Origin of the sequence: Pedobacter chitinilyticus, assembly GCF_003313385.1 — a bacterium.
GTDB lineage: Bacteria > Bacteroidota > Bacteroidia > Sphingobacteriales > Sphingobacteriaceae > Pedobacter > Pedobacter chitinilyticus.
Map to the genome: position 1 here is coordinate 288,358 of NZ_QMHN01000002.1, position 230,686 is coordinate 519,043.

Consider the following 230,686-nt stretch of genomic DNA (forward strand, 5'->3'; position numbering starts at 1 on the left):
GACCAGGCGTGCTTCAAGGCAACTTGAACATTAACTTAAATACGCAAGCAAGACCAGCCACCAATTTAGATTTTATTGGTATCAATCCTATTTTTGCAACCGTAGGCGGGGGTACACAAGATAACTTAAACAATACCACTTCTCCTAAAATTGGCAACGACAACTGGGTTCACTTAGTAATTGCTTACAACGGTTTAACAGGAAGGTTTAACATTGTTGCAAATGGTGTTAATATTGGTAGTTTTTCCGACAGAGGTGTAGGAAACAATCTTTTCAAATCTTACGAACCTAGCGAGCTAATTTTTGGCGCCAACTACAACCTAATTCCAGGAAAAACGGTGAATGCTGATGTAGCTTATGCTCCAATGACGGGTGTAATCGACGAAGTAAGGATCTACAACAGATTCATGCCAGATGCGATTGCAAAAGCCCTTTACAACTTAGGTAAAGCAGGTAAATAATTATTAAAAACATAAAGGCACAGTGTTATGCTGTGCCTTTTTTTGAAATCCTTTCATAAAACTTTTGTTGTGAATCATCTTAGAACGTCACCCTTTATTCATCAATTTTTCTGTTTGTGTTTAGGCATCACAGTTCTCTTTTCCTGCAAAAAAAATAATTCAAATCAACCTATAAATACCGATACTTCTTTACATTTTTCTGTAAATGGAGTTAGTAACGGCAGTTTAAAATACACCAATCTTCCCCTTAAACCAGTCGTAAAATTTACTTTCACCGAAGCCATAAATCCAGCTACCGTAACCAGTAGCATTTTATTAAAAGATGCTTCAGGAACAACCGTTCCTGTATTTGTCACCTATGAAGGCAACAACAAAATTGCAAATGTAACGCCTCAAAACAACCTCTCTTCGTTTAGCAGTTACGAACTTGCGGTGAACGACCAACTCAAATCAGCTGGCGGTGGCCGACTGATCAATCCCGTGATTATTACCCTCATCTCAGGCTTAGATGATACCGATAAATTTCCAAGAATAAGTGACGACGAGCTCCTTACCCTTGTCCAAAAACAAACCTTTAAATACTTCTGGGATTTTGCCCATCCCGTAAGTGGTATGGCCAGAGAAAGAAATACTTCTGGCAACACCGTTACCTCTGGAGGATCTGGTTTTGGTGTAATGGCCCTCGTTACTGGTATTCACCGTAATTTTATCAGCAGGGCTGATGGACTTGCCAGAACCCAACAGATCGTGAACTTCTTAAAAACAGCCGATCGCTTCCATGGCGCTTATTCGCATTGGATAGACGGTAACACAGGGAAAGCCATCGCTTTTAGCGCCAAAGATAACGGTGGCGATTTGGTAGAAACTTCCCTGTTAATGGCTGGCCTTTTAACGGCACGTCAATATTTTGATGGAACCTCTGCTGCCGAAACCAACTTAAAAAACGACATCACCACCTTATACAACCAAGTAGAATGGGACTGGTACCGCAATGGAACCAATTCACTTTTTTGGCACTGGAGCCCCAACTACAATTGGGACATGAACCTTAAAATACAAGGGTGGAATGAATGTTTAATTACCTATGTACTTGCGGCGTCCTCCCCTACCCATAGTATTCCAAAAAATGTATATGATGAGGGCTGGGCCAGAAATGGGGCCATGAAAAACGGCAGCACCTATTATGGCGTACAACTCCCATTAGGCAATGCAAATGGTGGGCCTTTGTTCCTTTCGCAGTATTCGTTCCTAGGAATTAACCCCAACGGATTAAGCGACGCATATGCCAATTACGAAACGCAAAACAAAGCGCACGCCATGATTAACTATAATTACTGCGTGGCCAATCCAGTAAAACATAATGGTTATGGCGCAAATTGTTGGGGACTAACGGCCAGTGATATTCCTAATGGATATACCGCTAGCTCACCAACTAATGACAGAGGAGTAATTGCGCCTACCGCAGCATTAGCTTCGTTTCCATATACCCCAACACAATCGATGGCGGCCCTTAAGTTCTTTTATTACAAATTGGGAGACAAGCTTTGGAAGGAATACGGTTTTATTGATGCCTTTAACCTCAACGATCCTTGGTTTGCCAGCTCATTTTTAGCCATTGATCAAGGTCCAATCATCATTATGATTGAGAACTATCGAAGCAAGTTATTATGGAACCTCTTTATGAGTGCTCCCGAAATTAAAACAGGAATGAAAACACTCGGATTTTCGAGCCCGAATTTATAATACACACAAATGAAATTAAAGTACTTTATTCCCATCATTGCCCTTTTAGGTAGCTGCTCGGTTAGTAAAACCAGCAATCAAAGTAAAAAACTTACCGACGATGAATTGCTCACGGTAATACAAAAACAAACCTATAAGTATTTTTACGAAGGTGCCGAACCTGTTTCTGGCCTTTCAAGAGAACGCTATCACAGCGATAATGTATATCCACAAAACGACAAGGATGTAATTGCTACTGGGGCCAGTGGCTTTGGCATTATGGGCACTATTGTGGCTATCGAACGCAAGTTCATTACTCGCGAACAAGGTTATGCCCACCTTAAAAAAGGACTTGATTTTTTGGCAAAAGCCGATAGATTTCATGGTGTTTGGCCGCACTGGATGCTGCCTAGTGGCAAAGCAAAAGCTTTCGGCAAAAACGATGATGCCGGCGATTTGGTAGAAACCTCTTTTTTAGCACAGGCATTGGTTTGTGTACGTCAATATTATGCCAATGGAAACGAACAAGAAAAAGCTTTGGCTCAAAAAGCCGATGAACTATGGAAAGGCATTGACTGGAATTTTTATAGAAAAAACAATGAAAACGTACTTTACTGGCATTGGTCACCAAACTCTGGCTGGAAAATGAACTTCGCCATTACGGGCTATAACGAATGTCTAATTACCTATATCATGGCAGCTTGCTCTCCTACTCACGGCGTACCCCCAGAGGTTTATCATCAAGGTTGGGCGAAAAGCGGTGCCATTAACACCAATATTTCCCTTTACGGACATCCTGTAAAGTTAAAGCACAACGTAGTAGGCGAAAGTGTTGGACCACTTTTTTGGGCACATTATTCTTATCTGGGCCTTAATCCAAAAGGGTTGAAAGATAAATACGCTGATTATTGGGAAGAAAACAAAAGCCACACGCTTATTAACTACGACTATGCCATTGCTAATCCGAAAGGTTTTAAAGGTTATGGCAAAAACTCGTGGGGCTTAACGGCCAGCTATTCTGTAAAAGGGTATGCTGCACACATGCCCAATGAAGATTTTGGGGTAATTAGTCCAACGGCAGCCCTGTCCTCTTATCCTTATGCACCAAAAGAAAGCATGCAGGTAATGAGACATTTGTATGAAGACATGAAAGATAAAGTTTGGGGCGAATTTGGATTTTATGATGCCTACAGCGAAACCGCCAACTGGTATCCGAAAAGATACATCGGTATTGATCAAGGTCCAATTGTAGTGATGATAGAAAATGGAAGAACTGGGCTTTTATGGAAGCTTTTCATGAGTGCACCAGAGATACAAACAGGATTAACAAAACTAGGTTTTACCTATTCAAAATAGAGATTATAGCATGAAGAAAATCATTATAGCATTTGCCGCGGCCCTAACATTACCTGCTTTTGCGCAAAAAGCGAAAACAGTTGTCACCGAGAAACAGAAAATGGATGCCTTCATCAAAAACCTCATGGCTAAAATGACGGTAGATGAAAAAATTGGACAATTGAACCTTGTTACTGGTGGCGAAGCAACCACTGGAGCGGCAGTAAGTACAGGCGTAGAATCTAAAATTGCCAAAGGAAATGTTGGGGGAATTTTTAGTTTAACTACCCCTCAAAAAATCCGCAAAGCACAGGAAATCGCTATGCGTAGCCGATTAAAAATTCCTTTGATTTTTGGACAGGACGTCATTCATGGATATAAAACAACCTTTCCTATTCCATTGGCATTAGCTGCCAGTTGGGACATGTCGTTAATTGAAAAAACAGCAAGAGTAGCGGCTACTGAAGCCACTGCCGATGGTTTAAATTGGACCTTTTCACCAATGGTAGATTTATCTCGCGACCCACGTTGGGGCCGTGTAGCTGAAGGAAATGGAGAAGATCCATTCTTAAGTTCTGCCATTGCCAAAGCCATGGTAAAAGGCTACCAAGGCAATGACCTAAAAGAAGTAAACACCATGATGGCCTGTGTAAAACATTTGGCTTTATATGGTGCTGCTGAAGGCGGTAGAGATTACAACACCACTGACATGAGCTTGGACAGGATGTATAACGAATACCTTCCTCCATACAAAGCGGCAATAGATGCTGGCGCTGGTAGTGTAATGGTTTCTTTTAACGACATTAACGGTGTACCTGCTACGGCCAACAAATGGCTATTAACCGATTTACTTAGAAAACAATGGGGTTTTACAGGCTTTGTAGCTTCAGATTATACTGGGGTGAGTGAGCTAGTACCACACGGGCTGGGCGATTTAAAACAAGTATCGGGCTTAGCCTTAAAAGCTGGAACAGATATGGATATGGTGAGCGAAGGATTTTTAACTACCCTTGCTCAGTCTTTAAAAGAAGGCAAAGTGACGATTGCTCAAATCAACAATGCTTGCCGTTTAATTTTAGAAGCAAAATACAAATTGGGTTTATTTGATGATCCATTCAAATATTGCAGCGAAGAAAGAGCGGCCAAAGAAATTTTAACCGCAGACAACTTACAGTTTGCCCGTGAAACGGCTACCAAAACGTTTGTGCTGTTAAAAAATGAGAATCAAACCCTTCCTTTGCAGAAAAAAGGCACCATTGCCTTAGTGGGCCCTTTGGCCAATACCAGATCAAATATGCCTGGTACTTGGAGCGTAAATGCCGATTTTGCTCGTATCCCTACCCTATTGGAAAGTCTAACCACCGTAGCAGGTAAAGACGTAAAAATTCTGCACGCCTTAGGTTCAAACCTCATTGGCGATCCTAATCAGCAAATTTGGGGTACTGCCCACGGACGTGATATCCCAAGGGACAATAGACCTGAAAGCGAAATCATTGCCGAAGCGGTAAAAATTGCAGAAAAGGCTGATGTGGTAATAGCTGCTTTAGGCGAAGCTTCTGAAATGAGCGGCGAAAGCTCAAGTCGTACCGATATTGGCATTCCTGATACACAAAGAAGATTATTGGCGGCCTTATTACAAACAGGCAAACCTGTAGTGTTGGTTTTATTTGCTGGCAGACCAATGACCTTAACTTGGGAGCAGCAAAACGTACCCGCCATTTTAAACGTTTGGTTTGGTGGCGTGGAAGCAGCACATGCCATTAGCGATGTATTGTTTGGTGATGTAAACCCTTCTGGTAAAATCACCATGACTTTCCCTCAAAACGTTGGTCAAATACCACTTTATTACGCCCATAAAATGACGGGTCGTCCACTAGGTAACAACAAATGGTTTACCCGTTTTCTTTCTAACTATTTAGACGTGAGCAATGAGCCTTTATATCCTTTTGGTTATGGTTTAAGCTATACCACGTTTAATTACGGTGATGTTAAAATTAGTAACAACAGCTTTAAACCTGGTCAAAAAATTACAGTAAGTACTAGGGTAACCAACAGTGGTAAACGAGCAGGAGAAGAAGTAGTGCAGCTTTACATCCGCGATTTGGTAGGAACTAGCACAAGACCAGTTAAAGAACTGAAAGGCTTCCAAAAAATCAGCCTTCAACCTGGCGAAACCAAAAACGTAAGCTTTACCATCTCAGAAGAAATGTTGAGGTTTTACAACAGCGAACTTAAATTCGTTTCTGAAGCAGGAGATTTCAAAGCCTTTATTGGTACAAATTCAAGAGATGTCAAAGAGGTTGATTTTAAGTTAGTGAAGTAATTTGCTAGTTTAAATAGGCTCCTTAAGACTTACGAAGTTTTTGAAACTTCGTAAGTCTTAAAAAAAGGCATCGTCATTTCGACGATAGGAGAAATCTAGCAACTTTATAGTGTCGCATTAGATTTCTCTCCTTAAATTTTAGATCAAAATGACGAAAATATTGAAGTATGCTCTTGTCATTTAAAGGACAGCAAAGAATATTTGGCATTAAAGCCAACAAATCGTTAGATTTCTCCTATCGTCGAAATGACGGGTAGGAATAGTGATGGAAATGAAAGAATAACATGAATTGAATAATATGAAAAGAATAAGCATAGCCATACTATTATTTTTCCTTAGCGCAACTGCATTTGCCCAAGATCTTTCCCTATACAAAAAAGCTTTTTTTGTAGCCAATGGCGATACCTTGAAATACCGCATACTTTATCCTAAAAACTTCGATAGCCAGAAAAAATATCCTGTAATTCTTTTCCTCCATGGACGTGGCGAGAGTGGTAAAGACAATGAAAAACAACTGGCCAATGGTGGCAAACTGTTTTTAAACGAAAACTTCAGGAATAACCACCAAGTGATCACCATTTTCCCGCAATGTGCTTCCAACAGCTATTGGGCCAATGTAGAAATTGACACCGTAAATACGAAGCGTTTCTTCACTTTTATAAAAGGTGGGCAGCCTACCAAAGCTATGAGCTTAGTACTTCAGTTTACCGATAACTACTTTAAAAACAGCTTTGTTGACCCTACTAAAATTTATGTAGGTGGTCTATCTATGGGTGGTATGGGAACTTTTGAAATGTTACGAAGAAAACCTAACACCTTTGCTGCAGCATTTGCCATTTGTGGTGGTGACAATGTACTGAATGCTAAAAAATACAAGCATGTACCGTTATGGATTTTTCACGGCGGTTTAGATGATGTGGTTACTCCGCAGTTTTCTTATGGTATTTACCGCAAGCTTAAAAAACTTGGTAACACCCCAAAATTTACGGTCTACCTAAAAGCTAACCACAATAGTTGGGACAGTGCCTTTGCCGAACCAGATTTGTTGCCTTGGTTGCTTTCACACAAAAAATAAGCTAGTTTCGTAAAAAATTAGACCATGGATTTACCTAATATTTTCACCAAAGAAATAGCAGAAGGTGTGATCGAAAGAATCAACAAATTAACACCAAGTTCGCAACCGTTTTGGGGCAAAATGAGCGTTGCCCAAATGTTAGCACATTGCTGTGTGGCCTATGAAATGGTGTATACAAACAAACATCCGAAACCAGGCTTCTTGATGCGCTTTATCTTAAAAAAATTTATAAAGAAAATGGTGGTATCGAAAAAGCCTTACCCTAAAAATTCGAAAACAGCGCCTGCATTTTTAATTAGCGACGAGAAAGATTTTGAGACGGAAAAGAAACGCTTGGTTGATTACATTAGAGAAACCCAAGTATTAGGTGCCTATATTTTTGATGGTAAGGTTTCCCATTCATTTGGTCCTTTGAGTGACAATGAATGGAATAATATGTTTTACAAACATCTGGATCATCACCTTAAGCAATTTGGGGTATAAATAATATTTCAACCTATGAGGTTTACTGTAATGGGAAGCCTCTAAATTACTCCCTCTAAGAGATAAGAAACTGGCTTCCGAAATGATTAGCACTACTTATTCTCTCACCTTTTTAAGGAGAGGTTTGACTGACATCATTAGCCCCGACAGTAATGTAAAGCCCGCAAGCGAGTAAAGCGAGTGCGGACTTGTAATGAATGGCGGGACTATCGGAACCAAAAAGCAGGTAATTTGCGCTTCATAAAAAAAACCTCGTAAGTTTTGAAACATACGAGGTTTAAGGGGAATTATTTTGGTGGCTTACTCGGCCATGTTATGGTAAACCGCTTGAACGTCATCGTCCTCTTCCAGTTTGTCAATCAGCTTCAATACATCGGCAGCTTGTTCTTCGGTTACTTCGTGATGAGACAAAGCAATGCGCTCTAGTTTTGAGCTTTTCAATTCAAGACCTTTTTCCTCTAATGCTTTCTGTAGGGAACCAAAATTCTCAAATGCACCTTGTGCTACTACAATATCGTTTCCTTCTTCATCAGCCTCTACATAAAGCTCTTCCAAACCAGCGTCAATTAATTCAAACTCTAATTCTTCCAAATCTAAGTCTTCGGTAGGTGCAAATCTGAAAATAGATTTTCTATTGAAAACAAAATCCAAAGAACCTGTTTTACCCAAAGAGCCATTGGTTTTGTTGAAATAGCTGCGAACGTTAGCCACGGTACGATTAGTATTATCAGTTGCCGTTTCAATTAAAACCGCAACGCCGTGTGGGGCATATCCTTCGTAAACAATCTCCTCGTAATTCGCCATCGACTTATCAGAAGCACGCTTAATTGCCGCCTCTACCCTATCTTTTGGCATATTTACAGCCTTCGCGTTTTGCATCGCAGTACGCAAACGAGAGTTGGTTTCTGGATTTGGGCCAGATTCCTTAACTGCCATTACAATATCTTTACCAATACGGGTAAACTGTACGGCCATTTTAGACCAACGTTTAAATTTTCTTTCTTTTCTAAATTCGAATGCTCTTCCCATTATTTTAGTAGTTAGTGGTTGGTGGTTAGTAGTTAGACAAAAGCCTTATCCCATAAACCTTACACCTTAAAACCTTATACCCTATACCTTATTTTATTTTTTCAAGTTCGTTAACATATCTGTGGTCATTTTTGCCAAATCAAATTCTGGCTTCCAGCCCCACTCTTTTTGTGCGTAGCTATCATCAATTGATTTAGGCCAGCTATCTGCAATTTGTTGCCTCGGGTCATGTTCGGCATAGCTTAACTTAAAGTCGGGAATGTGCTTTCTAATTTCTGAGGCCAACACTTCAGGTGTAAAACTTACCCCTGCAAAGTTATAGCTAGAGCGAATGCTCAATTGTTCTGCAGGTGCATCCATCAGTTCAATGGTTCCCCTAATGGCATCGTCCATGTACATCATTGGCAATTCCGTTTCTGCAGATAAAAACGAAGCATAACTTCCTTTTTTCAATGCTTCATGGAAAATATGTACCGCATAATCGGTAGTACCGCCACCTGGCGCTGCTTTCCAACTGATTAATCCTGGATAACGGATGCTTCTTACATCTAGACCATATTTTTGGTGATAATATTCGCACCAACGCTCACCTGCCAATTTACTAATACCGTAAATGGTATTGGGATCCATGGTACAATATTGTGGCGTTTGTTCTTTTGGCGAGTTAGGCCCAAATACAGCGATAGAACTTGGCCAATAAACCTTTGCCGTTTTATATGCCAAGGCTAAGTCCAACACGTTCAATAAGCCGTTCATGTTCAAGTCCCAAGCTAGTTTTGGGTTTTGTTCGCCCGTTGCCGAAAGCAAAGCTGCCAACAAATAAACCTGCGTAGGTTGGTATTTTTCAAAAATTGCCTTTAAAATGTCTTTATCCAAAACGTTCACAAACTCGAACGGTCCCGCATTTTTGATTTCATAATCTGGGCGACGGATATCGCAAGCAATCACATTATTACTACCGTAGCCAGCACGTAATGCGGTCACTAACTCGGTGCCTATTTGCCCATTTGAGCCTAAAACTAATATCTTATCTTTCATGAATAAACTGAAGTTTGACAAAGGTAAAAAAATGGCTCAAAAGCAAATCAAAAAAATGAGTAGAGTTATCTTCTTACCCATCACTCCACTACCTAGGCTATACAAATTACCATTGATTTGCTAACTTAGCAATGACCAAAAATATAATCCTCATGAATAAATTACTATTAACCGTCATTACAGCATCAGTACTGTTATCCTGTAAAGAAAAAGTAAAAGAAGAACCCATCGTGTTAAAATATCCCGAAACAAAAAAAGTCGACACTGTTGACAATTACTTTGGAACTGAAGTAAAAGATCCTTATCGCTGGTTAGAAGATGATAAATCTGCCGAAACTGCTGCTTGGGTAAAAGCCGAAAATGAAGTGACTTTCGGTTATCTCGAAAAAATACCTTTCCGCAAAGAAATGAAAGACCGCTTAGAAAAGCTGTGGAACTACGAAAAGATTTCTGCGCCTTCACAAGAGGGAAACTATACCTATTACTTTAAGAACAACGGTTTGCAAAACCAATCGGTGATGTACCGAAAAGATAAGGATGGTAAAGAAGAAGTATTCCTTGATCCGAACACTTTCTCGAAAGATGGTACTACCTCCCTATCTACCGTTGAATTTTCTAAAGATGGTTCTTTGGTAGCCTATTCTATTTCGGAGGCAGGTAGCGACTGGAACAAGATCATTATTATGGATGCAGTGAACAAGAAAAAACTGGAAGCTGAATTAGTAGACGTTAAATTTAGTGGTATTGCTTGGATTGGCAACAAAGGTTTCTATTATTCGAGCTACGACAAACCAAAAGGAAGCCAGCTTTCGGCCAAAACTGATCAGCATAAATTATATTTTCACCAATTAGGTACTGCCCAAAAAGACGACAAAGTAATTTTCGGACAAAATGAGAAACGTAGATATGTAGGTGCTAGTGTAACCGAGGATGATAGATATTTGGTGATTTCTGCTTCGAACTCTACTTCTGGCAACGAGCTATATTTTAAAGACCTAAGCGTTCCAGATAGCAAGATTGTGAACATATTAGATAATTTTGAAAGCGACAGCTATATTTTGGATAATGTAGGCACCAAACTTTACATTGTGACCAATCTTAAAGCGCCTAACCAAAAATTAGTAACGGTTGATGCAACTAATCCAAAATCGGCCAATTGGAAAGACTTTATTCCCGAAACAGAGAATGTGCTTTCGGTATCTACTGGCTCAGGCTATATTTTTGCCAATTACATGAAAGATGCCGTTTCGCAAGTAAAACAATATGACTACGATGGCAAAATGCTCCGCGAAATTAAATTACCAGGACTTGGCACTGCTGGAGGTTTTGGAGGAAAAAGAGAAGATAAGGCTTTGTATTATTCTTTCACCAATTACATCACTCCTGGAACCATCTATTCCTTTGAACCGAAAGAGGGAAAATCTGCAGAATATCAAAAACCAAAAGTAGATTTCGATGGTGCAGCTTACGAAAGCAAGCAGGTTTTCTACACCTCCAAAGATGGCACCAAGGTACCAATGATCATTACCTATAAAAAAGGGCTAAAGTTAGATGGAAATAATCCAACCATTCTTTACGGATACGGTGGCTTTAATGTAAGCCTTACCCCAGCGTTCAGTATTTCTAATGCGGTGTGGTTAGCACAAGGTGGTGTTTATGCGGTTCCTAATCTTCGTGGCGGTGGCGAATATGGAAAAAAATGGCACGACGACGGTACTCAAATGAAAAAACAGAATGTATTTGATGATTTTATTGCAGCAGCAGAATACCTGATTGCACAGAAATATACTTCATCTGACTATTTAGCCATTCGTGGCGGTTCTAACGGCGGGCTTTTGGTGGGCGCTACCATGACGCAAAGACCTGAATTAATGAAAGTGGCTCTTCCAGCCGTAGGCGTTTTAGATATGCTACGTTATAATACCTTCACCGCTGGTGCAGGATGGGCTTATGATTATGGCACAGCCCAAGATTCAAAAGCCATGTTTGAGTACCTTAAAAAATATTCGCCAGTACATCATGTGAAAGAAGGTACCAGCTACCCTGCTACCTTAATTACTACTGGTGATCACGATGACCGTGTAGTACCCGCACATAGTTTTAAGTTTGCGGCAGAGCTACAGGCCAAACAAAAAGGAAACAATCCTGTACTTATTCGCATCGAGACCAATGCAGGCCATGGTGCTGGAAAACCTGTTTCTAAAACCATTGAAGAAGCAGCAGATATTCTTTCGTTCACGTTATTTAACATGGGTGTTAGAGAACTACGATAATCTCTCTTTAAACATTACAAAGGGCATAAAAAATTCTTATGCCCTTTTATTTTTTCAAAACTTATTGATTTCGATATATTACCAAAACAGTAATTTCAACTATCTTTATCATTAAAATTACTTACGATTAGTTTCGTTTTTAAAATAAAACTTCACAAATTAGATAAATGATCTACAAATACAAATGATCAAAAAGAAATCAAAGTCAAGTACCCTATCAACTTAATATTACTATTGGCTTGATAAAATCAGGCAATTTGCTGCCAATATTGTATCAAATTCGTAACAGCTATTGACTTACTAACTTTAAATTATTATAATTACCTAAATTTATATAGTGTAAAAAACACACTTAGAACCAATATATAGACCACTTATATGGACAGAAGAGAAGCACTCCGAAGCGTAGCCATTTTGTTAGGAACGGCCATTTCTGCTGGAACAACAGACATCTTGTTCAGTAGCTACACCCTACCTGAAAGCGAAAAAAACGCAGTTAATTTTAGCGCAGAGCAAATAAGGACACTCACCGAAATTGCTGATGTGATTATCCCTACCACCAAATCATCTGGCGGAGCCAAAGCGGCAGGCGTCGGCAAATTCATTCCAATGATGGTAAACGACTGTTATCCAGCAAAACAACAGCAATCTTTCTATAAGGGCCTGACGGAATTTGAAGCCCGTACTAAAAAACAGTATGGTAAAAGTTTTGCCTTAATTCCATTGGCAGAGCGCAAAAAAATGCTCAACGCACTAAGACAGGAAACCTTAGATCAAAAAACGAACAAACTTCCTGAAAGAGCAGATATTGCCTATTTCTTTACCACGGTAAGGGACCTAACCTCGCTAGGATATTTTTCATCGGAAATTGGCTGTACCAAAGCCCGCGAGTACGTACAAATACCAGGCAGCTATGATGGCGCTTATCCGCTAAAGCCAGGACAAAAATCTTGGGCAACCTAAAAAAACCTCTTTCCCCCTAAACAAAACACAAACAAAATGAACTTAAATATAAATCTAAAAGCCGAAAACACTTATGATGCCATTGTAGTTGGTTCTGGGATCAGTGGTGGTTGGGCCGCCAAGGAACTTACCGAAAAAGGCTTAAAAGTATTATTGCTCGAAAGAGGAATGAACATTGAGCACATCAAAGATTATGATTCGGCGATGAAAGATCCATGGGATATCAAACACGCAGGCAGGTTAACCGAAGAAATGAAGAGAACCCACCCTGTACAAAAAAGAGATTATCCTTATAACGAAGCGACTGAAAAATGGTGGGTAAACGACTTGGAATGCCCTTATACCGAAGTGAAAAGATTTGATTGGTACAGAGGCTTCCACGTGGGTGGAAAATCCTTAATGTGGGGCCGCCAAAGCTATCGCCTAGGTGATTTAAACTTTTCAGAAAATGCTAAAGATGGCTTCGGAAACGATTGGCCAATCAGATATAAAGACCTTGCTCCTTGGTATGACTATACGGAAAAATTTGCAGGTATTAGTGGCCAGAATGAAGGTTTACATGAAGTATTGCCTGATGGACATTTTCTTCCGCCAATGGAATTAAACGTGGTAGAAAAATCGGTAAGAGAAAGTATTAAACAAAAGTGGGGGAACGAAAGACTGTTAACCATTGGTCGTACGGCTAATTTAACGGTACCTCACAATGGCCGTGGCAGTTGCCAATACCGTAATTTATGTAGCCGTGGCTGTCCGTTTGGCGCTTATTTCAGCACCCAATCTTCTACCCTACCAGCGGCTATGGAAACTGGGAATCTTACCTTAAGACCGTATTCTATTGTTAACCATATCATTTACGATAAAGACACCAAAAAAGCCAAAGGGGTAATGGTGATTGATGCCTTGACCAACAAAACGATGGAATTTTATTCGAAAATTGTTTTCGTAAACGGTTCAACGTTGGGTACTACTTTTATTTTATTAAACTCAACTTCGGAGGCTCATCCAAATGGATTAGGCAATGCAAGTGGCCAGTTGGGACACAATTTAATGGATCACCATTTCCGTTGCGGTGCCAATGGTGATTTTGATGGTTTCGACAAATATTATACCTATGGTCGTCGTGCCAATGGTATCTATATTCCTCGTTTCAGAAACGTTGGAAAAGATAAACGTGATTATTTACGTGGCTTCGGCTATCAAGGTAGTGCGTCGAGACAAAACTGGCAAAACGATATTGCGGAGTTATCTTTTGGAGCGGATTTTAAAGACAAAATGACCAAACCAGGTAAATGGAGAATGGGCTTGGGAGGTTTTGGAGAGATGTTGCCGTACTACGAAAACCGCGTGTATATTGATCAAACGAAAAAAGACAAATGGGGCCAACCTGTATTGGCCATTGATTGCGAGTACAAAGAAAACGAAAAGAAAATGCGTGAGGACATGATGAATGATGCCGCCGAAATGTTAGAAGCAGCAGGTGCCAAAAATATCAAGACTTACGATAATGATTGTTATCCAGGTATGGCGATCCACGAAATGGGTACGGCCAGAATGGGTAAAGATCCCAAAACTTCGGTATTGAATGAGTGGAACCAAGTGCACGAAGTGAAAAACGTTTTTGTAACTGATGGTGCTGCTATGCCGTCTATCGGTTGTCAAAACCCTTCACTAACTTTTATGGCCTTAACTGCCCGTGCTGCTGACCACGCCGTAAATGAATTAAAAAAAGGGAACCTTTAATAAGTTATAAGTAGTAAGTTATAGGTTTTAAGTTTTACGATGCCAAATGCAACGTAAAACTTATTACTTATCACCTACAACCTTCGAAATATGAGACAAAAAATAAGAATGGGCATGATCGGCGGTGGCAAAGATGCATTCATCGGAGCTGTTCACCGTATTGCCGCTAACATGGATGGATTAATCGAACTTTGCTGTGGTGCATTGAGTATCCATCCTGAAACTGCTGTAGAATCGGGTAAAATGTTGTTTCTTCCAGAAAACAGAATTTATCTGAACTATGAAGAAATGATCAAAAAAGAAAGTGAACTTCCAGCAAATGAAAGAATTCACTTTGTAACCATAGTAACCCCCAATTTTGCACACTTTGCCCCTGCCATGATGGCTTTGGAACACGGTTTTAACGTCGTGATTGAAAAACCAATGACTTTAACTTTGGAAGAGGCGAAACAGTTGCAACAAAAAGTAGAAGAAACTGGGCTTACCCTATGCCTAACCCATACTTATTCTGGCTATCCAATGGTAAAACAAGCTAAAGAAATGGTGAAGGATGGCGCATTGGGCAAAATCAGAAAAATTATTGTAGAATATCCTCAAGGTTGGTTAAGTACTTTGAGCGAACGAGAGGGAAATGCACAGGCTGCTTGGCGAACCGATCCTAAAAAATCGGGCAAAAGCGGTTGCATTGGCGATATAGGTACCCATGCCGGTCATTTAGCAGAATATATTTCAGGTTTAAAAATCACTCAAATCTGTGCTGATTTAAACATTGTAGTTGAAGGTAGAACCATTGATGATGATGGAAACATCTTGTTGAAATTTGATAATGGCGCCAATGGTGTTTTAATTGCTTCTCAAATTGCCGCTGGTGAAGAGAATGCGCTTAACATTAGAATTTACGGTGAAAAAGGTGGATTGGAATGGTTCCAACACGAGCCAAATACTTTGCTGGTAAAATGGCTAAACAAACCTACCGAGATTTACAGAGCTGGCAGTGGCTATTTAGGTGATTTTGCTAAACACAACACCAGAACTCCAGGAGGCCATCCCGAAGGTTTATTAGAAGCTTTTGCGAATATCTACCGAAATTTTGCTTTAACCTTAGATGCCAAGCTGAACAATGAAACCCCTACTCCTCAAATGTTAGATTTCCCTAACGTTTATGATGGCGTAAGAGGCATGGCACTTATTGAAAATGCCGTAGCTTCAAGTGCATCAGAACAAAAATGGCACACTTTTATAGTTTAGTAACCACATGACAACAATACAAGGACCTGCAGTATTTTTAGCACAATTTATCAGCGACGAAGCTCCGTTCAATTCGCTTGACTCCATTTGTAAATGGGCGGCAGATTTGGGTTTCAAAGGTATTCAAATGCCCACTTTGGACCCTAGATTCATTGATTTAAAATTAGCGGCCGAAAGCAAAACCTATGCGGATGAGCTAACTGGAAAAGTAGCTGCTCATGGCCTAAAAATCACCGAGCTTTCTACCCACTTGCAAGGTCAGTTGGTGGCCGTTCATCCCGCTTATAACGAGCTGTTTGACGCTTTTGCAGCGCCTGAAGTGAAAAACAATCCCAAAGCACGTACCGAATGGGCGATCCAGCAATTAAAATATGCAGCAAAAGCATCACAAAATTTGGGACTAAATGCCCACGCAACTTTTAGCGGCTCACTATTATGGCAGTTTTTCCACCCTTGGCCACAACGTCCAGAAGGATTGGTTGATGAAGCGTTTACCGAACTGGCCAAACGTTGGTTACCCATTTTGAATGCTTTTGATGAAGTTGGTGTCGATGTTTGCTATGAAATTCATCCAGGAGAAGATTTGTTTGATGGCGTTACTTACGAAATGTTTTTAGACAAAGTGAACCAACATTCTAGAGCTTGTCTACTGTATGATCCATCGCATTTTGTGTTACAACAATTAGATTATATTCAATACATCGATCTTTATCACGAAAGGATTAAAGCTTTCCATGTGAAGGATGCAGAGTTTAATCCTACAGGAAGACAGGGAACTTTTGGAGGCTACCAAAGTTGGGCAAATCGAGCAGGCCGTTACCGCTCACCAGGCGATGGTCAAGTAGATTTTAAAACCATTTTCAGCAAACTAGCACAATACGATTTCAAAGGTTGGGCCGTTATGGAATGGGAATGCTGCATTAAGAACCAAGAAGATGGCGCACGTGAAGGTGCCGAGTTTATCAAGAAAAATATCATTAACGTTACCCAAAAAGCATTTGATGATTTTGCTGCTTCAGGAAGCGATGCGGCATTTAACAAGAAAATATTAGGCATCTAAGCTTTGTATTTTCGCTTTTAATTTTTGACTTTTAACTTAATTAATACCCCCTAATACAAAACACAAATGAAACGAACTTTTTTAATTCTCGGAGCTACGGTACTTTTTATGGCCTCATTTACGAGCGCACCTAAGGAAAACGAACCAGCAGTAACCATTAATACTAACCTTGCTCCAAAAATTGCGACCATGCAAATGAGCGGCGGTGAGCTATTGATCAACAAATCAGATTGTATTGGCTGTCACCACAAAATCAACAAGTTGATTGGACCAGCTTACACTGAGATCGCTAAAAAATATCCTAACAACGAAAAAAACGTCACTTATTTAGCTGGCAAAATCATTAAAGGTGGTTCGGGCGTTTGGGGCAAAATCCCTATGACACCGCATCCAAAAATTTCACCAAGCGATGCCAAGTTAATGGCCAAATACATCTTATCATTAAAAAAATAAAAGGTTTTAGGTAATGCGTTCTAAGTTTTACCTTTTATTAGGTGTATAACTTAGAACAGCCTAATGAACGAGTAACCAATGATCTAAATAAACCAACCAAAACCAAATATATGAACCAAGATAACAACCAAAGCAGGCGTAATTTCCTAAAAATGGGAGCTGTTGCAACTGCTGCATTTACCATTGTACCGCGTCACGTGTTGGGAGGAAAAGGCTTTTTAGCTCCTAGCGACAGGCTAATTGTTGCAGGTGTTGGCGTTGGTGGTAAAGGAGATAGCGATTTACGTTTGATACATGAAAGCGGCAAAGCCGAAATTGCCTATTTATGTGATGTAGATACGCGTAGAGCTGCAAATAGCGTAAAACGTTTCCCTAAAGCCAAGTTTTACAAAGATTGGCGTGAAATGTACGATAAAGAGCACAAAAATTTTGATGCGGTTACGGTATCAACTCCCGACCATAACCATGCAATACAAACTTTAGCGGCCATGCAATTACGTAAACATGTGTATGTACAAAAGCCGTTAACCCATGATATTTACGAAGCCCGCATATTGACCGCTGCTGCAAAACGCTACAAAGTGGTTACACAAATGGGCAATCAAGGAGCCAGTAATGACGGCCCTCGCCTATTACGTGAATGGTATGATGCGGGTTTAATTGGAGATGTGCATACCATTTATGCTTGGACAGATAGACCTGTTTGGCCTCAAGGTATTCCATGGTCGAAAAACAAAGCCGAGGTGCCTAAAGAGTTAGATTGGGATTTATGGTTGGGAACCGCTCCGTCTAAAGATTATGTGGAGAAACTGGTACCATTTAACTGGCGTGGCTGGTGGGATTACGGAACTGGTGCATTGGGTGATATGGGTTGTCACTTATTGGAAACCCCTTTTAGTGTCTTGAATTTAAAATATGCTACTGAGGTGGAAGCCAGTGTGGGTTCTTTTTATGTAGATGAGTTTAAACGTGGATATTTCCCAGAAAGCTGTCCTCCATCAAGCCATGTTACTTTAAAATTCCCTAAAACCGATAAAACCTTAGGTGATGTTACGGTGCATTGGATGGATGGTGGGATTCAACCTACCAGACCTGATGAATTAGGTGCTGACGAAATGTTTGGAGATGGTGGCAACGGTACGTTATTTATTGGTACCAAAGGTAAAATGATGTCTAACACTTACGGTGACAAGGCCAGATTATTACCTCTTTCTAGAAATGAAAACTTGAATGTAGCGCAAAAATTTGCTCGTGTACCTAATCAAGCCAATGGTCATTATGGTCAGTGGGTAGAAGGTTGTATTGCGGGATACGGCAAAAAAGAATTGAGTTCTCCTTTTGAAATTGCAGGTCCGTTAACCGAATGTTTGTTGATGGCCAACTTAGCCATTAGAGCTGCTGACGTTCAAAAAATAAACGATAAAGGAAAAGTGACTTTTCCTGGTAGATACAGAAAGTTACTGTGGGATAACGATCAAATGAAAGTAACCAATTTCGACGATGTAAATCAATTTGTGAAGAGAGATTACCGTGAGGGTTGGAAATTAGGAGAGAAATAAAATTTAGATATTACGCCGTCATTTCGAACGCATGTGAGAATTGAAAATCAACGAAGTTAAATCTAACGAATAGTATTAGATGCTAGATTTCTCTTTGTTCCTCATCGAAATGACGTAACGATAATAGACTGTGGTTAAAACACAAAAATCAAAATGAAAAAAATATTAATAGCAGCCTTTATGGTAGCTACCATTAGTGCAAAGGCACAAAAAACCAAAGGTTTCGTCTCACTTTTTGATGGCAAAACCACCAACGGATGGCACACCTACGGAAAAGATTTTGTAGGCAAAGGCTGGAATGCCGAAGATGGCGTGTTGCATTTCAACCCTAAGTTGAAAAACAAAGACGGTGGCGACTTGGTAACCGACAAAGCGTATGGCAATTTCCATTTAAAATTAGAGTGGAAAGTAGCCCCAAAAGCCAATAGCGGAATCATCTTTTTTGTACACGAAGATCCTGCCAAATACAAACAAACTTATTTAACTGGACCTGAAATGCAGGTGATTGACAACGATGGTCACGCTGATGGTAAAATCACTAAACACCGTGCTGGAGATTTGTACGACATGGTTCAAAGCAAGACTGAGCCTGTTAAACCCGTTGGCGAATGGAATTTAGCAGAAATTATCAGCAACAAAGGCAAGTTAACCTTTAAGCTAAATGGTAAAAAAATAGTGGAAACTACTATGTGGGATGAAAATTGGAAAAACCTGATTGCGGGCAGCAAATTTGCAAAATGGGAAGGTTTCGGCACCTACAAAACTGGCAAAATCGCTTTGCAAGACCATGGCGATGAAGTTTGGTTTCGCAACATTGAAATTAAAGAATTATAAAAAGGGAAAAGGAATTAATGATTAGGAATCAGTGAACTTTTCCTACCAAAAAACTAACCAACCATCAACTAAAAAAACCATCAACTAAAAATGAACTCAACAACACGCTTCAAGCTATCCTTTATGATGTTCCTCGAATTTTTCATTTGGGGTGGATGGTTTGTAACCTTAGGAACCTTCTTAGACAAGAACCTAAGTGCCTCGGGACCAGAAATTGGCTCTGTATTCTCTACACAATCTTGGGGAGCTATTATTGCACCATTTATTATCGGGTTAATTGCCGATAGATATTTTAATGCCGAAAAGATATTAGGTATTCTACATATCGCTGGCGCCATTTTAATGTACCAAATGTATAGAGCAACCGACATTAGTGTTTTTTATCCCTATGTTTTTGTTTATATGGTGCTTTACATGCCAACTTTAGCATTGGTTAATTCAGTATCCTTCAATCAAATGGGCGATCCTGAAAAAGAGTTCTCCAATATTAGAATTTGGGGAACCATTGGATGGATTTTGGCAGGTGTGTTGATCAGTTATTTCTTCCATTGGGATTCTCAAGAAGCCACTGCTAACGGTGCGCTTAAAAATACATTCCTGATGTCGGCTGTAGCTTCGTTATCATTGGGTATCTTTAGCTTCTTGCTGCCTAAAACCCCTCCAAAAAACAAATCAACGGAAAAGATAAAGGTATCTGAGATATTAGGCTTAGACGCTTTAAAATTATTAAAGGACAAAAACTTCCTTATTTTCTTTATCTCGTCTATTTTAATCTGTATTCCGTTGGCTTTTTACTATCAGAATGCCAATTTGTTCCTTTCAAAAATTGGGATGGATAATCCGACAGGAAAAATGACCATCGGACAAGTATCGGAAGTATTGTTCCTATTAGCTATTCCAGTTTTCTTTAAGAAATTCGGCTTCAAAAAAACCATTTTGGTGGGTATGTTAGCTTGGACCGTACGCTATTTGTTATTCGCTTTCGGAAACGCCGGAGAATTAAGTTTCATGCTACTTTTAGGAATTGCATTACACGGAATTTGCTACGACTTTTTCTTTGTATCAGGACAGATTTACACCAACTCCAAGGCTGGCGATAAATTCAAAAGTTCTGCTCAAGGCTTAATTACGCTTGCCACCTACGGTGTGGGAATGTTAATTGGCTTTATTGTAGCTGGGCAAATTACCGAAATGTACAAAGTAAATGGCATTGAAGATTGGAAAATGATTTGGAGTATTCCAGCAGGCATAGCCTTTGTGGTATTCTTACTATTCAGTTTATTATTTAACGACAAAACAAAAACAGAATCTAACTAACTATGACAACAAGAAGAAAATTTATAAAAGAAACTGGACTGCTAGCCGCAAGTTTTGCTTTAGCACCAGCGCTAAGCCATGCTTTTGCTCCTGCACAACGTCCTGTAGGAATCCAATTATACAGCTTAAGAGAAATCATTGGCAAAGATGTAAAAGGAGTGATTGAAAAAGTAGCCAAAGCAGGTTTTAAAGAAGTTGAAACCTATGGCTATGCACCTCAAGGAAGTTTTTGGGGCTTAAATCCCAAAGAGTTCAAAGCCTTACTAGATACCAATGGATTAAAATCTCCTAGTGGTCATTTTAGCTTTGAGAACTATATTTCAACAGGAAATTTAGACGATATCAAAGCCTATATAGATGCCTCTAACGTATTAGGTGCTCAATATGTAGTAGCTCCTTGGCTTGGAGAAAATCTACGCAAAACAGCAGATGACTATAAAAGAACAGCCGAGCGTTTAAACGTAGCTGGCGAACTTTGCATTAAGTCAGGTCTTAAGGTGGCTTACCATAACCACGGTTTCGAATTTGATAAATTTGGAGACAAAACTGGATTTGATATTTTATTGACTGGTACTGATCCTAATTTAGTTGACTATGAGTTGGATTTGTACTGGGCGGTTTTCGCTGGTCACGATCCAGTAGAACTGTTTAAAAAATATCCTCGCAGATTTAAAATGTGGCACGTAAAAGATATGGATAAGGCAAAGAAAAACTGGAATACGGAGATTGGAAATGGCAGTATCGATTTTAAACCAATCTTTGCTAAAGCTTCACTTTCTGGGGTTAAGCATATTTATTTAGAGCAGGAAACCAATTACAAACCTGACCATATTGGTTCGATTAAGACAAGCATCGATTTTATTAAAAAAAGCTTACTATAGTTGATAAACTCTCCTCAAAATAAATGAGGAGAGTTTTTATTTTTACAGAAGTTTAAACCATATCTAAATTAGATTTTAATGAGTAATACGCCTCTAAAAATTGCCACTATCCTATTCACTAGCTTTATCCCTATCGTTATATATGCTCAAGATAAAGTTGTGGATTATAACTTGATCGCTCCATTAGAAAAAATACAAAATAGTCCTTACCAGAAGATACATCTATTGGATAGTAGGATCAATACGGAGAACTTTGGTATTATTCAAACTGGGGCCTTTAATACCAAAGCCAAGCTAATCCCAAAAGTTCCACTTTCTGAACAACTACAAAAAATTTTAGATGGGATGAGCGACACCAAGGAAAACGGTGAATTGCTCTTACAAATCAGAAAACTAGCACATGCCGAGCTAACCAAAGTTACCTCCGAGCATGGTTTTTTTGACTTTAAAGCCAACCTGTACCGAAAAGATGGGGAGACCTACTACAAAATAGCAGAAATAGATACCAACCATTTCACTAAAGGAATGGATGTCACCAAAAAATTAATGAGAAATAGTAGTGAAATCATCACTGATTTCATAAAAAACAATCTCAATAACAAACCTGTAGATACCTTGAAATTTACAGATGCTGAAATTAAAGATTATTACACCACTGAACGAGAAAGATTGAAGCTATATAGTGCCAACAAACTAATTGACGGAGCTTACAAGGATTACAACCAATTAAAAGGCTTAACGCCATACATAAGTGAGGTTTATATAAAGAACGACAATTTAAGCAAAGGCTTTTTTGCAAAAGACCAGAATGGCAATGAAGTGAAATTGAAATTTAAGGATGCCTATGCCATCGTATATAAAGGAACTCCTTATATCCTTACCGATTATGGTCAATACCAATTAACCAAAGAGAACAACGAGTTTTTTTTCACTGGAAAAATTAAAGTTCAGCCTTCTGCTTCCGCCATGACAAATTCAACACTGATGTTTGGCTTAGTGGGGGCTCTAATTACCTCAGGTGGCTCAGCTAGTGATGAAAATAAATACAAAATCGATTATTCTGACGGTTCATTTATTCAAATAGAAAAATAGTCTCCACTTTCATGTCACCACCTAAAAAAAATTTCTCTCTATAGGGTGTGATATTAAATTAAATTAACTTCAACCTCATAGTTTTTGAAAATCTATGAGGTTTCTAATAATAAAACGGTTAGGATTAAGTCAATCCTATCCAAGTCACCACATACCCTACCCATTCTTTTAGTAACAATTCCCAACCGAGGATTGCACCACCTTGCGGCATCAAATAATCTTCAAAAGAGTAATTATCCTTTAACGAATTAGTTGGGTAAAAATCGATATTCTTAAAGCCTTGTTTTTCGGCGAGCAACTTTGTTCTAGGAATATGCCACGCACTAGTAATGACCAATATTTTGGGATCAGATTTATGAAGACCTTTCAATATTTCAGCGGCGTATTTGAAGTTCTCTTTCGTATTTCTACTATCTTTCTCAATAATTACAGCACTATCAGGAATCTTTAGCGCCTTTAAATATTCTGCAGTATACAAAGCCTCTGGTGGTCCTTCTTCTAAAAAACTCCCACTGCCCCCGCTCATCAAAATACGGTCTATCTTTCCTTCTTGATATAACCTTACTGTCTGTGTTAATCGGTCGCCAGAAAATTGCGCTTTTAAAGCCTTTGTTTCGTTGTTATAACTAGAAAAACCACCTAATAACAATCCAACATCATAATGCGTTAAAACAGGTTGTTTAGCTTCGTACCAATAAGCCACCTGTCCAAGGATAAACTTGTTAGAAAAGAAGTACAGCAGCACTATAGCGAAGATCAGACTTTTCCTTTTACGCCGTTTATTTTTGGAGAACAAAGCGTACAAGGCAATAACCATCACCCAAACCAGTGGCCTAATGAGGAACAGTAAAAATTTAGACAAGAAGAAAGCCATTATTTAGTTTAATTTAGAAGCGAGCACACAGGTTTGTTTGAAGCTATCGGTACTACCTTTAATGGTAAAAATATCCGTTTTAATGACATACAAACCTACCTTACATAACTGTCCGCCATCGTTTAAGCCATCCCAAGTAACGGTCCCTTGTGTAGAAAAAGTAATGTTCCTGGCCAGGCGACGAACCAAAATTCCTTTATCGGTATAAATATTAATCGTCGCTAGATTTCCATTTTCCTTGAAGCGATAGTCGATTTGTAACAAGTCTTCAAAACCGTCATTGTCTGGAGAAAATGTTTTATTAGCCAATACCACCGAGTTTTTTACGCCATTGTCTTCACTCTGTGAGTTTTTATCAGTAGGTGTCGCAAAACCTACTGATGCTGCTGCCGATTGCAAATTACCTGGTTCATTACCGCTTACTAAAAACGAAACTCGCTCTAATGAAACGCCTTTAACGTCCTTAAGTAAAGCATGATGCATTTTTTCAGTATAGTCAAATTGGTCCATTGCTACATCTCCTTTCCAAATGGCCACAGTTCCTTTGTCGTTATTATAAGATGGCATACTCGCAATTTGCACCATTTGATTAGGATATTTAACTTGGTATTGCTGTTGTACTACTGACGGATTTGCAGTAAGCACCCAGTAAGTTTTTGGCCTAATAAATACCGAAGTAATTGAAATAGCACGTTTAGTTGTTGAGGTAGAAGTTGGATTAGAAATGGTCAATTCTTTTAAATCCAAGATCTTGTTAGTCGTATTGTAAACCTCTACAAAATCAAATCCTCCAGTTTTTGGATTAAATAAAATTTCACTGATCAGTATATCGCCAACATTAATCTGATCTGCCAATAAAATAAGGGCTGTGTTAGCAGTAGGATCAATAGGAATACCCGCACAGTTAGCCAAATTACTGACCGTTAACAGATTTTCGATATTGGGAGCAATGGCATTAGCCAAAGTCAGTTTCACACTGGTATTATTTGTACCATTTAGCTCTACTAGAGTAGGCTTTCCAATACCGTTGTTGATTGAATAATTATTGACATCAGTAAGCATTGCACTAGCAATAGCTTTATCAAAATCTATTTGGATTTGGGTGGTAGATAAAATGGTTGCACTTAATAACTTTGGAGCTACATTATCAGTATGTTGTGGATTATAAACCGAATTTTGAGCACCAGGCGTTCCGTTATTAGTTCCAGTACTAGCCATCCAGTTAAAAGCGCCACCACAGGTTCCCGTAGGGTTAATCAATTCCAACGCATAACCTGTTTTTTTACTGTTGTCCTGATACCAAGTATCTACATAAGAAACCGCATCAATAATGGTGCTCGCATCAGGTAACATTAAGCTTAAATCGTCTTTATCATTATTCAAAGATGGCCACGGAGCAATTCCCAATGTCTTTCCATAAACTTTAAAAGCATCCACATCCGCAACAGCACTCAAAATCCGATAGGTCTTAGGGGCTAAAGTATCCGCTCCCAATGTAGTTACAGATGTAGTGGCATCCTTATATTTCCATCCGGTGATGATGATGTATTTATCGGTCGTGTTATAAAGCTCAATATATTCTTTGTTCAAGGCTGCTGCTGTAGAAATTGGCGCCGCCATAATTTCATTAATCACGACATCGCCACGTTTGGCGGTATAAGGTTCTACATAAATAAATTGTGCAGCAATTGGCGTAGTAATAGCATTACCCTTGGTATCAGCTACATTACTCACCGTTAAGGTGTACGGTCCAGAGGTGAAATTGTTGGTATATATCAAATTTACGATATTATTGGCGCTGCCCATGGTAGCAGAAATTGGGTTTCCTCTGCCATTAGAAAGCGAGTAATTAGCAATAGTTTGGGCTGAAACCATATTTAATGGTTCATCAAAAGTTACCTCTAAAGTTTTAGCATCCAAAGATTTTACTGCTGTTACTTTGGGTGGCGTCACATCAGGAATCAGATCAGTAATGTTAAAATTATCAAAAATAAACTGGTTAAATCTCGAACCCGTAGTATACCTACAATTCACCCCAAAATGAGTTGTAGTAGTATAATTATTGTCAGTTACCGTTCCCTCTAAGGTATAATTTGTACCACCATTCACATCAGAATATAGTTCCCATTTCCCATTATCATCGCGGGTAATTCTAATTCTGGCCGTCACCAAGTTTGTATTCCCTCTTGGTTTTGCCGCACCTGTAATAATCTGTGAAGTACTTGTACCGTTCTGTCTGTACAAGTGAAAACCATCTGTAGCGCCAGTCTCTCCTACTTGAAAAAAGTAACCTTGCAATGCTCCACTTAAATCAGCTTGATTGGAAACTAAATAAACCCTTGGAAAATTTGCAGTCGTTGGATCAAAGTTTAATTGAAAGAAAAACTCCCAAACGGCGTTTTTAGCCAAGGCATTAGGAGTAGAAAGATAAAAATTTTGCGCCCCTGAGTTCGGACCGTTAGATTGTAACTGTCCATTTGCGTTAATCGTAAAGTAAGTAGTGTTCCCTCCCCAAGTGGGATTATTAGTGAAATCTCCATCAGCAAAATTGTCATTCAGCTGAGCAAAAGTAAGTTTAGTGCATAATAACAATAAAAAGAGTAAAGTTTTTCTCATATTTGGGAATTGAACATTTTTAATTTTAAATATAATACAAATAATCAAGAAAAAAATGAAAGTTGCAGTTGTAGGTGCCACCGGATTGGTAGGTACTGTTATGTTAAAAGTATTGGAAGAAAGAAATTTCCCGTTGACCGAATTAATCCCAGTAGCATCTGAGAAGAGCGTTGGTAAGTTAATTAAGTTTAAGGGTAAGGAATATCCAATTGTTAGCATGGACACTGCTATTAGCTTACGTCCAGATATCGCATTGTTTTCGGCTGGCGGAAGCACTTCATTAGCGGATGCTCCTCGATTTGCGGAAGTTGGAACCACCGTAATCGACAATTCTTCGGCATGGAGAATGGACCCAACCAAAAAGTTAGTGGTACCTGAAGTAAATGCCAAAGTTTTAACCAAAGAAGACAAAATCATTGCTAATCCTAACTGCTCTACGATCCAAATGGTCGTAGCATTACAGCCTTTGCATGAAAAATACAAAATCAAACGTGTGGTAGTTTCTACTTACCAATCGGTAACAGGAACTGGTGTTAAAGCGGTTGACCAATTGATGAACGAACGTAAAGGTATTGATGGACCAAAAGCCTATCCGTACGAAATTGATTTGAACGTATTGCCACATATCGATGTTTTCACTGATAATGGTTACACCAAAGAAGAAATGAAAATGGTGAAAGAAACCAATAAAATCATGGGTGATGACAACATCAAAGTTACTGCGACCACGGTTCGTATTCCAGTAATGGGTGGTCACTCTGAATCGGTAAACGTTGAGTTTGAAAACGATTTTGACTTAGCGGATGTACGTCGTATCCTAGAGGAAGCTCCAGGCTTAATTGTAGTTGATGATGTAGCTAATTTGAAATATCCAATGCCAAAAGATGCTCATGAAAAAGATGAGGTATTTGTAGGTCGTTTACGTAGAGATGAATCGCATCCAAAAGCGTTAAACATGTGGATTGTTGCGGATAACTTGCGTAAAGGTGCTGCAACCAATGCAGTACAAATTGCAGAGTATTTGGTTGACAACAAGATTGTATAATTCAACTAAAATAATAGGAAAAGTGATGTGAACAGCATCACTTTTTTCATTTAAACACGCTTCTATTCCGAAATAAATCCACTATTTTAGCCTAAATACAATATTAGCCCGATGAGATTTTTAAAAGCATGTTCTTTCTTACTATTTAGCGCTTACAGCATCAGCTTTGCCCAAACTACTACACAAAAATTAGAAAAAGCATATCAAGTTTTAGTGAATGATGAACAGGCCAAATACGCCATTACATCGCTTTGCGTATTGGACGCGAATACGGGAAAAATAGTTTTTGCGGATAAAGAGAATGTAGGTTTGGCTACAGCTTCCACCTTAAAAACCATCACATCGGCCACAGCCTTTTATACTTTAGGAAAAGATTTCCGCTACGAGACCAAACTTTCTTACACAGGAACTATTAATGCTGACGGTACACTGCAAGGTAATATCATTATCACAGGTTCTGGTGATCCAACATTGGGTTCGTGGCGTTACGAACAGACTAAAGAAAATAACATCCTTAACCAATGGGTAACTGCCATTAGAGCCGCAGGCATTAAAAAAATCGAAGGAAGTGTCATTAGTGATGACAGTGCTTTTGGTACCTCTACGATTCCTACAGGCTGGATTTGGCAGGACATCGGTAACTATTACGGTGCTGGTGGGGCAGCTATTTGTTGGCGTGAAAACCAGTTTGATGTCCACTTAAAACCTGGCACAAGTACGGGAAGCAGTGTAGAAATCTTAAAAACGGTTCCACAAACGCCATACATTCAATTGGTAAACGAGCTTAAAACTGGGGCTAGTGGTACAGGCGATAATGCTTATGGCTTTTTGGCTCCTTACACCAATATCGGTTACCTGCGTGGTACTTGGGGAATGGGTATTAAGAAAACAGGTATTTCGCTTTCCTTACCTGATGCCGCTTTTGATGCTGCCTATCGTTTACAAGACACGCTCAAACGCTTAAATATTCCATGTAGCAGCCAAGCAAGCTCTACTCGTTTGTTAGCACTGGAGAATAAAACAATTACTACCGAACAAAAACCTTTATTGAACATCTTCTCTCCTACTTTAAGCCAAATGGTGTATTGGTTCCAGAAAAAAAGCATCAACCTGTATGGCGAGCAGCTACTAAAAACCATCGCTTTCAAACAAGGAAAAGAAGCCAGTACCAGAAATGGCGCCAAAGCAGTCATTGATTTTTGGTCTGGTCGAGGAATCGACAAAAATGCCTTGAATATGATTGATGGCAGTGGTCTTTCTCCAGGTGATAGAGTAACAACCATGGCTATGGCTTCCATCTTATTTCAGGCCCAAAAAGAACCATGGTTTAATGATTACCTTGCTTCCTTCCCAGAGTATAACGGAATGACAATTAAAAGTGGCAACATTAACGACGTGACGGCTTATGCGGGATATTATACTGCTAAAAATGGCAACAAGTACATTGCGGTCATCAATATCAATAACTATAGCGGCTCAGGAATTAGTAGAAAATTGTTTCAGGTACTGGATGCATTAAAGTAATTAGAAACCACCTTAGACACCTTAGTTCATCTAAATTGGGTTATACGCAACTAAAACGTTCTTAAATGTCTTAGATGGCAAATGAATAAAACATTAAGAAGTTAAGATAATTAAGATGTAGGACTATAAAATAAAACTTAATGTCCCTTAATTCCTTAATGGTTCAAAACTTAAATGTCTTAGATGATTAAAATTAACACCTTAGACACCTTAGTTCATTTAAGAATATAGACCCAACTAAAATGTACTTAGATGTCTTAGGTGGTTTAAACAATTGTTTTTAATTTTTTTTAATATCTATTGCCCAGCTGCCCCTTTTTTAATAAATTGCCATTTCACGCAAACCAATCCAAAATGAAATTATTACTATCGTCAATGCTGTTATCCGTTTCGCTAAGTGCCATTGCACAAAGCACGGTGATAGCTACTGATGGCATGGTATTTAACCCAACCGCTAACCATGCCCACAGCGAAATTGCCATTATTCCAGAGCCCGTAACCGTTATTAAGCAAGAAGGTCATTTTATTTTACCTCAAAGCATCCTGATACACGCTCCTAAATCTACAGAACTCAAACAATCTATCACCTTTTTACAGGAACGATTAGGAATTCCTACCGGATATTTTGTAAGCTCTACCGCAGCAGCAAGCACTTCAGCGAATATCAAATTAGTACTTACCGATAGAAATGATGCCTTGATTGGTTCCGAAGGTTACCATTTACAAGTTACTCCTCAACAAATTACCATCACGGCCAACAAACCTGCTGGTATTTTTTACGGTGTACAAACCTTAATGCAACTTTTACCAAAAGAAATAGAAAGCAAGGAAGAAGTAAAAGATATTAAATGGCAAATCCCTTGTATCAACATCACCGACTACCCTCGTTTGGGCTGGAGAGGATTGATGTTTGATGTAGCTAGACACTTTTTCACCAAAGAAGAAGTGAAGCAATACATTGATGCCATGGTTCGCTACAAATACAACATTTTGCACCTTCACTTAACCGATGATGAAGGTTGGAGAATAGAAATTAAAGGCTATCCAAAACTTACCGAAGTAGGTGCTTGGAACGTAAAACGTGTGGGTACTTTTGGAAATTTCATTCCACCAAAACCTGATGAACCCCGCAACTACGGAGGTTTCTATACTCAAGAAGACCTTAAAGAACTGGTTGCTTATGCTAAAGACAGATTTGTGAACATTTTACCAGAAGTGGATGTTCCAGGACACAGCTTAGCGGCCATTGCTTCTTATCCAGAACTTTCATGCACGCCCGAAGCCGTAAACTACAAAGTACGCAGCGGCGAACGCATTATGGACTGGAGCCGTGGTGCTCCGCCATTGGCGATGGTTGATAATACCCTTTGTCCAGCCAATGAAAAGGTTTATGAGTTCTTAGATACTGTAGTAGCTCAAGTAGCTAAAATTTTCCCATTCGAATACATGCACATGGGTGGCGATGAAGCCCCTCATAATTACTGGGAGAAAAACCCTCAGATTGCTGAACTAATGAAACGCGAAAACCTTAAAACCATGGCACAAGTACAGGGTTATTTTGAGCGCAGGTTAGAGAAAATTGTAGCCAAACATGGTAAACGTTTTATGGCTTGGGACGAAGTATTAGAAGGTGGTGTATCGCAAAGTACCGCGGTAATGAGCTGGAGAGATATGAAATATGGAGTAGAAGCTGCAAAGAACAAGCACGAAGTGGTGATGAGCCCTACACAATATGCTTACTTAGATTACATGCAGGCCGATGAAATTACTGAACCCAAAGTTTACAAAGGTTTAAGATTAAGCAGAACATACGAGTTTGATCCAGTTCCAGAAGGTGTCGACCCAAAATACATTAAAGGTGGACAGGGCAATTTATGGACAGAACAAGTATACAATATTCGCCAGGCGGAGTACATGACTTGGCCACGAGGTTTTGCATTGGCAGAAAGCGTGTGGAGCCCGAAGGAAAAGAAAAACTGGAAAAATTTCTTTAGCCGTACCGAGCAGCATTTTGGACGTTTGGACATTGCCGAAACCAAATATGCCCCTAGTGTTTACGATCCTATTTTTAATGTAAAACGGACAGCAGATGGAAAGCTTTTGGTAACGTTAAGTACCGAAGTAGAGGATTTGGATATCTATTATAGTTTTGATAATTCTTTCCCTGATCAGTTTTATCCAAAATACACCGAACCTCTGGTGGTTCCTATTGATGCGAACACTTTAAGGGTAATTACCTATCGAGGTAAAAAACCTATTGGCCGTATGATGAATATGCCAGTGGAAGAACTCAACAAAAGAGCACCAATCAAAAAATAAGCAAACAAGGCACAAGGGTTCATTTCTTTGTGCCTTACTTTTAACGGGTAAAAATTCTTTCGTGTAACAATGTAAAACTTACCGTTTCTAATCATCAACCACCTAAACAAACCCTGATGGACAAATCAACCGCTAAACAAAACAGTAAACTCATCCTGTTCTTATTTGTTGGTGTTAAAATAGTCCTGCAATATTTGGTGGTTAATTCAGTGTATGATCTACAAAGAGACGAATATCTCCACTTGGATCAAGCGCAGCACCTTGCTTGGGGTTTCCATTCCGTTCCGCCCATTACCTCTGTCATTTCGTGGATTATTTTGCAATTGGGAAATGGTGTTTTTTGGGTAAAGTTCTTTCCTGCACTTTTTGGAGCCTTAACCATTGTAGTGGTCTGGAAAACAGTAGAAAGTCTCAAAGGTAGTTTGTTTGCTTGCATTTTAACGGCTACCACTCTTTTACTATCGGTTTTGGTGCGAATCAATATCTTATATCAACCCAATTCGCTGGATATTCTGAGCTGGACACTGATTTATTTTACCCTTATCCGATTTATACAAACCAACCATCAAAAGTGGCTGTATTGGATGGCAGTGAGTTTTGCACTTGGCTTTTTGAACAAGTACAATATTACATTTTGTGCATTCGGCGTGTTGCTAGCATTGCCTTTAACCAGTCAACGACGTTTATTTGCCAACCCACATTTCTACTATGCGGGGATACTTGCCTTTGTACTAATTGCCCCTAATCTAGTTTGGCAGTATCAAAATGATTTCCCTGTTTTTTCGCACATGAAAGAACTGGCCGAAACGCAATTAGTGCATGTAAAAAGGATGAGCTTTGTTAAAGAACAGTTCTTCTATTTCATAGGTTCGCTTCCAATTTTAATTGCAGCATTTATTTCCTTCTTTGCTTTTCCAGCCTTTAAACCCTATCGATTATTCTTTTGGGCTTTCGTGTTTACCTTAGCAATTTTCATCTTTTTAAAAGCAAAGGCCTATTATGCTATTGGCCTATATCCTATCCTTTTTGCTTTTGGAGCTATTTATTTATCACAATTATTGTTAAGCGGATGGAAATTTTACTTACGATATCTACTGTTCGCCATCATGCTGTTTTTCTTTTATGTGATGGTGAAAATTTTCATGCCTATTTTTAGCCCAGAGAAATACGTAGAAGCCGCTAAACAAAAACTTCCTTTTAGCGAGCATACTTGGGAAGATGGTAAAAAATATCCCATTTCACAAGACTTTGCAGATATGTTAGGCTGGAAAGAACTGGCCTCAAAAGTAGATTCTATTTATGAAAAATTGCCCAACAAAAATAGCGTTTTCATTTTATGCGATAACTACGGACAAGCTGGTGCCATTAACTACTACACCAAATACAAAGCGCTAAAAGCGGATGCCTTTATTCCTGATTATGTGAAGTGGTTGAATTTAGATAGAGATATTGAAACAGTCATCAGAATTAAAACTGCTTCAAATACCGATTTTGAGAGGGATCATCGTCTTTTCCGAAGTGTGATGGTTGTAGATAAAATTAACAATCAATTTGCGAGGGAGAACGGCACACAAATTATCTTGTTAAGCCAACCTAATGTTGATATCGATAGCTTATTGAGAAAAGAACGGGCTGCAGGTAATCTTCAATAATTCCATCCCATAAATCACGCTGCCATAAGGCTGTCAGTCTAGTCCTGCTACTTTGTTGGAAAATTGATCACAACATGGAAAAACTAGATTTAAGCAAAAAGTACAAAACTTATTTCACTGCTCAAAAAAGTCCGCAAATTGTAGAGATTGAGCCTGCACAATTTCTTTCATTAACTGGAAAAGGCGATCCTTCTGGACAAGCTTTCTTGGAGAAAATACAAGCCTTATACGCCACTGCCTATACGCTCAAATTCATGTACAAATTGGCCAATAAAGATTTCGTGGTTTCAAAATTGGAAGCTTTATGGTGGTTTGATGAAAGTAAGTTCGCAGGAATAACTATGGACGAAGCACCTCAAAAAATCGAAAGAAGCGAGTGGGAATATCGCCTATTGATTAGGATGCCTGAATATGTGAACAATCAGGAAGTAGCCAAAGCTAAGGATACAGCCTTCGTCAAAAAAAAGTGGCCACTCATTAAGGAACTGGAACTTTTCCAAATGGCAGAAGGAAAATCAGTGCAGATGTTACACCTTGGTCCCTTTGCCAAGGAGCCCGAAACCTTGGCCGTGATGGCTCAATTGATGAAGGAAAAAGGATTCTCTAAAAATGGACACCACCATGAAATCTATCTATCAGACTTTAACAAAACAGCACCCGATAAATTAAAAACCATTTTGAGAGAACCCGTTCGCTAGCTGATTTCGACACATCATCCCTCGCATTTTTTTTACTACTTTTAGGCGTTAGAAAATCAACATGCAAAAACTACTCACTATTGTATTGGCAGCATTCACCATCAGCGCCAGTGCCCAAAGTCAAAAAGCCGAATATTTTAAGCTCACCAGAGCTGGTTTTAATGAGAAAAACGCCTATGCTACCACGGCATTTGTAGAACAGTTTTTCCGTCTCCCTGGCAATAAAGGTTTCGATGAAAGTATTTATAAAGTAGAAGAAACCCTTAAAAAAGCAGGCTATGTAAAACAGAAGCAGAATGAATTTGAAGCACCACTTACCTATCGTATCGAAAAAAGACCGATGAAACGTGATGCTTGGGAACCTGTAGATGCCAACATCAGTATTGTAGGTGAAAGTACCCCTCTCCAATCTTTCAAAACCAATAGGAACATGATTCCTATCTACTGCCCTTCTACACCTGAAGGTGGTGTTACTGCCGAAGTGGTGTATGTAAATAAAGCAACCAAAGAAGATTTACAAGACAAGGACCTTAAGGGAAAAATTGTGTTTGGCGATATCTCTACACAACGATTAATTGGCTTGGCAGCTAAAGCCGGTGCCGTTGGTGCCATTGGCTTTTCATTACCAGCCTACAACCAACCTACCAAACACACTACCTCTATCCAATTTAGCGGTATGCAGCCTAATGCAGGCATTTGGGCACTGTTCCTATCTTATGCCTCAAAAGAAAGATTAAAAGCGGCTTGCGAAAAAGGCAAAGTCGAATTAAAAGTGAATATTACTACCAAAAGCTATGCTGCAGAAGAACTCACCATTGTAGCCAATGTAAAAGGCACCTTAAAACCTAACGAACGTTTTGTTTATAGCGCTCACGTACAAGAACCAGGCGCTAACGACAATGCTTCGGGTGTAGGTACTTTGACCGAAATGGCCCGATTAACAGCTCAATTGGTAAAAGGGGGCAAATTAAAACCTCAACGTACGTTGACCTTTTTATGGGGCGATGAAATTACTTCGACAAGGAGATATATTGTGGAAGACAGCATCCGCGCCAAAGGTATTTTATGGGGGATGAGCTTAGACATGGTTGGCGAAGATACCGAGAAAACAGGCGGAACTTTTCTACTAGAAAAAATGCCAGATCCGTCGGCCATTTGGACCCGAGGAAATGACAAACACTCTGAATGGGGCGCTGGCGATGTGAAAGAAAAAGACCTTTTCCCACACTACTTTAACGACTTTGTATTCGATATTTGCAAAGAGCAGGGCAAGCATGCCAACTGGACGGTAAACTTTAATCCTTTTGAAGGCGGAAGTGACCACACACCTTTTTTACAGAACAAAATACCTGGCCTTTTAATGTGGCACTTTACTGATGTCTTTTATCATACCGATAATGACAGATTAGACAAGGTATCTGCAACGACCATGAAAAATGTAGGGATTAGCGCATTAACGGTCGCCTACACTTTAATCAGCGCTGATGAAAATACCGCTTCAGCTACTGTAGCTCAAGTTAAGGAAGATGCTTTAGCTCGCTTAAAAACAGAGTTTGATTTGAGCAAAGCAGCAATTGCCAGCGGTAAGTCGGCAAAAGATGAAAAACACATTATTGAAGTTTGGGGCAAATGGTACATCGATGCTTTGGCAACCATTGGTAAAATGGCAGTAGATCCAAAAACTACACGTGTTGGTTCTACCATTAAAGTGGCTACTTTAGCCATAGAAAAACAAACACAAGACTATATCAATGCTTTATAGTTAAAACATCTGTCGTTTAGACTGTTCAATTGTTGAATAGAATACCCTCTCTGCACTTTGGGCATCTCTTCCAAAGGGAGAGAAAAGCAACATCAAAACCTCTCTCCCCTTGGGAGAGATGGCGTAGCCAGAGAGGGTATTTTTATGATCTGTAAATACCTTGTTTTATTCTCTATGTAAGTTTACAGATTGATGCTTAAACAAACAAAATCCTGAAGGTAGTACCTACTCCTAACGTGCTCTCTACTTCTATTTTATCTCCCATGGCCTCTATTTGATTTTTGGTAATGAAAAGCCCAAAACCACGGGCATCATTATTTCCATGAAAAGTTTGGTTCAACCCAAAAAGTTTCTCGCCATTTTTAGAGAGGTCAATTCCCACTCCATTATCGCTAATGCTCAGGATATAACCACTTCCATTTGGCTCGCAGGTAATTTTGATCACAGGCTTTCGTAACGCATGGCTGTAACGCAAAGCATTGGAAATCAAATTAAGCAGCACACTTTCCAGATAAGCCCTATTAAAATAAACAAAAACATCTTCAGTCACTTCATTAATCACTTCGGCTTGTTTACTTAAAATTTGAGCTTCTTGGGTTTGTATGGCATTGTTCACATATTCCAACAGATTAAGCGGCTCCCGCACCATATTAATGGACGTATGGATATTTACGATGTTATTAAGGTTGTATAAAGTATCATTTAAATTCACCACTACCTTGCGCAAAAGGCTAATCATTTCACTGCGTTCTTCATCGGTTTCGGCATTACTAATCAAGGCGGTAATTCCATCGATATTGCTGGCATGTGAACGCAAGTTGTGCGAGACGATATAAGAAAAATTAAGTAAGCGCTTATTTTGCTCGTTTACCAGTTCGTAAGATTGATGAAGGGTTTCTTCCGCTTCTTTAACAGCAGTAATATCCATCATGATTCCCCTTATTTTCTCTGGATTCTCTAAACTAGGCTCAATGGTAAAACTGTCTCTTATCCAAATAATAGAACCATCTTTGGCTTCAATGCGATACTCATAAGCATGGTGTTTCCTGATCAACAACTCATTATCCAAATATTGTGTCACCCTTTCAATATCTTCATGATAGATCTTTTTAAGAAAAAAACCAAGTTCCGAAGCCCACTCTTCTTGGGTGTATCCCAATATATCATAAACCTTACTGCTCACAAAAGTATTAGCAAAGTTGTCTTTGATAGAAGCTTCCCAAACAATCCCTTCGATAGAATTGATTAACTCTTCGATATGTTTTTGTGAGGCAATGATCTGCTCTTCATAAGCCACCTGTTTGGTGATGTCATCTACAATAATGATATGGTTGCTAGGCGCTTCTCCCTCGTTCCACAACGGACTCACAATCGCATTGGCCCAAATCACCTCTCCGTTTTTATTCACATACCTACGCACCGATGAAAACTCGCGAATTTCATTTTTCAATAAGCGTTTAAAGTCTCTTGCATCACTAGCTAAATCTTCTCCATGAATTAAGGTCTTGATTTTTTTATGGGTAAGCTCATTACTAGAATAGCCTATCAGATCACACAAAAAAGCATTCGCTTCTAAAAACTCGCCCGTAATAGAATTTACCCTTCCAATACCAATGGCAGCATTATCAAAAATGGTTTTGTACTTACTTTCGGCAGCACTCAACAGGTCGTTTTGTTCATCGAGAGTACCATATAACTGTCCCTGCTTGGTCAATAATCGAAGTAAAAGGAAACTTGATAAAATAGACAGCAGGATACCAAAAATAACTAAGGAGCCTAACTGATAGTCTGCATAAACGGCCCTAACATCCGTGAGATAAATTTTCCAATCGCCCTCTTCAAAAGTTTTGGTTTTAAAAGTATTATTGCTAAAGCTTTTGTTTCCTGGCAAAAAAAACTCCTCTTCGTTAGTAATTGGATTAACTTTAGAGAATTGGAACTTATAAAACTCTTGACTATTGTTATCAATCCCTGCAGCTTTGAGCAGTTCATCAAGCTTAATCACTATCGCCGAAAAACCCCAAAACTTCTTGCCAATATATATCGGTAACCGTCCAACTACTCCCTTTCCCCCTTGCACCAAATCAATTGGTCCTTGATAATACATTTTACGAAGCTCAATAGCCTTTTGAGCCGCCATGGCATTTTGCTTATTTACCTTAAATAAATCGAGGTCTAAAGCCTGCTCGTTACCTTTTAACGGATAAGTATATTTAATGACACCTTTGGGCACCAATTGCACCGCTTGCAAATAAGGATTGCTTTTAATGATTTCGGCAGCAATTTCTTCAAAGTTACTTGGATCGCCATTTTGATTGATCGTTAGCGCTAAAGTTAAGGTAATATTTTGGCTATTTTTTAGCAATTGCTCCAAACGGAGCTCAACACTTTCCAGCATCACGCTGATTTCTTTCTCACGGTTTTCCTTTACAATAAGGTAGCGTTGATGGGCTATCAGTGAAATGATAGCAATAAGTAAAATAAAAAAAAGCGCCGCGGTAAGCTTGGGATTTAAGATAAACCAATTAGTCTTTACGGGCTGCTTGGAGCGAACAGTCATTTAGGTAGCCATTTGTGGGTTAGTCGGACAAACTTAAAATCTTTATAATCAAAATAATCTGACCTTGGTCATTTATGCCAAAATAAGATTAAGAAATGATTAATTGAAATTAGAAGAAAAAATTGTTAGCGCTTGCTAGATGGCAATTAAAATATCCAACTATTATTTTATTTTTTAATGCAACTTTTATGTTAACTTTGGTTTAACAACCACACTGACCAGCTTAACAACTATTTGCAACTACCTGGATATATTGCTTATCCATATAATTTTTTATTGAATGTCGTACAGCTCGTTTTCGGACGTAGAACTTGCGGAGTTATTAAAAACAGATGACTCTGTTGCTTATACTGTAATCTACAACAGGTATTTTCATGCTTTATATGTACATGCTTTCCAAAAACTGAACGACAAACAGGAGGCGCAGGATGTGGTACACGAACTTTTTGCCCAACTGTGGAACAAACGCAGAGAACTCAATATAAGCACCAACTTAATGGGTTATTTATATACTGGGGTAAGGAATAAAATATTAGACCAGTTTTCTCGACAACAAGTTAGAAACAAATACATTAATTCGCTCCAAGGTTTTTTGGAAAGCAATTATAGTGTTACAGACCATAGAATCAGGGAAAAGCAGCTTACCGAACTCATTAACAAAGGTATTGCCGATTTACCAGATAAAATGCGGGAGATTTTCGAACTCAGCAGGAAAAACTCACTAAGCCACAAACAAATTGCCGCTCAGCTTAACCTCTCTGAACAAACCGTTAAAAAACAGGTTAACAATGCCTTAAGAATACTTAGAACCAAATTAGGAACAATGCTTTTCTTATCGCTTTAAATTTTTTTATTTTTTTCTACCCCCAACCTTAACGCTACTCGTCTTGTATTAATATGAGGATAAACAATCCTTTTTATTTATGAAACGAACTGAAGCAGAAGAACTATTAAATAAGTATGCAAATGGAAATTGTACTGAAGAGGAATTATCCATCTTACATACCTGGTACCTAACGCAATCCCTTGATGTGCCAGAGATTTCCGCTGAAGAAGTGGAGATGGCCAAACAAAAAGTTTGGGATAGCCTTCCAGTACATGAAACTGGCAGCTCTAAAACAGTTCAATTATTCCCTTCTAAATTGATTAAACGCATTGCTGTTGCAGCAGTTGCGGTACTCTCGCTTTCATTAGGCTATTATTTTATCCAAAAAAACCACTGGAATTTAAATAAGCCCATTGCTAAGCACGAACAAATATTACCAGGAGGAAATAAGGCTGTACTTACTTTAGCAGACGGCACTACCGTTGACTTAAACCATGTACAAAATGGATTGCTTAGTCATAGCAATGGCACCAACATTGTAAAAGCGGCTGATGGTAAGATTGTGTATAACAATAATGCTGGCGAAACAAAATCCGTAGCATGGAACACCTTAAGCATCCCAGCAGGTGGCTATTATAATGTTATCTTAAGCGATGGCACAGTGGTTTGGCTAAACGCTAAATCGAGCCTAAAATACCCAACCGAGTTTACAGGTAAAGACCGGATTGTAGAACTTAACGGCGAAGGATATTTTGAAGTAGCGCACAGAAACAACCAACCATTTAAAGTAATTACAGAGCATCAAACGGTGGAAGTATTAGGCACACATTTCAATATCAATGCTTATCATGACGAGCAAAGTACCACTACTACCTTATTAGAAGGCAGCGTAAAAGTGATTGCATCAGGCACTCAAAAAATACTAAGCCCAAATCAACAAGCAAAATTAATGAGCGGCAGCATAAATATTACACAATACAATGCAGAAAACGCCATAGATTGGGTAAATAATGATTTCATCTTCGACAATGAAGACCTCAGCAGTATCATGAGAAAAATATCGAGGTGGTATAATGTAGAAGTTTCTTATCCATCTCATTTGGCAAATCTAGAATTTACAGGGTCTATTTCACGTAGTAAGAACATCACACAAGTGTTAAAAATAATGGAACTCACAGGAATGGTAAACTTTAAAGTAGAAGGAAGGAGGATTACTGTAATGCAATAGCTTACCCTATTACCTGCTTAGCCAAAAAAAATCCAGCGGTGGTTGCAACACCTCTGGACAAATATTTAGGCTGCGCTTGAAAATTTGACTTAACTAACTAACAACACCTAAACACAAACAAATGTATGAATTTTCACATGACATTAAAAAACGGTCGTGATGCCCGTTTGTATGCCAGAATTCTGTTAAAATTGAAACTGACCCTAATCATCTTAACAACGGTAATTCTACAAAGTAGTGCCGCTAGCTTTGCGCAGATTACCATCAAGGAAAAATCTGCTTCGTTAGAGAGCATTCTACAAAAAATCAGAAAGCAAAGTGGCTACGATTTTTTCTACAGTAACACAATGTTGAAAAACACCAAACCAGTGTCTATCAATGTAAAAAACGTGAGTGTAGAAGAAGTTTTGAAGATCACCTTCAAAGACCAACCGTTAACTTATACAATTGACCAAAAGGCAATTGTACTACGATACAATCGTGAGCCAGAACGCAATGCCCTTTTGCAAAAAACAATTGTTGGAAAGGTAGTGGATGAAAAAAACGAACCTATCCCAGGTGCTTCGGTAAGAGTAAAAGGAATGCCTACAGCGCCTATTGCCATCACAGATGCCAAAGGTAACTTTATGATTTCGGCTACCGAAGAGCAAACGCTTACGGTAACTTATATCGGCTATGAAACGCAGGAAATAGTCTTAAAAGACAAAAAGCTCCCACTCACTGTTAAGCTTAAAGAAAAAGAAACAATGATGAAGGATGTCGTAATTACGGGGATGTTCGAACGTAAAAAGGAATCTTTTACTGGAGCAAGCGCATCTTTTTCTGGTGAACAGTTAAAAGCATTGGGTAATCAAAACGTGATCCAAAGTCTAAGAACACTAGACCCATCGTTTATTCAAATTGAAAATAACACAATGGGATCAAATCCCAACGTTTTACCAAAAATAGAATTGAGAGGTCAAACAAGTATCACCACTTCTTCTCTTAAAGATCAGTTTTCGGTTGACCCTAACCAACCACTATTTATCCTTGACGGATTTGAAACCTCGTTAAGGTACATTATTGATTTGGACATGAATACTGTAGCATCAATTTCAATTTTAAAGGATGCTGCGTCCACTGCTATTTACGGTTCAAGGGCTGCCAATGGTGTAATCGTAGTTGAAACAAAGAAACCCTTACCTGGAAAATTGAGAGTAAGCTATACTTCAGATCTTCAAATGGAAATGCCAGACCTTTCTTCGTACAACATGATGAACGCTTCTGAAAAACTGGAATTTGAAAGATTAGCAGGTCGCTACAAGGAATTCAACAATATCGTTAACAGGCAGTTGGCATTAGATGAAGTATATAATAATCGCCTAAAAAATGTACTAAGAGGCGTAGATACTTACTGGTTAAGTCAGCCTTTACAAACTGGTTTTTCACAAAGGCATTCTATTAATGTGTCTGGAGGTGATAATACTATTCGTTATGATTTGGGCGCTAACATTAAAAATAATAATGCGGCAATGATCGGTGAAAAAAGAAAAGATTGGGGCACTAATTTAAATCTTACCTATAGATCAGGAATTTTAAATTTTGGAAACAGGACCTACATTAGTGGTGCAAACGCAACGGCTTCCCCTTACGGAAGTTACGCTACTTGGGCAAGAACCAATCCTTATTACGAACTGTTGCCTGCAAGCCAAAAGTATCTTGAGGTAACTATTTCGCCTTCTGTATATGCCGACGGTCTTGATGCAAACGCTAATGAATTGATCCCTAACCCCTTTTATAACGCCTCACTAGCTAGTTTTGATAAAACATCGTATTTTAATTTAACTAATAATTTTCAAGCTGTTGCAGATTTTACACGTTCTTTAAAACTGCAATTGAATGCACAGATTACAAAAAACGATTCGCAGTCAACCAAATTCATATCGCCGCTTAATACCGCTTATGATGAAGTTACCGACCCTACATTACGTGGCAGTTACACTTATTTCAAACAATCTGCGCTAGGGTACAATGTCAATTTAAACTTGGGCTACACTAATACTATTGCGCAAAAACATATCCTTACGGGAAATTTAAGAGCCGAGATTGCTCAAAATAATCAGTCTTTGAACGGTTACACTGCAGTGGGCTTTCCTAGTGCTAGCAATGGTAATCCCGCTTTTGCTTATGGTTTTGCCACTGGATCAACGCCAATTGCTGCCAATTCATTAGTAAGAAGAAACTCATTGATCGCGTCCTTCAACTATTCGTATGATTTCCGCTACAACCTTGACTTAAGTGCAAGTGTTGATGGGACGACAGCATTTGGGTCAAACAAGCGCTATAAACCTTACTATGCTGTGGGAGTAAGTTGGAATTTGAACAAAGAAAACTTCTTGAAAGCAGTAAATTGGATAGATCTCCTAAAGCTGCGAGGTAATATTGGGATCAATGGCAATCAAAATTTCGGAAATGTAAGCCAATCCGTTTACAACTATTATCCTACTATTAATAGTATGGGACAGGGTGTCTACTTATCAGCTTTGGGTGCGCCAAATCTAGAGTGGCAAACTACACGTCAAATTAGTTTGGGCATAGATGCCAAAATGTTTAAAAACAAACTGAGTTTACAGCTTAATGCTTATCAAAAACACACCGATCCTTTAGTTATCGCCATTACACTCCCTTCATCCACAGGATTAGACAACTATCCTTTTAACGCTGGAACTTCTACCACCAAAGGATTGGAGGCTACCATTAATTTTTCACCGATATACAATCCAGGAGAATTTACTTGGACAGTTGGGTTAACTGGAAGCATGCTTACTCAGAAATATGACAACTTCAGCAACAAACTTTCTTCGTTAAACACTGAATTAAGAAACAGTAATTCCTTAACCAGATACAGAGACGGCTACAGTGCGTACGATCTATGGGCAGTACCTTCCTTAGGGATAGATCCAGCAACAGGACAAGAAGTATTTGTAAAGAAAAACGGCATGTACACCTTTGACTATAATACCAATGATCAGGTAGTCGTAGGTTCATCCAGGCCAAATGCAGAAGGCGTAATTAGCACGACTTTAAATTATAAAGGCTTTACGTTTGGTGCTTTTATCAGGTATATCTGGCACAGAGATCAATTTAACAGTGCATTATACGACAAGGTTGAAAACATTTCTTACGAGGCGTTACGTTTTAATCAAGATAAAAGAGCACTTTATCAAAGGTGGAAAAATCCAGGTGATATTACCCAATTCAAAAGTATTGCTGTAAACACGCTCACACCTATTTCCTCTAGATTTATCCAAACAGAGAATTCTTTCAGTGGAGAGTCAATCAATATTGGGTATGAATTTAGAGACAAGTCATGGCTGAACAAATATAGCATTGCTGCACTCACGCTAAATGCCTATTCAAATGATCTGTTTTACGCCTCAACGGTATCAAGAGAACGAGGTATTGATTATCCATATACCCGATCAGTATCGATGAGTGTTAGAGTGACTTTTAAATAAACCGATATGAAAGCATCAAAATTATTATATATCTATTTAATATTACTCATTTCTGTATGCATTACAGGATGTAAGAAATGGCTCGATGTTAAGCCAGAAAATAAGTTTATCGAAGAGCAACTTTTTTCGAATCCACAAGGCTTCTATGATGTTCTAAATGGGTTTTACATCAAAAATGGACAAAATAATGCTTATGGCGGAAGATTGACCATGACCACCATTGACGTACTTGCACAGTATTATCTGGTAAATTCTCAAAACTCAAATTACACCATGTCAACTTATGACTATAATAGTAATAGTGGCAGGGCCACCATTGATGGGATTTGGTCAGAGGCTTATATCAATATCCTCAACGTTAACAAGTTTTTTAAAAGCATAGATACCTATGGAAATATACTCGACGAAAAGGAGAAAAAAAGAATAAAAGGTGAAGCTTATGGGCTAAGAGCTTTTTATTACTTCGATTTGATGAGGTTATTTACTAAGCCTTACACTAGAGATTCTCTAACGAAAGTGCTTCCCTATTATGATAGTCCAACCAATGAGATCTCTGAATTTAAGCCTACCAATTTTGTAATGCAAAAAATATTAGATGATTTAAATACGGCTGAAACTTTATTAGTCGAAGCAGATCCTGCTTTAACGCAAACTACCGTAAGTAAACCAACTAATTCATATGGCAGAGACAGTAGAAACTATCACATGAACTATTATGCCGTAAAAGCACTTCAAGCTAGGGTGAATTTGTGGAAAGGCGATAAAACTACAGCTCTAAAAGCTGCAAAAGTATTGATTGATAACCAAACCAAATTCCCTTGGACGGTTCAGACTGATCTTAACTCGACTATTTCAAATAAAACTTTCGCCACGGAAATGATCTTTGGTGTAGAGAACCCCAAGTTAAATGAACTTTACCTTGCCAATTTTGCACCAGGACTATTTGATGCCAATATACTTGCGCCTAACAGTACTGGAACATTTATCAATACCACGGTATTTGAAGGTAACACCACAGATTATCGCTATCAATATATCTGGAAGGTAAATGGTCGTCCTTATGCCACCTTTTTTAAATATAATGACGAACCCAATGTGAATACTTCCTTTAATTTCTATAGAACAGTGCCTTTGATTAGGATGAGCGAAATGTATTTAATTGCTGCTGAGTGTGAACCAGACTTACCTACCGCAACGGCATATCTTAATCTTTTGCAAACGAAGAGAAACATCATTGGTTCTACAATTACCACTCCTACCGCATTAAATACGGCGATAATGAAAGAATATCGCAAAGAATTTTGCGGTGAAGGGCAATTGTTTTTTTACTATAAAAGAACCAATGCTACAAGCATTATTGCTGGGGGGACTAATAGTAGCATCTCTATGAACGATGCAAAATATAACTTCCCTATTCCACTATCTGAAACAACGCCTAGGTAACCACTAAAAAAACGAATTATGAAAAATATTTTATCATACATATGTTTAGGTATGTTCTTCCTTTCTTCCTGCAAAGAAGAAGCACTTACCACCTATGAAAATGCGATTAGTAAAAATCCAATCTATTTCGCAGAGGCTAAAGATTTAAACAATTTTAAAGCGGTTTCTTTTGGATATGAAAAAACTGCTGTTGTAGATTCCGTAGTCACTTTCATTGTAAGGGCAATTGGTACGCCAGAAAATCATGATAGACCTTATGATTTAACAATTGCCGATAGCAGCACCTTAAAAAGTGGCACAGAATACGAGATTTTGAATAAACCGCTATCTGTTAAAGCTGGAAAGGTAGCCGATACCCTTAAAATCAAATTATTACGGGCAACAACCTTAAGAAATCAGGCCGCTTATCTTTATATGGATCTTAAGCCGAATAGCAATTTCACTAACGATTTTTTGATTTATACCAAAACATCTAATGGTGTAACCACTACAGGATATCATACACGCATGACCTTAAAGGTTGACGATATTGCTGGTCCTCCTCCTTTTTGGACTCTAGGCAATACTTATTATAACAGCACTGTAGGTTATTTCGGCACTTTTAGCAGATTAAAATTTCAACTGTTAATTACCTATTACAATTTAGATGTAGACCAAGTAGTTGCACCCAACTGGTATACAACAGACAATAATGGTAGGCGCTTTTCTGGTTGGGCCAACGGATTGAAAGCATACCTTACTCGTATGGCAGCAGCTGGCACACCTGTTTACGAAGAGGACGGTGTTACATTGATGAAAATGGGCGTATATGCGCAATAGTTTTAACATTTAGATAAAATCATGAAAAATAGATTTTTAAGATATTTTGGCTGTCTGTTGATATTAGCCATAAGTGTATTGGCTGCCTGCCGCAAAGACTTAGGCAATTACGAATACCAAGAAATTAATGATGCTCAAATCACCAACATTTCGGATTCTTACAGTTCGTTACGAGGGTCTACATTAAGTATTAAACCTACCTTAACATTTACACAAGATGATGGGAGCGATACCTCGAAATACACCTATAGCTGGTACATTATCGACCAAAGCTCATTGCCCATTACCAAAAAACAAATTGCAAAAACTAAATCATTAAACTGGCCGATAAACTTTCCCTCTTCTACTACTGCATATACCCTATTGTACGAAGTGAAGGAGATAAAAACTGGCTTATTTTTTAGAAAAAGTGCAAAGCTTACCATTACCACCAATATTGCTGATGGTTGGTTGGTAATGAACGATGTCAATGGAAAAGCTCGTCTTGATTTCTTGAACTACATTGCTACCACAGGAGAATTTCAGACATATACAGACTTATTGAGCACCCAAAGCACATTGGTGCTCAATGGCGCTCCAAAATTTGTTTACTACTGGAACAGAAGAGACCCTTATTCCTTTACTATTCACAAGGCAATAGCGGTAGGTACCGATCAGGCTACCAATATCATCAATACTCAAGATGGTACCTTTTCCAAATTTGCCAATATATCCACCATGATGAGTTCTTATTCGCCAGCACCATATTATGCACAGAATATTGCCTCCCAAGCCTCAAGTTATTTGGCTTATTTGTACGATAGCAATGGTGAATTGTATTTCGAAAATGCCACGTTGTCAATTGCTTGGGGAACAAGGGTAAATAAAACCAGCGCTGCTGTTAACTTCAAAATTTCTCCGTTTTACGCAGAAGCATATAGAAATGGTACAACGTACGCACTAATGTTTGATATTGATAATAGGCGCTTCATGGAGCACAAAAGTTCAAATACATCATCTTCTGTTCCAGTACCCAACGGAAATGTTTATACAGACAACAATGTTAATGTAGGAAACTTAAACATGGATTTGGTATATATGGCCAGTACTCCTGCGCTTAGTTCACGTACTTATGCAATTCTCAAAAATAGCAATAACGAACTTTTTTTGACCACTATCCAATGTAATTCGTCAACGTTTACACCACTTACATGGGATAAAATTACCACGGCTCCAGAAATGATCAATGCGACACAATTTGCCATTGACCCAAATGAAGGCTACTTAATGTATCTCGTAGGATCAAAAATCTATCGTTATAATATCTCTGATAAGACCAACACCATGGTACTTGATATGGGGACAAAAAAGGTATCCCTTATTAAATACCAAAAGTTAACCCACTTCACTACAAATGCAAGATATGTGGAGTATGCAGGTAAATTAATTGTATGTACCTACGACGATGCAAACCCATCTACCACTGGAGAAATGAATTTATATAATGTGCCTAATTTAAACAATGCATTAAGTCTATATAAATCATTTACTGGTTTCGGGAAAATTGTATCTGTTTCTTATAGAGAATAAAATCAAATTTTAACTTTTTGCTCTCCCGTTTTTTGGGAGAGCTATTCATTCACAACACAAACAAAATGAAACTTAAAAACTTATTTACGTTAGCATTAACCGTGCTTTCATACTATGCTTTTGCTCAGCAAACCGCCACTCAAATAAAAGGCGAAATAAAATATAAAAGAAATAGTGTAAAGCTATTTAAAGTAGTAGAAGGTAAAACCACAGAAATTGCACATGCAGTTCCAAATAAAAATGGAAAATTCGGTTTTCTATTTTATCCCGAATATGAAGGTGTTTACATAATGGGTACAGGGAATGAGCTTACTCCGAATGAAAATCACTTATTTTACTTCAAAGGTGGCGACCAACTTGATATCTCCTTATCTGATACTTCCTATACACTAAATGGCAAGCTCAATTCAAAAGAAAACATCGTACTGAAACAATGGCGAGATTTAACTAATCCATTGTTTCAAAAGGCAATTAATTTTATGGGCAAAAATAGTACGTTCATGGATTACTTTCCGCAACAAGAAACCATTGTAGCTAAATCGAAAACTTTCTTAAATGGAAAAGCTACAGGTAATCCGAAATTCGATCAGCAAATTAAAGACATTATGCAATTGGATTTGATAAGCTATGCTACCAATTTTTTAAACACACCACGCACTGCACATCCCAGCGTAGAAGAATACAGCAATTTTTACAGTACATTAAAAGCGAATGAAATTTCAAAAGACACCAAAAAGGTTTATAACTACCCTTACGGACTGAGAACGCTTTCTGCTTTAATTAGTGTAAATATGCGCCAAGACGGAAAACCATATAAACCTGGTGCCGAAGGCCTAAATATCTATTTTTCCTATGTTCCTAACGATACGTTGAAGGGTGATATCGTATTAGAAAATTTAGGCAGATATAAGGATTATAATAGCTACAAAGCCATTACAGATCAGTTTGGGAAATACTTGCTCACTAAAGCTCAGAAAAATAAAGAGAATGAGCTAATGAGCCCACTATTGACTTATAAGCCTGGTACTGATGGGTTACAATTTAGCTATCCTGATAAGGAAGGAAAGCTAGTTTCGTTTGCCAGTTTGAAAGGAAAGGTAGTTGTGGTTGACATTTGGGCCACCTGGTGCGCACCTTGCAGGGCAGAATTCCCGCATTTAAAACAATTAGAAAAAGATATAGAAGGTAAACCGATTCAAATTGTAAGTATCTCTACCGATGCAGAAAAAGATAAGGAAAAATGGTTAAAGATGATTAAAGAAGAGAATTTAGGCGGCTTACAACTATATGCTGGTCAAGGCAGCGAAATCCTTAAGTATTACAAAGTGTCTGGTATTCCACGTTTCTTGGTTTTCGATAAAAATGGAAAAATTGTGAATGTAGATGCCCCAAGACCCTCAGATCCAAAATTGAAAGAATTACTATTTGCTGAGGCTGCCAAATAATAAACCATATTTTAAATAAAGCCTAGTTAAGCTAGGCTTTCCTTTATTTTTTAAAGATGAAAGTGCTTATCAATATGCACCTCGCTATACTTATGCTTTTTTTAGGCATACATGCAGGTGCACAAAAACCAGTAGCAACCATTCCATTTGAGGTGATAAACGGCTCTATTGTCCTCAAAGTGAAGATTAACAACCACGAGAAGCCCTTGCGGTTGCTCTTTGACACTGGCGCTGATGGAATGGCCATCGACAAATCGCTAGCTGATTCGCTTGGCTTAAAAATTACCCGTAGCAATAATGCTTCGGTGGTGGGTGGCAACATGAAAATTGAAGTATCAGACGGGAATGACGTGCTTCTTGAAAATGGGTTTGTACTTAAAAATCAAGGCATAGCCATCTTTCCGCAAATGCGAGATCACCTAGATGGTCTCATTGGAAACACCATGACAAGGAATTATGTCGTTAAAGTAGATTTCAATAAATATGAACTTTCATTATTCGAATTTGATCAGTACGAATATGAGAAAGGAGGCACCATTATTCCTATTACTATTCCTTCAGGTCTTTTCATCATCCCTGGAAATGTAGAAATCGTGGCAGGCAAATCCTCTTCAGGCAATTTTGTATTTGATACTGGAGCCTCTTACAACTTGATCTGTTTCCGTCCTTTTGTAAGACAGCATAAATTGCTCACCAGCGGATTTCAACCAGAATACCAAGCCAGCACAGTAAGCATGGGAATAGCCTCTCCTACTTTTAATGGCAAGGCCAATAGCTTTTCTTTTGCGAACACTGCACCGATAAAAAATCTACCCATTACCTTAATGGCTGGCGGTGGGCAAAACGAGAATTGGAGCCCTGGTTTTGATGGCTCGATAGGAATGGGAATCATCTCGAGGTATAATTTCACCATTAACCGCAAGAAAAATGAAATCTATCTCGTGCCAAACCACTCTTTTAATTATCCGCTAAATTTTGTTTTGGGCAGCTACTTATTTCGCTTTAACCTAAAAGGAGAACTGGAAGTACAAAATACTATTAAAGCTACAGCAGCAAATGAAAAGGAATTAAAACCTGGAACTAAAATTACTGCCATCAATAACATGAGTGCAAATGCTTTAATTAAAGATCAAAAAAAGATTGATCAGCTAAAGGCATTATCTAGCCAAAGCTCAATCAGTATCGATTACATCAATGAAAATAATGAACCCAAAAAAATCAACCTGACCAAATAAAGAAAAAAATGCCTTATTAAAAAGCAACATAGCATTTAAACCAAGCTTTCAAATAAGGTGAAAGAAACTCAGCGACGGATGTTGCTGATAGATTTAGGATAATTAATAAGTAAAGAGGGCCTTTCGGCCCTTTTTTATATTATAATTTTTTCAACAGATTTTGCGCTTGTTCATAGTGTGAAGCATCTTTTGGTATTTTCTCCAGCCAAAATTTACAATCTGTCTTTTGATCTTCCTTCAAATAGCTCATGGCCACGGCATAGGCAGCATCATATTTATAAACAGATGCTCCATTAAACAACTCTTCCAATAACAATCGGCCTTTGGCAACTTCGCTGGTTTCCATTAAGGCAACGCCATAATAGTAACTGATCATGGCGTTTTGGGCGTCGGTAGCATGCAATTTTGCCAAAACAACTTTTGCCTCTGCATATTTTTGCTCATTAAATAAACCTGCTGCATGATCCAAATCGGTTTTTTCAGCACCACGCTCGGCAACGCTCATTTGTGGCACCGCATTAAATTCTTCATACAGATTGCTTCTCCACGGTTCCCAAATTAACATGCCCAGCACCAATACTGCAGCTACGCCCGATACCCATCTGAGGTAAGGATTAAATTTCACCACCCTGGGCTGTTCAGCAACAAAGTGTTCCTTATTTAAGGTCTTAATCGTCTCCACCAAAGTATTCCTATTACTATCACTGGCCAGTTCCATTTGCAAGCTACTATGAATGTCATAGTAATCAGCCAAATGTTGCTTCAATTCCTCATCATACGACAATAAATTTTCAAACGCTAAACGTTCTTCTTCATTCAAATCGCCTTCCACATACTGGGCGGTCCATAAAATTTTGTCCTCAGTCATTTTTTCTATCGATTAATTTAACCAAGCTTGCCATACATTCCGATTTTTTCTTTCTCAAATAACCATAAGTAACGCCTAAAGTTTCAGCTACTTTTTCCTGCGCCTCACCTTTCATGCTCCAGCTGATAATTTCCTTACAACGTTCTCCAAGTTGTTCAAAAGCTTTTAAGAATAAACTAGCCTGTTCTTTTTGCAATTCCAAAGCTTCAGCCTGTTCAAATGTATCCTCGCCAATATGTAATAAATCGTCTTCGTTTTTTGTTACCGGGCTTATCGATCTTTTTTTCAGTTCGTTAAGCCATTTGCGCTTACACACCAGTAGTAAAAAAGGTTCAAAAGGGCAGGTTAACTGTAAATTTTTATACTTAGCCTGATTGTAAATATCCACCAAAGCTTCCTGAAAAATATCAGCAGCATCATCGGCATTGCCATTATTAAATAGAACAAATGACTTTACCTTTCCCGCACACTTCTTGTAAATTTCATTCACCAAAGCCACTTCATTGTTTAAAAGTGCAATAAGGTAGCGTTGGTCTTCATGTACTTTTTTGGTCATTTATCGTGTCGATTTGCCTAAAAATAAAACTAATTCGCTAATAATCTAAGAAACTGCTGTGAAAAGTGTTGCAATAATGAACATGACCAGCGCAGTTACCCATTGTACCGATGCAGTTGCTCATTGTACCAGCGCAGTTGCCAATAGTACCAACGCAGTTAGCTATGGTACCAACGCAGTTGCTCATTATACCGACGCAGTTGCTCATTGTACCAGCGCAGTTAGCTATTGTACCAACGCAGTTGCTCATTATACCGACGCAGTTGCCAATAGTACAAATGCAGTTACCAATAGTACAAACGCAGTTGCTAATAGTACAAACACAGTTACCAATAGTACAAACGCAGTTGCTAATAGTACAAACACAGTTGCTAATAGTACAAACACATTTACAAATAATACAAACACAGTTACCAATAGTACAAACTCAGTTGATAATAATACAAACACAGTTAACCTTATTACCAATGCAGTTGCTCGTGCTACCAACGCAGTTGTTCTTCTCAACCTTTATTCTTTTTTAAAAATTTATACATAAGTACGGTAACATTTTTCTGTATGGTTTGATATACCTACAAAAGGCGATTGCTGAAAAGCCATAACAGAGTAGGCAGTACTAAACTTTAGAAACGATGAAAACTTTAAACTTAAAAAATACGCTTTCGATCATTGCCATGGCCTTATTAGTTACGGCATTATTTCAAGCTTGCAAAAAAGATCGGACCCAAAGAAATGCGGCCTACAGTGCTGCAGAGTTTACCGCCATTTTTGGTCCACAGGCACAGCGTTTACAAATTAACGCCAACATTGCTAATACCTTTACGTTAAAAGGTGGCACAAAAATCACCATCCCCGCGAATGCCTTTAAGTTAAACGGCACTACGGTAACAGGTAGTGTGGTGATTACCGCCGCTGAATTTTTGAAACGTAGCGAAATGGTATTTGGCGGTACCAACACCAACCACATTAGCGGCGCACCTTTGGAATCGGATGGTTTTATTTACCTCAATGCCTCAGTAAACGGTACCAATGTAGACAAAGCCCTAGGTGCGAACATTGATATTGCCATAGCCACCAATAACACGCGTGCCACACAAATTTGGGAAGGTGTAGAAAAGGTAGACAATGCCAATCAAATGGCTTGGCAAGCTCCTGCACAAAATCCTAATGGAGCAGCTGGCGGAGGCGTACGTGAAGTGCTTCCTGCAGCTGGCTTCTACAATTTTCAAATGGGCAATTTAGGTTGGATCAACTGTGATGTTTTTTATGCCTATACCAATCCAAAAACAACCACTAGCGTAACCATTGCCAATAACCCTGGCAGCTTTGCCACCTTTATGGGCTACACGGGCGAAACTTTCGTGTTTTTTTGTGCTAAAGGCAGTAAAGTGGTAGCACAACTGTATACGCCAGACGGGCCCAATGGTGTAAAAAGCTACACCAATATGATGCCTGTTGGTGTAGAAGGGAAATACATCTCCTTTTCTATCAAAAATGGCAAGTATTATTATGCTGATTTAACCACCACCATTACCGCTAACCAAAACATTAGCCTAACCTTATCAGAGACAACAGAAGCAGCCATACAACAGGCTATTGATGCCTTAAACAATTATTAAAGTTTTTACCCAAATAAATTGACTTTAAAAACGCTTCGCAAATCGGCAGTGATGGTACACCAACCGTCATTGCTGGTAGCGAGGCAATTATGTTTAAAACAAATGAAGATCATCAATCAATAGGCTTACTTATCCATCAAAATTATTCCCTATATTTAATCAACCATGAGAAAATTATTGACGTTTTTCTTGCTCTACTTTTACGGTATTACTGTAAATGCACAAACTGCTCAAGTATTGCCAAGCGATACCGTGCCTGCTATCATCCATTACAAAACAGAAAATGGCATTACAAAATTTAGTAGTGAGTTAAGGCCTTTACGTCCTATTGCGGGTGCCCCTGCCCCATTTTACACTTACTTTTGGGAGTTTGGCGATGGCGGTTTTAGTTTCGAAGAAAGTCCGTCACACATCTTACGTTACGATTCGATCATGGTGCGCTTATTTGCCACCAACAATTACGATGATGGTAAACGTCCTCCTACCCGACCAAAACCAATTATAAGGCCGCCAGGTCCTAAACCCACCGTAGCCAAACCCATGCTTGCCTCCAATGGTGGTTATAACTTGTTTAAAATGGGCGGGAATATTGAAATGAAAACGAATTGTATGCCCAAACCTGGAGACGACATGATGTTGGTACTGGGTTACAGGAATAAAATAGAGAATGGACAAAACAACCTGAACGGCACCTTGGCCATTTTGTATAACGATGTAGAATTTAGTCAAAATAATTTTGAACTGGCAGAAGCAAGAACTTACCATAACGAGAAAAAATCAGACTTAAAATCGCTTTTAAATACCGCTTTCCTGAAAAATAAAAACCAGGAACCTGTTTATTACGCTTCTTCGGAAAAGCACTTCAGTTTATCTCCTGTAGAAAAGGTGTTGCTGAAAGATCAAGCTAAAGCCTTTAAAAGTCAACAAAGCTGGAAATTTGAGAACCTACAGCAAAACGAAGAGCGCTTTGTGTTTATGCATTTTAAAACCACCCCTGAAATGCTCAAAGACACTAATGCGGTGGTACGTATAGCAGGCGCATTTATTCCTGATAATCCTTTGGTAGAAACTGAGTTTTTCACTTTGGAACTGCAAATTGTGGCTTCCCACGACCCTAATAAAATGGTGCTGCGCAAAAGTAGAATGAACTACCGCTTTACGGGCAAAAACAGAGAGCTGACCTACAAGGTACGTTTTCAAAACACAGGGAAAGGGCCCGCAAAAAAGATTGACGTAGGTGTAAATATCTCGGAAGTGTTTGATCCAACTACTCTAAAAGTGGTAAAAACAAAACCCGAAGTGGCCAACTGCGATTCGGCTTATGCCAATCAGAGTTGCTTAAAAACCTCTTTTAGTGCAGACAGTGTTCATTTTGTATTTACCAATATTTATTTGCCCGGCATGCAGCAAAAGGGTGTAAAAGATGCAGATTCGACCCAAGGCTTTGTAGAATACAAGATCAAGTTTAAAGAGAAACCACCCAAATTACCTATCAAAAGTGGCGCGGCCATCGTATTTGACAAGAATGAACCTATTTACACCAACAGAGCAGTTGGTCGTTTTAAAATGGGGCTTTCCCCCGGCATTATTGTAGGCTACGGTTTTCCTTTTGAAACAGACAATGGTAATTATCTAAACGGCAAAAACTTTGTATTAGGGGCTAGTCTTTCGCCTTATGCTACCCATCGCTACTACTGGCAAGTTGAACTCTACTTCAACTCATTCAAGGAAAACACTTATCAGGTCCCTATTGCTACAGAGGTTAGAAAAGATACCGTAATGAACGGTGTTGCCTACCAAATATTGGATAAAAAACATTATCAAACTACCAAGGTAAGCACCATCAATGCCGTTCCATTGCAAATGAGGTACAACATTAATAAATACCTTGGCGCTGGTGCTGGCGCACTGGTTGCGCTCGACCTTTATCATAGAACTTCCGATGAATTGCGTTATCGTTTAAGAACTATAAATGCACAAGGCGTGGCTATTGAAGTAGATCACAACCGTAATTTGGGCCGAGTAAACGAGAATTTCTCAGATTTAAGGGTCTCATTTTTTGCGGATATCCAATTGGGATTGGTGAGGGTTGGCCCCGCTTTGGGCTTCAGGTACATCTTTGATCCAAAAACCAATAACAATAGGATGAGCACTTATGTAAGCTGGAAGTTTTAGTAGTTAATGTTTGCAATGCTATACCGTCATCTCGACCGCAGCGGAGAGATCTTTGAACTTTACATCAATTCACTCTATTGATATATCCAAATTGCATATCCAAAGATCTCTCCATAAAGTCGAGATGACGAAAGGTATATCCAAATATGCCTATGTTTCTATGTGGTTAAAATAAAAAGTGATACGCCAGAAGAAATTGAAATAGTGCTTTTTAGGAGCATTTTGCTATTTTAGCTAGATGCGCCAATTCATCAAACATTTGTGCTTAGTGTACTTGCTATTGCAAACAACTATGCTTTTTGCGCAGAGCGATGATTTGAATACGAAACTTAATGGCTTTAAAAGCCAAAACGACCTTAGCAACTGGATTTACGAACAACTTGATGAAGCAAATGCCAATCCTAGCAAGGCCGTTGCCAACCTTCAAAAGGCACAAAAAGAACGTTGGCGAAACACCAAAACTCCCGATGAGCATTTTGCTTGGTTAAACCTACTCAGTACTTTGGGTTATTACGAACTGCTTGATGGAAATATTTTAGGTTCCATAAGTATGTATGAAAATGCGCTCGGCTTTTTTCAGCAACATCAGATTTTAAGTTATGATATTGTAGAGTATGTTCTAAAACCTTTAAGCAATAATTACACGCGCCTAGGCGATTACGAACGTGCCTTATACCTCCAGAAACAGAGCATTAACTTTCAGCGGGCCTATAGCGAAGATCCTAGTAAAATGGCTAATATTTATGGCAACATGGCCATTTCTTACCGTTCTATGTCTCGCTTGGCCGATGCACACAGGTCTATTGAAAGTGGGTTTGATTTAAAGCCAGATGCTAAAACACGCATTATGCTTAACAATGTGTTGGCTGATGTTTTATATGATGAGGGTAATTACACTAAAGCGGCTTTGGTTATTCAGCAAAATATCAAAGCGCAAACCGCTACAGATCATGAAAGTGCTTATTGGCTGATGGGAACGTATACCACAGCTGGTAATGTGCAACTAGAACTTAAACAGTATGCAAAAGGGAGGGAATTTTATCAGAAGGCTTTAACACTTGTTAATAAGTATTATCCCTACGGCCGATTACGTGAAAAAGCTAATCTTTTTACACAACTGGCTAAAACCTTTTTAGCATCCAAACAACCTAAAGAAGCCATTGCCTATAGTCATCAATCTTTAAGTACGTTAGGCATTATGCAAAATAAGGCCATCATTAATCAAAAAATATTTGGCGATTATAAAGTGGTGGATGCTTTTATGCAATTAGCAAAAGCTCAATTGATGCTGGGTCAACCAGAACAAGCGCTTTCCAACATTCATTTGAGCTTATTGGCTGCCGATAAAATTAGAAACGAGTTTGGAGCAGACATTACCAAAGAACGGTTACAAAAAAACCTGAAGCAAATTGCCGAGCAGGGTATTGCCATCAACTACCTGCTATTTGAAAAAAGCAAAAATCAAAAATACCTGCACCAAGTTCTTCTATTGGCAGAACAAAGTAAAAGCCGCACGTTATTAGAACAAATGGAACGTAACCGAAATGCCGTGACCAAAAATGTAAAAGCAGATCCTTTACTGGTCAAAAAACAAACTTTGGAGCGGGCCATCATCTATCACGAAAAACAGGAAATAGAGCAAAAAACGACTAAGCTACAAGAGACTATTGCGGGCCTTAAGTTTCAACTGGCTTTAATAAACAAACAAATCGCTAAAAAATATAAGCAAGACCATTCCAATTTTACCAACGAAATTAATTTAGCTAACCTGCCCAAACATCGTTTTATAGAATACTTTTTTGGAGATGAAAATATCTATGTCATCAACATCAATCGACAAAAAATTGAAAGTGTGGTAAAGCTGGAAAATGCCCCGTTGATTAAAGAGCAAATTAAATCTTTTGTAACAACCTATTTTCAGCATGGCCCTGCTAAAATGGCGAACGCTCCACAGTCATTTTACGAGGCTTCTCACTTAGTTTATCAATTGATATTGGCTCCTTTATCCATAAAGCCTCAAGAGAATATTACCATTATTCCCGATGGCATTTTAGGCTATGTCTCTTTCGACGGGTTGATTACTCGGGAGAAATACGTAGAAAATCTATCTGCTTGGCCTTTTTTTATTAAAGAACACGTTACGAGCTATGCCTTCTCCTTGAAAACCTTGCAGCTGGAAAAACAAAAAAATAACAACCAAGGCTTTGCGGGACTGTTTATTACGCATACCATTGGAAAAAATGCACCATTACTGGCGGTTGAAAAAGAGGCTAATGAAATCAAGAATAAGGTAAGCGGTGTATTTTTATATAATGAGGATGTAAATGCCAAAAGTTTTGAGCAGCAATTTGAGCAACGCAACATCCTGCATATCGGTACCCATGCTTATTTATCTGGGCCAAACCAAGAGCCAACACTCGATTTTGGACGAGAAAAAATATACTTGTTTGAACTTTCGGCTAAGCAAGATGCACCATCCTTAGTGGTATTGAGTGCCTGCCGCACTGCCGATGGGATATTAGCCGACGGAGAAGGAATTATCAGTCTTTCCCGTGGGTTTAACGCCATTGGCACTTCTGCAACCATCGCGGGGTTGTGGAACGTAAATGATCATACAGTAGCGTATATCACCCAACATTTTTACCAATCATTATTAAAAGGGAATACCAGTGCCGAAGCGCTTCGGGATGCCAAATTAGCATGGATTAAAGACCCACAAACTTCGGGAGCTTTGTTGCTTCCCTATTATTGGGACAGCTTGGTTTACATGGGAAAAAACCAGACATTCGACTTAGAAAAACCATTTTTCAGCCCGTGGATGTTGTGGTCAATTGGTGGACTTGTGGTTATATTGCTATTAGTGCTTACGTTTAGATTTTTAGTTCGTAAAACAAAGTCATCTACTTAAGCCTTTGCGAAATAAATACGTTGAGGGTATTCGCCAAAAGTAAAATGGGCTACCTCACAAAGCCAAATCTTCAAATCTACTTTCTTATTTTGGTAAGTTTCTAAAAAGTAATTGGCTCCACCTCCCAAGTTTTCTTCCCCCAAACGGATTAAGGTTAAAAATGACGCTGGTTCAAAAGGTTCATTGGAGATGTCCAGTTTAATTTCGTCTGCCCCATTGCATAACAGATCAAGCCACTCGTCAGCACCTTGTATCATTTGCAGGTCTTCGGTATCGCCATCCCATTCTGGCAAATCCACAAACCATTCAGCTTTGTCTGTTTTATAAAACCTTAAATTTCGTATCATTCGTTAGTTAATTCAATAATTGATATTGACTTTTATTTATGACATTAACACCCCAGTCTTCGACCACCCCTCTGGGAGAGGGGAATTTTACCATCCCATTACATGTAACAAATGAAAGTGGTTAAACAACGAAGCAATATTTACCCAACACGCCAAATCATTTCAACTTTCTAAAAAGACCTCCTAGAGGTCAAATATTTATAAAATAACCTATCACCTTGGGTACGACTTCTACGGAGTCGAATACCTTTACCCCATTTTTCCTCTATAAATATTGAAATCCTTTGGATTTTCGGTTAAATCAATATTTCAGTCATCCTCCTACCTATTCGGTGGAGCATATTTCCCTCTTTTAGAGGGGTGCCCGACGGGCGGGTGTTTAAAAAAAACAACCACCCCATTATCCGATCCAACTTACTTAACCGTCCGTTTAAAAATAGTCACGGCCATTGGTGGCAAATCTACCATGATTGATTGCTTTTGATGTTGGTGAGCAATATTTTCTGTGGTTTTAACTTCAGCATTCAATTTCCCACTGCCATAAAACTCTTCAGCATCTGAATTAAAGATTTCTTGCCACTTTCCTTTCACAGGAATACCAATGCGGTAGTGTTGTCTAAAAACTGGCGTAAGGTTAATGGCTATCACCAAAGTATCTTTTGCTTTGTTCGATCTTCTTTGGTAAACATAAATAGACTGGTTCACGTCATCAGCCTCTTGCCATTCAAAGCCCTCGTTTGAAAAATTGAAGTGGTATAAAGCAGCTTCCGAACGATACAGCTCATTCAATTTTTTCACTACATTTTGCATTCCTTTATGCGGTGCATATTTCAGCAAATCCCAGTTTAACGATTCAAAACAATTCCACTCCGAAGTTTGGGCAAACTCGTCGCCCATAAACAACAATTTTGTACCAGGATGCGTGAACATATAGGCATACAAAGCCCTTAAATTGGCAAACTTCTGCCATTCATCACCTGGCATTTTATAAATCATTGGCGATTTACCATGCACCACTTCATCATGTGAAAGCGGCAACATAAAGTTCTCGGTAAACGCATAGGTTAAGCTAAAAGTAAGTTGGTGATGGTGGTGTTTTCTGCTAAGCGGGTCTTGTTTGAAATATTTCAGCGTGTCGTTCATCCAACCCATCATCCATTTCATGCCAAAGCCCAAACCTCCCGCAAATACCGGGCGGGTTACCCCATCGTAAGTACTGCTTTCTTCGGCAATAGTTTGTATGCCCTTAAAGTTACCATAAACCGCTTCGTTCATATCTTTAAGGAACTTTACTGCACCTAAATTCTCCGTACCACCATATTCATTGGTCCCGTATTCCCCTTCCTGCCTACTAAAATCAAAATACAACATCGAGGCTACGGCATCAACCCTTAAACCATCCAAATGATATTTGTCGAGCCAAAACATGGCGTTACTGATCAAAAAAGATCGAACCTCGTTTCTGTCGTAGTTAAAGATGTACGATTTCCAATCGGGATGAAAGCCTTTACGCATATCCGAGTGCTCGTACAAATGCGTACCGTCAAAATGGTACAGGCCATTGCTGTCACCAGGAAAATGTGAGGGCACCCAGTCCAAAATAACCGCAATATTATTTTTATGCAGTTCTTCAATCAGGAACATCAAATCTTGTGGTGAACCATGGCGGGAACTTGCCGCATAATAGCCAGTCACCTGATAGCCCCACGAAGGATAGTAGGGATATTCCATGACAGGCAGAAACTCTACGTGGGTAAATCCCATTTCTAGCACGTAAGGCACTAAGGCCGCAGCAACCTCTCCGTAGCTCAATACCCTTTCTGGATCTGCGGGATCACGTTGCCATGAACCTAAATGTACCTCGTAAACAGAAATGGGTTGGTCTAAAGCATTTTTCTTTTCCCGTTTGTTCATCCATGCCTTATCTTTCCAAGCATAATCAGTATCCCAAACAATGGAAGCTTTACGTGGAGGATGTTCGGCATGCAAAGCATAAGGGTCGCTTTTTTCCACTTCAGAGCCATCAAAACCCTTCACAAAATATTTATAAACTTCACCCTTTTTCAAGTGGGGAATAAATCCTTCCCAAATACCCGATTCGTCCCAACGGTTAAAAAGCAAATGACTTTCGCGGTTCCAGCCATTAAAGTTGGCCATTACATATACTTTTTGTGCATTAGGTGCCCAAACGGCAAAGTACACCCCATCAACCCCGTTAACAGTGCAAAGGTGCGCGCCCATTTTTTCGTACAACTTAAAATGTTTGCCCAAAAGAAATAAGGAAACGTCAAAGTCAGTTAAAAGGCTGTGCTGCCAAACTGGAGATTGATATTTTTCAAAAGCATTTGCTGCAGATTGAACTGCTTTGCTTGTTGTTTCTAGGTGAGTCTGTTTCTTTTTTGGCATATTATAAAGCTATCAATTTTAAGCTAAGATTAAACGAAATGAGCAGGTAAATAACCATGCAATATCAAATCATCTGTATGACCGATGTTGTAATTACATCCATTATGGATAAGCACTACCCTAGAGGACACCTCCAGAATTTGTTGATAATCATGATCGGTCACAATAAAGCCCTTTTCTGGCAAAAGTTCCCTAATGTGATGTTTAAGCTGTTCAGAAATTAAAGGCGCTAATTGGGAGAAAGGCTCATCCAACAAAATATATTTTGCGTCACTATAAATCATCAACAATGCTTCCGCCAATCTTCTATGTCCTCCCGATAAATCACCTATCCTCATTTTCAAATGCTCTCTAAACAAATCAATGGCAAGCAATTGCTCCCTGTACTTGTTAACATACAGATTGACTAAAAGTTCCAAACTAAGATATTGTGGCAAAAAATAACCCTGCGGCAGATAGATAATTTTATGCGTTAAGTAACCTTTTTGCACAAGCTCACCATCAATCCTAATGAATTTATAATTAGGTTTAATGCTCCCAAAAATAATCTTTAACAAAGTTGATTTACCACTTCCATTACGGCCAAGCACCCCTACTACTTCTCCAACGCCACATTTGAGGTATACGTTATTTATTACGCTATGCCCTCCAAAACTATGTGCTACACTATCTACATAAAGCTCTGACATAGCCAACAAAAAATTAATAACGAGGTAAACAGGAAAGTATCCAGCAAAAAGAAATAGCCTAAAACCTTTCTGTAGCTCATATTCAGGTTATAATAATAGAAAATCCGATAGCTAAAGAAAAGCTTTTCTATGCCCACAGTAGTGGCATATCCCAGCAATTTAAAAGCAATAGCAAGGTTGTATAAATTAATTTTATCAAAACCTTTTAAATAAAATAAATTAAGGAAAAATAGGCTTAGACAAAAGTTGAGGACAAAGACCAGTTTGAAATGATGGACATAAAGAATTTTCAACTTTTGATACATCTCAATTTTTTATTTTTTTCGTCATTTTGGTGTTAGGAGAATTAACAATCAACGAGGTTAAATCTAGCCCATAGGATTCTTCGCTACGCTCTGAATGACAAAACAGGATGCCATCATTCGATTTAGTAAGAATAGTCTTACGAAGTTGTTAGAACTTCGTAAGACTGAAAAGATAGGTTTCAACTTTAAATTATCCTTTAATGATCTTGATTTTCGAGAAGTTTTTATTCGATTTAAACCTCAATATTCCTCGTTCATTCACCACAAAATCGCTTACTTCTTTATCATCAACCCAAACCTTCCCTACGTTAAATGGCAGGGCAATGATGCGAAAATCATAAAGCTCGTAATTTGGCGTGTAAAGACCATCAATGGTTTGTTCGATGGTAAAACTACTGTCGTTTCCTTTGGCGCTAAACTTCTTCTCTAAATAAATATCCTGCTCATAAGCAAAAGTGTCGCCGTGATCTTCATACATGAACGAGTTCACTTCGTAATCTGAATAATAAACGTTCAACCAAACTTCATCTATGTTTTTTTCACCTACGTATTGCATCACAGGATACTCTGGCATTACCGTTCCAGCCCTTACAAACAAAGGCATGGTATCTAATGGCGTATCTACCATATATTCGTTGCCACCTTCCAATAGCTCAAGGGTCCAATAGTTAAACCATTTGCCTTTTGGCAAATAAATGCGACGTGAGGTAGCCCCTTGTTCCAACACTGGGCAAACCAAAATCTTATCGCCAAACGTAAACTCATCCTGACGGAAGTGGTTCGACAGAATATCTTGCTCCAACATGGCCAAAGGCCTCAAAATTGGAAAGCCATAGCGGTGATGCTCCCAAAATACCGAATAGATATACGGCATCAATTTGTAGCGCAGCTCAATAAACTTACGGTTCACGCTCGTAAAAGGCTCACCAAAGCTCCAAGGCTCACGCTCGCGAGTATCCCCCGCGGAGTGGGCACGCATAAATGGCGAAAACACACCCAATTGTATCCAACGGGTAAACAATTCACCATCAGGCTCACCACTAAATCCACCAATATCAGTACCGCAAAACGGCACCCCCGAAATAGACATGCGTTGGCATTGAATATTAGCAATTTTAAGATGCTCCCAAGTAGCCACGTTATCTCCCGTCCATACCGAAGCATAGCGTTGCATACCCGAGTAACCAGCTCTGGTAATGGTAAAAGGACGCTTATTGCGTTGTAATTTTTTTAAGCCTTCATAAGTTGAACGCACCATTTGCATACCGTAAATGTTATGCGCCTTACGATGCGAGCCTCTGTAGCCATCGTAGTTATGTCTTACATCATTTGGAAAAGTGCCCGAGCCAAACACCGCTGGCTCGTTCATATCGTTCCAAAATCCAGCCACGCCCATATCCACTAACTCCTTATACAAACCTCCCCACCACTCTCTCACTTCTGGATTGGTAAAATCAGGAAATTGGCAACGACCTGGCCAAACATGGCCTTCCATAAAGTAATCATCACTTCGGCGGCAGAAATAATTCTTTTCCTTTCCTTCTTTAAACACCCAGTAATTATCGTCTACTTTAATTCCTGGGTCAATCATTACCACCGTTTTCATGCCCACATTAGCCAAATCCTTGATCATTTTTTTAGGATCTGGAAAATATTTTTTGTTCCATGTAAAACAGCGGTAGCCATCCATATAATCAATGTCCAAATAAATGGCATCACATGGAATTTGTTGCGACCTAAAACCATCTACAATTTCGCGCACCTTGCTTTCTGGATAATAGCTCCAACGGCATTGATGATAACCAATTGCCCACTGAGGTGGCATCTGGTGCGTTCCCGTTAACGATTGGTAACGTTTCACCACGTCCATCATGTGCGGTCCGTGAATGTAATAGTATTGCAGCTCACCGCCATCAGCCCAAAAGCTGGTTTTGGCATTATCTTCCATTCCAAAATCGAAATACGACTTAAAGGTATTATCAAAGAAAATCCCATAAGTTTCACCTTGGTTAATACCCATGTAAAACGGAATAGTACGGTACAAAGGATCTTGGTCCCAACCGTAAGAATAAGCATCAGTATTCCAGTTCGTAAACTTTCTGCCACGCAGGTTTAAATTACCCGACTTATCACCTAAACCAAAAAAATTCTCCTCTGGATGGCACTGCTTAGTGGCAAACACATAATAACCACCAAACTCTACGTTTTCTTCCCAGTGCATTGGCGAAGCATCGCTACTGGTTACAATTCCTGTAATGTTATCAATAAACGAAATCAGAAAATCTGCCTTACTCACCCTACAGGTAATGGTATTCGTTTCAATCAAATAGGCATCTGGCGTATCCTGCAACCTAAAAGTGGTTACTTTTTGATCTACCTGTTCTACTGCATACGAGAAATCGGCCAGAAAAACACCATGCGGCGCCAAACGCACCCTAATCGTCTCATCGCTTACCACTCGAACCTCTACCACGGCTTCCCCATCAGAAAAATAAAACCTGTTACCTTCCTTTTTCACACTCTTTACCGAGGTAAGGTATTGTTTTACGATGGCTTTTAAATCGGTTACAGGGTTATTTAAATGCTGTACGGTTTCTTCTTCCAACTGTCTGTTATCATTGATTTCCGAAATTTCAAAGTCCTTATTTAAATCTTCTTCCATATTGTTTTGCTTGTTAAGCTTGTTCTCATTCCAAACAGCTTGTATTGCTTTAAAAAAATTGTTCTCTTGAGATGTTGATAGATATTGTAAATATATAATAATTACCTTTTAAGCCAAATAATACTGTGTTAAGTTTACACCAAGTACTCGCAAAAACAACTGATATTATTGCATAGCTAACAGGAAACGAAAGAAAAAGTTGAAGACAGCTTCATTTTATTTTTCGAAAAGCAGAGGTCAGCTACTATTTATGGAAAGTCCCGCTGTACGCTTCAATCTTTTTGCCATCGCCAATGCTAAACCTCGTAGGTTTTGAAAACCTACGAGGTTTCTGGGGCCCATGCCACAAAAAGGATATCCGCTCCCATCGGGTTTAATTAACAATGCCTATGCAAAAAAACATCAACGCCTTAAAAAAGGCAAATTGCAAGCGCAACTTTTTTGCAGTAGCAATTACTTTACATAGCAATAGGTAATGATTTGACCACTTCTTTTATTTTTGTAACATACAGCAAAGCTTATGATTTCCATTCAATCTGTTTCTCATCAATACACTTCCGGCCACCAACTGCAATTTGCAGATTGGCAGGTGAACAATGGTGAGCAATGGCTCCTTTTAGGCCAATCGGGAAGTGGCAAAACCACCCTGCTACATATCTTAACAGGTTTACTTACTCCAACCCACGGCAAGGTAAAAATTGGCGACACCGACCTTTACTCGCTTTCTTCTAAAAAGCTAGATGCTTTTAGAGGACAGCAAATCGGTATCGTGTTTCAAAAGCCACACCTCATTAAAAGCCTAAACATTACCGAAAACCTATTGCTGGCCCAAAGTTTTGCGGGTTTACCTAACAACAAGAAGCGAGTAGAAGAAGTGTTGGATTCTTTAAATATGTTGCCGAAGAAAAATGCCTATCCACAGGAACTAAGTCAAGGACAATTGCAACGGGTCACCATTGCTCGTGCGGTAATCAATAAACCTACGCTGCTTATTGCTGATGAGCCTACTTCTAGTTTAGACGATAAAAATGCTGAAGCGGTATTGGCTTTATTGAAGGAACAATCTACATTAAACCAAGCAACCTTGGTAGTGGCCACACACGATAAAAGAGTTAAAGATGCGTTTACCCTTACCTATACTTTATCATGAGCCCATTTCAAATTAGCTGGAAAAACATTTGGTCGAAGCCTTTAAATGCGGCGCTCAACATTTTACTCATCGCTTTCGGTACAGGAATTTTAACGGTGCTGTTACTGGCTTCTACCCAAATTGAAGATAAATTAGCAAAAAACTCCAAAGACATTGATTTGGTAGTTGGGGCAAAAGGCAGTCCACTACAATTGATTTTGAGCAGCATTTATTACATTGATTTTCCTACGGGTAACATTCCAATGAATGAAGCAAAAAAGCTCATGCGCAACCCTTTTGTAAAACGGGCAGTGCCTTTGGCTTTGGGCGACAATTACAATGGGGTACGCATTGTTGGTACCGATAGCAATTACATCAGCCTTTATGGCTTAAAATTACAAAATGGAAACTTTTGGAAAGCCGATTTGGAAGCCACCATTGGCGCTAACGTAGCCAAAGAGCAGAACTTAAAAGTAGGTGATACTTTTTTTGGCGGCCATGGCTTAACCGAAATGAAAGACGAACACAAAGACCATGCTTATAAAGTGGTAGGTATTTTGGAACCACAACAAAACGTGACTGATAATTTGATTTTAACAGCTATTGGTAGCGTTTGGAAAATGCACGAAGAAGAGGTATTTCCTCATGCTGATGATACGGAATTGATTAAAAGTCATAAAAATGGAACTCCATATCATGGAGAAAAAACAGAAGCTGACCACAGCCATGATGAAGACCGGGAGTTTACCTCTTTGTTAATCCAATACCGCTCGCCAATGGCAGTGGCTATGTTTCCGCAAATGGTGAATCAAACCACCAATATGCAAGCTGCCAGTCCAGCGCAAGAAAGTACCAGATTGTTCTCTTTGATTGGTGTCGGGGTAGATACTTTACAATGGTTTGCCGTACTAATTATGCTCATCGCAGCCATTAGTGTATTTGTCAATTTATACAACTCATTAAAGGAAAGAAGTTATGATTTAGCTATTATGCGCACCTTGGGCGCCTCAAAAGGCAAACTTTTTTCGTTAATCATATTAGAAGGATTAATTTTGACCTTAATAGGCACGATCATTGGCATAGCATTAGGTCATGGTATTTTACAGCTGATTAGTAACTACCAAGAAAGTAGCCAAGCAAAAATGAATGGCCTGATTTTTATTAAAGAAGAATTTTATTTACTAGCGGCTGGTTTAGCCATCGGCATTGTTGCAGCGGTGATCCCTGCAGTACAGGCCTACCGCTCTAACATATCGAAAATTTTAGCAAAGAATTAAACACATAAAAGGTCGTCATTGCGAGGCACGAAGCAATCTTACAACATTTAAAAGTTAACCATTTAAACTCGCTTTAGAATTGGGAACTTATTAAACAAAACACACAACATGAAAAAACTAAGTTTTATATTTTTATTATTTATTGGATTTGCATTTAGCGCAAAGGCTCAACATGACCCAAGTGATCAAATTGTATCAGCCAATTGGGATGTGATTGGCGAGGTAGAATTTAAAATGGCCAAAGACGATAGCGAAATGTACGCGATCTTCAATAACGACATTAAAAAAAGAGCTGGCAAACCTTTCGAACTAGAAGGCTATATTGTTCCCATTAAAGATGGGATGAAACAAACCAAGTTCATGCTATCTACCCTACCTATTAACCAATGTTTTTATTGCGGTAAAAATGGCGTTCCCATTATGGTGGAGGTGCAACTAACCGAACCTACTAAGTTCACTTATCAAACCATTAAAGTACGAGGCACCTTGAAACTGAGCACTGCAAATGCACTGGATGCCTCTCCCATTTCATTAATTAACGGGAAAGTAGTAAAGTAAACACTCCTTCATTTCGATCCCGAGCTTTCGGAAAAGACCGGGCAGCAGCTATGAAGCAAAATCTAGCTCCTCGTTTTATGCTTTGTTTGAAATAAAGACTAAGTCCAAAGATTTCTCCACAAGGTCGAAATGACGACAAGAATAAAAAGAAAAAGTCCCTAGGCAAAATGCCTAGGGACTTTTTTATTACCGTCACTCCGGAGGAATGACAAAAGAAATGATCAATTAGTGACCTGAGTGACCATCAGCACCATGCGCATGTCCATGAGCCAATTCATCAGCAGTTGCTTCTCTAACCGTTAAAATTTTACCAGCGAAAATCAAGTTTTTACCAGCCATTGGGTGGTTTAAATCTACTGATACAATTTCCTCACCTACTGCAGTTACACCTGCACGGAATTGGTTTCCTTGGTTATCTTGCAAAGGAATTACATCGCCTACATTTGGCAATTCAGCACCACCTTCTTTAAACATGCCCACTGGCAAATCAACATGAGCTCCTGGATCAATCTCACCGTAACCATCAGCTGGCTCAAGCTCAAAACTATATTCATCACCCACAGTTAAACCTGTTAAGTGCTCTTCAAATTTCGGCAACATCATTCCCACACCGTACAAAAATACAAGTGGATTTTCTTCAGTAGCTTTTTCTACAAAAACTTGGTTACCCTCTGGAGTAGTGGTATGTAGCTCGTAAGTAAGAGAAACTACCGTGTTAGAAGTGATTTTCATTCTTTCTATTTAATTGTTTTATGATTTAATGAGCGCTTTTTGCCGCTTCATCTTTTATTTTATATACTTAAGCGCCTCATCAATAGTGCCCACAGGCAGCTGACAGGTTTTGTTTCGGCAAATATAGATTTTTGTTTGCTCGCTTTGCTTATGTTTTAACAAAGGCAGTGTACTTTTTGTTCCTGCCAAAGTAATTTTATTAGGGATATACTGTAAGTTAAACTCCTCTTTCACGGATTTAAAATCGGGACCAGCAATGGCAATTTCATTAATGCCGTGCACCTCATTAAGCAATTGGATACACCAGTTAGAATAGGCAGATCCATAAGATTTAATGCGAGGCAATACTGCTTTCAACATGGCTGATGCCCTTTCTAAATAGCTTTCCTCGTCAAAGAACAACCCTAATTTTTGGAGGTTTTGCGCCATTACCGAATTGGAAGCAGGAATCACATTGTCCATCACTTCGTGCTTGCGGGCAATTAAACCCTCTCCTTGATTAGAAGTATAATAGAACATGGCATTATTCTCATCAGCGAAATTAGTCAACACATATTCTGTAAGTTCCTTAGCTTCATTTAACCAAGCCTCGTTAAAGTCTACCTCATAAAGAGCAATTAAAGCTTCAATTAAAAAAGCATAATCATCCAAAAACCCTTGGATGGTTGCTTTACCATTCTTATAATTGCGATACAAGCCACCATCTTCAGCCATTAAGTTATTCAAAATGAAACTGGTCGCTTTTTTTGCTTTTTCGTAATAATCATCATCGTTAAGTGCTTGCGCAGCATCCGCCAAACCTTTGATCATTTGAGCATTCCACGCGGTTAAGCATTTATCATCCAAGCCAGGTTTAATTCTTTCGTTTCTAACGGCCAACAATTTTACTTTTGCTTGAGCGATAATGTTTTCAAAATCAGTTTTACTTAGGCTATATTTGGCCATCAAATCTTCATCCAATACCGTTCTTCTCAAAATGTTGGTGTGTTCCTCTTCCCAATTCCCTGTATCGGTTACATTAAAGTATTCGGCCAAAAATTGATGATGTTCCCCTACTAATTCATCGAATTCAGCTTTGCTCCACACATAAAACTTACCTTCCACACCTTCACTGTCTGCATCCAATGCCGAATAGAATAACCCATTTTCAGCAGTCATTTCTCTATCTACCCATTCAATGGTGTGTTTTACCACTTCGGCAAAAGGTTCATATTTCAAGCACTGATAAGCTTCGGCGTATAAACTCACCAATTGTGCATTGTCATAAAGCATCTTTTCAAAATGCGGCACATGCCAATGACCGTCTACCGAGTATCGGGCAAAGCCTCCACCTATTTGATCATAAATACCACCTAAGGCCATTGCGTCCAACGTGCGCATTACGGCCATCATCACCGATTGTTCATCTCTCAAAAAAGCATAACGCAATAAAAACGACCAGTTATTGGGTAATGGAAATTTAGGTGCCCTATTATAACCACCCTCCGAAATGTCGAAATTTCTTTTCCAAGGCTCTACAATTTCGATCAGTTGCTCCTCTTTAAAAGTAAGCGCTTCGTTCCGATCTTCAATCAACTCTGCTTGCTGCAAACCTTCGGTCAATCGCTCCGCGTACTTTACCGCCTTTTCAGGTTCGGCTTTCCACAAATTGGCGAGGTTAAGCAGGATATTGATCCAATCCGCTTTGCGAAAATAAGTCCCTCCATAAATAGGTCGCTGATCTGGCAAACAAATGGCATTTAAGGGCCAACCGCCATTACCGTTCATCAATTGTACCGCCAACATATATATTTGGTCGATATCAGGTCGTTCCTCCCTATCTACCTTAATGCAAACGAAATGTTTATTCATCACTTCGGCCACTTCATGATTTTCGAAACTTTCACGTTCCATTACATGGCACCAATGACAGGCCGAATATCCCACACTCACAATAATGAGCTTATTTTCGGCCTTTGCTTTTTTAAGAGAGGTTTCATTCCACTCGTACCACTCTACTGGATTATGTGCATGTTGCAACAAATAGGGTGATGACGCATGGATGAGAGAATTGGTTTCTTGAATCATGAATTTGAGTAATAAACATTGTGTACAGAGACAAGTGTAAAACTATAAATTATATATTTAACCTATTGCGATTAGTTATTGTTTTTATACTTTTAAGCAAATGTTTAGCGCAATGGAATTAAGCGGCAATATATTATTCAACGCGATTAAGGAAATCATTATCCAATCTAGGTTGAAGGTTTTTCGAATGGCTAATTCTACGCTTTTAGAATCTTATTGGCATATCGGCAAACTTATTGTTGAAAATGAACAACAGGGCAAGCTTAGAGCAGACTACGGCAAATCAACACTTAAAACGCTATCTAAACAACTCACACTAGAATTCGGAAAGGGATTTGACGATAGAAATCTAAATAACATGAGGGCTTTTTACAAAGCTTTCCAAATTTGGTACGCAGTGCGTACCGAATTGAGTTGGACACATTACAGGCTAATATCAAGATTAGATCAAGAGGAAAAAAGATCTTATTACGTTAATGAAACTATCGCCGGAAATTGGAGTAGCAGAACACTTCAACGACAGATAGAGACCTTAGCTTTCGAAAGGACACTCACTCAACCAAATTCATCAACCTACAACATCCAAAACTTACTTAAGGACCCTTATATTTTCGAATTTTTAGGTTTAAACCCAGAAACCTCTACTACCGAACGAAATTTAGAAACCGCAATTATAGACCATTTACAAAAATTCTTATTAGAATTTGGAAAAGGCTTTGCATTTGTAGCGAGACAACAACATATTGTAACTGACACCTCGGATTTTTTCATCGATCTCGTATTTTACAATTATATCTTAAAGTGTTTTGTGATCATAGATTTAAAAACTGGAAGTTTAAACCATCAAGATATTGGACAAATAGACATGTATATAAGGATGTACGACGACCTGAAAAAAGGCAAGGATGACAATCCAACTATTGGCATATTGCTTTGTTCAGAAAAAGATGAAACCATTGTTAAATATTCTATACTAAATGATAAAAATCAACTTTTCGCAAGTAAATATTTACTCTATTTGCCAAAAGAAGAAGAATTAAAAAACATTATAGAACAAGACCGACTTCGATTTGAGCTAGATAATAAATAGCTATCACCATTTTTAAAGATTTACCTCATTATTACAAGCAACACATGAAAATTACCCATACCGAGATCTACCGTTTCAGCATTCCAATGGAGCCTTTTGTAATTGCTACTGGCACCATGCACTTTGCCCAAAATGTTTTAGTAAGGATTTTTACCGATGCAGGCATACATGGTAATGGCGAATGCTCTGCTTTTCCGATGATTGTTGGCGAAACACAAGACACTTGCTTGGCCATGGCCAAAGACTTTGCCCAAATTTTAAAGGGAAAGGACCCACTAGATATTCCTGCCAGGATGGATGATTTATTGGGCTATGCAGCACATAACCCAACCATTAAAAGTGCTTTTGACATGGCGCTATTTGATATTGCCGCAAAAAATGCAGGGCAACCGCTCTACCAGTTTTTAGGCGGTCATAAACGTACCATCGAAACAGATATGACTTTAGGTATTGATACCGCCAAAAAGATGGCTGCAAAAGCAGTAGAACATCAAAAAAATGGCTGTAGAATTATTAAAATAAAATTGGGCAAAAAAGTACATGAAGATATTGACAGGGTAGCCGCCATTAGAAAAGCCGTTGGTGACGATATGACTTTGCGACTGGATGCCAACCAAGGTTGGACCTTTGACGATGCGCTATTTGCCCTTACAGAACTTGAAAAATATAGCATAGAATTTTGCGAACAGCCCATGCGCACTTGGTATGATGACCGTTTACCTGAACTAAACGTCAACTCTCCTATTGCACTTATGGCCGATGAAAGTTGCTACAATCACCATGATGCCAGAAAATTGATCAATGCACAAGCGACAACCTTTCTGAACATCAAATTTGCTAAGTCTGGCGGCATTTTAGAAGCTCAGAAAATACATGAAGTTGCCCTGCAAAATGGCGTAAAATGCATGATTGGAAGCATGTTGGAAAGCCGACTAGCCTTAACGGCGAACTTGCATTTTGCACTGGCTAGCCCTAATGTAGTTTATTTTGATTTGGATACTTGCCTGTTAGGTCATTTGGTAGATCCAGTAGTGGGCGGATTGAGCTACGAAGGTTTTATGCTAGATGTGCCAGACACCCCAGGTATTGGCGCAGAAGCAGATGAGTTCTTCCTAGAAAAATGCGAAAGTTGGACGATTTAAATATCGAAATTTTGCTCGTTGTATATTAGGAAATCTAGCCACAGATTAAATAGATATAGTTTAAACAAATCTGTGCATCTGTGGCCAAATGTAAAACAGGCTATGTTAAATCTAATTGCCAAACATCCTCCAAATAGCAACCTAATTTTAACAAACTCTTAACAATCTACGAAGCATTTCGGAGTTTCGTCGAAAAAAATCGGGAGTTCGTCGAAAGTAGTGAAGTTGCGTGCAACGTTTTATAGTGACTTGCGTCTTAATTACAAAAAACACAAATCAATTATGAAACAAAGAGCAACTTCGCTATTAGCTATCGGGATTTTAGCTTTAGCCATCAGCACCACAACTGTTAACGCTACAGAAGTAGTAAACCCTACCACAACTATCTATAAATACAACGACCAACAAGCACCTAAGAAATTAATCATTTCTGGAAATGTAGAAGTTACCCTTGTACAAGACCACGACAGCAAAAAATTATACTCGAATGAAGGCACTGCAAAAGCCAGAGTTTACACTACGGACGATGCCATTCAAATCTCTACCAAGAAAAACTCAGAAACTGCAAAAATTACCCTTTATGTAGGCGACATTTCTAGAATTGATGTTTCAGGCAATGCTGTAGTAAAAACCAAAAACACACTTAATGTACAGCACCTGCAAATTATCCTACAAGATGATGCAAAGGCCGACATTAGTTCTAAAACAGAAAGCATTTACACAAAGTTAAGTAACGAATGCTCTCTAAAATTAAACGGCAGCACCCAATTTCACTCTATCTCTACCAACGAATTGGCTACATTAAACACCAACAATTTTAAAGCGGCTAAAACCGAAGTTGAAAAAAGAAATACTGATTACGCAAAGAGCAAATAATTTCAGCAATTGATTAAGATGAGCGTTGTGCCTCCCCGGGTGCAGCGCTTTTTTTATGCAACAATAAATGATATATTAGCGGCAAACGATTTTTAGAATGAAAAACATCACCGACAGACACGAATATATCCTCAAAAAACTGAAAGAAGATGGCAAGGTTAGCATTATTGAGCTCATTGACCTGATGAAAGTTTCTGGTGTAACCATCAGAAAGGATTTGAAAATGTTGGAAGATAAAAACCTCCTTTTTAGAACAAGAGGCGGTGGTTCTATTAAAAATCCTTATGCCAGCGAAAGAAGTATTTATGAGAAAGAACTCATTAATGCTGATGAAAAACAACGCATTGCTAAAGCCGCATTGAAGCTCATAAAAAATACCGATTCCATTACCATTGGCTCGGGCTCTACCGTTTTTGAAGTCGCCAGATTCCTAAACCCTTCGGAGCACATTACCGTAATTACACCTGCCTTAAAGGTAGGTTTAGAGTTGTGCAATAGAAACAACGTGGAAGTATTACAACTTGGCGGCATGATCAGGTCAAACTCCTCGTCGGTGGCTGGAAACTTTGCCGAGAAAATATTGGAAGAGATTTCTTGCGGCATTGTTTTTTTAGGCGTTGATGGAATTGATCTTGATTTCGGTTTTTCGATCACCAACTTGGCCGAAGCTGCCTTAGACCAAAAAATGATTGAAACCGCTCAAACGGTGGTCATTTTAGCAGATAGTACCAAGTTCGATAAAAGAGGATTGGGCAAGGTTTGTTCTTTTGAACAAGTGTCGTACATCATTACCGACGACAAAGTACCAGAACTAGTGGTGCAACAACTGGAAGAAAAAGGAGTGAAAGTCATTATTGCATAACCTCCACCCCTTCTTATTTATTAAGTTTACAATTTTGCTTTACCTAAGTATTTGTGCTGTGGCGTATTTTTAGGCACATTATTTTTAATGGCTTCTGCTACCTCAACGGGCAAATCCGATTCTAGAATATCAGCGCCACCTTTAAAAACCTCCACGTAAGCTTTTGCTCTTTCCTGTGGCGTAGCTAATTTATCATAAGTGGGTGCCGAAGAAATCATCACCATTACTCCCTTCTCCTGTAAAAGCTTCATTAACTCCCTATTTTCAGGAGTATACTCTGGACCAATGTAGGCAATAATGCTTCCCCACGGAATGTTTGCTTTCACATATTCATCGTAAGCCTTTTTGGTTTTGATATGTACGGAAAGCATCCAATTTGGATTTTGATCTAAATAAAACTTGGCTTGCTTCGCATTATGAACGGTCAGCATTACCGCTTCGTTGTTGCATTCCTTCAAAATACGGGCAGTCATTTCCAGCGGCACGTCTTTTTTATCCAAATTCATTACCGTTCTGCCCTTGCTCCACAAAATAGCTTCTTTTAGCGTAGGGATTTTACAATCGGTCACATTTCCTTCTGGGTCCTTTAACCTCAACTTTTGTATTTCCGCATAAGTGTAGTCCGATAGCTTGCCAGTACCGTTGGTGGTTCTCTCTAGCGTTGCATCATGCATTAAAACAGCCACACTGTCCTTGGTCAATCGCGGATCGATTTCAAAAAATGAGGGCATGTACTTAAGCGTATTGGCAAAAGTTTCCATAGAGTTTTCTGGAAATCCCTTAGTCATCCCGCCACGATGACCACTAATGATAGGGAAATTGTTTTGACTGTGCTTGAAAAAGGCTTTAAGCTCTTGAACATTTTTAAACTTCAAGACATTGATTTCACTTTTTTGGGCAAAGGCAGCCAAAGGAGACAAGGCTAGTATCAATAGTTGCTTTCTGAAAAAAGATTTTGTGATCATACATTATCGTTTATACAATGGTTATTTAATAAATTTACTTTTGCTGCTCTTTACGGGCATCAAACCTTGAATGGATTCATAAGCTTCTAGCGCCCTATCGCTTAAAAGAATATCGGCTCCGTCTTCAATAGTCTTTCGATAAGATTGCGTTCGCATTTCTTTGTTCTTCTCTTTCTCCATCACCTTTGCCGTATACACGAAAACCATCATGCCTTTAGCGTGCACCAAATCATAAAATTCCTTCTTTTTAGGCTGACCAAAATAAGCTACCATATTTTCATTGGGAATGCCCGTAGCTTCATAAGCTTTTAGTTTTTCTTCGTTACTTACAAAGATTTCAAACATCAGGTTTTTATCCTTCCCATAATAGAAAGCAGCCTCTTCAGGCTCGTAAGCCGAGATCAACACGCTACTTTCAGCGTTGTTTCTTTTAATGATTTGGTACAATTGCGCCAAAGGCACGTCCTTTTTATCAATCATTAAAATAGTTTTACCCTTTGCCCATTGCAGCATTTCATCCAAAGTATGAAGACCATATTGAGTTGGCTTTCCATCCTTGTCCTTAAGCTTTAATTGCTTTACCTCCTCCCAGGTGTAGTCAGCTAGCTTACCCTTTCCCGTAGTGGTTCGTTCAAGTGTTGCATCGTGCAAAATAACCGCCACGCTATCTTTGGTCAACCTGGGATCGACCTCAAAAAAAGCGGGGATTTTAGAAAGCACATATTCCAAACCCGCAATAGAATTCTCAGGATAAAGCTCCTGCGCTCCACCACGATGCCCACAAATCAGTGGAATGCGGTCGGGGGTATATTCGAAAAAAGCTTTTAATGCTTTGGTTGAAGTAATCGAAAAAGTATGCAGTTTTTTTACTTGTGCTACTGCTGGAGAAACCAACAGCATCAAAAGCAGCAAGCAAATCCAAGTATTCCCACATTTTATCATCACAGATTAATTGTAAAGTGGCACCGAAAAATTACTGTCCTCGTCCGCCTCTTCCAAAATCCTATCTTTTTGAGGGATAAAAGTTCTGACGTTTAAAACTTGTTTGCTTTGGTTAAACTTCATTAAACGCAAAATCCCATTACCGCCGTTACGATCTTTATCGGTAAACTCTGGATTTCTCCTACCCTGATAATCGGTTAATATCACTTTAATGGTACGCCCTTCAAACTTCACTTCTCGCATAGCCTCCCCACTTACATGTCCGCAAAGCATCATGAATACATTTGGCGAGTGTTTAAACTTGTTGATGATACGATTTCCTTGCTTGGTGAAAGTACCAGGTTTTGGCGCCACACCAACGCCAGCCCTAAAGTTGCTGCCGCTAGTGGTATCAGGTCTAAGGATATTATGGCTCACCACAATTGCTTTTCTATCGGCATGCTTAGCCAATATATCTGCACCCCAATTATGTACCTTTTCCTCTAAAGCCGCATCGTAAAACTCTTTCTTATTAGGATCGTTAAAGATGAGATATAGCACAATAAATTTTTCGCCATTCGCCTCAAAAAGATCGTAATGGTTATCATTGGCATCCGAGTTTTGGTAAGCCCCACCATAATACGGCCTACCTTCAAAATGCTTACGTCCAAAATATTTGGTGTAACCAATTTTACTTCCATTTGGATCACCATTCGGCCTCACATCATGGTTGCCCACCGCCACACCGTAAGGAATACCATAAGGCAGGCCAGGCAGCGGTTTCTCCAAACGATACATCGCATCTTTTGCTCGGTCCCATTGCTCAGGCAACTTATCACCTTGGTCGGTAATATCCCCTACATGCACCACATAAGCAATCTTTTCCTTTTCAGCATTGGCCGTAATCCAATCTATCTGGTCGTAAAACATATTCATATTTCCGCCATATCGCTCACCAGTATAGTACTGCGTATCGGCCAACACCGCAATATTAAAAAATTGATCATCCTCAGCCTGCGCAGCACCAACAGCTTGATTAGTTTGAAAAACATTAAAGTGTTTGGCCCCCAGACCAAGCAGCGACAGACATAAAAAAGAATAAAGAATGATGATCCTTCTCTTATAAACAGTCGTAGAAAAAACAGAATAAGCAACCATTTGAAACAAATTAAAAGTTATTTGGAAAGTTAACAAAATACATCTTGATGAAAAAATTAATTTCGACATCAGATAACATCGTTCAAAAAACACTTGCGCTTGATGATCATTTCAATGGTTTCCTATGATAATTATATACATCGTTATTACAAGGCAGACCCTGAAATAAATTACCTTCGGTGAGCTCGCCAAGGCTCGGTTTGCTTTGCAGCTACTTCGTGGTCAGGGTGACGCTAAATCGGCGTTTCGTCATGCTGTCCCGAACATTCGGGATCAGCATCAGTTTTATCGTATCTTTTGCTTAGCCTTAATAATCAGTCATTCAAAAATAGAAACTCTACTTTTCGAAAGCATTCAAAAGATAAGCATCTGAAACTAGCCGCGAATTTATCCTAACTAAGTAAAGGCAACATTAACAAATCGTCAACATTACCCTCCAAAAAACATTGCCAACAAAAAAGCCTTCCCGCATGAACAGGAAGGCTTTCTTTTAATTACAGAAAAATAAATCTTACTTATTTAGCTCTGCGTAATATTTATGGAATAAAGGCAATGTTTCAATTCCCTTATAGTAATTGTAAATATCGTATTTCTCGTTTGGCGAGTGCAGCGCATCACTATCCAATCCAAAACCAAACAATACCGATTTAATGCCAAGTACATTTTCAAACAAAGCCACAATTGGAATACTACCACCACCACGTGTAGGAATTGGCTTTTTACCAAAGCTATCCTCAATTGCTTTTTCAGCAGCACGATAAGCTATGCTATCCGTTGGCGTAACCACAGGCTCACCTCCGTGATGTGGCGTAACCGTAACTTTTACCCCTTTTGGTGCAATCTTCTCAAAGTGCTTCGCAAAAATCTCACTAATTTCATCCGAATTTTGGTTAGGTACCAAACGCATCGAAATCTTTGCATTCGCTTTGCTTGGCAATACGGTTTTAGCACCTTCGCCAATGTAACCGCTCCAAATACCATTCACTTCCAAAGTTGGTCTAGTACCAGTACGCTCCAAAGTGGAGTAACCTTTTTCGCCCCACTCCGCATCAATCTCTAAATCCTTTTTATATTCCTCTAAATCAAACGGCGCCGAGTTCAATGCTTGCTTTTCAGCATCACTTAACTCTACCACTTTATCATAAAACTCAGGAATGGTGATATGGTTATTTTCATCATGCAAAGAAGCAATCATTTTGCAAAGAATAGTGGCTGGATTAGCTACTGCACCACCATACACCCCAGAGTGCAAATCCCTGTTTGGTCCAACTACTTCTACTTCCATATAAGCCAAGCCTCTTAAGCCCGTCTCAATCGATGGATTTTCCATGCTAATCATCGAAGTATCAGAAATCAACACCACATCAGCTTTCAAACGCTCCGTGTTCGCTTTCACAAAAATACCCAAGTTAGCAGAACCCACTTCCTCTTCCCCTTCAATCATAAATTTAACATTACAAGCCAACGTATTGGTCTGCATCATTAATTCAAAAGCCTTCACGTGCATATAAAACTGGCCTTTATCATCACAAGCACCACGGGCATAAATTTTACCATCGCGTACCGTAGGCTCAAAAGGAGGCGTTTTCCATAATTCCAATGGATCTGGCGGTTGCACATCATAATGGCCGTAAATTAAAACAGTTGGCAAACTCGCATCCACAATCTTCTCTCCATATACAATTGGATATCCAGCAGTCTCACAAATTTCAACATTATCAGCACCAGCATCTTTCAGTTTTTGCGCAACAAAATCAGCGGTTTTCAATACATCCCCTTTATATTTCGGGTCTGCACTTACCGAAGGGAAACGCAACAACTCAAAAAGCTCGTCTAAAAAACGTTGCTTATGATCTTCTACATACTTCTTTATTTCTTGCATAAGATTTATATTTTGGGACAAATATAGGTATTTTGGTATCAGCAGAAGACTATAAAGGCCGACAAAAATTTGTCAGATTTTAGCGATAAGTAAGGGTTTTTGCTATTTTTATTGAAAAATAAATTTCACCTTCTGATATTGTTCCCAATGAAAAAGCTGTCTATTTCTTTGCTGTTGTTCGGTACTGTAATTTTATGCGCTTCTTGGGGCTTTTTTGCGCATCAACGCATTAACCAACTGGCCATATTCACCCTACCAGAAGGCATGATTGGTTTCTACAAAAACAACCATAAGTACATTACCGAGCATGCCATTGATCCAGACAAGAGAAGATATGCCGATACCGCCGAAGCACCCAGACATTATTTAGACGTAGAAAACTACGAAGAACATATCGACAGCATTCCCGAAAAATGGAACGATGCCGTAAACAAATATGGCGCAAAGAAAATTGCCAGCGATGGCATGGTACCATGGCAAATACAACGCACTTACAGCAATTTGGTCAGGGCATTTAAAGAACGCGACTCGTTAAGGATTTTAAGATATTCGGCCGATTTAGGCCATTACGTGGCCGATGCCCATGTGCCATTGCACACCACCAAAAACCACAATGGCCAGCTCACCAACCAAACAGGCATCCATGGTTTTTGGGAAAGCCGTATTCCCGAGCTGTTTGCCAAAAACTACAACCTTTTGGTGGGCAAAGCTACCTACATCGAAAACCCTTTAAAAGAAGCTTGGAAAATTGTGAAAAAAGCCCACACCATGGTCGATACCGTATTGACTTTTGAAGCAAAACTCAGTGCAACCTTCCCTGCCGATCAGAAATACGATTTTTCCATGCGAGGCAAAAACGTGATGAAGCAATACTCTGTAGCTTACACCAAAGCCTATCAAGACATGATGAAGGGCATGGTAGAACGCCAAATGCGCTCCTCAATTATCAAAGTAGGTTCTTTTTGGTTTTCGGCCTGGGTTGACGCTGGACAGCCCGACCTCAGAAACATGATTAAAATTGAAGCCACCATCGAGGATAAGCAGCAGGCCGAAAAAACGGACAAAAAATACCAAGAAGGTAAAATTATTGGGCGGGAGTTTTAAAGCCCATTAAATTTAACCAACCATAACCCTTTCATTTTTTTGAAGCGCAAAAGCCCTGCACCTCACTCCCTAAACTCCCGCCATGCATTACAAGTCCTCGGCTTCGTGCCTCAGCCTGCGGGCTTTCCATTGCTGTCGGGGCTAACATCAACGTAATTGCCATCAAACCCCTATTCCGTCTATCACAGCAACCACCTCAACAAACTCCTCAAACCCTTTCAGACTTACCAAGTTTTGAAACGGCGAAGCCCTCAACTTCAGCATTAATCAGACTTACGAAGTTTTAGAAACTTCATAAGTCTCCAAAATACCATCCAACAATAATCGTCAAGCTATAAATCTAGTTTAAAATGACCATCGGCAACTCCTCTTAAATGGCACGTGTACCATCAAGCAACAACACGCGTGTCATCGAGTAACGGCACACGTGTCATTTGGTATTCACACACGTGTCGTTTTATAATATCAAACCAGCAAGATTTTCACCTCATAAAAAAGCCCCGAAAATTCGGGGCTTTTTAATTAAATCGTTTCGCTATCTTCTATCTTTTCTTTCTTTTTAAAGAGTGATTTCAGTCCTGCAATCACTACTGGAGCAAAAGTTCCAACCGCAATAATCACAATAATCACCTCAAAGTTTTTCTCTACAAAAGGAATTTTACCTAATAAATAACCTGCAAAAGAAAGACTGAAAATCCATGCAAAACCACCAATAATATTATAGGCTGTAAATTTACCAAAAGACATTTTTGCCGCACCAGCCACAAAAGGAGCTATGGTTCTGAAAATAGGCAAGAACCTGCTAAATACAATGGCTTTAGAGCCATGTTTTTCGAAATACTCGTGCGATTGGTGATAGTATTTGAGTTTTAAAATTTTATTCTCTTCTTTAAAAACTTTTACCCCAAAATACCTTCCCAAACGATAATTAAGGGAATTGCCTAAAATGGCCGCAGCGGTTAAAATAAAGCACATGAACCAAATGTTCAAACCTGTATCACCACCAGCAATAAGGGCGCCAACGGCAAACAACATCGAATCGCCAGGTAAAAAAGGGGTAACTACAAATCCTGTTTCAGCAAAAATAATGATGAACAAAATCAAATAAGTCCAAGTCCTATAATTTTGGATAATGGTTACTAAAGTATCTTTAGTATCAGTAAGTAGCTTAATTAATAAATCTAGTATTTCCAATGTAGTTAAATTTTTCCGCTAAAATAAACAATATGCCTTGCAAAAAAACACCTATTTACGATTATGACATTTTTGTAAGGACAGGGATGATTTGCACCTGCCATTAAGTGTTTAAACTCACCCTCTCTGCCTTTCGGCATTTATTGACAATTATGTTATTGTATTTTGGCATCAATGAGCTCGCTACGCTTCGGTCCTCCCTAAAAGAGAGAGAAAAGTACTTGGGAAAGGAAGCAGTAAACCTATTAGCAATACAGCACCAATTAGCACCACCAATCCCCTCGCCTTTTCAAGGAGAGGGTTAGGGAGAGGTTTAACAATCACAAAACTTAGGTTTAATCAATAAACGATAAGCATAAAAAAAGCTTAAAGTATACACTCTAAGCTTTTTTGATTAAATATTTTTTAAATGTTTAGTAGCTGCTATTTAGCATTACAGGCATTACCAACATCAATACATCTTCATCTTGGTCATTGGTTTGAGGAATTAACAAACCTGCTCTGTTTGGCGTAGAAAGTTCTAAAGTTACTTCCTCACCGCTTAGGTTGTTCAACATCTCGATCAAGAAACGGGCATTGAAGCCAATTTCCAAATCTTCGCCATCATATTGGCAGCTCAAACGCTCATGCGCTTCGTTAGCAAAGTCTAAATCTTCCGAAGAGATATTCAACTCGCTACCGTTGATTTTCAAACGTACTTGGTGCGTGGTTTTGTTGGCGAAAATAACTACCCTACGTAGTGTATTTAAGAACAAAGCCCTATCAATCACCAATTTATTAGGATTGTTTGCAGGAATTACCGCTTCGTAATCAGGGTAACGCTCGTCAATTAAGCGACAAATTAAGTTGATGTTTTCAAACTTAAAGAAAGCACTGGTAGCGTTATAATCTACAGAAACATTGACATCGCTATTTGGCAAGGCCGCTTTCAACAAAGTCAAGGCTTTCTTTGGCAAAATAAAAGAAGAAGCTTTATCCGCTTTGGTATCATTTCTTCTGTAACGAACTAATTTATGTGCATCAGTAGCTACAAAAGTGATGTTTTGAGGAGATAGTTGACAAAAAACGCCCGTCATTGCAGGACGAAGTTCATCGTTACTTACTGCGAAAATGGTTTTGGTAATGGCTTCGCTCAATACCGATGCTGGCAAGTTTACCGAAGAGGCATTGTCAACAACTGGAATTTTAGGGAAATCGTCACCGTTTTCACCACTCAATTTATATTTTCCGTCACCAGCGCTGATTTCGATGGCGAAAGTATTATCATCTACATGGAAGGTAATTGGCTGGTCAGGCAAAGTCTTCAACGTGTCTAGCAAAATTCTTGACGGTACAGCTACTTTTCCTTCTTCTTTTGATTCAACAGGCAAAGCAGTGGTCATACTCGTTTGCAAGTCGGTAGCAGAAATGGTCAAATTTCCTTCTTTAATCTCAAACAGGAAATTCTCTAGGATAGGCAATACTGTGCTGCTGCTCGAAGCACCATTAACCGTTTGTAAATGTTTTAATAATGTCGACGTAGATACTATAAATCTCATAGTTTGTTATATATAGATTCAAAAGTATGAAATTTTACCTTGCATACTTGTGTTTACGATAATAATGTTGAAAAATTGCGAAACATATTAACACTAAAATTGGCGCTACGGTATTCACCAGCTGCCATTTTGTTTTCTCCGTACGTAAAAGCGTCTTATCCAGTGGTCTTACGGTAATTTCCTTGTTGCGCAAAGCGATGAGGTTATCTTCGTTGGTAAAATAATCTACAATATTTAACAACAATGCCTTGTTCCCATAATTTTGCTGGGTGTAGCGGTCAAAGCCCAAAGGGAAAGGAGAACCATCGCCAGAAACCTGGTTCATGAAAACATCACCATCCCCTATCACAATCATTTTGGTAGGTTTGCTTTGCGCTGGAACGTCATAAGGCTCGGTAATCCTTTTGGGCACTGGCCTATGGAGGAAAACCGACTTAAAACTTCCCTCCAACAATACCCCTACACTTTTAGGTGTACTGGTAAACTCCTTTTGGGTAGGCTCTTGTTCTACCATTTGGAGGTTAAATAACTTAGGCGAAGTGTAAATTTTATTGTAAGGCGAAGTAGATAAAATAATATGCTTACTCACGTTTTTATTGCCAATGGTGTCTACCGTACTGGCAAATTCGGCTTTTACGTTATCCAAATTTTTCACCACGCTATTGCTGGTATCTGGCAATAAAATAGGATAATAAAGCCAAGGCGCTAATTGGATATCGCCACGCGGGCCACCAGGCATGGCCACTGGGATTTCGGCACAGTTTACATCTGCAATGATGTCGTAGTTTACCCTGGCACCGTATTCAAACAGCATATCGTCCAAGTTAAGCGTATTGTTGCCCGCCATAAACGATCTACCGCTACGCAAACTATCCAAAGCCATGCGTACTTGGTCTATCGACCACAGCACCTGACCACCTTTCATTACAAAATAGTTGATTTTATACTTCTGAGCTTCGGTGAAGGCATTTAAAGGTTTGGCAACCACCAACATTTTCAAGCTGTCCAATCCTTGCTTGGTAATGGAATCCAAATTTACACGGCCTATTACGTAGCTATCGGCCAGCGTGTTGATGGCATCGTACAAATACCTGTTATCTGGTTCTCCGTTTCCTTCCGTAAAACCAACCCTCGGATTATAGCCCGTAATGACTTTCTTCAATGAAGAAGTGAACACGTATTCGAGGTTTTTAATGGAGTTGTTAATGCTCTGATCGTAGTTGGAAGCTTCTCCCCCTAAATTTTGCAACAGCTTTACGGGCATGCGCTTACCATTGCTTTCGATCATGGCCATAGGGTAAACCAGCTTCTCCGAGAAACCCGCATCTGTTTTAATGTTGATGTTGGTAGGTTTAATTCCCTGCTCAAACAAGCGTTGAATCACGGTATCCTGTTCGGCAGCAGAAAGCCCTGAAAGCGGATCAATAAAAACCAATTTAAAATTTCCTTTGGCATAAGCCCTGTAGTCCGATAACAAATCTTTAGTCGCATTACGCAAGCGCTTAAAAGCTGCAGGCATATCACCATCTAAATAAATGGTCACCACTACATCATGCTTATTCTGTTGCAGAATTTCTTTGGTTTTTTGGGTGAGGGTAAAGCGTTTTTCCTTCGTAAAATCAATACGGGTATAGGCAAATTGCGCAACTACATTTACCACTACCAATGCCAACACAAATAGCACTGGTTTTAAAATTTTATTTGTCCTTGTTCCTTGCTCCTCACTCCTTACTCCTTGATCCATGTTCCTTGCTCCTTTACCTACCATTTTCTACCTCCAATCACTACATGGGTTAAACCAAAAAACAAAGCCACAAAGGAAACGAAGTAAACGACATCGCGGGTATCTAAAACTCCCCTACTGATGGACTGATAATGTTCTGCAATTCCCAAATTGGCCAGCTGGTTTTCGATGCCCCGAAAGGCCGAAATCTTACTGACTGAATCAAAACCACTATAAGCGAAAAAGCACAAGAAAACAGAAACCGCAAAAGCGATGATTTGATTTTTAGTGAAAGAAGAAGCGAATATACCGATAGCGGTAAAGGCACCCCCTAACAAAAACAAACCAATGTACGAACCAATGATCGCCCCTGTATCTAAATTACCTTTGGGCAAACCTAGCTGTGCAATACTATAGCAGTAAATTAAGGTAGGCAACAAGGCAAACAACACCAGCACTAAACAGGCCAGGTACTTTGCACTAATGATTTGTAAATTGGTTAACGGTCTGGTAGCTAAAAGGACATAGGTCCCTTCTTTTCTTTCTTCGGCAAAGGACCGCATGGTGATGGCCGAAATCAAAAACATAAACAGGTAGGGCACCAAACCAAAAAAGCCATCCATTTCGGCATAGCCGTATTCTAAAATGGAAGTATCAGGGAAAAACCAGAACATTAAACCACAGGCCAATAAAAATATGCCAATGGTGATGTAGGCCATTAAGGAATTGAGGAAACTGAATAACTCTCTTTTGAATACTGCTAGCATGCCCTTGGATTGTGATGCCGAAGTTATACAATATCTATTAAAACAAAAAAAGTCCCGCACATGCGAGACTTTTTCATTTATGTTGTTTGATTTAGAACATGAAGCCTAAACCAACTGAAAATACTCTGTTTTTGGTTTTCTCACTGCTGCTATTTTGCACTCCAGTTAAACCAAGACCATAACCCGCATGTAAATTCAGTCCATTGTTCAATTTATATCCACCCAAAAAGTTAACACCAAATTCCATTCTTTTATCTTGTCCTTCATCAGAACCAAAATCTGCATCAACTTTCAAATCTCCTGCTTTCATGTTGGCAGAAAGAGCATAAGCTGCATAGGGACCAGCGCCTATAAAGAACTTACCTGTACCAGCATTAAAATTTGCTAGCAAATTCAAAGGAAGCTCCAAGTAAGAATAATTGAATGTAACTTTATCAACGCCTTCAAATTCCGAAGGATCAGCTCCCATTTGCTCTATCATTTCATCTACGTTAAACTTTCCGCCTTTTCCAATATAGGTTAAACCAGGCTGAAAAGAGAAAATTGGAGAAATATTAATATCTGCTACCGCGCCTACGTAAAATGAAGTTTTAGATGATGTGCTGATAGAAATGCCCATTGCGGAAGCTGTTTGGCTTGGTAAAGCTAAACCTGCTTTAACTCCGAAAGAAACTGGTTTGTCTTGAGCGTTTACGGCAACATTTAAACCTGCTGCTAACGTTAATAATAGAAGGATTTTTTTCATTTTGTTTTTTTGATTATTTGATTGTTAATTAACGAATTACAAAACTAATAATTTAGTCAATAAAAAACCCCAACAATGTGGGGTTTTTAAAACTTTTTCGTCTAACTGCATTCAAGCTAATACAAAAATGATTACAGTTATACTTTTTTAGCTTCAACTATAGGCCAAATGCAAAAGCTGCACGTAAGCCAATGAATGATAAAGTACCGTTGTTAGACCAGCTCTCATAACGTACACCGAAATCTAAGCTAGATTTATCAGCTAATGAGAATGAAGCGCCTAAACCTGGAGCATAAGTGAAAGCAGTACCAGAACCTGATTCAGTACCAAAAGTAGCACCTAGTTCAGCAGCACCATAAAAGTTACCACCAAAATAGTATTTACCACCTGCTTTAACAGGAACATAACCAGCGCTAGTTTTCATTCCAAAAGCTTCTGCTGCTTTTTTAGTATCGCCAGTTAACATTCTTGAAGAGTAACCACCTGAAAGAGTGATGTTGAAAGATTTTGCAACTGGGTGCTCATATTGTAATGAACCACCAACAATCATGTTGTCTTTAGAGTTATCTCCTGTAGGGAAACCAAATTCAGCACCTACGCTTAATTTTCTTGCAGCACCTTCTGTTTGTGCGTTAGCAGCTAGACCTAAGCCAGCTACAAGAGCTAATGATAATAATAGTTTTTTCATACTTTTTAACGTAATTTAAATTTGTGTATTAATTAATAATTGCCTCAATAGACACAACAACTACGCCAATAGTTACAAAATTATCACAAATAAATTACAAACAATTGAAAAACAAGCCATTATTTTTAACAATTCCCTAATTAAAGACCGAACACGTAACCTAACTTTAATCCAACAAATCCGAAACTTGTAGTTTTTAAGTTAGTAATGCCACTATTGCTAGAGTTGGCCCAAGCTTCATATCTTAAACCAAAATCTAATTTATTGTTGCCACTTCCAGTTTTAAAACGGGTACCAAAACCTGGCGACCAAATAAAGGAGGTTTTGGAAAAACCGCTTCTGTAAAAGGCAGCTCCTGCCTGTGCTTCTACATAAAAGTCGGGTGTTGGATAGTATTTGAAACCTAGTTTGGTGGGAATGGCCTCAATATTTGGCACCCTACTTCCAAAATATTTTTTACCGATAAAAAGGTTATAGCCCCCGTTGGCGGTAATGGCATATTTATCGTTTATGCCAAGTTCTGCTTTTAATGATCCGCCAAAGCCAATGCCACTAATGCTAGAGGCATTACCTGTAGGGAAGTTGATTTCGGGAAATAAACCAATGGTGATTTCTTGGGATTGTGCTTTAAATACGATGGCGAAGGCTAAAAATACGAACGAAAGGAATCTCTTCATGGGGTTATTTTTTATAAGGTAAGCTGCTTAAATATTTGCTCTAAAGTTTTGTTTTGATGGGCTTTCTTCAGTTCATCAATACTCGAATTGGCTACCAAAACACCTTTATTAATGATAATGACATCATCGCAAATGGCTTCAACTTCTTGCATAATGTGCGTAGAGATGATAACGGTTCGGTCTTTCCCCAAATTTTTGATCAATGCCCTGATATCCGAAAGCTGGTTGGGATCTAAACCAGAGGTAGGTTCATCTAAAATCAGTACCTGCGGCTGGTGGATGATGGCCTGCGCCAAACCTACCCTTTGTTTGTAACCCTTGGACAGCATACCAATTTTTTTATGCTGCTCTTGTGTTAAGCCTACTTGTTGGATCACTTCTTCTACCCTTTTGGCAATGTCACTTAATCCGTAGGTTTGGGCCACAAAGCTCAAAAACTCCCGTACATACATGTCTATATATAAAGGAGTATTTTCGGGAAGGTAGCCAATTTGCTTTTTTACTTCCAAGGGTTCAACTTCTATGTCTTTACCTGCTATTTCTGCATTACCCGAGGTGGGCTGTAAATAGCCTGTCAGCATTTTCATGGTGGTTGATTTGCCAGCGCCATTAGGCCCCAGAAAGCCTAAGATACGGCCAGGTTTTGCATCGAAGCTGATTTGATTTACGGCTTTTTGCTGGCCATAATGCTTGGAAAGATTTTTTACTGAAATACTCACGACCAAATATGCAAATTATTTCAGGCATAAAAAAAGAGGCTGCCCTTTTGAACAACCTCTTTTTAAAGCAGCAACTAAGGTTACTGAAAATCATTTTTTACTTTTCGGGCCGTTTTTTCGCCAGGAAGAAAGATTTGGAAACCAACCCCTAAGTTTAAATTGTGCGCATAGGCACTGCTACCGAAACCTACCACGCCGTTATATTTAAGCAAGGTTTCTAACCCAATATTCTTAGTCACGAAATAAGTAAATCCAGGGCCGAAACTGAAGCCTAACCCATTGGTAGAACCCCCTCCAGATAAGTTTCTTCCTGAAATACCTACGGTTGCCTCACCAAAAAAACGGGTATGCTTAGCTAACTGATCGGCACCTGCTGCGCCATAGTAGCGCCCTAAAGCACCAACACCATAGTTAATGGTAGTACCCAAACCTTTGCCTGCGGTTTCTATTCCAAATAAAACATCGCCGCCTAAAGCTAACCCGTCTTGAACAAACCAAGCTGCTTTTGGATTAATGGTTAAGCTAAAGGCATTAGGCTTATCTAAAGCAAAATTAATGTTGGATAGGTTGGCACCTACCATCACATCTCCTTTAGAAATTTGCGCTTTTGCAGAAAAAGTGAGCATTGCTGCTGCTGATAGTGTAATGAATAGTTTTTTCATAATGTAATGTATTTAAATGGTTTAATAAAAAGCATCAATAAGGTACTGGCAGATTATTACAGGCTTACGACTGTAAAAAAGAAGGTAGATCGCTAGAAGTTAGGGCAAAAGTAGAAGATAATTGCCCACAAACAAACGATAGCCGTTTATAATTACTTACTACTCCTTTGCTGTTTATTGATATTTAACGTTAGGAAAACGAAGATTTTTTTCCTCGCGATAAGCATCTAACTGTTCGCCAGCCAATGCCAGTTCATCCGTAGAAAGTACGTCGGCGCCATTAGCAATTAAATGATAAAACACCTTTTTTCCCTTGTTTGCTTTTGCACTTTTATCCAAGTTTCCCATAGTGCCTAAAATGGTATTGATGCCTTTGGCATGCAAATATTGATACAGACTTTGGTCGGGCTCAGAAATGCCAACGAAAGCAATGATTTTATCGTTAGGGACACCCATTTTATTTAAACGTTCTAAATCTTCAGGGCTTTTTACCGTGGCAGAAATCATTAAATCGGGTGCTAGTTGGTGCACTTCGGCTGCTTGATTTGCATTATAAGTGATGATGATGGAATTGGTTTCTGATTTGGTTTTGCGCACCGCAGCAATAATCTTTTTGTAAGGAACGCCTCGTTTGATATCGATGGTGAACAGTACTTTGTTTTTGCCCCAGCGAAGTACTTCTTCTAACGTAGGGATTTTGAAATCGGTCAATGTGCCTTCATCATCTTTCAGCTTCAGTTTTTTTAATTCGGCATAGGTTTGGTCGCCAATTAAGCCTTTTCCATTGGAGGTTCTATCCAAACGGTCGTCGTGCATAATTACCAAAGCAGAGTCTTTACTTAATGCTACATCAAACTCGATGATTACGGGTTGGTAAGTAGTGGCGTTTTCAAATGTTTCGATGGCATTTTCTGGAAAGCCAGGCATGGGACCACCACGATGTGCGCTCAACAAAGGGTACGCAGCTGTTTTTCGATTTAGAAAGCTGTGAAATTCTTTTGCGGTTTTAAAGGAAATATAATGATGCTGCTTTGGAGCAATGCAAGCAAAACTCAACAAGGCAAAGGCCAACAATAACAATGGTATTTTTTTCACTTGATTATTTTTTGATGTACAAAGTTAGACTTTTGTGTTGATTTAAGCTGGCAAGCTAAATGGCCAGTGCTTTATCTTTTCAAGAAATTCCAAACGGATTCGTCAGCCTTACCTTTTTTATCTTGGAGCAGTCCTGCTACAATCTGATCCAAAAGCTCTTCATTTTCACTAACGAGCTTGTCGCCCAACGACACGATTTTTTGGATGTTAGACACAGAAGCGGCATCCATGGCTGGATCAATGGAAGAAAGATTATTTGGTTCTATCCTGATATAATTTTTTGATTTTTTTACCGAGTGGAACAGCTGCCTCAAAAAGTAATCGGTACTTTCTGCCGAGCTACTGCTCATGATGTCAACCAATGCGGGACCAATAGAAATGGCTTTCTTTTTCTTAAAATCTTCGTAATTGTAAGAGATTTTAGACAGCCCTGTCCCTAATGAAAGCGTCCAAATGTCATCTATTTTGTAGGTATTGTAGCTTTTAATGACTTCTAGCATTGCCGATAGTGCAGGGTTATGGGCAAATACCCCGCCATCAACCAAGGGATAGCGTGTTTTTGCGAGGGAAAAAATTTCGGCCACAGAGAAATAAGTGGGTGCAGCTGAGGTGGCACGGCATACATCTTTAATATAAAAATCTCTTGAGTCGCCATGAGAAATCGCTTTTTGCTGACGAAATAGATGATTTTTCCGTAGTTCGATATTATAGGCCGTAATGATACATGGCCTTATTAACTCGCTTAGCTTGCGATTGCCAAAGTAGCTTTTCAAAACTTTTTCCAGAACAGTATCGTCATACAATTCGCTTAACAGACCAAATTTGCTGAGAAAACGTCGCCACTTACTTGCCGTAAAAATCTCTACCCCATGATCAAGATAAATATCCAATGCTTGTTTAGCAGTATATTTTTGTTTGGTGGGTTCCTGGTCATCTGGGCATAACAAAATAGACAGTAGGATACCACCTGTACTTGTGCCTGCAAAAAAATCAAAATAGTCCGTTAAATGGGCATCAGGATTTTTTGTTTCCCGTTGAATCTTCTCTTCCAAGGCGACCAAAATCATGCCTGGAATAATCCCCCGAATACCACCGCCATCTATTGAAAGTATTCTTTTCATTATTTATCTCGGTTTGTAGATCATCGAAAATAGCGAAAAATATACATTTATGTAGTTTCTGTATGATTAGCAGTTGTTAAATGGTGCCATTTGTATTGCAAGTGCTATCATAAACCTGAACGTAGTGGAAAGCCCACAGGAAGCGTTAGCGACCGAGGACTTGTAGCGTAGTGCAGGACTTTGGTAGCCGAAGGGTGATGAAATTGCTTTTCAGAACATTTTAAAGCGCTTATCTTATAACTTTTAACTTTTAACTTTTAACTTTGGCTCACTATGGCTCAGAAAAATAACGACGAAATTTTTAAGAATGTAATCTCTCATGCGAAGGAATATGGGTTTGTGTTCCAAAGCAGTGAAATATATGATGGTTTAAGTGCGGTTTACGACTATGGACAGTTGGGTGCCGAGCTTAAAAACAACCTGAAAACTTACTGGTGGAAAGCAATGGTGCAAATGCACGAGAACATTGTGGGTATTGATGCCGCCATTTTTATGCATCCAAAGGTTTGGAAAGCGAGTGGGCACGTGGATGGTTTTAACGACCCGATGATTGACAATAAGGATAGCAAAAAACGCTACCGTGCGGATCAGTTGTTGGAGGATAAAATTGCCAAGTATGAAAAGGATGGCAAAACCGACAAAGCTGCAAAGCTGCAGGCTGATATGGACGATGCTTTAAAGGCTGAAGACTTGCCACGTTTGAAGATTTTGATTGAAGAGCATGAAATTGCTTGCCCGGTTAGCGGCACCAGAAATTGGACGGATGTGCGCCAGTTTAATTTGATGTTTAGCACGCAGTTTGGTGCTATGGCTGAGGGTAGCGATGTGGTTTATCTACGTCCAGAAACGGCACAAGGTATTTTTGTAAACTTTTTGAATGTGCAGAAAACGGGAAGGATGAAAATTCCTTTTGGTATTGCACAAATTGGTAAGGCTTTTAGAAACGAGGTAATTGCCCGTCAGTTTATTATGCGTATGCGTGAGTTTGAACAGATGGAAATGCAGTTTTTTGTTCGCCCTGGCGAGGATAAAAAATGGTTTGAATATTGGAAAGAGGCTCGTTTGAAGTGGCACAAGGCGATTGGTACGGCTCCTGAAAAGTATCGTTACCATGACCACGTGAAGTTGGCGCACTACGCTAATGCAGCTACTGATATTGAGTTTGAATTTCCATTTGGCTTTAAAGAGGTTGAGGGTATTCACAGCAGAACTGATTTTGATTTGTCGCAACACCAAGAGTTTAGCGGTAAAAAAATGCAGTATTTTGATGCGGAACTTGATGAAAATGGAAAACCTTATGGCAATTATGTTCCTTACGTGATTGAGACTTCTATTGGTTTGGACAGAATGTTCTTGTTAACGATGATTAATGCTTTGGAAGAAGAGGATTTAAGCACTCCAGAGAAACAAGATAGCAGAACGTTATTGCGTTTGCATCCTGCATTGGCACCTGTTAAAGCGGCTATTTTCCCATTAACTAAAAAAGATGGTTTACCAGAAAAGGCTCGTGAGATCATGGATCAGTTGAAATTTGATTTTAATTGTATCTACGAAGAGAAAGATGCGATTGGCAAACGTTACCGCCGCCAAGATGCGATTGGCACGCCTTTCTGTATCACGGTTGACCACCAAACTTTGGAAGATAATACGGTAACTATTCGCCACCGCGACACGATGGAGCAACAGCGTATTGAAATTAAGGATTTGCACTGGACCATTGAGAGCAAGGTAAGCTGGAGAAGCTTGTTAAGCCATTCATAATATTGAGTCCCGTACACACGGGACTTTTTTATTTTATGCTATTGCTCTGCATAAATGCAGTTTTTCAAACTTAAACTTGCTAAACCGCAAATAATTAGTTAATTATGCAGCTTTTTAACTCTTTTTAAATACTCTTATGAAGAATACTTTTGCAAAGACTAGCTTGTTTTGTCTACTTCTCTTTACTCTTTCATGCGCAAAAGATATTGAATATATACAACCTGGGGGCGGTAAAGGTGGAGCTGCCTTTTTTAAGGCAAAAGTTGATGGACAAACCATTGAATTTAAGCAAGCGACTAAAGCCACATATAATGTTTTAGATAAAAAAACAATAGAAATTCTCGCTTTTACAGAAAGTGGTAAAACGATGGGTTTTGTAATTGACGATTTTAAAGGGCCTGGCAAATATCTAATTACAGAAACTATGCTTACTACCATGAGCTACATTGGTGACCCGCAAGATTTTGAAACCTTTTTTATTAGCACGGGTGGTCAAATTACCATTACCAGTTATAGCGACAAACTTATTGCTGGAAAATTTGATTTTACGGGCAATAATGGCGAAAGAGATATTGCAATTAGCAATGGCGAATTTTCTATTGATTTAAGCACATTACCAGTACATGACCATTTAGGAGATAATAAAATTAGCGCAAAATTAAATGGGGTTTTAGCTGGTTTCAAGGGACAGATAATTATTGGTGGGACAGTATTAAATATTAGTGGCATGTATGGTACCAAAGCCATCACATTATCTTTAAGGGATTTTAATGGCGTGGGTACTTATACTTTGACACCAGATTTATATTTTGGCAACACGTTAGTTTACATTCAAAGTGCAGACGATGCAGAATTTGTTTGTACATCGGGTACGGCAACGGTAACAAGTGTGGACAATAAAATATTTAAAGGAACTTTTAGCGGCATATTAGAAAATTCCAATGGTGATAAAATAAACATTACCGAAGGCCATTTTGAAGTAAAGGGTGACTAGGCTCTGATGCATTATTTTAAATCATAGGACGAATGAAGCCCCTCAATTTGGGGCTTTTTTGTTGTTAAGATTGACAATCATTTTTGGAATATTTTTTTCAATTCGATTTGTTAAGCAACAAATAATTAGTTATTTATGTGAAATTTTTTAAAACCATTTAAACTTTAACACTCTTATGAGGAACATCATTGCTAAGACAAGTTTATTTTGTCTACTTCTTCTTGCATTTTCTTGTGCAAAAGATATCGAATATCTAAATGCAGGTGGAGATGCTTCTTCATTGAAAGTAAAAATTGATGGAAATTTAACAGAATTTCAAACAGTTACTGCAGTAATCATGGATGTACCACCTAAAAAGGCGTTACAAATTATAGCATCGAAAGGTACAAGTCAAGCCCTTAGCATTATGCTAAGCGATTACCAAGGCAAAAAAACTTATGATTTGAGCGAAGATCCAAGCATCGTTTCGTTTACTTTGGATAACAAAAACCCTTTAGAAACAACATTTCTTGCTGAAGAAGGCAAAGTAGTTATTACTTCGGCTTCAGCAACAACCATCTCTGGAACTTTTGAGTTTAAAGCTAAAAGCATTTCTGACGACAGTGAAAGAATCTTTAAAGAAGGCTCTTTTACCATCACCATTGCTGATCCATCTAAAAACCCTTCGATACCTGTAAATCCAAGTAACGCTAATATGAAAGCGAAGATCAACAACACTTCTTTAAGCTTTGCTGGAGAAGCCAACTTGATCAAAGCAACACAACCAATCGCCATGAACTCGATGATGATCAACGGCTATAGTGACAAGAAAATGCTCTCTATCATGATAGACGATTACAAAGGTGTAGGCACTTACGAGATCAATGATACTAATAGCCATATGATGATGTACACGTTAGACTTTAGCCAAAATGCGGGCGACTATAGTGCTATTTCTGGGAAAATAATCGTCACGAGTTCCACCTCTAGTTCAATAAAAGGCACCTTTGAATTTATTGGAGAAAAAGACAATGATTCTAGTAATAAAATAACCGTCAAGGAAGGGACATTTGAAATGAGCTACAAAACTGTTTCGATGTAGTAAAAAAAGTCCCGTACATACGGGACTTTTTTATTTATAAAATACTTGAGATGGCTTCCTCACTCCTAGCAATAACCGCTTTATCGCCTTTAATAATAATTGGCCGTTGTATCAAAATCGGATTTTCATGCATTAAGACGATCAACTCTTCATCTGACAGATTCTTGCCCTTTACGCTTTCTTTAAAAACATCTTCTCCTTTGCGCATTAACTCCATCGGAGCAATGCCCAAGAGTTTTAAAATATCTTTCAGTTCACTTACACTTGGTGGGTTTTCAAGGTAATTAATGATGGTAAATTCCGTATGCTGACTTTCCAAAGCGCGTAGTGCGGCGTTGCTTTTGCTACATCTGCTGTTGTGATATATCTTAATGCTCATTATTTCTTACTTAGGTACCAATCGTGTTTTTCCAATTTGGTGATTTCGGGCTGCCCTACTTGCGTTAAAATCCTACGTGCGCCTACCAAGGTTTTGGTTTGGTATTCGTCGTAATTTGCAGCGGTTGGTAAAATACTGCTAATTTTCACCATGCCCGCCGACTGGATAAACTCACCATTTCCCATGTAAATAGCTGTATGGCTTACCCTTCCATTACTAACGCCTCTACGTTTTGCAGCGGAAAAGAACATCAGGTCTCCTGGTTTTAAGTTTTTAAGACACTTTTCAACACTTATGGAATCGTTTTCTAGTACATCAAGTTTCTCTCCTACTAAAGCTTGTTGAGAGGCATCGCGAGGAATCACCACCCCATTTAAAAAGTAAGCTGTTTTGGTAAAGCCGCTACAGTCTACACCTTTAATGGAAGTACCACCCCATAGGTATGGCACCCCGATTAGCGTTTTTGCTGTTTTTAAAATCGCATCGGCATTAGGAAGTGGTCGTTTTAACCAAGCAGTATAATCGGCAGTTTGATCAGCAGGAATGTAGGCCTCTCTTCCATCGGGAAAAGCAACTTTAACAAAACCGTTTTCTTGACCTAGTAACTTTAAGATATTACCTGCTACCAAATCGGAAACCCTTGCAGCAGTAGGGTCTGGCTTTGCAAAAGCATGTCCGTAATCATTAGTATAAACAATTTTCTTTGCTTCTTGCCATAATTTAAAACTGGCTTGGTTCATGGGCGCAATAGAGCCACCGTCTGTCCAAGCTAAATAGCCATCGGGCGATTTCACCAAGTAAAACCCACCTTGTTTTTTAAGAATTTGTATAGGAGTACCTAATAGGGTTTGGGTCATCAACTCGGCTCCGTGGAAGGGCTGGCTACGGTTATTGGCCACAGAAATGGTCGTTACGCCATAAATTTTATCGCTTAATTGCTTAGCAGGAAGTACCGCAACCGATAGTTTTGTTTTGATATTTTCTGGAAATGATTTTTCAAAGGCCTCTACAGCTTGTTCGGAAGTACTTTCTACAAAAACAGAATCGGCTTTGAAACGTACATTGAAATAAACCGACCTTTTATCTGGCGCATATTTTTTCTGTATGGAATTGGCAATGGTACGGTAAGCGGTGGTATCAATTTGTGCAAAAGCCGAAAGACTAAAAACGCTACAAGCTAAAAAGAAAAAGCATCTGTTCATTTATTTATTGATGATATGGATTGTGTATAACGAAGTTACGATATATCGCGAATGAGAGGTTGCATATTTAGTAAATAGTTAGTTAGGTTTCATTTTAACCACCTTAGACATTTAAGAGCATTTTAGTTTTTTGAACCATTAAGGAATTAAGGAACGTTAAGTTTTATCGGTTCACTCTTAATTATCTTCATTTCTTAATGTTTCAATTGATAAGCCACATGCTAATTTTGAACCACCTTAGACATTTAAGAACACTTTAGTCACACAACCAAGCTTAGGTGAACTAAGGTGTCTTAGATGGTTGACTTTTTATCACCTTAACATTTTAGTTTTTTGAACCATTAAGGAATTAGGAGGCATTAAGTTTTATCGGCTCTCTCTTAATTATCTTAGCTTCTTAATGTTTGATTTTTTTTCCACCTAGGGCATTTACTTGACTTAACACCGAACAATTTAGCCCGTCTCGGGTTTAAGGGTAGAGGTTCCTTGCCGCTAAACTTTTTTTCTATATATTTAAAAACATCCAAATCGTACATCAATTAATTGAACAACATGCTTAAAAAATTACCTCTTCCTCTTTGGACGATTGCTTTGCCCGTTTTGGCGTGGGTTGCTTATTTCTTACCATTACAAAGCATCGGTGGTATTGGCACTACTTTACTGGTGATCTTTTTAATTGGCAGTGTGCTTGCTGCTGTTCATCATGCGGAGGTTGTTGCACATAAAGTTGGCGAGCCTTTTGGTACGCTACTCCTAGCTTTGGCCGTCACGACCATTGAAGTTGCGCTCATCGTTTCACTGATGCTTACTGGAGGCCCTGGTACCGAAGAGCTTGCTCGAGATACGGTTTTTGCAGCGGTAATGATTATCCTCACAGGCATGATTGGTATTTGTTTGTTGGTGGGTGGTGTAAAGTATAAACAACAACGATTCAGTTTAGATGGTGTTAAAGCTGCCTTAGTAGCCTTGACGGCTATTTTGGTACTTGCGTTAATTTTACCTAATTATACCACTAGCATGGCTGGTCCCTCCTATACTACCCCCCAATTGATATTTGTCGCTATAATCTCTTTAATTCTATATGGTGCTTTTGTATTGGTACAGGCAGTGAGACATAGAGATTTCTTTTTACCTCCTGATGGCGATGGTAATGAAGAAGTGCATGCAGCTCCTCCAACAAAAGCTGTAGCACTTGGTAGCGGGTTGTTATTATTAGTATGCTTAGGCATTGTGGTTTTATTGGCCAAAGCATTGGCTCCCGATATTGAAAATGCGGTGATTAATGCAGGTGCACCAAAATCTTTAGTAGGGGTAATTATTGCTGGTGTGGTTTTACTCCCTGAAGGACTAGCAGCTTATCGTGCGGCCAGAAAAAATCGCTTGCAAACTAGCTTAAACCTAGCTTTAGGTTCCGCTTTAGCAAGTATTGGTTTAACCATTCCTGCGGTGGCCATTGTGTCCATTATTACAGGAATGACCATTACCTTAGGCATTGATACCAAATCAATGGTACTGCTTTTACTTTCCCAATTTACCATCATGTTGTCGTTAGGCTCGGGGCGTACCAATGTATTGCAAGGCGTTGTTTTATTGACTATTTTTGCCGCTTACTTATTTACCATTGTCGCACCGTAGCGATGATAGGATATGGGTAAAAGGCATCAATGAACCTAAAACCTAACCGTCAATCTGTATATATTGTACTGTTTTACCAATTTGCATTATTGCTAGCACTTTACGCAATATGCAGGCTTGGTTTCTTTTTGGTCAATAAATCGTTATTCAAGCATCTCAACGCCGCTGAAATTGCCTATACCTTTTGGGGCGGCATTAAGTTTGATGTCGTAGCACTATTGTACATCAACTCTTTGTACGTTATACTGCAGGCGCTGCCTTTTCCATTTAAGTACCGAAGCGGCTACCAACGCTTTACCAAATGGCTTTTTATCATTACCAACAGCATTGGCTTTTTGGCCAACTTTATCGATTTTGCTTACTATAAGTTTACACTAAAACGAACCACGGGCAGTGTTTTCTCTCAATTTAGTAACGAAAAAAACAAGCTGAAACTAACTGCGGACTTCCTTTTGGAATACTGGCATTTGCTCATTATTTTGATCTTGTTTATTGCCGCTTTTGTCAAGCTTAGCCAAGTATTCGCGGCTCCTAAAAAAGTTCGCTTCAATTGGAAAACTTACGCAGCCCAAACTTTGGGTTTATTGCTGATCGCCTTCTTATTTGTAGGTGGCGTTAGGGGTGGTTGGCGACACAGTACTCGCCCCATCACTTTGAGTAATGCGGGTGATTATGTAAAGTCACCTGCCGATATGAGCTTAGTGCTGAACACACCCTTTAGCATCATGAAAACCTTAAAATCGCCGAAGCTTAAAAAGGTAAATTATTTTGATGAGCAGACTTTAGCCAAACTCTACAATCCTATTCATCAACCTAATGATACAGCCTCTTTTAAAAAGCTAAACGTTGTCTTTTTGATTATAGAGAGTTTAGGTAAAGAACATATTGGCGCACTCAATAAGGACCAATTGAATGGCACCTACAAAGGCTATACCCCTTTTATCGATAGCTTGGTGGAGCAAAGTTTTACTTCGAATGTTACCTATGCCAATGGGCGTAAATCTATTGATGCGCTACCTTCCGTAATTTCGGGGATACCTTCCATCCGAGAACCCTTTGTACTTTCGCCGTATTCGAGTAATAACACCACTAGTATTGCCAAACTTTTGGGGGATGAAGGTTATTATACGGCCTTTTTCCATGGTGCTCCGAATGGTTCCATGGGCTTTTCGGCTTATACCAATTTAGCGGGCATCAGACATTACTACGGTAAAAACGAGTACAATAATGATGCAGATTTTGACAACATTTGGGGTATTTGGGACGAACCGTTTATGCAATACATGGCCAAAACCATTGATACTTTCAAACAACCTTTTTTTACGGCTTTCTTCTCGGTTTCCTCGCACCATCCCTATAAAGTTCCTCAAAAATATCAGGGTAAATTTCCAAAGGGTACTTTGCAGATTCACGAGCCTTTAGGTTATACGGATATGGCCATTCGCAAGTTTTTTGACGCGGCCAAGAAAATGCCTTGGTACAAAAACACTTTATTTGTACTTTGTGCAGACCATGCGACCATGTCGTACCTACCCGACTACCAAAACGTTCCTGGCTTTTTCTCTATTCCTATTTTGTTTTATTACCCAGGTGGAAATCTTAAAGGGAAGACGGATAAAATCATCCAGCAAATTGATATTATGCCTACGGTATTGAATTATATGCATTATAAAAAACCTTATTTTGCATTTGGTTTTGATGCCTTGGACAATAAAACCACTAATTTTGCGGTTAACAACAACGACGGGAACTTCAACTTTTACGAGGGTGATTACCTGTTAGTGAATGACGGCACAAAATCCATTGCTTTGTTCAACCTAAAAACAGATAGAAATACCAGTAAAAACCTGATAGACCAGTTGCCTGAAGTTAAAGCAGAAATGGAACAAAAGCTAAAAGCGTTTATACAGCAGTACAACAATAGAATGATCAATAACCAATTAACCTATCAAAAGGAATGAGGAAATTAGCACTCCAAATGATCGACTTTTTCTATCCTCCTTTTAAAAGATGGTTTTCAATTGGTACTTTCCGATACCTTGTTAGCGGTGGCTTAACGGCATCATCGGGCATTATCGCTTATTTCATCATTTACAATTACCTTTTGCACCAACAAGATGTCCAAGTAGCGGGCTATTTAATTACAGCTCCGATTGCTGCATTGGCACTAGAATCAGTATTCACTTTTTTAGTGGGCTTTACGTTAAATAAATATTTAGTATTTACCCAATCTAATTTAAAAGGCAGGATACAGCTTTTTAGATATGGCACGGTGGTATGCACCAATATTTTGCTTAATTACGCATTGATGAAAATTTTAGTGGAGGGCTTCCAGTTTTATCCGTCCATTTCTAAAGCATTCATCACGCTTTTGTTAGCGGTATTTAGCTACTTTTCACAGAAGTACTTCTCTTTTAAGGTAAAAAAGACCAAAGACTGACAGGCTTTCCCCATCAAAACCGTTTGTTTTCTTGCATTCCTAGCTTAAATCAGGTATTTTAGCCCAATTAAGAAAATGTACAAAAATGAGCGATTTTAACGACTTTAATAACGAACAAGTTGCCAAATTGCCTAGGCATTTAAGGCAATTCATTGTTGAGCAAAATTACGAGAAATATACGCCAATTGACCAAGCAGTATGGCGTTATGTAATGCGCCAAAACTATAGTTATTTAAAGCACGTTGCTTATTATCCATACATTAAAGGTTTGCAAAGGGCTGGCTTAAGTATTGAGCAAATACCAAATTTGCAAACCATGAACGACAATTTGGGCAAAATTGGTTGGGGAGCGGTAACCGTTGATGGTTTTATTCCTCCAGCGGCTTTTATGGAATACCAAGCCTACAGGGTATTGGTAATTGCAGCCGATATTCGCCAGATCAACAATATCGAATATACCCCTGCACCAGATATTATTCACGAAAGTGCAGGTCATGCCCCTATTATTGCAGATACTGATTACAATAACTACCTAAGCTATTTTGGTTCTATTGGCGCAAAGGCCATGTTTTCGAGCAAAGACTTTGAACTTTACGAAGCCATTCGAAAGCTTTCTATCTTAAAGGAAGCCAAAAATGTAGACGAAGCTGAAATTGCCAAAGCAGAAAAGGAATTGAAATACATTTCCGAGAACATGGGCGAACCTTCGGAAATGGCATTATTAGGCCGTTTACATTGGTGGACCGTTGAGTATGGTTTGATCGGCACCTTGGAAAATCCAAAAATTTACGGCGCTGGACTACTTTCATCAATTGGTGAAAGCGCCACCTGCATGGATCCAAAAATCAAAAAGCTTTGGTATAACTTAGATACCGTTAACTACTCATACGATATTACACAGGAGCAACCGCAGCTTTTTGTGACCCCTACATTCCAAAACTTAATTGATGTATTGGAAGCTTTTGCAAACACGATGGCTTTTAGACGTGGCGGCGCGGAAAGTATTTTAAAGGCGATTGAATGTAAAAACCCAAGTACGGCAGTTTACAGTTCGGGTTTACAAGTAACGGGAGTATTTACCGATGTAGGCATTAGCGCAAGCGATGAACTTACCTTTATAAGAACTACTGGACAATCTGCTTTAGCTTTTGATGGCAAAGAATTATCAGGGCATAGCAAAGATTACCATGAAGATGGTTTCTCATCGCCTGTGGGTAAATTAAAAGATACTACAAAGCCTTTAGAAGACCATAGTTTAGAAGAATTGTCGCAACTTGGCATTAAGGTTGGTCAGTTGGTGCGTTTAACCTTTGAAAGTGACATTGAAGTAAACGGAAAAATAAAGGAGATCATCAGCAAAGGCGGAAAAACAATTTTAATTGCGTTTGAAGAATGTACCGTAAAAGAAGGTAACGGTAACATCCTGTTCCAACCAGAATGGGGAACTTACGACATGGCGGTTGGCGAGAAAATTGTTTCGGTATTTAACGGTGCGGCAGACAAAGATGCTTACGAAGAATTAACTCACGTAAGTGAACAACTCACCTATAAATTGGTTTACGACGACGCTACCAAGCGTTTGCACCAACTTTACCAACAGGTTAGGGACATTAGAGAAACTGGTGAAGGACAAGAAAAATTAGCGGAAATCTTTAATGAACTTAAAACCTCGTACCGCTACGATTGGCTTTGTACTTTGCAGATCTTAGAGATATTACATCACAAAGGTACCAACCCAGCTTTAGAAAATGAGGTGAGGATTTACCTGGAAATGAAAGCCACTAACGAAAAGGAATTTACCAAGTTGATTAACGATGGTTTTCATGTGATTGCTAATCCAGTAACGCAGTTAATTACCGTGGAGGATTAGATGTATCTTATCAAACTTACGAAGTTTTAAAAACTTCGTAAGTTTCTATAAGGGTTGTCATTTCGAGACTGATCGAGAAATCTCATGTATCTCATTAGATTTCTCACTATGTTCAAAATGACAACAATATTGCTAGTTATTCTTCTTCACGTACTTCGTTAAAATCACAATCATTTGCTCATTGATTTTTCCTTCAACCTGCTCATGATTATCGTGCACCAATCTAATTCGCTTTACTACTGTCCCTTTAGGTGCGCTGAAGTTTGTTCCTTTTACATCCAAGGCTTGCGTTAACACTACCGTGTCTCCGTTTTCAAGCACGTTGCCAAAAGCATCTTTATGAACATCGGCAACCTCCAATCCACTCAAAGCCCATTGTATGGTATCTTCATCTAAATCAACCATACTAATGACGCCACTTGCCCAATCTTCGTCTTTATAGCGTTGCAAAATGCGATAGCTCAATGCTTGTACACTAGGCTCAGGATTCCAAATGCTTCCTTCCACCACACGCCAGTAAAAGCTTTGGTCGGCAGCATCAATCTTTTCCAAGCAATCATTACATAAGGCCGCTTGATTTTCGATAGCATCGTCCTTCTTCGGACTAACCGTATAGGCGTTTACTGCTTCTGTTTTGCTACATAGTTCACACAAACCGTCGCTACGCTCTTTTAGTTTCTCTAACATCATTCTTCAATTATGCCGCAAAGGTACTCAATTAATCAAATAGGAATGGTTTTATGTCCATCATCACATTTTAAGCGCTTAAACTTCCCAAATTCTTATCTTTGCCACAATTGTAAAATCTAATATCCATGAATATCATTATTACGGGAGCCAGTAGTGGCATCGGCTTCGAAGCAGCATTAGAATTAAGTTTAGACACGAAAAACAAGGTGGTATGCATTGCCCGCTCTGCTGATAAATTACGTAAGCTTCATGAAATTGCCAAAAGCATTACCCCTGAGTGCACCTTACTTCCCGTAGCTTTTGACTTAGTGAATGATGATTACAATGCCTTGATCCCATTCATTAAAGAAAGATTGGGGACGGTAGATATCTTGATTAACAATGCAGGTTCACTGATCAACAAACCATTGCTAGAAACCACAGAAAATGACCTAGCGGCTATGTTAGAACATAACGTGATCAGCCACTTTAAAATGACCCGTTACATGCTACAGTTTATGGAAAATGGTGGTCATATTGTAAATATTGGCAGCATGGGCGGCTTTCAAGGCAGTGTAAAATTCCCTGGGTTAGCTGCTTACTCAGCAAGTAAAGCAGCGTTGCATATCTTAACGGAGTGCATGGCGCAGGAACTAGTGCAAACTGGTATTAAAATTAATTGCCTAGCACTTGGTTCCGCACAAACTGAAATGTTAGAAGCGGCATTCCCTGGGTATGAAAGTCCAGTGATGGCATTTGAAATGGGCAAGTACGTGGCTGATTTTGCCAGAACTGGCCATAAATTTTTTAATGGAAAAGTATTGCCTGTAGCGGTAACTACGCCATAGAAGCTAAATAGCTAACATAAGAGGCTGGTATTATTTTTTGGCAGTAAAATTGCTATTAGCCAAGCAATTAAAAACTAAAAAAAATAACATGGAGAACAACATGACTACTACAGACAATGGCAAAACCGCCTCAATTATTAGTTATTTTACCATTATTGGATGGTTAATTGCATATTTCGCGATGCACAAAGATAACAAAACTGAATTAGGGAGTTATCAATTAAGACAAACGCTTCTTTTAAATATTATAGCTATTGTTTTAGGTTGGGGCGTAAGCTTCATACTCGGAATTTTAATTGTAACAACGGGAATTCTATCTCTTGTTTACATTTCTCACCTTGTTCAATTAGCTATTTTTATCATTTGGATCATTGGTTTAATTGGCGCTATTAACGGACAAAAGAAACCCATGCCTATTATTGGAGAAAAAGCACAAACCATGTTTGACTCTATATAAAGCACAATATTTTTGACAACTTATTAGTGTCAAATCCCTTGAAATAAAGCCTGCTAATTACCTTAGCAGGCTTTACTTTTTAATTTACAACAAACAAGTTTTCAACATTTTATACAAGCTTTTTCTTTTTTAGCTATGTTTGAAAACAAACATGAAGAAAATCCTTATCACCATCTTACTGTTCAGCGTATTTGCACTCAACAGCAAAGCACAAGATAATGTGTCGTTAACGATGCAATATCAGCGAATGATGGAAAAGGTAATTAGCCGTATTCCAGAGGTTGCTAATAGCACTTCAAACAAAATCATGGACTTCGCCAAGTCTCTTATAGGCACCAGATATCGTTATGCATCTAGCAATCCAGAAATTGGTTTCGACTGTTCTGGCTTTGTAAGCTACGTGTATAAACAATTTGGTTTTAATGGCGCACGTTCTTCTGCTGATTTTGCAAAGAAAGGAAAAGCAATTAAACTGGCTGATGCAAAAGTAGGCGACATCCTCGTATTTACAGGTTCTAATGCTAGGGTGCGCAGACCAGGTCATGTAGGTATTGTTTATTCAAAAGATGAAGAAGGAAACATTAAATTTATCCACTCGTCTTCTGGAAAAGCAAAAGGCGTAACCATCACCGAATTAGAAGGTTACTACAAAAATCGCTTCCTAAAAGCGGTTACCGTAATGGAATAAAACCCTACTCTTATGGCAGAGCTTAAAACCAAGGCCAATAACAACAGTGTTTCCGAGTTTATCAACGCTTTAACTGACGAAAGAAAGCGTGATGATAGTTTTGCACTTTGCGAAATTATGGAAGAAATTTGTCAAGCCAAACCTAAAATGTGGGGCGATGCCATTATTGGTTTCGGAGATAAAGATCTCGTTTATCCAGATGGCAGGCGTATTGATTGGATGGTAATGGCTTTTTCTCCCCGTAAACAAAACCTTACTTTATACCTTGAGGGAGGCTCTACGCATCCGCTGTTGAGCAAATTGGGTAAACACAAAACCAGCAAAGCTTGCTTATACATCAAAACTTTAAAAGACATTGATTTGGATGTCTTGAGGCAAATCATTACCGACGCTAACGTTTAAAATTTATTGATTAGACATCTATCAATAAGTTGCTAGATCTCGACTTTACGGAGAGATCTTTGGTATACAGTTTAAAAATAGAGATAATGGATTATGAGAAGTGATGCTAGAGTAACAACACCTTCAAAGCATCCGATACTTTTCCATAAGCAATTAATTCCTTTGCGAATTCGTGCAGCTCCCTTTCCCTGTTATTAGCATCACCCATAGTGGCATCCATAATATCCTTCACGTTGGCATTCCATTGCATCTCGGAAATTTCATCATCATTGGGCAATTGCTCTTCGTTGCCTAGCAAACCTAAATCGTTACCCGTAAGTACTTTTGATTGGCGTACCGAAATGGGTAAAGCATTTACGCCTATTCCAAGTGTTGTGAGTGGTTTAGGAACGGTAAATAAACTTTCAGGTGTTACACGGCTGTACCAGTTTCCTCCCAAGCGGGCTACCAAATCTATTTTCCGTTGGTCAATTTTTCCATCAGTATCTAAAATTTCCTCTTTGATATGAATGAGCTTAATCTCTGCCAAAATCAAATTTCCTGCACCGTGCTGATCTCCCAAGGGAATGATTTGATTAACTACACATTCTAATTGTACAGGCGCTTCGGCTACTCTTGGCGGTTTAACCAAATGTGAAGTTTCCATGGTAAATCCAGCTTTTTCAAACTCATTAACCTCTTTTCCGTACTCGGTACTCGACAAGCTCGTTTGCTGCACCATCGCATAATTCACAATATTGATGACACACTCCCTTACTTCCCTCACGTTCTCCAACGTATGTTTGGTGGTATTGTCCCTCACCCTTCTAGCAGGCGAAAAAATACATATTGGCGGGTTAGTGCTAAACATATTAAAGAAACTAAATGGACTAAGGTTAATGTTCCCGTTAGCATCTATAGTGGAGGCTAAACAAATTGGTCGCGGAGCAATGGCATACTGCAAATAGTTTTGCAATTGCACAGGGGTCAAATCATCGCATTTTAATGTCAGCATGGTATTGGAGGATTGGAAAGTTGTAAGGTTGGAAAGTTAAAGGTTATTTTTAGGCTTCTTTGCTATCATTCCGACGTTAGGAGGAATCTCCTTGTACAATGCACATTCAAGATCCTTCGCTACGCTCTGGACGACAGGAAACAAAACCTTTTGTACTACTGTTTGGTTTAGCATAGAAAGGTTTACCTAAGTAAACTAAACCTGATAGCAGCGGCACGCAGTAAAGCGAATAGCAGGGCTTTCTTAACCGAAGAAAAAAGAACCCTGCTTTTCAAAGCTATTTATTTTTTCAATGCAAGTATAGAAAAATCTGTATCTACTTTTTTAATGGTATTGCTTAAAGCACCTAAACCTGCAATTTCCATTTCAACATGGTCACCTGCCTGCAGCCACTGTACTTTGTAGTTAGGATCATTTAATAAACCTGTACCATTAAGTTCCAAGAAACATCCAGTCCCCACGGTTCCAGAGCCAATCACATCACCTGGCAAAATATCAACCCCATATGCGCAACGCTCGATAATTTCAGCAAAAGTCCAATCCATATCGGCCATGTTTCCGCTAGAAACTTCAATACCGTTTACCTTACAGGTCATTTTCAAATTGTAGTTATTGCCTACGTGGTTTTCCTTTGCGGCTACTTTAAATTGCTCCAACTCGTCTGGCGTAACTAACCACGGACCAATTACGGTAGAAAAATCCTTGCCTTTTGCAGGACCTAAGTTCAACAACATTTCTTCCATTTGTAAAGTACGAGCACTCATGTCGTTCATAATGGTATAACCAGCGATGTACTCGTCAGCTTCCGCAGCTTTAATGTTACGACCTTTTTTACCAATCACTACCGCAACTTCCAATTCAAAATCAAGTTTTTGGAAATGATCTGGCATACATTCAATTTCACCAGGCCCTTGAATGGCATTATGATTGGTAAAATAAAAAATTGGATATTGATCAAATTCGGCAATCATATCTACCTTACGGTTTCTGCGAGCGGCGGCTACGTGTTGTCTAAAAGCATAACCGTCTCTGCAAGAAGTTGGATGCGGCACAGGAGCCAAAAGTTCATAAAACACTTCTTCCTTTGGCGACAGTTTACCGTCCAAAATATCTTGATTAATTTTTTTTGCTCTTTCCATCAGTGGTTCACCACCTTCTAAAAAAGCATTCATTTGATCTGGGATTAGCTTATCGCAAGAATTAAGGTTATAGATATGTCCGTTGGCATAAATTCCTAAATGCTCCTTGTCTTCAGTTTTGTAGGATACGAGTTTCATTGATATAAATATTTTTGTTAGTGGTGTAGTAGTTTCCACATCCAATGGAACAACAATGCAAATTGGAGATGGTTTATATTGGATTTGTGGTCAAAGCTATGAAAGCAATATGTGTTTTGCAAAATACATTACATTTTATTCGAAAAAACAACAGATATACAAAGGGTTAGCATCTTCTGACCAAATTAACATTAAAATAAATATTTATTGATCTAACACTAAATAATAGACAAACAAAATTTATTAAATTTGATATGCCTTACAAAAACACTAACTTCGTTGAATAATGCAACAAAAGATAACATACTACAATTTGCACGCTGCCGAAGTTTTTGCTGCGTACAGATCGGGTATGCTATCGAAACTTATTTTCGCACAATATTCTTTGTAAGCCCATTTTTGGGAACGCTTTAACATCTTTAAGCGTACGCTTTCTAAACGTTTTTAATTTTTATTCGTTATATTTTAATTCTAACCAAATTAACCTTATAATATGCCCATTTATCATACTTTAGGAAATATCCCTCCTAAAAGACATACTGTTTTTCGTAAGCCAAATGGCGATTTATATGCTGAAGAACTGGTTTCGACCGAAGGTTTTTCGAGCCTGTATTCATTGGTTTACCATTGCCACCCCCCTACCATTGTAAAATCTATTGGGGAACCCTACAATGTTGAACCTAAAATTGCTAGAGAAAAACATTTGCGCCACACCAGCTTGATTGGTTTTAATGTGAAACCTGAAGATGATTATTTAAAAAGCCGTAAACCTGTTTTGGTGAACAGCGATTTACACATTTCACTGGCGGCCCCTAAAAAATCAATGACTGATTATTTCTATAAAAATAGTCAGGCTGATGAGGTGATTTTTATCCACGAAGGGACTGGAAAATTAAAAACGGGTTTCGGGGAAATTTCTTTCGAATACGGTGACTATCTGGTTATTCCACGAGGAACTATTTATCAATTGGAGTTTAACGACGAAAATAATCGCTTGTTTATCGTAGAGAGTTTTAGCCCAATTCGTACCCCAAAAAGATATCGCAATGCTTTTGGTCAGCTGGAAGAGCATTCGCCATTTTGCGAAAGAGATATTAAAAGACCAGAAAACCTACAAACTTTTGACGAGTTTGGTGAATTTAAGGTATTGATCAAGAAACAGGGAATTATGTACCCTTATACTTATGGTACTCATCCATTTGATTTTGTAGGCTGGGACGGCTTCCACTATCCGTGGGCATTTTCAATCCATAACTTTGAGCCCATTACTGGCCGTTTGCACCAACCGCCTCCCGTACATCAAACTTTTGAGGGGCATAATTTCGTGATTTGTTCTTTCGTACCACGTAAATACGATTATCATCCATTAGCCATCCCTGCACCTTATAACCATAGCAATGTGGATAGTGACGAGGTTTTGTATTATGTAGATGGTGATTTTATGAGCCGTAAAAGCGTAGTGAAAGGCCAGATTACCTTACACCCAGGGGGAATCCCACACGGACCACACCCTGGCACGGTTGAAAAATCTATTGGAAAAGAAAAAACCGAAGAACTTGCCGTAATGATTGATCCTTTTAGACCTTTGATGCTTACGGAAGACGCCTTGTCGATTGAAGACGAAAGTTATCATAAGAGCTGGCAGGTAAACGTGGAATAAAGTCGGGAAGTTATTCGTCGGAAAATTTCGAATGATATAACTGAACCTACCCAAACTAATTAAATAACTTATTATAACATCCGACTCCAACCTTTTCTGACTTGAGGACTTTCGGACTAATAAAAAACAAAATGAGCACACAAACATTTGCAGAGAAAATAGCGAAAGCACAAGATTTCCTTCCCATTAATGGAACGGATTATATTGAATTTTATGTAGGTAACGCTAAACAGGCCGCACATTATTATAAAACAGCCTTTGGTTTTCAATCACTGGCTTATGCTGGACCCGAAACTGGCGTGAAAGATAGAGCTTCTTACGTATTGCAGCAGGGGAAAATCCGTTTGATTTTAACCACTGCACTAAAATCAGATAGCCCTATTTCAGAGCATGTAAAAAAACATGGTGATGGGGTAAAGATATTGGCTCTTTGGGTAGACGATGCTTATAGTGCATTTGAGGAAACGACCAAACGTGGTGGTAAACCTTATTTAGCGCCACAAACACTTACTGATGAGCATGGCGAATTACGCATGTCGGGGATTTACACTTATGGTGAAACGATTCATATGTTCATTGAGCGTAAAAATTATAACGGCGTTTTTATGCCAGGTTATCGTAAATGGGAAAGTGAATACAATCCAGAAGATGCAGGCTTGCTTTACATTGACCACTGTGTAGGTAATGTTGGTTGGAACCGCATGAACGAAACGGTGAAGTGGTATGAAGAAGTGATGGGCTTTGTAAACATTTTAACTTTTGATGATAAACAAATCAATACCGAATATTCTGCCTTGATGAGTAAGGTAATGAGCAATGGCAACGGTTACTCTAAATTCCCAATCAACGAACCAGCAGAAGGCAAAAAGAAATCCCAAATTGAGGAATATTTAGAGTTTTACGAAGGCGAAGGTGTACAACATATTGCTGTAGCGACTAAAGACATTGTAAAAACGGTAAAAACACTTAAAGCGCGTGGTGTAGAATTTTTGAGTGCGCCCCCACAAGCCTATTACGATATGATGGGCGAACGTGTGGGAGAAATTGATGAAGAAATTGCACCATTAAAGGAACTTGGTATTTTAGTAGACCGCGACGAGGAAGGATATTTATTACAGATTTTCACTAAACCTGTGGAAGACCGCCCAACTTTATTTTTTGAAATTATTGAGCGCAAAGGCGCCCAAAGCTTTGGTGCTGGCAACTTTAAAGCATTGTTTGAAAGTATTGAAAGAGAACAGGCTTTAAGGGGTAATTTATAGTTAGCAAAAAGCTATTCATAAAAAAGGGGGACATAAATCCCCCTTTTTTATCATTACTTCTGTACGATCATTAGCACCTTTTTACGCTGGTCTCTAACTAGCGTTATTTCTAAGTTTTGTGCTTGTTTATACTTTTGTGAAAGCATCGCCAAGTCTTTTATTGACTTTACCTTTTCATTTGCTATGGCAACCAGCACGTCACCTTTTTGTAACTTGTTTTTTATAGCTAATGAAGATGGCAGCAGTTCGATCAACAACACACCATCCTTATCGTGAAGTCCCGCTGCCGAAAGTTCTCCCAAAGTTTCGATATTTTTAAAGGTTGCACCTAACCAGTTAAGCCTTATAGATTCTTTTTCAGCAACCAAATCCTGAATTGGCCTAATATTAGGCTTTGCAGCCAGTTTCTTCAAATGTGCAGCCGTTACTCCAAAATTCATTTCAAAACTTTTAAAACCTATTTTGATTGCTGGCGATTGTGGCTTTAAGCTATAGTTGCCAATGGATGCATTTACAAAAAGTACATCTCCACTCAAACTGTTTTTATCAAGCCCCAATTGATGTGCTTTCTGCAAAGCCGCTGGGAAAAGGAAAAAATTAGAATCTACCTGTTTGCCCCAATAAGGCATACGTATGGGAGCATAAGGCTGCGTTACAATGTTATGGGCAAAAACATCATCACTATTGCGAAACCACACGTGCGGATGAAATGTATTATTGATGATAATGTTATTATACACCTTACGATGGTATCCTTCTCTTAACTTTAACCCTCCGCTAAGACAAACATTATTATATATTAAATAGTTGCTACTTCCATCATCCAAGTCAATATCCCAGCCGTGATCACATTGAAAACGGTTATTTCGAAGTGTAATGGGATCAATGACGTCAAGATATTCGATACCTGGATATTTTGTCAAAATATTTTCGACGTCTTTTATATTAGGCAACCAATATCGATCACGTCCCCATGAGTTAAAAGCCCCATGGTCGCCTGTCTCCAATACCGTATCAAATACATCATTAAATTCTATGATATGACCACCCCAAGTACCTTCACTAATGTTAATTCCAGCTCTTGGTACTTTGTAAATTGTATTGTGGCTTATCGTGATGTGCGCTGCCATGGAAATTTGCGCACCTGCCACTTGTTTTTCTATTAAACCAATATGATGGATTAAGTTCCCACTTGCCGTACAATATTGCGGATAATTATTACTCTTCGGACCTTTTTTCATATCCATTTGCTCAAGCGCTACGTATTCTTCATACCTAAAAGATGGAGATCTTACCGCATCTGGGCTACCCACAAAGGAAATGGCGCTAGCTCCAATATTATAAATGAGGTTATCCTTAACAAGGTTATGCTTATTATAGTTACTCATAAAAATCGCATTCCCACCCAGCTCATAAAAACTGCAATTTGTAATTTTACTGTTCTCTGTGCCATCTAAAAGGATTGCTCCACCACGATAAATTGTCCAATCGCTCCGTAGCAAAGGTTCCTTGGTCAACATGAAACTTCTAGCTGTTTGCGTAAAATCTATTTGATTGATGTGGATATTCTTTACTGGCTGGGCGTTGCTACCAACAATGTGTAAAATATCAGTTAAATGGCTGACGCTAAAACTTGCAGTATTGGGGTTGGTTCCTTTTGGGGGATAAAAATAAAGTATTTTCTTATCCTCATCATAAAACCACTCATTAGGTGCGTCTAATTCCTCAAATACATTTTCTATAAAGCGATACTTATCGTTCATTGGCGATGGTCTGTTATTTTGCCAACCGCCTTCTAGTATAAGTTTGTTTTTTTGTTTGCCAGTTACCAGATAATGAAAGCCACCCCATTCGCCACTATGTAAAGTATGCACATAAGCTCCTTTTGGATGATGCCAGTTCGCAATTCGGGCACTATCTAATACGTCTGCTGCTGTACCATTAAATACGCGAGCCTTAGGGTCGAAATTAGGATAACGAGCCATTGGCAAGGCCTTTCCATTGAGGAACAAGCGATCTGGCCTTTCTAACGCAATTTTTGCTTGATAAATACCGTTTCGGTAATGCTGCCAAATAGCTTTTAACGGTTTAGCACCGCTAAAAATAACTTTTTCATTTTGATACGATTGTATGGTTAACGTGCTGGCAGTATAATTAGCCGCAGAGATCTCAACCGTTTTATCCATCATGTACGTACCGCCTCTAAAATAGATTCTTATATCTTCATGTTTAAAGGGGCTTGCTTTTTTCAAAGCACTTTCAAGTGTTTTTAGCGGTTTTAAAAAAGTACCAGGGTTTTTGTCGGTTCCAGTGGTTGCCACATAGAAGTTTTTTTGCGCAGCGCAAAATAGAGGTAATAATATTACCATTAATAATCGTTTTTTCATTAGGAGAATAGAATGTAATTAGTTGTTATAAGCCAAGTTATGATTAACTTGGCTTATATGCAAATACATTCGCAGAATCTTATTCTAAAGGAGATGAAATGACTATTAGTATCAGCAGTGCCCCAACAAATAATACAGCACCACAAAAATAACAACCGTTGATAAGCAACCGCCACCTAGTTTCCAGGCACCCCACCCAGCAAATATTGTTCTAAAAAAGTTGTTCATATCTATTTTGATTGATGAATTAGAATAACCAAAAATCAACTCATAATGTTTTCCTAATCGTTATAAATCCCTATTGCAGTGTGCTTTATTGTTAAAAGGAAGAATAACAAACATCAGTTAGGCATATTTTGTTATTTTTGAAATTCACTAATGGGAAAAACAGCAACTATTAAGAAATCAAAGCTTTTACTTTTTGGTTATCATTTACAAAAAGCATTTGCACTTTACCAAAAAAACGACCCTTTACGTTTAGCTGGCGCTACCGCTTTCTTCGCTAATTTTGCCATTCCTCCTATTTTGCTGATCCTTATCAGGCTATTTGGTTTTTTTGTAGATAGGAAACTACTTGCTACTCGTTTGTTCGAGCGTATTTCGGAAATTTTAATTCCCAGCAGTACCGAGCAAATCAGAGAAACCTTGAGGAACATTCGTGGTGTTGACCATAATTGGTGGGCTACCATCTTGACTTTTGTATTCTTCATTTTTGTAGCCACTACCCTATTCAATGTTATTAAAAACTCAGTAGAACAAATATGGAACATTGGCCAAGATGCCAAAATGGGTTTTCTGTTTACATTGAAAATCCGCGGGCGTTCGATGATGATTATTTTACTTGCTGGTATTTTATTTTTTATAGGTTTAGTTACTGATAGCATACAGGCCTATGTTACTACATACCTTAACGGTACTTCGCCCAATTTTGGTAAATGGTTGCTATGGGTACTCAACCAAACCATTTTCACTCTTATTGTAACAGTTTGGTTTACCATTTTATTTAGGTTTTTAACCAATGCTAGACCAAGCTGGAAAATAGCTTTACAGGGCGGACTTTTAACGGGTATCCTATTTAACTTGGGAAAATACGTGTTGCGGATTATGCTTCCATTAAGCAATATCGAAAACATCTACGGCGCATCGGGTTCAATTGTATTGGTGATGTTGTTTGTTTTCTACTCGTCATTGATTTTCTATTTTGGGGCATGTTTCATTAAGGTGATTAGTGAAAAGCAACACAAAGTGATACGACCACTTAAAGGTGCCCATACTTACGAGCTGATTGAAAAAAGCTAATAAAAAAAGCTCCGCATGATATGTGCGGAGCTTTTTTATGAATATATGATTTACTTTACCTTGGATTAAAATAACCTAAGACCTAAGCCAAAGGTGAACAAGTTTAATTTAGTATCAGGATAGCCAGCCGAGTTTAATTTAGACAAACCTAATTCATATCTCAAATCAACATTCAATTTGCCTAAATCTAAGCCTGCTCCAAATTGCCATGCAAAAGCTTGTCCTTTGAAATCGCCGCTGAATATATTTGATGCTGCCTGATTGAAGCTTTGGTCATCACTCAAAATAAAAGACGCTACAGGTCCTGTATTCAATCTTATGCCTACACCTGCTGCTCCAATTTTTGTTCCTACCAAAACGGGCACATCTAAACTCGTAAATTTCACTTTACTTTCTAATCCGCTATTTTTTAGCGTGGTGTTCTTACCTGAGATATATAACTCGGGTTGTAAATGTATACCTGCTGCTCCAATTCGAGTCCAGATACCAGCATAATACCCCGCCCTATTGTCGCTACCAAAAGTATTTTCTGTACTAAACTTAGACAAGTTTAAACCGCCTTTCAACCCCATTTGGAATGATGGTAATACTTGGCCGAATGCAAAAAATGAGCAGCAAACAAAAAAGGCTGCTAGTGTAATTCTTTTCATATTTTTTTAAATCGTTAAACTTAGTGATAACCATTTTGAAACACTGATTGGTTTCATGATCGGTGGCAAATATACAACTAGGGGGGTTAATTGCAAGAAACTTTGGGTGCTACTTTCTCAAATCCCTGCATTTCAAAAACAGCCAATTTATCCAAAAGGTTGAAGTGCAAGGTTCCAAAGAAATTGAAAATGCCATCTTCATTTTTGCCTTCAATGCAAACCGTTTCTTTTAACACGGGACTATTTTGGTTAGCTCCAGAGAAAAGCAGAGCTTCATCTTGGATAATAACGTTTTTTGCTTCGATTGCAAAATCATTTAAAAGGGCCAAAAAAGCCTTACCATTTAGCAATAGTTCTTTAATATTCATAACCCAAAAATTTAATGTGAAGACTAGTTTAAATTTAAACAAAATTCTCGTTAAAAGGTTCTAATATTTGTCATAAAAAACAGCTAAGATTCTGATTATTTGGCAAATCGAATTTCCCCTCGATTCACCAACCTTCTAGGTTTTCAAAACCTAGAAGGTTTCTTACGAAAATAAACCCGACAGGAGCGAACACGTAGCCCAAGTTTACGTAGGCGAAGTAAAGCGGATGGCGGGGCTGCATTTGCCATGAGCATTGGGATTGATTTTCTAAAAATTATGGGGAGGACCAAGCAGGTAACGGCTCTCTAAATGCTGATTTTGTAGCAATTGCGTAACATAATGCACTCAAATGGAAAAAATATTTGTTTAGCTGATACAAATCTATACCTTAGTTTTGTAAAAATTCTTTAAGTGTTACACCCATAAATTACTCTAAATGAAGCCATCGTATTTATTTTAGATTGCTTCGCTAGTATTAAAACCAAATTATATAGCATGAAAATAACAGTAGTAGGTGCTGGTGCTGTTGGCGCCACCTGTGCAGATAACATTGCACGGAAAGAATTAGCAGAGGAACTAGTTTTATTAGATATTAAAGAGGGTTTTGCAGAAGGTAAAGCCATTGATATGATGCAAACGGCAACATTGCTGGGCTTTGACACTAAAATTAAAGGCGTAACCAACGATTATAGCCAAACGGCTGGTTCGGCGGTAGCGGTAATTACTTCTGGTTTGCCCCGTAAACCTGGGATGACCCGCGAAGAGCTAATTGGCATTAACGCGGGCATTGTAAAAGGTGTTGCCGAGAACATCCTGAAATATTCTCCTGATGCGATCATCATTGTGATTAGTAACCCGATGGATACGATGACTTATTTGGCACTTAAATCGTTGGGATTACCTAAAAACAGAATTATTGGCATGGGCGGTACTTTGGACAGCTCACGTTTTAAATATTATTTGAGCCAAGCACTAAATTGCAACCCTAACGATTTACAAGGCTTTGTAGTGGGCGGTCACGGCGATACCACCATGATTCCTTTAACAAGATATGCCACTTACCAAAGTTTACCTGTAACCGATTTATTGGATGAGGCCACTTTGGAAAAAGTAGCGGCTGATACCATGGTTGGTGGTGCTACGTTAACTGGCTTATTGGGTACTTCGGCTTGGTATGCACCTGGTGCTGCTGGCGCGGCATTGGTTGAAGCCATTGTAAGGGACGAAAAGAAACTATTCACCTGCTGTGTTGCGCTTGAGGGCGAGTATGGTCAGAATGATATTTGCTTGGGCGTCCCAGTAATTATTGGGAAAAATGGTTGGGAAAAAATCATTGACTATAAATTAAACGAGAAGGAACAGGCTATTTTTAACAAAAGTGCTGATGCTGTACGCAACATGAACAGTGTATTGGCAGAAATGAAGTTAGTTTAATTAGGTTAACTGATGAATTGTGTTAATTGTTTAATCGTCTTCGAAAAACAATTAACCTTCTAAACAACTAAACGATTAATCTAGAAATGAGAACAATTTCAGTTCCTTTAATTTTAGTGAACTTACAAGATAACGGTTTCCACATTTTAGTGGAAATTGTTGTTTTTGGGGAGAAACGATTTGCGGTAGTTGACACTGGGGCCTCACGTTCGGTTTTTGACAAAGGCCTAGTAGAAAAACACATCGAGCATTTGCACGAAAATGAAGAACAACAAGCGGCCACCATTTTTAGCAGCGCTACCACTTTGGTAGGTACCATTCCCCTGCTGCAAATAGGAAAGTTAAAGTTACCCAATTATGAAACGGTAGCGATCGACCTGCAAAGCGTTTCGGATACTTATATCCAAATGGGGCAACCTTCTATTGCTGGAATTATTGGTGGTGATATTTTAATGCAGTTTAACTGCAAAATTGATTACCAGAAAAGGGTATTGAGATTTTATAAAGATTAACATCACCTAACATTGGCAGTAATTAAAAATTCTTAATGTCCCTTAATTTCTTAATGGTTTAATACAAATTTGATAATGCAAAAAATAATCATGTTCGTGATGCTGAATTTTATTTCGGCACTAGGGTTCTCCCAAGGAATAAAAATCATAGACAAACCCATCACCTATGATTCGACTCGGGTTAGGCTATCTCTCGAATATTTGAAAGAAAGACATGGCATAGTCCAAAAAACACCAACCATACAACCCAAAATAATTGTGTTGCATTGGACGGCGGCTAAAACTTTCTCTTCTACTTTTAATGCTTTCAATTCGGCGAAACTCCCTAATGGCGATAGAAAAGATATTGCCAAAGTAAGTAGTTTAAACACTTCATCACAGTACCTAATTGATAGAGATGGCACCATTTATAGGCTCATGCCCGATAATTATTTAGCTCGTCATGTAATTGGTTTAAACTACTGTGCCATTGGGGTAGAAAATGTAGGCAGTGCCGATTTTCCACTTACCGATGCCCAGCTAAAAGCAAATGAGGAATTGGTAAGATACCTCGCCAAGAAATACAAAATTGAATACCTGATTGGCCATTACGAATACACCAAATTTAAAGGAACTTCTTTATGGAAGGAAACCAACCCCGACTATCAAACAGGTAAAAATGACCCAGGGGTAGATTTCATGCAAAAGGTTAGAGCAAATGTTAAAGATTTGAATTTAAAGGGAGCTCCTGCAAAGTAAAAAGCTAGTAGGTAATTCATTGTAAATTTCATTAACTTTAAACTAAATCAAACAAATAAAAGCATGAAATTTTTAAAAATCTTCTTGGTGGTAGTCGTTGTACTCATTGCCATTTTTTTCATTGGAGGCTTATTCCTTCCCAAAACCTACTCGGTAAGCAGGTCTATTGACATTGCAGCAAAAGACACCGTGGTGTACAAAAACATTGCTGACTTTAACAATTTCCTACAATGGAACCCTTGGTATAAAATGGAGCCAACGGCAAAAACTACCATTAGTGGCACACCAGAGCAACCAGACCACTTGTATCAATGGGTAGGTAAAGAAACTGGTGAAGGTCAAATGAAAATTACTTCAGTGAAACCTGTAGAAGAGGTTAAAATAGAATTGAAATTCATCAAGCCTTTTGAGAGCTTGGCCAATACACAATTTAATCTAAACAAGAATACCGACTCAACCACCAAAGTAACTTGGACCATGAGCGGAGAAAACAACATGATCAGCAAATGGATGTGCGTTTTTATGAGTATGGATTCGATGATTGGTAAAGATTTTGAAGACGGCCTAAAATCTCTGAAAGAAAAATCAGAAAAGAAATAAATTGATCTTTAAAACATTAAGCCCTGCTCTAACAAAGCGGGGCTTTTTTATTTATCCAATTTAAAACCTTTTACGATTTATGCTGTTAGTTAACGAACGGTAAAATTTCTGCCGATTTTCAAATAATATTTTTTTATCTGCTTTTTTTTAAACTATTTGCCCTTGATGAATTTATTACTAGTTGAAGATGAACCTAATGTGGTATCCGTGGTGGTACGTGGTTTGGCTGCCGAAGGATTTAACGTGAGTGTGGCTCCTGACGGAAATACGGGAGAAAAAATGGCCCTAACCAATCATTTCGACCTCATCATTTTAGACATTATGCTACCAGGTATTAATGGACTAGAACTTTGTAAAATCATCAAAAAAGAAAAACCTAATGTGCCTATTATTATGCTTACGGCATTAGGCAGCACAGAAAATGTTGTAGCTGGTCTTGATAATGGTGCCGACGATTATTTGATTAAACCTTTTAAGTTTGCTGAGCTTTTTGCTCGCATCAGAATGCTACTCCGCAGATATAACGGTTCGGTAAATCCAGATCAGGTGATCAACATTAGCGATCTACAAATTAACCTTACGGCAAAAAACGTAAAACGTGGTGACCAAGAAATTACGTTGACGGCAACAGAGTACAGGCTTCTCGAATTTTTGGCAAAAAATAAATCAAAGATTCTTTCCAGAATTGATATTTTAGAAAATGTTTGGGATATAGATTTTAACTTAGGCACCAATGTAGTGGATGTCTATGTGAATTATCTACGTAAAAAAATAGACAAAAATAGCGATCAAAAACTGATACATACCGCCGTGGGGTTGGGTTATGTAATGAAAGAAGCCTAATGCACATAGCCAAGAAAATCACTTTACTATTTGCCATTTTATCCGCCGTTATCATTTCCTTGTTAAGTGGCTTTGTTTGGTATTTCTCCAATGAATTTGCTTTTGAAGATTTTTACAAACGTTTAGAAGCAAGGGTAAATATTGCCGCCCAAATTAAATTGGTAGAAGATGAGAACAACGAAGCATATTCTAAAATGCGCAGGCAGTATTTGGAACACTTACCCTCGGAAAAGGAATATGTACTTAAAGCAGACACCAACACACATCCTACTGTTGACACGGATGATGTACTGCCTAAAATCTTTTACGACCGCATTAAGGATGGTAAAATGGCTCGTTATCGTAAAGAAAACCACTTTTACGCAGGCAAATATTTTGAAATCAACAAGCAGGGCTACATTGTAATTATTGCAGCCAATGACCCCTTTGGTTTCCGTGAGCTCAAAGACCTTCAAAAAATCCTAATCGCTGGCTTTTTCCTTTCCATCATTCTTTCCTTTATTGTAGGTTGGAAATTTTCTCACTACACGCTTGAACCTCTTAGGAACATCATTAAGAGTATGAAGAAGATCAAAGCCGAAAACCTACATCTACGCTTGGATGTAAAAAGTTATGGTGGGGATGAAATGTCTGAATTGGCACAAACCTTCAACAATATGCTCAACAGGCTCGAAACGGCTTTTGAAACACAAAACAATTTCATCAGTAATGCTTCACACGAGTTAAGAACCCCTCTTACCATCATCAGCGGTGAGGTGGAATTGGCCATGGCTGCAGAAATGGGTTCCAAAGAACATATACAGGCTTTAGGCAAAATCAAAAGTGAAGCAGATCGATTGGAGCATATTTTAACGAGCTTATTAGGATTGGCACAATCTGGCTTTAATGGAAAAGTACAGCCTCGTGAAGAAGTAAGAATGGACGAACTGCTTTGGGAAATTAAGGATGCCGTTTCTCAAGTACATCCCGAAAGCAAAATAGAACTGGATTTGAATAAGCTTCCAGAAGATGAAGCCGCAGTGACCTTAAAAGCTAATAAAAACTTACTAAAGCTGGCCATCACTAATATTGTAAGCAATGCCTGTAAATATTCGGATTTTAAACCCGTTAGTGTCAAGCTCGAAAGCAACAACAATTTACTGTCCATCGCCGTAGTTGATCAAGGAATTGGTATTCCTCAGGACGACATCCAGCACATCTTTGAACCCTTTTTTAGGGCTTCTAATACCAATAACTTTAAAGGTTATGGCATTGGCTTGCCTCTATCGTTAAATATCATCAGATTACACCGCGGTAGTATCGGCATTAAAACACAGGAAGGCCTGGGAACCGAAATTAAGGTGATGCTGCCCATAAATTAAAATTCTAATCTCATTCTAATCTCGTTCTTAAACGGCTATAATTTCTCTGCCCTAATATTGTATTAAATATTTATTTATTCATTTAACAATAAGGGTTATGAAAAGAGTATTAGTTCCAACAGATTTCAATGTAGAAAGTACCAAAATAATTGACGCCATTGCTTTACACCAAGGGTTAGAAGAAGTAACCGTTATCTTTTTACACGCTTTCAAATTATCAGACTCTATTACAGATATGTTAATGTTAAGCAGAAGGAGCCGCGATTATGAATATATCAGTGATGAATTCAATCAGAAAATAGATTCGTACACTGCCAAATATCACAATAAGATTAAAGGTATTGGTATTGAATTCTTTTACGGAAGTACCGCAGCAGCTTTTAGAAACTTAATAGAGGGTTTACAAATTGACTTGGTGGTATATCCACAACGCTACAATTTCGCTCCAATTAACAAATATAGTATCGACCCTAAGTATTTAACCACCCGTTGCGGTTGCCAAGTACTTGAACTTGATACCGATGTAATAGCCAAAGAGCAAGAGCTTTTCGAAACCAAAATGCAACCAGAAAAAGTTGCTAGAACGATTAGTGCTTAGACTCATATCATTAACATTTTAAAAACCCAATATCATGCTGTTACGAAAAAACATACCTATTACCTACATATTTGGGAAAATTAAACAAGAACTAATTTTCGTTGTAATATATTCGGTAGCAGTGGTGGTACTTTATCACAACTTCCACTTTACACGTATATCTATTCCCATTGCAGTGCCTGCATTATTAGGTACCATTATCTCGTTGCTATTAGCCTTTAGGTCTAACCAAGCTTACGACAGGTGGTGGGAAGCCAGAATTTTATGGGGTGCCATTGTAAACGATTCGAGGTCTTTGGCCAGACAAATCATGTCTTTTGTAGATAGTCCTTATGCTTCAGAAGAAGTAGATGCATTTAAAAATAGGTTTATCAAACGACAAATTGCCTGGTGCTACGCTTTAAGCCAATCCCTAAGAGGCTACAGTTCTTCTAAAGGTTTAGAGCGCTATTTGACGGCTGAGGAATTCGCTTATATTAAGAGACAGAACAACGTTACTATGGCTTTGTTGGAATTACATGCCATGGACTTAAAAAAGGCCTTACAGGAAGGTTGGATCAACAAATATCAGCAAATTGAATTAGATAAGACCCTTAATGCACTATGTAACCACATGGGTGGATGTGAGCGAATTAAGAAAACCATTTTCCCTGTCACTTATAGCAAGTACATCCACATGTCGATCTTCCTATTCATCATGATGTTGCCTTTTGGTTTGATCGAGTACTTCGGATTTATGGAAATCCCTGTGGTTATTTCTATCTCGGTATTCTTTTTATTGGTAGAGAAAATGGCGGTTCATTTGCAAGATCCATTTGAGAATAAACCTACCGATACACCCACCACTACTATTTGCAGAACCATAGAAAAAGACCTATGCCAAATGCTTGACGACCATAAGCTCTTCGAAGACAAGGCCCATGTAGATATGGCTCCAGTAGGCTCTTATTATATCCTATAGAAAAACTTTCTTAGTGTTTGTTTTTTATCAAATCAGGTAGCCCTCCGAAGCGTAATGCTGGAGGGCTTATTTTTTTGTATCATTTTTTGATGGGGAGATTTTTTTATTCAGTAAATAAAATGTCCAACCTATTTTCAAATAAAAAACCCTCCTCTACGTCGTGCAGAGAAGGGCTTAATTTTATATTTGGTTTTAAAGAGAGACTAAGCGTCAATTTTCGCGTATTTCGCATTACGCTCAATGAACTCTCTACGTGGTGCAACCTCATCCCCCATTAACATAGAGAAAGTATGGTCACATTCCGCAGCATTTTCAATGGTTGCTTGTAATAGGATACGGCGAGCAGGATCTAAAGTAGTTTCCCACAATTGCTCTGCGTTCATCTCACCCAAACCTTTATAACGTTGTACGTGTACACTGTCTTCTTTACCAGCACCTTTTAAACGCTGTACCGCAGCATCACGCTGAGCATCATTCCAAGCGTATTCAAAATCTTTACCTTTTTTCACTTGATAAAGTGGTGGCGCAGCAATATAAACATAACCGGCTTCAATTAACGGCTTCATATAACGGAAGAAGAATGTTAGAATCAACGTGGTAATGTGCGATCCGTCGATATCAGCATCCGTCATGATTACGATTTTGTGATAACGTAATTTGGCAAGATTTAAAGCTTTATCGTCATCTTCTGTACCAATGCTTACGCCCAGGGCAGTAAACATATTCTTGATCTCGTCGTTCTCGTAAATCTTATGCTCCATCGCTTTCTCCACGTTTAGGATTTTACCTTTTAATGGAAGAATAGCTTGGTAGTTACGATCACGACCTTGTTTAGCGGTACCACCCGCCGAGTCACCCTCAACAAGAAAGATTTCGCATTTTTCTGGATCGCTATCAGAACAATCGGCTAGTTTACCTGGCAAGCCAGAACCACCCATTACGCTCTTACGTTGAACCATTTCACGAGCTTTACGAGCAGCTGCTCTAGCTGTAGCAGCTAAAATCACCTTATTGATGATCATTTTAGCTTCTTTCGGGTTTTCCTCTAGGTAGTTCCCTAAAGCTTCACCTACCGCCACATCAACCGCTCCCATTACCTCAGAGTTACCCAACTTGGTTTTGGTTTGCCCTTCAAATTGTGGTTCCTGAACTTTAACAGAAACTACCGCCGTTAAACCTTCTCTAAAGTCATCACCAGTAATTTCCATCTTAAGGTTCTTTAACAAACCTGATTTATCGGCATATGCTTTTAAAGTACGTGTCAAACCACGACGGAAACCAGCAATGTGCGTACCTCCTTCGTGAGTATTAATGTTGTTCACATACGAATGTACATTTTCAGAATAGCTATCGTTATATTGAAAAGCCAATTCTACTGGGATTCCATTTTTAATCCCCTCAATGTAAATAGGTTCTGGCAAAAACGAAGCCCTTGTACCGTCCAAAAAGGCAACAAATTCTTTCAAACCACCATCAGAATGGAAAACTTCTTGAAAAAAGCTTCCGTCGTCCAATTTTTCACGCTCGTCCGTCAAGGTCAAAGTAATCCCCTTATTCAAGAAAGCAAGCTCACGTAAACGACTAGCTAAAGTATCATATTTATACTCTGTAGTTTGCGTAAAAATGGTTGGATCTGGACTAAAAGTTACAATGGTTCCTCTTTTATCAGTAGTACCCACTTCTTTTACATCGTACTGCGGAACACCTATTTCGTATTCCTGCATCCAAATTTTGCCTTCACGGTGTACTTCTGCTTTCAGGTGTGTAGATAATGCGTTAACGCAACTTACCCCTACACCGTGTAAACCACCAGAAACTTTGTAAGTGTCTTTATCGAATTTACCACCAGCGTGCAAAACGGTCATTACAATTTCTAATGCCGATTTATTTTCTTTGGTATTGATACCAGTTGGGATACCACGACCGTTATCTTCAACCCTAATAGAGTTACCTTCTAAAATATTCACGTAGATGGTATCAGCATGACCGGCTAAAGCCTCATCAATAGAGTTATCTACGACTTCATAAACCAAATGGTGCAAACCTTTAACCCCTGTATCACCAATATACATCGAAGGACGCTTACGAACGGCTTCTAAACCTTCTAAAACCTGTATATTATCGGCGGAATAATTTGACTTTGGATCTTTTTCTTCGCTCATAATTTATGTAAAAATTAAAGATTCAAAAATACGCAATTTTTATGGATTTTTGGGCATTGTGGATAACTATTCCAGTGTTAAAATCATCTAGAAAGTGTCACAATTTCATCGACTTAAGAAAGCATTTTCTCAGTTTTAAAAAAGCACATTTTAATGAACTAAATGGTTTAATAAGTGCCTAGTTTTAGGATGTTCGGATTTGATTTTTATATTTGCTAAAATTTAGAAGGACAGAATGAAACTAAACACAGTAAAATTTAGCGGATTAGCTACTGCAATTGCCATCGTTTCTGTGATGAGCGCTTGTGGAAACAAAGAAACCAAAACTGAAAGCACTGCGGCTAAAACAACCGTAAGCGTAGATGCCAACAAGGATAAAATTGTATTTGTAGACTCGGATTCATTATTGAACCAATACGAGTACTTTAAAGTATTGAAAACCAAAATGGAAGCAAAAGGAAAAGCTGCCGATGCAGACCTTAAAGCAAAAGGACAAGCTTTCCAACGCGACATGCAACAATACCAATCGCAAGCGAACAGCATGACTGCTGAACAAAGAGCTGCAACGGAAGAAAGATTGGGTCGTAAACAACAAGAATTACAAGCTTACCAACAAAACGCCGGTGCGGCTTTCCAAAACGAACAAGCAAAAGAGCAAGAAGCGCTTTACAACAAAGTAGCTGATTTCCTTAAAACTTATGCTAAAGAAAAAGGCTATAAAATGGTATTGAAATACCAAAAAGGCATGGGCGATATCCTTTTTGCGGATGAAAGCTTAGATGTAACTAGCGAAGTAATTAAAGGCTTAAACGAAGCTTACAACAAAGAGAAAAAATAATCTTTGATGATAAAATATTTAAAAGTCTCGCAATTGCGGGACTTTTTTTTTGCAAAATATTTTAAAAAATTATAAATTAGGTTCTACCTATGGAACCACGTCAAAAATTATTTTGGGAGATCAAGTCTCTCCTGTTAGATGCATTTGCTAACCGCATAGAAACCAACGACAGCAATGGGTCATTCATTGGCATAAAAGATACTTTTTTTTGGATGGCTAGCAATCCCGACAGCTTATTGGTTGGTTTTGATCATTACCATGTAAATTACAGCAACAGCGATATTGAAAAAGATCCAAACCAAGTCTATGAGTTATTTTTTAAACTATTAACCAATAGGATAAGGATAACCAGGTATTTTAAAGGAAATCAAATGTTTAAAATAATCTCTGAAATTGAAATTGATGATCATAATTTTGAGGAACTGTTCAATGTACGAGCTCTACTTCGTCAGTATTGGAAAAAAACTAGAAAAGAAATAGAATTTATACCAAAAATAATCGAAAAAGCTACCCTGCAGGATTATAAAGATAGACATACCTAGTTTTCATTTTATTCAACAGCTTAGCTATAAGCATTAACTTTCTGTAACATCTTTTAACTTTTGCACCTCTAACTTGTTGTAAATCCTACGACATGGACAAATATCAACAACAAGTAGCATTAGAACTCCAGTTTTGGAAGCTGGAAGTGATGAAAAAACCGTCGCTAGTAGGAAATATTGCGACTAAGGTACAAGGTAAAATCAATAGCTATATTCCCCAGAAAGTACATCATGTCATTACAGAAACCATTAAGCAAATGGTAAAAGCGGTATTGTTTGGTTCTGAAATTACAAGCTCCAATTTATCGCCAAAAGAAATGAGCTTGCTCCATAAAGAGGCTTTGGTAAAATCAAAAATAGACAGCTATTGTAAAACAGGAGCTGCTGAGGGCGGTATTACTGGTGCTGGTGGCTTTTTAATGAGCATGGCTGATTTCCCGATATTGATAGCCATTAAAATTAAATTGTTATATGAAATAGCGGCACTTTATGGGTACGATGCCAGTGATTTTAGAGAACGGTTATACATCCTGCACATCTTTCAGTTAGCTTTTTCGAGTAAAAAAGGTTCACAAAAAGTGTTGGAACAAATGGAAAATTGGGATAAGAAACTTTTCTTACTACCCGAAAATGGTGATCAGTTTGATTGGCAGACTTTTCAACAGGAATACCGTGATTATATTGATTTAGCGAAATTGGCCCAACTGCTTCCCGTAGTGGGCGCAGCTGTAGGTGCTGTAGCCAATTACCAGCTCATTAAAAAGCTAGGCAAAACAGCGATGATGAGTTATAGGATGCGGAAATTCAATAATGAGATGATTAGATAATGTGATGACGGGACAAACTGTATAGGCTTCCTTAATTAATACCTACCAAACGTAAAGTTTTAGTCGGGCTACAACATTAAAGCCTTTAACTTTCAACTCTTAACTTAAAAACGTACCTTTGCGGCTTATTTTTCAGCAACATGATTTCAGTTTCAAACCTATCGTTACGTTACGGAAAACGTACACTATTTGAGGACGTTAACCTAAAATTCACCCACGGCAATTGCTATGGCGTAATTGGCGCAAATGGCGCAGGTAAATCTACCTTTATGAAGATTTTATCTGGTGACGTACAGCAAACTAGCGGTTCGGTGGCTTTTACTCCAGGCGAACGTATGGCAGTACTTAAGCAAAACCACTACGAATTTGATGAATTTCCAGTAATTGAAACCGTAATGATGGGCCACAAGCAATTGTACGATATCATGAAGGAAAAAGACGCCATCTACATGAAGGAAGATTTTACCGAAAAAGATGGCGAGCGTGCTGGAGAATTGGAAAATCTATTCGCTGAGATGGACGGCTGGAACATGGAAAGCAATGCCGCAACCATGTTGAGCAACTTGGGCATCAAAGAAGAATTTCACCATAAGCTATTGAAAGAATTAGATGGTAACCAAAAAGTACGCGTGTTATTGGCACAAGCTTTATTTGGCAACCCTGATATTTTATTACTGGATGAGCCTACCAACGACTTGGACATTGACACCATTGCTTGGTTGGAAAATTTCCTAGCCGATTATCAGAACATCGTATTAGTAGTAAGTCACGATAGGCACTTTTTAGATGCGGTTTGTACGCACATTGTAGATATTGATTTTAGTAAAATGAGCATCTACACTGGTAACTACAGCTTCTGGTACGAAAGTAGCCAATTAGCGTTGAAACAACGTTCAGACCAAAACAAGAAGTTAGAAGATAAGGTAAAAGAATTACAGGAATTTATCCGCAGGTTTAGTGCAAACGCTTCTAAATCTAAGCAAGCAACGTCACGTAAAAAAGCTTTGGATAAAATTGATATTTCTGAAATCAAAGCCTCTAGCCGTAAGTATCCTGCCATTATGTTCAACAACAATGGTGCTCGTGAAGCTGGAGATCAAATTTTACAGGTAGAGAAATTAAGTAAAACTGTTAACGGCGAAGTAATGTTCAAAGACATCAACTTCATGGTAAACAAAGGTGATAAAATTGCGATTCTCTCTCAGAACAGCCTAGCTACCACAGCTTTTTACAATGTATTAAACGGTACTGATAAAGACTACACTGGCGAATTTAAGTTTGGGGTAACCATTAGCATTGCCGATATTCCTAATGACAATACCGAGTTTTTTGCTAACAAAGATGAAAATTTGGTAGACTGGCTACGTGAGTATTCTGGAACTGATGCTGACGAGCAATTTGTGCGCAGTTTCTTAGGCCGTATGCTATTCTCTGGTGAAGAAGTGATGAAAAACGTAAAAGTACTTTCGGGAGGCGAGAAAATGCGCTGCATGTTCTCCAGAATGATGTTGCAACAAGCAAATTTCTTATTGTTCGACGAACCAACCAACCACTTGGATTTGGAATCGATCACGGCATTAAACAACGGGATGAAAGATTTTAAAGGCACGATGTTGCTTACTTCGCGAGATCACGCCTTAACTGAGTCGGTTGCCAATCGCATTATTGAAATTACTCCAAAAGGAATGATTGATAAACTGATGACTTATGATGATTACATTAACAGTGCGGATGTGGCAAAGTTGAGAGAAGAAATGTATAAATAATCAAAATTTTAGACTAATAAAAAAAGCCCCGAAATTCGGGGCTTTTTTCGTTTGCTTGGTTATAAATATTTTATGGATTAAACGCTAATGAAACATAGTACATTGCTCCAACTTCCGGATTACCATAAGAAGTGATATAGTACTTGTTCAAGATGTTTGAACCCCCAATTTTAACTACTGAATTTACCGAAGGAACTTTCAAATTCACCTGGGCATCTACAGTGCCAAATGCTGGCACTTCGCCGCCTGCAAATGATGAGAACCAAATGAATTTGTCTTGCCAACGATAGTTTACATTGAAACCTACATTTTTAAATACTTCACGGTTGCTTAAACCAAGGTTGTAACGAATTTCTGGGGTGTTGAAATCGTTGTTATACTCCGCAGGCAAATCGCCAATTTTATTATAAGAAACGTTACCAGAGAAAGTATATTTACCCGTTACGTAGTCTAAACCAAAAGCACCTCCCCAAGTTTTAACTTTACCTGTTGCATTTACTGGCACGCCAAACTTAGTAAAGGCTGTTCCGTTCAATTGATATACGTTTACAGCAGTGATGAAATCCTTATATTGATTATAGAAACCATAGATATCCAATAAGAAGTTTGATCCTAGCAAGCCTTTATAACCTAATTCGTAAGCCGTTACACTTTCTGGGCGAACACCTCTAGGGTCAAAGCTATATTGTACCAAAGGACCAGTACCAGCTACTGCTTGTCTATAACTTACTTCGGTATAAGGTTTGTTGCTAAGCAAACTATATTTATTTAAGAACTCAGGAATACCTCCTATTAAACGTTGGCTACCACCACCAACGGCCAAATCAATATATTGATTTTGAGTAGTTGGATTACGGAAACCTGTTTGGAAAGACGCTCTAATATTAGAGTTTTTAGCTACCGTCCATACACCAGTAACACGTGGTGTAAAACGGCCTTCAAAGTTTTGGCTCTTATCAAAACGACCTGCTACCGTCAATTTAAACGCTTCTCCAAATTTCTTACCTAACTGACCAAAAGCAGCATATTCATCAATATCAATCTCTCTATTCAAATCATCAAAAATAGTACCTCCTGAGTTTAAATCAAATCGACGAGCAGAAGCTCCCACTTGAAATTCTACCACATTATTAAACAACTTAGAAAAGTTGTACATCCCTTCGTAATGATAAAGGTTTGATTTATCATTAAACTTGGCACCATATACTCCAGTAGCCAAGTTGGTTTGACTGATGTAAGTATTTTTAATTTGTTGTGCATAATTTTCGTACTGGGTTGAACCTGGCATCACTCTACCTGCATCAGCAGCAGAACGAGCAGCAGCATGAGCTTGTGCTTCAGTTACCGCAGGATTTAATCTAGCACCTACATAAGTACCAATGTACTGTGGCAACCAAGCAGTAGAGGATTTATCTTTCTCGCTAATATATGCACCTAGAATTGATGAAATGTAAGAATCTCCTGAACGCTCTTGAGTGGTATATCCTCGGATGTAAAAATCTTCTCCTTTCAATTCTAACTTATACAAACCAATGTTAAAATTTCTTAAAGAATAACGATCTGAACCAGTATAAACAGAAGTTCCCGTACCCCAATTTGCTTGCGCAGTTAATTGAATAGTAGGCGTAAAGTTGTAATATAATCCGCCAGACATTTTAAGGGATTTTGTATCATAGTCTACTAAATCCATCTCGTTGTAACCTGTTCTGGTAATATTCTGATTTGGCAAAACACCAGGATTACGCTGAGCATAATAAAAAGGCAAATATTGATTAGTTACCGCAGCTCTAAGTGGCGCAGGAACGTTAGCATTAATAAAACCTATGTAGTTTGCATATGGGGTACCAGCTGGCAAATTATTAAGTACTGTCTGTGGATTAAACAATCCTCCTGATGCATTAAGAATTGCTTGCCTAGCACCTAATTCAACTGTATTGTTGGTAGCACGCATGTTGTATGATGTTTCATCTCCATACACGTTAACACCGTCATATGCAGGATCTGATTGACGATTACCAGCTTTGGGCATATTGCTTGCTCTATCGAAATTTGATTGATTAGTACCAAACCAATCTTTAGCTTGCAAGAACGAAAAAGCAAATTTAGCACCGAATTTATTATTCCAGCTTTTCGCCATTCTTACGTCCAATTGATTAAAAGGTTGAGCCGAAGAATTGTTATCATTTACGTGGTTAACACCAGTTTTAAATTGAAAACTAACGCCTGGATATTTAAATGGATCTTTTGAAGTCATTAACAATGTACCGCTGATACCGCCTGCGCCATATAAGGCAGATGAAGCGCCTGGCAATAATTCAACATTATCTACATCAAGCTCTGTAATACCAACAATATTACCTACAGAAAAGTTCAAACCTGGTGCTTGGTTATCCATTCCATCAATTAACTGATTGAAACGAGTATTACCATTGGCGTTGAAACCACGGGTGTTGTACGATCTAAAAGTTAAACTTTGAGTACTCATCTCCACTCCTTTAATGTTTTGGATGGCATCATAAAAAGATGGTGCTGCAATTTCCCTGATTTGGGCAGCCCCCATGCGTTCAATAGTTACTGGAGATTCTAAAATACGCTCTGGTGTTCTTGATGCTGAAACCACCACCTCTTGACCTAAAATAGCGCCAGATTCTAACTCAAAGCTCAAATTAGTCGAAGAGCCCGTAATCTCTCTCTCAACTGTATTGAAACCTACAAACGTTACAGAAAGTGTAAACGGAGGTTTTTCTGTAGTCGTGAAAGAAAATTTACCATTTTGGTCGGTAGAAGAACCTATCGTTTTTCCCTTCACTGTTACACTTACCCCTGGAATTGGCTCTTTAGTTAGTTTATCGGTTACAGTACCGCTAACTACAATACTCTGCGCAATGGCTGCGAACCCTGTCCACAGCAAAACACAAAGCACAAGAAATACTTTAGTAATAGTTTTGTTCATACGTCTGTAGTTTATATTGTTTATTTTAACATAAACTTAATACATTTTTTGGTACTTACAAATTTTTATTCTGCCATAACTAAAGCATTAATTAAAATTAGATTGTCCTTCATTTCATTTTTATAATTAAATTGGCTTCGGCCTAAAAGCAAACCAAAAACAAGATCCAACACCGATGAACAGAGTTAAAGCGCTGATATGCATTCTTATTCCTATTCTATTGGGATATTCCTTAAATACAAAATTTGGTGACCTTCCCCCCATCTTAAAGTTTTTAAATCCATTTACTGGGTTTTGGCAAAATGCGGAAGGTATGTCGCCTTCCAAAAACAAAAAAATTGTACTTAAAAATGCTAAAGACAAGATAGAAATTGCTTTTGACGACCGCATGATTCCGCATGTGTTTGCGCAAAACGACCACGACTTATATTATGCCCAAGGTTACGTTACAGCCATGCACCGACTTTGGCAAATGGATTTTCAAACCCGTTTTGCCGCTGGAAGGATATCAGAAGTAGTGGGCGAAAAAGCCATTGAAGTAGATAAATATCAACGTCGAATGGGCATGGTCTATGGTGCAGAGAACTCCTTAGAGGGCATGATGGCCGATCCACACGCAAAGGAAATGCTTTTAGCCTATACCCAAGGGATAAACGATTACATCAAATCATTGAATCGTCGCAACCTACCTGTAGAATATAAATTGTTAGATTTTAAACCTGAGCAGTGGACACCCATAAAATGTGCTTTGCTACTTAAACAAATGTCTGCCGTGTTAGCCATGGGATCTGACGAGTTTTACATGACCAACATCCTTAAAAAATACGGACCAGCGATTACTAAAGACCTATTTCCAGATTATCCATTTAAAGAAGATCCGATTATTCCAGTAGGCACTAAATGGGACTTTGCTCCCCTACCTATCCCTGCTACTCCTAAATCTTTTACCGACATGATGAGCACCAATATTGCCACCAAGCAGAAAGAGGAAGGTATTGGAAGTAACAACTGGGCAGTATCTGGGGTAAAAACGGCTTCTGGCTTTCCTATTTTAGCTAACGATCCTCACTTAGATTTAACTTTACCATCCATCTGGTATCAGATACAATTACACGCTCCTGGAGTGAATGCTTATGGTGTTTCTCTTCCTGGTGCTCCAGGAATTATTATCGGCTTTAACCAAAACATTGCTTGGGGTGTAACTAACGTGGCGGCCGATGTACTTGATTTTTATCAAATAAAATTTAAGGATGATAAACATCAAAGCTATTGGTACAATAACAAATGGCAAGACATTAAGCCCCGTTACGAAAAGATTAAAATAAAAGGTGCAGCTGATATTGTTGATACGGTACTCTATACGCATCATGGCCCTGTGGTTTATTTCCAAAAACCTAATTACGGTAGAGCAGCCAATGTGCCTACAGGTCACGCCTTACGCTGGATTGCTCATGACAAATCAAATGAGTTAAAAGCCTTTTATCTATTGAATAGAGGAAAGAATTATAACGACTATCGTAAAGCCTTACCTTATTTCACGGCTCCTGCGCAGAACTTTATTTTTGCAAGCGTAGATAACGATATTGCCATTACACCGAATGGTAAATTTCCGCTGAAATGGAAAAATCAAGGAAAATTTATTCTTGATGGCACTGACCCTAGCAACGATTGGCAAGGCTGGATTCCTGCTTCTCAAAACCCAACGGTTAAAAATCCACCGCGAAATTTTGTAAGCTCTGCCAACCAATCCTCAACCGATCCAAGCTACCCATATTATATCAATTGGGAGTTCTCTCCTTATGAAAGAGGGAAGCGAATCAACGACAGGCTAAAAGCAATGGAGAAAATTACTGCTGATAGCATGCGTAATCTACAAATGGATTCTTATAGCATTATGGCCGAAAACCTAGTGCCTTACTTACTTCCGTTAGTGAATATGGCTAATTTAAATGCCACTCAAAAAGAAGCGTTCAATCTCACTTCAAAATGGAATAAGTATTTTGATGCCAAATCTGTTGCGGCCAGCGTTTTTGATTTATGGACGAAAAGACTGTCTATTGAAATTTGGGATGACGAGTTTAATGACAAGCAAAATCCAATGCGTTATCCTTCTCGCGACAGAACCATTGAGTTGATACAAAAAGACCCTAATGCTAAATGGTTCGACAATGTAAACACTGCCAAAAAAGAAACCTTATCTGACTTGGTAAATAGCTCATTCAAATATGCCTGTGATAGCCTAGAAAGAAAATATGGCCCAATAGGCGAACATTGGCAATGGGCAAATGTAAAAAACACCAATGTCCCTCACTTGGCTAAAATACCTGGATTTGGCTCTAAAAAACTACTTATTGGCGGTTCAAAAAGCACTGTAAATGCTTTGAGCGAAAGCAACGGACCTTCATGGAGAATGGTGATAGAATTGGGCAAAACACCTAAAGGACATGGCGTTTACCCAGGTGGACAATCTGGAAATCCTGGCAGCCCTTTTTACGACAACATGATTGATGCTTGGGCTGAGGGTAAGCTGTACGAGCTCTTCTTTATGCAATCACCAGACGACAAAACAGGAAAAATTATCTCACGTTATAAAATTTCAAAAAAATAAAATGATCTTCATCGTTATTCTCATCATATCATTTGCCTTACAATCATTTTTCCCTTGGTGGGTAGTGATCGTAGTATCATTTGCTACTTGTGGCATTATTGGCAAAACTGGAAAAATTTCGTTTTGGCAACCTTTTTTAGCCATTCTTGTACTATGGACAGGCATGGCACTTTACAAAAGCATGCCCAATCATCACTTATTGGCTTCAAGAGTAGCCGAAATGTTTGGATTAAAAGTATGGCCCGCAATACTAGCGGTTACAGCCATTATCGGCGGTTTAGTAGCTGGCATTAGTGGTTTATGTGGTTATTACTTCAGAAAATCAACGATTACGTCAAAAGCCAAATCGTAATCAGCTAAAACTTTGTATTTTTGCCCAGTGAATTCAAGTCCTGGGCATTTTTTTTCGATCAGCAACGAGCAAGATTTTAATGAATCGGCTTTAGCTGTATTTAGGCATCAAGCAGTTAATTGCGAAGTTTATCGTCAGTATATTTCACACCTTGGCGTTAATCCACAAGAAATTAAACATTACCAAAACATTCCCTTCTTACCTATTAGTTTTTTCAAGTCACATGCGGTAGTTTCGTCCTCGGCACCAACGGAAATTACGTTTAGTAGTTCGGGCACTACTGGCCAAATGACCAGCAAGCATTTGGTACAAAAAGTATCCATTTACGAAGAAAGCTACAACAAAGCCTTCCAGCTTTTTTATGGCAAGCCTAGCGAATATTGCATTTTGGCCCTTCTACCTTCTTATCTGGAAAGAGATGGCTCTTCCTTAATCTATATGGTAGATGACCTGCTTAAGCAAAGTATCCACCCGTTAAGCGGTTATTTTTTACATAATCACCAAGAGCTATTCGAAACGTTGAACAAGCTTAAAGCTGATGGGCAAAAAACACTTTTGATTGGTGTTACTTATGCCCTTTTAGACTTTACCGAACTATACCAAATGGAATTTTCCGAGCTGATTGTAATGGAAACAGGTGGTATGAAAGGGAAAAGAAAGGAAATGGTAAGAGCCGAACTTCATCACTTGCTTTGTGATGCCTTTGGTGTTAAGCACATTCATAGCGAATACGGAATGACCGAATTGTTATCTCAAGCCTATTCTAAAGGCAGCGGCATTTTCGAATGTCCACCTTGGATGAAAGTACTTTTGAGAGATACTTCTGATCCATTGAGCATGCTTACCCAGGCCAATACCACTGGAGGGATCAATGTCATTGATTTGGCTAATGTAAACTCATGCTCCTTTATCGCCACTCAAGATTTGGGCAAAATACATGGAGAAAATAGTTTTGAAATTATGGGTAGGTTTGATAATGCAGACATTAGGGGTTGCAACCTTTTAGTCCAATAAAAAAGAGCCATATTCATTAATACGGCTCTTTCATTTTTATTAAGTGGCGATTACTTGGCAATAATCAAAAAGTAGCTTTTCTTTCCTTTTTGCACTACCAAAAACTCATCATTAATTAAATCCAAATTTGAAAAAGTAGTATTCAAATCGGCTACTTTATTTTTATTAATGCTTAAACCGCCGCCTTGTACGGTTTTCTTCACTTCTCCTTTAGAAGGGAAAACAGTGGTTTTTTCAGCCAATAAAGATGGGGTGTCCATACCATCGGCCAAATCAGCTTTTGCAATGTTAAACTGAGGAATGCCCTCAAAAATATCTAATACCTCCGCAGAAGACAATCCTTTTAAAAACTCTAATGAACCATTTCCAAACAAAAATTCCGAAGTTTTAATGGCAGTTTCCAAAGCCTCAGCCGAGTGAGTTCTAACAGTAATATCCTCCGCCAATGCTTTTTGCAAAATACGTAAGTGCGGTGCCTCATCGTGCTGTTGTTCCAAAGCCTCAATCTCTTCTTTACCTTTTAAAGTAAAAATTCTTATCCAAGCCTTTACATCACTATCTGATGAATTTAGCCAAAACTGGTAGTATTTATATGGTGAAGTTTTTACTGGATCTAACCAAATAGCACCACTTTCAGTTTTACCAAATTTAGTTCCATCAGCTTTTTTAATCAACTGGGTAGTTAATGCATAAGCAGTTCCTTGATCTTTTCTTCTGATTAACTCAGTACCTGTAACAATATTCCCCCACTGATCTGAACCACCCATCTGCAAAACGCAATTGTGGTGTTTCCACAAATAATAAAAATCGTAACCTTGCACTAATTGATAGCTGAACTCGGTAAATGACATTCCGTTATCTCCCTCTAAACGCTTTTTCACACTATCCTTCGCCATCATGTAGTTTACGGTAATATGCTTACCAACTTCTCGGATGAAATCTAGAAAATTGAAATTCTTGAACCAGTCGGCATTGTTAACCATTACCGCACCATTTCCCTCATCTTCAAACTTTAAAAATTTCGCTAGTTGCTTTTTCATCCCGTCCAAATTATGGGCAACCATTTCTTCTGTTTGTAGGTTACGTTCATCCGATTTTCCAGAAGGATCACCTACCATGCCTGTTGCACCACCAACCAAAGCAACAGGTTTATGTCCCGCTCTTTGGAAATGGATCAAGGTCATGATTTGGGTCAAATGTCCCACATGCAAAGAATCAGCCGTTGGGTCAAAACCAATATAACCAGCACACATGCCTTCATTCAGTTTCTGCTCAGTGTCGGGCATAATGTCGTGCAACATGCCTCTCCAACGTAATTCTTCTACAAAATTTATCATCTTTTTAACGATTTTAGGGCACAAAGATAACAATTAGCTGATTAACTAATTAGCCAATTAGCTAATGATTTGAGGCTTTTAGGCTTTTAGGCTATATTTACGAAATGAACTTTCTTTCGCATTTTTACTTCGACAGAAATACGCCAAACGCCAACATCGTTTTAGGCAGTATTTTGCCCGATCTTCTAAAAAATGCCAACAAGAGTTGGAATGTTCATCCGGAGAAACACCCCGAGTTATTTGAAAAAGATGGCTTAGATACTTTGTTAGAAGGTTGGAAAAGACATCTGCAGGTGGATCTCCTATTTCATTCATCAGATTTTTTCAATACCAAAACGCAACAACTTAAACAACTGCTGATCCCAATACTAAATGACACTCCAGTACGACCATCTTTTTTAGCACACATCGGAGTAGAATTGCTTTTGGACCATTTACTGGTCGAACATAAAAAAGTAGCGATCAACTCATTTTATGACCACTTAGAAGCGGTAGAGAATAAGGATTTGACAGATTTTCTCAACAAAAGCAACATTGACGACATCCAACTTTTCTTCAAGTTTTTCAACAGCTTTAAATCCAGTAGATACCTGTTAAGCTATCAAAAACTGGAGAATATCAGCTATGCCCTACAACGTATCTGCATGCGCTTATGGGAACGGCCTTTCACCGAAAAAACTACCCAACAACTCACCACTGTATTGGAATTTTACAAAAACCAATTGGAAGTAGATTTTATGATTATATTTGAGGAAATTGAAAATCGGTTAACATAACCATGCGCAAATATCAGCTACTCATCATTTTAGCTTTTTTTACCATTTCAGTCAATGCTCAAAGAAAATACAGCAATGAATTTTTGAACATTGGCGTAGGCTCCACAGCCTTTGGCTTATCAGGATCGGTAGTGGCTAGCGTAAATGATGTTACCGCTGGTTATTGGAATCCCGCTGGCCTTGCCCGTATGGAAACACCACGCCAAGCAAGCTTTATGCACTCCGAATACTTTGCAGGCATTGCCAAATACGACTACGGCTCATTCGCTACCTCAGTGCAAGACAATACTGCAGTCATTGGTGCTTCAATTTTACGTTTTGGAGTCGATGATATTCCAGATACCTCTGAACTCATTGATGCCGATGGCAATATCAATTACGATAGGGTCAAGAAATTTTCTGCTGCCGATTATGCTTTTATCTTTTCTTATGCCAGAAAAAAAGGAAAAAAAGGTATTGGCAACGAAGATGGGCTAAGCTATGGTGCCAATGTAAAAGTGATCCACCGTTTGGTAGGCGAATATGGTAAATCATGGGGTTTTGGGTTAGATGCTGGCGTACAATACAAAAAGGGGAAATGGATTTTTGCGGCGGTAGGAAAAGATATTACCTCTACGTTTAATTCCTGGAGCTACAATGCTGATAAGCTTTCTACGGTATATGCTACCACAGGAAATGATATCCCTAAAAGCTCTACTGAAACCACTAATCCTCGTATCGTATTAGGCGTTGCGTATGCCACTCCATTGAGTGAAAAATTCAACATTATGGCCGAAACCAATGTAAATTTAACTACCGATGGCAAAAGAAATGTTTTGGTGAGTGCCGATCCGGTAAGCGCTGATCCAACAATTGGTCTTTCTGTCGATTTCAAAAAAACAATCTTCCTTCGTGGCGGGTTAGGCAACATTCAAAAATCAACCGATTTTACTGGGAAACAAATCTACACCTATCAACCTAATATGGGTGTCGGCATCAAAATCAAGAATTTCTCTTTAGATTACGCCTTAACCAATGTGGGCAACAGTTCCGATGCACTTTACAGCAACGTGTTTTCCATTAGACTAGATTTCGAGAAAAAATAATTTCATTTTTTGAAAAGCAATTGTTCAGCTAGTATTTAAGCAAGTCCCGCTTTCACTCATAGCCTTGGCTTCGTTACACTTCGCCTTCGGGCTAATCCGTTCAATCGGGTTTATACCACAAAAACCTGTAAGCAAATCTTTGCGCTCTTTACGAAACTCTTCATATTCTTTGCGTTAAAGATAAACCGCAAAGATTTTAAGAAGTCGCAAAGCACGGAAAAACTAAACTTGCCCTTCGTCCTAAAATAAAACAACTTTCCAATGACAACAGAAACATCCTTGTCTTCTAAATTTGTATAAAACCTTTAATCATTATGAAAGCAGTAGGATTTAAAACTTCCCTTCCCATATCAGATCCCAATAGTTTTATTGAGTTTGAAACTGAAAAACCTAGTCCTGTAGGACATGAATTACTTATTAAAATAAAAGCAATTGCCGTTAACCCTGTCGATTTTAAAATCAGACAAAATGCGGCAAAAGATACCATATTAGAACAACCAAAAATTATTGGCTGGGATGCCACTGGTGTGGTAAAAGCAGTCGGTGAAAACGTTACCCTATTTAAAGTTGGCGATGAAGTATATTACGCGGGTGATATTACCAAACCAGGTTGCAATGCCGAATTTCAAGTAGTTGACGAGCGCATTGTCGGCAAAAAACCTAAAAGTTTAAGCGATCAGGCTGCTGCAGCCATACCACTTACAGCACTTACCGCTTGGGAAATCTTATTTGATAGAATTAGGATCAGTGCTGAAAAAGACAAAGGCAAAACCTTGCTCATTATCGGCGGTGCTGGTGGTGTAGGCTCCATTGCCATCCAATTAGCTAAAAAAATTACCAATCTTAAAGTCATCGCCACCGCATCAAGACCAGAAACCATCGAATGGTGCAAACAAATGGGCGCCGATGTAGTAGTCAACCATAAAAACCTTTTGGAGGAAGTGAGAAATGCAGGATTTCAATTTGTAGACTTCATTGTAGACTTTGTAGACACCAATAGCTATTGGGACGTTATGGCCGAATTAATTAAACCACAAGGCCACATCGCTTCTATTACCGGTAGTGCAACTCCAGTAGCATTAAATAAACTAAAAACGAAAAGCGCTAGTTTTTCTTGGGAATTCATGTATACACGATCGACCTTTCAAACGGAAGATATGATTGAACAACACCAAATATTAAATAAAGTGGCTGATTTATTAGACGAAGGTATCCTTGTGAATACGCTTACGCAAACCTTCCAAGGACTTTCTGCGGAAAGCCTAAAGCAAGCACATCAGCAGTTAGAGTCGGGAACGACCATTGGAAAATTGGCGATTAAGTACTAGGCAGCAACCTACTTATTTGAAGTTAAGAAAATTTAAAGTTCCGAACACTTAGGGCACAAACCAGAAAGCGTGAAATTTACTTCCTTTACCTGATATTTATTCGGCAATTTGAACGAAGGAATGACATCCTCCAGGCAGGTAACAGATTTGCACTTTTCACAGCTAAAATGCAGGTGATTATGATGATGCTGGGTTTCACAATCGTGGCACTCAGCATATTTAATCACCCCATCTACATTCACAATCCTATGAACAGAGCCCTCATCAACCAATCGATCTAATACCCTGTAAATGGTTACGCGGTCACACAAATCATTTAGTTCATGCTGAATTTCGGCATGCGACAAAGCCACTTCTGAATTGCTGATGAGCTTTTTGATTTCTGTTTTCGCTATAGTATTCCTTGTAATCTTCATTTTATAAAAAGCTGATACAAATATACGAAATATTGGCCATCAACTTATTGATAGACCAATTTGACACCCAGTAGGGATTCTAAAATAAGTTCTTAATGATTTGCTCAGTAGTTAAGCCTTCTGCCTCTGCTCTATAATTACGTACAATTCTATGGCGTAAAATGGCCTCAGCTACTGCCTGTACATCTTCAATATCAGGAGCATACTTTCCAGAGATGGCTGCGTGGCATTTAGCACCTAAAACCAAGAACTGCGATGCCCTTGGTCCAGCACCCCACGAAATAAAGTTATTGATTTCAGCCGTAGCGAACTCGCTATTAGGACGTGTTTTTGCAACCAGCTTCACTGCATATTCCAACACATTATCTGTTACTGGAATATTTCTGATCAATTTTTGGAAATATTGAATTTCGCTGGCATTAATGATTTTTTGCAAATCAACCGTTCGATTACTTGTGGTATTTTTTACAATCATTAATTCATCAGCAAATGCTGGATAATCTAACGAAATATTGAACATGAAACGGTCCAACTGCGCTTCTGGTAATGGATAAGTTCCCTCCTGTTCAATTGGATTTTGAGTAGCCAATACAAAAAATGGCTGAGGTAGACTATGGGTAACTCCCGCAGCGGTTACAGCCTTTTCCTGCATTGCTTCTAACAATGCGGCCTGCGTTTTAGGTGGCGTACGGTTAATCTCATCCGCCAAAATAATATTCGAGAAAATTGGGCCTTTAATAAATTTAAAGTGTCTATCCTCTCCCAAAATTTCTGCCCCGATAATATCGCTAGGCATCAAATCTGGCGTAAACTGAATACGGTTAAAATCAAGGTCTAATACATTAGCAACGGTTTGCACCAAAAGTGTTTTGGCCAATCCTGGCACACCTACTAACAAACAATGCCCATTGCTAAAAATAGCAATGAGCACTGATTTTACAATTTCGTCTTGTCCAATTACAACTTTACCTATTTCGGCTTGTATATTCTTGAACGATTGATGCAGGGCATCAACAGCTTCTACCTCGTTTTTAAACTGCATTCGCTATTTACTGTCTTTATCTTTCTTCAACCAAATTTTCAGCTCGTCACAAGTGGCAAACTCATCATCAACTTTAATATAAGTAGTTTCCCTTCTTTTTTCAAACCATTCACTAATTTTCTTACTTTTCTTCTCTCCTTCGGCCTGTTCTTTAAATTTAGGATAATCCTGCTCCAAACTAGCTTTATGCGGCGGTATTTTAGATTTTAGGAAAAAGATTTTATAACCTTCTTTACCACTTTGTGGATCACTAAATTTTACGGGTTGTGAAACACTTCCGACTTTCATGGTATCAATCACTACGAACACTGCCGGATCTAATTTTTCGATAGGAAGAAAAGTTGTTCTAGCAGTTTGGTTATCTGCATAAAGCATCATACCACCATTGTATTGTGTTTCTTTATTATCTGAATAAAGAGATGCAGCAGCAGCAAACGGTAATTTTTTACCGATAATATCTTGGTAAATACTATCTGCTTTCAATTTAGTACGCTCTAGACTTTGTGGTGTGCTTTGCGGACGGATCAAAATATGCCTCACATGCGCTTGCTCACCCCTACGTTCTATTACCTGTACAATATGATAACCATATTCTGTTTCAAAAACAGGCGACATCTCCCCTGCTTTAAGTTTAAAAGCCCAAGCGGTAAATTCCTTCACCATGGTTTGCCTATCAATAAATCCATAGTCACCACCTTCTGATGCCGAACCTGGGTCTTCTGAATATGATTTGGCCAAGAAACCAAAATCTTCACCACTTTTTACACGTAAACGGAGTGCTTCCAGTTTATCATAATATTTTTGCTTTTCAGCTTTAGTCAATTTAGGTTGCAATACAATTTCACCTACTTCTACCTCAGCACCAATATCAGGTAAACTATCTTTAGGGTAGCTATCAAAATATTTTTTTACTTCTAAAGGCGTTACACTCGTATTTTCGGTAATTTTTGCTTGCATTTTTTGAGCAATCAAACCTTCTTTTACATCTGTTCTCATCTCATCTTTATATTGCAATAAAGATTTTTGCAAGAATTGCTCTAAACGTTCTTGCCCACCCATACGTTGAACCTGATAACGCATTTTTCTATCCAATTCATCGTCAACTTGGCTCTCTTCCACAACGATAGAGTCAATTTCAGCCTGTTGTTTCAAAAGTTTCTGGATGAGCATTTGCTGTAAGAAATAGCATTTAGCCCTTGGATCTGCAGGGTTCCCCTGATTTAAATAAATCGCATATTGTTGATTAAGGTCGGAAAGCAAGATGATATTACTACCTACTACCGCTACCACCTTATCCAAATTAGGATTTGTATTTTGCGCCTTAACATTCAAAAACAAGCACATCAAAAGGCCTGCTATTGATAAAAATCTCTTCATTAGTATGTTAAATTCTGTTGTATAATTTACAAAGTTAAAATTATTGAGCGTAGTCTCTTAACAAAGCCATTATTGCTTCGCCAATTTTTTAAGCTCAGATTGGTTCACCTTAATTTTATATTTGGACCTTAAGCTGCTAATCCAATCATTTTCCAGCTGTTGTTGGTAATCACCTATCACCTGCCCTCTCACCTCGCTAAATTGTTTGCCTTCATACTTTTTGGCATTAGTAGCAAAATAAGTTTTAATCTGTTCTTCATCATCTTGTGCTTTCGACCATATTTTCTGCTCGCAAACATTGAACATCAGCACGCCTTCCCTATATTCATTCATGATGTAAGCATACTCTGGTGAACTTACAGGAACTTTATTTTGGGATTTCAAAGCTTCCTCGTAGCCAGCAATTTCTTGCTTATAAGCTTCGTCAGCATCTAAACCCAATGCCTTAGCTTCTGCAACCTTCAATTTAAAGTTCACATACAACTCCAAATAAGCTGCCAAATCTTTATAATCTAGTTGATGTTCACCAGCATGATTTTTCTTGTAAACCCATAAAAATTCCTTGCTGTTAATTGGATTTCCATTAATTGATGCCACATTTTGGGCGTATAAAAGGTTTCCAGCAACAGTAAAAATTAGAGCTAAACAGGCTTTTTTCACAAAAGATGCGTTTTAATTATTGGATAAAAGTAACAATTTAAGGTGCTATAATAAGATATTTAACTAATTTTAACAGAAATTTTTCCATAAAAATGAATAGCAGCCAACTTATTACTAACGCAGAAGCTTTACGTTTATTTTTTACCGAAGATGTTTACTTGGCTGGAGACATGACAACGATGGAAAATCAGCCTGTAGAACCCCCAAAACAGACTGCAGCAGTGGAGCAAGCGATTGTTGAAGTGCCCAAACTGGAAGAACCAGCGCCAAGTTACGGTCAGGTTTTCGATTTCAAATATTTGGGCAAAAACGAGAAGAAGATTCTGATCCTCGTAAACGACACTGAAAACCCAGTAAGCACAGAACAAGGAAGAGAATTGCTGAGAAAACTGGTACTTGCCATGAATCTTAAAAATGCTGACTTTGCATTGCTCAATTACTCGGCCTATACTAGTGCCAAATTTGAACATTTAAGTGCATTTTTCTCTTGTAAGTTTCTCCTTTCTTTTGGGGTATCATCAAATGAATTAGGCCTCGGACAACAGCTATTGCATCAATTACATGTCCTCCAAAACACCAATATGATTTTCACCCATAACCTGCATGCATTGGACGCAGATGTAGCATCAAAGAAAACACTTTGGGGAACATTAAAAAACTTGAAAGTATGATCAAAAAATTGGTTTTTGCAACCAACAACACTCATAAAACAGACGAAGTTGCTAATATCCTAGCACCTGAATACCAAGTACTCAATTTAAAAGACATCAATTGCTTGGTAGATATTCCAGAAACAGGAGACACTTTTGCCGAAAATGCTACTTTGAAAAGTACCTATGTGTACCAAAATTATCATCTAGATTGTTTTGCGGATGACAGTGGATTGGAAGTAGAAGCTTTAAACAATGAACCTGGAATTTTCTCTGCAAGATATAGTGGCATAAAGGATGACAATACCAATTTGCAGTTGTTATTGAAAAATTTAGAGGGAAAAAGCGACCGAAAAGCGAGGTTTAAAACGGTCATTTCTCTACTTAAAAATGGTGAAAACCACTTATTTGAAGGAGTGATTGAAGGCACCATTAGAACTGAACCGACGGGTTCCAAAGGGTTTGGCTACGATCCTATTTTCCAACCCGATGGATACGATATTACTTTTGCAGAAATGGAAATGTCTGAAAAGAACAAAATAAGCCACAGAGCTTTGGCCATGCAAAAGCTGATAGATTTTCTAAGAAACGATAATAGCTAAATTCTTGAAATATCACCACTTCGTCGTTTATTCATCATTTATGGTATTGATTGGAGAGTTGCATTTAAAGACTTACGAAGTTTTCGAAACTTCGTAAGTCTACCTGCTAAGATGCTACAAGTAAGTCCATTTGCTAAGATAATAACAAAAAGCCCCGCAATCTGGAGATTGAGGGGCTTAATTTTTAAGCGATAAAATTACTTTTTACTTTTATCTATTGCTCGGTTAATCACATCTTGTATGCGTGGACGGATATTTAACTTCCCTAACATTTCACTTACGGTAGGGTGCACACGATTAGTTAAAATAACGTAAACCATGTTGCGAGATGGGTCTGTCCAAACGCCAATTCCAGTGTAACCAGTATGTCCAAAAGTTTGTGGCGAAGCCAATTCAGAAGGATATTTTTTACTCAAATCTGGATCCCATCTGTCAAAACCTAGGCCTCTTCTGCTCACATCAGATTGCTTGCTGGTAAACATTTCTACCGTTTGTGGTGTAAAATATTGTTCTCCGCCATAAGTTCCTTTGTTTAACAACATTTGATTGTAAATAGCTAAATCATTAGCGGTACCAAATAAACCTGCATGACCAGCTACTCCCCCTTTTAAGGCCGCACCTTGGTCATGTACATAACCTTCTAGCAAGGTTTTTCTAAACACTTTATCATCTTCTGTGGGCACAATTCGGTCCTTTGGAAATCTATTTCTTGGCAAGTATCCTGCAGTTTGCATCCCCAATGGGACATAAAAATTTTGTTGTACATATTGATCTTCTGGTATTTCTGAAATATGCTCTACAATATCCTGCATCACGTACATACTGATATCGCTATATACATAACTCCCTCTGGTTTTAATTGGAGAGTTCAGCATTTTTGGCCACATGAAATCGTTAAAGAAACCCTTTTTGATATAGTAGTTATCGGCTACTTTGGTTGGATAAGCCGCTGAAGAATCTCTACTGTAATCGCCTTCCTTCACAAAGTTATGAAACGGGATGTAAGGGATAAATCCTGCTTGATGCAGCATCACCTCTCTCACATTAATTCCATTCATGGGCGTGTTGCGGGCCTTTGCAATATAATAGCCTACGTTGGTATCTAATTTTAGCTTATTTTGTTCTACCAAACGCATTACACTTGGCGTGGTTGCAGTTGTTTTGGTTACCGACGCCAAATCAAAAATATCCGTCACTTTATCGGCAATTTGGTTATCATAAGTGTGATAACCGAAAGCTTTATTGTAAATCACCTTTCCATCTTTTGCAACTAGTACCACCATGCCTGGAGAGGCTTTCTTAGCAATTCCTTCGTTTACAATGTCATCAATTTCTCTTAAATCATTACTGTTTACCCCTGCATCTTCGGGTACCGTATATTTCAAACGAGTAGCTTGGGTAAGATAGCCCGTTCCCTGTACGTATTTAGCAGAATAAGTTTTATCCAACATTTGAGTAGCTCCAATACCACCAAATATAAATTGCGGCACGACCAAAGCAGCTTCTTCATTATCCTCTGAACTCCAAACCAAGGGCGCATTCAACTGATCAAAAGAACTTAAAGCATTTCCATTACCAAACAGAGCCACTACTACTTCTTTGCTTTTGGCCAAATTGCCAATAAAACTGATATACTTTGCATTCTTGGCCATATCACTATTTAACGCCACAATAATGGTATTGTAGAACTTCAGATCATCTTCCAAATCATTTAAAGTGGTGGAATCTGCGTATTTGGCAGCACTTAAACTACTCACTGGGGCATACTTATTTAAAAGGCTATCAAAGCCGATTTGATAGGCATATCCCAAGCCAATAGATGCTATTTTCTTCTCGGCCAACCCTATCACTGGAATGAAATTTTGATAGTTATTAAGCAATACCGTATGCTTCACTACATCGTTCATTTTGTTTAAACGATTTTGGTTTTGTTTATGATCTTGGGCGCAGGCAGTAAAGGAAACAACAGCAGTTAAACAAATGGCAATCACGCCCATCAGATTATTTTTTCTCATAAACTTTTTCTCCGTTAATGTATGTTCTAATTACTTTATTTTCTAAAATTTGTTTTGCATTCGCTTTCAATAGGTCGTTTTCCATCAGCACAAAGTCGGCGAATTTACCAACTTCCAAGCTACCTTTTTCTTTCTCTTCAAAGTTTGATTTGGCCGCCCAAATGGTCATTCCTCGCAGTGTTTCTTCAGGGGTTAAGGCATTTTCTACTTGAAATCCTGTAGCTGGCCAACCCGCAGCATCTTTCCTTACTGTTGCCGCATAAAAAGTAAGCATCGGGTTAATTTGCTCCACAGGAAAATCAGTCCCTAAAGGAAGCCAACCATTTTGTTGCAACAATTGTTTGTAGGCATAAGCACCTTTTATTCTATCTTTCCCCAATCGATCTTGCGCCCAATACATATCAGAAGTAGCGTGAGTAGGCTGTACCGATGGCACGATCTTCGCCTTTCCGAAAAGTTCAAAATCCTCTGGAGCTACCACTTGCGCATGCTCTATGCGCCAACGTTTATCATTATTAGGACCTAAAACTTGATTATATATTTTAAGAATGGCCCGATTTGCAGAATCGCCGATGGCATGTGTACACATTTGGAAATTATGCTCGTTGATCTTCTTTGCTACTTTTTCGAAATGCGCTAAATCACTCAACAAAAATCCCTTTTTATTGGGCATATCGCTATAAGGATGTAACAGACAGGCACCTCTAGAGCCCAAGGCACCATCTCCATATACTTTAAATGACCTTACATTTAATCGATCTGTTTTAATGGCTCCTCGTTTGATGAGATAATCATAATTTTTTTCATTATCAGAAAGCATCACATAGAAACGCATTTTTAAATCGTTGTTTTTTTGCAATCGCTCTATGCCTTCTACCGCTTCATAGTCCAAACCACAATCATCAATAGTGGTTAAACCTACCGCAAAGCAATTTTCCTGTGCTTGCAAAAGCAAGGTTTTCATTTGCGCATCAGTCAGCGCAGGAATCTTACTGTTCACCAAATCAACAGCATTGTCAATGAGTACACCTGTAAGTTTGCCATCTTTTTCAATGATCTCTCCGCCCGTAAGTTCATAAGCTTTTGTAATGCCAGCTGCTTCAAGCGCTTTTTGATTGGCAATGGCGGCATGACCATCAATTCGGGTAAGCAAAACAGGTCGATCAGGGAAAAGCTCATCTAATTTATCTTTAGTAGGAAACTGTTTTCCAGGCCAGTCATTTTGATCCCAGCCTCTACCAGTTAGCCAACCATCAGAATGAGTTCTTGCAAATTCCTGCAACCTGGACAATACCTCTTCCCATGATTTAGCTTCCGTTAAATTGGCGTTGTTTAAGCTTTGAGCGTAACCAAAAAAGTGTGCATGAGCATCTATAAAACCTGGATAAATAGCTTTTCCTTGGCCATCTAATATTTCTTTAGAAGGGTATTGGGCTTTAATTTCTTCCGATTTCCCTAAGGCTAGAATCTTACCATCTTTAATCGCCATGGCCTCTACGACTTCAAATCCTTCACTTATGGTATAGATACGGGCGTTATAAACGACCAGGTCAGCCTCCTGGCTATTGCAGGACATCAAAAATAATGCGATGGCCACAAATATTACAGCGATGATTTTTCTCATGCAAGATAATTTTGGTTTTGATTTTAAAGATAGAAAAGTTTAAGTTAAGCAGCCCCATTTTTTCCAACCATCGGGGAAAAAAGACCTCATTAACAACTAGCAAAAATTCCAAAAACCTGCTTTAAATGCTTTAAATGTATTTTTTGATTGCGGCATATTTTTAGAAATAAAAACAGCATCAACCTCCAGACATTTTCGTCTACTTATGCATGAACCCTTTGTCTACTTACAAATCGTTAGCACTCTCTATCTACCTATGAAAAACTTAACATGCTAAGTGTAAAAACTTGTTTTTAAATTACATAACTTTGCCGCATTCGTCAATATTCCTATTTATATAATGCCCATCCTCAACAAACATGTCTTTTTACTTGCCTGTTGCTCCTTGGGATTTCTGCTATTTTTTAATTCCTGCGGTAGGCCTTCACCAATGGAAACAGCTACTAATTTTATGGGTCACAAAGGTAGCGGTAACAACAACTATAACGACTTTTTGATAGAGAACACTCTTCCTGCAGTGCAAAATGCTGCTGGCAGATTAGATGGTGTGGAACTGGACATACAAATGAGCCTTGATGGTACGCCTTGGGTTTGGCACAATAGTGATTTGAGTGGTTTTGTTTGCAATAGTTCTTCTCAAGGGATTATTCCAGAGATGAGAGATGTGGACATTGAAAAAGTCAGAATTTGCCACAAAAATAAAACAGATCGTATTTATAGGCTTTCGGAAATTGTGGATTGGAATAACAATACGGGTATAGGCTTGTATCTTTCATTAGATATTAAAATATCATTTAGTGCAAACACTTTCAGTTTATACGGAGACAGAAATGGCTATTTAACCCAACTGGCGACAAGCTTAGCACAAGTATTCCAAAATTATAGGTTTATTGATAGGACCTTGGTAGAAGTAGACAGTCAGCTATTTTGCACTCGCCTAAAATCAAACAATGCTACTAAGGGAATTACCACTTGCTTTATGAGGTATGAACCTATGCCACAAAAAATAAATAATGCCCTTAGGTTAGGTTATGATGGATTAAGCTGTAATTACATGGATCCTACGGTCACGAAAGAAACGGTTGCCGCAGCAAGAAAGGCAGGCTTAAAAGTACAATTGTGGACTCCTTATTACAGAGACGAACTTAGGATTGCTTTCGCCATGAGCCCTGATTTTATCCAAACCGATAACATTTATGCAAAGCAGGCTTTAAATGTTAGGTAATTCCTGCCAATCTATCCTCTACAAACACAAAAGGTAATAAACTTCTAATTCCTTCTACCTTCATAATCTGTCCATTTAAACAATAGAAAATTACGGTAATTGGCGATTTCTGTTTTTGCTCAAACTCTGCCATTACTTGCAAACAAGCCCCACATGAAGTCACTGGATTTTTAATATCAAAACTTTCAGTAAATGCGGTAATGGCCATAGCTTTCACTACTGCGTTTGGTTTTGAAGAACCAATAGCAAAAAATGCGACCCTTTCGGCACATAAACCTGAAGGATAAGCCACATTTTCTTGGTTGCTTCCTAAAACAATTTCTCCATCGGCCAATTGTATTGCAGTGCCAACTTTAAACTTAGAATAAGGCGAATATGATGTTTTTAATGCGTCTTCTGCCCTCATACACAAAAGTTTGTCCTCCACAGAAAGCTCATTGATATGTTCGTAGGTTTGGTAGCTAATATTGAAATTATGTACATTCATAAACTAAACATACAAATTAGAATTAATAATTGAATGTTGACTGCCAAACTTTATGGGAGTAGTTTTGTTTGCTTAAAGTGGCGAAAAGCCATTTTAGAATAAATAACTATATTGAACCATCAAAAAACAACTACTCTTGAACAAATATTTTAGAAAAGGCCTTAAAATCATTTTGTGGATAATTGCCAGTGTTATTTTATTGGTAGTACTTATTGCGCTTTCTTTAAATATTCCAGCAGTCCAAAATTTTGTAAAGGATAAGGCCATTGGCTACCTTAAAAACAAAACAAAAACAGAAGTACGACTCGAAAGTATCAAAATTGCACTTCCTAAAGATGTGGTACTGAACAAGTTTTACATCGAAGATCTTAATAAGGATACCCTTCTTTATGCTGAAAAATTACAGGTAGACATTAGTCTTTTTAAGCTGCTAAAAAACACAGTAGAAATCAATTACCTCGAACTTAAAAACATTAGAGCGAACGTAAAAAGAATTAATCCTGATACCACTTTTAACTTTTCTTTTTTGGTAGATGCCTTTATGAGCGACCAGAAGAAACCAGACGAAAAAGTAGAAAAAGATACCACTTCTACTTTAAAATTTTCCGTAGATAAAGTTCGTTTTGAAGACATTGGGCTTACCTACAGAGATGATGTAGCAGGTAACAACGTAAAGTTTTATTTAGGCAAACTGGAAACAAAAATTAAAGATTTTGATTTGGCCAATCAAAAGTATGTCATCAAAAGCTTTACGGTAAACAACACTTCTTTGGTTTACTTGCAGCAAAAGCCTTTAACCCAATTAGTGCAGCATTTGACCAATAGTGTAGATAGCGTCCAACAAGAGCAAGGTAAACTGCCTACCATTGAGGTGCAAAAGTTCGAGTTCAATAATGTGAAGGTTAATTACGACGACCAGTTGACTACTACCAACGCCGTAGCAAATGTGAATAAACTTGCTTTCGATAATTTAAAGGTTGATTTAACCAATGGTCGTTACGTTACCGACAATGCAGAACTGGCCAATTCCTTTGTTAAATTTGCGTTTAAACCTGCTCCTAGCAACGATTTAAGCAAGGTTAAAGATACAGTCGTGGCCGAAGAATCAACTTTGGCACTGGCCATCAAAAAAATCAACCTCATTAACAATCAACTACAGTTTGATAATTTAGGAACCAAGCCGCTTAAGAAAGGAATCGACTTTAATCACTTGAATATTGAAGGTCTTAATTTGGGTGCTGAAGACGTAAATTATAGCAGTAAAGGCATCACCGCCAAGGTAAAAAATGGCTCATTAAGTGATAAAAGTGGCTTTGTGTTAAGTGCTTTAAGAGGCGATGCTATTTATAACGACAAGCAAATCAAGCTGGACAATTTTGTACTAAAAACACCAAATACCAGTATCGAAAATGCAACAGATCTTAGTTTTACTTCTTTAGATGATTTGACCAAAAATCCAGAACGTGTAAAGCTAAAAATAGACTTCAAAAACACCACCATTGGATTAAAGGACGCGACGTTTTTCAGTGATGCGTTACCAAAGCAATACCTAAATCAGAAAATCAAGGTAAATGCCAAAGTTGATGGTTATTTAAATCGCCTCAACATTCCGCAGTTGCAAATTAGTGGTTTAAGCAATACCCAAATTGATGTGAATGGGAAAGTCAACAATGTGACCGATATCAACAGGGCTTACCTTGACTTGAACATTAAAAAAGTACACATCACCAAAGGTGATATTCTGGCTGTAGTACCTAAAACATCTTTACCACCAAGCATCCAGCTCCCTAACGTAATTGATGCCAGCGGTAAATTCAAAGGCACTATGACTGATTTCAGCACTAACTTAAATGTAAAATCAGATATGGGCGGAGCTGTTTTAGCAGCAACCATGAATGGCCCAAAAGGCAGAGAAAAATATAAAGCCGATATAAGCTTAAACAACTTCAATGTAGGGCGACTGTTGAAACAAGAACCTACTTTGGGGAGAATTTCGGCCAAAGCCGCCGTAGTAGGCACAGGTTTAGATCCTAAAAAAATAAATGCACAATTTAACGCTACGGTACTAAGTGCTTATTACAACAAATACAACTATCGCAATTTGAAGTTGTCAGGCAAATACGCCAACCAAAATGTAGCCATCAAAGGAAACATGCCCGATAGTAACGTGAATGTGGAGTTAAGTGCCACCGCCAATTTAGCAGGCAAATACCCCGCAGCTAAAGCAAATGTGGCACTAAAACAAGTCGATTTACAAAAACTGAACTTTAGTAAAACAGAATTTAGATTTGCTGGAAACATTAAAGCCGATATCAAAACTGCTGATGTGGACTACTTGAATGGCGATGTGTTTGCTACAGGCTTACAATTGGTCAAAGAAGGCAAAAAGTTTAATGTAGACACCATTCGTTTACACGCCGTTTCAACCGCTACCGAAAATAAATTGGTACTCAAATCAGAGTTGCTTAATGCAACCGTAGATGGAAAATATCAATTGAGTAAAGTTGGCAGCGCCATCATTAATCAAATCAATAAATATTATCAGTTTGGCGAAGTCACCAAAATACCGCCACAACGCATCCGTTTTACGGCAAACATTTACAATCCTAAATTTTTACAAGATTTTGTACCGTCCCTCACCACCTTTTCTCCTTCCAAAATCAACGGTTTAATTGATACGGAGAAAGATAGTTTGTTGATGAATGCCGTATTTCCGAAAATCACCTACAATAAAATCAACTTAGACAGTATTAAATTAAATGTAGGTAATGAAGGTGAAAAACTTAATTATCGTTTATTCGTCAATAGCATTACCAATCCATCTATTGCTTTATTCAATACCGAAGTTTCTGGTTCCGCAGCAGATAATAAGCTGGATTTAAATGTTTTTCTACGCGACAGGCAACGCAAAGACAAATATGTGATTGCTGGTATTTTCCAATCCATCAACAAAGATTTTCGTTTCAATTTAGATCCTAATAAGTTACTACTGGATTACGAAAAATGGACAGTAGCTCCAGAAAACTATATCCAATTCGGAGAATCAGGCATCTTGGCCCATCAGTTTAATATCAGTCAAGGTTCGCAATTGTTGAGCATTAACAGTACTTCCGAGACTCCAAATTCACCCTTAAAAGTAGAATTTAAAGATTTTCAAATTGAAACTCTTACCAAATTTGCAGAAACCGATACCACTTTAGTTGGTGGAGCCATCAATGGTACAGTAGACGTGAAAGACTTAGTTTCAAATCCTAAGTTCGAAGCTGATATCACCATCTCTAAACTACGTTACCAAAAAGATGAATTGGGTGATTTAAAAGCCATCGTTAACAACAATACTGAGAATGCTTTTGAGGTTGACGTGAGTTTAAAAGGCGTACACGAACTATCGGCCAAAGGGTTTTATTACACCGCTCCTCAAAGCAATTTGGATTTGAATATCGACATCAGTAAAATTGATTTACGACAAATAGAAAGTGTTAGTCTTGGACAAATTAAGCAAGGAAAAGGAACCATTACGGGTCAGTTTACCGTAAAAGGTGAGTTAAGCAAGCCACAAATTTTAGGAGCATTAAAGTTTAATGATGCTGGTTTTAGGGTAGCTTACATCAACTCCTATTTCACCATGCCTAACCAAGAGATCGCTTTCAACAACGAGGGCATCCGTTTCAACAACTTTACCTTGGTGGATTCCTTAGGCAAAAAAGCTACGGTTAACGGAATGGTTTACACGAGTGATTTCAGCAATGTGCGCTTTGGACTCGACATCAAAACAAACAATTTTAGAGCGATCAATTCAACGGCTCAAGATAACGATATGATTTACGGAACGGTGTTCTTAAGCAGTAATATCCGTGTACGTGGCGATTTGAACCAGCCCGATGTAAACATGAATGTCACCGTTGAAAAAGGCACCAAGTTTTATTATGCCATGCCAGTGAACGATCCTTCGGTAATTGACCAAGAAGGTATTGTGCAATTTATTGATGCAGATGCGCCACCTTTCAATGGACAAAAGGATTTAAAAGCCGATAGCATCAGTAAATCGCCAATTAAGGGAATTAACCTAGTGGCTGATATCAATATTGATCCAGAGGCAGAGCTGAACGTAGTGGTCGACCCCGCCAATGGTGATATGTTAACCGTTAGAGGCGATGCCGATTTAAATGCGACAATGGATGCTAGTGGTAAAATCAGTATGACCGGCCGCTATGAAATTGTTGATGGTTCTTACAGCCTATCTGTTGGGCCATTGGGTAAAAAACCTTTCAAATTGGTTAAAGGAAGTACCATGATTTGGACTGGTGAACCTACCGAGGCAAACATCAATTTAACGGCACTTTACGAAGTGAATGCAGCGCCTATCGATTTACTGAACCAACCAGATTTGGTACAGGCAAAAACCAAATTGCCATTTCAAGTTTATTTATACATGAAAGGCGAATTGTTAAAACCCATCATCTCGTTTAAAATTGATTTACCAGAAAATGAGCGGGGCACCGAAATTGGAAGCTTAGCTTATACCAAGTTACAAAGTGTAAATCGCGACGAAAACGAGCTAAACAAACAGGTTTTTGCTTTGTTGGCCTTAGAAAGATTTATAGCGAACAACCCTTTCCAAAGTTTAGCAGGTGGCGGTGGTGGGATATCTACATTAGCCCGCTCTAGTGTAAGTAAATTATTGACCGAGCAATTGAATAATCTTGCTTCAGACTTGATACAGGGAGTGGATGTGAATTTCGGAATCAACTCTTCTGAAGATTACTCTACAGGTAGTTTAGAGCAAAAAACTGATTTAGAAGTAGGCTTATCTAAAAAATTACTAAACGACCGACTCACTGTAACCGTAGGAAGTTCATTTGCACTGGAAGGCCCACAAAATGCCAATCAAAGTGCCACTAATATTGCTGGAAATGTAAATGTAGAGTATGCCCTATCCCGAGATGGACGCTACCGTTTGAGGGCTTATCGACGCAACCAAACCGAAAGTGTAATTGAAGGACAAATTATAGAAACAGGACTGGGCTTTACGCTGGTGGTAGATTATAACCGATTTAGAGAAATATTCCAAAAACGTAGAAACAGAAATAGAAATGAAGCAGAGCAAAAACCAAAAAATGAAAAAGCTAATTAAAATAAGTGCTTTCATATTGGCTTGTTTTCTGCTAGCCAATTGTAGCAATACCAGATTTCTAAAGCCTGGGCAAAATCTATATACGGGAGCCGAAGTAAAAATCAATCCCGACTCGTCGTCTAAAATAGCCAATGAAAAACAGGTAAGAAAAACTTTGGAGAGTAAAACACGTCCTCGCCCCAATAAGTCTATTTTAGGGTTAAAACCAAAATTATACATTTACAACCTTGCTGGAGAACCTAAAAAGCCAAAAGGATTTAGAAACTGGTTACGTAATAAAGTGGGCGAACCGCCAGTATTAATGAGTGAAGTGAAACTGAAATACAATAGTGATGTATTAAAAAGTTTCCTCATTAGCCAGGGCTATTTACAGGCAGAAGTTACTGGCGATACCGTGATCAAAAGAAGAAAAGGAAAAGCTATTTACACGGCTTCAACTGGTGTACGCTACAAAATAAATGAAATTACTTTCCCTCCTGATACAGGTGATTTGACTCACAACATCAACCAGAACAAAGGCAAAACATTACTAAAACGTGGCGATTTTTATGATTTGGACACTTACAAAAATGAGCGTATCCGCATTGACAATGACTTAAAAGAAAGCGGCTATTTCTATTTTAGTCCGGAGCATTTGATTTTACAGGTAGATAGTACCATCGGTAATCACTTAGTGAACATTAATGTACGTATTAAAACCATTGCGCCAGATGCTGCTCTAAAACCTTACACCGTGAGGAACATTAACATTTACCCGAGCTACAGCTTGCGAAGAGATAGTATTTTAAGGCGATCAAAACCATTACAATACAATGATTTCAATATCTACGACAATCGCAATACTTACAAGCCTCGGGTTTTTGACAGGCTGGTATTCTTTAAAAAAGGAGAAAGATACAATCGCAAAGACCATAACCAATCCTTAAACAGGATGGTGAACTTAAATGCTTTTCAAGATGTAAGGGCAGAATTTTTGCCGATAGACAGTTTCAAAAACAACCAGCTTGATTTGAATATCTATCTCACCCCATTGAAGAAAAACTCACTTACCTTTTCGGTAACGGGCACCCAAAAATCCAATAACTTTATTGGGTCAGAGCTGAAAATTACGCAAACTACCCGTAATATTTTCAGGGGAGCCGAACAATTGGATGTGAGCGCCAGTGGTGGCTTTGAAACGCAATACAGCGGACAGGCCAAAGGCATTAACTCTTACTCCCTTACTGGAGAAGCAAAACTCACACTGCCTCGTTTTATCGTACCTTTTTATAAACCACGAAGCACCAATGCCTTTACGCCAAAAACCATTGTTTCATTGGGCTATCAATTGCTGAGCAGAGATACCGTTTACAAACTGAACTCTTTCAAAGCGCAATACGGTTACAACTGGAAAGAAAACCAGTTTAAGGAGCACAATTTTTTCCCAGCGTCTATCAACCTGGTAACTTCAAATAAAGATACTACCTCTGTTGCTTATAAAAAGCTTATTGAGCAAAACCCGGGGTTGCAGTACACCTTAGAAAACCAGTTCATCATTGGTAGTAATTATAACTTTACTTATACCAACCAGATGCAGGAAAAACGTCGCCATAACTTATATTTCTTTGGCGGTTTGGAAACCAGCGGAAATGTTTGGGGACTTTTTGCAAGTAAAGGTCCAAATGGAGACCGCAGGGTATTAAATACTACATTATCCCAGTTTGTAAGGATAGAAACCGATTTGAGAAGTTATTACAAAATCAATCCAGGAGTAATTTGGGCCAATCGCTTAAATTTAGGTTATGGATATGCTTATGGCGGTAGTAGTTCCCTTCCATTCGTTCGTCAGTTTTTTGCAGGTGGCACCAACGACATAAGGGCTTTTAGAGCTAGATCGTTAGGACCTGGAACCTACCAAGTACAAAACAACAACACTGGCTTCGCCGATCAAGGTGGTGATGTGAAGATGATGCTCAATTCGGAATTAAGATTTAAAATCGTGAGCATCCTTCATGGTGCTGCTTTTGTGGATGCGGGAAATATTTGGTTGCGTAAAGGTGATCCCGATAGGCCAGGCTCTGCTTTCAAGCTCAAAAATTCATTCGATGAACTTGCAGTAGGTACAGGTGTTGGTTTACGGGTTGATGCCACTATATTTGTCATCCGCCTAGATGGCGCTTTTCCTATTCGTAAACCTTTTTTACCTAAAGGACAACGTTGGGTAATAGATGATATAGATTTTGGCAGTAAAGGTTGGAGAAGAGATAATCTTGTTTTAAACATTGGCATCGGATATCCATTTTAATAACATGAAAAAAATTCCTAGAAAAATAAAATCACTATTTGTAAATACCTATCACTTATTTATAGCGGCAGGCAAGGGCTTTATGGAAGACCGTGTGATGAAACTTAGCGCCGCTTTGGCCTACTATACCATCTTTTCACTCACGCCTTTAATCATCATTGTGATTTCCTCCGCATCTATTTTTTTAGGAGATAACATGGACCCCAACACCAAATTATTTGGGGAGATTAGTGAATTAATAGGAAGTAGCGCTGCTAACCAATTGAGAACTTTTGTGAATAATGCCAATCTATCTGGACGAAGTACCATTGGTTTAATCATCGGCATCTCTACATTGATCATTGGTTCCACAGCTATCTTTATTGAAATACAAGATAGTATCAATCTAATTTGGAAAGTAAAAGCGGTCCCCAAAAAGGGTTGGAAAAAACTCATCACTAACCGTTTGTTGTCTTTTTCTCTAATTGCCTCATTGGGCTTTTTATTGCTGGTGTCGTTAGTGGTAAACAGTGTGGTAGTGGGTATTGGAGGAAAGCTAGATAGCTATGCGGCCAAGATTGGTATTGAAGAAGTATCGGGGTGGTTAATGCTTATTGTGACCAATGCATTAACCCTAGCTGTGGTAACTTCTATTTTTGCCATTATTTTTAAGGTACTACCTGATGTAAATTTAAAATGGAAGCCAGCATTGGTTGGTGCATTGTTTACAGCCCTACTCTTCAGCCTAGGTAAATATGTTATTGGCATTTACATCGAAAAAGGCAATCCTGGCTCGGCATTTGGTGCGGCTAGTTCCATTATTGTGATTTTGGTTTGGATTTATTATACCGCCATTATCTTATATTTTGGTGCCGAATTTACTCAAGCATATGCGGAGAAGTTTGATACACGAATTACCCCTTCCAAATATGCCGTGCATTTAAAAACCATCGTGGTTGAAAAAGAGGTAGACAAATTACCACCTCAGCATCCAGAAGATACCGTTGAAGCAAATAAAGACATATAAGTTTGCTTTAAATTACGCTATTATATAGCTCACAATTTTGGCAATCAGTTCCTTTTCCGAATAGGGTTTAAGCACTAAATCATTCATCCCTGCTGCAAGATATCTATCCCTGTCTTCCTCTAAAACATTAGCGGTTACCCCAAGTACTGGAACTTTTGATTTTATGGTATCCTTATCTGCTCTGATCATACGAGTAAGTTCAACTCCACCCATAATCGGCATTTGCACATCGGTGAGTATTAAATCGTAATTGTTTTTGGTAAAAAGCTGAAATGCCTCCGAACCATCATAAGCCGTATCGGTAATTACGTTATATTTTTTAATGACTGTTTGAGCCAGTAATACATTCATTTTATTATCATCAACCAACAAAATTCTCTTGCCTGCCAAATGACCAACATTGGTAATGGCTAAGCTTTTTTGTTTACTGGCGACATCATCGCAAAGCTCATAAGGGATCTCAAAGGTAAAGTTCGATCCCTTACCTACTACACTAGTTAAGCCTATTTTTCCTTTCTGTAACTCCACAATTCGTTTACAAATGGCCAAACCTAATCCTGTTCCTTTTTGAGTATTTTTAGTGGTCGAGTAATTTACTTGCGAAAACTCATCGAAAATAACCGCTGCATCTTTATCTTCAATTCCCACCCCGGTATCAATCACCTGTATTTTCAAAGTACCTATCTTTTTAGATACCGCTATGACATCAGCCTTAAGCGTTACAGAACCTTTATCCGTAAATTTAATAGCATTACTTAACAAGTTCATGATCAACTGTTTCAATCGCAATGAATCACCGATGATGGTTAATCCTTCGTTAAAGGATATTTCTTTCTCTAGTTTAATGCCTTTTCTGGAAGCTTGAATAGCGATGCTATTTAACACTTCATTAATAGCGTCCGCAGGAGCAAAAGCCACCTTATCAAAATTGATTTTACCCACCTCGTATTTTGAAAAATCGAGAATATCGTTTACTAAATCCAGCAATAATTCCGAAGACGTTTTAATGGCTTCTACTTGCTCCTTTTGCTGTGAAGAAAGATTTTCCTGACTCAATTGCTCTGAAAAACCAATTACTGAATTGAGTGGTGTGCGGATTTCATGACTCATATTGGCCAAAAATCTGCTTTTGGATTGGGCGTATTGTGAAATCCTATGACCATAATCAATCAACTGGCTTTCATTGCGATAAATTTTCCATAGGTTAAATAAGATGATGGCGACCAAGACGAACAACAATCCGAAGATCACAAAGTAAATTTTATCGATGCTTTTAAAAGTATTATCCAAATCGTATTGGATACTCTTTTTAGTTTGAGAAGCAAAGGCTAATTCGGAAGTTTTAAAATTTTGAAGAAGGAATACGATCTCATTAATGATGCGTGAATTGATTCGTAAAATACCGATCTCATTATCCTTAAGTATTTTATTGGCTGCATACAGATTTCGAAAATAGGTATTGATATTCTTGATCTGCATTTTGTTATAATTCTTACTTGATAAGGAGGTATCTAAAGTGATTTCCTTTTTCACCAAAACGGCATTGGTATCCACCTTTCCTTTTTTCCTCGAAAAAGCATCTGCAATCCTGCCAAACAACCCTTTTTCTTTCACGTCTACCTTAGGTTTTATGGTATCGATGACTACCATTGTTTTGAACCTACCTTGCGTAATTTCCATTCCCTTGGTAAAAGTTCGCTGTTTAAGTGTATCGATATTAGCGTTGATCAAAAACAAGCTATCGGTAAGCTGCTTAAGCTTTAAATACACCTGCATTTTTGCTTTTTTCTGGCTTACCAAACCTTTCACATTTTTAGAATAGGTGGTGGTACTTTCACGGAATTGCAGCGTATCTAGAATTTTTGAAACACGACCAATTTCACTAGAAAACAACTTCATGTACGCATTATTCCCTGTGGCTTCAAATAACCTGCAATTGTTATCAGCCCGATATAAAAGCAGTACGCAGGTATCTAATTGCGAATAGTCACTTTCAATACTATTAAGTTGATTTACATTTTCAGAAAGTAAATGAATGCGGTTATTACGGGTATAAAAAAAGATTGCCGAAATAAAAAGTGCCAGTAATAAAATTACAATAAGCCCATATCGAGAAGCACTTTTTTTGGTGTTGATAGTCATACGTTGCGTTAATGCGGATCGTCTAAAATGCAACATAGAGGCAAATATCATGCCCTAAACAATGCTGCTCCTACATTTTAAAGGCAAAGCATTTTAGCACTTCAAACGAAAACCATAATTCACTGAAAACATTAATATTACGCTGTTATGCTACTTCTAAATCTTCTATCTCTTTTTCTTCAGCGTCCACCTCATCTTTTTCAATACGTAGATTTTTAATGATATGTTGTTGCCTATCGGGAGTATTTTTCCCCATATAATATTCCAATAAGCTCTTAATGGTTTGTTCTTTCAGAATTACAGGATCTAAACGAATGTCTTTCCCAATAAACAATCCAAATTCGTCAGGAGAAATCTCTCCCAAACCTTTAAAGCGAGTAATCTCTGGTTTACCCCCTAATTTGGCAATGGCATTTCTACGTTCTTCGTCACTGTAACAATAAATTGTTTCTTTTTTGTTTCTTACCCTAAAAAGTGGTGTTTGAAGAATATAAACATGTCCAGCTTTTACCAAATCAGGAAAAAATTGCAGGAAGAAAGTCATCATTAACAAACGAATGTGCATTCCATCCACATCTGCATCAGTGGCAATTACGATATTGTTGTAGTGTAAACCTTCCAAACCATCTTCAATATTCAAGGCGTGCTGTAAAAGATTAAATTCTTCATTTTCGTAAACCACCTTTTTAGTCAATTCGTAGCAATTTAAAGGTTTACCTTTCAAGCTAAACACTGCCTGTGTTTCTACGTCTCTGGATTTAGTGATTGAACCCGAAGCCGAATCACCCTCGGTAATAAACAAAGTAGTTTCATATCTTCTTTCGTGACTGGTATTGAAATGCACCTTGCAATCTCTTAACTTTTTATTGTGTAAAGATGCTTTTTTTGCCCTATCATTCGCCAACTTCTTAATGCCCGCAATATCCTTACGCTCACGTTCCGATTGTTTGATACGCGTTTCAATAGCATCTGCTACATCTTTATGTTTGTGCAGGTAATCATCCAATTCCTTTTTCAAGAAATCGTTAATAAAAGTACGAACGGTCTGTCCTTCTGGAGCTATTCTTTCTGAACCTAGTTTAGTTTTAGTTTGCGATTCGAAAACAGGTTCCTGAACCCTAATCGCTATCGCTGCAATAATGGATGCCCTAATATCTGAAGCATCATAATCTTTATTGTAATATTCTCTAATCGTTTTAACAACAGCTTCTCTAAATGCCGCTTGGTGCGTACCTCCTTGTGTGGTATACTGTCCGTTTACAAAAGAGTGGTAATCTTCGCCGTATTGCTGACCGTGCGTCATTGCTACTTCAATATCATTCCCTTTAAGGTGGATAATTGGGTAACGGATTTCTTCAGGCTTGTTTTCCCTTGAAAGCAAATCGTACAAACCTCTTTCCGAGAAATATTTTTGATTATTGAAATTAATGGTCAAACCAGTATTCAAGAAAACGTAGTTCCAGATCATGGTCTCTACAAAATCTGGAATGTAGCGGTAGTTTCTAAAAATAGTTTCGTCGGGATAAAAAGTGATTGAAGTGCCGTTGCGTTGTGTGGTTTCAATTTCCGGATGTTCCAAGGTAACCAACCCTTTGCTGAACTCCACTCGCTTTGTTTTACCGTCACGATAACTTTGCACCACAAAAATGGTAGAAAGTGCATTTACCGCCTTGGTACCTACCCCATTCATCCCTACTGATTTTTGGAAGGCATTACTGTCGTATTTACCACCAGTATTCATTTTAGAAACACAGTCGATTACTTTTCCCAAAGGAATACCTCGGCCGTAATCTCTTACAATCACTTTGTGTTCATGCAAACTAATATCTATGGTTTTTCCCGCACCCATCATAAATTCGTCAATAGAATTATCGATGATTTCCTTTAACAGTACGTAAATTCCATCATCTTGCGCCGAACCATCACCCAACTTACCAATGTACATACCTGGACGTTTTCGAATGTGCTCTTGCCAATCTAAGGACTTAATACTGTCTTCGTTATAGATAGGTTCTGCCATAATACTGTTGTTTTACTTGTGGATTGCTTCGAAAATAAAATAAGCCATACAAATTTAATCAATTTCGACTGTTTTTATTGGCTAGATTTCCACATTTGAACATTCCGCTGACCATTTGGTATTTTTTTGATGACGGAATTGCCGGGCGATATTTTATTGTTAAATTGTGCTTGATAAACAGCTTGCCTATAAAACCGTCATGCTGAATTTATTTCAGCATCAGCTTAACAGATCCTGAAACGAGTTCAGGATGACGACATAACGAAGGCTTAGCACCACAACCTAAACCAACAAACTAAACTATTTCAATGAACCCCGAGAAAAAACAACTTTCGCTTTTCGACCTTTCCATGATTGTGGTGAGCCTAGTGATAGGGATGGGTATTTTTAGAACTCCCGTAAATGTTGCTGCTAAAGCCCAAATCCCCGAACTCTTTTTTCTGGCTTGGATTGTAGGTGGTTTTGTGGCGCTTTGCGGTGCACTAACTTATGCCGAAATTGGTTCTCGTTATCCTGTTACTGGAGGTTATTACAAGATTTTTTCGGTGTGCTACCACCCTTCTATCGCTTTTGCCATCAACTGTATTATTGTGGTAAGCAACGCCGCTTCGGTCGCCGGGGTTTCTTTGATTGGTGCCGAATATTTGAATAAGGCACTATTTCCTGTGGAGATGCAAACCAATGATCACCGGATCCTCATTGGATTGGTGAGCATCATCATTTTTTACACCATTAACCTACTGGGATTAAGAACCAGCTCCCGAACCCAAAATGTACTTACGATCATTAAACTGGTGATGGTGGTTACTTTGATCTGCGCTATTTTCTTTGGTGGCCAAACGCAGCAATTACCTTCGGTTTTTAACACTGCAAATGGCTTGCCTGCTACTTGGAGCGATTACGGAAAGGCACTTGGTATTTGTCTAATTGCGGTTTCCTTTAGTTTTGGAGGCTATCAACAAACCATCAATTTTGGAGGTGAAGCCAAAGAGGCCAAAAAGGTAATTCCTCGTTCAATTTTAGTTGGTTTGGGCATTATCATTACCCTTTACATGGCCATTAATTACGCTTACGTAAAAGTGATTGGCTTTGAGCAGCTGAAATCGGCACAGAGTATTGCGGCTATTCTGGCTGGGCAGATTTTTGGCCCAACAGGTTTTACCATCCTTTCGGTATTGATATTTCTTTCCGTATTGGGCTATGTAAACGTGAACCTTTTGAGCAACCCAAGGGCCATGTATGCCATGGGCGAAGAAAAAGCATTACCTCAAATTTTCACTAAAAAAACGAAGAAAAATGATGTGATGGTTGTAAGTCTTACGGTATTCACGATCTTGTCCATCATCACCCTATTTTACGCCAAAACCTTCGACAAAATTTTAAATTATACCATCTTTATGGACGGTGCAGGTATGATTTTCTCGGCCGCCACTATTTTCTATCTGCGTAAAAAAACGGCACATCTGGATAAAAACACCATTTACACCATGAAGCTTTATCCTTTAATGCCTATTATTTTTATTGCAGCATACTTGTTTGTCGCCATCAGTATTTATAATGATGACTCAGAAGCAGCATTAAACGGGATTTACATTTTCTTAGGTTTTGTAGCCATCTATTTCATCAATAAATTTCTAAATAGGAATAGGGCTGTATAATGCTATTCGCACTTTTTAATTTTAACTTTTAACTTAACAAAGTGGATATTTCATACATTTTAAATGAGCTTGGCGAGGAAAGGGAAAATTACTTCAATGCCATTGCCCCACCTATTATTCAAACCAGCAATTTCAAATTCAACACGGTTGATGACTTTAGAGAAGCTTTAGCAGATGAATATCAGGGCAACCTTTACTCAAGGGGTTTTAATCCAACCATTGATATTTTAAGGAAAAAGCTAGCGGCTTTAGATGGTGCTGAAGATGCTTTGGTTTTTGGTAGCGGTATTGCCGCGGTTACCGTTCCTGTTTTGGCTTTGTTAAGTACTGGTGATGAGGTCGTGTGCGTAGAAAATCCTTACAGTTGGACCATCAAATTATTTAACGATTTCCTTCCAAAATTTGGGATAAAAACCACTTTTGTGGATGGGAGCAATACTTCAGCTATTGAAGCGGCTATTACTTCCCAAACCAAATTGATTTATCTAGAATCCCCCAATACTTTCAGTTTTGACGTGCAGGATTTGGAAGCTATTGCTACTATAGCAAAAGCTAAAGGAATCATCACCATGATAGACAACAGCTATTGTTCGCCGCTTTATCAACAACCCATTGCTTACGGTATTGACTTGGTGGCACAGTCAGCCACTAAATACTTGGCTGGTCATAGCGATGTGATGGCTGGCGTAGTTACGGGCAAAAAGGAATTGATGAAGCGAATTTTTGAAAAGGAATACATGAATATCGGGGCTTCATTGGCTCCTCAAAATGCTTGGCTATTGTTGCGCAGCCTACGCACCTTGCCTATCCGCTTAGAAAAAATTACGGCTAACGCCAATAAGGTGATTGCGTTTTTGGAACAGCATCCAAAAGTAGAAACTGTACTCCATCCATTTAGAAAAAACAGCAAGCAACTTGATTTGGCAAAAAAACAAATGAAAGCCTGTGGCGGACTGTTTAGCATTACTCTTAAAAACCCTAGTTTAGAAAAGATAGAAACCTTTTGCAACAGTTTAAAACATATCTTGATGGCGGTATCATGGGGTGGCTATGAAAGCTTAATTATCCCTGCTTGTGCTGGCATTAGCAAAGCTGATTTTGATTTGAATAACCCAAGACATGTTCTAATCAGGATTTATGTTGGTTTAGAAGAACCTGAGTATTTAATTAGAGATTTGGAAGAGGCCCTATCAATGGAGTGATACAACCTTGGGAAATTCAATAAGACTTACGAAGTTTTAAAAACTTCGCAAGTCTGTATCAGCACAACCCAATGTTAATTAAACCCGATTGAAGTGGAAATACTTTTTGTATTTACTTGTCATCCAGAGCGCAGCGAAGGATCTCTAACGACATGCATTAAACAGATAGATTCCTGGTTCCTCGGAATAACAGCATAGAAGTTAAAACAAAAAGGTTGTAACGAAAAGCGGGGCTACAATAGCCATGAAAAACTGCCAATCATTTCAAAAAAATACTATCAAATAAATTTTACCTACCTTTGTTGCTCGAAGCTGAATTTCTTTAATCATTTAAAGCAACTCGAAAGTTAGTCCTTCAACAAATGATTGTTCTAGCTTCTTCGTAAGTAAACCTCCTTTTGGTTTGTTTTACTTTTTATTTTTTACTTTTTACTTTAACAAAATGTTGTTTTCACAATTAAGGCTTATTGAGCCTATATTAAAAGCTGTTGAATCCGAGGGATATCAAAATCCAACTCCTATACAGCAAAAAGCTATTCCTAGTATTTTAAAACTAAAAGATTTACTGGGCTGTGCACAAACAGGTACAGGAAAAACAGCTGCGTTTGCCATTCCTATGTTGCAGATTTTGCACATGAGGCACTTAAAGACCAACAAGAAAGCCATCAAAGCTTTGGTTTTAACACCCACCAGAGAATTGGCCATTCAAATACAAGAAAGTTTTAGCGTTTATGGCAAAAATTTGCCCGTTAAAAATGCCGTAATTTTTGGAGGTGTAGGCCAACAACCGCAAGTAGATGCGTTGAGAAAAGGCGTGGATGTTTTGGTAGCTACACCTGGAAGACTATTGGACTTAATGGGCCAAGGTCATGTGAACCTAAGCGAGCTGGAAATTTTTGTATTGGATGAGGCCGACCGTATGTTGGATATGGGTTTCATTAACGATGTAAAAAAGGTAGTGGCTAAATTGCCTCAAAAAAGACAAACATTATTCTTCTCGGCCACGATGCCGCCTGAAATAGAAAAGTTGGCCAATACCATTTTAAAAGACCCAGTAACGGTAGAGGTTACCCCTGTTTCTTCTACTGCCGATACCATTAAGCAATCCATTTATTTTGTAGATAAGCCTGATAAAAGGAAGCTTTTAAAACACTTGCTTGATGAGCTTAAAATCAATCATACCTTGATTTTTACGCGTACTAAACACGGTGCCGACAGAATTGCGAGAGACTTGATTAAAGATGGAGTTAAAGCCGCGGCTATTCACGGAGATAAATCTCAAGGAGCCAGACAACGTGCTTTAACTGAGTTTAAAGATAGAACTTTGAGGGTATTAGTAGCCACAGATATTGCGGCTAGGGGCATTGATATTGATGACTTGACTTATGTTTTCAACTATGACTTACCTAATGTGCCTGAAACTTATGTACACCGCATTGGCCGTACGGGTAGAGCTGGTGCCAATGGAAATGCCATTTCTTTTGTTGATGCGGAAGAAAATGAATACTTAATCTCCATTCATAAATTGATTAAAAAGGTAATTCCAATTGTGGAAGATCATCCTTATCCTTTAAGTTGGAAAAGTATGTTGGCGGGAAAGGAAGTGCAACGGAAACCTCAGAAAGATTCCAAGGGGAATAAAGAAGGCGCTCAAAGCAAGAAGAAAAAATTTCACAAGAGCAGAAGATGATTTTCAAAAGCCTATTAATTAACTTTAATAGGCTTTTTATTACCCGTTAAGTCTACTTTGTACCAGTTACCTTTTTCAAACAAGGCTGCTTCATGCTGACCTTCGTGCTGGTTAACATCAACGCCTAATATTTTGCCGCCGTAGTAAAATCCAACATTTGATTTGATGATGGTATGGCCAACAATAATTCGTTTTACTTGATATTGGGCCAATGTTTGGTTTACAATGGCTTCTTCAAGGGCTGGTTGTTTAAAATAGCCTCTAAACCAAAACAAACCTACGGTACTGTTAAATATCTTAAGGATTTTATCGTCTTTAACGGTATTCTTTAAGTCCTTCCATCCGATATAGGGTTTTGAAATGGCATTGATTTGTTCTACCGTTAATTTTAATTCGTTAATTTCTGGAGAAACGCCACCATGTAAACATAAGTTATCACCAATTTTCTCTATCAGATTTTTACTTCTTAGCCATCTCCCTAGTTCAGTATTTTCGTCGTAAAGCTCCATGTATGATTGGCCCATGGCTTCGGCAGCTGCCAAATATTTTTTATCTAAATATTTAAGATTTCCCGCCAGGTTCATAATATCATGATTACCTAGTATGGTATGTACATAGCCGCCTTTTGTTTTGGCTTCCTCCTCTAATTTATACAACAACCATAAAGTTGCGGGTACATCTTTCCCCCTATCAAATAAATCTCCACAAATGACCAAATGGCCTTTACCAAAAATCCATTCATATTTTTTATTGATGACTTTGTTAGATAGCAGTAAGTTTCTTAAAGCATCAAACTCACCCTCAATATCTGATAGGAATAATAGCTTATCAGGTTGACCCCACACGCTTGGCTCGTTCTCTAGAGATGCCTTTAGCTTTACCTCAAAATCTTTCTCTGGGGCATTAGAAAACTTCACTTTTACAACAAGCTTTTGCTTTTCTGTTAAATCATAGGATTTTTCAGTAGCGAATGCCTTTTGTGCTGTATGAGTAACCTCTTTTACCAAAAGCTGCTTGCCTTTGTAAAGCAAATACGGGCCATCAAAAACATTGCCTAAAGTATCTTGCGCACTTATCCTAACCATTGAAAATAGCAAGACGGCAAATGATAACAAAGCAGGTGCAAATCTCATATCAGCAATTAATTTGGGCGCTATACTTTTCTTAATTTAATGATGCGCAACCAATGCATCACTTTCATCATTGGATAGGTTGGATCAAACTCCCACCAGCGGGTTGCAAAGTTTGGTGAATTTGGTCTTTTGTGGTGATTGTTCTGAAACAATTCTCCCATCAACAAAAAATCCCAAGGTAAAGAGTTTTTGCTGTGATCGTCGTTATCGTGGTTGGAATAACCGTATTTATGTCCGCACCAATTAACAATTGCTCCATGAATTGGTCCCATTAAAAAATGGATAGGTAATAGCAAAAACATCCACCATGAGGTGGCGAAAGTTACATAAAACCAAATATAGAATAAACCACATGCGATACGCCAAATCCATGAATCGCCTATTCTATCAATAATTGGCCACTCTGGATAATTTCCTCTAAAGGCTGGCTCAGGTTCTATTTTATGTAACAGATAAGCCAAATACATATTTTTAGTAGCGATCATCATTCCAAAAACATCCTTAAAAAAATGTGGCGAATGAGGATCCTTTTCAGTATCGCTATAGGCGTGGTGCATGCGATGCAAAATGGCATAGGCTCTAGGATTTAGAAAAGAAGAACCTTGTGAAATAAGCAACAGCAAATAGAAAAAACGTTCCCAAAATATATTCATCTTAAACATTTTGTGCGATGAATAACGGTGAAGGAAAAAGGTTTGGCTAAACAATGATAGGAACCAATGTGCCAAAAAGAAATATAAAACAATCATACAAAGGGGCAAGAATGGTCTTTCTTGCCATAAATTTTAATTTAAATAATAATGGGATAGGATTATCTCCCGAAATCGTCTTGAACGCGTACAATATCATCCTCATCTGAAGGGTTGCTAGCATCCGTATGTTGCCATATCTCGGCCACCACACCCCAATCGTCTAATCCAATCAAACGGTGGCGCTCACCTTGATGTAACTTGATTTGCTGATTTGGCGAATAGGTTTTCAGTTCTCCTTCTTGATCAGTCTCACTGGTTTTAATCCCAACAGTACCTGTTACCACTTGCCAAATTTCGGCCCTACGATGATGATATTGCCAAGATAGCCTTGCATTTGGTGCTACGATTAAAACTTTAGGGCTTAGTTTACCCCCAATTTTTAACGTGGCAATGTCTAATCCATCAAAATAGGTATCGGCAAATTGTTGTGCCTGGGCTTCATCTATGACAAAAAAACCACCCCAAGGTCTGGTTTCGTCTCTATTCACAATGTTAAAACCTTCAAGTTTTAAGCGTTGTGCTACACTATCAAAAATATCTCGCTTTTGAGTATCCATAAAGTTCAAAAATAACAGTTAAAAACTAAAACACACATAATGTCAGCTAGTTTTAATAAATAACTGAAATTTAGTTTTGAGAAGAAGCTCTTTTTGCTTGCCGTTTACCAATAGCAACAAAGGCAAAAAATAGCATTACGAACAACAAGGTGATAAATATGCAATTCAAAATAACCTGCTGTAATCCCAATTCAGTAACATTTAAAAATGGATAGGGATAAAAATTAGCGTAAGCGCCTCTAATGAGTACAAAGAAAATGTAGATTAAGGGGAAGATTAACCATCCCCAGATATTTGACCACTTTAATCGGTGTTTTGGCACAAAATAAATCCAATAGATAAGGAATAGAAGCGGCACAATCACATGAAGTAATTCGTTCAACACAATTGCCCAACCATTTAACACCCATAAAAACCTTAAAACAGTATTATAAATTAAAGCCACTACTGTAATATATACCGTGATGGCGGTAATTACGCTCGACCGTTTAAAGAAGGTCCCGAAAGCAGTTTTTGGGAATAGAAAAATAGCGGTTGCACAGATGGCAACCAACAAATTGCTATCAATGGTAAAGTAACTGAAAAACCTGATCAACAATTCGGTCCTAGTAGCCGCTCCGCTGTTGATGTGTAAATAAAATTGAAAAATAAGGGTAAACCAAGCCGTGACGGTTAGTAAGCCTAAATATACTTTTTCTGTTTTATCCTTCATGATTTTCCATAAAAAAGCCACTTACTAGTAGCAAGTGGCTATTCTTTTTAAGCTTGTGCTGTTGGCCCTCCAAATCCCATTGGGTATGGTGTTTCTTCTTGTGTTTTTATGCGTCCATGTGCAGCCTCAAACTTTTCGATATTGTCTTGCATAGCGTGCATCAGACGTTTTGCATGTTCAGGAGTTAAAATAATCCTAGACTTTACTTTTGCTTTAGGGATTCCTGGCATTACTCTGATGAAGTCCAGTACAAACTCTGTATTAGAGTGTGTAATAATGGCCAAGTTTGAAAAAATACCTTCGGCAATTTCTTCCGACAATTCTATATTTAATTGATTTTCGTTCTGTTGTTGTTCCATATTAACAAAGCTAATACTTTAATTTAAAAGTGCTAAGCTTCTTAAAAAATGTTTATCATATCTGTATCAACTATCCTCGAACTTTATTAAGGCTCGTGAACGAGACTTTGAATAATTGGGTAGTATAGCAGATCATCTTATCATTGCAGTTACAAATATTACGGACGCAGTTGCCCATATTACCGGCGCAGTTACAAATATCATGGACGCAGTTGCCCATATTACCGGCGCAGTTATAAATATCATGGACGCAGTTGCTCATATTACCGGCGCAGTTACAAATATCATGGACGCAGTTGCCCATATTACCGGCGCAGTTACAGATATCATGGACGCAGTTGCCCATATTACCGGCGCAGTTACAGATATCATGGACGCAGTTGCCCATATTACCGGCGCAGTTACAGATATCATGGACGCAGTTGCCCATATTACCGGCGCAGTTACAGATATTATAAAATGCAAAGACTTACGAAGTTTTAAAAACTTCGTAAGTCTTTAAGTCTGTTCATAAATGAAAATAATTACCCATAAAAAAATCCCTAGCGAAAACGCTAGGGATTTATATTTACATTGCTTTTTTTGCATTACTGCTACTAAGCTTCTACTTCTTCTTGTTTTGAAGCCAATAGTTTGTCGTACTCTTCTTGAGAACCTACAATGATACGCTCGTAGCCACGTACACCAGTACCTGAAGGGATCAAGTGACCAACGATTACGTTTTCTTTCAAGCCTAACATTTTGTCTTTCTTACCTGCAATTGCAGCTTCGTTCAACACTTTTGTAGTTTCCTGGAATGATGCCGCAGAAATGAATGACTTAGTACCTAATGAAGCACGAGTGATACCTTGTAGTACTGAACTAGCAGTAGCTGGCTTAGCATCTCTTACTTCGATCTGAGCTAAATCTTGACGTTTCAATTGAGAATTTTCGTCTCTTAATTTACGTAAAGAAATAATTTGACCTTGTTTTACGGTAGTTGAATCACCTACTTCAACAACAACTTTCTTGTCAAAGATTTCGTCGTTCTCATCCATAAAGTCCCAACGGTCTACAGAATCGTTCTCTAAGAAACGGGTATCTCCTGGATCTTCGATGTGAACTTTCTGCATCATTTGGTGTACAATTACTTCGAAGTGCTTATCGTTGATTTTCACCCCTTGTAAACGGTAAACCTCTTGGATACCATTCACTAAGTATTCTTGTACTGCTGCTGGACCTTTAATTGCCAAGATATCCGCTGGAGAGATAGAACCATCTGACAATGGCATACCTGCTTTAACGAAGTCATTATCTTGTACTAAGATGTGTTTAGAAAGTGGAACTAGGTATTTTTTAACCTCACCATCTCTAGATTCGATGGTCATCTCACGGTTACCACGTTTGATACCGCCTAAAGTTACCACACCATCAATCTCCGTAACAACTGCTGGATTTGAAGGGTTACGAGCCTCGAACAACTCAGTTACACGAGGTAAACCACCCGTAATATCTCGGGTTTTACCTGTAGCACGAGGGATCTTAACTAATACTTGACCACTTTGTACAGCATCACCTTCGTCAACCGCAATGTGCGCTCCTACTGGAATGTTGTAAGTTCTGATCAACTCGCCTTTTTTATCCAATACCTTGATTGAAGGGTTTTTGGTTTTATCACGAGTATCAATAATTACTTTTTCACGGTGACCAGTTTGCTCATCAGATTCTTCACGGAAAGTTACACCTTCGATGATGGCATCAAATTCGATTTTACCTCCAAATTCAGAGATAATAACCGCGTTATATGGATCCCAAGAAACAATTTTATCACCTTTAGCAACTTTATCACCTTCTTTTACATATAAGAATGCACCATAAGGGATATTGTTGTTTACGATTACTTTGTTAGTTCCTGGTTCAACAATTCTGAATTCACCTGAACGACCTAGAACGATATCAACCACACCATCTTCAGTAGTAGTTTGTACGGTACGTAAATTTTCAAACTCAATTACACCATCAAACTTAGCGTTGATTTGAGATTCGTTGGCAATGTTAGATGCCGTACCACCCACGTGGAATGTACGAAGTGTTAACTGTGTACCTGGCTCACCGATTGACTGCGCAGCAATTACACCTACAGCCTCACCTCTTTGAACACGTTTACCCGACGCTAAGTTACGTCCGTAACACAATGCACAAACACCACGTTTATTTTCACAAGTTAATACAGAACGGATCTCGATACCTTCTAACGGAGATTCTTCGATTGCTCTAGCCACCTCTTCGTCGATATCTTGACCTGCACCTACCAATAACTCACCGCTTAATGGGTTGTACACATCATGTAATGAGGTACGTCCCAAAATACGTTCGTATAGTGGCTCAACAACGTCTTCATTATCTTTCAATGCTGTAGTGTACATACCTCTTAAAGTACCACAGTCTACATCATTAACAATCATATCTTGCGCTACGTCATGCAAACGACGAGTTAAGTAACCCGCATCCGCTGTTTTTAACGCCGTATCCGCCAAACCTTTACGGGCACCGTGGGTAGAGATAAAGTACTCTAATACAGATAATCCTTCTTTAAAGTTCGACAAGATTGGGTTTTCGATAATCTCACCACCAGAACCTGATTTTTGAGGTTTAGCCATCAAGCCCCTCATCCCTGCCAGCTGACGAATCTGCTCTTTAGAACCACGGGCTCCGGAGTCAAGCATCATGTAAACAGAGTTGAAACCTTGATTATCTGATGATAATTGGTTCATTACAAACGTCGTTAAACGGTTGTTGATACGAGTCCAGATATCGATAATTTGGTTGTAACGTTCGTTGTTGGTAATGAAACCCATGTTATAGTTGTTTCTTACCTCTTCAACTTCGTTAGCAGCTTGCTCTAATAAAGTATGCTTCTCTACTGGAATGTTTACGTCTTGTAAGTTAAACGATAAACCTCCACGGAATGCACTTTGGAAACCTAATTCTTTGATATCATCTAAGAATCTAGCTGAGCGAGCCATACCAGTCATTTTTACTACTTCACCAATGATATCTCTTAAAGATTTTTTGGTTAATAGTTCGTTGATATAACCAACTTCTTCCGGTACCATTTGGTTAAATAACACACGACCTACTGTAGTTTCAATTAACTTGTTTACAATAGTCCCGTCAGTTTCTTTAACGTTAGCTTTAACTTTAATCCAAGCGTGTAAATCTACTCTCTTCTCATTATAGGCAATAATTACCTCTTCTGCTGAGTAGAAATTCATATCCTGACCTTTTACTACTCTCTTATCATCAGTTCTGCGGCCTTTAGTAATATAATAAAGACCCAAAACCATATCTTGAGAAGGTACTGTAATAGGCGTACCGTTAGCAGGGTTAAGGATATTGTGCGCTGCCAACATCAATACTTGGGCTTCCAAAATTGCAGCATTACCTAACGGTAAGTGGACTGCCATCTGGTCACCGTCAAAATCGGCGTTGAATGCTGTACACACTAATGGGTGTAGTTGGATCGCTTTACCTTCAACTAATTTTGGTTGGAAAGCCTGAATACCTAAACGGTGAAGCGTAGGTGCACGGTTTAACAACACTGGGTGTCCTTTCAACACGTTTTCAAGGATGTCCCAAACTAGTGGATCTTTTCTATCAACAATTTTTTTAGCTGATTTTACAGTCTTAACAACACCTCTTTCAATCATCTTACGAATAATGAACGGTTTGTAAAGCTCGGCAGCCATATCTTTTGGTAAACCGCATTCGTGTAATTTAAGGTTTGGACCTACAACAATTACCGAACGAGCAGAATAATCCACACGTTTACCTAATAAGTTTTGACGGAAACGACCTTGTTTACCTTTCAAGATATCTGAAAGTGATTTTAAGGCACGGTTACCTTCAGTTTTAACAGCGTTTACTTTACGTGAGTTATCGAACAACGAGTCAACAGCTTCCTGTAGCATACGTTTTTCGTTACGTAAAATAACCTCTGGTGCTTTGATCTCGATCAAACGTTTTAAACGGTTGTTACGGATAATCACACGACGATATAAATCGTTCAAATCTGAAGTTGCGAAACGACCACCTTCCAATGGAACTAATGGACGTAACTCTGGTGGAATAACTGGAACGATCTTGATGATCATCCACTCTGGGTTATTCTCGATATTCTCTCTTGAGCTACGGAAAGCCTCAACTACTTGAAGACGTTTTAACGCTTCGTTTTTACGTTGTTGAGAAGTCTCATTAGCTGCTTGGTGACGTAGATTATAAGATAAGCTATCTAAATCAATACGTTTCAACAAATCTTCTAACGCTTCTGCACCCATTTTGGCTACAAATTTATTAGGATCTTTATCGTCTAAGTATTGGTTTTCTTTAGGTAATTTATCTAAAATATCAAGGTACTCTTCTTCAGTTAAGAAATCCATGAACTGGATACCTTGTTCAGCCATTAAACCAGCTTGAATTACTACATAACGCTCGTAGTAAATGATCAAGTCTAATTTTTTGGTTGGCAAACCTAAAAGATAACCGATTTTGTTAGGCAAAGAACGGAAATACCAGATATGTGCTACAGGAACTACCAAATTGATGTGTCCCATACGCTCTCTACGCACTTTCTTTTCAGTTACCTCAACACCACAACGGTCGCAAACAATCCCTTTGTAACGGATACGTTTGTATTTACCGCAATGACATTCGTAATCTTTTACAGGACCAAAAATACGCTCGCAGAACAAACCATCACGTTCTGGTTTGTAAGTACGATAGTTAATGGTTTCTGGCTTTAAAACTTCACCGCTTGAACGCTCCAAGATATTCTCTGGAGAGGCCAAACTAATGGTAATGGAAGTGAAGTTACTTTTTAATTTATTATCCTTTTTGTAAGACATATTCTTTCTTTAAAGTTGTGAGTTACGAGTTGCGAGTTATGGGTCTGGACTTTCAACCTATAACCCGTAACCCGTAACAAATAACTAGTCTAACGTAATATCTAAACCTAAGCCACGCAACTCGTGTACCAATACGTTGAACGATTCTGGTACGCCTGGAGTTGGTAGGTTTTCGCCTTTAACAATGGCTTCGTAGGTTTTAGCTCTTCCAATAACATCATCAGATTTCACAGTCAAGATCTCTTGAAGGATATTAGCAGCACCAAATGCCTCTAATGCCCAAACCTCCATCTCACCAAAACGCTGACCACCGAACTGGGCTTTACCACCCAATGGTTGTTGTGTAATTAATGAGTATGGTCCGATTGAACGGGCGTGCATCTTATCATCAACCATGTGACCTAATTTCAGCATGTAGATAATACCTACTGTAGTCGGTTGGTCAAATTTCTCGCCTGTTAAACCATTGTTTAAGTAAGTTCTACCAGAAGCTGGCAAACCTGCTTTAGCGATCCAATCTTCTACCTCATCGCTCTTAGCACCGTCAAAAATTGGCGTAGCAAATTTAACGCCCAATTCTTTACCAGCCCAAGCCAATACGGTTTCGTAGATTTGGCCCAAGTTCATACGTGAAGGTACACCTAGTGGGTTCAACACGATATCAACTGGTGTTCCATCGTCAAGGAATGGCATATCTTCGTCACGTACAATACGTGCAACAATACCTTTATTACCGTGACGACCCGCCATCTTATCACCTACTTTTAGTTTACGTTTTTTAGCTACATAAACCTTAGCCATCTGAACAATTCCTGATGGAAGCTCATCACCAACGCTGATCGCAAATTTATCACGTTTGTAAGCACCTAGTTCTTCGTTTACACGGATACCATAGTTGTGCAACAACATTTTGATTTGCTCATTTTTATCCTCGTCAGTAGTCCATTTATATGGATTGATGTGAGCATACTCTAAGTCCATCAACATTTTTTGCGTAAACTTAGCACCTTTAGCAATTAAAAGCTCTCTGTATACGTTAAATACGCCTTGTGAAGTTTTACCGTTCACAATTTGGAATAACTTGTCAACTAACTCGTTTTTCAAGTTTTCCGTAGCAAGGTTGTATCTCTTATCTAATTTCTCGATTGCTGATTTTTCTTCTGCTTTAGAAGTTTTCTTAGCTCTTGAGAATAACTTAGTATCAATAACTACACCTTTAATTGATGGAGGAGTTTTTAACGAAGCATCTTTAACATCACCAGCTTTGTCACCAAAGATGGCACGTAATAATTTCTCTTCTGGTGAAGGATCTGACTCTCCTTTTGGTGTAATTTTACCAATAAGGATATCACCTTCTTTAACTTCAGCTCCAATACGGATGATACCGTTTTCATCAAGGTCTTTAGTAGCCTCCTCTGAAACGTTAGGAATATCTGGAGTTAACTCCTCTTCACCACGTTTAGTATCACGCACTTCTAGTTCAAACTCTTCGATGTGTAATGAAGTAAAGATATCTTCTCTAACAATACGCTCGTTAATTACAATCGCATCCTCAAAGTTATATCCTTGCCAAGGCATGAAAGCTACTTTTAAGTTTCTTCCTAATGCCAACTCACCATCTTCAGTTGCATAACCTTCACAAAGTACTTGTCCTTTAGTAACTTTTTGGCCTTTCTTAACGATCGGTTTTAAGTTAATACAAGTATTTTGGTTGGTTTTTTTGAACTTGGTTAATTTATAAGTTTTGCTATCGCCTTCGAAAGAAACTAAACGATCGTCATCGTTTCTTTCATATTTGATTACAATTTCATTCGCATCAACATATTCAACAACACCAGCGCCTTCTGCATTGATCAAAGTTCTTGAGTCACGTGCAACACGACCTTCTAAACCTGTACCTACAATTGGTGCTTCAGGACGTAACAATGGTACGGCCTGACGTTGCATGTTCGATCCCATCAACGCCCTGTTCGCATCATCATGCTCCAAGAAAGGAATCAATGAAGCTGCGATAGAGGTAATTTGGTTAGGTGCAATATCCATCAAGTCTAATTTCTCAGGCTCGATAATCGGGAAGTCACCCTCGTAACGTGCTTTAACACGTGGCGTAGAGAAATTACCTTTATCATCGTACTGAGCATTAGCTTGAGCGATAGTTTTACCGTCCTCATCTTCTGCTGACAAGTAAATTACATCTTCGTTCATAGCTACTTTACCGTCCACTACCTTTTTGTAAGGAGTTTCGATAAAACCTAAGCTGTTGATTTTTGCGTGAACACAAAGTGATGAAATCAAACCGATGTTTGGTCCCTCTGGAGTTTCGATAGTACACAAACGACCGTAGTGCGTATAGTGAACGTCACGAACCTCGAAACCTGCACGCTCACGAGATAGACCACCTGGACCTAAAGCTGAAAGACGACGCTTGTGCGTAATCTCCGCCAATGGGTTGGTTTGATCCATGAACTGTGATAGCTGGTTAGTACCAAAGAAAGAGTTGATTACAGATGACAATGTACGAGCATTGATTAAATCTGTTGGAGTAAACACTTCGTTATCACGGATGTTCATACGCTCACGGATCGTTCTAGCCATACGAGCTAAACCTACACCAAATTGTGCGTATAACTGCTCACCTACCGTACGTACACGACGGTTTGATAAGTGGTCAATATCATCTACCTCTTCTTTTGAGTTGATCAATTTGATCAAATATTTAACGATAGCAATAATATCAGCTTTCGTTAATACCTTTACATCATCAGGGGTATCCATTTTCAACTTACGGTTGATACGGTATCTACCCACATCACCTAAGTCATAACGCTTATCCGAGAAGAATAAACGCTCAATGATACCTCTTGCTGTTTCCTCATCAGGTGGTTCTGCGTTACGCAAAGCACGATAAATGTTCTCCACAGCCTCTTTTTCAGAGTTTGAAGTATCTTTTTGTAAAGTATTATATATAATGGTATAATCAGCTTGTGATGCACCATCATCTTTAGACAAGATAATGGTTTTAACACCAGCATCGATGATTAAATCAATATGCTCGTCTTCTAAAATGGTATCCCTGTCTAAGATTACCTCGTTACGGTCAATAGAAACTACCTCACCAGTATCCTCATCCACAAAATCCTCAACCCATTTTCTAAGTACCCTTGCAGCAAGTTTACGTCCGATATATTTCTTCAAACCAGACTTGCTAACTTTTACTTCATCAGCTAAATCGAAAAGCTCTAAGATATCTTTATCAGAATCATAACCAATAGCACGCAATAACGTAGTTACAGGAAATTTCTTTTTACGATCGATGTAAGCATACATAACGTTGTTAACGTCTGTAGCAAACTCAATCCAAGAACCTTTAAACGGAATTACACGGGCAGAATATAACTTGGTACCGTTGGTGTGGCGGCTTTGGCCAAAGAACACACCTGGCGACCTGTGCAATTGCGATACAATTACACGTTCTGCACCGTTAATTACAAACGTACCTTTAGGAGTCATATAAGGAATGGTTCCTAAGTATACATCTTGAATAATGGTTTCAAAATCTTCGTGCTCAGCATCGTTACAAGAAAGCTTCAATTTAGCTTTCAATGGAACGCTGTAAGTTAGCCCACGGTCAATACATTCAGGAATGTCATAACGAGGTGGGTCAATAAAATAATCTAGAAATTCTAAAACAAAGATGTTTCTAGAATCTGTGATTGGGAAGTTTTCAGCAAACACTTTAAACAAACCTTCTGTGTGACGGTTATCTGAAGTAGTTTCGATCTGAAAAAATTCTCTAAATGATTGCAACTGCACATCCAGAAAATCTGGATAATCGATAATGTGCTTACTACGTGCAAAATTTACTCTTTGGTCGACTTTATTTGCCAAGGGACTAAATTTAATTTAGTTTAAGAATAAACTATTTTTTGGTTTTTAAAAGGGAACATTTCATAAACCAAACAAAATGAAATGTTTATAAACGGGAATAGACTCCAACTTTACAGTCGGAGTCTTTTCTTTTGAGTTTTGTTAAAATTAAGTGATTACTTAATCTCAACTACAGCTCCAGCTTCTTCTAATTGTTTTTTAAGAGCTTCTGCTTCGTCTTTAGCAACACCTGATTTCAATTCTTTAGGTGCACCGTCAACTAGGTCTTTAGCTTCTTTCAAACCTAAACCAGTTAAGTCTTTAACCAATTTAACAACTGCTAATTTTTGACCACCAGCATCTTTCAAGATTACATCAAAAGATGTTTTCTCTTCAACTGCAGCAGCTTCACCACCAGCAGCAGGAGCAGCTACAGCTACTGCAGCAGCAGCAGGCTCGATACCATACTCGTCTTTTAAGATTTGAGCTAATTCATTAACTTCTTTAACTGTTAAGTTTACTAATTGCTCAGCAAACGCTTTTAAATCTGCCATTTTATTAAGATTTTAAAATTTTACGTAATTGTTGTTTGTTTAAATACGAACTTATCAGGTGTTCGTTAACCTCTTTCTTGTAATGTTTTAACAATACCTGCGATTTTACCGCCGCCTGATTGTAACGCAGACACAACATTTTTAGCTGGTGATTGTAATAGACCAATGATTTCGCCAATAAGTTCTTCTCTTGATTTAAGACTTACTAATGCATCTAATTGGTTATCGCCAACGAAGATTGCTGAATCGATGTATGCGCCTTTCAATTGAGGCTTGTCTTCACCTTTTCCTTTTCTTAGTGATTTGATCAGCTTAGCTGGACCGTTACCCACTTTAGAAAATAATAAGGCTGATTGACCTTTTAATGCTGGGAAGATATCTGATGAGTCGCCTTCTAATCCATCGATCGCAATTTTGATCAATGTATTTTTCGCTACTTTCATTTCGATACCACTTTCGAAACATTTGCGACGGATGTTATTTACTTTTTCAACAGATAAGCCAGAGGTATCAGCAATATAAAAATTGCCATACTCTTGCATTTTCGCTTGTAGAGCTAAAACTACTTCTTGTTTTTCTTCTCTGTTCATAATTAGATCCCCGCTACTGATTTAGTTTCTACTGAAATTCCAGGACTCATTGTAGAAGACACGTGAATGCTCTTGAAATAAGTTCCTTTTGCTGCAGAAGGTTTTAATTTTGAGATCGTTTGAAGTACTTCTAACGCGTTCTCGTATAATTTCTCCGGAGAGAATGATACTTTACCTATTGAAGCGTGAATGATACCAGTTTTGTCAACTTTAAAATCGATCTTACCACCTTTTACATCAGTTACAGCTTTACCAACTTCGTTAGTTACTGTACCTGATTTCGGGTTTGGCATTAAGTTACGTGGACCTAAAACACGGCCCAACTTACCAACTTTTGCCATACACGCAGGCGTAGTGATAATAATGTCTACATCTGTCCAACCACCTTCAATTTTAGCAACATACTCGTCTAAACCTACGAAATCTGCTCCTGCTGCTTTAGCTTCTTCTTCCTTATCGGGAGTTACCAAAGCTAAAACGCGAACAGTTTTACCGGTACCGTGAGGTAAAGTAGCTATACCACGAACCATCTGATTGGCTTTACGAGGATCTACTCCTAACGCTACATCGATATCAACCGATGCATCGAACTTAGTAGTAGTAATCTCTTTAACCAAAGCAGATGCTTCTTTTAAGGAATAAGACTTACCGGCTTCTAGTTTAGCGTGTGCTATTTTTTGATTTTTTGTTAACTTAGCCACTAGTGTAAACTGTTAATGTTAAATAATTAGTTAAAAGGCGCATCACCTGAAACAGTGATACCCATACTACGTGCTGTACCAGCAACCATACTCATTGCTGATTCGATAGTAAATGCGTTTAAATCAGGCATTTTATCTTCAGCAATTGCCTTAACTTGATCCCAAGTCACCGATCCAACTTTTTTACGGTTAGGCTCAGCAGAACCACTCTGCAATTTAGTAGCATCCAATAATTGGATAGCAACTGGAGGGGTTTTGATGATGAAATCGAAAGACTTGTCAGCATATACAGTAATTACAACTGGTAAAACTTTACCTGGCTTATCTTGGGTACGAGCATTGAATTGTTTACAAAACTCCATGATGTTCACACCTTTAGCACCTAATGCAGGTCCTACTGGTGGCGATGGGTTTGCAGCTCCGCCTTTGATCTGTAATTTGATCATCGCACTGACTTCTTTTGCCATTTTTTGTTTTTGTTTAATTAAAACTCAATGTTAAATTTTGGAAGCAATGTAACATTTAAGATCCCTTTGAATGTATTATAACGCAAAAAGGACTGCAAAGATATAAATTATCTTGCAGTCCTACAATACTTTTATTAAAAAAATTATTATTCTTTTTCTACTTGCATATAGTTAAGCTCAAGTGGCGTTTTACGCCCGAAGATCTTAACCATTACTTTCAACTTTTTCTTCTCTTCGTTAACCTCTTCAATGATACCCGTAAAACCGTTGAAAGGACCATCCATTACTTTTACATTTTCTCCAACATAGTAAGCAACGTTCATGGTTTCACTTTGCTGGCTCATTTCATCAACCTTACCTAAAATACGGTTAACTTCTGCCTGTCTCATTGGAATTGGATTACCAGCTTTATCACCCAAAAATCCAATTACACTATTAATTCCTTTAATGATGTGTTCCAATTCGCCATCCAAAGCCGCCTCCATCAAAACATAACCTGGATAATAGTTACGCTCCTTCGCAATCTTTTTACCATCTTTCATTTGATAGTACTTCTCTGTTGGGATTAGTACTTGCGGAACTAGATGAGAAACTCCTAAACGGCTAATCTCAGAATCGATATACTGTTTTACTTTCTTCTCTTTACCACTTACCGCTCTAACAACGTACCATTTTAGCTGATCGTTCATCTAATAATCTAATTTTAAAGTGAATTGTAAAAAGTTTCAAGAACAAAATTGGCACCTTTATCCATAGCCAAAATAACTAAGGAAATAATCGCTGATGCTACAAGCACCAAAACTGCCGAATTTTGCAAATCACCCCAAGTAGGCCAAGTTACCTTTTGGGTCATTTCTTCGTACGATTCTTTTATAAACTGAACTAACTTAGCCATATTTTAATTGTTGAAGGTGTGAATGACTAAATGAGTGAATGATCATATCTGAAAGTAACTTTCAAATCAACCATCCACTCATTCAAATTTTCAATCATTATTTAGCACGGGAACAAGGATTCGAACCCTGATCAAAGGTTTTGGAGACCTCTATTCTACCATTGAACTATTCCCGTGGATAAAATTAGCTAATCAGCATATAAGCCAATTAGCTAATTTCTATGTTATAGCTATTAATTAAGCTAAGATTTCAGTTACCTGACCAGCACCTACTGTTCTACCACCTTCACGGATAGCGAAACGTAGACCTTTTTCCATTGCGATAGCGTTGATCAACTTAACAGTGATGGTAACGTTATCACCTGGCATAACCATTTCAGTACCTTCAGCTAGTGAAATTTCACCAGTTACGTCTGTAGTACGGAAATAGAACTGAGGACGGTATTTGTTGAAGAATGGAGTGTGACGACCACCTTCTGCTTTTGACAATACGTAAACCTCTGCTTTGAAATCAGTATGAGGAGTTACTGAACCTGGTTTACAGATTACCATACCACGACGGATATCAGTTTTCTCAATACCACGTAACAATAAACCTACGTTATCACCAGCTTCACCGTAATCTAAGATTTTACGGAACATCTCAACACCAGTTACGGTTGATTTCAAGTTCTCAGCACCCATACCTAGGATCTCAACTGGATCACCAGAGTTGATTACACCACGCTCAATACGACCAGTAGCTACAGTACCACGACCAGTGATTGAGAATACGTCTTCAACAGGCATCAAGAAAGGAAGATCTGTCAAACGTGGAGGGATTGGGATGTAGTTATCTACAGCTTCCATTAACTCCATGATTTTAGCTACCCATTTAGGATCGCCGTTCAAACCACCTAGAGCAGAACCTTGGATAACTGGAATGTCATCACCTGGGAACTCATAGAATGATAATAATTCACGAACTTCCATTTCAACAAGCTCTAACAACTCAGGGTCGTCAACCATGTCAACTTTGTTCATGAATACTACAAGCGCAGGTACACCTACTTGACGAGCCAAAAGAATGTGCTCACGAGTTTGAGGCATAGGACCATCAGTTGCAGCTACTACGATGATAGCACCGTCCATTTGAGCAGCACCAGTAACCATGTTTTTCACGTAATCCGCGTGACCTGGACAGTCAACGTGTGCGTAGTGACGGTTAGCTGTTGAATACTCAACGTGTGCAGTGTTGATAGTGATACCTCTTTCTTTTTCCTCTGGAGCAGAGTCAATTGAATCGAATGAACGTGCCTCAGATAAACCTGCATCAGCTAACACTTTAGTGATTGCTGCTGTCAAAGTTGTTTTACCGTGGTCAACGTGACCGATTGTACCGATGTTTAAGTGCGGCTTACTGCGGTCAAACTTTTCTTTTGCCATTTTTTTATACTTATTAGTAGGTTAAAATTTTTTATTTAATTATTGCTTTGATACAATTTCAATACAAAAAACCCTGTTCCTTCTGTATTTTCAACAGACTAAACAAAGTTATTTAGTTGTTTTTGAGCCAAAGATGGGACTTGAACCCACGACCTCTTCCTTACCAAGGAAGTGCTCTACCGCTGAGCTACTTCGGCTTTTTAACTTTCAGCTCATTAGTTCATTGGCCATTTTACACTAATGAACTCCCAAGAGCGGAAGACGAGGTTCGAACTCGCGACCTATAGCTTGGAAGGCTATCGCTCTACCAACTGAGCTACTTCCGCTTATCAATTAGCTAATGATCAAATTAATGAATTAGCTAATAAAAAATGGTGGGGAGAGAAGGATTCGAACCTTCGAAGTCTTGCGACAACAGAGTTACAGTCTGTCCCATTTGGCCACTCTGGTATCTCCCCCCTTTTACTCCAAAATTGACATCCTGAAATAAAAAAGAGCCTCCTATCGGAATCGAACCAATGACCTACTGATTACAAGTCAGTTGCTCTACCAGCTGAGCTAAGGAGGCTTTTATCTTTTTTTTTAATGTGGGGCAAATATATAAAAATTTGTATTCTTACCTATATGCGATCACATTTTTTTTATTTTTTCATCTCTTCACAGAACAAGCATTTCTTTTGGAGCAGCTACCCCGTTTCCGAAATGGAATGCAAATATACACGCATTATTGTTAGCTGCAAATATTTTTTCAAAAAAAATTGGCGGGTAATGCCCGCCAATTTCATACAATAATAATATTTCAAAATAGAACTCTAATAATCAGCCACTTCACCGTTGGCTAAAATTGTTTTGTGTTCACTTAATTTTGCTCGGGTTTTGTCTTTATGTTTAGTAATCTGTTTTTTTAACGATTCAATTGCAAGATCTGTTGCTTCTTCAAATGTTTTGCATTGCTCCTTGGCAAACATCGTTCCGCCTGGCACAATGAGTTTCACCTCACTTATTTTGTTGGCCTCATCTTCTACGTTCTCTAGTTTTAGATATACTTCGCCACTTATAATCTGATCAAAAAATTGATCTAATTTATCTACTTTTTTCTGAATAAACTCCAATAGCTTCTTGTCTGCATTAAAATGGATAGACTGCACTCTGATTTTCATTTTTCCTCCTTTTTTACGCCCTAGGATGGGCTTGTTTATAAATGGACTTTAATCTTTCAACTGAATTGTGTGTATATACTTGCGTTGCCGCTAAACTGGCGTGTCCTAGCAATTCTTTGATTGCATTTAGGTCTGCACCACGATTTAGCAAACTGCTGGCAAACGAATGCCTCAATACGTGAGGACTTTTTTTATCTTGTGTTGATATTAATTTCAAACAACTATTCACAATACGATAGATGAGCTGTGGGTAAGCTTGGCTACCACTATTGGTAACGATTAAATAAGCGCTTTTGTTGTCAAAATTTTGCAATGCTTTTAGGGCGATGAAATCCGACAATGCTTTCATCAATGGTCGGTGCAAGGGAATAATTCTTTGTTTACTTCTCTTACCCAGCACTTTAACTGTCGATTCGTAGGCATTCACATCCTCATCTTTGAGGTTGATCAGCTCTGCCAAACGCATCCCAGTACCAAATAAAATTTCTACCACTATTTTGTCCCGTTGCCCAGAAAAGGAATCATCAAAGCTGTGTTCGTGATCTAACAGCTCATCCATTTTTACATCTTCTACAAAAACAGGAAGTTTTTTAGGCGTTTTTAAGGTCCTCACCAATCGGGTAGGATTATCATTGATCACTCCTTCCCTATGCAAAAATTTGTAGAAACTTTTTAAAGATGATAGTTTTCTATTGACAGCACTTTCGACCAATCCTTTTTCAAGTTGGGCCACCATGAAATTTTTAATATGGAAACTAGCAGCTTTTTCTATTTGGTCAATCGATTCTTTTTTTAGAAAATCTTCATATTGCAACAAATCCGTACGATACGATTGTAAGGTGTGTGGCGAGTAACGCTTTTCATACTGTAAATATGTTAGAAAATCGTTGATTGACATATTACATTTTCAGATTGGTTGACGAGTCAATTTAGGAAAAAAAGAACATCAAACAAGTTTTTTTCACAAAAAAAATGCCCCCAAATTTTTGGGGGCATTTATATATCTGTGATCCAGACCAGAACTATAGTGTTCCTTCTTGATTTAAGCCTTGGATATATCTTGCTTTTTTGATTTCAGTACGACGAGTTACAGATTTTTTCTCGTATGCTTGACGGCTACGTAGCTCTCTCAACACACCAGTTTTCTCAAATTTCTTCTTGAAACGTTTTAGCGCTTTATCTAATGACTCGCCATCTTTAATGTTTATAATAATCATAACGTTGAAATACCTCCTCTCGTTTTTTTTAAATCCAGCCTTTAGCTTGGGGATGCAAATGTAGATATTTTATTGGATATGAGAAAGTTTTTTAAACTTTAATTAAAAAAAGGCAAAAAGGATGCCCTTTTAAAAGCATCCTTTTGAACAAAAAATAAAATGATATTGCTTTATCTTAATTCAGTGTATTTAATACTGCATCTATCTGCGCTGCTGTTGCTGGTGTAACGGCTACATCAAGATTTAGATTTGCACTTACGGTAAAATTGGTATGCCCAAAATAAATCACATTGTTTACATCGGTAGAAAGGATAATCAGTTTTCCTTTTAAACCAATTGGCATAGAATTTTCATAAGAGCGATGTTTATTGATGGATAATACAAATGGCAAACCTGCTACAGTTTTAAGATCATCGAAAACCATATAAGCTCTTTGATCTTTAATGCTCGGCACCGCACCTGAATATACTGGAGTAGCGGTAATAGTTGTTTTTGGATTAGGGTTGGTATAAAAATAGTCGCAATTAACCCAACCAAAGCTTGGCAAATTAAATTGATAGAAATCTGGACTGGAAACTACCCTAGCTTTTTGATCGAGCACCCAAGTACTATCTGAAACTCCTGCTGGTGCCCACACAAACAAATTCATGGCATCAGTATTAAGCGTAGTTGGTACTTTTACATTTACGGTAACTGCTGGGTTTAGTCTTAGTGCTTGCCCGTTTTGACTGGCTAATATTTGAAACTCCCCTCCTGTGATCAATAACTGTCCGTTAGATTCGGTTACCTTTCCAGATAGGATGATATCTTTTTTACTCAACACTTCTTTTAGGCTTACCACCACGTTTCCTGCTACTGGATTTCCATTATTATCTATAAAGGCGTTAGCAGGGAAATCAAACTTCATTCCCTTTGCCCCAGTAATGCTAAATGCTGCGCCGCCTGTTCCATTGAACTTTTGGGTAGGTACCGTAAACTTGCTGTTAAATTCGGCAAGGGTAAGTGTGTTGTCGTCATTTGCTTTGTCTTTTTTGCAGCCAAAAAGAATGCTTACTAATAGTAAAGTAATTAAGGTTAAATTTTTCATGATGCTAGTTTTAAATAATGCTTACTCTGTTTATGGCTTTTCTGCTGCCGCCTTTCATAAGCATATCAACTAGCTTTATTTTTTGTTACCTATGTTTTTGAAAAAATATTACAAGAAGCTGTTCATTTCACTCAAATAGTTCATTGGATGAGATTGCTTCGTCGTACCTCCTAGCAAAGACGGAAACATGATCGTCACTGCGAGGAACGAAGCAGTCTCATCACTCAGCTTAACATTCTTTTTAACATTTTCCAAATCAATTCTACTTACAAATAAAAAACCGCAGCTTTTGGGCTACGGCTTTGCTGATTTTAATTGTAGGCAGATGATTTAATTTCTATTTCAAGATTTCTCTTGCAATCACTATTTTCTGTATTTCTGAAGTTCCTTCTCCAATGGTACAAAGCTTGCTATCACGATAAAATTTCTCTACTGGAAAGTCTTTAGTGTACCCGTACCCGCCAAAAATTTGCACGGCTTCGGTGGCGCATTTTACTGCTACTTCAGAAGCATAGTACTTTGCCATCGCCGATTCTTTGGTCATTGGCAAATGACGGTTCTTTAAATCTGCCGCTTGGCGAATCAGTAATTCTGCTGCTTCAATTTCAGTAGCCATATCTGCCAACTTAAAGCTGATCGCCTGAAAACTCGAAATACTTTGACCAAACTGTTGCCTTTCTTTTGAGTAAGCTAAAGCTGCTTCATAAGCTCCTTTGGCTATCCCTAAACTTAAAGCCGCAATAGAGATACGTCCACTATCCAATACTTTCATGGCCTGTTTAAATCCTTCGCCTTCTACGCCCAACAAGTTTTCTTTGGGTACACGGCAGTTGTCGAAAATCATTTCTGTAGTTTCCGATGCACGCATACCTAATTTGTTTTCTTTTTTACCTGCACTAAAGCCAGGCGTACCTCTTTCCACCACAATGGCCGAAATTCCTTTGGAACTACCCGTTTCTCCTGTACGCACCATAACTACGGCAACATCTCCAGTTTTACCGTGGGTAATCCAGTTTTTCGAACCGTTGATTACATATTCGTCGCCATCCAATACGGCGGTAGTACGCATACGTAAAGCATCTGAACCTGTATTGGCTTCAGTTAGTCCCCAAGCACCTATCCATTCTGCAGTAGCCAATTTAGGCAACCATTTTGCTTTTTGCGCTTCATTGCCAAAGGCCATGATATGACCTGTACACAATGAATTATGTGCGGCAACAGATAGTCCGATAGAACCGCATACTTTGGCTATCTCTACAATAACATCTACATATTCTTGGTAACCAAAACCTGAACCGCCATATTCTTCGGGCACTAAAACACCCATTAAGCCAATTTGTCCGAGCTCTTTAAATAATTCAACAGGGAAATGTTGGGCTTCGTCCCATTCCATTACATTCTTGCGAATGTTCTTTTCTGCAAAGTCACGTACCATGCTTTTAACCATGGTTCTGTTTTCGGTTTCATTGAAACTGATTCCTATGTCCATATTCGATAGATTTTAAAATAAAAAACTGTTTAAACACCAGCTATTGTAGCTTCGAGCATTTAAACAGTTTAGTTAAATTTATATTTGGTTAAGGGCAATGTTAAACAAATTAAATTATACTTTCAAAGTCTTTTCCGTTACTTTTTGATAGAATGATTTGGTATGTGGTTCAATTACTTATCATGTGATAGCATTGACACAGAAATAGCTATGGTAATTTATCCTAAGTTTTTTTTGAGATTTTTTAGAGTACTTAAGTCTTTAATGGCGTTTTAACTGTTTATTACCATTTGCTTGTCGTTCTGATGTTAGTAGGAATCTCATTAATTATTAACGTTCTATTGAAGTCTCCAGAGATTCTTCGCTGCGCTCTGAATGACAAAAAGCCTAACAGTATCCACTACCAGCAATCATAATCCTACTTTATCATTCCATCTCATTATTACGTACTTTGCTTGTCATTCCGAGGATACGAGGAATCTCATCGATTCCTAACGCTCCATTGAAGTACTAGAGATTCTTCGCTAGGCTGTGAATGACAGGCCGCACTGACCCCAAATCCAAAACGAAACAACCAAAAAACTAACTAATAATCTGCCAGTGAGAAAATGTGTTCGCTGAACGTCTTTAATCGTTCCTTTCCATTCAGAAAATCTAGGTTAATGAGAAAAGAATAACCTACTACCTGCGCATCTAATTTTTGCACCAATGCCGATGCTGCCACCACCGTACCACCTGTAGCCAATAAATCATCATGGATCAATACTTTCTGGCCAGGTTCAAAGGCATCCTCGTGAACTTCTAATGTAGCACTTCCGTATTCTAAATTGTAAGATTGCTGAATGGTTTTATAAGGTAGTTTTCCTACTTTTCTAATAGGCACAAACGGTACTCCCAACTGTTGGGCCAATGCCAACCCAAACAAAAATCCCCTACTTTCTATTCCTGCAATTACATCTATGTTTAGCGAAGCTAGTTGTTGTGCCAAGGCTTTGGTAATTTCATTGCACAATGCTGGATTTTTGAGGATAGGTGTAATGTCTTTAAAAACAATTCCTGGCTTTGGAAAATCAGAAACATCTCTAATAACTTGTTTGATTTGGTCTTGTATCATTTTGAAAGTAAAAAGTCAAAATTAAAAAAGGAAGAACGAATCTCTAACGATCTATTAAAAGCTCAAATAGGGTTCCATTCTTTGGATAATTTCAGGCTTTAAGATAAGTACTTTATTTAAATCGGCAATGCTTTTATATGCACCGTGCTGCTTTCTATATTGTATGATTGCATTCATCTGCTTATAACTGAGGTATGGATGTTTTTTTAAATCCTCAAATTCTACGGTATTGATATTCAGCTTGCGGATTGCTTCTACATCTATTTTAATTTGATCTTTTATTTCATTGAACTTAGGCGTATCAATGCCAAACACTTCAAAAAGCTGCTCTTTGCTATAAAAACCTCCCAAACGTTCTCTGTATTTTATAATTCTTTTGGCAAATGATACTCCAATTCCCCTAATCTTATCAAGCTCTAAAGTATCTGCTTTATTTATATCTATCACTACAGCTTCCTTTTTAGGATAAACGGGCATTGCTTTCTTTTCAAAAGGTTTGCTGGTCGAAATGACGACATAGGGCAGCAACGCTTCATATTTTTCGGGAGAAATGGTGTACATTCTTTTTAGGTCTTCGGGTTTATAAAACCTTCCCCCCTTTTTTACGTAGTTAACAATAGACATGGCTTGTTTGTAGGAAAGGCCAAATTGCTGCCACCTTTTTTCATCAATTAAATTGGGATCAAAGGTTTGATAATGCACCGTAGGGCGTGCGGTTATTTCTTCTATCTCGTTACGGGTGCTTTTATAGGTAGGTTTAGCATAACGATCTGCCAATTCTAATTGCTGCAGCGCTTGCCTCTCCGTTGGATCAATGGTGGGAGGGCTCAAAAAGTAACGCCGATAAACGGATGGCGCAAAAGTAGCGGCGATGATAAGCAGCAGCAATAATAACATGCCATTGAGGCTTCGTTTACTAAATCCATAGTGATTGATTAGCCAGTTTTTCATTCGGTTGAGTTTTGGTTACAAAAGATTTCATCTTTTTATTAATTATCTTTAATGCTGATGAATGCCACCCAAACCGATGTTGGCTCAAGGAAATGAAGGAAAATCGAGATGTTTTCATAGTTTAGGTGTTTAAGCTAAATATAAATCTTATTTTTGACATTGCTTTATACTTTATCCTCATTATCTATACATGAAGATTATTACTACTAAAGAATTTGCGCAAGCAACTAAGATTGATAAGTTGGGTGTTCCTGGACTTGCGGCACTGTTAATGGAAGTGATGAAACTGAACGACATTAACAAGGTTTTTTCTAAGAACCAGCATTTCGAAGGCTTAGAATTTGTTGACAAGATATTGGAAACCATCGGCGTTTCTATCGAATTTGACGAAGACGATCTTAAGAATATTCCCAAAACTGGCGGCTTTATTGCCATAGCGAACCATCCTTACGGTGGTGTTGAGGGTTTAGCTCTGGTAAAGTTGCTTTGTACCGTTAGACCCGAAGCCAAGGTGATGGTGAATTTCATCCTCAAAAAAATTCCTAACCTTAGCGAATTTTTTGTGGCGGTTAATCCCTTTGAAAATGTACAGCACTCTTCGAGTATCAGTGGGCTAAAAAGCACTTTCGACCTTTTGCAGAGCGGTACTCCTATTGGCATTTTCCCAGCAGGTGAGGTATCTACCTTTAATCTAGAAAAACAAGAAATTACCGATAGGCTTTGGCACCCTGTAGTGGGTAAATTGGTGGCTAAATCGAAACTACCAGTTGTACCTATTTATTTCCACGGCAACAACGGGATTTTGTTCAATATCCTTAGTTTTATTCATCCTACTTTAAGAACGGCCAAATTGCCTTCTGAATTTTTGAACAAGCAGGGGCTGAAAATTCAGGTAAGGATCGGTAAGCCTATTAAAATTGAGGATATTTCTTACAATAGGGATACCAATAAGTTGCTAGACTTTTTAAGGGCCAGAACTTATGCGCTCGGCACTAGCATTGAACAGGAAAGAAAGCTTTTCAATCCTATCAATTTATTTAAGATCAAGAAAAAACCAGCCGAAATTGTAGAGGAAACTGAAAAAGGCCTGATGGTAAAGGAGGTGGCCAATTTAACCGATTACAGGGTTTGGGAAGAAAAGAACTACGAGGTTTACATTGTACCTACCACCAGTATTCCTAATATTTTAAGAGAAATTGGGCGTTTACGCGAAATTACCTTTAGGGAAGTTGGCGAAGGTACCAACAAAAAAATTGACCTCGACAATTACGATATTTACTATAACCACCTTTTTATTTGGGACAAAGAGGCACAAATGATTGTGGGTGCTTATCGTATTGGTAAGGGCGATGAGATTTTGAATACCATGGGCAAACGTGGTTTCTATATTTCGGAGCTGTTTAAAATTAAAGAACCTTTTTACCCTGTTTTAAGGCAAGGTATTGAATTGGGCCGCTCCTGGATCAGGAAAGAGTACCAACAAAAACCCCTACCCCTATTTTTATTATGGAAGGGCATTTTGAAATACTTGATCCTAAATCCGCAATACCGATACATGTTTGGTCCAGTAAGCATCAGCAACAATTTTTCTAAGTTCAGTAAATCGCTGATTGTTGATTTTATTACCAAAAATCATTTTGATTATGAAATGGCACATTACGTAAAGCCAAGAAACAAATTCAAAGCGGACCTTACCCCTATCAATACCGATCTTTTGATTGAGCAAAGTGACAGTTTAAAGGATTTGGACAGTTTAATTGGCGATATTGAAAGCAGCCACATTAAAATTCCTGTGCTGTTGCGCCAGTATATGAACTTAAACGCCAAAATCATTTGTTTTAATATTGATCCTAAATTTTCGGATTGCTTGGACGGTTTCCTTGTAGTAGATACCCAAAAGATCCCTGCTGAAATGCTGGAGAAGATTGGGAAGAACTTTTAATCAGTTCACAGTTTTCAAATAGCAGTTTACAGTTTTGTATAAATAGCAAAAGCCTCGACATCCATCGGGGCTTTTTGCGATCAACTAACCTAAACTGTATGATAAATACTAACCAAATATTTAACGTCACAAATGTAGGCCTGCTATGTTAAGTCCTTGTAAAAACAAGGTTATTTTATATTCACTTAATAAAGAAAAATTGACGATCATATTTAACCACAGCTGAAAACATCGATAACTGTTTAACACACCGTAGGATAAGTGTAATGAAATGGCCATCTTTATACAATGAATCACAAAACAATTTTTCAGTTTATTTCTGAGCCTGCCGATGTAAATTACGGCGGCAATGTACACGGTGGCAGTGTAATGAAATGGATTGACCAAGCTGGATATGCCTGTGCCAGCTCTTGGAGTTCTAGTTATTGCGTAACCGTCTATGTAGGTGGCATCAGATTTTACTCACCTATTAAGATTGGACATATTGTAAAAGTAGAGGCTCAGGTTATTTATACGGGATCAACCAGTATGCATATTGCCATCAATGTATTTTCTAGGAACATTAAACGACAAGAATTTGAAAAGAAAACGCATTGTATCATCGTTTTTGTGGCTGTTGATGATGAAGGGGCACCTGTAAAAGTACCCAAATTTAATGCAACAACTGATGACGAAAAACAGATGGAGCAATATGCCATTAAGTTGATGGATTTGCGCAAGCAAATTGAAACCGAAATGCAACCGTTTTTGTAATTTCTTAAACAAGCAATTGGTGATCATACCAACTACAAGAAAAGGATGAAAAACATCGCCGAAGTAGGGCTGCTATGTTAAGCCTTCGTAAAAGCTAGTTTATTTTATATTGACTTAACAGAAAAAATCAAATTCGGGTAAAAACCATTTTTTTTCCAAAAATTATTGCCAATCTCATGTTAATATTGTTTAAATTTAATGTTAAGCAAATATTAACAAATGTACTTCTTCAAAAAATACAGCCTGCTTTACTGGTCAGTTTTGCTGATCAATATTGGCGCTATCACCAGCGTGAAGGCACAGCTGTACAGTTTTGATTTTTATGACGGCACTTTCAATTTTAGTGTAGATACTTTGTTGCAGCGTAATTTTTCGGGCCAGCTTTCTGCCAACCATATCAAACAGTATTATCAACAATTGGAAAGTGCGCATAGCGATGATTTAATTGCAGCACTGCAAAACTACCGTAAGCAACACCAGCTTAATGATTGGCTGTATTACCAACTGATTAGAAAAACTGCCGAGCAGTTAAGTCCCAAAGCCAAAAACTATCATAGTTATACTTTATATAAATGGTACCTGATGGTGAAATCTGGTTACGATGCCAGAATTGCCATTGGCGACAACCAGATTATTTTTTATGTGAAGTGTGACGAGGATATTTCCGACATTCCCTATTTTATGGCAGATGGCAACAAATACATGTGCCTTAATTATCACGATTACCAAAAACTCTTTAAAAAAGCTGATACTTATTTGCCAGTTAAAATTGAGGTGGCTGGCGCTAAAAATGATTTTAGCTATAAGGTGACCAAAATGCCAGAGTTTAAGCCAGAGGATTACCAGGACAAGCAAATTGCCTTTAACTACAAACACAAAGCCTACCACTTTAATGTAAAGGTGAACACCGAGGTGTCTCGTATTTTTGCCAATTATCCCGTGGTTGATTTTGAAACTTATTTCAACATTCCCTTGAGCAGGGAAACTTATCAATCGTTAATTCCAATTTTAAAGGAAAATGTAAAGAAAATGTCGACCAAAAAAGGGATTGACTATTTGATGCAGTTTACCCGTAACGCTTTTTTATATGAGGACGATGAAGCTTTATTGGGCAAAGAAAAACGTTTTTCGCCTGAACAAACGCTTTTAAATGATCAGAGTGATTGCGATGATCGGGCTGCTTTATTTTTCTTTTTAGTCAAAGAGATTTATAACCTCCCGATGATTGCCCTGCTTTACCCTACGCATATTACCATGGCGGTGGCTTTTGACAAGCCTGTGGGAGAAGCGATTTATTATCGAGGCAAAGCCTACAGTGTGTGCGAACCTACTCCACAAAAGAAAAACTTAAAGCTTGGGGAACTATCTGCGGACCTGAAAAATCAGAAATATGAGGTGGTTTATGCTTACCAGCCTCACTCCCGCTAAACTCATGATATTGTTAGTATTAGCACCAACTAAAAAACCCTGCTCTTGTTTCTATGGTTGATATTGATGGATAACAAAGTTCAAAGATCTCTCCACTGAGGTCGAGATGACGGTATAGGAACGGATGAGCTTTTATGAAATCTTTCCTAATAGATGAATAATTCACTGTTACCGACGTATAACTACAAGTAACCTACTACGAAGAATTTCTGTTTTACTACTACAACAAGTACTCAAAAAAGTTGTAAGAGGCGCAATTTATGCCTATCGTTAGAGTATCATACCCACGCAAAACAAAAAGCCCAAAGGAACTACCTCTAGGCTTTTTGCTGTTAAGGCTGTTATTTTATTGAACAATTATATTTTTGGTAGCTACAATTGGTGTTGTGTATTTACTATGCGAAGTAGTACACTTTAATTCGTGGCTTCCTATATTAAAACTCCATTCGGGCAGCCTAGCCTGTCCCACAGAAGGTAAATATGGATGAGGTGTATTACTAGTCCAAGTGTAAGTAATACCAAAACAAAAATAACTCATATCATAATCTTGCCCCCAACCCCAACTACTGCTAATATTAGAAATACCAGAAATATATGGAGTTACTACGCTATTAGCATTTAAAGGGTATAAAGAGTTAATTATCGGTTCGTCTACTGCACTAGGAAAAGCACTTGTATAACCAGATAAATTATTATTAGCCATAATTGAATTTGCAGTGTTACTATGTTTAAAACCTAAACTATGCCCAAGAGCATGGATCATAATATTTACCAATTGAGTGGATGAGCTATAACCGTAATCCAAATTAACTAATATTAATCCCCCTGCTTTTCCATCTCCATTGGTATATTCCACTGCGTGTGATTGGCTATAAGATAGAACACCAAGATCAGAATCTACAATAATATCATGTGGAGGCGGCACATCTAGTGTACCATATTGTGAAACCAAGTGCAATTTGATATCGCTACTCGGGTTAGCATTCCACGCGGCTACTGCTGAGTACAAAGCATTATTCCAAGTTGAATTAGCAGGCTGTATTGCTGGCTTCACCCAAATATTGATATTGTGTTCTTTATTATTATTAACAGCATATATCGGATTACTTATATTTAATGAACTTTTTTTAATAAGTATATCGTTTTCTACAAGATAGTAGTCGTTTTTGAAACTCCGTATGCCATTTGTTGAAAAACCCATGGATTCTATTTTGGAAAGATCGCCTGGACTAACATAACTAGGAGCATTAATCTCATACTTTACCGTTGAATACCACGATACTTCTTTATTTTGTGCAGAAAGGAAAAATCTATACCTAATAACAATTCTACCTGAAAATCTATAAGCAGGTAAAATAGCAGGAAGCCAAACCGATTGAAAAATCGTGCCATGAGAAGCAAATTCAGATTTACGCACATATTTAGTGGGAGAGATTTCAATAGTGGAAGGATGACTATCAAAATTGTTATCCTCTGGACTTTCAGTGTATAAAAGCGTTACATAACAATCCCCTGGTGAACTTGGATCACTATATTTCATTAATGTAAATCTAAATTCAAGATCGGTAGCCATTTGCGAATCGCTAACCATGAATTTATTGTCTGAACTAGCACCTTTTAGTTCAAATGATGACATAACCATATTTGCCTCAGCAGTTTTACCAAAAACCAAAAGCAAAGCAAGTATAAGTATATTTTTCATTTTATTTTTCATATACTAGTTTATACTCATTAGCTTCCCCATATAACTCCAGTACTTTTTTTAAACTGAGCGTCACTCTTTCCCCAACAATAAATTCTTCCGCTTTTTCATTATAAATTACTTTATCTAACGGTACAGCGAGCATAATAGATAAAAAGCGTCTTTCCTTTTCGTAGTTTACCGATAATTTTTCGACTTTCTCTTCAACTTGATGTTGATCTTTCTTGCAACCTACAGCGGTTGCAACTCCCAAAACCGCAACCATTGCAATTTTGAGGAACGTTAAATTTTTATTTTTCATGATGACAAGTTAGCGGGACATCATCAACCAGAAGTTAAAGCCACATTAACATATTTCATTAAAACAGAAAAACATCAAAACCTATAGTTTTAAGTGTTAACCTAGGCTTAACATAAGTTATCTGCAAACAAAAAACCCCGAGGGATCACCTCGGGGGTTTCTAACACATATAATTTTGTGTGAAGACTAATAAACGTTAGTTTTAGGAGTCCAACTAGCCCAACCTGTAGTCCAATTAGTAGCACCAAATGCACCTTTAAAAGCTACTTTCTCAAAGAAAGCATCATTTTGATCTCCAGTGAAAGCGGCACCTGTTAAAGCAATAGAGCCCGTAGCCGGCAAGAAGTTAGGACTTGTTAAGCTGAAAGCATTTGTTAGTCCAGCCCCTGCTGATGAAGTTAATTTTACAGTTCCATCAGTAGTTGCTTTAGTTTCGATTGCAGTTGCAGAAGCACCAGCAACAGTAACGTCACTACCTAATTTGAAAGGAGCAGCTAAAGCATAAAGGATATTGTTTTTGAATTGAGAAGTACCATCGATAAATGCGTTGTAAGTACCGTTAGATTCTAAAGATAAACCGCCATCTGGATGTCCTAACAAGATTGAGTTGTTAAGAATGAAAGCTGTATTTCTCCTAAATCTATTTGCGAAATTATGGTTAGCAGCAGTATTAGCAGCACCATTAGGACCTAAAATTGTGAAATTTGAAAGGTTTGGTCTAGTTCTAGGCAAAGCATCAGAACCACTAGCATTGTTGTCGCACTCAATACCGTTACCAGCATCGCCACCATCAACAAACTCAGGATCTCTCAATGATACAGCAAATTGAATTTTACCTTTATAACCATTATCAAAATCAAAATCATCATCAGCAGTAGCGTAAGCGATTAGGTATTTTGCATTTACAGTACCACCGAAGAACTCGAAAGCATCATCGTTACCGTAAGCTACCATGATGTGTTCAAGAGTAGTTCCTGAACCAACACCGCCTAAAGTTAATCCATTAATTTCTGAATTAGGTTCTGCAGCGATACCAGCGAACTCAATTCTTATATATTTTAAGCTACCTGAGTTATCGTTATCAACAGTACCACCATATTGTCTACCAACTCCACCTTCAATAGTTGGATTGTTTGCATTTACAGTAGCTCTGCCTAAAAGGATAATTCCACCCCAATCACCAGGTGTTCTTTCGCCTACTGGCCTACCAGAAGTAAATACAATTGGAGCTTGAGCAGTACCTTCCGCCATAATCTTAGAACCTCTCTCCATGATTAAAGCACCTTTATTAGTAGTACTTGATTTAACAATAGTTCCAGGTTCAATAGTTAACGAAGACCCTTCTTCGAAATAAGTGTAACCTGTTAGTGTAATTGTACCTTTTCTTACCACTACATGTTGATCCTTTTTAAAGGTACCAGTTAAGTTTCCACCATTAGTAATCTCAATAGTACCTGTTGTTCCATCGCCATTATTGTTCTTTTTACAAGCGGTAAAAGCAACTGCAGTCATCAATACTGCCACAATAGAGTGTTTTAATTTCATGTTTTTATTTTTTTGTAAAGTTATTTCGTGTATGTTACGTATAGATTATCAACACGTTAAGATTTCCTTAACGATTGACCACATTAATTCTATTTTGTTAAAGAAAAATTATAATTGAAACCCAATGTAAAGTTTGTACCGAAACGGGTTGAAGTGTATTGCTTATCGATATTTGGGCTATAGACGTTTTTATCATCCATGTTCAAATAGAATATACTTTTTTGGTTTAATACATCACCAATGTTAAGTTTTAATTCAGCTCTATTCTTTATTAACTTCTTGCTAATTTGGAAATCAATTACGTTTCTAGAGTTTTCCCAAATATTTGGAATCAATGAGTTTCCAACAAATGCAATACGCTCGCCAATCCGATTGTACAATGCGGTTATTGAAACACCGCTCTTCTCATTTGCATATTGTAATCCGGCGTTGATTAAATATGGAGACTGCCCTTGTAAAGGTCTCGAATTTAACCCTAATGAGTTAAGCTCTACTTTTGATTTAATATAACTTGCATTTGCAAATGCAGTCAAATCTTTAAAGAATAGACCATCAATAACATCCAATCTCTTTCTAAAATCCAGTTCTACACCATAAGAAGATGCCTTTCCGACATTTGTGAAATTGATTTGTCTTCTTTCTGGAGTTCCACCTTCATCTAATGCCTGCTCTATTGCATTATTAAAGTCTTTATAGAAAACTGAAAAAGTTAAGGCTTCTCCAGCTTTAGGATAAATCTCATATCTCAAATCTGCATTATTAATCGTACCTCTTTCTAACGAAGGATTACCTAATGTAGAAGTCTGCGCTACGAAATCATAGAATGCAAATGGAGCAAGCTCTCTCAGCTCTGGTCTAGATACGGTTCTTGAAACCGATGCTCGGAAATTACTCTTACTTGTAATAGCGTAGGTATAATTTACAGATGGTAAGATATCAGTAAAAGTTTGATCAAAACTTCTAGCAGTACCGCTTAGGTCTGTGTAATCAATATTTTGATAGTAGTTTTCAATCCTTGCTCCCCAAACCAATCTAGATTTTTCTCCTAGCTTATTGTCCAACATCAAATAACCAGAGTTCAACAAAGTTTGCGCTTGATAAGAATCCGTGTTACTTGTAAAGTCACTTAAGATAAAACCTCCTGTAGAGTTAATATTTTCCTGAGCAAAAATTGATCCTTTTGGCAAACTTAACAAATAATCGTCCATGCTTGCAGAACCAGAAGAGTTAAACAAGTAGTTAAAAATTCTAGCGTCAAAGTCTCTAGTTTTGTACATACTTAGCAAACCTGCCTTGAAAGTACTTTTCTTCGAAAGAAAGTTAAAAGGAAGCGAATAATTTAATTGGCCTGAAAAATTGTCCTCTTTTAAAGAAGAATAGAATCTTCTACTGTTTCTATCGACTACGTTATATGTATCAGAGTTAGCCCCACCTATTTGACGATAGTAGATAGATCTTAAATCTGGCTGAGTTCTATTGATCAATGAGTAACTTACATTCCAATTAAGCTTTTGATCAGCTTTACCGAACTGATGATCACCCTCTAATTGCGTATTGTAAATAGTCTTTTTAGTTAAATCTGAGTTATTGAAACGCAAGTTAGCGTCAATATTAGTATTGAAACCCGTCCTATCTGTATAAGTCTCGTCAAATACGCTATTAAATAGATTTTTAAAGCTCAATTTACTCCTACCCTTTTTATAAGTAATATTAGCTAATACACCTACGCTAGTATTAAATACATATTGAGAGTCGTCATAATCGTAATAAACGTCTCTAAAACCATTTTGATAGTCATTACGTTGAACAGGGTTAATATTTTGTCCGTTTCTATAAGAAAGAGAAACAACACTTCCTAAAGAACCTCCATTTTTAAAATCTATACGTTTACCATAACTAATTTGATGGTTTTGAGAAGGTAAAGCGGTATACGTTTTCTCCGCATATGGATTAGAAAGCTGTTTAGATAATTGTGCTTTTTGAGATGCATTTAACGGATTATATTCCTGGAAAGAACCTGGAAAAGTAGATGGAAGATTTCTGCTACCATCTGTAAAACTAAGATAATCGTATTTACCTCTAATGTTGCCTAAGAAATCTTTAAACGTGGATTGTGTATTATAACCAAAACTTGTTGTAAAGTTTAAGAAATCTTGATCTGGAACATCTTTAGTAATTACTTGAACAATACCACCTGCGAAATCACCTGGTAAATCTGGTGAAGCAGTTTTATGAATAATTAGATTATCAATTAAGTTTGCAGGAATGATATCAAAAGAAAAAGCTTTCTTATCTGGCTCTGTAGATGGCAACAATGAATTATTCAACATAGATGTGTTATAACGGTCTGCTAAACCTCTAATAACAACAAATTTATTGTTTTGGATACTTGCACCGCTTACACGCTTTAGAACTTCAGAAGTATTTCTATCAGGAGATCTTTTAATTAGCTCCGCTGAGATACCACTCGAAATTCTAGCACTGTTCTTTTGCTGAAGAAGTAGAGAGTTTACCGATTCTTGCTTATAATTACCAGTAATAACTACCTGATTAAGAGTTTGAGAAGAAGATTCTTCTAGGGTTAAATTTAATGTAGTAACCGTACCACTTTTCACCTCTACATCTGCTATCTTCTTTGTTGCATAGCTAATATAAGATACTTCTATTTGATATTTACCAGAAGCCAGGCCTCCCAGTACATATTTTCCCTCCACATCAGTGCCTACTCCTTTATTAGTGCCTGCAATTTTTACAGAAACACCGATCAGCGTTTCTCCCGTTTTAGCGTCCGTTACAGTTCCTGAAATTTTCCCTGTTCCCTGAGCGAAAACAAGCACACTAGCTAACGCAAACATGATGGTTAGTAGTGCTTTCTTTAGAGTTAATTGTGATTTCAATTTGCCTTATTTTTAATTAGGGCAAAACTATTACCACAATGTTAGCTTCATGTTAGCTTGAAATTACCATTTGTTTACCGCTAGGTTAACAAATTGTTAAAGCGCACCAGTAACGCTTTTGTATTAATATTTTAAGCCGATTTTTTTGCAGATAAAGTGCAATAACCAAATTGGGCCAATTAACAAAAACTTAACATCTTCTAAAAATGAAGGTTTTTTCCCTTCTATTTTATGACCAATGAATTGTCCTATCCAAGCAATCACAAAAATGGCCAAAAAGATGATCCATGCCGCTGGGCCGTTATGGTATTTTTCCCACATCTCTATCTGCACAATGCCGTAGCTCATGCCTGCAATAATCCAGATCATCATAAAGAACAAGGTAGGCGACAGTGTAAAATAATAGTACATGGCAAAGGCAATTAGAAACGATGCCCAATTAAAAAAGGTTTGATATTGCCCCAAAAAAGATAACTGCGGAAATGGAATTAACCAAACCAAGCCCAACAAACTAAACACAATTAAAGGCACGCAAATCCAATGGATGAGTTTATTAGTGCTATTTTGATGGCTTTCGGCATACTTATCAAATAAAATGTCTACTGGCTTTTTTGCTGGGGCTTGTGCAGTTTTATTCATATCTGGTGATTTTGGAATTATAAAAATAAGAAAAAAAAGAAACCGTCATTTCGAACGTATGTGAGAAATCTAACAATTTGCTAGATTTCTCCTCCTTCGTCGTCGAAATGACGGTACTATTTAAGAGATTTACTTTGTAGCTGCTTCGCGGTCCTCGCTATGCTCTGAATGACAAAACTATCTTACTTCGCAAATGCTACCGAACGGGTTTCTCTAATTACCGTTACCTTAATTTGGCCTGGATAGGTCATTTCAGTTTGAATACGGTTAGAGATATCTGCTGCTAACAGTTCTGCTTGTTGATCGCTTACCCTTTCACTTTCTACCACTACACGTAGTTCTCTACCTGCTTGAATAGCAAAAGTTTTTTCTACCCCTGGATAAGACATCGCCAATTCTTCCAATTCTTTTAAACGTTTGATATAGCTTTCTACTACTTCACGACGGGCTCCTGGACGGGCTCCTGAAATAGAGTCACAAGCTTGGATAATTGGAGAAATCATTGAAGTCATCTCAATTTCGTCGTGGTGGGCACCAATAGCGTTACAAACTTCTGGATGCTCTTTATATTTTTCTGCTAATTGCATTCCCAAAATAGCGTGTGGCAATTCTGGATTATCATCAGGCACTTTACCAATATCGTGTAAAAGTCCAGCACGTTTTGCCAACTTAGCGTTTAAGCCCAGTTCAGCCGCCATGGTTGCACAGAAATTGGCCACCTCACGTGAGTGCTGTAATAAATTTTGTCCGTACGACGAACGGTAACGCATACGGCCTACCATTCTAATCAATTCTGGGTGTAAACCGTGGATGCCCAAATCAATTACGGTACGCTCACCGATTTCGATGATTTCGTCTTCAATTTGTTTTTTGGTCTTAGCCACAATCTCTTCAATACGAGCAGGGTGAATGCGACCATCGGTAACCAAACGGTGCAAAGCTAAACGGGCAATCTCTCTTCTTACTGGATCAAAACCCGAAAGGATGATCGCTTCAGGAGTATCATCTACAATGATCTCGATACCTGTTGCAGCTTCCAATGCACGGATGTTACGTCCTTCTCTACCAATTACACGACCTTTGATCTCGTCGTTATCAATATGGAAAATAGATACTGAGTTTTCGATAGCAGCTTCAGCAGCGGTACGTTGAATGGTTTGTATCACTACTTTTTTAGCTTCTTTACTTGCGGTAAGTTTAGCTTCGTCAACAATATCCTTCACTTGCATTAAGGCTTGAGAACGCGCTTCCGACTTCATGTTTTCTACCAATTGGTTTTTAGCCTCTTCGGCACTTAAGCCTGCAATGGTTTCCAATTGTTGTACATGTTGGCTTTTAAGCACGTCTACTTCCTCCTGCTTTTTAATAGCCAGTGCCGTTTGCTTTTCGAAATTATCTTTTTGTTTATCTAAATCTTGTTCTTTTTTGCCCAGATTTTCCATGCGTTGATTAAGCGATTGCTCTTTTTGCTTAATGGAATTTTCACGCTGTGCAACTTCGCTATTACGGCTTTGTACTTGTTGTTCGTGTTCGCTTTTTAGTTGTAGAAATTTCTCTTTCGCTTCTAATAACTTATTCTTTTTTAAAATCTCGGCATTGTTTTCGGCATCTTTCAATATTTTCTTTGCCTTTGATTGAGCCGCTACTTCCTGCTGCTTTAAGAGGTTACGCAGCAGGTATCTGCCAATGACCACACCCACTATTAAGCTGGCCAATATGCATCCTACTATTCCTAATATTTCCATTGTTATTTTGATGTTTTTAATGGGGATGGAGCTATCGTAAACGATGGTTCCATTGTTCCCTTGTTGTTTTTTAAGAAACTATCATCAAGACAGTTCCGTCGTTTGTTGTTTGTTGGTGATGGCTTTGATGCCATCGATATTCTTCGTAAAAAAAAAACCGTAGCTAAATTATTATGTTCATTCACCCATTGTTAAGTGTAAATTAAATGAAACATAAAAATTTAGCCACGGCCAAATTTATAGCTATAGTGAACCTAAGGATAGTGTCCTGAGGTTAATAAAGAACTTTTTTTATTTAGCGAAAAACCCGTTCAATAAACTATCTAACTCTTCCACCTTGTCGGCTACACTCGTATCCTGACTTTGAACTTTATGCTCGGCTTTTAAAACTGCCGTGGCATAGTGCAAAACTGCCATTGATAACAAGTCTTGTTTATCCCTAACCGCATAATTTTCCTGATAGTCTTTTATACGCTCATTGATAATCTTTGCCGCTCGTCTCACAATCTCCTCTTCTTCCATACTTACCTTTAGGGGGTAAATGCGGTCGGCGATAGTTATTTTAATCGAGATTTCTCCCATTTTTAGCTTTGTTTCAATTAATCTGTATCACTTATTTCTTAAGCAATACTACACACTTATCAATTTCACGCACAAATTCGTTAATTTTTTGCTTTATATCAAGTGTCTTTTCACTTGTTCCTTCAATACTCTTTGCTAATTTGAGCACTCTTATTTTTTCATCGAGCTCTAAATGTGTGCTTTTGGCCACATCCAATGCTTGTTTTTGCTGCTTATTTTCGGCTTTTAAAAGTTCATTTTCCTCTTGTAACGCTTGACACAGCGCAATCAATCTATCCGTTTTTTGCAGTACACTATTAAGTTGATCTACTACAGCAGCCATTTTTTGAGTTGTGGGTTATGGGTTGTCAGTTATGGGTTAGTCTTGTAACTCATAACACGAAACTCATAACAATTTTACTTCTTATTATCTTATCTCTGCGTTGGCAGTTTGGGCTAAGTTAGCAATAATCTTTTGCATAATTGCATCGATCTGCTTATCGGTTAAAGTTTGCTCTTCATCCTGCAAGGTGAAATTCAAGGCATATGATTTCTTTCCTTCAGGCAGCTTATCTCCCTGATAAACGTCAAATACCTGCACATTTTTAACCAATTTGCGCTCTGCTTTAAAAGCAATGGTTTTTAATTGATCAAAAGTAGTGGCCTGATCTACCAGCAGGGATAAGTCTCTTCTAACTGCTGGATATTTTGGCACTTCTTTGTTGATGATTTTATTTTTCTTCAATGCATCCAGTACAAAAGCCCAGTCGAAATCAGCATAGAAAATATCTTTGCTCAAATCGGCTTTCTTTTTATCAGCATTGGTTACCGCACCAAAACTTACCAAGGTTTTATCACCTCTGAAATATTTAAGGCCATAAGCAAAGTTTTCGTCGCTAATTTCATCTATTTGAAAGTTAGCCAAACCTAAACGGTTTACGATAGCATCTACCGCTGCTTTTAGGTTATAAAAGGTAGACGGTGTTGATTGCTGGTTCCATTGCTCGCCTTGTTTGGCACCGCTTAGCACTAACAATAAACGTGGACGCTCTACATATTTTTCGTTAATGAGATGATAGGTTTTACCAAATTCATAAAACTTAATGTCTGCGTTTTTACGATTAACGTTGTAGGCCACACTTTCCAAAGCAGGTTGCAACAGGCTTTGACGCATGGCATTTAAATCAGAGCTTAACGGATTTAAAATCTGCACTGCTTCCGCCTCATTTTTAGAATTGGCTAAACGAGTGAGTGAATTGCACCAAATTTCGATAAAGCCATTAGCGGTAAGCATATCAGCCACCAAGTTTTGTACATTTTCCTTGTTAGGCTTGGCGGTGTAAGCCAATGAAGCATTTACTTTAGTGGGGATAAGAATGTTGTTGTAACCATAAATACGTAATACCTCTTCGGTAATATCGCATTCGCGGGTCACATCTACCTTATAGGCAGGTACTCGCAAATCTAAACCTTCAGCAGTTTCAGTAGCGATGGAGATGCCTAAAGCGGTAATAATTTCTTTAATTTCTGTGGTTGGGATATCCTGACCAATTAAATCAAGCACATTTTGGTATTTGATAGCTACTTCAAATGGATTGGCCTTTACAGGATATAAATCTGAAATAGGTGATGAAATTTGGCCACCAGCAATTTCCTTAATTAACAATGCCGCACGTTTAAGCGCAAATACCGTCATTTCAGGATCGGTTCCACGTTCGAAACGGAATGAAGCATCCGTTTTTAACGCATGTCTTTTAGACGTTTTACGTACAGAAACTGCATTAAAGTAAGCACTTTCTAAAAAGATATTAGTGGTTTGCTCTGTTACACCCGAACCAATTCCGCCAAATACACCCGCAATACACAATGGTTTTTCGGCATCGCAAATCATTAGGTCTTCGGCAGAAAGCTTGCGCTCTACATGATCCAAAGTGGTGAACGGTGTGCCTTCTTCACATTTTTTTACGATGATTTTTTTGCCAGCAATTTGGTCGGCATCAAAAGCATGTAAAGGTTGCCCCAACTCATGCAATACATAATTGGTGGCATCTACTATATTGTTAATTGGACGTAGGCCAATCACTTTCAATTTATCTTTCAACCAATCTGGAGATGGTTTTACCGTTACTCCGCTAATGCTTACACTGCTATAGCGTGGACAAGCATCAGTAGCTTCTACCTTAACATCAACAATTAGGTTTTCATTTTCTACCGCAAACGCTTCTACATTTGGCAATTCATAAGCTGTACGTAAATAAGCGGCCAAATCTCTGGCTACCCCTAAGTGAGAGGCTGCGTCAGCACGATTTGGTGTTAAGCCAATTTCAAATAGATAGTCATCGTCAACATTAAAGTATTTTTTTGCCTCAAGCCCCACGGGTGCGTCTTCTGCCAACACCATAATTCCTGCATGTGAACCACCTAAGCCAATTTCATCTTCGGCACAAATCATCCCTTCAGACACCTCACCCCTAATCTTAGATTTATTGATTTTGAAAGGCTCTCCCTCGTTTGGATGCACGGTAGTGCCCACGGTAGCTACTACTACTTTTTGTCCAGCAGCCACGTTTGGCGCACCGCAAACAATTTGTAGCAGTTCTGGTCCACCTACGTTTACTTTAGTTACACTTAATCGATCGGCATTAGGGTGCTGTATGCGTTCTTCAACATATCCAATTACTAGACCTTCCAAACCTCCAGGGATAGTTTGTACTTTCTCTAGGCTTTCTACCTCCAAACCTATGTTGGTAAGGATCAAAGAAATTTCCTGAGGAGTTTTATCAGTTTTAATAAGTTGTTTAAGCCAGCTATATGATATCTTCATTTTGAGTATTGAGTAGGCGCATTGCCACAATTTTGATGTGCTATGCGTTTTAAAGTGCAAAGATATTATTTAATGACGAAAGCAGAAAGTAAGCAAAGCGTTTGACAAGAAAAATTAACGTATGCTCAAGCCACTTAACAACATTATACATGCTCCACCTCCTATTATTACCATAATAACAGTAATGATTAATAGCTTTAAGCCAGGAGTTTTATTTTGCTCTGTTTTTTTTGAAAAAATCAACTGTCCTAAGCCTACCAAAAACATTATGGCTACTGCAATCCAATATAATATTGATACAAAGACTATTTCCATATTTAAAATTAGCTAATTGGCGCTATTTTTCCCCTTATTTGATCGATTTTATGATCACGGTAGAAAATATTCATTGTCTCAAAAGGTATCATCTTCATCTTATCGCTCACGATGTGCACACAGGATTTTTTAACAGCACGCACATCAAAATCTAAAGGATCCATAAAGTTCATGATAATAATGCGAAATAAATTATCATATTTCAATCCATCAGACTGAACTCTAGGCAAACAGCACATCAACTCCCCAAAAGTACCCTCTGCGCAGTCTACGGAAACTCCTGTGCTAAACAAATTAAGCATATGTTGTTTCAATCGCTCATCATGCTCAAAAACAATTGTGTTTTTAGAGTTATTCAACAAATCCTCTGGGTTGATCAAATTGGTCATTGGAATTACCTCTTCGTCTACTTTTAAAGCATAGGCCATACATAGCGCATCTGGATTACAAGGCACTGGAATTAAATCTTGAGGGGTAAAAATAGATTGCTCATAAATTTTACGACGAACTTCAGTAAGTGTTATTCTCCCACTCTGATCATTATAATTATCGTTCCTGCCAGCTACCTGTGTAGGCTGAAAGGTTACTCCTCTTACACATTTTTGCTTCAAAGCATATGCGATAATATCTCCTATTTCATGATCATTTAGTCCTTTTTGCAAAGTAACTACCAAAGTAGTAGATAAATTGAAGCGATTTAAATTTTCAATAGCTTTCTTTCTGATCTCTGTCAAATCTTCTCCCCGCAGTTTTTCAAGTACTTCGGCACTGAAACTGTCAAACTGTAAGTAAATTTCAAAATCAGGCATGTAAGATGCCAGCTTTTCCACAAATGATACATCTTTAGCAATACGGATACCGTTAGTGTTGACCATCAAATGTTTGATTGGCTTTTTCTTCGCTAAATCCAATATGGCAAAAAAATCGGGATGAACCGTTGGTTCCCCGCCCGAAAGCTGAACTACATCAGGTTCACCTTCATTTGCGACCACAGTGTCCAACATTTTCTCAATTTCTTCCAAAGTGCGGTGTCTTCCATAATGTGGCGAGGACATCGCATAACAAGTTGGACAGCTTAAATTACATCGGTCGGTAACCTCTACAACCGTTAAACATGAATGCTGTTCATGATCTGTACACAGACCGCAATCATAGGGACACCCATAATGAACTTTTGTATTGAACTTCAATGGTATCTCTGATTGCTTGTTGTAGTTTCTAATTTGTTTATAATATTCTACATCATCAGCAATCATTACCTTGCTCTCACCATGCGCATTACAACGTTTCAACATGAAAACTTTAGCCTCTTGAAAGACAATCTTCGCATCACAAAGCATTAAACACTCTGGACACAGGCTCTTTGTATAATCGTAATAAATATAATCTCTAGTCTTCATAAGCTGTTAGTTTTACTAGCAAATGGAAATAAATTGGAAATTAGCCTCCACAAAAACTTATAGTAATAAATAAATATAATTAAAGCTGCCCAATGAATACTACTTAAGTTTAAAAACAGCGGCTGATAAGGTTTAAGAAACTCGATTAAAAATCGATAAAGAAAATACAAAAGCATAAAAAGCTTAAATCTATCTCCATTAGGCAAATTCTTTAAACGTATAAATTGAAAAAAAACGATCAAACAAATGGTGAAAAAAATCTCATAAAGCATCACTGGATGCCGCATTTTACCATCACCTAAATCCATACCCAAAATAAAATTAGTAACCTTTCCATAAGTAGGTTCAGCTACCCCCATTAAAAAACAACCAAACCTTCCAATGGTTAAAGCCACTAGAATTGGAAGCACATAAATATCCCCAGAGGCAACTTTAACGCCAATGATCTTCTTTATAAGCTCAACACCGAACAAGCCCCCCAATAATCCACCAGCTATGGTTTTGCTAGCGTACAACATCAAAAAATTAAGTCGACCTAAGTTGGCAACATCTTCTAAAACAGCAAAAAATCTAGAACCTATTAATGCCCCGAGCATTGCTCCGAGCATTATCCAGAGTCTGTTCTCATCAGAAATTGGATCATTGACACCTCTGCGCAGAAAATAGTACAATCGTACCCCAACTATAAAAGCAAGAGTTTCTAACAAAAAATGCCAGTGATAATACTGACCAGCAAATTCAAATTGGACAGGGAATGTCAATTTATTGAAATTCTAATTTCGCAAAAACAGGTAAGTGATCTGAAAAATAACGTTGGTCTTTGCTATCAGTAATTACCCCGTATTTCTGTACTTTAAAACCTTTATTGATAAAAATATAATCGATCCTATCTTTCAAAGGGCTATCAAATTTAAAACCGTTGAAAGTTCCTTCGGGTCCATAAGGTGGTTCGATGCTCACCTCTTTACTATCACTCAAAAATGATTTAATGGTGGCAATAGCATCTGTTTCTGGGGTTACGTTCAAATCTCCAGTATAAACTACGGGTAGCTTTGGAGCAATTTCCTGTATTTTTTGTTTAATTAGTTTAGCCGATTCTATCCTTGCCTGTACCCCAACATGGTCGTAATGCGTATTAAAAACCAAGAACTCCTTTTTATTGCGCTTATCGTACAAACGCACCCAAGTGCACACACGGTTAAACATGGCATCCCAGCCCTTGCTTGGCACATTTGGTGTTGGAGATAGCCAAAATACGCCGCCATCTTTTTTGGTAAATCTACTTTTGTTATAGAAAATTGGAGAGAATTCGCCCTTGCGCAATCCATCATCTCGGCCTTCGCCTACAGCTTCAAAATCAGCGTTTTCTAAAATGGCATCGTATTGTTCGGCCAAAGCCTCTTGAGCGCAAAGGATATCCACCTCGTGAAACTTCACCAAAGCTTTTACGTTGTCTTTTCTTTTGCTCCAAGCATTAACGCCATCTTTTTCTGTACTGTACCTAATATTATAGGTCATTACATTTAAAGCAGCATTTTTTTGCGCATTTAACTGGACACTTAACAGTGCTAACGACAATACAATTACAATTCGTTTCATTTTACTTTAGATTTGCTTCCAAATGTAAAAATTCAAAACCTATATTAAGTTAAGCCAACATTAAAAAGTTAAATCCTTTCGAATGGCATTATAAATATCCTTCATCGGCCATACTTAAGAAATTGTGATTGCAAACAATGATATGGTCGAAGATGCTAATTTCCATGAGCTTTCCTAGCTCCACAAGTTTAGTCGTGATATCTACATCGGCATTACTTGGCTTTAGGTTGCCAGAAGGATGGTTGTGAACCAAAACCATTGAAGCAGCGCCATGCTCTATGGCAATTTTAAACACCATTTTTGGATCAATCACAGTACCTGCTTGCCCACCTTTACTCATGAAATGCTTTCCAATCATGACATTAGCTCTATTTAACAGCAGCAACCAAAATTCTTCATGTGGCAGATCCGCCAAATCAGCTTTGATTATCCTGAAGGCGTCAATAGAAGAAAGTATTTTCTGTATTTCGGGAGCACCGGTCCCATTTCTTCTTCGACCCAACTCCAAAGCAGCTACAATGCTGATGGCTTTGGCTTCACCAATGCCCTTAAATCTCGAAAGTTCCTTCACGCCGAGTTGCGAAAGTTTGTCGAGGTCATTTTGACAAGAAGACAAGATACGCTTGCTAAGATCTACAGCTGTTTCGTTTTTGTTTCCAGAACCTATTAGAATGGCAATCAGCTCTGCATCGGTGAGCTGTCGCCTACCTTGTTGCAATAGTTTTTCTCTCGGACGGTCGGCTTCTGCCCAGGCTTTAATGCCGAGTTTGTTTTCATAGTTAGACATAGATAGAAAATTATAGGCATAAAAAAAACGGCATCATCTTACGATGATACCGTTTCTAATATCGTTTAAAAAAGCGACTATTTCAAGTTGTTAACAAACTTGGTTAATTTTGCTTTATTGTTAGAAGCTTTGTTTTTGTGGATTACGTTCTTTTTAGCTAAACGATCTAACATTGAAATTACTTTAGGAAGCAATTCCAATCCTGTTTTTTTATCTTCAGCAGCACGCAATCTTTTGATAAAAGTACGTGTAGTTTTAGCCTGATATCTATTACGTAAACGTTTTGCAGCGTTTGCTCTAATTCTTTTTAATGCCGATTTATGATTTGCCATTGTTTAGCCTTTTATTTCTTCTCTGTTTTATTTTCGGACTGCAAATATAGAAGTATTATTATTAAATTCAAAATGCTTTTAAAAAATATTTTCATCTAGTGATGACCTGAAGAAATGATTGGGTTTTAAACTTTTGTATGCTCAACGTGTTTTCAGAATAAATTTAGTTTTTTGGCACAAAATTAGCGCAAAAAGCATCAAAGTATTATTTTTGAAAAAAACATAGAATTTAGTGAAGAAACGTATCGCCATTTTTGCTTCAGGATCAGGATCAAATGCTCAAAAAATTATGGAGCATTTTAAACGCAGTACAGAGGCAGAAGTTGCCTTAATATTAACCAACAACCCAGAGTCGTACGTACTACAACGGGCCGATAGCTTTGAAATCCCCTCTCATGTTTTCGACAGAAATGAGTTTTATCAAACGGATGGGGTTGTTGATTTACTAAAAAATCTAGATGTAGACCTAATTGTGTTGGCGGGCTTTTTATGGCTTATCCCTCAAAACCTAATCAAAGAATACCCTGGTAGGATTATTAACATACACCCTGCCCTATTGCCAAAATTTGGCGGCAAGGGAATGTATGGCGATCGTGTTCATCAAGCGGTGATGGCAGCAAATGAAACCGAGGGTGGAATTACGATTCATTATGTAAATGAGCATTACGATGAGGGGGAGTTTATTTATCAGGCTAAATACCGTGTTGAAAAAGACGATACCCTAGAAATGATCAAGTTTAAAGGGCAGCAACTTGAACACCTTCACTATCCCCGCATTGTAGAAACGTTAATTAGGAAGATAAAGAAGTAGGAATGAGTTGGAAGTTTTAAGCTCACTGTTTGAATAGTTAGGTCGCTATCAACCTTTTTAAGCGACAACTTTCCGACTTGCGGACTCAAAATTTCAGGACTTATAACTTCCAAAAAACCAAACAACTAAAAATACAAACAACTAGTTTGCATAAACTCTAATTTTATTTAAAAAACCTCCTCTAAAAATCGTCTCCTTTTCATACCTTTGCGGCTCAAAACAATACCCTCAAAATGAGCCAATCAGTAAAGATCAAAAACGCCTTAATTTCAGTTTATTACAAAGATGGTTTAGCGCCATTAGTTGAGTACCTAGGCAAACAAGGTGTAACCTTATTTTCTACCGGTGGAACCGAACAATTTATTAAAGATTTGGGACTTCCTGTAACTGCCGTTGAAGACTTAACCGGATACCCTTCTATTTTAGGTGGCCGTGTAAAAACTTTGCACCCAAAAGTATTTGGTGGCATTTTAAATCGCAGGAACCTTGCGGGCGATCAGGAACAAATTTCACAATATGAAATTCCTGAAATTGATTTAGTGATTGTAGATCTTTATCCTTTTGAGGAAACCGTAAAAAATGGCGGTACCGACGAAGAAATTATCGAGAAAATAGATATTGGCGGTATTTCTTTGATTAGAGCTGCCGCTAAAAACTTTAACGACGTGGTGATTATCGCTTCGAAAGATGATTACTCGACTTTGTTAACGCAATTGGAAGAGCAAGATGGTGCTACTACTTTGGCACAGCGCAAAGCTTTTGCTAAAAAGGCGTTCCACACTTCTTCTCATTACGATACAGCAATCTTCAACTACTTCAATAACGAAGAGCCTTTAAACGTATTTAAACAAAGTATTGCCAATGCACAAACTTTGCGTTACGGTGAAAACCCTCATCAAGCAGGTGTATTTTATGGTGATTTGAACGAAATGTTCACCAAGCTTAACGGTAAAGAACTAAGCTATAACAACTTGGTAGACGTTGATGCGGCGGTAAGCTTAATTGATGAATTTGAGGAACCTACTTTTGCGATTTTGAAACATACCAATGCTTGCGGCGTGGCTTCGAGAAGCAACATTAAACAGGCTTGGGTTGATGCTTTGGCTTGTGATCCAGTTTCGGCTTTTGGTGGCGTTTTGATTGCCAACAGAGAAATTGATTTGGCTACTGCTGAAGAAATCAACAACTTATTTTTTGAGGTATTGATTGCACCTAGCTACGAACAGGCTGCTGTAGATTTGTTTAAAGCCAAGAAAAATCGCGTGATTTTGAAACGCAATTATGTGGAGCTGAACAAAAAACAATTTAAAACTTTATTGAACGGTGTAATTGAGCAGGACAAAGATTTAATTATTGAAGGCCCTGAGCAAATGACTACTGTGACTGAAAAAGCACCGACTACACAGGAGCTGAAAGATTTATACTTTGCCAACAAAATTGTGAAACACACTAAATCGAACACGATTGTTTTGGTGAAGGATGATGTTTTGATTGCAAGTGGTGTTGGTCAAACCAGTAGAGTTGATGCCTTGAGACAAGCGATTGAAAAAGCAAATTCTTTTGGCTTTAGCGTAAAAGGTGCTGCCATGGCTTCTGATGCTTTTTTCCCTTTCCCTGATTGTGTGGAGATTGCTGCCGATGCTGGCATTGCTGCTGTGTTACAACCTGGAGGTTCTATTAAAGATGCTGACTCTGTAGCGAAAGCTAATGAGAAAGGTATTGCAATGGTGACTACTGGGGTAAGACATTTTAAGCACTAAGCTAGGAGCCAGGGATTAGGAGTTAGGGATCAGTCTGGAGGATTAAGGAGCAAGGAATAAAGAGCAAAGACGAATTACCATTTGCAGAGAGGGTGTTTAACGTGTCGTCATTGCGAGGAACGAAGCAATCTCTAAACGAGTTAAAAGGTTGTGAGTTATTAGCAAAAACCCAACTTAACTAAACCCGATTGAAGTGAAAATATTTTTGCGGACAAACCCTATAGGTTTTAAACCTGTAGGGTTTTGCAAAAAGATTGCAACGTAAAGCGGGACTGCCTTTAAAAAGCATTACTGGTTTTGATTTTCGGATAGAAAAAAGAAACTTAATATAATATTTTGTCTAATTTTACATTTAGGATATTAGACATATTTGTTTTTAAATACAATAACATACCTCATACATGGGATTATTTAATTGGTTTACGCAGGAAGTTGCCATTGACCTTGGTACCGCGAACACCCTTATTATACATAACGATAAAGTAGTAGTTGATGAACCATCAATTGTGGCTTTTGATAGACAAACCAATAAAATTATCGCCATTGGTCGCCAAGCGATGCAAATGGAAGGTAAAACCCACGATAACATTAGAACCGTAAGACCTTTGAAAGATGGTGTAATTGCAGATTTTAATGCTGCTGAAGCCATGATTAAAGGGATGATCCGCATGCTGAACGGTGGTAAAGGATGGATGTTCCCTTCGTTAAGAATGGTGATCTGTATTCCATCGGGTATTACTGAGGTGGAGAAACGTGCGGTTAGGGATAGTGCAGAAATTGCTGGTGCAAAAGAAGTTTACTTGATACACGAACCGATGGCTGCTGCTGTGGGTATTGGTATTGATGTGGAAGAGCCGATGGGGAACATGATTATCGATATTGGTGGTGGCACTACCGAAATTGCGGTAATTGCTTTGTCGGGTATTGTTTGTGACCAATCTATCCGTGTGGCGGGTGATAACTTTGACTCGGATATTGTGAATTATATTCGCCGTCAGCACAACATTATGATTGGTGACCGTACCGCAGAGAAAATCAAAATTGAAGTGGGTGCTGCATTGCCTGAATTGAGCGACCCGCCTGCTGATTTTGCGGTTCAAGGTCGTGATTTGATGACTGGTGTGCCTAAACAGATTACGGTTTCGTACACTGAAATTGCACACTGTTTAGATAAATCAATCTCAAAAATTGAAGAAGCGATTTTGAAAGCGTTGGAGATTACTCCTCCTGAGCTTTCGGCAGATATTTACCAAACTGGTATTTACCTTACTGGTGGTGGTGCGTTGTTACGTGGTTTAGATAAACGTGTAGCTGCTAAAACCAAATTGCCTGTACACGTTGCCGAGGACCCGTTGCGTGCAGTGGTACGCGGTACTGGCATCGCCCTGAAAAACATTGGTAATTTTAAATTTTTAATGCAATAATTTGAGTTGCGAGTTACGAGTTGAATGTTAAAAGCACCGACTCGTAACTCGTAACCCACAACTCATGACCTAAATGCGTAACCTTTGGATTTTTCTTAGCAGATATAACGCATTTTTCTTCTTTATTATCTTTTTTGCCGCGGGGATTATTTTAACAATTAGGAATAATGTCTATCAGCGTAGTGTTACTTTTGGCTCTACCAATGAAATTGTTGGCACTGCTTATAAAAGACTGAACGTAATTAAGCGCTATTTAAACTTGGTGCAAGTGAATGATAGTTTGGCTGCCGAAAATGCGGCTTTAAAAACGCAGTTGCTTGGTATTGCCAGCATCGACAGTACACAAATTACCAAAGTAAAAGACACGATTAACCACCAGCAATACACGCTAATAGCGGCCAAAGTATTCAAAAATTCAGTAACACTAACCAATAACATTCTTACTATTAATAAAGGGATTAAGGATGGGATCGCTAAAGATATGGCGGTAATTTCCCTAGGGAAGGGTGTAGTAGGTTTTGTGCAAAATGTATCTGAAAACTTTGCTACGATACGTCCGCTACTTAACCAAGAAACGGCAATTAGTGTGGTACTCAAAAAAGACAATGCTTTTGGCAGTTTGGTTTGGGGCGACAATAATTTCGATTATCGTAAAGCATATGTAAAAGAAATCCCAAATCATTACAAGGTAAAAGTAGGTGATACGATTATTACTTCGGGCTCTGGTGGCTTTCCTAGAGGAATAGAGGTTGGAAGAGTAACCAACACCAATTTGAGTACGGGCGATAGCTTTATGACATTAGAAATTACGCTATTTAATAACTTTAGCACGTTGCAATTTGTATACGTGGTTAAGGATAAATTTGCAGAGGAAGTAAAATCTTTACAGCCAGAGGTGAAAAATGAACAGTAGAGTTATATTAGTCAATATATTTAGATGGATGGTACTGTTGTTTATACAGATTTTTCTGTTGCGCAACATGGCCTTTTACAACCTATCTACTCCATTTATTTATGTGCTGTTCATTTTGGTGCTGCCTTTTCACATTCCAAATGTGTTACTGTACATTATTGCTTTTATTACAGGCTTAACCCTCGACTCTTTTTACGACACCTTAGGGGTACACACCAGTGCTTGTATTGCTTTAGCTTTTGTAAGAATCCTTTTTATTTCTGTCAGTTTAAATAGAGAATCTATTGATGAACCTGAACCGTCATTGGGAAATATGGGCTTTAGGTGGTTTTCTTTATATGCAGTATTGTGTATTTTTGCTCACCATGTGGTATTGTTTTTCCTAGAAGCTTTTAAATTTACCTCACTAACTTATACTTTAGGAAGAACATTATTAAGTGTGGTGTTTACACTGTTTACGGTATTATTGGTAGAGTTTATCTTCCATAATAGAAAATCAGCTTAATGGACCAACTGTTTAATAGAAAATACATTGTACAGGGCTTATTTGTACTTGTTGCGCTTATTTTACTAGGCAGGCTTTTTTATATACAGGTCGTTAGCGATAAGTATTTTCTAGACGCTAACAACAATGCTTTACGTAAAAAATTCATTTATCCTGCCCGTGGTGTAATTACCGACCGTAAAGGCAAGGTATTGGCCCAAAACCAACCTACTTACGATTTAATGGTTACGCCTTACGAAGTAAAACCCTTTGATACGCTGTCTTTATGTAATATCATTGGGATTACTATGGAAGATTTCAGAAAGAAATTTCACAAGGCAGTGGTTCAATCTAGATACCAAGCTTCTATTTTTCAAAAACTGCTTTCGGTGCAAACCTATGCCACCTTGCAGGAGCGCATGGCTAATTTTAAAGGTTTTGATGTCCAAAAAAGAACCATCCGCTATTATCCAGATAGTATAGGGGGGCAGTTATTAGGCTACATTAGAGAAGCTAACCAAAGAGAAATAGAAAAATATCAAGGCTATTATAAGCCTGGAGATTATATTGGAAAATCTGGTTTAGAAAAACAATATGAAGTTGAGTTAAGAGGTGCTAAAGGGGTAAAAAACATGCTCTACAATGCGCATAACGTAGCTCAAGGAAGTTATGCTGATGGAAAATTTGATTCGTTAGCCATTGCAGGTGAACAACTCACTACCACTATTGATGTGGAAATACAAAAATTAGGCGAACAACTTTTAACCACCAAGGTAGGAAGTATTGTTGCCATAGAGCCTTCTACGGGAGAAATATTAGCTTTTGTAAGTAGCCCTGGTTACGACCCCAATTTGATGGTTGGTCGTGAAACGGGAAACAATTACATGAAGATTTTCTCGAACCCCTACCGTCCTTTATTTATCCGTCCGCTAAAAGGGCGATATTCTCCTGGTTCGGCTTTTAAACCTTTGGATGCGCTTATTGCTTTACAAGATGGTGTGGTAGACGAGAATTCGACTTTTAACTGCCCTGGTTATTATTGGGCCGGTAATCGTAAATTTAAATGCGAACACGTTGATGGTAATATTGCGCTACGTCGAGGAATTGCTCGTTCTTGCAACACTTATTTCTATAGCATTTTTGCTAAAATGATGCTTAAAAAAGGCGGAAAAAATCAGCATAAAGCTTATGATGAATGGCAAGAAAAAGTTCGCAAATTTGGCATTGGCGACACTTTAGGAATTGATTTTCCTGGGGAAAGTGCTTATAAATTATTTAGGGCCGAAGATTATACCAAACGCTACAGTAAATACTGGGGTTATACCACTATCCTATCTGTAGCCATTGGCCAGGGAGAGGTGACCACCACGCCACTACAGATGGCTAATATTATGGCCATTATAGCCAATAGAGGATATTATGTGAAGCCTCACTTGGTAAAAGGGATTGGTAACGATAAACACATTGATCCAAAATATAAAGAAAAACATTACGTAGGGATTGATGCCAAACACTTTGGGCCTGTAATTGACGGCATGCAGGATGCGGTAAACAGCTCAATAGGTACGGCAACCGAATCACGCATTCCCAACATTTTGATGTGCGGTAAAACGGGAACGGTACAAAACGTGCACGGTAAAAACCACTCGGTATTTATTGGTTTTGCTCCACGTGATAATCCTAAAATTGCTATTGCAGTAATTGTAGAAAACGGTGGTTATGGTGGTGCTTATGCAGCGCCAATAGCCAGTTTCATTACAGAGAAGTACTTAACGGACAGCTTAAAAGGCAGAAGAATTAATGGTGCCACCATTGAGCAATACAAAGCAACCAATTTACTTCCTGTTTTAAAAGACAAATTGCCTAAACAAAAACCTAAGACAGATACCAGCAAAGTAGACACTGCTAAGAAAACACTCCCTTTAAAAACAACTGCGGCAAATAACCAATTCAATAAAGTAGCCATAGCACCTAAAAACAATGCAACAACAGAATAGTAGATTTTTCTTTAATGTTGATTGGATTACCATATTGATTTATATGGCCTTGTGTGCCATTGGATTCATCAATATTTTTTCGGTGCAATATGACCCCGATAAAGCAGCAGCATTTAGTTTTTCTGCCGAATACGGAAAGCAATTGATTTTTATCATTTCTGCCTTGGTTCTGGGTTTATCCATCTTATTGTTTGACTCAAAGTTTTTTAGTGTTTTTGCGCCCATTGTGTATGGAACCACCATTATTTTGCTATTGGCAGTTTTGGTAATTGGTAGAAATGTGGGTGGTAATCAAGCCTGGATTCCCATTGGTTCATTTAGATTGCAGCCTTCTGAGTTTGCCAAATTTGGCACAGCGCTTTTACTGGCTAGATATATCAGTTCCTTTAACGTCAAATTAAACTCGTTAAAGCCCATTTTAATTTGTGCGGCCATCATTATATTGCCTATGGCACTCATCATGTTACAGCCAGATGCGGGTTCCATGTTGGTATTCCTTTCTTTCATGTTTCCACTTTACAGGGAGGGTTTACCTGGCAATTTGCTGATTATCTTTTGGGGAGCAGTATTGCTGTTCATCCTTAATTTGTTCGTTTCGCCTTCCATTCTGATTTTTTCTATCTTAATTATCGGCGGATTATTTGCCTATAATTCAAGGAAAAGAATGCAGAAAGTAATTAACGTAGGCATCATCACACTGATTGCTATTTGCTACTTATTTGTGGCCAAATATCTATTCGAAAATGTATTAAAGCCACACCAACGTACGCGTATAGAATTGATATTAGGATTAACCAGTGATAACAGAGGTGCGGGTTATAATGTAATACAATCTAAAATTGCGATAGGTGCTGGACAGCTTACTGGCCGAGGATATTTAGAAGGTACACAAACCAAATATGGCTACGTGCCTGCCCAAAGCACTGACTTCATTTTCTCGACTATAGGAGAAGAATGGGGATTTGTAGGTTGTTTTGTGGTGATTGGTCTGTATTGCTTTTTATTGCTCCGCATTGTGAATATGGCCGAACGACAGCGCTCTGTTTTTTCGAGGGTGTATGGCTACAGCATTGCTTGTATCTTATTTTTCCACGTCTTTATCAATATCGGGATGACCATTGGGATTATGCCTGTAATTGGTATTCCATTGCCGTTTATTAGTTACGGTGGTTCTTCACTGTGGAGCTTTACCATATTGCTTTTTATCTTCCTGAAACTGGATTCGAACAGGATGGGTTTTATCTAGTAGTTAGGGGTTAGTAATTAGTAGTTAGTACCATACGCCTAAGAATAATACCAAATTCCTAGTTTCCTAACTCTTAATTCTTTAATACCGAAACTAATTCCTAGTTCCTAATCCCTAATTATTAATCCTTAAACCTTCTATTTAACAACAAATAAAATTTATCTACAGTGGCTTGTTTATCGGCCCAATTGTTTTTTACAGCGTAGTTCTTTTGGAAGAAATTATCCGCAGCATCAAAGTTTGGCATTTTGTTGGCAATGTCTATCGCTTCGGCATAAGCCAAGTTATAACCGTTAAAAAGGTCTTTGATGTACAACAGCTTGTCATTAAGATTAATAGCTGCCTTTAAATCGGTTATGTTATTTCCAGAAGTTTCGTTTAATCTCGTACCAGTATTTTTTCCAGCTAAAATATCATTCAACGTAGGCTTATAAGCAGTTTCAACCTCTACCTCCACCGTGGTGGTCTCAATGGTTACTTTGCTAACAGTTTCTATTACTGGTGTCACTTCTTGCCTTACAGGTTCAGCAACTATTTTTGGGTTTTCTTGCGCTTGTTCTTCTTTATGCACCAAAAAAGGCTCTGGACCAATCTCATCTTCTTCCAAATCTTCGGGATTACGAACCAGATTTTCTTTTACCTTTTTCTTCTGCTCTAAAATTAATTCTTCTTCTTTGCTTAGTGGCCTATCAAATAACTGTTCGGCGGCTTTCTCTTCAAAGTCAAATTTATCTTCTTCGGTGTAGCTCTCGCTATTCAATATAAATTCAAAAGTTTTAGTTGGCTCTTCTTCCAATCTGAATAGCTCTTTTTCATGTTCCACCAAAGGGGCGGCTTCTTGCATCTCTTCCTCCGCTATTTGAGGAATGGCTACTTCTTCTTCTACTTGAACTATTTCTTCTTCTTTCTCCTCTACTACAATTGGCGCTTGCTCTTCTATTAGCTCTTCTTGGAACAACGGCGCAACTTTTTCTTCAACATTGGCAAAAGTAATGGCCTCTACTTGTTGAACATCTTTCAATTCATCCACAATCTCCTCATCAATGGTTGGTTCTTCTTGTACTTGAGGTGCAGTGAGTGCTAAAGGAGCTTGAAAAGGCAAGTTTAATTTTTTGATGATCTGGATATGGTCTGCCAAGAAATTTGCATTTGCTAAAAACAGCTCTAGTTCCAGTTCGCTCAATTGATCAGGGTTTTGAGACAAAAACTGATATTGGTCGTTCAATTCGTTAAGTATGTTCCCTAGTTTCCTGAAAAGAGCTTCTTGTTTCATCATAATCTTGTAACGAAAGTTTTGGCGTTTTATGTTAATAACTGATAACCAAAAATACTATAAAAATCTTTTATATTTGGCTAAAAATACCTTTACAATGTTATTTAGCGAGCAAAATTTTAGACGGGGAGAATTTAGTGGAAGTATTGAAGTTATTTGTGGTTCCATGTTCTCTGGCAAAACTGAAGAATTAATCAGAAGACTGAAAAGAGCTCAAATCGCTAAATTAAATGTAGAAATTTTTAAGCCTAAAACCGACACTCGCTATGATGATACCGCCGTGGTATCACACGATTTAAATTCCATACAATCTACACCTGTAGACAGTTCTTCAGCTATTTTATTGTTAGGTGCCAATACTCAAGTTGTAGGTATTGACGAAGCACAGTTTTTTGATGAAGAGCTTCCCGAAGTATGCAATGCACTCGCTAAAAAAGGGATAAGGGTTGTAATTGCAGGTTTAGATATGGATTTTTTAGGCAAACCTTTTGGTCCAATGCCAGCGCTAATGGCCATTGCCGAACATGTGACCAAAGTAAATGCGGTATGCATGCAATGTGGTAGTCCAGCGGTTTATTCTTACCGTACTGCAGCTAGCGAAGCAAGAGTACTTTTAGGGGAGAAAGATAGCTACGAACCTCGTTGCAGAGCCTGTTTCAATACTTTGGGATAATAACCACTCCTTTTAGCGTTGCCTTATCATTCCCTACTTCGCTACAATCATCTTTTTGGCCTGCTTATAGTTAGGTGTGTTTAATTTGTAGGTGTAAACCCCACTGGCAAAGGTGCTCAAATCAACGTAAAACTGATAGCTGCCCGCTTCTATGGTTCCTTCAGTTACCTTTCTTATTTTTCGGCCCATCACATCATAAATAGTCAAATCAACTTTCGTTTTTTCAGGCACATCTACTGGAATATAGGTGAAAGCTTTACCTTGGTTAGGGTAGTTCTGCCCCAAAGCATATTCGTTAGGCACCACGCTAACAGGCTTCTTACTTACTTCTGTATATTTAACTTGCGCTGCATCGCCAATAGTAGTCAATTCGCTTTTATGATCACCTGCTAAAAAGGCATATGCCAGTCTTATCGATTGATTTTTAAGAATCTTATAAGGTCCGCTTCCTACGGTAAACATCACATCATACCCGTTAACAGTATTATGTCCTAAACCTACAGCCTGTATGCCAGAAGTTAAGGTTTTGTATTTCTCTGAAGTGTTGAATACATTATCGGAAAGAAAGCTATTAGGCAATTGATAAGATAATGGATAGTAAGCTGGTGCTGCCGAATGGCTCAATAATCGAATGCCTGCATAGGGGTAAGTTGCATTTTTCTTGGCGTAAACGTAAGCGGTTTTGTTCGGTGCATCGTATTCGGTGGCATTAGCAGACGACTCATCCAAATCCCAGTCGGTAAATAAGCCTGTATAGATATTCTCTAAATCGGCATTACTAGTATTTACAATTTCATATTCTACCAACACATATTTATTATCGGTAATGGTATTAAACGCCCAAACTCTAGAAAGCACTTTCAAGCCAATTGGATTGGCGGCTCCAGCATCCGTAAAAATACTGGTTCCTTCAAATGGAGCCGTGCTATTAGCTACGATGGCTGCCGTTTGCTGCTTCCTAAAATCTTCGCTATAGTAGCTATCTGTACGGGCGTTATTCATTACCTGCGTTTCCGATTTGGCAATCAACAAGGCTGCTTCATAAAGCATATTTTCATCTCTGTAGATAAAACCCAACCCCGCAGTAGCATTGGCTTTGCTATAGCCTACCCTACCATTTGAAGTTAGTGTGGTGCTGATTTGGTTCACCGCTACATTCAAATAATCGAGTGCCACAACGGTTTCAAAGCTCTCTATATCGGTATAGGCACCAGCATTTCCTGAATAACTAAGGGTAAAAAGAACCTTATGGTTTTCGGGAGCGTTGCCCAATACTTTTACTTTGACAGGTGTTAAACCTGTTTTCGTTTCCAGACTATTCAGATTGCCAACGTTAATGATTGGATTAACCACTTGTACAAAAGGGCTACTACTGGTCACCGTTACACTCAATCCGCTAACAGGCGTCAAAAAGTTTTTAAGTGCAAATTGTAAGGTTATTTCTGTACCAGGAGCTCTGTTTCCTAAACTTTGATCGCTAATGGTTAATTGCTGATAACGTACAGATGCGCCAGCTTCGGTTAGTGCCCTATACACATTTAACCTCCCTTTCCCTAGCAAATTAGCATAGCTTGGATTTTTACTGTCTACGGGATCGGCAGTGGTACGTAACAACTCCCCTATTTGTAAACCCGAATAAGAAGGATATTTTGCTTTGAGCAATGCTGCTGCACTAGAAACCAAGGGAGCGGCCATAGAAGTTCCCGATTTATAGCCATAAGCATTTCCATAAATGGTATTATAGATACCAGCTCCTGGAGCCGAAATATCTACATAAGTTCCAAAATTAGAAGTACCGCTTTTGATATCGTTTAGGTCCAAATTAGCTACTGCCAGTACTCCATCAAAAGCAGCAGGATAAACCGGGATATCATTACCCGAATTACCTGCCGCAGCAACTACTAAACAGCCTTTGCTCACGGCATAATTTATAATTTCCTGCCCAAATTGACCGCCACCTACGCCACCCCACGAGCAATTGATAATTTGCGCCCCTTTATCAGCAGCGTATTTGATACCTTCGTAACCTTTATAAATTGAAGTGGCATTATCATCGGCACCTGCCTTCACAATTAAAAGTTTTGCATTGTAGGCGATACTCGCAACGCCCACACCATTATCTGACATGGCCGAAGCGATGCCGCTTACATGCACCCCATGGTCGGCAGCAGCACTTTTTACGTTAGGGTCGTTATCAGGAATCATGGTACTGGCAGACTGGCCACATAAATCCCAACCGTAATAATTGTCAATATATCCATCGCCATCGTCATCTACTCCATTGATGGGATCTGCTGTGTTTAAATAGATATTTCCCGCTAAATCTGGGTGCGTCACTTCAGAACCAGAATCAACAATGCCAATGATTACGTTTGAAGCACTTTTTAATACATCCCAGCCTTGTGGTGCCTTTACTTGTGGCAAATAAAACTGTGTTCCATAAGCCGCGTCGTTAGGGGTATACGATATGGTATGGATATAGCTAGGTTCTGCATAGGCAATACTTTCGTCTTGTAACAAAGTATTGATGACACTTTCGATATTGGCGGTTCCAGTATATTTTGCCCGATAATAACTTTCGGCATGAAAATCTATCTCGCTATTTACCGAGCGTTGCTCGGCATTTGAGTTTTCGGTGAATATCGGTTCAAATCCCGTCAACGAAATACCTTGAGCGCTCAATTGCTTTTCGGCACTTTGCGTTGAAGCATTGCGTTTAGCCCCTGCCTTAAATTTAATAACCAAAGTATTGGGCAGGTAATCCTTTTCGGTAACCCCCGCAGGTAGTTTGAATTTTGTTTTATTTAAAGGCAGCTGACTGTTATCCTGCTTAAAAGCAAGCAGGATAACCAGTACCAAAACGAGCAGATAATTCTTCTTCATCCTATTGGCGAAATTTGAACGAAGATATTGATAATAAAGTGCTAAGACAAGAAAAACAAGTTGTCAGCTATCTATAAATCTTAGTTACGCACCCTATTTTGTTCGCTCTGCGCCCCGTCTGCATTGTGTCTTCTCAAATTGCTAATCGCTTTCCCAAATCTGTAGCTATAGCTAAGTGTTACTGAAGTAAAATCACCTCTGTTTCGCCAAGTGGCCTCGGTTAAATTAAGGTTATTGATAATCCCATTAATAACTCTGGTTTGGAAGATGTCTGTTGCACTTACTCTTAAGGTGCTAGCAGTGCTCAATTTCTTTTGCAAAGCAAGTCCAATGTCGTATACTTTACCAATTTGAAACTGTACATTTCTCAATTTTGCTTGATATCGATAATTCACCTCTCCGCTCCAACCTTTATCGAGTTTTAATTGTAGGCTTCCGTTACTGGCAAGAAAGCCACCTTTGGTATTTAAAAAGCCTGTATAGAAATTACTTTGCGAGTGGATATAAGTGTATTGTCCAAACCAATTTAAGCCTAGCCATTTGGTTAAATCAAGGTTGGCATTAACGGAGGCGTTATACACCTCCTGTTTGCCAATGTTTGCTGGTCTGCTATAATAAGTTCCATTCACTATTTCAATGGTTTCATTGACTTGGTCTTTGCTATGGCTATAGCTCAATGTTGTAGTAACCTTGTTTTTATACGTATGTGAAAGCTCTATGGATTGGGTAAATGACGGTCTCAAATACGGATTACCTACATAATAAGTGAACTTATCCAATGGAGAATAAAATGGGTTCAAATCTTGGTAAACTGGCCTATCTATTCTTCTTCCATAATTTAAACCAAGTTGATGGGTAGAAGTACTATCCAATTTGTACGAGAAATATAAGGTTGGGAATGCGTTGATGTAACTTCTCTTAAAACTAGAGTCGGGTTTCATGATGTTACCCAATTGATGGCCTTTAGAGATGGTATTTTCTAGTCTTAAACCTGCTTGTAACGAAAAACGTTTGCCTTCTTTACTCAAATTCAAGTAAGCTGCACTAATGTTTTCACTGTACACAAAATGATTGCTCTTCTCATAGTCGGGAGTAGTCACATTGTTTACAGTATAAAAATAACTGGCAATGTTATTGGTTTTAATATAGCTTGTTTTTACCCCCGCATCCATCTTCCAAGTCTTCATCAAAGGTTGTGAATAGTCGGATTTGAAACTATAAATGTTTATTCTGGCTGGCAGTTGTCCTTCCAACAAATCTTGGGATTTCAAGGTGCCATTTCCTAAATAGGTATCGTTAAAATAATGCTGATCGGTTCGGGTGTTGTAATTTATGTAATCCGCATCGGCAGTGATTTCTTTACCCGTTTTCCCAAATTTATGACGGTAATTCGCATTGACACCGCCATTTTTGAACGAGATGTCGTCCATGTTTTTAGCAACAATACTAGAGTCTTTTACCATCGCTGGGTTAAACAGGTTACTGGTGTTATCATTCACGTTGTTTGCATTTCTAAGATTACCTCTTAACAAAATACCCCAAGTGGTATTTTCCGATCGATAATAATCTACCCCTGTTTGACCGTTAAAAGTATTGGCATGCCGCTGAAAGTAGGAGTTTTGGTTAAAGAAATAATCTGTACTGCCATCAGATTTTTTATATCTTCTATTCAAGTCTAAATCAGTAAAGCTATTATTGAGGTTATAGCCGAAATTTCCAAAGATATTCAACTTATTTTTTCGGTAATTAAAATTGAAGCTATCGTTTGAGCGTGTCTTTTTACCTCGGGTTAAACTTAGGTTCACGGCACCATTAAATCCAACAGCTTTGTCTTTTTTGGTTTTGATATTGATGACCCCTGCATTTCCCGCAGCGTCATACTTGGCTGGCGGATTGGTCATTAATTCTATTTGGTCTACCATAGATGATGGTAAGGAACGTAAATAACTTTCTAATTCTTCGCCAGACAAAAAGCTAGGCTTATCATCAATAAATATCACCACTCCTGGTTTTCCTTTTAAACTGATACTACCATTTTGGTCAACGCTTACTCCTGGTGCTTTCTCCAAAACATCAAGGGCTGATGTTCCAGCATTAGAAATTAAGGCGTCGACGTTCACTACTGTTCTATCAATCTTTTGCTCTACAAAAGGTTTCTTTGCCACCACATTCACCTCTTTCAAAGTTTTGGTAACGGCTATCAACTTCAGCTCACCAAGTTCAATCTGGCTGCGGTTTGCATCAACCACAATTGGCTGACTTTTAAAGTTAGCATAGCCCACTAACATCACCCTTACTTGATAATTGCCTTGAGTGACTTTATCAAAAGCAAATTTACCGTCTGCTTCCGTGAACGAGGTTTTCACCAGCACACTATCTTTATCTTTAATGGTAAATAAGGCTACCGTAGCTAAATCAACAGGTTTTAAGCTGCTATCCGTAATTTTTCCGCTAATTACAGCCGTCACATTTTGTTGTGCGTGGGCAAAAAATGAGGCAATAAGCAGCCCATAGGTTAAAATAACCTTAAGTTTAAGTTTCATTAAAAAGAGGTTTAGGTTTATTTGTGTTAGCGATTAATCCGATATTCTATATCTGGTCGCTTAATGTATTTTTCTTTATATTTCTGATGGACGCTGGCATCTTGTGCAATTCCATTCACCAACATTTCGTTATCAGTGAGGATATAATCCACTTTTTTGCCCTTAACCACCAGATTATCCTGTATCATTTGGTCTTGTATCTCCTGACTGGCGTCATTACCGTCGTGTACAATATGCACCACCACTTTTCCGTCTACTTTAACTGTGTTGGTAGTAGTCGAGGTCGTTGTAGTGGTAGTAACACCCACAGGTACATTTATTACATTGGAGATGGGTTGGTTAATAGATACCATATTTCTTACTGGCACAACTGGCTTCATTGGAATAACAGGTTCTTCTGGCTTAGCTTGCGGCAAATCCGAAATTGGTTCAACTTCTGCTATGGCAGCTAATTCTGGAACATCATCTACTTCCGTTTCTCCAAAGTTTATCGCAGAGGGTTTAACTGGGTCGCAATTCTCATGAGGTGCTGGCTGACTGGTTGGCGTTGCCTCTTTAAATTGATGGTTTAACCCATTAGCGTAGGTAATTTCTTTTTGTAGTGGTGAATGTTTTATTGGTGATTGTCCCATTTTAAAAGCTGCTCCCAAACCTAAAAAAAAGCATAAAGAAACAGTTAAAGTGGTTTTCTCAAAACCAGTTAAAGTGGTTCTGTTATTAAATGCGATTCTTCTGATGCGAGCAATTAATTGACCTTTTTCGTTAGCCATCGACATGGCAAAACCTGTTGAGTTCAGGCTAAATTCCTGACAGGAAACCAGTGCTTTTAAATAGCCATTTTTATCGTTTGTACAGGCTATGGCCAAATCATCGCAGCAATTTTCACGTTCTTCCTTGATGGTTTTAGAGAGCCACAATACTGCAGGATTAAAGAAAAACAATACCTCAATAATATTTTGAAGGATGTTTACCAAATAGTCTCTACGTTTAATATGCGCCAATTCATGACTCAAAATAGCTTCTACTTCGTTTAAATTTAAGTGGTTTAACAAGCCGATAGGCATTAAAATAACGGGTTTGAAATGGCCAATCACCATCGGGATTTTTGCCAAGCCTGATTGAAAAATAGCGATGCCTTGATTAATATTCAATTGACTGGCAAGCGTGGCCACTTTTTGCTCCCAATAATTACCTGCCGCAAAGTTTTTGGTTCTTTTTAAATAGCTCACTCCATGTAGCCCAACCAACAACTGTATCGATTTAAAAAGAATAATGAGGAGCCAAATCAAAATCATTGGGCCTGCATAATGCTTTAAAACTTCGAAAAACTGATTAAGAGCAGTAAAGATATCCAGCTGAAACTTAAATATTGCATTTTGCTGCGACGGGCTAATACCGAAAAGGCTGGCAATAATATTAAACTTGTTTAAGGTTTGTACAAAAACCAAAATCATGCTTAAAGAAAACACGCTTAGCAAGCCTACCAGTAAATTATATCTTAAAACTGGTCGGCTATTTTTTGTACCTACAATAAAGAATGCCGCCAGTAAAGCTATTACCAAGCCTATCCATAAAGAATGGAGCAATGTACCGAACAATGCTTCCATCAAATCAGTTGGCAGAAAGTTAACCCATTTAAATTCCATAGCTGTGGTTTTGTTTATTTTGGTTTTTATCTACTTTTCAAGTTCATCTAACAAACGCTTAATTTCCTCCAACTCTTCTTTCGTCGTTTTATCATTATCCAGCAATTGCATGACTAAGTTAGCTGCCGACCCTTTGTAAAGTGTATCTACAAATTTGTCCAACAATTGTCCTTTAGTTTTTAGCTCTGCTTGTACTGGCGCATAAATATGTTTCATTTGGCTTGCATCACGACTGAGGATGCCTTTCTCGTCCATAATTTGCATTTGCTTTAAGGTAGAAGTGTAATTTACTTCTCGCTGTTTGTTCAGCTCGTCATTTACAAAACGTACTGTACTAGGGCCAAATTCCCACAATACCTGCAATATCTCCAACTCGGCTCTGGTAGGCTCTGGGATTGAATTGATAGATTTCTTCTCTTCCATAACACAAAGGTAGGATAACTTTCGTACGAAACAAGGAATACTTCATTTTTAACATTTATGATCTGCAATTTTTAGGAATATGCTATCTCTAACTTGGCGTTTTGTCTTTTTTGCGCCTTTTAGTTGTCACTTTTAACCCCTTGCAAACCAACAATTTTGATGAAATTTGGTTATCACTTAAATAATCAGACCATGACAAAAGAAATTTGGCTTAACTTACCTGTTAAGGACATTCTACAAACCACTGCATTTTTCACCAAAATTGGTTTTAAATTAAATGAACATGCTCCTAAAAGCGATTCGATGGCTTCATTTAAAATCGGCCAAAAGGATTTTATCGTTAACTTTTTTACGGAGGCCGTTTTCAAAAGCTTTACCCCTTTCCAAATTGCCGATGTAACCAATGCTACCGAATGTTTAATTTCTATTGATGCCGAAAATAAGGAAGACGTGGATAACATGCTCAAAAACGCGGCAGAAGCAGGCGGAAAAGTATTTGCAGCAGGTGGA

The 230,686-nt window shown here is 38.4% G+C and carries 186 protein-coding genes and 5 tRNA genes (2 of these 191 running past the window's edge); 97 read left to right on the plus strand and 94 right to left on the minus strand.

Features of this window, described 5'->3' with window-relative positions:
- From DUT70_RS08095 to DUT70_RS08120, 6 genes are all read left to right on the plus strand, one after another.
- Window positions 1-461, plus strand: the 3' portion of a protein-coding gene (locus tag DUT70_RS08095; RefSeq protein ID WP_113646823.1) for a LamG-like jellyroll fold domain-containing protein. 427 nt of this gene lie to the left of the window's left edge; 461 of the gene's 888 nt are visible here — the last part of the coding sequence; its start codon lies beyond the left edge, outside the window; it ends in the stop codon at window positions 459-461.
- A 69-nt stretch (window positions 462-530) separates the two neighbouring features.
- Window positions 531-2,204: a glucoamylase family protein gene (locus DUT70_RS08100; RefSeq protein WP_240432059.1), complete on the plus strand. Its 1,674-nt coding sequence runs from the start codon at window positions 531-533 to the stop codon at window positions 2,202-2,204.
- Window positions 2,205-2,213: 9 nt separating this feature from the next.
- Window positions 2,214-3,539 (plus strand): glucoamylase family protein, encoded by a 1,326-nt coding sequence (locus tag DUT70_RS08105; protein ID WP_113646825.1) that lies wholly within the window; start codon window positions 2,214-2,216, stop codon window positions 3,537-3,539.
- Window positions 3,540-3,549: 10 nt separating this feature from the next.
- Entirely contained in the window at window positions 3,550-5,841 is a 2,292-nt protein-coding gene (gene bglX / locus DUT70_RS08110; protein WP_113646826.1) for a beta-glucosidase BglX, read from the plus strand.
- Window positions 5,842-6,139: 298 nt separating this feature from the next.
- Window positions 6,140-6,916: a carboxylesterase family protein gene (locus tag DUT70_RS08115; RefSeq protein WP_113646827.1), complete on the plus strand. Its 777-nt coding sequence runs from the start codon at window positions 6,140-6,142 to the stop codon at window positions 6,914-6,916.
- Window positions 6,917-6,940: 24 nt separating this feature from the next.
- A complete protein-coding gene (locus tag DUT70_RS08120; RefSeq protein ID WP_113646828.1) occupies window positions 6,941-7,399 on the plus strand; it encodes a DUF1569 domain-containing protein in 459 nt (152 codons plus the stop codon).
- Window positions 7,400-7,699: 300 nt separating this feature from the next.
- Here DUT70_RS08120 and DUT70_RS08125 read toward each other — a convergent pair whose 3' ends face one another.
- Window positions 7,700-8,428 carry a YebC/PmpR family DNA-binding transcriptional regulator gene (locus DUT70_RS08125; RefSeq protein WP_113646829.1) on the minus strand — a complete coding sequence of 243 codons (729 nt, stop codon included), beginning with the start codon at window positions 8,426-8,428 and terminating at the stop codon, window positions 7,700-7,702.
- Window positions 8,429-8,521: 93 nt separating this feature from the next.
- Window positions 8,522-9,466 (minus strand): NAD-dependent epimerase/dehydratase family protein, encoded by a 945-nt coding sequence (locus DUT70_RS08130; protein ID WP_113646830.1) that lies wholly within the window; start codon window positions 9,464-9,466, stop codon window positions 8,522-8,524.
- A gap of 152 nt (window positions 9,467-9,618) precedes the next feature.
- Here DUT70_RS08130 and DUT70_RS08135 point away from each other — a divergent pair, with 152 nt between their 5' ends.
- The 11 genes from DUT70_RS08135 (at window position 9,619) to DUT70_RS08185 (ending at window position 22,886) form a co-directional block, all read left to right on the plus strand.
- Window positions 9,619-11,739, plus strand: coding sequence for a prolyl oligopeptidase family serine peptidase (locus DUT70_RS08135; protein WP_113646831.1), 2,121 nt, complete (start codon window positions 9,619-9,621; stop codon window positions 11,737-11,739).
- Between the two features lie 378 nt (window positions 11,740-12,117).
- The gene (locus DUT70_RS08140; RefSeq protein WP_113646832.1) at window positions 12,118-12,702 is read left to right on the plus strand and encodes a gluconate 2-dehydrogenase subunit 3 family protein; all 585 of its coding nucleotides are present in this window, start codon (window positions 12,118-12,120) and stop codon (window positions 12,700-12,702) included.
- A gap of 36 nt (window positions 12,703-12,738) precedes the next feature.
- The gene (locus DUT70_RS08145) at window positions 12,739-14,442 is read left to right on the plus strand and encodes a GMC oxidoreductase (RefSeq protein WP_113646833.1); all 1,704 of its coding nucleotides are present in this window, start codon (window positions 12,739-12,741) and stop codon (window positions 14,440-14,442) included.
- Window positions 14,443-14,532: 90 nt separating this feature from the next.
- On the plus strand, window positions 14,533-15,690 hold the full coding sequence (locus DUT70_RS08150; RefSeq protein WP_113646834.1) for a Gfo/Idh/MocA family protein: 1,158 nt from the start codon (window positions 14,533-14,535) through the stop codon (window positions 15,688-15,690).
- Between the two features lie 7 nt (window positions 15,691-15,697).
- Window positions 15,698-16,750 (plus strand): sugar phosphate isomerase/epimerase family protein, encoded by a 1,053-nt coding sequence (locus tag DUT70_RS08155; protein ID WP_113646835.1) that lies wholly within the window; start codon window positions 15,698-15,700, stop codon window positions 16,748-16,750.
- A 66-nt stretch (window positions 16,751-16,816) separates the two neighbouring features.
- Window positions 16,817-17,203 carry a c-type cytochrome gene (locus tag DUT70_RS08160; protein WP_113646836.1) on the plus strand — a complete coding sequence of 129 codons (387 nt, stop codon included), beginning with the start codon at window positions 16,817-16,819 and terminating at the stop codon, window positions 17,201-17,203.
- A 110-nt stretch (window positions 17,204-17,313) separates the two neighbouring features.
- Window positions 17,314-18,762, plus strand: coding sequence for a Gfo/Idh/MocA family oxidoreductase (locus DUT70_RS08165; protein WP_113647211.1), 1,449 nt, complete (start codon window positions 17,314-17,316; stop codon window positions 18,760-18,762).
- A 153-nt stretch (window positions 18,763-18,915) separates the two neighbouring features.
- Window positions 18,916-19,596, plus strand: coding sequence for a 3-keto-disaccharide hydrolase (locus tag DUT70_RS08170; RefSeq protein ID WP_113646837.1), 681 nt, complete (start codon window positions 18,916-18,918; stop codon window positions 19,594-19,596).
- A 90-nt stretch (window positions 19,597-19,686) separates the two neighbouring features.
- Window positions 19,687-20,913, plus strand: coding sequence for a nucleoside permease (locus DUT70_RS08175; protein WP_113646838.1), 1,227 nt, complete (start codon window positions 19,687-19,689; stop codon window positions 20,911-20,913).
- A gap of 2 nt (window positions 20,914-20,915) precedes the next feature.
- The gene (locus DUT70_RS08180; RefSeq protein WP_113646839.1) at window positions 20,916-21,794 is read left to right on the plus strand and encodes a sugar phosphate isomerase/epimerase family protein; all 879 of its coding nucleotides are present in this window, start codon (window positions 20,916-20,918) and stop codon (window positions 21,792-21,794) included.
- A 78-nt stretch (window positions 21,795-21,872) separates the two neighbouring features.
- A complete protein-coding gene (locus DUT70_RS08185; RefSeq protein ID WP_113646840.1) occupies window positions 21,873-22,886 on the plus strand; it encodes a hypothetical protein in 1,014 nt (337 codons plus the stop codon).
- A gap of 124 nt (window positions 22,887-23,010) precedes the next feature.
- Here the strand turns inward: DUT70_RS08185 and DUT70_RS08190 are convergent, their stop codons facing one another.
- Window positions 23,011-23,760, minus strand: a complete 750-nt coding sequence (locus DUT70_RS08190) for a YdcF family protein (protein WP_113646841.1) — start codon at window positions 23,758-23,760, stop codon at window positions 23,011-23,013.
- Between the two features lie 3 nt (window positions 23,761-23,763).
- Window positions 23,764-26,376 carry a lamin tail domain-containing protein gene (locus tag DUT70_RS08195; protein WP_113646842.1) on the minus strand — a complete coding sequence of 871 codons (2,613 nt, stop codon included), beginning with the start codon at window positions 26,374-26,376 and terminating at the stop codon, window positions 23,764-23,766.
- 55 nt (window positions 26,377-26,431) lie between these two features.
- Between DUT70_RS08195 and DUT70_RS08200 the strand changes: the two genes are divergently transcribed.
- The 6 genes from DUT70_RS08200 to DUT70_RS08225 all read left to right on the plus strand — a co-directional run bounded on the left by DUT70_RS08200 (window position 26,432) and on the right by DUT70_RS08225 (window position 35,376).
- Window positions 26,432-27,421, plus strand: a complete 990-nt coding sequence (locus DUT70_RS08200) for an aspartate-semialdehyde dehydrogenase (protein ID WP_113646843.1) — start codon at window positions 26,432-26,434, stop codon at window positions 27,419-27,421.
- A gap of 111 nt (window positions 27,422-27,532) precedes the next feature.
- Window positions 27,533-28,945 (plus strand): D-alanyl-D-alanine carboxypeptidase/D-alanyl-D-alanine endopeptidase, encoded by a 1,413-nt coding sequence (dacB, locus tag DUT70_RS08205; protein ID WP_113646844.1) that lies wholly within the window; start codon window positions 27,533-27,535, stop codon window positions 28,943-28,945.
- Between the two features lie 354 nt (window positions 28,946-29,299).
- The gene (locus tag DUT70_RS08210; protein ID WP_113646845.1) at window positions 29,300-31,264 is read left to right on the plus strand and encodes a beta-N-acetylhexosaminidase; all 1,965 of its coding nucleotides are present in this window, start codon (window positions 29,300-29,302) and stop codon (window positions 31,262-31,264) included.
- Window positions 31,265-31,380: 116 nt separating this feature from the next.
- A complete protein-coding gene (locus tag DUT70_RS08215) occupies window positions 31,381-32,916 on the plus strand; it encodes a glycosyltransferase family 39 protein (RefSeq protein ID WP_113646846.1) in 1,536 nt (511 codons plus the stop codon).
- 74 nt (window positions 32,917-32,990) lie between these two features.
- Window positions 32,991-33,614, plus strand: a complete 624-nt coding sequence (locus tag DUT70_RS08220) for a GyrI-like domain-containing protein (RefSeq protein WP_113646847.1) — start codon at window positions 32,991-32,993, stop codon at window positions 33,612-33,614.
- Between the two features lie 61 nt (window positions 33,615-33,675).
- Window positions 33,676-35,376: a M28 family peptidase gene (locus tag DUT70_RS08225; protein WP_113646848.1), complete on the plus strand. Its 1,701-nt coding sequence runs from the start codon at window positions 33,676-33,678 to the stop codon at window positions 35,374-35,376.
- Window positions 35,377-35,572: 196 nt separating this feature from the next.
- On the opposite strand, the gene DUT70_RS08230 is transcribed toward DUT70_RS08225, so the two are convergent.
- Window positions 35,573-37,936: a PAS domain S-box protein gene (locus DUT70_RS08230; protein WP_113646849.1), complete on the minus strand. Its 2,364-nt coding sequence runs from the start codon at window positions 37,934-37,936 to the stop codon at window positions 35,573-35,575.
- A 280-nt stretch (window positions 37,937-38,216) separates the two neighbouring features.
- Between DUT70_RS08230 and DUT70_RS08235 the strand changes: the two genes are divergently transcribed.
- The 8 genes from DUT70_RS08235 to DUT70_RS08270 all read left to right on the plus strand — a co-directional run bounded on the left by DUT70_RS08235 (window position 38,217) and on the right by DUT70_RS08270 (window position 49,998).
- On the plus strand, window positions 38,217-38,780 hold the full coding sequence (locus DUT70_RS08235) for an RNA polymerase sigma factor (RefSeq protein WP_113646850.1): 564 nt from the start codon (window positions 38,217-38,219) through the stop codon (window positions 38,778-38,780).
- A gap of 79 nt (window positions 38,781-38,859) precedes the next feature.
- The gene (locus DUT70_RS08240) at window positions 38,860-39,990 is read left to right on the plus strand and encodes a FecR family protein (protein ID WP_113646851.1); all 1,131 of its coding nucleotides are present in this window, start codon (window positions 38,860-38,862) and stop codon (window positions 39,988-39,990) included.
- Between the two features lie 137 nt (window positions 39,991-40,127).
- The gene (locus tag DUT70_RS08245; RefSeq protein ID WP_205529765.1) at window positions 40,128-43,487 is read left to right on the plus strand and encodes a SusC/RagA family TonB-linked outer membrane protein; all 3,360 of its coding nucleotides are present in this window, start codon (window positions 40,128-40,130) and stop codon (window positions 43,485-43,487) included.
- A gap of 6 nt (window positions 43,488-43,493) precedes the next feature.
- On the plus strand, window positions 43,494-44,930 hold the full coding sequence (locus tag DUT70_RS08250) for a RagB/SusD family nutrient uptake outer membrane protein (RefSeq protein ID WP_113646853.1): 1,437 nt from the start codon (window positions 43,494-43,496) through the stop codon (window positions 44,928-44,930).
- Window positions 44,931-44,948: 18 nt separating this feature from the next.
- Window positions 44,949-45,749 (plus strand): DUF4843 domain-containing protein, encoded by an 801-nt coding sequence (locus tag DUT70_RS08255; protein ID WP_113646854.1) that lies wholly within the window; start codon window positions 44,949-44,951, stop codon window positions 45,747-45,749.
- A gap of 21 nt (window positions 45,750-45,770) precedes the next feature.
- Window positions 45,771-47,318, plus strand: coding sequence for a PKD-like family lipoprotein (locus tag DUT70_RS08260; protein ID WP_113646855.1), 1,548 nt, complete (start codon window positions 45,771-45,773; stop codon window positions 47,316-47,318).
- 65 nt (window positions 47,319-47,383) lie between these two features.
- Complete coding sequence (locus tag DUT70_RS08265; RefSeq protein WP_113646856.1) at window positions 47,384-48,763, plus strand: TlpA family protein disulfide reductase; 1,380 nt, start codon at window positions 47,384-47,386, stop codon at window positions 48,761-48,763.
- 56 nt (window positions 48,764-48,819) lie between these two features.
- Window positions 48,820-49,998 (plus strand): retropepsin-like aspartic protease, encoded by a 1,179-nt coding sequence (locus DUT70_RS08270; RefSeq protein WP_113646857.1) that lies wholly within the window; start codon window positions 48,820-48,822, stop codon window positions 49,996-49,998.
- A 139-nt stretch (window positions 49,999-50,137) separates the two neighbouring features.
- Here DUT70_RS08270 and DUT70_RS08275 read toward each other — a convergent pair whose 3' ends face one another.
- Window positions 50,138-50,866 (minus strand): hypothetical protein, encoded by a 729-nt coding sequence (locus DUT70_RS08275; RefSeq protein WP_113646858.1) that lies wholly within the window; start codon window positions 50,864-50,866, stop codon window positions 50,138-50,140.
- Window positions 50,859-51,422 (minus strand): RNA polymerase sigma factor, encoded by a 564-nt coding sequence (locus tag DUT70_RS08280; protein WP_113646859.1) that lies wholly within the window; start codon window positions 51,420-51,422, stop codon window positions 50,859-50,861. The genes DUT70_RS08275 and DUT70_RS08280 overlap by 8 nt, the downstream gene beginning before the upstream one ends.
- A 58-nt stretch (window positions 51,423-51,480) precedes the next feature.
- Between DUT70_RS08280 and DUT70_RS08285 the strand changes: the two genes are divergently transcribed.
- From DUT70_RS08285 to DUT70_RS08300, 4 genes are all read left to right on the plus strand, one after another.
- A complete protein-coding gene (locus DUT70_RS08285; RefSeq protein WP_205529766.1) occupies window positions 51,481-51,960 on the plus strand; it encodes a hypothetical protein in 480 nt (159 codons plus the stop codon).
- Between the two features lie 94 nt (window positions 51,961-52,054).
- The gene (locus DUT70_RS08290) at window positions 52,055-53,041 is read left to right on the plus strand and encodes a hypothetical protein (protein WP_113646861.1); all 987 of its coding nucleotides are present in this window, start codon (window positions 52,055-52,057) and stop codon (window positions 53,039-53,041) included.
- A 165-nt stretch (window positions 53,042-53,206) separates the two neighbouring features.
- A complete protein-coding gene (locus DUT70_RS08295; RefSeq protein ID WP_113646862.1) occupies window positions 53,207-55,216 on the plus strand; it encodes a DUF7849 domain-containing protein in 2,010 nt (669 codons plus the stop codon).
- 292 nt (window positions 55,217-55,508) lie between these two features.
- A complete protein-coding gene (locus DUT70_RS08300; protein WP_162926593.1) occupies window positions 55,509-58,124 on the plus strand; it encodes a CHAT domain-containing protein in 2,616 nt (871 codons plus the stop codon).
- On the opposite strand, the gene DUT70_RS08305 is transcribed toward DUT70_RS08300, so the two are convergent.
- From DUT70_RS08305 to DUT70_RS08325, 4 genes are all read right to left on the minus strand, one after another.
- The gene (locus DUT70_RS08305) at window positions 58,121-58,471 is read right to left on the minus strand and encodes a DUF6717 family protein (RefSeq protein ID WP_113646864.1); all 351 of its coding nucleotides are present in this window, start codon (window positions 58,469-58,471) and stop codon (window positions 58,121-58,123) included. The two genes, DUT70_RS08300 and DUT70_RS08305, sit on opposite strands and share 4 nt — an antisense overlap.
- A 414-nt stretch (window positions 58,472-58,885) precedes the next feature.
- The gene (glgB, locus tag DUT70_RS08310; RefSeq protein ID WP_113646865.1) at window positions 58,886-60,877 is read right to left on the minus strand and encodes a 1,4-alpha-glucan branching protein GlgB; all 1,992 of its coding nucleotides are present in this window, start codon (window positions 60,875-60,877) and stop codon (window positions 58,886-58,888) included.
- Window positions 60,878-60,906: 29 nt separating this feature from the next.
- Window positions 60,907-61,566, minus strand: coding sequence for an ATP-binding cassette domain-containing protein (locus DUT70_RS08315; protein WP_113646866.1), 660 nt, complete (start codon window positions 61,564-61,566; stop codon window positions 60,907-60,909).
- 495 nt (window positions 61,567-62,061) lie between these two features.
- Window positions 62,062-64,533: a glycoside hydrolase family 31 protein gene (locus tag DUT70_RS08325; protein WP_113646868.1), complete on the minus strand. Its 2,472-nt coding sequence runs from the start codon at window positions 64,531-64,533 to the stop codon at window positions 62,062-62,064.
- Window positions 64,534-65,053: 520 nt separating this feature from the next.
- Between DUT70_RS08325 and DUT70_RS08330 the strand changes: the two genes are divergently transcribed.
- The 3 genes from DUT70_RS08330 (at window position 65,054) to DUT70_RS08340 (ending at window position 67,497) form a co-directional block, all read left to right on the plus strand.
- The gene (locus DUT70_RS08330; protein ID WP_113646869.1) at window positions 65,054-65,683 is read left to right on the plus strand and encodes an ABC transporter ATP-binding protein; all 630 of its coding nucleotides are present in this window, start codon (window positions 65,054-65,056) and stop codon (window positions 65,681-65,683) included.
- The gene (locus DUT70_RS08335; RefSeq protein WP_113646870.1) at window positions 65,680-66,939 is read left to right on the plus strand and encodes an ABC transporter permease; all 1,260 of its coding nucleotides are present in this window, start codon (window positions 65,680-65,682) and stop codon (window positions 66,937-66,939) included. Before DUT70_RS08330 ends, DUT70_RS08335 begins: the two co-directional genes overlap by 4 nt.
- A gap of 108 nt (window positions 66,940-67,047) precedes the next feature.
- Entirely contained in the window at window positions 67,048-67,497 is a 450-nt protein-coding gene (locus DUT70_RS08340) for a hypothetical protein (RefSeq protein WP_113646871.1), read from the plus strand.
- A 225-nt stretch (window positions 67,498-67,722) separates the two neighbouring features.
- Here DUT70_RS08340 and DUT70_RS08345 read toward each other — a convergent pair whose 3' ends face one another.
- Together DUT70_RS08345 and DUT70_RS08350 are read right to left on the minus strand one after the other, a co-directional pair.
- On the minus strand, window positions 67,723-68,229 hold the full coding sequence (locus DUT70_RS08345; RefSeq protein WP_113646872.1) for an FKBP-type peptidyl-prolyl cis-trans isomerase: 507 nt from the start codon (window positions 68,227-68,229) through the stop codon (window positions 67,723-67,725).
- A gap of 54 nt (window positions 68,230-68,283) precedes the next feature.
- Window positions 68,284-70,296, minus strand: a complete 2,013-nt coding sequence (locus DUT70_RS08350) for a thioredoxin domain-containing protein (RefSeq protein WP_113646873.1) — start codon at window positions 70,294-70,296, stop codon at window positions 68,284-68,286.
- Window positions 70,297-70,396: 100 nt separating this feature from the next.
- Between DUT70_RS08350 and DUT70_RS08355 the strand changes: the two genes are divergently transcribed.
- The 4 genes from DUT70_RS08355 (at window position 70,397) to DUT70_RS08370 (ending at window position 74,266) form a co-directional block, all read left to right on the plus strand.
- The gene (locus tag DUT70_RS08355) at window positions 70,397-71,386 is read left to right on the plus strand and encodes a PDDEXK nuclease domain-containing protein (RefSeq protein ID WP_240432060.1); all 990 of its coding nucleotides are present in this window, start codon (window positions 70,397-70,399) and stop codon (window positions 71,384-71,386) included.
- A gap of 44 nt (window positions 71,387-71,430) precedes the next feature.
- On the plus strand, window positions 71,431-72,528 hold the full coding sequence (locus DUT70_RS08360) for a mandelate racemase/muconate lactonizing enzyme family protein (RefSeq protein ID WP_113646875.1): 1,098 nt from the start codon (window positions 71,431-71,433) through the stop codon (window positions 72,526-72,528).
- Between the two features lie 282 nt (window positions 72,529-72,810).
- On the plus strand, window positions 72,811-73,404 hold the full coding sequence (locus DUT70_RS08365; RefSeq protein ID WP_113646876.1) for a GIN domain-containing protein: 594 nt from the start codon (window positions 72,811-72,813) through the stop codon (window positions 73,402-73,404).
- Between the two features lie 97 nt (window positions 73,405-73,501).
- Window positions 73,502-74,266 carry a DeoR/GlpR family DNA-binding transcription regulator gene (locus tag DUT70_RS08370; RefSeq protein ID WP_113646877.1) on the plus strand — a complete coding sequence of 255 codons (765 nt, stop codon included), beginning with the start codon at window positions 73,502-73,504 and terminating at the stop codon, window positions 74,264-74,266.
- Window positions 74,267-74,292: 26 nt separating this feature from the next.
- Here the strand turns inward: DUT70_RS08370 and DUT70_RS08375 are convergent, their stop codons facing one another.
- From DUT70_RS08375 to DUT70_RS08390, 4 genes are all read right to left on the minus strand, one after another.
- Entirely contained in the window at window positions 74,293-75,231 is a 939-nt protein-coding gene (locus DUT70_RS08375; RefSeq protein ID WP_113646878.1) for a glycerophosphodiester phosphodiesterase family protein, read from the minus strand.
- A gap of 21 nt (window positions 75,232-75,252) precedes the next feature.
- Window positions 75,253-76,173, minus strand: a complete 921-nt coding sequence (locus tag DUT70_RS08380; protein WP_113646879.1) for a glycerophosphodiester phosphodiesterase family protein — start codon at window positions 76,171-76,173, stop codon at window positions 75,253-75,255.
- A gap of 6 nt (window positions 76,174-76,179) precedes the next feature.
- Window positions 76,180-77,310 (minus strand): metallophosphoesterase, encoded by a 1,131-nt coding sequence (locus tag DUT70_RS08385; RefSeq protein ID WP_162926594.1) that lies wholly within the window; start codon window positions 77,308-77,310, stop codon window positions 76,180-76,182.
- Between the two features lie 511 nt (window positions 77,311-77,821).
- Entirely contained in the window at window positions 77,822-79,192 is a 1,371-nt protein-coding gene (locus DUT70_RS08390) for a dipeptidase (RefSeq protein WP_113646881.1), read from the minus strand.
- Between the two features lie 147 nt (window positions 79,193-79,339).
- On the opposite strand from DUT70_RS08390, the gene DUT70_RS08395 reads away from it, so the two are divergent.
- Window positions 79,340-80,296, plus strand: a complete 957-nt coding sequence (locus DUT70_RS08395) for a zinc dependent phospholipase C family protein (RefSeq protein ID WP_113646882.1) — start codon at window positions 79,340-79,342, stop codon at window positions 80,294-80,296.
- A 522-nt stretch (window positions 80,297-80,818) separates the two neighbouring features.
- Here the strand turns inward: DUT70_RS08395 and DUT70_RS08400 are convergent.
- The 11 genes from DUT70_RS08400 to DUT70_RS08450 form a co-directional block, all read right to left on the minus strand.
- Window positions 80,819-81,490, minus strand: a complete 672-nt coding sequence (locus tag DUT70_RS08400) for a VTT domain-containing protein (RefSeq protein WP_162926595.1) — start codon at window positions 81,488-81,490, stop codon at window positions 80,819-80,821.
- Between the two features lie 413 nt (window positions 81,491-81,903).
- Window positions 81,904-83,028, minus strand: coding sequence for a DNA polymerase III subunit beta (dnaN, locus tag DUT70_RS08405; RefSeq protein ID WP_113646883.1), 1,125 nt, complete (start codon window positions 83,026-83,028; stop codon window positions 81,904-81,906).
- 34 nt (window positions 83,029-83,062) lie between these two features.
- Window positions 83,063-84,796, minus strand: coding sequence for a gliding motility-associated ABC transporter substrate-binding protein GldG (gene gldG, locus DUT70_RS08410; protein WP_240432061.1), 1,734 nt, complete (start codon window positions 84,794-84,796; stop codon window positions 83,063-83,065).
- Entirely contained in the window at window positions 84,790-85,518 is a 729-nt protein-coding gene (gldF, locus tag DUT70_RS08415) for a gliding motility-associated ABC transporter permease subunit GldF (protein WP_113646884.1), read from the minus strand. The genes gldG and gldF overlap by 7 nt, the downstream gene beginning before the upstream one ends.
- 91 nt (window positions 85,519-85,609) lie before the next feature.
- Window positions 85,610-86,263: a porin family protein gene (locus DUT70_RS08420; RefSeq protein WP_113646885.1), complete on the minus strand. Its 654-nt coding sequence runs from the start codon at window positions 86,261-86,263 to the stop codon at window positions 85,610-85,612.
- A 157-nt stretch (window positions 86,264-86,420) separates the two neighbouring features.
- Window positions 86,421-86,951, minus strand: a complete 531-nt coding sequence (locus tag DUT70_RS08425) for an outer membrane beta-barrel protein (RefSeq protein WP_113646886.1) — start codon at window positions 86,949-86,951, stop codon at window positions 86,421-86,423.
- 140 nt (window positions 86,952-87,091) lie between these two features.
- Window positions 87,092-87,628 (minus strand): hypothetical protein, encoded by a 537-nt coding sequence (locus DUT70_RS08430; protein ID WP_113646887.1) that lies wholly within the window; start codon window positions 87,626-87,628, stop codon window positions 87,092-87,094.
- Between the two features lie 11 nt (window positions 87,629-87,639).
- Entirely contained in the window at window positions 87,640-88,347 is a 708-nt protein-coding gene (locus tag DUT70_RS08435) for an ATP-binding cassette domain-containing protein (RefSeq protein WP_113646888.1), read from the minus strand.
- A gap of 80 nt (window positions 88,348-88,427) precedes the next feature.
- Entirely contained in the window at window positions 88,428-89,009 is a 582-nt protein-coding gene (locus DUT70_RS08440) for a porin family protein (protein WP_113646889.1), read from the minus strand.
- A gap of 174 nt (window positions 89,010-89,183) precedes the next feature.
- Window positions 89,184-90,104, minus strand: a complete 921-nt coding sequence (locus tag DUT70_RS08445; RefSeq protein ID WP_240432062.1) for a glycerophosphodiester phosphodiesterase family protein — start codon at window positions 90,102-90,104, stop codon at window positions 89,184-89,186.
- Between the two features lie 71 nt (window positions 90,105-90,175).
- Window positions 90,176-91,225, minus strand: a complete 1,050-nt coding sequence (locus DUT70_RS08450) for a patatin-like phospholipase family protein (RefSeq protein ID WP_113646890.1) — start codon at window positions 91,223-91,225, stop codon at window positions 90,176-90,178.
- A gap of 273 nt (window positions 91,226-91,498) precedes the next feature.
- On the opposite strand from DUT70_RS08450, the gene DUT70_RS08455 reads away from it, so the two are divergent.
- From DUT70_RS08455 to DUT70_RS08465, 3 genes are all read left to right on the plus strand, one after another.
- Entirely contained in the window at window positions 91,499-92,986 is a 1,488-nt protein-coding gene (locus DUT70_RS08455) for a glycine--tRNA ligase (RefSeq protein WP_113646891.1), read from the plus strand.
- 136 nt (window positions 92,987-93,122) lie between these two features.
- Window positions 93,123-93,980: a DUF6252 family protein gene (locus DUT70_RS08460; protein WP_113646892.1), complete on the plus strand. Its 858-nt coding sequence runs from the start codon at window positions 93,123-93,125 to the stop codon at window positions 93,978-93,980.
- A gap of 175 nt (window positions 93,981-94,155) precedes the next feature.
- Window positions 94,156-95,061 (plus strand): DUF6252 family protein, encoded by a 906-nt coding sequence (locus DUT70_RS08465; protein WP_113646893.1) that lies wholly within the window; start codon window positions 94,156-94,158, stop codon window positions 95,059-95,061.
- 34 nt (window positions 95,062-95,095) lie between these two features.
- Here DUT70_RS08465 and arsC read toward each other — a convergent pair whose 3' ends face one another.
- Both arsC and DUT70_RS08475 read right to left on the minus strand, forming a co-directional pair.
- Window positions 95,096-95,440, minus strand: coding sequence for an arsenate reductase (glutaredoxin) (gene arsC, locus DUT70_RS08470; RefSeq protein WP_113646894.1), 345 nt, complete (start codon window positions 95,438-95,440; stop codon window positions 95,096-95,098).
- Complete coding sequence (locus DUT70_RS08475) at window positions 95,440-96,642, minus strand: SH3 domain-containing C40 family peptidase (protein WP_113646895.1); 1,203 nt, start codon at window positions 96,640-96,642, stop codon at window positions 95,440-95,442. The genes arsC and DUT70_RS08475 overlap by 1 nt, the downstream gene beginning before the upstream one ends.
- A 552-nt stretch (window positions 96,643-97,194) precedes the next feature.
- On the opposite strand from DUT70_RS08475, the gene DUT70_RS08480 reads away from it, so the two are divergent.
- From DUT70_RS08480 to DUT70_RS08495, 4 genes are all read left to right on the plus strand, one after another.
- On the plus strand, window positions 97,195-98,277 hold the full coding sequence (locus tag DUT70_RS08480; protein WP_113646896.1) for a calcium:proton antiporter: 1,083 nt from the start codon (window positions 97,195-97,197) through the stop codon (window positions 98,275-98,277).
- 29 nt (window positions 98,278-98,306) lie between these two features.
- Entirely contained in the window at window positions 98,307-100,238 is a 1,932-nt protein-coding gene (locus tag DUT70_RS08485; RefSeq protein WP_113646897.1) for an LTA synthase family protein, read from the plus strand.
- Window positions 100,235-100,717, plus strand: a complete 483-nt coding sequence (locus DUT70_RS08490; RefSeq protein WP_113646898.1) for a GtrA family protein — start codon at window positions 100,235-100,237, stop codon at window positions 100,715-100,717. The genes DUT70_RS08485 and DUT70_RS08490 overlap by 4 nt, the downstream gene beginning before the upstream one ends.
- Before the next feature lie 85 nt (window positions 100,718-100,802).
- Window positions 100,803-102,587: an aromatic amino acid hydroxylase gene (locus DUT70_RS08495; protein ID WP_113646899.1), complete on the plus strand. Its 1,785-nt coding sequence runs from the start codon at window positions 100,803-100,805 to the stop codon at window positions 102,585-102,587.
- Window positions 102,588-102,719: 132 nt separating this feature from the next.
- On the opposite strand, the gene DUT70_RS08500 is transcribed toward DUT70_RS08495, so the two are convergent.
- Complete coding sequence (locus DUT70_RS08500) at window positions 102,720-103,274, minus strand: PhnA domain-containing protein (RefSeq protein WP_113646900.1); 555 nt, start codon at window positions 103,272-103,274, stop codon at window positions 102,720-102,722.
- A 128-nt stretch (window positions 103,275-103,402) separates the two neighbouring features.
- Here DUT70_RS08500 and DUT70_RS08505 point away from each other — a divergent pair, with 128 nt between their 5' ends.
- The 4 genes from DUT70_RS08505 to DUT70_RS08520 all read left to right on the plus strand — a co-directional run bounded on the left by DUT70_RS08505 (window position 103,403) and on the right by DUT70_RS08520 (window position 105,651).
- Complete coding sequence (locus tag DUT70_RS08505) at window positions 103,403-104,104, plus strand: SDR family oxidoreductase (RefSeq protein ID WP_113646901.1); 702 nt, start codon at window positions 103,403-103,405, stop codon at window positions 104,102-104,104.
- 88 nt (window positions 104,105-104,192) lie between these two features.
- Window positions 104,193-104,561, plus strand: coding sequence for a hypothetical protein (locus tag DUT70_RS08510; RefSeq protein ID WP_113647215.1), 369 nt, complete (start codon window positions 104,193-104,195; stop codon window positions 104,559-104,561).
- A gap of 151 nt (window positions 104,562-104,712) precedes the next feature.
- Window positions 104,713-105,249 carry a C40 family peptidase gene (locus tag DUT70_RS08515; RefSeq protein WP_113646902.1) on the plus strand — a complete coding sequence of 179 codons (537 nt, stop codon included), beginning with the start codon at window positions 104,713-104,715 and terminating at the stop codon, window positions 105,247-105,249.
- A gap of 12 nt (window positions 105,250-105,261) precedes the next feature.
- The gene (locus DUT70_RS08520) at window positions 105,262-105,651 is read left to right on the plus strand and encodes a DUF1801 domain-containing protein (RefSeq protein ID WP_113646903.1); all 390 of its coding nucleotides are present in this window, start codon (window positions 105,262-105,264) and stop codon (window positions 105,649-105,651) included.
- 106 nt (window positions 105,652-105,757) lie between these two features.
- Here the strand turns inward: DUT70_RS08520 and DUT70_RS08525 are convergent, their stop codons facing one another.
- A complete protein-coding gene (locus DUT70_RS08525) occupies window positions 105,758-106,645 on the minus strand; it encodes a flavin reductase family protein (RefSeq protein ID WP_113646904.1) in 888 nt (295 codons plus the stop codon).
- A gap of 281 nt (window positions 106,646-106,926) precedes the next feature.
- Entirely contained in the window at window positions 106,927-107,922 is a 996-nt protein-coding gene (locus DUT70_RS08530; protein ID WP_113646905.1) for a fumarylacetoacetate hydrolase family protein, read from the minus strand.
- Between the two features lie 493 nt (window positions 107,923-108,415).
- On the opposite strand from DUT70_RS08530, the gene DUT70_RS08535 reads away from it, so the two are divergent.
- Window positions 108,416-109,582, plus strand: coding sequence for a homogentisate 1,2-dioxygenase (locus tag DUT70_RS08535; RefSeq protein ID WP_113646906.1), 1,167 nt, complete (start codon window positions 108,416-108,418; stop codon window positions 109,580-109,582).
- A 131-nt stretch (window positions 109,583-109,713) separates the two neighbouring features.
- Window positions 109,714-110,844 carry a 4-hydroxyphenylpyruvate dioxygenase gene (hppD, locus tag DUT70_RS08540; protein WP_113646907.1) on the plus strand — a complete coding sequence of 377 codons (1,131 nt, stop codon included), beginning with the start codon at window positions 109,714-109,716 and terminating at the stop codon, window positions 110,842-110,844.
- A 53-nt stretch (window positions 110,845-110,897) separates the two neighbouring features.
- Here the strand turns inward: hppD and DUT70_RS08545 are convergent, their stop codons facing one another.
- Window positions 110,898-113,213, minus strand: a complete 2,316-nt coding sequence (locus DUT70_RS08545) for a PDZ domain-containing protein (protein ID WP_205529767.1) — start codon at window positions 113,211-113,213, stop codon at window positions 110,898-110,900.
- Between the two features lie 396 nt (window positions 113,214-113,609).
- On the opposite strand from DUT70_RS08545, the gene DUT70_RS08550 reads away from it, so the two are divergent.
- Window positions 113,610-114,530 (plus strand): YihY/virulence factor BrkB family protein, encoded by a 921-nt coding sequence (locus tag DUT70_RS08550; RefSeq protein WP_113646909.1) that lies wholly within the window; start codon window positions 113,610-113,612, stop codon window positions 114,528-114,530.
- A 65-nt stretch (window positions 114,531-114,595) separates the two neighbouring features.
- On the opposite strand, the gene DUT70_RS08555 is transcribed toward DUT70_RS08550, so the two are convergent.
- Entirely contained in the window at window positions 114,596-115,180 is a 585-nt protein-coding gene (locus DUT70_RS08555) for a porin family protein (protein ID WP_113646910.1), read from the minus strand.
- Window positions 115,181-115,266: 86 nt separating this feature from the next.
- Window positions 115,267-115,548 (minus strand): hypothetical protein, encoded by a 282-nt coding sequence (locus DUT70_RS08560; protein WP_113646911.1) that lies wholly within the window; start codon window positions 115,546-115,548, stop codon window positions 115,267-115,269.
- Window positions 115,549-116,043: 495 nt separating this feature from the next.
- On the opposite strand from DUT70_RS08560, the gene mdh reads away from it, so the two are divergent.
- The 8 genes from mdh to DUT70_RS08600 all read left to right on the plus strand — a co-directional run bounded on the left by mdh (window position 116,044) and on the right by DUT70_RS08600 (window position 122,595).
- On the plus strand, window positions 116,044-116,982 hold the full coding sequence (gene mdh, locus DUT70_RS08565; RefSeq protein WP_113646912.1) for a malate dehydrogenase: 939 nt from the start codon (window positions 116,044-116,046) through the stop codon (window positions 116,980-116,982).
- 86 nt (window positions 116,983-117,068) lie between these two features.
- Entirely contained in the window at window positions 117,069-117,494 is a 426-nt protein-coding gene (locus tag DUT70_RS08570; RefSeq protein WP_113646913.1) for an aspartyl protease family protein, read from the plus strand.
- Window positions 117,495-117,569: 75 nt separating this feature from the next.
- Window positions 117,570-118,232, plus strand: a complete 663-nt coding sequence (locus DUT70_RS08575) for a peptidoglycan recognition protein family protein (protein WP_113646914.1) — start codon at window positions 117,570-117,572, stop codon at window positions 118,230-118,232.
- 63 nt (window positions 118,233-118,295) lie between these two features.
- Entirely contained in the window at window positions 118,296-118,832 is a 537-nt protein-coding gene (locus DUT70_RS08580; protein ID WP_113646915.1) for an SRPBCC family protein, read from the plus strand.
- A 165-nt stretch (window positions 118,833-118,997) separates the two neighbouring features.
- Window positions 118,998-119,675: a response regulator transcription factor gene (locus DUT70_RS08585; RefSeq protein ID WP_113646916.1), complete on the plus strand. Its 678-nt coding sequence runs from the start codon at window positions 118,998-119,000 to the stop codon at window positions 119,673-119,675.
- Window positions 119,675-121,036 (plus strand): sensor histidine kinase, encoded by a 1,362-nt coding sequence (locus tag DUT70_RS08590; RefSeq protein WP_113646917.1) that lies wholly within the window; start codon window positions 119,675-119,677, stop codon window positions 121,034-121,036. The genes DUT70_RS08585 and DUT70_RS08590 overlap by 1 nt, the downstream gene beginning before the upstream one ends.
- Before the next feature lie 97 nt (window positions 121,037-121,133).
- A complete protein-coding gene (locus tag DUT70_RS08595) occupies window positions 121,134-121,634 on the plus strand; it encodes a universal stress protein (RefSeq protein ID WP_113646918.1) in 501 nt (166 codons plus the stop codon).
- A gap of 34 nt (window positions 121,635-121,668) precedes the next feature.
- The gene (locus tag DUT70_RS08600) at window positions 121,669-122,595 is read left to right on the plus strand and encodes a bestrophin family protein (RefSeq protein WP_113646919.1); all 927 of its coding nucleotides are present in this window, start codon (window positions 121,669-121,671) and stop codon (window positions 122,593-122,595) included.
- Window positions 122,596-122,798: 203 nt separating this feature from the next.
- Here DUT70_RS08600 and gyrB read toward each other — a convergent pair whose 3' ends face one another.
- Complete coding sequence (gene gyrB, locus DUT70_RS08605; protein WP_113646920.1) at window positions 122,799-124,757, minus strand: DNA topoisomerase (ATP-hydrolyzing) subunit B; 1,959 nt, start codon at window positions 124,755-124,757, stop codon at window positions 122,799-122,801.
- Between the two features lie 235 nt (window positions 124,758-124,992).
- Here gyrB and DUT70_RS08610 point away from each other — a divergent pair, with 235 nt between their 5' ends.
- From DUT70_RS08610 to DUT70_RS08625, 4 genes are all read left to right on the plus strand, one after another.
- On the plus strand, window positions 124,993-125,595 hold the full coding sequence (locus DUT70_RS08610; RefSeq protein WP_113646921.1) for an OmpH family outer membrane protein: 603 nt from the start codon (window positions 124,993-124,995) through the stop codon (window positions 125,593-125,595).
- 89 nt (window positions 125,596-125,684) lie between these two features.
- Complete coding sequence (locus tag DUT70_RS08615; RefSeq protein ID WP_113646922.1) at window positions 125,685-126,137, plus strand: hypothetical protein; 453 nt, start codon at window positions 125,685-125,687, stop codon at window positions 126,135-126,137.
- Between the two features lie 92 nt (window positions 126,138-126,229).
- A complete protein-coding gene (locus DUT70_RS08620) occupies window positions 126,230-126,964 on the plus strand; it encodes an EcsC family protein (RefSeq protein WP_113646923.1) in 735 nt (244 codons plus the stop codon).
- Window positions 126,965-127,104: 140 nt separating this feature from the next.
- Window positions 127,105-128,730 carry an ABC-F family ATP-binding cassette domain-containing protein gene (locus DUT70_RS08625; RefSeq protein WP_113646924.1) on the plus strand — a complete coding sequence of 542 codons (1,626 nt, stop codon included), beginning with the start codon at window positions 127,105-127,107 and terminating at the stop codon, window positions 128,728-128,730.
- A gap of 70 nt (window positions 128,731-128,800) precedes the next feature.
- Here the strand turns inward: DUT70_RS08625 and DUT70_RS08630 are convergent, their stop codons facing one another.
- Window positions 128,801-131,683 carry a TonB-dependent receptor gene (locus DUT70_RS08630; RefSeq protein WP_113646925.1) on the minus strand — a complete coding sequence of 961 codons (2,883 nt, stop codon included), beginning with the start codon at window positions 131,681-131,683 and terminating at the stop codon, window positions 128,801-128,803.
- A gap of 175 nt (window positions 131,684-131,858) precedes the next feature.
- Between DUT70_RS08630 and DUT70_RS08635 the strand changes: the two genes are divergently transcribed.
- The 3 genes from DUT70_RS08635 to DUT70_RS08645 are packed head-to-tail and all read left to right on the plus strand — an operon-like array spanning window position 131,859 to window position 135,657.
- On the plus strand, window positions 131,859-134,291 hold the full coding sequence (locus tag DUT70_RS08635) for a penicillin acylase family protein (RefSeq protein WP_113646926.1): 2,433 nt from the start codon (window positions 131,859-131,861) through the stop codon (window positions 134,289-134,291).
- 1 nt (window position 134,292) lies between these two features.
- Window positions 134,293-134,643 carry a hypothetical protein gene (locus tag DUT70_RS08640; RefSeq protein WP_113646927.1) on the plus strand — a complete coding sequence of 117 codons (351 nt, stop codon included), beginning with the start codon at window positions 134,293-134,295 and terminating at the stop codon, window positions 134,641-134,643.
- Window positions 134,644-134,670: 27 nt separating this feature from the next.
- Window positions 134,671-135,657 carry a LuxE/PaaK family acyltransferase gene (locus DUT70_RS08645; protein ID WP_113646928.1) on the plus strand — a complete coding sequence of 329 codons (987 nt, stop codon included), beginning with the start codon at window positions 134,671-134,673 and terminating at the stop codon, window positions 135,655-135,657.
- A gap of 50 nt (window positions 135,658-135,707) precedes the next feature.
- On the opposite strand, the gene tyrS is transcribed toward DUT70_RS08645, so the two are convergent.
- Window positions 135,708-136,991: a tyrosine--tRNA ligase gene (gene tyrS, locus DUT70_RS08650; RefSeq protein ID WP_113647216.1), complete on the minus strand. Its 1,284-nt coding sequence runs from the start codon at window positions 136,989-136,991 to the stop codon at window positions 135,708-135,710.
- Window positions 136,992-137,098: 107 nt separating this feature from the next.
- On the opposite strand from tyrS, the gene DUT70_RS08655 reads away from it, so the two are divergent.
- From DUT70_RS08655 to DUT70_RS08665, 3 genes are all read left to right on the plus strand, one after another.
- Complete coding sequence (locus DUT70_RS08655) at window positions 137,099-137,770, plus strand: ACP phosphodiesterase (protein ID WP_113646929.1); 672 nt, start codon at window positions 137,099-137,101, stop codon at window positions 137,768-137,770.
- A 2-nt stretch (window positions 137,771-137,772) separates the two neighbouring features.
- Entirely contained in the window at window positions 137,773-138,855 is a 1,083-nt protein-coding gene (locus tag DUT70_RS08660; protein ID WP_113646930.1) for a putative type IX sorting system protein PorV2, read from the plus strand.
- A 314-nt stretch (window positions 138,856-139,169) separates the two neighbouring features.
- Complete coding sequence (locus DUT70_RS08665) at window positions 139,170-140,183, plus strand: zinc-binding alcohol dehydrogenase family protein (protein WP_113646931.1); 1,014 nt, start codon at window positions 139,170-139,172, stop codon at window positions 140,181-140,183.
- A gap of 32 nt (window positions 140,184-140,215) precedes the next feature.
- Here the strand turns inward: DUT70_RS08665 and DUT70_RS08670 are convergent, their stop codons facing one another.
- The 4 genes from DUT70_RS08670 to DUT70_RS08685 form a co-directional block, all read right to left on the minus strand.
- Complete coding sequence (locus tag DUT70_RS08670) at window positions 140,216-140,599, minus strand: Fur family transcriptional regulator (RefSeq protein WP_113646932.1); 384 nt, start codon at window positions 140,597-140,599, stop codon at window positions 140,216-140,218.
- Between the two features lie 79 nt (window positions 140,600-140,678).
- The gene (locus DUT70_RS08675) at window positions 140,679-141,641 is read right to left on the minus strand and encodes an AAA family ATPase (RefSeq protein ID WP_113646933.1); all 963 of its coding nucleotides are present in this window, start codon (window positions 141,639-141,641) and stop codon (window positions 140,679-140,681) included.
- Window positions 141,642-141,644: 3 nt separating this feature from the next.
- Window positions 141,645-143,018: a peptidylprolyl isomerase gene (locus DUT70_RS08680; protein ID WP_113646934.1), complete on the minus strand. Its 1,374-nt coding sequence runs from the start codon at window positions 143,016-143,018 to the stop codon at window positions 141,645-141,647.
- A gap of 69 nt (window positions 143,019-143,087) precedes the next feature.
- The gene (locus tag DUT70_RS08685) at window positions 143,088-143,678 is read right to left on the minus strand and encodes a hypothetical protein (protein ID WP_113646935.1); all 591 of its coding nucleotides are present in this window, start codon (window positions 143,676-143,678) and stop codon (window positions 143,088-143,090) included.
- A 92-nt stretch (window positions 143,679-143,770) separates the two neighbouring features.
- On the opposite strand from DUT70_RS08685, the gene DUT70_RS08690 reads away from it, so the two are divergent.
- Window positions 143,771-144,349, plus strand: coding sequence for a hypothetical protein (locus DUT70_RS08690; RefSeq protein ID WP_113646936.1), 579 nt, complete (start codon window positions 143,771-143,773; stop codon window positions 144,347-144,349).
- Window positions 144,346-144,930: a non-canonical purine NTP diphosphatase gene (locus tag DUT70_RS08695; protein ID WP_113646937.1), complete on the plus strand. Its 585-nt coding sequence runs from the start codon at window positions 144,346-144,348 to the stop codon at window positions 144,928-144,930. Before DUT70_RS08690 ends, DUT70_RS08695 begins: the two co-directional genes overlap by 4 nt.
- A gap of 197 nt (window positions 144,931-145,127) precedes the next feature.
- Here the strand turns inward: DUT70_RS08695 and DUT70_RS08700 are convergent, their stop codons facing one another.
- Both DUT70_RS08700 and DUT70_RS08705 read right to left on the minus strand, forming a co-directional pair.
- The gene (locus tag DUT70_RS08700) at window positions 145,128-146,945 is read right to left on the minus strand and encodes a serine hydrolase domain-containing protein (RefSeq protein ID WP_113646938.1); all 1,818 of its coding nucleotides are present in this window, start codon (window positions 146,943-146,945) and stop codon (window positions 145,128-145,130) included.
- Window positions 146,932-148,569, minus strand: coding sequence for an amidohydrolase (locus DUT70_RS08705; protein WP_113646939.1), 1,638 nt, complete (start codon window positions 148,567-148,569; stop codon window positions 146,932-146,934). The genes DUT70_RS08700 and DUT70_RS08705 overlap by 14 nt, the downstream gene beginning before the upstream one ends.
- Before the next feature lie 430 nt (window positions 148,570-148,999).
- Between DUT70_RS08705 and DUT70_RS08710 the strand changes: the two genes are divergently transcribed.
- Window positions 149,000-149,794 carry a glycerophosphodiester phosphodiesterase gene (locus DUT70_RS08710; protein WP_162926596.1) on the plus strand — a complete coding sequence of 265 codons (795 nt, stop codon included), beginning with the start codon at window positions 149,000-149,002 and terminating at the stop codon, window positions 149,792-149,794.
- Here DUT70_RS08710 and DUT70_RS08715 read toward each other — a convergent pair.
- Entirely contained in the window at window positions 149,787-150,281 is a 495-nt protein-coding gene (locus DUT70_RS08715) for a cytidine deaminase (RefSeq protein ID WP_113646941.1), read from the minus strand. The genes DUT70_RS08710 and DUT70_RS08715 overlap by 8 nt on opposite strands.
- A 136-nt stretch (window positions 150,282-150,417) precedes the next feature.
- On the opposite strand from DUT70_RS08715, the gene DUT70_RS08720 reads away from it, so the two are divergent.
- From DUT70_RS08720 to DUT70_RS08730, 3 genes are read left to right on the plus strand one after another with little or no spacing between them, the layout of a single operon-like run.
- On the plus strand, window positions 150,418-155,415 hold the full coding sequence (locus DUT70_RS08720; protein WP_113646942.1) for a translocation/assembly module TamB domain-containing protein: 4,998 nt from the start codon (window positions 150,418-150,420) through the stop codon (window positions 155,413-155,415).
- Window positions 155,399-157,699 (plus strand): translocation and assembly module lipoprotein TamL, encoded by a 2,301-nt coding sequence (tamL, locus tag DUT70_RS08725; RefSeq protein ID WP_113647217.1) that lies wholly within the window; start codon window positions 155,399-155,401, stop codon window positions 157,697-157,699. The genes DUT70_RS08720 and tamL overlap by 17 nt, the downstream gene beginning before the upstream one ends.
- A 4-nt stretch (window positions 157,700-157,703) precedes the next feature.
- Complete coding sequence (locus tag DUT70_RS08730) at window positions 157,704-158,705, plus strand: YihY/virulence factor BrkB family protein (RefSeq protein ID WP_113646943.1); 1,002 nt, start codon at window positions 157,704-157,706, stop codon at window positions 158,703-158,705.
- 12 nt (window positions 158,706-158,717) lie between these two features.
- Here the strand turns inward: DUT70_RS08730 and DUT70_RS08735 are convergent, their stop codons facing one another.
- On the minus strand, window positions 158,718-160,847 hold the full coding sequence (locus DUT70_RS08735; RefSeq protein ID WP_162926597.1) for an ATP-binding protein: 2,130 nt from the start codon (window positions 160,845-160,847) through the stop codon (window positions 158,718-158,720).
- 145 nt (window positions 160,848-160,992) lie between these two features.
- Window positions 160,993-162,867 (minus strand): DNA topoisomerase IV subunit B, encoded by a 1,875-nt coding sequence (locus tag DUT70_RS08740; protein WP_113646945.1) that lies wholly within the window; start codon window positions 162,865-162,867, stop codon window positions 160,993-160,995.
- A gap of 308 nt (window positions 162,868-163,175) precedes the next feature.
- Here DUT70_RS08740 and DUT70_RS08745 point away from each other — a divergent pair, with 308 nt between their 5' ends.
- From DUT70_RS08745 to DUT70_RS08755, 3 genes are all read left to right on the plus strand, one after another.
- Entirely contained in the window at window positions 163,176-164,525 is a 1,350-nt protein-coding gene (locus DUT70_RS08745) for an APC family permease (protein ID WP_113646946.1), read from the plus strand.
- Between the two features lie 41 nt (window positions 164,526-164,566).
- Complete coding sequence (locus DUT70_RS08750; protein ID WP_113646947.1) at window positions 164,567-165,727, plus strand: trans-sulfuration enzyme family protein; 1,161 nt, start codon at window positions 164,567-164,569, stop codon at window positions 165,725-165,727.
- A 442-nt stretch (window positions 165,728-166,169) separates the two neighbouring features.
- Window positions 166,170-167,417 (plus strand): DEAD/DEAH box helicase, encoded by a 1,248-nt coding sequence (locus DUT70_RS08755; protein WP_113646948.1) that lies wholly within the window; start codon window positions 166,170-166,172, stop codon window positions 167,415-167,417.
- Window positions 167,418-167,431: 14 nt separating this feature from the next.
- On the opposite strand, the gene DUT70_RS08760 is transcribed toward DUT70_RS08755, so the two are convergent.
- The 5 genes from DUT70_RS08760 to DUT70_RS08780 form a co-directional block, all read right to left on the minus strand.
- Window positions 167,432-168,550 (minus strand): metallophosphoesterase, encoded by a 1,119-nt coding sequence (locus DUT70_RS08760; protein WP_113646949.1) that lies wholly within the window; start codon window positions 168,548-168,550, stop codon window positions 167,432-167,434.
- 20 nt (window positions 168,551-168,570) lie between these two features.
- Entirely contained in the window at window positions 168,571-169,299 is a 729-nt protein-coding gene (locus DUT70_RS08765; protein ID WP_113646950.1) for an acyl-CoA desaturase, read from the minus strand.
- A gap of 62 nt (window positions 169,300-169,361) precedes the next feature.
- Entirely contained in the window at window positions 169,362-169,859 is a 498-nt protein-coding gene (locus DUT70_RS08770; protein ID WP_113646951.1) for a cupin domain-containing protein, read from the minus strand.
- Window positions 169,860-169,929: 70 nt separating this feature from the next.
- Window positions 169,930-170,571: a Pr6Pr family membrane protein gene (locus DUT70_RS08775; protein ID WP_113646952.1), complete on the minus strand. Its 642-nt coding sequence runs from the start codon at window positions 170,569-170,571 to the stop codon at window positions 169,930-169,932.
- 47 nt (window positions 170,572-170,618) lie between these two features.
- Complete coding sequence (locus DUT70_RS08780; RefSeq protein WP_113646953.1) at window positions 170,619-170,930, minus strand: DUF3467 domain-containing protein; 312 nt, start codon at window positions 170,928-170,930, stop codon at window positions 170,619-170,621.
- 115 nt (window positions 170,931-171,045) lie between these two features.
- On the opposite strand from DUT70_RS08780, the gene DUT70_RS08785 reads away from it, so the two are divergent.
- On the plus strand, window positions 171,046-171,432 hold the full coding sequence (locus DUT70_RS08785) for a hypothetical protein (protein ID WP_113646954.1): 387 nt from the start codon (window positions 171,046-171,048) through the stop codon (window positions 171,430-171,432).
- Between the two features lie 94 nt (window positions 171,433-171,526).
- Here the strand turns inward: DUT70_RS08785 and rpoC are convergent, their stop codons facing one another.
- The 21 genes from rpoC to DUT70_RS08890 form a co-directional block, all read right to left on the minus strand.
- Window positions 171,527-175,813, minus strand: a complete 4,287-nt coding sequence (gene rpoC, locus DUT70_RS08790; protein ID WP_113646955.1) for a DNA-directed RNA polymerase subunit beta' — start codon at window positions 175,811-175,813, stop codon at window positions 171,527-171,529.
- An 84-nt stretch (window positions 175,814-175,897) separates the two neighbouring features.
- Window positions 175,898-179,701, minus strand: a complete 3,804-nt coding sequence (gene rpoB / locus DUT70_RS08795) for a DNA-directed RNA polymerase subunit beta (protein WP_113646956.1) — start codon at window positions 179,699-179,701, stop codon at window positions 175,898-175,900.
- Window positions 179,702-179,856: 155 nt separating this feature from the next.
- Window positions 179,857-180,234: a 50S ribosomal protein L7/L12 gene (gene rplL / locus DUT70_RS08800; protein WP_113646957.1), complete on the minus strand. Its 378-nt coding sequence runs from the start codon at window positions 180,232-180,234 to the stop codon at window positions 179,857-179,859.
- Window positions 180,235-180,299: 65 nt separating this feature from the next.
- A complete protein-coding gene (gene rplJ / locus DUT70_RS08805) occupies window positions 180,300-180,824 on the minus strand; it encodes a 50S ribosomal protein L10 (RefSeq protein ID WP_113646958.1) in 525 nt (174 codons plus the stop codon).
- Between the two features lie 2 nt (window positions 180,825-180,826).
- Entirely contained in the window at window positions 180,827-181,525 is a 699-nt protein-coding gene (gene rplA / locus DUT70_RS08810; RefSeq protein ID WP_113646959.1) for a 50S ribosomal protein L1, read from the minus strand.
- A gap of 26 nt (window positions 181,526-181,551) precedes the next feature.
- A complete protein-coding gene (rplK, locus tag DUT70_RS08815; RefSeq protein ID WP_097131876.1) occupies window positions 181,552-181,992 on the minus strand; it encodes a 50S ribosomal protein L11 in 441 nt (146 codons plus the stop codon).
- A 146-nt stretch (window positions 181,993-182,138) separates the two neighbouring features.
- Window positions 182,139-182,681, minus strand: a complete 543-nt coding sequence (gene nusG / locus DUT70_RS08820; protein WP_113646960.1) for a transcription termination/antitermination protein NusG — start codon at window positions 182,679-182,681, stop codon at window positions 182,139-182,141.
- Window positions 182,682-182,695: 14 nt separating this feature from the next.
- A complete protein-coding gene (gene secE, locus DUT70_RS08825; RefSeq protein WP_113646961.1) occupies window positions 182,696-182,887 on the minus strand; it encodes a preprotein translocase subunit SecE in 192 nt (63 codons plus the stop codon).
- Window positions 182,888-182,992: 105 nt separating this feature from the next.
- A tRNA-Trp gene (locus DUT70_RS08830) sits at window positions 182,993-183,063 on the minus strand.
- 61 nt (window positions 183,064-183,124) lie between these two features.
- A complete protein-coding gene (gene tuf, locus DUT70_RS08835) occupies window positions 183,125-184,312 on the minus strand; it encodes an elongation factor Tu (RefSeq protein ID WP_113646962.1) in 1,188 nt (395 codons plus the stop codon).
- A 125-nt stretch (window positions 184,313-184,437) separates the two neighbouring features.
- Window positions 184,438-184,509: transfer RNA gene (locus tag DUT70_RS08840), tRNA-Thr, on the minus strand.
- Between the two features lie 56 nt (window positions 184,510-184,565).
- A tRNA-Gly gene (locus tag DUT70_RS08845) sits at window positions 184,566-184,638 on the minus strand.
- 46 nt (window positions 184,639-184,684) lie between these two features.
- Window positions 184,685-184,770 (minus strand) — tRNA-Tyr (locus tag DUT70_RS08850).
- 37 nt (window positions 184,771-184,807) lie between these two features.
- Window positions 184,808-184,880 (minus strand) — tRNA-Thr (locus DUT70_RS08855).
- Window positions 184,881-185,124: 244 nt separating this feature from the next.
- Window positions 185,125-185,472, minus strand: coding sequence for a ribosome hibernation-promoting factor, HPF/YfiA family (hpf, locus tag DUT70_RS08860; RefSeq protein ID WP_113646963.1), 348 nt, complete (start codon window positions 185,470-185,472; stop codon window positions 185,125-185,127).
- A 13-nt stretch (window positions 185,473-185,485) separates the two neighbouring features.
- Complete coding sequence (locus DUT70_RS08865) at window positions 185,486-186,370, minus strand: tyrosine-type recombinase/integrase (protein WP_113646964.1); 885 nt, start codon at window positions 186,368-186,370, stop codon at window positions 185,486-185,488.
- A gap of 124 nt (window positions 186,371-186,494) precedes the next feature.
- On the minus strand, window positions 186,495-186,689 hold the full coding sequence (gene rpsU, locus DUT70_RS08870; RefSeq protein WP_113646965.1) for a 30S ribosomal protein S21: 195 nt from the start codon (window positions 186,687-186,689) through the stop codon (window positions 186,495-186,497).
- Between the two features lie 175 nt (window positions 186,690-186,864).
- Window positions 186,865-187,776: a hypothetical protein gene (locus DUT70_RS08875; protein ID WP_113646966.1), complete on the minus strand. Its 912-nt coding sequence runs from the start codon at window positions 187,774-187,776 to the stop codon at window positions 186,865-186,867.
- 337 nt (window positions 187,777-188,113) lie between these two features.
- Entirely contained in the window at window positions 188,114-189,265 is a 1,152-nt protein-coding gene (locus DUT70_RS08880; protein ID WP_113646967.1) for an acyl-CoA dehydrogenase family protein, read from the minus strand.
- Between the two features lie 586 nt (window positions 189,266-189,851).
- Entirely contained in the window at window positions 189,852-190,379 is a 528-nt protein-coding gene (locus DUT70_RS08885; protein WP_113646968.1) for an adenine phosphoribosyltransferase, read from the minus strand.
- Window positions 190,380-190,433: 54 nt separating this feature from the next.
- A complete protein-coding gene (locus DUT70_RS08890; protein WP_113646969.1) occupies window positions 190,434-191,330 on the minus strand; it encodes a ComEA family DNA-binding protein in 897 nt (298 codons plus the stop codon).
- A gap of 190 nt (window positions 191,331-191,520) precedes the next feature.
- On the opposite strand from DUT70_RS08890, the gene DUT70_RS08900 reads away from it, so the two are divergent.
- The 3 genes from DUT70_RS08900 (at window position 191,521) to DUT70_RS08910 (ending at window position 195,453) form a co-directional block, all read left to right on the plus strand.
- Window positions 191,521-193,272 (plus strand): lysophospholipid acyltransferase family protein, encoded by a 1,752-nt coding sequence (locus DUT70_RS08900; RefSeq protein WP_113646971.1) that lies wholly within the window; start codon window positions 191,521-191,523, stop codon window positions 193,270-193,272.
- Between the two features lie 288 nt (window positions 193,273-193,560).
- Window positions 193,561-194,025, plus strand: a complete 465-nt coding sequence (locus DUT70_RS08905; RefSeq protein WP_113646972.1) for an acyl-CoA thioesterase — start codon at window positions 193,561-193,563, stop codon at window positions 194,023-194,025.
- Between the two features lie 219 nt (window positions 194,026-194,244).
- Window positions 194,245-195,453, plus strand: a complete 1,209-nt coding sequence (locus DUT70_RS08910) for a hypothetical protein (protein WP_113646973.1) — start codon at window positions 194,245-194,247, stop codon at window positions 195,451-195,453.
- 346 nt (window positions 195,454-195,799) lie between these two features.
- On the opposite strand, the gene DUT70_RS08915 is transcribed toward DUT70_RS08910, so the two are convergent.
- The 15 genes from DUT70_RS08915 to rpsT form a co-directional block, all read right to left on the minus strand.
- Entirely contained in the window at window positions 195,800-197,167 is a 1,368-nt protein-coding gene (locus DUT70_RS08915) for a matrixin family metalloprotease (protein WP_113646974.1), read from the minus strand.
- The gene (locus DUT70_RS08920) at window positions 197,157-197,456 is read right to left on the minus strand and encodes a hypothetical protein (protein ID WP_113646975.1); all 300 of its coding nucleotides are present in this window, start codon (window positions 197,454-197,456) and stop codon (window positions 197,157-197,159) included. Before DUT70_RS08920 ends, DUT70_RS08915 begins: the two co-directional genes overlap by 11 nt.
- A 186-nt stretch (window positions 197,457-197,642) precedes the next feature.
- A complete protein-coding gene (locus tag DUT70_RS08925) occupies window positions 197,643-199,001 on the minus strand; it encodes a T9SS C-terminal target domain-containing protein (RefSeq protein WP_113646976.1) in 1,359 nt (452 codons plus the stop codon).
- Between the two features lie 89 nt (window positions 199,002-199,090).
- Window positions 199,091-201,898, minus strand: a complete 2,808-nt coding sequence (locus DUT70_RS08930) for a TonB-dependent receptor (RefSeq protein ID WP_128353340.1) — start codon at window positions 201,896-201,898, stop codon at window positions 199,091-199,093.
- Between the two features lie 123 nt (window positions 201,899-202,021).
- Window positions 202,022-202,537: an Mpo1 family 2-hydroxy fatty acid dioxygenase gene (locus tag DUT70_RS08935; RefSeq protein ID WP_113646978.1), complete on the minus strand. Its 516-nt coding sequence runs from the start codon at window positions 202,535-202,537 to the stop codon at window positions 202,022-202,024.
- Between the two features lie 182 nt (window positions 202,538-202,719).
- Window positions 202,720-204,282 carry a ribonuclease Y gene (rny, locus tag DUT70_RS08940; protein ID WP_113646979.1) on the minus strand — a complete coding sequence of 521 codons (1,563 nt, stop codon included), beginning with the start codon at window positions 204,280-204,282 and terminating at the stop codon, window positions 202,720-202,722.
- A gap of 291 nt (window positions 204,283-204,573) precedes the next feature.
- Window positions 204,574-204,864, minus strand: a complete 291-nt coding sequence (locus tag DUT70_RS08945) for a cell division protein ZapA (protein ID WP_113646980.1) — start codon at window positions 204,862-204,864, stop codon at window positions 204,574-204,576.
- Between the two features lie 31 nt (window positions 204,865-204,895).
- Window positions 204,896-205,186, minus strand: a complete 291-nt coding sequence (locus DUT70_RS08950) for a hypothetical protein (protein ID WP_113646981.1) — start codon at window positions 205,184-205,186, stop codon at window positions 204,896-204,898.
- An 84-nt stretch (window positions 205,187-205,270) separates the two neighbouring features.
- The gene (gene pheT / locus DUT70_RS08955) at window positions 205,271-207,667 is read right to left on the minus strand and encodes a phenylalanine--tRNA ligase subunit beta (protein ID WP_113646982.1); all 2,397 of its coding nucleotides are present in this window, start codon (window positions 207,665-207,667) and stop codon (window positions 205,271-205,273) included.
- Between the two features lie 114 nt (window positions 207,668-207,781).
- Window positions 207,782-207,982, minus strand: coding sequence for a hypothetical protein (locus DUT70_RS21155; protein ID WP_128353341.1), 201 nt, complete (start codon window positions 207,980-207,982; stop codon window positions 207,782-207,784).
- 8 nt (window positions 207,983-207,990) lie between these two features.
- The gene (locus DUT70_RS08960; protein WP_113646983.1) at window positions 207,991-209,382 is read right to left on the minus strand and encodes a radical SAM protein; all 1,392 of its coding nucleotides are present in this window, start codon (window positions 209,380-209,382) and stop codon (window positions 207,991-207,993) included.
- Window positions 209,379-210,143 (minus strand): prolipoprotein diacylglyceryl transferase, encoded by a 765-nt coding sequence (locus tag DUT70_RS08965; protein ID WP_113646984.1) that lies wholly within the window; start codon window positions 210,141-210,143, stop codon window positions 209,379-209,381. The genes DUT70_RS08960 and DUT70_RS08965 overlap by 4 nt, the downstream gene beginning before the upstream one ends.
- Before the next feature lies 1 nt (window position 210,144).
- Complete coding sequence (locus DUT70_RS08970; RefSeq protein ID WP_113646985.1) at window positions 210,145-210,981, minus strand: endonuclease/exonuclease/phosphatase family protein; 837 nt, start codon at window positions 210,979-210,981, stop codon at window positions 210,145-210,147.
- 88 nt (window positions 210,982-211,069) lie between these two features.
- Complete coding sequence (gene radC / locus DUT70_RS08975; RefSeq protein WP_113646986.1) at window positions 211,070-211,768, minus strand: RadC family protein; 699 nt, start codon at window positions 211,766-211,768, stop codon at window positions 211,070-211,072.
- Window positions 211,769-211,845: 77 nt separating this feature from the next.
- Window positions 211,846-212,100, minus strand: a complete 255-nt coding sequence (rpsT, locus tag DUT70_RS08980) for a 30S ribosomal protein S20 (protein ID WP_113638735.1) — start codon at window positions 212,098-212,100, stop codon at window positions 211,846-211,848.
- 232 nt (window positions 212,101-212,332) lie between these two features.
- Between rpsT and purN the strand changes: the two genes are divergently transcribed.
- The 7 genes from purN to rodA all read left to right on the plus strand — a co-directional run bounded on the left by purN (window position 212,333) and on the right by rodA (window position 220,735).
- Entirely contained in the window at window positions 212,333-212,911 is a 579-nt protein-coding gene (gene purN / locus DUT70_RS08985) for a phosphoribosylglycinamide formyltransferase (RefSeq protein ID WP_113646987.1), read from the plus strand.
- Window positions 212,912-213,144: 233 nt separating this feature from the next.
- Window positions 213,145-214,671 carry a bifunctional phosphoribosylaminoimidazolecarboxamide formyltransferase/IMP cyclohydrolase gene (gene purH, locus DUT70_RS08990; protein WP_113646988.1) on the plus strand — a complete coding sequence of 509 codons (1,527 nt, stop codon included), beginning with the start codon at window positions 213,145-213,147 and terminating at the stop codon, window positions 214,669-214,671.
- 401 nt (window positions 214,672-215,072) lie between these two features.
- Window positions 215,073-216,095, plus strand: a complete 1,023-nt coding sequence (locus DUT70_RS08995; protein WP_055132282.1) for a rod shape-determining protein — start codon at window positions 215,073-215,075, stop codon at window positions 216,093-216,095.
- A gap of 73 nt (window positions 216,096-216,168) precedes the next feature.
- Window positions 216,169-217,008, plus strand: a complete 840-nt coding sequence (gene mreC, locus DUT70_RS09000) for a rod shape-determining protein MreC (protein ID WP_113646989.1) — start codon at window positions 216,169-216,171, stop codon at window positions 217,006-217,008.
- The gene (locus DUT70_RS09005) at window positions 216,998-217,513 is read left to right on the plus strand and encodes a rod shape-determining protein MreD (protein ID WP_113646990.1); all 516 of its coding nucleotides are present in this window, start codon (window positions 216,998-217,000) and stop codon (window positions 217,511-217,513) included. The genes mreC and DUT70_RS09005 overlap by 11 nt, the downstream gene beginning before the upstream one ends.
- Window positions 217,513-219,489 (plus strand): penicillin-binding protein 2, encoded by a 1,977-nt coding sequence (gene mrdA, locus DUT70_RS09010; RefSeq protein WP_113646991.1) that lies wholly within the window; start codon window positions 217,513-217,515, stop codon window positions 219,487-219,489. Before DUT70_RS09005 ends, mrdA begins: the two co-directional genes overlap by 1 nt.
- Entirely contained in the window at window positions 219,473-220,735 is a 1,263-nt protein-coding gene (rodA, locus tag DUT70_RS09015; RefSeq protein ID WP_113646992.1) for a rod shape-determining protein RodA, read from the plus strand. Before mrdA ends, rodA begins: the two co-directional genes overlap by 17 nt.
- 121 nt (window positions 220,736-220,856) lie before the next feature.
- Here rodA and DUT70_RS09020 read toward each other — a convergent pair whose 3' ends face one another.
- Window positions 220,857-222,011 (minus strand): hypothetical protein, encoded by a 1,155-nt coding sequence (locus tag DUT70_RS09020; RefSeq protein ID WP_128353342.1) that lies wholly within the window; start codon window positions 222,009-222,011, stop codon window positions 220,857-220,859.
- A 94-nt stretch (window positions 222,012-222,105) separates the two neighbouring features.
- Between DUT70_RS09020 and DUT70_RS09025 the strand changes: the two genes are divergently transcribed.
- Complete coding sequence (locus DUT70_RS09025) at window positions 222,106-222,681, plus strand: thymidine kinase (protein ID WP_113647218.1); 576 nt, start codon at window positions 222,106-222,108, stop codon at window positions 222,679-222,681.
- Window positions 222,682-222,714: 33 nt separating this feature from the next.
- Here DUT70_RS09025 and DUT70_RS09030 read toward each other — a convergent pair whose 3' ends face one another.
- The 4 genes from DUT70_RS09030 to DUT70_RS09045 all read right to left on the minus strand — a co-directional run bounded on the left by DUT70_RS09030 (window position 222,715) and on the right by DUT70_RS09045 (window position 230,176).
- A complete protein-coding gene (locus DUT70_RS09030) occupies window positions 222,715-225,564 on the minus strand; it encodes a S8 family serine peptidase (RefSeq protein WP_113646994.1) in 2,850 nt (949 codons plus the stop codon).
- 80 nt (window positions 225,565-225,644) lie between these two features.
- Window positions 225,645-228,107: an outer membrane beta-barrel protein gene (locus DUT70_RS09035; protein WP_113646995.1), complete on the minus strand. Its 2,463-nt coding sequence runs from the start codon at window positions 228,105-228,107 to the stop codon at window positions 225,645-225,647.
- Window positions 228,108-228,133: 26 nt separating this feature from the next.
- A complete protein-coding gene (locus tag DUT70_RS09040; RefSeq protein ID WP_113646996.1) occupies window positions 228,134-229,753 on the minus strand; it encodes a M56 family metallopeptidase in 1,620 nt (539 codons plus the stop codon).
- Between the two features lie 30 nt (window positions 229,754-229,783).
- The gene (locus DUT70_RS09045; protein ID WP_113646997.1) at window positions 229,784-230,176 is read right to left on the minus strand and encodes a BlaI/MecI/CopY family transcriptional regulator; all 393 of its coding nucleotides are present in this window, start codon (window positions 230,174-230,176) and stop codon (window positions 229,784-229,786) included.
- Between the two features lie 192 nt (window positions 230,177-230,368).
- On the opposite strand from DUT70_RS09045, the gene DUT70_RS09050 reads away from it, so the two are divergent.
- Window positions 230,369-230,686, plus strand: the 5' portion of a protein-coding gene (locus tag DUT70_RS09050) for a VOC family protein (RefSeq protein WP_113647219.1). 96 nt of this gene lie beyond the right edge of the window; only the first 318 of its 414 coding nucleotides appear in the window; it begins with the start codon at window positions 230,369-230,371; its stop codon lies beyond the right edge, outside the window.

Excerpts from the sequence above, each read along its gene's own strand:
- DUT70_RS08105 (WP_113646825.1), top strand. The coding sequence starts at position 2,214 with ATGAAATTAAAGTACTTTATTCCCATCATTGCCCTTTTAGGTAGCTGC.
- bglX (WP_113646826.1), top strand. The coding sequence starts at position 3,550 with ATGAAGAAAATCATTATAGCATTTGCCGCGGCCCTAACATTACCTGCT.
- DUT70_RS08115 (WP_113646827.1), top strand. The coding sequence starts at position 6,140 with ATGAAAAGAATAAGCATAGCCATACTATTATTTTTCCTTAGCGCAACT.
- DUT70_RS08120 (WP_113646828.1), top strand. The coding sequence starts at position 6,941 with ATGGATTTACCTAATATTTTCACCAAAGAAATAGCAGAAGGTGTGATC.
- DUT70_RS08125 (WP_113646829.1), bottom strand. The coding sequence starts at position 8,428 with ATGGGAAGAGCATTCGAATTTAGAAAAGAAAGAAAATTTAAACGTTGG.
- DUT70_RS08130 (WP_113646830.1), bottom strand. The coding sequence starts at position 9,466 with ATGAAAGATAAGATATTAGTTTTAGGCTCAAATGGGCAAATAGGCACC.
- DUT70_RS08135 (WP_113646831.1), top strand. The coding sequence starts at position 9,619 with ATGAATAAATTACTATTAACCGTCATTACAGCATCAGTACTGTTATCC.
- DUT70_RS08140 (WP_113646832.1), top strand. The coding sequence starts at position 12,118 with ATGGACAGAAGAGAAGCACTCCGAAGCGTAGCCATTTTGTTAGGAACG.
- DUT70_RS08145 (WP_113646833.1), top strand. The coding sequence starts at position 12,739 with ATGAACTTAAATATAAATCTAAAAGCCGAAAACACTTATGATGCCATT.
- DUT70_RS08150 (WP_113646834.1), top strand. The coding sequence starts at position 14,533 with ATGAGACAAAAAATAAGAATGGGCATGATCGGCGGTGGCAAAGATGCA.
- DUT70_RS08155 (WP_113646835.1), top strand. The coding sequence starts at position 15,698 with ATGACAACAATACAAGGACCTGCAGTATTTTTAGCACAATTTATCAGC.
- DUT70_RS08160 (WP_113646836.1), top strand. The coding sequence starts at position 16,817 with ATGAAACGAACTTTTTTAATTCTCGGAGCTACGGTACTTTTTATGGCC.
- DUT70_RS08165 (WP_113647211.1), top strand. The coding sequence starts at position 17,314 with ATGAACCAAGATAACAACCAAAGCAGGCGTAATTTCCTAAAAATGGGA.
- DUT70_RS08170 (WP_113646837.1), top strand. The coding sequence starts at position 18,916 with ATGAAAAAAATATTAATAGCAGCCTTTATGGTAGCTACCATTAGTGCA.
- DUT70_RS08175 (WP_113646838.1), top strand. The coding sequence starts at position 19,687 with ATGAACTCAACAACACGCTTCAAGCTATCCTTTATGATGTTCCTCGAA.
- DUT70_RS08180 (WP_113646839.1), top strand. The coding sequence starts at position 20,916 with ATGACAACAAGAAGAAAATTTATAAAAGAAACTGGACTGCTAGCCGCA.
- DUT70_RS08185 (WP_113646840.1), top strand. The coding sequence starts at position 21,873 with ATGAGTAATACGCCTCTAAAAATTGCCACTATCCTATTCACTAGCTTT.
- DUT70_RS08190 (WP_113646841.1), bottom strand. The coding sequence starts at position 23,760 with ATGGCTTTCTTCTTGTCTAAATTTTTACTGTTCCTCATTAGGCCACTG.
- DUT70_RS08195 (WP_113646842.1), bottom strand. The coding sequence starts at position 26,376 with ATGAGAAAAACTTTACTCTTTTTATTGTTATTATGCACTAAACTTACT.
- DUT70_RS08200 (WP_113646843.1), top strand. The coding sequence starts at position 26,432 with ATGAAAGTTGCAGTTGTAGGTGCCACCGGATTGGTAGGTACTGTTATG.
- dacB (WP_113646844.1), top strand. The coding sequence starts at position 27,533 with ATGAGATTTTTAAAAGCATGTTCTTTCTTACTATTTAGCGCTTACAGC.
- DUT70_RS08210 (WP_113646845.1), top strand. The coding sequence starts at position 29,300 with ATGAAATTATTACTATCGTCAATGCTGTTATCCGTTTCGCTAAGTGCC.
- DUT70_RS08215 (WP_113646846.1), top strand. The coding sequence starts at position 31,381 with ATGGACAAATCAACCGCTAAACAAAACAGTAAACTCATCCTGTTCTTA.
- DUT70_RS08220 (WP_113646847.1), top strand. The coding sequence starts at position 32,991 with ATGGAAAAACTAGATTTAAGCAAAAAGTACAAAACTTATTTCACTGCT.
- DUT70_RS08225 (WP_113646848.1), top strand. The coding sequence starts at position 33,676 with ATGCAAAAACTACTCACTATTGTATTGGCAGCATTCACCATCAGCGCC.
- DUT70_RS08230 (WP_113646849.1), bottom strand. The coding sequence starts at position 37,936 with ATGACTGTTCGCTCCAAGCAGCCCGTAAAGACTAATTGGTTTATCTTA.
- DUT70_RS08235 (WP_113646850.1), top strand. The coding sequence starts at position 38,217 with ATGTCGTACAGCTCGTTTTCGGACGTAGAACTTGCGGAGTTATTAAAA.
- DUT70_RS08240 (WP_113646851.1), top strand. The coding sequence starts at position 38,860 with ATGAAACGAACTGAAGCAGAAGAACTATTAAATAAGTATGCAAATGGA.
- DUT70_RS08245 (WP_205529765.1), top strand. The coding sequence starts at position 40,128 with ATGACATTAAAAAACGGTCGTGATGCCCGTTTGTATGCCAGAATTCTG.
- DUT70_RS08250 (WP_113646853.1), top strand. The coding sequence starts at position 43,494 with ATGAAAGCATCAAAATTATTATATATCTATTTAATATTACTCATTTCT.
- DUT70_RS08255 (WP_113646854.1), top strand. The coding sequence starts at position 44,949 with ATGAAAAATATTTTATCATACATATGTTTAGGTATGTTCTTCCTTTCT.
- DUT70_RS08260 (WP_113646855.1), top strand. The coding sequence starts at position 45,771 with ATGAAAAATAGATTTTTAAGATATTTTGGCTGTCTGTTGATATTAGCC.
- DUT70_RS08265 (WP_113646856.1), top strand. The coding sequence starts at position 47,384 with ATGAAACTTAAAAACTTATTTACGTTAGCATTAACCGTGCTTTCATAC.
- DUT70_RS08270 (WP_113646857.1), top strand. The coding sequence starts at position 48,820 with ATGAAAGTGCTTATCAATATGCACCTCGCTATACTTATGCTTTTTTTA.
- DUT70_RS08275 (WP_113646858.1), bottom strand. The coding sequence starts at position 50,866 with ATGACTGAGGACAAAATTTTATGGACCGCCCAGTATGTGGAAGGCGAT.
- DUT70_RS08280 (WP_113646859.1), bottom strand. The coding sequence starts at position 51,422 with ATGACCAAAAAAGTACATGAAGACCAACGCTACCTTATTGCACTTTTA.
- DUT70_RS08290 (WP_113646861.1), top strand. The coding sequence starts at position 52,055 with ATGAAAACTTTAAACTTAAAAAATACGCTTTCGATCATTGCCATGGCC.
- DUT70_RS08295 (WP_113646862.1), top strand. The coding sequence starts at position 53,207 with ATGAGAAAATTATTGACGTTTTTCTTGCTCTACTTTTACGGTATTACT.
- DUT70_RS08300 (WP_162926593.1), top strand. The coding sequence starts at position 55,509 with ATGCTTTTTGCGCAGAGCGATGATTTGAATACGAAACTTAATGGCTTT.
- DUT70_RS08305 (WP_113646864.1), bottom strand. The coding sequence starts at position 58,471 with ATGATACGAAATTTAAGGTTTTATAAAACAGACAAAGCTGAATGGTTT.
- glgB (WP_113646865.1), bottom strand. The coding sequence starts at position 60,877 with ATGCCAAAAAAGAAACAGACTCACCTAGAAACAACAAGCAAAGCAGTT.
- DUT70_RS08315 (WP_113646866.1), bottom strand. The coding sequence starts at position 61,566 with ATGTCAGAGCTTTATGTAGATAGTGTAGCACATAGTTTTGGAGGGCAT.
- DUT70_RS08325 (WP_113646868.1), bottom strand. The coding sequence starts at position 64,533 with ATGGAAGAAGATTTAAATAAGGACTTTGAAATTTCGGAAATCAATGAT.
- DUT70_RS08330 (WP_113646869.1), top strand. The coding sequence starts at position 65,054 with ATGATTTCCATTCAATCTGTTTCTCATCAATACACTTCCGGCCACCAA.
- DUT70_RS08335 (WP_113646870.1), top strand. The coding sequence starts at position 65,680 with ATGAGCCCATTTCAAATTAGCTGGAAAAACATTTGGTCGAAGCCTTTA.
- DUT70_RS08340 (WP_113646871.1), top strand. The coding sequence starts at position 67,048 with ATGAAAAAACTAAGTTTTATATTTTTATTATTTATTGGATTTGCATTT.
- DUT70_RS08345 (WP_113646872.1), bottom strand. The coding sequence starts at position 68,229 with ATGAAAATCACTTCTAACACGGTAGTTTCTCTTACTTACGAGCTACAT.
- DUT70_RS08350 (WP_113646873.1), bottom strand. The coding sequence starts at position 70,296 with ATGATTCAAGAAACCAATTCTCTCATCCATGCGTCATCACCCTATTTG.
- DUT70_RS08355 (WP_240432060.1), top strand. The coding sequence starts at position 70,397 with ATGTTTAGCGCAATGGAATTAAGCGGCAATATATTATTCAACGCGATT.
- DUT70_RS08360 (WP_113646875.1), top strand. The coding sequence starts at position 71,431 with ATGAAAATTACCCATACCGAGATCTACCGTTTCAGCATTCCAATGGAG.
- DUT70_RS08365 (WP_113646876.1), top strand. The coding sequence starts at position 72,811 with ATGAAACAAAGAGCAACTTCGCTATTAGCTATCGGGATTTTAGCTTTA.
- DUT70_RS08370 (WP_113646877.1), top strand. The coding sequence starts at position 73,502 with ATGAAAAACATCACCGACAGACACGAATATATCCTCAAAAAACTGAAA.
- DUT70_RS08375 (WP_113646878.1), bottom strand. The coding sequence starts at position 75,231 with ATGATCACAAAATCTTTTTTCAGAAAGCAACTATTGATACTAGCCTTG.
- DUT70_RS08380 (WP_113646879.1), bottom strand. The coding sequence starts at position 76,173 with ATGATAAAATGTGGGAATACTTGGATTTGCTTGCTGCTTTTGATGCTG.
- DUT70_RS08385 (WP_162926594.1), bottom strand. The coding sequence starts at position 77,310 with ATGGTTGCTTATTCTGTTTTTTCTACGACTGTTTATAAGAGAAGGATC.
- DUT70_RS08390 (WP_113646881.1), bottom strand. The coding sequence starts at position 79,192 with ATGCAAGAAATAAAGAAGTATGTAGAAGATCATAAGCAACGTTTTTTA.
- DUT70_RS08395 (WP_113646882.1), top strand. The coding sequence starts at position 79,340 with ATGAAAAAGCTGTCTATTTCTTTGCTGTTGTTCGGTACTGTAATTTTA.
- dnaN (WP_113646883.1), bottom strand. The coding sequence starts at position 83,028 with ATGAGATTTATAGTATCTACGTCGACATTATTAAAACATTTACAAACG.
- gldG (WP_240432061.1), bottom strand. The coding sequence starts at position 84,796 with ATGGTAGGTAAAGGAGCAAGGAACATGGATCAAGGAGTAAGGAGTGAG.
- gldF (WP_113646884.1), bottom strand. The coding sequence starts at position 85,518 with ATGCTAGCAGTATTCAAAAGAGAGTTATTCAGTTTCCTCAATTCCTTA.
- DUT70_RS08420 (WP_113646885.1), bottom strand. The coding sequence starts at position 86,263 with ATGAAAAAAATCCTTCTATTATTAACGTTAGCAGCAGGTTTAAATGTT.
- DUT70_RS08425 (WP_113646886.1), bottom strand. The coding sequence starts at position 86,951 with ATGAAAAAACTATTATTATCATTAGCTCTTGTAGCTGGCTTAGGTCTA.
- DUT70_RS08430 (WP_113646887.1), bottom strand. The coding sequence starts at position 87,628 with ATGAAGAGATTCCTTTCGTTCGTATTTTTAGCCTTCGCCATCGTATTT.
- DUT70_RS08440 (WP_113646889.1), bottom strand. The coding sequence starts at position 89,009 with ATGAAAAAACTATTCATTACACTATCAGCAGCAGCAATGCTCACTTTT.
- DUT70_RS08450 (WP_113646890.1), bottom strand. The coding sequence starts at position 91,225 with ATGAAAAGAATACTTTCAATAGATGGCGGTGGTATTCGGGGGATTATT.
- DUT70_RS08455 (WP_113646891.1), top strand. The coding sequence starts at position 91,499 with ATGGCTCAGAAAAATAACGACGAAATTTTTAAGAATGTAATCTCTCAT.
- DUT70_RS08460 (WP_113646892.1), top strand. The coding sequence starts at position 93,123 with ATGAAGAATACTTTTGCAAAGACTAGCTTGTTTTGTCTACTTCTCTTT.
- DUT70_RS08465 (WP_113646893.1), top strand. The coding sequence starts at position 94,156 with ATGAGGAACATCATTGCTAAGACAAGTTTATTTTGTCTACTTCTTCTT.
- arsC (WP_113646894.1), bottom strand. The coding sequence starts at position 95,440 with ATGAGCATTAAGATATATCACAACAGCAGATGTAGCAAAAGCAACGCC.
- DUT70_RS08475 (WP_113646895.1), bottom strand. The coding sequence starts at position 96,642 with ATGAACAGATGCTTTTTCTTTTTAGCTTGTAGCGTTTTTAGTCTTTCG.
- DUT70_RS08480 (WP_113646896.1), top strand. The coding sequence starts at position 97,195 with ATGCTTAAAAAATTACCTCTTCCTCTTTGGACGATTGCTTTGCCCGTT.
- DUT70_RS08485 (WP_113646897.1), top strand. The coding sequence starts at position 98,307 with ATGAACCTAAAACCTAACCGTCAATCTGTATATATTGTACTGTTTTAC.
- DUT70_RS08490 (WP_113646898.1), top strand. The coding sequence starts at position 100,235 with ATGAGGAAATTAGCACTCCAAATGATCGACTTTTTCTATCCTCCTTTT.
- DUT70_RS08495 (WP_113646899.1), top strand. The coding sequence starts at position 100,803 with ATGAGCGATTTTAACGACTTTAATAACGAACAAGTTGCCAAATTGCCT.
- DUT70_RS08500 (WP_113646900.1), bottom strand. The coding sequence starts at position 103,274 with ATGTTAGAGAAACTAAAAGAGCGTAGCGACGGTTTGTGTGAACTATGT.
- DUT70_RS08505 (WP_113646901.1), top strand. The coding sequence starts at position 103,403 with ATGAATATCATTATTACGGGAGCCAGTAGTGGCATCGGCTTCGAAGCA.
- DUT70_RS08510 (WP_113647215.1), top strand. The coding sequence starts at position 104,193 with ATGGAGAACAACATGACTACTACAGACAATGGCAAAACCGCCTCAATT.
- DUT70_RS08515 (WP_113646902.1), top strand. The coding sequence starts at position 104,713 with ATGAAGAAAATCCTTATCACCATCTTACTGTTCAGCGTATTTGCACTC.
- DUT70_RS08520 (WP_113646903.1), top strand. The coding sequence starts at position 105,262 with ATGGCAGAGCTTAAAACCAAGGCCAATAACAACAGTGTTTCCGAGTTT.
- DUT70_RS08525 (WP_113646904.1), bottom strand. The coding sequence starts at position 106,645 with ATGCTGACATTAAAATGCGATGATTTGACCCCTGTGCAATTGCAAAAC.
- DUT70_RS08530 (WP_113646905.1), bottom strand. The coding sequence starts at position 107,922 with ATGAAACTCGTATCCTACAAAACTGAAGACAAGGAGCATTTAGGAATT.
- DUT70_RS08535 (WP_113646906.1), top strand. The coding sequence starts at position 108,416 with ATGCCCATTTATCATACTTTAGGAAATATCCCTCCTAAAAGACATACT.
- hppD (WP_113646907.1), top strand. The coding sequence starts at position 109,714 with ATGAGCACACAAACATTTGCAGAGAAAATAGCGAAAGCACAAGATTTC.
- DUT70_RS08545 (WP_205529767.1), bottom strand. The coding sequence starts at position 113,213 with ATGGTAATATTATTACCTCTATTTTGCGCTGCGCAAAAAAACTTCTAT.
- DUT70_RS08550 (WP_113646909.1), top strand. The coding sequence starts at position 113,610 with ATGGGAAAAACAGCAACTATTAAGAAATCAAAGCTTTTACTTTTTGGT.
- DUT70_RS08555 (WP_113646910.1), bottom strand. The coding sequence starts at position 115,180 with ATGAAAAGAATTACACTAGCAGCCTTTTTTGTTTGCTGCTCATTTTTT.
- DUT70_RS08560 (WP_113646911.1), bottom strand. The coding sequence starts at position 115,548 with ATGAATATTAAAGAACTATTGCTAAATGGTAAGGCTTTTTTGGCCCTT.
- mdh (WP_113646912.1), top strand. The coding sequence starts at position 116,044 with ATGAAAATAACAGTAGTAGGTGCTGGTGCTGTTGGCGCCACCTGTGCA.
- DUT70_RS08570 (WP_113646913.1), top strand. The coding sequence starts at position 117,069 with ATGAGAACAATTTCAGTTCCTTTAATTTTAGTGAACTTACAAGATAAC.
- DUT70_RS08575 (WP_113646914.1), top strand. The coding sequence starts at position 117,570 with ATGCAAAAAATAATCATGTTCGTGATGCTGAATTTTATTTCGGCACTA.
- DUT70_RS08580 (WP_113646915.1), top strand. The coding sequence starts at position 118,296 with ATGAAATTTTTAAAAATCTTCTTGGTGGTAGTCGTTGTACTCATTGCC.
- DUT70_RS08585 (WP_113646916.1), top strand. The coding sequence starts at position 118,998 with ATGAATTTATTACTAGTTGAAGATGAACCTAATGTGGTATCCGTGGTG.
- DUT70_RS08590 (WP_113646917.1), top strand. The coding sequence starts at position 119,675 with ATGCACATAGCCAAGAAAATCACTTTACTATTTGCCATTTTATCCGCC.
- DUT70_RS08595 (WP_113646918.1), top strand. The coding sequence starts at position 121,134 with ATGAAAAGAGTATTAGTTCCAACAGATTTCAATGTAGAAAGTACCAAA.
- DUT70_RS08600 (WP_113646919.1), top strand. The coding sequence starts at position 121,669 with ATGCTGTTACGAAAAAACATACCTATTACCTACATATTTGGGAAAATT.
- gyrB (WP_113646920.1), bottom strand. The coding sequence starts at position 124,757 with ATGAGCGAAGAAAAAGATCCAAAGTCAAATTATTCCGCCGATAATATA.
- DUT70_RS08610 (WP_113646921.1), top strand. The coding sequence starts at position 124,993 with ATGAAACTAAACACAGTAAAATTTAGCGGATTAGCTACTGCAATTGCC.
- DUT70_RS08615 (WP_113646922.1), top strand. The coding sequence starts at position 125,685 with ATGGAACCACGTCAAAAATTATTTTGGGAGATCAAGTCTCTCCTGTTA.
- DUT70_RS08620 (WP_113646923.1), top strand. The coding sequence starts at position 126,230 with ATGGACAAATATCAACAACAAGTAGCATTAGAACTCCAGTTTTGGAAG.
- DUT70_RS08625 (WP_113646924.1), top strand. The coding sequence starts at position 127,105 with ATGATTTCAGTTTCAAACCTATCGTTACGTTACGGAAAACGTACACTA.
- DUT70_RS08630 (WP_113646925.1), bottom strand. The coding sequence starts at position 131,683 with ATGAACAAAACTATTACTAAAGTATTTCTTGTGCTTTGTGTTTTGCTG.
- DUT70_RS08635 (WP_113646926.1), top strand. The coding sequence starts at position 131,859 with ATGAACAGAGTTAAAGCGCTGATATGCATTCTTATTCCTATTCTATTG.
- DUT70_RS08640 (WP_113646927.1), top strand. The coding sequence starts at position 134,293 with ATGATCTTCATCGTTATTCTCATCATATCATTTGCCTTACAATCATTT.
- DUT70_RS08655 (WP_113646929.1), top strand. The coding sequence starts at position 137,099 with ATGAACTTTCTTTCGCATTTTTACTTCGACAGAAATACGCCAAACGCC.
- DUT70_RS08660 (WP_113646930.1), top strand. The coding sequence starts at position 137,773 with ATGCGCAAATATCAGCTACTCATCATTTTAGCTTTTTTTACCATTTCA.
- DUT70_RS08665 (WP_113646931.1), top strand. The coding sequence starts at position 139,170 with ATGAAAGCAGTAGGATTTAAAACTTCCCTTCCCATATCAGATCCCAAT.
- DUT70_RS08670 (WP_113646932.1), bottom strand. The coding sequence starts at position 140,599 with ATGAAGATTACAAGGAATACTATAGCGAAAACAGAAATCAAAAAGCTC.
- DUT70_RS08675 (WP_113646933.1), bottom strand. The coding sequence starts at position 141,641 with ATGCAGTTTAAAAACGAGGTAGAAGCTGTTGATGCCCTGCATCAATCG.
- DUT70_RS08680 (WP_113646934.1), bottom strand. The coding sequence starts at position 143,018 with ATGAAGAGATTTTTATCAATAGCAGGCCTTTTGATGTGCTTGTTTTTG.
- DUT70_RS08690 (WP_113646936.1), top strand. The coding sequence starts at position 143,771 with ATGAATAGCAGCCAACTTATTACTAACGCAGAAGCTTTACGTTTATTT.
- DUT70_RS08695 (WP_113646937.1), top strand. The coding sequence starts at position 144,346 with ATGATCAAAAAATTGGTTTTTGCAACCAACAACACTCATAAAACAGAC.
- DUT70_RS08700 (WP_113646938.1), bottom strand. The coding sequence starts at position 146,945 with ATGAGAAAAAATAATCTGATGGGCGTGATTGCCATTTGTTTAACTGCT.
- DUT70_RS08705 (WP_113646939.1), bottom strand. The coding sequence starts at position 148,569 with ATGAGAAAAATCATCGCTGTAATATTTGTGGCCATCGCATTATTTTTG.
- DUT70_RS08710 (WP_162926596.1), top strand. The coding sequence starts at position 149,000 with ATGGAAACAGCTACTAATTTTATGGGTCACAAAGGTAGCGGTAACAAC.
- DUT70_RS08715 (WP_113646941.1), bottom strand. The coding sequence starts at position 150,281 with ATGAATGTACATAATTTCAATATTAGCTACCAAACCTACGAACATATC.
- tamL (WP_113647217.1), top strand. The coding sequence starts at position 155,399 with ATGAAAAAGCTAATTAAAATAAGTGCTTTCATATTGGCTTGTTTTCTG.
- DUT70_RS08730 (WP_113646943.1), top strand. The coding sequence starts at position 157,704 with ATGAAAAAAATTCCTAGAAAAATAAAATCACTATTTGTAAATACCTAT.
- DUT70_RS08735 (WP_162926597.1), bottom strand. The coding sequence starts at position 160,847 with ATGACTATCAACACCAAAAAAAGTGCTTCTCGATATGGGCTTATTGTA.
- DUT70_RS08740 (WP_113646945.1), bottom strand. The coding sequence starts at position 162,867 with ATGGCAGAACCTATCTATAACGAAGACAGTATTAAGTCCTTAGATTGG.
- DUT70_RS08745 (WP_113646946.1), top strand. The coding sequence starts at position 163,176 with ATGAACCCCGAGAAAAAACAACTTTCGCTTTTCGACCTTTCCATGATT.
- DUT70_RS08755 (WP_113646948.1), top strand. The coding sequence starts at position 166,170 with ATGTTGTTTTCACAATTAAGGCTTATTGAGCCTATATTAAAAGCTGTT.
- DUT70_RS08760 (WP_113646949.1), bottom strand. The coding sequence starts at position 168,550 with ATGAGATTTGCACCTGCTTTGTTATCATTTGCCGTCTTGCTATTTTCA.
- DUT70_RS08765 (WP_113646950.1), bottom strand. The coding sequence starts at position 169,299 with ATGATTGTTTTATATTTCTTTTTGGCACATTGGTTCCTATCATTGTTT.
- DUT70_RS08770 (WP_113646951.1), bottom strand. The coding sequence starts at position 169,859 with ATGGATACTCAAAAGCGAGATATTTTTGATAGTGTAGCACAACGCTTA.
- DUT70_RS08775 (WP_113646952.1), bottom strand. The coding sequence starts at position 170,571 with ATGAAGGATAAAACAGAAAAAGTATATTTAGGCTTACTAACCGTCACG.
- DUT70_RS08780 (WP_113646953.1), bottom strand. The coding sequence starts at position 170,930 with ATGGAACAACAACAGAACGAAAATCAATTAAATATAGAATTGTCGGAA.
- rpoC (WP_113646955.1), bottom strand. The coding sequence starts at position 175,813 with ATGTCTTACAAAAAGGATAATAAATTAAAAAGTAACTTCACTTCCATT.
- rplL (WP_113646957.1), bottom strand. The coding sequence starts at position 180,234 with ATGGCAGATTTAAAAGCGTTTGCTGAGCAATTAGTAAACTTAACAGTT.
- rplJ (WP_113646958.1), bottom strand. The coding sequence starts at position 180,824 with ATGAACAGAGAAGAAAAACAAGAAGTAGTTTTAGCTCTACAAGCGAAA.
- rplK (WP_097131876.1), bottom strand. The coding sequence starts at position 181,992 with ATGGCAAAAGAAGTCAGTGCGATGATCAAATTACAGATCAAAGGCGGA.
- nusG (WP_113646960.1), bottom strand. The coding sequence starts at position 182,681 with ATGAACGATCAGCTAAAATGGTACGTTGTTAGAGCGGTAAGTGGTAAA.
- secE (WP_113646961.1), bottom strand. The coding sequence starts at position 182,887 with ATGGCTAAGTTAGTTCAGTTTATAAAAGAATCGTACGAAGAAATGACC.
- tuf (WP_113646962.1), bottom strand. The coding sequence starts at position 184,312 with ATGGCAAAAGAAAAGTTTGACCGCAGTAAGCCGCACTTAAACATCGGT.
- hpf (WP_113646963.1), bottom strand. The coding sequence starts at position 185,472 with ATGAAAATCAGAGTGCAGTCTATCCATTTTAATGCAGACAAGAAGCTA.
- DUT70_RS08865 (WP_113646964.1), bottom strand. The coding sequence starts at position 186,370 with ATGTCAATCAACGATTTTCTAACATATTTACAGTATGAAAAGCGTTAC.
- rpsU (WP_113646965.1), bottom strand. The coding sequence starts at position 186,689 with ATGATTATTATAAACATTAAAGATGGCGAGTCATTAGATAAAGCGCTA.
- DUT70_RS08875 (WP_113646966.1), bottom strand. The coding sequence starts at position 187,776 with ATGAAAAATTTAACCTTAATTACTTTACTATTAGTAAGCATTCTTTTT.
- DUT70_RS08880 (WP_113646967.1), bottom strand. The coding sequence starts at position 189,265 with ATGGACATAGGAATCAGTTTCAATGAAACCGAAAACAGAACCATGGTT.
- DUT70_RS08885 (WP_113646968.1), bottom strand. The coding sequence starts at position 190,379 with ATGATACAAGACCAAATCAAACAAGTTATTAGAGATGTTTCTGATTTT.
- DUT70_RS08890 (WP_113646969.1), bottom strand. The coding sequence starts at position 191,330 with ATGAAAAACTGGCTAATCAATCACTATGGATTTAGTAAACGAAGCCTC.
- DUT70_RS08900 (WP_113646971.1), top strand. The coding sequence starts at position 191,521 with ATGAAGATTATTACTACTAAAGAATTTGCGCAAGCAACTAAGATTGAT.
- DUT70_RS08905 (WP_113646972.1), top strand. The coding sequence starts at position 193,561 with ATGAATCACAAAACAATTTTTCAGTTTATTTCTGAGCCTGCCGATGTA.
- DUT70_RS08910 (WP_113646973.1), top strand. The coding sequence starts at position 194,245 with ATGTACTTCTTCAAAAAATACAGCCTGCTTTACTGGTCAGTTTTGCTG.
- DUT70_RS08915 (WP_113646974.1), bottom strand. The coding sequence starts at position 197,167 with ATGAAAAATAAAATGAAAAATATACTTATACTTGCTTTGCTTTTGGTT.
- DUT70_RS08920 (WP_113646975.1), bottom strand. The coding sequence starts at position 197,456 with ATGAAAAATAAAAATTTAACGTTCCTCAAAATTGCAATGGTTGCGGTT.
- DUT70_RS08925 (WP_113646976.1), bottom strand. The coding sequence starts at position 199,001 with ATGAAATTAAAACACTCTATTGTGGCAGTATTGATGACTGCAGTTGCT.
- DUT70_RS08935 (WP_113646978.1), bottom strand. The coding sequence starts at position 202,537 with ATGAATAAAACTGCACAAGCCCCAGCAAAAAAGCCAGTAGACATTTTA.
- rny (WP_113646979.1), bottom strand. The coding sequence starts at position 204,282 with ATGGAAATATTAGGAATAGTAGGATGCATATTGGCCAGCTTAATAGTG.
- DUT70_RS08945 (WP_113646980.1), bottom strand. The coding sequence starts at position 204,864 with ATGGGAGAAATCTCGATTAAAATAACTATCGCCGACCGCATTTACCCC.
- DUT70_RS08950 (WP_113646981.1), bottom strand. The coding sequence starts at position 205,186 with ATGGCTGCTGTAGTAGATCAACTTAATAGTGTACTGCAAAAAACGGAT.
- pheT (WP_113646982.1), bottom strand. The coding sequence starts at position 207,667 with ATGAAGATATCATATAGCTGGCTTAAACAACTTATTAAAACTGATAAA.
- DUT70_RS21155 (WP_128353341.1), bottom strand. The coding sequence starts at position 207,982 with ATGGAAATAGTCTTTGTATCAATATTATATTGGATTGCAGTAGCCATA.
- DUT70_RS08960 (WP_113646983.1), bottom strand. The coding sequence starts at position 209,382 with ATGAAGACTAGAGATTATATTTATTACGATTATACAAAGAGCCTGTGT.
- DUT70_RS08970 (WP_113646985.1), bottom strand. The coding sequence starts at position 210,981 with ATGAAACGAATTGTAATTGTATTGTCGTTAGCACTGTTAAGTGTCCAG.
- radC (WP_113646986.1), bottom strand. The coding sequence starts at position 211,768 with ATGTCTAACTATGAAAACAAACTCGGCATTAAAGCCTGGGCAGAAGCC.
- rpsT (WP_113638735.1), bottom strand. The coding sequence starts at position 212,100 with ATGGCAAATCATAAATCGGCATTAAAAAGAATTAGAGCAAACGCTGCA.
- purH (WP_113646988.1), top strand. The coding sequence starts at position 213,145 with ATGAGCCAATCAGTAAAGATCAAAAACGCCTTAATTTCAGTTTATTAC.
- DUT70_RS08995 (WP_055132282.1), top strand. The coding sequence starts at position 215,073 with ATGGGATTATTTAATTGGTTTACGCAGGAAGTTGCCATTGACCTTGGT.
- mreC (WP_113646989.1), top strand. The coding sequence starts at position 216,169 with ATGCGTAACCTTTGGATTTTTCTTAGCAGATATAACGCATTTTTCTTC.
- DUT70_RS09005 (WP_113646990.1), top strand. The coding sequence starts at position 216,998 with ATGAACAGTAGAGTTATATTAGTCAATATATTTAGATGGATGGTACTG.
- mrdA (WP_113646991.1), top strand. The coding sequence starts at position 217,513 with ATGGACCAACTGTTTAATAGAAAATACATTGTACAGGGCTTATTTGTA.
- rodA (WP_113646992.1), top strand. The coding sequence starts at position 219,473 with ATGCAACAACAGAATAGTAGATTTTTCTTTAATGTTGATTGGATTACC.
- DUT70_RS09020 (WP_128353342.1), bottom strand. The coding sequence starts at position 222,011 with ATGATGAAACAAGAAGCTCTTTTCAGGAAACTAGGGAACATACTTAAC.
- DUT70_RS09025 (WP_113647218.1), top strand. The coding sequence starts at position 222,106 with ATGTTATTTAGCGAGCAAAATTTTAGACGGGGAGAATTTAGTGGAAGT.
- DUT70_RS09030 (WP_113646994.1), bottom strand. The coding sequence starts at position 225,564 with ATGAAGAAGAATTATCTGCTCGTTTTGGTACTGGTTATCCTGCTTGCT.
- DUT70_RS09035 (WP_113646995.1), bottom strand. The coding sequence starts at position 228,107 with ATGAAACTTAAACTTAAGGTTATTTTAACCTATGGGCTGCTTATTGCC.
- DUT70_RS09040 (WP_113646996.1), bottom strand. The coding sequence starts at position 229,753 with ATGGAATTTAAATGGGTTAACTTTCTGCCAACTGATTTGATGGAAGCA.
- DUT70_RS09045 (WP_113646997.1), bottom strand. The coding sequence starts at position 230,176 with ATGGAAGAGAAGAAATCTATCAATTCAATCCCAGAGCCTACCAGAGCC.